This is a genomic window from Bacillus sp. FSL K6-2819 (assembly GCF_038008305.1).
Taxonomy (GTDB): Bacteria; Bacillota; Bacilli; order Bacillales; family Bacillaceae; genus Bacillus; species Bacillus amyloliquefaciens.
On the sequence record NZ_JBBOYV010000001.1, the window covers coordinates 210,515 to 441,200 of the forward strand.

Below are 230,686 nucleotides of genomic sequence, written 5' to 3' on the forward strand. Positions count from 1 at the left end.
AGTGCCTGCCATGCTTCCGTGTAGCGGTCTTGTTTCGGATTCGGCCAGTGGACAAGATACAGGTCATAGTAATCCAGACCGGCGCGATATAAAGATTCTTGGATTGTCTGTACCGCTTTGTCATATTCATGGTAGCGCCCCGGAAGTTTGGACGTCACGTATAACTGTTCTCTCGGAACTGAGCTTCTGCGGATGGCTTCACCGACCATCCCTTCATTTTCATAGTTATAAGCAGTGTCAATCAGGCGGTAGCCGATATCAATGGCGCTGTTGACGGCATGAACGCCGTTGTTCCCGTTAAGAGCGTATGTACCGAAGCCGATCGCGGGAATGCTTGTCCCATCCAGCAGTTTCTTTTGCGGAATTGCTGCAGTCATCATTAAATCCCTCCTTGGTTTCTACTTTACCATTAATCTTACAAATGAAACATAATAATGGAAGAAAGTGAGATGACCTGCACATGAAAAAAGCTGACGGAAAACCGCCAGCTTTATATTTGAAACATCCATGCAACGACGGGGCCGAAGACCGACCCTAATACGGCGCAGAGCGTCATGGAAACAGAACTCATGGAGACTGTTAATTCTCCGTATTCCATCGCTTTTGAGGTGCCGAGCGCATGGGAAGCGCTCCCGAATGCGATTCCTTTTCCGAGTGAACTGCGGATGCGGATCCACTTGAGAAGCAGCGGGCCTAAGATGACGCCGGAAAACCCTGCGATCATGACGAACACGACTGTCATGGAAGGGACCCCGCCGATTCCTGATGCGATTTGAATGGCGACCGGAGTTGTGATTGATTTTGGAATGATTGACAAAATCAAACTCCGGCTGATGCCGAACAGTTCTGCAAATAACAGGCCGCTGACCATTCCGGAGAATAAACCGGCCAGCACGCCGCCGATAATCGGAAACATATACTTGATTAACATACGGCGCTGCTTATAAAGCGGGTATGCCAAAGCCACCACGGCCGGGCCGAGCAGTGAATTGATCCATTGTCCGCCGATCATATACTCTTTATACGAAATATGAAAAACAAGCAGCACAGCGATTATGAAAATCGTAGTCGTCAGAACGGGTATGAGAAAGGGATAAGGAAAGCGCACATATAATTTCACCATGGCCAGATAGGCGGCGGCCGTGAACAAAATTATAAGGATTGCGATACATGTTTGCTGCACTTCTTTTTCTCCTTTCTCTGATTGGCTTTATGCTCTAACAGCTGGCTGGCGTACCCTGCGGCGATCATTGTGACGAGAGTGCTCAGCACAACGATCAAAAACAGGGCCACTCCGCTTGCGGAAAACAGTGACGGATAATTGATGACCCCCGTCATGGCCGGAATGAATAACAACGGAAGAAAAGACAGCAAAAATCCCGCTCCGTCTTCAATCATTTTGACGGGAATGATCTTAACCGATAAACATATGATGAGCAGGATCAAACCGATAATGCTGCCGGGAATGGGCAGATGACAGAGCTGCTGAATGGCTCCCCCGATAAAGGAAAATGCGAATAAAATAATGATTTGCAATATGATGCGTATGACTTTCACGACGATGCTGTTCTTTGGAGAAGAGCAGCTTCCCCCTTTCTTGTTGCTTCGGTAAGTTTCTTTACTTTTGGTGCATATATTTGTACTATACAAATATATGTATGCAAAAAATTTCTATATGTTTTCTGAGTAAATGTGCATATGTTTGTATTATACAACTAATATTGCTGATGTCAATTGTAAGGAGTGAAGCCGTTTGTCAAAACAAGATCCGATTGAATTAATTGAATATGAGCTCACCACTTTTATTAGGAGGGCTGTTTATCTTGATAACTCCGACCGCAAAATCGGAAATCTGGAAAGGGCCTCGTATTTGTTATTACGGCAGCTGGATGAATTCGGACCGGCGCGTGTGAAGGAATTGGCCGAATCCTTTAAGCTTGATATTTCTACATTGTCGCGCCAGGCCGCGGCCTTGGAGGCGAAGGAGCTGATCCAGCGTTTATCCGATCCTTCCGACGGACGGGTCAGTCTTTTTGCGATTACGAAGCTTGGCAGGCAGAGGTTAAAAGCTGATAAAAAGATGCGACTTGATCGATATGAGCGCATGCTTGATGATTGGTCCGGCGATGAAAAAGAAATGTTCGGCAGGCTTTTGCTGCGGCTGAATGAGGCATTTATCGATTAGTGAATGATTTTTCCCGGTTAAGCAGGATTATGGCGTATATGAAGGAGAATGGAAGAGGGAAGGCTTTACGCCATTCTGCTTTAGCAAAAATTTTATAGAATGGGGGGCGGAAAACATTTATCCCGGGAAATAGTGTTTCTCGGAGATTGCAGCTTTTATTATCTTAATATTCATAATTTATTAAAATGAAAACGCTTTAATTTGAGTATTCTGGTTTAGGGTGTAAGGTGTTTACCTGAAAAAAACAATTGTATTTTCCACGAAAATTTATTATGATGAGATAAGGAAATTAGAGATTATATAACAATAGGAAGATAGAATATTTCTAATATTGCGGGAAATGAAGATTGAGTTAGGTTCAAACAGGTGCACCTTCTGCTTCATTATTTCACATATATCTGAGCTGTTAAGAGGAGGAAGCGAAGTGGCAAACAAAGAATTAAAGAGAGGCTTAGGCGCGCGTCATATCCAGATGATTGCGCTGGGCGGCACGATCGGTGTCGGTTTATTCATGGGGTCATCCAGCACGATTGAATGGACCGGGCCGTCCGTTCTGCTTGCTTATGCGATCTCCGGTATCTTTATCTTTTTTATCATGCGTGCGATGGGCGAAATGCTCTATGTAGAGCCGAGTACAGGGTCGTTTGCGACATTCGGCCATAAGTATATACATCCGTTAGCCGGCTATATGACGGCGTGGAGCAACTGGTTTCAATGGGTGATCGTCGGGATGTCTGAAATTATCGCCGTCGGTTCGTATATGAAATATTGGTTTCCTGATCTGCCTGCATGGATTCCCGGCATTATCGCCATGGCCATTCTCGGTGCGGCGAATTTGATTTCGGTAAAATCTTTCGGTGAGTTTGAATTTTGGTTTGCCATGATCAAAATCGTAACCATTATTCTGATGATTGTTGCCGGAATCGGGATTATTTTCTTCGGTTTCGGTAACGGCGGCCATGCGATCGGATTATCTAATTTATGGTCGCACGGCGGTTTCTTTACAAATGGGTTTTCCGGATTTTTCTTTGCGTTATCACTGGTCATTGCGGCTTATCAAGGGGTCGAACTGATCGGGATTACGGCGGGGGAAGCGAAGGACCCTCAAAAAACGCTGCGAAGCGCGATTCAGAGCATTATCTGGCGGATTTTGATTTTCTACATCGGTGCGATTTTCGTTATCGTCACCGTGTATCCGTGGGATGAGCTTCACTCACTCGGCAGTCCGTTTGTTTCGACATTTGCGAAAGTCGGAATTACGGCAGCGGCCGGCTTGATTAACTTTGTTGTGATTACCGCTGCGATGTCCGGCTGTAACAGCGGGATTTTCAGCGCGGGACGCATGCTTTATACATTGGGCGTGAACGGTCAGGCGCCGAAATTTTTTAAGAAAGTTTCTTCGAGCGGTGTTCCGATATTCGGTACGCTTGCAGTATTAATCGGACTTGTGATCGGTGTCGTCCTGAACTATATCGCGCCTCCGAAAATTTTTGTCTATGTCTACAGCGCGAGTGTGCTTCCGGGAATGATTCCGTGGTTCGTCATTTTAATCAGCCATCTCGGTTTCAGAAGAGCAAAGGGCGCTGAGCTTGATAAGCACCCGTTTAAAATGCCTTTTGCGCCAGTGACAAACTATTTGACGATCGCTTTCTTATTGATGGTGCTGGTCGGCATGTGGTTTAACAAAGATACGCGGATATCTTTGGTCGTCGGGGTGATTTTTCTGGCGATTGTGACGGTCAGCTATTATGCGTTCGGCATTGGCAAGCGCATGCCTGATGAAGAATCGAAAATAGAAGACGCTGTATAACTCAAAAAGACACCTCTCTTAAAGGGGTGTCTTTTTCGGCTTGTCCGCGAGTGGTATACTGGATAAAAAAGCAGAACCGGGGGAAACATCGATGAGTCACTACCGTACGTTATTATTTGATATAGACAATACGCTGCTGGATTTTACCGCTTCAGAAACCGATGCTCTTCAAAAATTGTTTCAAGGTTCAAAGCTGGACCTGACGGCAGAGGTGGAGGCCCGTTATAAAGCGTTAAATCAAGGGTTGTGGAAGGCGTTTGAAGAGGGTGAAATGACCCGCGATGAAGTGGTGAATACAAGGTTTGCCCTTTTGTTTAAAGAATACGGCCTCGAAGCGGACGGCGTGCTGATGAATCAGACGTACCGCCAATACTTAGAAGAAGGGCACCAGATGATAGACGGAGCTTATGAGCTGATTGAAAGGCTGAGTCCTTCATTTGATTTATACATTGTGACAAACGGGGTGTCGCGATCACAATATAAGCGGCTGGGCGACTCCGGTCTGTATCCGTTTTTTAAAGATGTGTTTGTTTCTGAGGATACGGGTTTTCAAAAGCCGATGAAGGAATACTTTGATTATGTGTTTGCGAGAATTCCCGGTTTTTCTGCCGAACACGGGCTTATTATCGGCGATTCATTGAGCGCGGACATAAAAGGCGGTCAGATGGCGGGAATTGATACATGCTGGTTTAATCCCGGGAAGAAAGAAAATGAGTCCGGGATCATCCCGACGTATGAGATTCAATCGCTTGATGAGCTGTATGATGTATTGAAAGTAGAACGAAAAGCCGCCGCTCATCTGTAAGGAGAGGATTAGGATGAAGATTGCACATACGAAGTTACTGATCAGGGGTTTTGCGTTACTGTCCATCTTTCATACGATTCTTCAGCTTCCTTCCGGCCGGGGGGATCTGAAGGTTTTTTTGTCTGCACTCGTGGTGCTGCTGACGGCTAATGACTGTCTGCGGCCGATATATATGAAGAGACGGCCCGCCATATATCACGGATCTTTTCTTCTGAGCAACGTGATGGCAGGATTTCTGCTATACAATGTCTATTGTGCGGGAACGCAGGCCATAATGGTGCTTTTATTGGTGGAGGTCCTTATCACTGATCATCAGATTTCAGCTGTTTTGGTAACGGTGAACGCCGCCGCATTTGGCGGAGCTTTATATGCCGCCGGAGCGGGTGTCAGTGATATTGTGCTGCCATACTTCATCATGTTTGCGGTGATTTATTTATATCGGAAAAATCTGCAGGAGAAGTCGAAGGTTGAATTGCTGAACCGAGAGCTGAAGACGGCTAACGCCACATTGAAGGAATATTCGGACCGCATTGAGGAACTGGCCGTTACGAAAGAAAGAACAAGAATTGCGCAGGAGCTGCATGATTCGCTCGGTCATTATCTGGCTGCTCTGAAAATGAATTTGGAATTTGCCGGGAAGACAGCCGGGCATCAACTCATTCATAAGGCGCATGATCTTACGAAAGAGTCCATTTTGAAGCTACGCCAGGCGGTTACGCTGCTGCAGGGCTCTTTGTCGGGGCGGGAATTTGAACAAGCGCTCCGTGACATTTTCAGCCATTTTCAAGAGGCGGGAAGCATACGCTTCGAGCTTGAGATGGATGCAGCCATAGAGGCGGCACAGCCGGATGTGAAGCACTGTCTTTATCAATCCGTTCAGGAAACGATTACGAATGCGATGAAGCACGGACATGCTTCATATGTTTCCGTCCGGATTCAAAAAGACCGGAACATGATAGCGGCACATATTCATAATAACGGCTCAGCCTGCGGAACGATCATAAAATCAAACGGTCTGAAAGGAATTGAAAAAAGAGCGGCCGCACTTGGCGGAGAAGCCGTTTTCTCTTCCGGAAATGAAACGGGTTTTGACGTGAAAATAAGGATTCCGTGCAAGGAGGAATGATCAAGTGAATGTCATGATCGCAGACGATCAGTCTATTGTAAGAGAGGGGCTGAAAATGATCCTGAGCCTCCACGAAGGAATTGAAGTATCAGGAGAAGCTTCCTGCGGCGAAGAAGTTCTCAATCTGCTTCCGCAAACCGAAACTGATGTGATTTTGATGGATATCAGAATGCCCGGCATGGACGGAATCGAAGCGACAAAAGCGGTAAAAGACAGATATCCGTCTGTGAAAGTCATCATTCTGACAACGTTTGAAGATGGACACTATATTTTTGCCGGGCTGAAAAGCGGTGCTGACGGTTACATCTTGAAGGATGCTGATTCAGATGAAATTGTCGCCTCTCTTAAAGCCGTTTGTGAAGGGAATATGATGCTGAACCCCAAAGTCACGGTTCAAGTCGTAAAAGCGCTCAATCATATGGACATCCCTGCCGTGCAGGAGGAACCGAAATCAAATCTGACGGAGATTCTCACGCCGAGAGAGCTTGATGTGGCAAAGCACATTATGGAAGGCAAAAGCAATAAACGCATTGCCGCAGACTTGTTTCTGACTGAGGGCACCGTGAAGAACTATGTATCCAGAATCCTCGACAAACTTGAAGTCACAAACAGAACCGAGCTTACATTATATTTGCAAAAAATGATATAACCCCCGCTTCACCCTCCTCTCTTTTTCTCTTCAAACATATGACGAAAGTAATATCCATATCGAGTACGAAAGTGAATAGAAAACAAGAATTTCAAAGAGTAGAATAAGTGCAGACATGATACAAGGAGTGCTGCACGAATGCTCGAATTAACCGATTTGACAAAGAAGTACGGCGATTTCACCGCCGTCAATCATATATCGCTGCGCGTCGAAAAAGGGGAAATATTCGGCCTGCTGGGGCCGAACGGCGCCGGAAAATCAACAACGGTGTCAATGATCAGCACCGTGCTCTCACCGACGGGCGGAACAATCTGCATTGACGGAACACCATTACAGGAACAGCCTGCGGCCATAAAAAAAGTGATGGGTGTCGTCCCGCAGGAAATAGCCTTATATCAAGCGTTAAGCGCAAAGGATAATTTGGCTTTTTTCGGGAGTCTGTACGGACTTTCCGGTAAGGAGCTCTATAAACGGGTTGATGAAGTGCTGGACATCATCGAATTAAAGGAACAGCGCAGCCAAAGAGTGTCTGAATTTTCAGGCGGTATGAAAAGACGGGTGAATATCGGCGCTGCTCTAATGAATGAACCGAAACTATTCATTTTAGATGAACCGACCGTCGGAATTGATCCGCAATCCAGACACCATATTCTTGAAACCGTTAAGACGTTAAATCAAGAAAAAGGGATGACCGTCATCTACACGAGCCATTACATGGAAGAAGTCGAATATCTCTGTGAAAGAGCGGCGATCATGGATCACGGCTCAATCATTGCTTGCGGGACGAAAGACGAATTGAAACAGTCAGCAAAAGCCTCTGATACCCTGATTGTGAATACAGAGGATCTGAATGATGAGGCCGTTCAAAAAATCCGCCGCATTCCCGGTGTGTCTGAGGCTGCCGTCAGCCATCAGAATATTTCTATGCTCGTTTCTGCGGCAGATCGGAATATCCTTGATATTGCGGATGATATCAGAAAAACCGGTATCACCATCAAGGGCATTCATTTTGAGGAAGCGAATCTGGAAAGCATCTTCCTCCGGCTTACCGGCAAAACGCTGCGGGATTCATAGGGGGGCGTCATGAAAACATTATTCAGGCTGATTTTATTAGATTTTCGGTTATTGACCAGGGAAAAGTCTTTCTATATAAAACTGATTCTGTTTCCGGCGCTGATGATTTTTATTTTAGGAACAGTTTTTCACGGCGATTCGAAAGTGAAGTCATTCAAGACCGCGTTTTATAATGCGGATCACGCGGAGAGTTCTTTAGGAGACGCATTAAAGAATGACGTTCTGAAACAAAATGATCTTATCCGTGTAATAGACATAAGCAGTTATCAAGAAGGGAAACAGCTTGTCGAAAGCGGCAAAGTCTCCGTTTTTGTATACGTGCCGAAAGGGTTTGCAAAAGCGGCAGAAAACAATAAAAAAACAAGTATCAAAGTCATCTCAGACCAACAAGACTCTGTAAACGGAGACATTGTTGAAATGATGGCCGATTCGTTTGTTACCAGACTAAAAGCGGAAAACAGTGAGGAAAAAGCGGTGCTGAAGCAGTCGGGACATCTGTCAAAGAAGGATGTCAGCAGCATAATCAGCGGCCTTTCCAGTGAACATGAACAGGCTGTCACCATACCGAAACGGACGGCCGGCAATCAAGCGGCTCCGATTGATGCGATGCAGTATTATTCAATCGCGATGGTCGTCATGTTCTCCATCATGACCGCGTTTGCGCTCATTCACGGCATAGTGGAAGAAAGACAGCAGCACACGTTATTCAGAATCAAATCAATGCCTGTTTTACATATACAGTACGTGGCGGGCAAGCTTTTGGGAATCATGTTTGCCATCCTTGTGCAAATGGCTGCCGTCATCATCGTAAGCAGCATCTTGTATCAGGTAAAATGGGGCAACTTATTTGAGATATTGCTGGTTACGATCGTTTATTCTTTTGCGATCGGCAGTATTGTGCTTCTGTGGGGGGTTACTGCAAAAAACCACGAGACCGTCTCAAGCATGGCGGCTCCCATTTTGTATGGATTCAGTTTTTTAGGCGGAAGCTTTATCACAAAGGAAAGCCTGCCTGACAGTTTGAAAATCGTGCAGGAGCTGATACCGAACGGGAAAGCCATAAACAGCTATGTAAGTGTCACCCAGCATGCAGGTCTGAGCGGTATTTCGGCGGATTTGGCAGAGCTTTTTGCCATCGGCGCTGTGTTTTTATGTTTGACCATATGGGTGTTTAAGCGGAAGGAGGCTGTTTCATGACGCAGCTGTTATTCATGATCAGACATCAGCTGAAACTGATGCTGCAAAATCGGGCCGCCATCTTTGCGACGATTTCCGTTCCGCTCCTCCTGACTTATTTCTTTTCCTTTTCTGCGGATGACAGTCAGCAGAGGGAAGTATATGTGGCTGATGCGGATCAGAGTGTCTTCTCGGGACAATTTATGAAAATGATTCAGACAGCCGGCCATGTAAAAGTCACGAAGGTAACGGAGGACGTTTTAAAGACAAAAGTCAATCATCAGGATATTTCCTTCGGATTGCTGATTGGCTCTCATTTTGAAGAGACATTATTTTCCAGAGACGAATTGAATGTTTCATTTATTCAGAATGAAGAAAAGGGTGATGCTGTTTTGACAGAGCAGCTGATTGCCCAGCAGGCGGGAACCCTGAAAAAAATAGTCCGCGATGCAAAGGTGATGTCCCGGACGCTGCACTCTGACGGGAAGCAGTCGGCGTCTGATCTGCTGAAGGATATTCAGGACCGTTCTGCCGTCACAGTTGACCGCCATCACGTTTATGCAGGCGGACAAGCGGCCGGCAGGCTCATCGGTTTTTTAGTGATGTTTATTTGGTTCGTTGCGGTCCAAAGCTTGCGGTCATTTATAGATGAACAAGAAAATCATACATATGCAAGATTGCTGAGTACGCCCGTTTCCTATACGGCATATGCCATCTCTAAGTTTGCGGCGGCGTATCTTTTCGGACTTCTGCATATTATAGTGATTCTCGCTGCGGGAAAATTCATGCTGCATATCCGTTTTGCCGATCACGTTCTTGCTGCGGGAGCGGTGCTTGCGGCCTGCTCATTTGCGCTCACTTCTGTAACGATGGCGGTAATACCGTTTATGAAAAGCCAAAAGCAATTCACATCGCTTGCTTCCGTATTTATAGCTGTCACGGGTTTATTGGGAGGGGCCTTCTTCACTTTAGATTCGGCTCCGGAGTACATGCGGACGCTGTCTTTGTTTACGCCTGAAAAATGGGCGATCGGCGCGTTTCAAAACAATGGGGGCAGCAGCACGCAGATTGCGCCGCTGAGCCTGTTTCTTGCTGCCGGCGCAGTGTTTCTGGCCTTGTCACTTTATTTGATAAGCCGGAATATGAAAAAACACGGTTAGGAGGATGACTGCTTTGTATATGGCAGAAGTAATCGGAATAATAGAAATGCTCGCGGGAGCCGCAATGAACGTATGGATCGGCAAACTGGGAAAAACCTTTTTCGGTAAAGATGACAGAAGTTCAAGGATCGTGTTAAGAATCTGCGGCATCTTTCTCATTATCAATGGTGCTTCCAGAGCGTTTCATATCTAGTTCACAAAGTTTTCCGGACTATTCACCTAAATGTAATCTTTTTCCTTGTAAATCATGTAAAATAGTAAGTGTTCTATGAAAATATGATAAAGGGAGGAAGAAACATGAAAAAGAGAATCGTTATGTTATTTGCCGCGGCTGCCGCTGTTTTAATGCTGGTAAGCGGATTGTGGGCCCCGTCAGCGTCTGCGGCGCCGGCTCCTGCTTTAACACAAATCCGTATTATCGGAGTGACCTCTGACGGACAGAATTATCAATGGGAAAATATCGGGCCGAACCAAATCAGCGCATCAAAACCGATGAAGGGCACTACGGGTTATTTAGCGGTATACTTCCAAGGGTATCCGAACAATAACACGATTCAGGCGTTTAACAACGGGACGAATATTACAAATCTTACGTCAAAAGCGCTGGAAGATGAATATACGAAAAACGGCAATATCATTACAGGCTACATTAAATATTACAGCGTTCCTCTTTCTTATGTCAGTTCAGGAACGTTCTCTTTCTCCGCAACGGGGCTGAATGGGCCGTATACACCGTTAAGCAGCGGATTTTTCTCTATTCAGGTACAGAATTAAAACAAACGCCCGGTGTGCAGATGCCGGGCTTTTATGTATAGTTTTTCTCTCTTTCCGGGAAGCTATTCTTAAAGAAGAGGGAGGGCTTACATGATGGACAAGACACTCGGGTATTTGCGCGAGTCGCTTTCAAACCATTTGGAGCATGACGTTTGCCGCGGGATTTATAAAAAGCTGCAGGTGAAGCATTATGCAAATGAAGGTGAGTTTGTGAAAGATCTTAATGATCTGGAAATGGATGCGTTAAATCAGGTGCTTGAGAAGGAAATCAAATATGCTGAGAACGAGCAGGATGAGAAGCGCACAATGGAATTGAATGAAGTATATGAGCTTCTGTTTTAAAAAGCCTCCCGGCTGACGGGGGCTTTTTTTTATTGTTTGGAAACAGTTTACAGTATCATCCAAATCTTTGTATAATGGATAGTTGTGACAAAAACAGACGGAGGAGAAAAATGAACGAAATAAAAAAACAGACGGTACTTGAATTGTCATCAGTTGAGAAAGCTTTGGTTTTTCTGGTGCCGCCATTAGTGGGGCTGGTCATCGGATGGTTTCTGCCGGTCATTGCGAAATGGGCCGTTTCATTGGATTGGCTGCCATTTCAGGGGCCGCTTGGAATCATCGCTTCTTTTCCCGGATGGAAGGCTGCGGCTGTGACCGCCGTTATCGGTTTATTCGGAGGGATCTGGCTGACGAGGGCTGCTTTTAAAGAAAGTCTTGTGGCAGTCGTAACGGATAGAGAGGTGTCCTTAACCATACATAATGAAGAAAGCGTGTTTTCAAAAGACAGCATTTCCGGTGTGTTTACGGATCAAAAGCAGCTTGTTTTATTGGGGGCTGAAGGGCAGGAGCTTTTTCGGGAAAAGCTTGAGCCGGCCGTTGAAAAAGCAGCTGATGCATTTCGCGGGCATGGGTATGTCTGGCTGGGGACGGAAGATCCTTTTAAAGATGAATACAAACGGTGGGTGCCGGACATGCCGGATTTGGAGCCGGGGGCCAATGCTCTTTTAAAAGCGAGACAAAAAGCGCTGAAACAGGATGAGAAGGCTGATGCGAAAGAACTGAAAGCTGAAATCTCCAAACTGGGCATTACCGTGCGGGATCAAGGGTCACGCCAATATTGGCGGATCTATAAAACGCCGTCTGCATAAAAAAAGCTGCCGCCGTTTTATACGGCCGGGCAGCTTGGAAACAGATTATTTCTTCTTGTCATCATAGTATTGAACCGGGTACATGGAGCCTTCGGATACCATTTTGTTATCTTCAATATCTTCGGGATGCGGGTTGCCTGCTTTATTGACGGGAAATGATTCAATATCGTGCTTCCCGGAAAGCGATGTTTTCATATTGCGGATAAAGCTCTTCACCTTTTGGCGGTTTGATTTATCTTTGAGCAGATAGGAAGTCACTCCGACAGTCGACACGGCAAGTCCTGAAATGAGCAGTTTTTGTTTCATAATAAAAACTCCTTTCTATTTCTGGCTTGCAGTATTTATTCCCGCTTGGCGGCTGTTTAAACATCGAAGGGGAATTTTGGCTTTCCGCTTTAATGCGATAAAGATTGACAAATCTATTTTCAGAATAATATTATAAATATATGATAGTGCTGAAGTCATATTTTATGTGAAAGGTGTTAACTTTATGAATCAATTACATCGCAGAATGGGAACGTTTGCACTCATGATGGTCGGGCTTGGGTCGATGATTGGCTCCGGCTGGTTATTCGGGGCATGGCGGGCTGCTCAGATTGCGGGACCTGCCGCCATTATTTCCTGGATTATTGGTATGATCGTTATTCTGTTTATCGCACTTTCTTACAGTGAATTGGGTTCAATGTTCCCGGAAGCCGGGGGAATGGTTAAATACACTCAATATTCTCATGGGTCATTTATTGGATTTATTGCAGGGTGGGCAAACTGGATTGCGATTGTTTCCGTTATTCCGGTGGAAGCGGTGGCATCTGTTCAATATATGAGTTCATGGCCGTGGGACTGGGCCAAATGGACAAGCAATCTTGTTCACAACGGCACACTTACGGGAGAGGGGCTCGGCTTTGCATCTGTATTGCTGATTATTTACTTTTTACTGAATTATTGGACAGTTAACTTATTTTCGAAGGCGAATTCATTGATTACCATCTTTAAAATCATTATTCCGGGGCTGACAATCGGGGCTTTGCTGTTTACCGGTTTTCACGGCGGAAACTTCACATCAGGGGCAAGCATTGCGCCGAACGGCTGGGCGAGCGTGCTGACGGCGGTGGCCACATCAGGTATCGTGTTTGCGTTTAACGGGTTTCAAAGCCCGATTAACATGGCCGGAGAAGCAAAAAATCCCAGCAAATCGATTCCGATTGCGGTTGTCGGTTCGTTATTGGTCGCAACCGTCATTTACGTCCTGCTGCAAATCGCGTTTATCGGTGCGGTTGAACCTTCAATGATCGTTCACGGCTGGAGTCACCTGAACTTTAACTCTCCATTTGCCGATTTGGCGATCGCGTTGAATATTAACTGGCTTGTCATTATCCTTTATGCGGATGCGTTCGTATCTCCGTCAGGAACAGGTATCACCTATACCGCTACGACGTCCCGCATGATTTACGGCATGGAAAAAAATAAGTATATGCCGAGCATTTTCGGAAAGCTTCATCCGCTGTACGGCGTGCCGCGCCAAGCGATGATTTTTAATCTGATCGTATCGTTTATCTTTCTGTTTTTATTCAGAGGATGGGGTGTGCTTGCTGAAATCATTTCCGTTGCGACACTGATTTCTTATATCACGGGTCCTGTGACCGTTATGACGCTGCGGCGGACGGCTGCGGATTTGTACCGGCCTCTCCGTCTGAAAGGCCTCAGCGTGGTTGCTCCGCTCGGCTTCGTATTCGCGTCTCTCGTGCTGTATTGGGCGCGCTGGCCGTTAACGGGGCAGGTGCTGTTTATCATTTTGATCGGCCTTCCGATTTACTTCTACTACCAAGCGAAAGCGAAGTGGAAAGGATTCCGCCGAAACTTTAAAGGCGGCGTTTGGATGGTTGTCTATCTGCTCAGCATGATGGTCATTTCATGGCTCGGAAGTGAAAAATTCGGCGGTCTGGACATCATTCCGTACGGATGGGATATGGGACTGATCGCAATCGTTGCCCTTGTTTTCTATACGTGGGCGCTTAAGAGCGGATACCAAACGGAGTATTTGAAAGACGCAAAGCAATCAACGATCAATTAAAAGGCGGACAGGCGGAAGCCGCTGCCGGAAAAGAATAATGATTATGCAAACCTTGCGGTAAACGTCCCGCAAGGTTTTTTATCGGGCAAAAAACATGGATGCGGCATCATCTCCGAACCCATGTGGCTCGATACAGGCGTGTCGATGAATGAGCAAGCCTAACGACAGAACAATCAAGACCAGTATTCTTTTTTCTCATGATTTCTCTGCCTTATCAATAACTGTTGTGAAAAATGACACTCTATCATTTGGCAGCTAATTCAATACTTAATACTTTCGATCTGAAAAGTATGAAGCCGGGAAAAAATCCCGTTAAATAGATCGACAAAATTTGAAAACCAAGCAAAATTCACTTATTTTGACGAGTCTGAAATTTTATTGTTAGAATTAAACAGGTATGGTAAAAATTAAAATATACTCCTATCAGAGATCTTGAAAAAATGATTAACAATGCCCATGTTTCTGAATATGACTTTTTTATGATTAAGAAAAACAAAGAAGTAGGGAGTGATTAGATACATTTTTTAAATGGCTAGACAGCAGAGTGTGTATACATAAGGGAAATTAAATTCACAAAGGAGAATAATAATGGATGAGCTAGATCTTGCTTTTGGTATTTTACCGCTTTCTATTATCGTCTTATCGATTATATTCACTTATATTTTCAAAAAGGTGTATATAATGCCGCTTGTCAGTATAGTTGTTTCAGTCATATTAATGTTCACTGTTTTTAATCTATCCTTCTGGGGATGGGTTGTTGTCTATGGTTTAATATCAATAGTATTATCATATATGACAAATAGTATAAGAAAGAAAATAGATAATAGAAATAAATAATTATATCCTTTAATGCAAACCTTGCGGTAAACGTCCCACAAGGTTTTTTATCGGGCAAAAAAACATGGGTTCGGCATCATCTCCGAACCCATGCGGCTTCATTATTTATATTCTTTTTTGACCTTTTGGAATATATCCGCATAGTTGGTAAACACACCGGTTACGCCCCAATTCAGCAGACGGCGCATGTCCGCTTCGCTGTTTACGGTGTAAGGGTGCAGCAGCAGTCCGTGGCTGCGTATGTTCCGGACGTTTTGAGCGTTCAGCGCTTTGTAATCCGGCCCGATTCCGACGGCATATGTTTTGATGTCCGTTAAATCTGCGTCAGTCATTGAAGTCAGCTGTTCCGCTTCAAGCAATTGGACGGCGGGAAGTTTCGGATCAAGCTTTTTGATTTTCAGAAGGCTGTCCTTACTGAAAGACTGAATGATGACTTGTCCGGGTTTCGCATGCTTTCCTGCCAACTTGTACTTTTTCAGTGAAGCGATCAGCTTTTCTTCCATACCCGGATACGTTTCAGGCGCCTTTGTTTCAATATAATAGTTTGCATGTCTGCCGAATCGTTTTAACACGTCATCAAGTGTGGGTACACGAAGTCCCGCGTATTGCGGTTTTGCTTTTTCCGGATAGGCCTTATTGAACCAAGAGCCGGCGTCGAGCTTTTGAATCTCGGCTAATGTATGATCTTTCACCCAGCCGTGTCCGTTTGTGGTGCGGTCCAGTTTTTCGTCATGCATGACGATCAGCTTGCCGTCTTTTGTCATTTGTAAATCCAATTCAATATAGTCAGCCTTCATTTTTTGCGCAGTTTCATAAGAAAGGATCGTGTGCTCCGGCACATATCCCGAAGCACCTCGATGGGCAATGGTCAATATTCTGTCAGGAGACAAGAGATTTCCTTTCCCCGCTGCTGATACAGGCGTGACGATGAATGACAATAAACCGAATGAAAGCAAAACCAAAGCAAACAACTTATGTTTCCGCATGTTTTCTTCCCCCTTAAAAAAATCAATATCTGTCTCTAGCGTAGAAGATAGTTGTAAATCCTGTACTGCAAAAATATTAATCTTTTATGTTGTTTTCTTACGCATGCTCCGCCCGTTTGCCTGTATTCCACGTCATTGCCAAGAAGACGATGGACAGCAAGCATGAGGTGACAAGCATGATAAAGCCTCCGTTCCAGTCAAAGCGGTCTACGACATAACCCATGATGGCGTTGGCGAAAGCGGAGCCTCCGATGTAGCCGAAAAACCCGGTTAAGCCGGCTGCCGTTCCCGCCGCTTTTTTAGGAGCAAGGTCAATAGCCTGAAGCCCGATAAGCATGACAGGTCCATAGATTAAGAACCCGATGCTGATAAGCGCGATATTATCGACGAGCGGATGACCGGCAGGGTTAAGCCAATAAACCAATACAGCGATAAATACACCGGCCATGAACAGTACGCCTGCAGGTGCGCGGCGGCTTTTGAAAAACCGGTCGCTGATCCAGCCGCACAAAATCGTTCCCGGAATTCCCGCGTATTCATAAAGGAAATAAGACCATCTGGAATCTTCAGGAGAGAATCCTTTCGCTTCCGTCAAATAGGTCGGCGCCCAGTCAACAACACCGTACCGCACGAAGTAAACAAACACATTGGCAAATGCGATATACCACAGAAATTTATTATTCAGCACGTATTTAAACAGAATTTCTTTGGTCGTCATCTCTTTTTCCTGGTCTTTAAACGCATGTTTCGGATAGTCATTCCGGTATTCCTCAATCGGCGGAAGCCCGCATGATTGCGGAGTGTCCCGAACGAGAAGAACAATCACAAATGAAATGACAATGGCTATGATGGCCGGAAAGAAAAACACGCTTTTCCAAGTAACAAACATAGCGATGCCGAGTGTCACGAGCGGGGCGAGAATACCTCCGCCTATGTTATGGGCGACATTCCAAATCGACATTTTCGTACCGCGTTCACTGATGGAAAACCAATGAGCCATCGTCCGTCCGCAAGGCGGCCAGCCCATTCCTTGAAACCACCCGTTAATAAACATAAAAATGAACATAATCGTCACACTTGAAGTGACCCATGGCATGGAAACAAATAAAATGTTTACGACACCTGACAAAAACAGACCTGTCGCAAGGAAATATCTCGGGTTGCAGCGGTCAGACACCATCCCCATAATAAATTTGCTGAAGCCGTAAGCGATTGATACGGCCGCAAGCACCAAGCCAAGTTCTCCTTTTGAAAATCCTTGTTCCTGATGATAAGGAATGGCGAAGGCAAAGTTTTTGCGAAGCAAATAATACCCGGCATATCCGATGAAAATCCCTAAAAATACTTGCAGCCTGAGCCGTTTATAGGCCGCATCCGTCTTTGAATCATCCAATCTCTCAATATGCGGAGCCGGCTTGAACAATTGAAACATCATATCCTCCCCTTTGCTGAACGTCTATCATGATGTATGTATGACTCCTTTCCTTGAAAATGACAAAAAGAACCAGAAATCACCCTCGTAAAAGGGCGGGTTTTTCTGGCTCTCCTCATCTCCATCCAAAAATTATTAACTTGTATATGATAGCGCTTTCTTAAATTATCACAGTCCGGCGTGATTGTAAACGCTTTATGAAAAGTTTTCATTTTTTTGAATAAATAACCGAAGGGAATATCAGCCGGAACGCGAAAGGATTTGAAGTACTCGTTTTTGTACTCAGGCATAAGATGTGTTAGGCCGATTTAAGAAAAGCGAAGGGAGTGCATCTGTTGATTGATGAATTGGATTTTGCGTTCGGTGTTCTGCCGCTTTGTATCATCATCTTGTCAGTCGCCGGAACGTATCTGTTTAAAAACGCGTTCATTATGCCGGCTGCCGCTTTGGCCGTTTGCCTTATATGCACCTTTACCGTATTGAATTACTCGTTTATCGGGTGGGCCGTTGTGTACACGCTTGTCTCATTCGCGTTATCCCATATTACGATGGTGGTGATCAAACAAAATAAAAAATAGGATCGGCGGCAGCCGATCCAGCTATCATAAGCAGAGATGAGGCTCTGCTTTGTTTTATTTATGAATGTGCAGGAATTCCTTAATGACAGCGGCCTGTTCTTCTTTCGGATACGTGCTGTACAGATGGCTGGTTAAGCGGACGGGGTCTCCGAAGAAGTATCGTTCATATTGTGTCTGTCTCGTGCCGAAGGGGCTCATGGTCAAATCCCATGCCAAACGGAATACTTTCACCCGATCCTCAGCGTTCAATTCGGCCGCCTGTAAATATTGGTCAAGGTCTCCCCTGATATCTGAATGGAACGCTTTTTCAGTCGGCAAAGTCACCATTCCGCTTGCCCCGATCAGCTGAATGATCTCCGTGAACCGCGGGTAGATATCAGGAAAAATCGCGCTGACAATACGAAGCGGAATGACACTCGGTCGCATATATCCCCATTCATCCGTTTCCGCATCATTCTCCGACTTTTCCAAAAGTGCTTTCATCGTTTCCAGACCGGTGATGATCTCAGCCATCTTTGCATGAATATGCTGATACTCGCTGACATCTATCGTATCGACAATCGTCTGGGCAAGGCCCAGGAGAAACTCCGTCTTTACGATTTGTCTCGTGATGACTTGATGAAATGCGAAGGCGTTAAAAGAGCTTTTCATATTAAAATCAAAAGCCGCATCGTAATTATCATAATAAAATACGCGTTCCCAAGGGACTAAAACGTTATCAAATACAACGATAGAATCCATTTCTTCATATCGGGAGCTGAGCGGATAATCAAATGATGATTTTCCCAGTACGAAAGATTCCCTGCAGATGAATTTTACTCCCTTTGTATTGGATGGGATTGAAAAAGCGAACGCTTCATCCGATTCAAAATACATCTTAGGCAGAGAAACGACGAGCACTTCATCTGTCAGGCCGCCTTGTGTGGCCAAAAGCCGGGCGCCGTGAATGACGAGGCCTTTTTCATTTTTTTCGATGACTTTTGCCGAGATAGGGGCAGGTGACACGTTTACACCCATTTGCGAACGATTTACCTGGGGGGTGATAAACGTGTGCGTAAAAGAAAGATCCTGTGCAACAGCGCGTTCGTACAGCGCCTGAACATGTTCAGGAAAACAATGATCCCGGTCTTTCAAAATCGCGGCAGAAGAGGCGAAACTCATCAGCACGGTATTCATGTAATCCGGGCTCCGTCCCATCATTCCATGCGTGTGCCTGGCCCAGTGCTCGAACATTTTTCTTCTTCTTTTTAAGTCTTCTTTTGTTTTCGGCTGCAGGTATGAAAGCCCGGCCCGTTCTTTTTTACCGGGAAGACTGTAAGTCATCTGGTCTTTTAAGCCCGGTTTCGTCTGCAAATCATAAAGAGAGCGCTTCGTTTCCAGAAGGCCCTTAAATGCAGGATGTTCAGAAATGTGTCCCTCGATCTTTTCACCGTCAAGCCAAATTTCATTCTCAAGCCGGTTTAATCGGTCAATAAACATTTTGCCATTAATGATACCCATCATGTCGCCCTTCTTTCTTTACAGATCCACTACCTCATTATATTGAAAACGAAATGGGGTGTTCCGGTTATTTCCAAAGGGGAAGAGCCTTTTTCGGCTAGGGAGGCTGAAATGATTGCATAATAAAAACCCCTTACGCAGAGGGGGTTTTTAACTGATCATGTCTTTGTATCTTTGTTCGAGGACGAAGTCTATCATTCCGGTGATACGGGTGTTTTCAGCGTTTTTTGTAAAGTGAGGAATTGAGTGCAAAGGTCCTTTTTTGTACAGTTTCAGCAGTTTTGTAAGATACATTAAGCCTCTGGCGAATAAAAAAAGCAGGAGATACGGAAAGAGGCGGGGAACATGAACATAGCTGACTTGACCTGAGAAAAGTGCTGTCAGAAACATGGCAATAATGCTTCCGATAAAAATCCATTTCATAAAATCAAATAATGAGAAGTCAGGTTTGGAAAACTGTTTTTTTCAGCTTGAATAACTTCTCGGTATCCTGTTCTTCAAGACAATTCATCATGTTTACAAGACCTAGTCTGCTTCATGCTTATCATCACTTTTTTCCCGCTTCTTTTGATTCATTTAAAGATGTTCCGATATAAAAAAGGCGTGCCGCGGTGTAAAATGGCTATATTGATAAATATGGAGGTTGAGATGGATCAAGATTATATGACTGAGCTTGTCTCGGTCCAGCTGAAGAAAATCCGGTCGGAGAGAGGCTATACACAAGAAAAAATGGCGGATGTGATCGGCCTTTCTAAAAAGGCGCTGGTGCAGATTGAGAAAGGGCGGGCGCTCGCGGAATGGCCGCATGTTGTAGCGGTTTGCGCGCTTTTCAGATCAAGTGAAACACTGCAATCCGTATTAGGAGATGATCCGCTGGAGGTCATTGAAGCGGTTGCTCACCGAACCATTGACAGGCCGAAGGGGAAGACGATGGGCGGCAGGGTGTGGTGGAAAGCCATCGAGAAAAAAGGCGAGTTCCGCTTGCAGCAGCATTTGATTTCCCACCATTACCGCATCCTCGATTCTTATGATGATTTGTGGTTCAGCAGTTTTGAAAAGGCGGATGCTTTAGAGCGGCTTGATGAGCTGTTTTTGGAGGCGGAGGAAGCGAAGCGCTGACGCACCTCCGGTTGATGTATTTTCTGACAAGTGGGAAAATACATATAAATCCCAACCAAAGGAGAGATTCGAATGAAGCCTGAAGATATCGTGCGAAGCGGCCCGAATCAGTACATATGCAAGGAAGGGATCGCAAAAGAACTTCCCGGGCTGTCGGAGGTATTCAGAAAACCCGTTATTGTGACCGGAATCAAGTCCTATCAGGCGTTTGCCGATTACAGCGGGGGTTCTTCCTGGGATGTGATTCAGCATAAAGGATACTGTTCACCTGAGGCGGTGCGTAAGGTCTGTGAGCAGGCGAAAGGTGCGGATGTGATCATCGGTATCGGAGGCGGCACGATTTTGGATTTGGCAAAAGCGGCGGCAGACCGGCTTGATATTGAGGCTGTGATGGTTCCTTCCATTGCGGGTACGTGTGCGGCAAGTACACCGTTAAGTGTCATGTATGATGAGAGCGGCAATTTTATCAGAGTGGATTATCATAAGCGTTCCAGCTATTTGACGCTTGTTGATCCGCTGTTTTTGCTTTCCTCTCCCATTGAATATATGAAAAGCGGGATCGGTGATACGCTGGCGAAATGGTATGAGGCTGAGGCGGTCATCAGAAATACGGAGGCGCCGCCGCTGATGGCTCAGGCGGGGCTGAGACAGGCGGAATATATTCGCGATCTGTTATTGCGTTACAGTGAAGCAGCCGTCGAAAGCATGGAGAAAGGCAGGCTGTCATTGCCGTTCATCCATACGGCGGAAACGATCATTATGCTTGCGGGAACGGTCGGCGGGTATGGAGGCCGTTTGTGCAGGATGGCAGGGGCGCATGCGGTGCACAACGGGCTCAGTTTTCTTCAGGAGACACATCAGGTGCTGCACGGCCAGAAGGTTGCTTACGGCATATTGGTGCAGCTCGCGCTTGAGAATCGGAGTCATGAGATTGAAGAGCTGCTTCCGTTTTACCGCCGGCTCGGATTTCCCGTCAGTCTCTTTGATCTCGGCATCCGTGACAGCCGTGAGGAAGCCAAGCGACGCATCGCTTCTCACGCCTGCCGGGCGGAAGAATCATTATGCTTAATGGGGCAATATGGCGAGAAGGACGTGTCAGCGGCGATTGAATCGCTCGAATCAGCGCAAAAGACAGGATAGAGCTTATGATCTATCTTGTCTTTATTTTTTGAATATTTCCGTTATAATGAGTGGGGTATAGAAAGGGAGGGGCCAAAAGGACATGTATCAGGCGAAGAAGATATTGTTATTAGGATCAGGCGAGCTGGGGAAAGAAGTCGTCATTGAAGCGCAGCGGCTCGGGGTTGTCACTGTAGCCGTTGACAGCTATGAGCATGCCCCTGCCATGCAGGCCGCGCACAAAAGCTATGTGATTGATATGCTTGATAAAGCGCAGGTCAGAGAAGTGATTGAAAAAGAAAAACCAGACTTGATCGTGCCGGAAGTGGAGGCGATTGCGACGGATGAACTGCTGAAGCTTGAAGAAGAAGGCTTTCACGTCATTCCGAATGCGCGTGCGGCAAAGCTGACGATGGACCGTGAAGGCATCAGACGGCTTGCGGCAGAGACGCTGCATCTTCCGACTGCCGGCTATGAATTCGCGAATACATATGAAGAATGTAAAGAAGCGGCGGAAACAATCGGCTTTCCGTGTGTGGTAAAGCCGCTGATGAGCTCTTCCGGAAAAGGGCAAAGCGTGTGCCGCTCGGCTTCCGAACTAAAAAGCTGCTGGGACATGGCGATGGAAGGCGGACGGGTGAAAAACGGCCGGGTCATCGTCGAGGAATTCATTCCGTTTGAATCGGAAATCACTCTTTTGACAGTGCGTGCGGCGAACGGTACGTCCTTTTGCGCGCCGATCGGCCATGAACAAAAAGACGGCGACTATATGGAATCGTGGCAGCCTCATCATATGACGGAACAGCAGGTTGAAGAGGCGAAACACATTGCGAAAAGCATAACGGATGAGCTCGGCGGATACGGTTTGTTCGGGGTGGAACTTTTCCTTACTCAAGATAAAGTGTATTTCAGCGAGGTGTCTCCTCGTCCGCATGATACGGGGCTCGTTACGCTTGTGACGCAGAATTTGTCAGAGTTTGCGCTGCATGTCCGCGCGATATTGGGATTTCCGATTCCGGAAATCACCCAGCTGTCGCCGGGGGCAAGCCGTCCGCTGAAGGCATCAAAAGAGCTTGCCGATTATGCGGTTGAAGGTTTGGAGAAGGCTTTGGCGGTTAAAAGCACTCAAGTCCGCGTATTCGGAAAACCCGTCACAAAAAACGGTCGCCGTATGGCGGTTGCGCTTTCTGCAGCCGAGACGGTTGAAGAGGCGAGAGAAAGAGCGGCCGAAGCACTCAGTCATTTATCAGTCACATAACTATATCTTAAGAGGCGTTTTTACCGTAATGGTAAGGCGCCTTTTTTGTTTGGACAGACTATATACTGGAAAACGGGGTTGTGAGATAATGTATGAGGCCGTTTTGTGCCGGCTTTATAATTCATGAAACTTTTTATGTCCGCAATCGTTATATGTAATGTTCTCATTTAACAGAGGAGAAAATAACAATACACCATATGGTCTTTCATCTGTGAAGAACGGACAATCCGCATCGCGGCATGGAATAAATTAAGCAGGGTAATCCGGAATAGAGATAACGCCGATTGCTTACCTTAATATGAACGGCGAAAAAACAAAAATCACCAGATTAGATTGTTCAAATAACACCAAATGCTGTATAATAAAAGAATTTGAATGATAGCATTGAAGGAATTTCATTTTATGTTTCCTTAAAATGGAGTCTTTATGCATACGCAGTCCGATTTGATATGGTTTTAATTGGAGGTTTGTGTAAACTGTGAATTATATACCTAGTATGATTACAATTGGAAATTTTATTTGCGGGCTTCTATCGATTCATTCCCTTTTGTATCATAATATTCACTCTGCGGTGATTTTTATTTTCACCGGGATGTTTCTTGATTTCTTTGACGGTTTGGCCGCCCGTAAGCTGAACGCGGTATCGGAGATGGGAAGGGAGCTTGACTCTTTTGCTGATCTCGTGACGTTCGGCGTGGCGCCGTCTATGCTCGCTTACACTGTTTCACTATATACGCTTCCGTTCATCGGAATTTTAATCGCGCTTTCCTACAGCATTTGCGGGATGATCCGGCTTTCGAGATTTAATATCGAACAAAGCAAGCTGCCGACGTTTATCGGGATGCCGATTCCTTTTGCGGGCATGTGTCTTGTCATTTTGAGCTTCATCAATAACGCTTTTCTTCTGGGAGCGGGAACGATTGCGCTCGGATATTTAATGGTCAGCAACATTAAATTTCCCCACTTTAAAAAACAGGCGCCTGAAAACCTGGAGAGCAGAAGATGGAACTAGTTCAGCAATTAATTTCCGATTACGGATATATCGCGATTTTTCTCATGCTGACACTTGGTATTATCGGATTGCCTATTCCGGATGAAGTCATGATGACGCTAGTGGGCTACTTCACGCATTTAAAAGTGCTCAATTATGAGCTCTCCATTCTTATCAGCTTTATCGGAGCGCTTCTGGGGATGATCATCAGCTACTTCATCGGCAGAAAAGCCGGCCGGCCCTTTATTAATAAGTTCGGGAAATGGGTCGGCCTGAAGGAAAAGAGGATGGAGAAAGTAGACAGGTGGATGAAAAAGTACGGGCCGTACACCATTATTTTAGGTTATTTCATCCCCGGCATCAGACACGTGACATGCTACTTTTCCGGAATCGGCAGAATGGATTTCAAAACCTACCTATGCTTCGCCGCCATCGGAGCGTTTTTATGGTGTTTTATTTTTATTACTATAGGAAAATTCATAGGAGTAATCAATGTTTAATACTGCCGCTAAAGTTCTTTATCGTTCATTGATTGAACTGACTAATAATCGATTGACGTCTTATCTCATTAAAAACTTCTGTGAATCGAAACTGAGCAAGCCGATGATTCCGCTGTTTTCCAAACACTATCGCATCAACTGGAATGAAACGGAACGCACAGCTTCTGACTTTGATTCACTGGCGTCATTTTTCATTCGTGATATTAATTTGAATCTCCGCCCCGTGGCAAAAGAGAAGAACGCCATTGTCAGTCCGGTGGACGGCGTCGTTCAAACGGTGGGCATGATTAACCCGAATCAAACCTTCATGGTAAAAGGGAAAGATTATTCGTTCGCCGAACTGACGGGGTTTAAAAGCGCCGATCACAAATACAACGGCGGCTATTTTGCCGTGCTTTACCTGAGTCCGAGACATTATCACCGCTTCCATTCCCCCGTCAGCTGCACGTATCAGAAGCTGGCCGAGCTTGGGAAACGCTCCTATCCCGTTAATACGATGGGGCTGAAGTACGGAAAAGATGTCCTCTCAAAAAATTACCGCTATGTGTACGAGCTGACCCGAGCTGACCAGCAGATGCTCATGATTCCGGTAGGCGCGATGAATATTAACTCCATCGTTCAGACCAGCACCGGAAACAAGCTTGAAACGGGTGAAGAGCTGGGCTATTTTTCATTTGGATCGACCGTTATTTTAGTATTCGAGAAAGATATGTTTACCCCTTCGGATAACCTGACAGAAGGCCGCGAATTACAGGTCGGCCAGATCATCGGTTATGCGGAGTCACAGGAGGAGGCGTCCGCTTTATAAAAGCTGCTCCTCTTTTTTATATGGTGTAAGGAAGTGACAATATGGCAGAAAAGGATTTGGCAAAGCTGATAGAGCAGTACCAGCATACAGGCGGCCAGCAAGTTCTTGAAGCCGTGCGGGACGCCTGCTGGCCTGTCGTCGAAGCGCTCATATCAGAGCTGGCTGAAGACAGCGCCGATGTCCTGCGGGAAAAAGGCCGTGACCGTTTTCCGTTTATTATCGGCAAGTACCAGACCGCTGCGGGCCTGCCGCTTGAGACCTTTTTGCGCAATACGTATCGGTTTTATTTTCAGCAGGTGTTAAAAGGCGAGGCATGACTGGAAGAAAGAGTCCGGACGGAAATGTTCATCTTTCGCCCGTTTTCCTGTATGATATAGTAGAGTGTGCGTGATCATTAATATAATTGAACAGGGTGTATAATCATGGAAAAACAATATAGAGTTTTACTTTATTATAAATATGTAAAGATTGATGAGCCTGAAGAATTCACGGCTCAGCATTTGAAGTTTTGTAAGGAGCTCGGTCTGTTAGGCCGTATTTTGATTTCTGAGGAAGGCATTAACGGTACGGTGTCCGGAACGGTTGAACAGACGGATCAATACATGAAGGCGCTGAAAGCTGATCCGCGCTTTGCCGATATGCCGATCAAAATTGATGAGGCTGACGGACACGCGTTCCGCAAAATATTTGTCCGCCATAAAAAAGAGCTTGTGACGCTTCGCCTCGAAGATGATGTTGATCCGAATGTCACAACGGGCAAGCATTTAAAACCGAAAGAATTTTATGAGAAAATGCAGGACCCTGACACGATCGTAATCGACGCCAGAAACGACTATGAGTATGACCTCGGTCATTTCCGCGGAGCAGTCAGACCTGATATTGAGGCGTTCCGTGAGCTGCCGAGCTGGATTGAAGAACACAAAGACATGCTTGAAGGCAAAAAAATCCTCACGTACTGCACAGGCGGCGTACGCTGTGAAAAATTTTCCGGATGGCTGTTGAAGCAGGGATTTGAAGATGTATCCCAGCTTGACGGCGGTATCGTCACTTACGGGAAAGACCCTGAAGTGCAAGGACAGCTGTGGGACGGACAGTGCTACGTGTTTGACGAAAGAATCAGCGTACCGGTAAACCGCGTAGAGCATGTTATTATCGGAAAAGATTATTTCACAGGCGAGCCATGCGAGCGTTATGTGAACTGTGCGAATCCGGCATGTAATAAAAAAATGATCTGCACACCTGAAAATGAATACAAATACATGCGCAGCTGCAGTCACGAATGCCGAACAAACGAACGCAACATGTATGTGAAAGAGCACGAAATGACCCAGGAAGAAATCAATGAACGCCTTGCTCTGATTGAAAAAGAAGATCATGCGGCGATTGATTAACAGAAAAGACCACCAATGAGGTGGTCTTTTTTGTGTTTACATACTTTCTGTCCGGGCGCTCTGGTCTGATGCGGCGGCGGGTCCTTTATAATTGAAGGCTTTTTCCCATTTGGATACGACGATGCAGGCGACCGCATGGCCCGGCACGTTGACACCGGTTCGCGCCATGTCCATGACGCGGTCGACACCGGCAATGATGGCGACGCCTTCCGCGGGGAGACCGACGGCATTCGCGGTCGCCAGAAGCACGACGAGTGAGCCTGACGGCACGGCGGCAATGCCTTTGCTTGTCATCACGAGCACAAGCATCATCAGAAGCTGCTGAGACAGCGGCATCTCCACATGAAAAGCCTGCGCCAGAAAAACACATGACACCGATAAATAGAGACTTGAGCCGTCACAGTTCAGCGATAAACCTGACGGAACCACAAAGGAGACGACCCGCTTCGGGCAGCCGTATTTCTCCATCCGATCCATCAGCTGAGGCAGAATGGTTTCTGTGCTTGTCGTGGAAAATGCGATCAAAAACAGATCCCAGATCATTTTCAGCACTTCAAAGTATTTGATTTTAAAGATAAGCCCCACAATCGGAAACAGAACGAAAAGGATCAAAAACAGCCCGAGAAATACAGTGCCGATCAGCTTCAGCATCGGAAGCAAAAGCGCGATTCCGTATTGTCCGACGGAGGCGGCCATAAGGGCGAGAACGCCGATCGGAGCGGTGACCATCACCATTTGCGTCAGCTTGAACATAATATTTGCCGTTGATTCAAAGAAATTCATGACAGGTGCGGATGCTTTGCCGATGCCGGCTGCGGCGACACCGAATAAGATTGCGAAAAAGATGACGGCGAGAAGATCATTTTTCGCCATAACGTCAATGATGTTAACGGGGATAATATCAAGAAGCATTTGTTTCAGGTCGACTACTTTTTCAGTATAGCCGGAAAGCTCGTGAATATCTTTTTTAGCAAGGTGAGAGAGGTTAAGGCCGACTCCGGGCTTCAGTACGTTCGCCAATAACAGGCCGAGCCCCAGAACAAGCGTCGTAATGACTTCAAACCAAATAATCGTTTTGATGCCGAGACTGCCCATCTTTTTCATACTGCCGCTGCCGGCGGCTCCGATAACAATGGTCGAAAACACGATCGGCACGACAATCATTTTAATCAGGCGGATAAATCCGTCTCCGACGGGCCGCAGCGCCATCCCGAAATCCGGGAAGAAATGGCCGATCAATGCTCCGATGGCTAAAGCGATCAAAATCTGGAATGCGATAAATTTTTTCAAGCGAATCCCCCTTTTACTTGCGCATTTCTTACGTAATTCGCGAAGCAGGCGGCAACCACCTTCCTCTCTGCCATAAATTTGTCACACATTGACTGTGTGAAAGAGAGGATTGCTTTACATTATGTAAGCGCAATCATTGAATATGACACAAAGTCCTCATTGGAAAAAATGAAGCGGCATAGGATAAAGAAAGAATTTTACTCGAAAATATTAAAAATTTTGATAATTATATGATATGATACGGACAACTGCATCCTCATATATCTGTGCATACACGATTCGGACAGAGAAAATATATGCAGATCATAAAAGACTGAAAATTTTAAGAATTATAAGAAAGGTGTGCTTTTGTTGAATCAACTGATTGAAATACGTAAGGTCACAGCAAGAAAAGAAAAACCGGATTCCGCTTCATTGGGATTTGGCAAGTACTTCACTGATTACATGTTTGTCATGGATTACGAAGAAGAAAGAGGCTGGCATGATCCGAGAATTACACCTTATGAACCGGTTCATCTTGATCCGTCCGCATCCGTTTTCCATTACGGGCAAGCCGTATTTGAGGGGCTGAAAGCATACAGGTCAGAAGAAGGACGGGTATTGATGTTCCGGCCTGACCAGAATGTTAAACGGCTGAATAAATCGTTACGGAGGATGAGCATGCCGCCTCTCGACGAGAAGCTGGCGCTGGAAGCATTGATACAATTGGTGGTGCTGGAGCAGGAATGGATTCCGAAAGAAAAAGGAACGTCATTATACATCCGTCCGTTTGTGATTGCGACTGAGCCTTCTTTAGGAGTCCGGCCTTCAAACCGTTACAAATTCATGGTTGTCCTGACGCCTGTCGGTTCGTATTACGGCGATCAGCTGAAACCGATCCGTATTTATGTAGAGGATGAGTATGTGCGTGCCGTCACCGGCGGAGTGGGCGATGTCAAAACGTCCGGAAATTATGCGGCCAGCTTACAGGCTCAGCAAAAAGCCGAAGAACTGGGGTATGATCAGGTGCTTTGGCTAGACGGGGTGGAAAAGAAATATGTGGAAGAAGTAGGCAGTATGAATATCTTTTTCATCATAAACGGAGAGGCTGTAACGCCGGCGTTAAACGGAAGCATTCTCGGAGGCATCACCCGGGCATCTGTGATAGAGCTGTTAAAAAGCTGGGGCATACCTGTCAGGGAAGAACACGTTGCCATTGATGACATTTATCAGGCCGCAATGAGAGGCGAAGTGTCAGCGGTATTCGGTACGGGAACCGCAGCCGTCATCTCGCCGGTCGGCGCGCTGCATATTCACGGAGAAACGATTGAGCTGAATAACGGTTTGATCGGTGAAGTGTCAGAAAGGCTCTATGAAACGATTACCGGCATCCAGGTCGGGAAGGTGCGGGATTCGTTCAGATGGGTGGTTGAAGTATAAATGTAAAAAGAACCCTTGCGCGGCAGGGTTCTTTTTTCGGTTATTGGGATTTAGCGGATTGAACGCGTGCGGTGCTTTTCCGGTTTCTCACATAATAAGCGATGTAACAGACGGCCATAAATGCAATTCCGCAATAAAGGGCGATGGCCTGGTTCGGATCAAAAACAATGCCGATACAGGAGGCGAGGCACAGAAGAAAGGCCGCTATCGGCACGGCCGGGTATCCCGGCGTCCGATACTTCAACTCTGAAACCTGATGCCCTTCTTTAAGAAACCGTCTTCTGAACAAAAATTGCGATGCGGCAATGCTCATCCACACCGCCACGACCGCAAATCCTGAGACGGAGACGAGAACAAGATAGATTGTATCCGCTGCAAATACGCTTGACAGCAGCGACAGAATGCCGCCGATCATACTGAAGATCAGAGCGTTAAAAGGAATGCCTTTAGGCGTCAGCCTGGCAAAGGCAGGATGAAGCTCTCCCTCTTTAGACAGGGACCACAGCATACGTGATGACGCGTACAGCCCTGAATTGGCGGCAGACAGAAGCGCCGTTAAAATGACGAAATTCATCAGATCGGCCGCATAGGGCACGCCGACTCTGTCAAATACCGTGACGAACGGGCTTTCAATCACACCGGCTTCCTGGATGGAGATCATCCCTGACAGCACAAAAATCGTTCCGATAAAGAAAAGCGCCAGCCGCCAGACTGTGGTCTTAATGGCGCGCGGAACGGTTTTTTCCGGATCAGCGCTTTCCCCGGCAGCGATTCCGATCAATTCCTTCCCTGAAAAGGCAAAGTTTACTGAAAGCATCGTCATCAGTATCGGGAAAAAGCCATTTGGAAAAAGGCTGCCGCCAACCGTAAAGTTCGACAGCATAGGTGCGGCCTCACCGCTTTTCATCGGGACAATGCCGAACATCGCCGCTCCGCCCAATAAAATAAACAGTAAGATGGCTAAGACTTTAATGCTTGAGAACCAAAACTCCGATTCAGCAAAAAATTTCACGGAGAAGACGTTTAATAAAAAGATGAAAAGAGCGAATACCGCACTCCACATCCACACCGAAGTATGCGGGAACCAGCGCTGCATGAAGAGCCCGGCCGCCGTGAATTCAGAGCCCAGCGCCACCGCCCACGTCAGCCAGTACAACCATGCGACCGTAAAGCCCGTCGCCGGTCCGATATAGGTTTTCGCATAGGTGTGGAATGCGCCCGTTACCGGCATGGCCACTGACAGTTCACCGAGGCAAAGCATGACGAGATAGACGATGCACGCGCCCAAAAGGTAAGCGAAAATGGTGCCCGCCGGACCCGCCTGATGAATGGTATACCCAGAGCTTAAAAACAGCCCCGTTCCGATCACACCTCCGAGTGAGAGCATAAAGAGGTGCCTGCTTTTCATACTTCTCTGAAAATTTGTCTCGTTCTTGTTGTTCATTGTTTTCCAACTTTCTGCGAGGGCCGTTCTAATAAAAAATCTCATGCCGGCGAATGGCACGAGATTCCGGCGAACCGGCTTTTTGAATAGAATATACAAACTATTCCGATTAGTCAAGTTGTTTTTAAGGTCTTGGCCCAATCGGCAATGGCCTGGATGTCCGCAGGTTTCGTCCGGCAGCAGCCTCCGATCAGGCTCACGCCTTTTTCGTACCAGCTGCTTTGCGCGCTTTTTCCGAAGTTGTTTTCGCAGGCTGCGCCTATCCAGGTTTTTGTCACCGGATCATACTGTTCGCCGGAGTTCGGATAGGCGATAATCGGTTTGGACGCTGCCCGTTTGATTTCTTCTATCAGCGTCGGAATATGTTCAATCGGTGTGCAGTTGATGCCGATCGCTGCGATTTGGCTGCAGGAGTCGAGCAGAGCCGCACATTCGGAAATAGGCGTGCCTTCGCTGATATGCCGTCCGTCTTTGGCGCTGAAGCTGATCCATGCATAAGTGCCGGGGAATTCCTCCAGCAGCTTTGTGATCGCTTTTGCTTCTGACAGGCACGGAATGGTCTCACAGGCCAAAAGATCGGCGCCGGATTCGATGAGGGCTTTCATCCGGGGGCGGTGAAAGCTGATCAGCTCATCCTCCGTCAGTCCGTAATGTCCGCGATATTCAGAGCCATCGGCAAGGCTCGCGCCGTAAGGTCCGATAGAAGCGGCGATCAAAGGTTTGGGACGGTGTATACGGTTTTCTTCATGCGCCCAAAATTCATCACGTGCTTGGACGGCGAGCTCAACTGATGTCTGAATAAGGCGGATCGCATCAGTTTCTGGGATGCCGCGTGCCGCAAATCCTTCAATCGTTGATTGATAGCTGGCGGTGATCGCGCAATCAGCGCCGGCGGCAAAATATTCTGCATGCACCTGTTTGATCAGTTCGGGTCTCTCCAAAAGAATTTTGGCCGACCACAGATCGTCATTTAAATCACAGCCCATCCGTTCAAGCTCGGTAGCCATCGCTCCGTCTATGATCATAACCGGATATTCATCTAATATTTGTGTAATGGGATTCATAGGCATTCCTCTCTGACTTTTCTGAAAATATATAAAAAGAGTAATAGACGCTTTTCTCTTTGTCAATGAACCGGCAGAAAAAAGGTGTTCAGGCCAGCTGCCCGAACACCTTTTGTTTAGGAAATGTGTTTGCCTTTCGTGTTTTTAGCGATATCTGAATACTCCCAGCATTCGATCCCGTCATCATCAGGGAGCACATCTCTGTAAAAGACGGGGTCCTTTCCGGCTTTCTTTTGCCGGACATAATCGCTCAAAGCGGCAAACGCTTTTTTCGACAGAAGGAAAATCGCGATTAAATTCACGACCACCATTAAGCCCATGAACAAGTCAGCCATATCCCACACAAGCTGGACTTTGGAAATGCATCCGAATAGAACCATTCCGAGCACACAGATGCGGTAAATGAACAGCCATTTCTTGTTCTGGCTTAAAAATCCGATATTGGTTTCTCCGTAATAATAGTTGCCCATAAGAGCGCTGAAGCCGAACAGAAGCATTAAGACGGCAAGGAAACCCGATGCCCACGCGCCGACATGGTCGCTCAAGGCAGCCTGAGAAAGCGCGATGCCGCTCAGGCCCGGCTGGTGATAAGCGTCTGAAAATAAAATGATAAGTGCCGTGCTTGTACAGATGACAAGCGTATCCGTCAGGACGCCGAATGCCTGAATGAGTCCCTGTTTCACCGGGTGGCTCGTTGTAGCCGTCGCCGCCGCGTTCGGGGCGCTTCCCATTCCCGCTTCATTTGAGAAAATCCCGCGTCTCACACCTTGCATCAATGCCGCACCTAAAGCGCCGCCCGCTGCCTGATCAATACCGAAAGCATTTTTTTTGATAATCGACAGAACGCTAGGCAATTGGGTGATGTTCGTCAGAATGACAAAGAAAGCGATGCCGATATATAAAACGGCTAAGACGACTACGACATATTCCGCCATCTTCGCAATTCGTTTGACGCCTCCGAAAATAACACAGGCGAAGACCGCTATTAAAATGAGGCCCAATGTAAGCCGGCTGGTGCCGAACGCGTTTTGAAAGGCGATGCTGATCGTATTAGACTGAACGGAATTAAAGACGATCCCGAATGACAGTGTGATTAATACGGCGAACAGCGCGCCCATCCAGCGTTTCTTCAGGCCTTTTTCCATGTAATAGGCCGGGCCGCCGCGGAAGCCGTTTTGATCTTTTACTTTATAAATTTGGGCAAGCGTGCTTTCAACAAAGCTTGAAGCCGAACCGATGACTGCGATAATCCACATCCAGAAAATAGCACCCGGACTGCCGAGTGCGATCGCAATTGCGATTCCGGTAATATTTCCGGTTCCGACACGCGCCGCCATACTGATGCAAAATGCCTGAAACGGGGAAATGCTGTTTTTTGACCGGGCGGCCGCGCCTTCTTTTAAAACCCGGATCATTTCCCTCAGCATGCGGACTTGCAGACCCTTTGATCTGAACGTAAAAAACAGTCCCAGAGAAAGAAGCAGTACGATTAAAAGTTTTGACCATAAAAAATCATTTGCTGAACCGATTACATTTTCAAGGAATTCCTGCATCCAATCACCTCTTGGTTCGTTTGATTAAAAAATACTGAGCTCCCACTCCTGTGCGATATGTTTCAGCAGCATGCCGCCCGTCAGGCTGTTGCCGTATTCATCAATGGCCGGACCGTAAATGCCGATGCCGCAGCCGTTATGAAAAGGCTGTTCTCTTCTGGCGCTTGGAGGAACCAATGCCATAATGCCGCCGGATACTCCGCTTTTTGCCGGGACACCGACGAAAGCCGCATATTTGCCTGACGCATTGTACATGCCGCACGTCAGCATCAGGGCTTTGGCGAGTTTTGCGACATCTTTCGGAATGACCTGTTCCCGGCGGATCGGATGGTAGCCGTCATGCGCAAGAATCAATCCGATTAAAGCGATGTCCTCGGTTGTACCCTCCATGGCGCACTGCTTTAAGTAGACTTCCAGCGTTTCTTCCACATCCGCCTCAAGAAAGTTCGTTTCTTTTAAATAGTAGGCGAGCGCCCTGTTCCGGTGCGCGGTCTGCCATTCAGAGCGGAAGACCTCCTCGTGAATGTGAGGCCGTTTTCCTATCAATTTTTCAAAAACGGAAAACAGGTATTCTAATTTATCATGCGCCGTTTCACCCGGAAGAAGCGAGGCGACGGTAATGGCGCCCGCATTGATCATCGGGTTGAACGGCTTGCCGGGTTTATGGATTTCAAGCCGGATGATAGAATTAAACGCGTCACCTGTCGGCTCCACGTCCACGCGATCCAGCACGTAAGAAATGCCTCTGTTCATGCAGGCCGCAATAAAGCTGATGACTTTTGAGATGCTCTGCAATGTAAACGGGACATTCCATTCACCGGCATGAATCACGGAGCCATCAGGCTCTAATATGCAAATGCCCAGCTGAGAGTCGTTGATTTCTCGAGGGCGGGTATATAATTTGCGCTTTTTCCATTAACGGAAAACGGGCGGTAATGCTCGACCCAATCTTGTAAAAGTGAAGCCAGTTCCTCTTTTTCAAGGCGCTGACCATATCTTTCATAACATTCCTCCTCTATTGCAAGCCTGTCCGCAAGCGGAAATCGGTCTTGGAAAACGTTTTCAAATATAGTGTGTTCAATTTTAATGTATAATGACATCTACAGAATCATACAAAATACGACAAAATCATTCTTAAAATAAGCCGATAGATTTATAAATCAGCCCGAGCGTCCCGCTAACCGGGTCTAAATTTGCGGACTCCTTCGGTCTTATTCAAAATAGATAGAAGAAGGAAGTGATTGTGATCAGGCTCGAATATTTACTAAAAAAAGATGGCTATCTTTTCGCCCTTATGCTGATCACCGTGCCGCTGGCGGGGGAACTGAAATTTTACCCCGTAAATGAGGTGTACCGGATCAGCTTCGGCGCGCCCGCTTTTTTCTTTTTTCTGCTGCGGCATGTGCCTGCGGTATTGTCAGGGCTGTTGACAGGTGCAGCCGTTGTGGCATTCCGGATCGGCCTGGCTTGCTGGGGAGGAGAGCATGCCGGCTTTACGGAGGCTTTTTTCAGCCAATACCCCAGTTTCTTTTTTTACTTTACATATGCCTGTTTGTTTTACGTGCTGAAGGTCAGACATTTTCGCGATCGGCCGCTGATGATCGGATTTCTCGGTTTTCTCATTGAAATCGCGTCTGACACCGTTGAAATGGCGGTTCAGTTTTCCGGGGGCCAGCCGATTATGATACCGGACAAGCTGGCAGATATTGCGGTTATCGCAGTTTCTCACACATTTATAGTGCTGAGTTTTTTCAACGTGATGAAGCTGCATGAAGCTCAGGTCAGGGAAAAGCAAACGAGAAAGCAGCATGAGCATATGCTGATGATCGTGTCTAACTTGTATGAAGAAACGATTCATTTGAAAAAAACGCTGAAAACGACAGAACATGTGACGAAGGAATCCTATCAGCTGTATCGGGAAATGAGCGGGAACGACCGGGAGCTCGGCAGCCGCATGCTGCGCCTTGCGGGAGAAATTCATGAAGTGAAAAAAGACAATCAGCGGATATTCGCCGGGCTGTCGAAGCTGATTTCAAATGAGAGGTTCCGGGATTACATGGATGCCGCCGCCCTGATCGGCCTCGTCATCCGAATCAATGAAAAATACGCCGAATCTTTAGGCAAGGACATTCAGTTTCAAAGCGTGATTGAAGGAGAGCATCCCGATTACCATGTCTTTACCGTCCTGTCGATCTTGAATAATCTTACCGCCAATGCCGTGGAGGCCATGGGAGACAGGGGTGAGATCCGCCTTACGCTGCGCAGGGCGGAGGATGATACGGCCGAATTTCAGGCGGAAGATGACGGTCCCGGCATTCCGGAAAAAATCGGAGAGATTGTCTATGATCCGGGGTTTACGTCCAAATACGATGAATTCGGCACCCCTTCAACGGGCATCGGGCTTTCTTACGTGAAGGAAATCGTAACTGAACTTGACGGGGACATCTCCTTTCATAACAAGCCAAAAGGCGTCATATTTACGATTCAGCTGCCGGTGAGGCATTTGATTGCAGAAAGGGGGAGTTCATAATGCGCTTTTTTATAGCTGATGATGACCGGGCGATCCGTTCTATTTTGAGACAGATTATCGAGGATGAGGATTTAGGCGAAGTCGTCGGTGAGGCGGAGGACGGGAGTCAGATTGAAGGGCATTATCTCCATTTTAAACAAGTCGACATTTTATTAATAGATCTGCTGATGCCGGGGCGGGACGGGATTGAGACGATCCGGCACCTGCAGAATTCGTACACCGGAAAAACGGTGATGATATCTCAGGTGGAGGCGAAGGAAATGGTGGGGGAAGCCTATTCTCTCGGTATTGAATATTTTATCCACAAACCGATCAACAAAATTGAGATCATCACCGTCCTCCGAAAAGTGAAAGACCTTATAGAATTGGAAACGTCCATCGGCGACATCCAAAATTCGTTAAGACGGCTTGTTCAGCGCAATGAACCGCAGCAAAGCCGCCTTTCTGAAGCCCATGAAAAATCCGTTAAAGAGACGGGAAAATTTCTGTTATCAGAATTAGGGATTGTGGGAGAAAGCGGCGCGCACGATCTGATGGCCGTGCTGCATTTTTTATTTGAGGATGAGCAAGCGCAAAAAAGCGTTCCGTCGCTGAAGCGGGTGTTTACAAATGTCGCATTGCGGAAACTGGGGCCTGCGGCGTCGGAAGCAGACGTCAGCAGGGAGACCAAAGCCTCCGAACAGCGGATCAGAAGAGCAATCATTCATTCGTTAAACCACTTCGCTTCTCTGGGCACAACGGATTTTTCAAATCCCAAATTTGAATACTACGCCTCGAAATTCTTCGATTTCCCTGCCGTCAGCAAGAGAATGAAAGAAATGCAGGCCAAAGAAACCATTCCGCTTTCTCCGGTTAAAGTGAATATGAAAAAATTCATTCACGTCTTCTTTTTGGAGGCGAAAGATTTACGCGAAGGATCGAAATTTGTCAGCGGGGGAAGCCGGTAACCTGAACAATAGAGTTTACTTATATAAGGTCTTTGTGTAAAATAATGTTAACTCAAAAAGAACGGAGGGGTCCTGATGGCAAATCATATTCCGGTTTACGCACTAATGAAATAGTGTCAATGTCTCTGCCTTGAGCGCGGAGAAAACCGGGATTGTCTGCCTGAATAAAGGACCCTGACAGTTATAGTGAGGGGGCGGCGATTATGCCGCCCTCTTTTTGGCGTCTTCACATATCTCATTTTTCTCCGCCTCAGGCGAAGCTCTGTGTCAGTAAATAAGGGAAATGGGGAAACAAAATGACAAAACAAAGGGATATAGAATCCGTTCTGAACATCGCAAAGGAAAATGGCTTACAGTTAAAATATGAAGGGGCGGACATAAATGAAACGGGTATGGACTTCCAAGTCGTATTTGCTGAAGATGACAGCGGCGTAACATGGGTGCTCCGAAAACCGCGCCGCCCCGATGTTATTGAAAGAGCGGCTGCGGAAAGTAACGTTCTCGCGTTTCTCCGCAGCTATGCCGCGGTATCAGTGCCCGATTGGCGGATTCATACACCGGAACTGATCGCTTATCCGAAACTGGACGGCATACCCGCCGCCGCGATTGATCTGGATAAGAAACAGCACGTCTGGAATATGGAACACGAGCCGCCTTCAGACGGTTTTGTCGGCTCGCTTGCAGCAGCATTAGCCGAGCTGCACGGGGCAGATCCGGCCGCTGCCTCCAGAGCCGGCATTGAAATCATAAAACCGGATGATGTCAGGCAAAGGACAGCGGAATCGATGGATCATATAAAAAAAGAAATCGGAGTTTCAGAGCCGCTTTGGCAAAGATGGCAAACATGGATAAATGACAGCTCGTATTGGCCTGATTTTTCCGCGCTGATCCATGGCGACTTGCACCCTCCGCATATATTAATCGGCCAAAATCAGCGTGTGACGGGTCTTCTCGATTGGACGGAGGCGAAGGTTGCTGATCAGGCCAAGGATTTTGTCCTTTATCAAGTAATATTAGGAGAAAAAGAAACGAAACGCCTGATTAAGAGCTACCAAGCTGAAGGCGGGCGTGTCTGGCCGAAAATGCAGGAGCATGTGACAGAATGGCAGGCTGCTTATCCTGTGGAGACGGCGAAGTTCGCGCTTCAGACGGGTCAGGAAGAACATATGCAAATGGCGCGGGAAATGCTCGGCCTGTCTGATTCGAAAGGTTATTGACTTCCGCCGGATGACAGCGTATGATACTTTTTAAAACAAAAGAACGGATGAACAATGCTGAGGAAGAGCAAGTACGCATCTGCGTGCGGGGTTCAGAGAGTCGGTGGCCGCTGTGAACCGATCCCCGTCCGATGCCGAATGGGCTTCTGAGTTGCTGCGCTTAAATGAAAGTAGGCGGTGCCGGGATTCTTTCCCCGTTATCAAGAAAGGAGTATTGAAACCGTGTTGTTTCTGTACTTTTTGAGAGAATGGCTTTTCAGCCGTTAATAAAGGTGGCACCGCGAAAACCTCGTCCTTTGATGGATGGGGTTTTTTTGTATCGTTAAGGAGGTGATGGCCATGGAAAGTGACTGGAGACGGACCGAAAATCAAAAAAGGAGGGATATTCATGGTGATCGCAACCGACGATCTTGAACTCACTTGTCCGCATTGTGAAGGAACCGGCGCGGAGAAAGAAGGAGCGCCCTGCCCGAAGTGCGGAGCGAAGGGCGTCATTTTGACGGCTCAGGGAAACACGCTGCTGCATTTTATCAAAAAGCATATTGATCAGTGAAATCAAAGAAAAAAGGCCGTTATCCGGCCTTCAGGCTGTCGAGAAAATCTCGACAGCCTTTATTTCTCCTTAAAATATCAGACGGTGTCTTTCTCACGTTCCACACAAGAAACGCTTCTCAAAACACAGCCGAATTCGTTCTGCTTGACCAACTCGCCGAAGAGGATCACCTGCTTCGAAATATATAGACTTCTCTCATCGTTGAAAAGGCCAAACCTTACTACAGCGAAAATAAAGGCCGCCCCTCACTTGATCCGCTGATCTTATTCAAAATGATGTTGAAGATTGCCGCATACCTGCCAAGCAAGGCCAGGCATGTGGGAGTGCTTTTTCTGCGCCTGAAAAAGAAACAGGACAAAACAAAAAAGCTTGTAGAAAAACATCATTTTCTATACAAGCTGCTTTTTCATTCTTCAAAATAAGGATTCACATGAATGAGCACTTCTTCAACATCTGAAAAGTGTCTTTTGATTTCATTTCGGATTTCGCGGGCAATATCGTGTCCCTGCTTAATCGTCAAATCATGATCCAAAGATAACCGGACATCAAGCAATTTATAGTGGCCGTGTTCTCTCGCTCGGATTTTATCGAGCCGTTTGACTTGAGGACAATGCAAAATAACCGCTTTATATTCCTCTATCAGTTCGGGATCAACACTTTTTTCCATGAGAACGTCAACAGACGGCCTGATTAATTCCATTGAAATCTTAAAAATGAGGTACGCCACGATAACACTGGCAATTGCATCGGCGTACAACAGATAGGACCATCCGCGGGTGTTCCCGATAATCGCCAATAGGACGCCGATAAAAGCGGCAAGAGAGGCAACGATATCGCCTTTATGATCGTATGCAATCGCTATAACCGCTTTACTGTTCCATTTTTCCCCTTGTTTGATCGAATAACGATATAAGATCTGCTTAGCCACGTAGGATATCAGAGCCGCAAACAATGCGCTGTATTGCGGGATGCTTGGACCTTCAACAAAGGACGAAATCGCTTCTATTAGAATATACACGGAAACGAGCACTAATATGATTCCTACAATCGCTTCGCTGATGACCTCAGCTTTGCCATGCCCGAAAGGATGGTCTTGATCGGGCGGCTTATTAGAAATGCCGATGACGGCCAGGACAGCAATCGAAGCCACGACATCCGCTGCAGAATGTATACCGTCGGCAAAAACTGCTTCACTATCGCCTATCAGTCCAAAAAAGATCTTTCCTGCCATTAAGATCAGATTGGCTATCAATGCAATCAAAGCAACTTTTTTGCTTATTTGTTCTCTTTCACTTGCCATTTTTTCCTCCTATAAAACTGCACAAAAAAATAGGGGCGCTTTTGATGCGCTCTCCGTATCCTTTCTTGTGTAATCACTTTGCTTATCATACCAATTCAGTTTCGAGTGGGTCTATAGCAAGGTTGTTTCCTGTTTACTAATAAATAAGGTGACAGAAAAAAAGTTGGAGCAGGGCTAAACCATACACAGACAAAATTACGCTGAATTTAAAAATGAACTGTTGACATTTGAGTATTTATCTTATATTATTATCTCGAATTCAAGATATTTTAATTCAATATAACTTAATTAGAGTGCAGGATAAGAACCTGCCGGTCGTTTGAATCACGAAAAGATCAGTGAAGAGAACGTTTCGTTTTTTTGATCATATGTTATTTGATTTTTTATATCATAATATCTCGAATTCGAGATAAAGGGGGTACGAGGGAAATGGCTGAATTTGTACAGCTAGTGAATGAAAGAAGATCTGCAAGCAACTTTCTTCCAGATCATCCAATCACAAGAGATTGTTTGAATTGGTTGCGTTGGCTCCATCAGCTTTTAATTTGCAGCATACAAAATATGTGACGGTTCTTGACCCGGATGTGAAAGAAAAGCTGAAGCAGGCCGCAAACGGACAATATAAAGTGTTTAGCTCATCAGCGGTGCTTTTAGTTTTAGGGGATAAGCAGGCATATCAGAAAGCGGCTGACATCTATGAAGGATTGAAGATGCTGGGGATATTAAATAAACAAGAGTATGATCCATGGTTCAAGACACCGTTTCGTTTTATGAAAACAGGGGAGAGCCATTTAAGAGAGATGAGGCGATAAGAAATGCTTCACTTTCTGCGATGATGTTTATGCTGAGTGCTAAGGAAAAAGGCTGGGACACCTGTCCGATGATAGGGTTTGATACTGAAGCCGTGAAACAGATTTTGAATATAGATGATCAATTTGAGATTGTCATGATGATTACAATCGGGAAAGAAAAAACAGAAAGCAGAAGGCCGCGCGGCTACCGAAAGCCTGTGAATGAGTTTGTGGAGTATATTTAAATACTTGTAAGGGAGCGGATAAAAATGGCTAAAAAAACGATGGGAATACATCATATTACAGCAATTGTCGGTCACCCTCAAGAGAATGCTGATTTCTACGCTGGAGTGCTGGGGCTGCGATTGGTCAAGCAAACGGTCAATTTTGATGATCCGGGTACGTATCACCTTTATTTTGGGGATGAAGGCGGGAAGCCGGGAACAATCATCACATTCTTTCCGTGGGTGGACGCCCGTCAAGGCATCATTGGAGACGGACAGGTTGGCGTGACATCTTACGTCGTGCCAAGAGGTGCTATGTCATTTTGGGAAAAGAGACTTGAAAAGTTCAACGTGCCATACACAAAAATCGAGCGTTTTGGAGAACAATATATAGAATTTGATGACCCGCATGGCCTGCATTTAGAAATCGCGGAAAGAGAAGCAGGGGGGACCAATACGTGGACTTTCGGAGATGTAACCCCGGATGTTGCCATTAAAGGCTTTGGCGGTGCAACCCTGTTATCAGCACAGCCTGAAAAAACAGGTGAATTGCTAGAAAACATCATGGGGCTTGAGCGAGTCGGCAAAGAAGGAGACTTCGTACGTTATCGTTCTGCCGGTGATATCGGAAATGTGATTGATCTTAAAATAACGCCTATCGGCCGCGGACAAATGGGTGTCGGCACGGTCCATCACATCGCTTGGCGGGCTCAGGATGACGAAGATCAATTAGAATGGCAAAGATTCATTGCTGCGCACGGCGGTTTACTTCAGAGAACATGGGGAAATCTTATTTGAGATCGCAACTGATCCGCCGGGCTTTGCCCATGATGAGTCACAAGAAACAATGGGCGGAAAATTGATGCTCTCTGAGCAGTATGAACCGCATCGGGCTCATATTGAACAAGGGCTGCTGCCGTTTGAAGTGAGAGAATTAGATTGATTTATAGATGAACATGAAGCATGAAGAAAAATAAAAGACATACATTTAACAGATGTTTGCTGGAAGTGACCGTTGGTAAACAAGCTGCCTTGCAGCACATCATATAATATGAAAAATAAGGGGAGATAAAAATGGAAGATGCAGGATTGTTGCTTATTCGAATCATGATTGGTGTGGTGTTTCTGTTTTATGGATCACAAAAATTATTTGGCTGGTTTGGCGGATACGGGATTAAAGGAACCGGACAATGGTTCGAGTCAATTGGAGTTAAACCAGGCAACGCCGCGGCCGCTTTATCAGGTCTCGGGGAACTCGCAAGCGGAATTTTATTTATTTTAGGTGTATTCCTCCCGCTTGGAGCTGCTATCATAACGATCATTATGTTAGGTGCCATTGTAAAAGTTCATGGAGCGAAAGGGTTTGCGAACGGTGCAGGCGGTTTTGAATATAACTTGGTGCTGATTGTAGTCTCCATCGGAGTTGCACTCATCGGTTCAGGGGCGTACGCTGTGCATTTTTAATATAAGTATCTAAGAACAGTTACCGAAAAGCGGTAACTGTTCTTTCGTTTTGGAATTTTAAGCATCATTTGCGGGTGCTCTGCAAAGCAAAAAAACGGATATGATCAATATAAATGTGTATAGTGAATGTACGAGTATTGATGAGTTTGGTCATGAAAGACGAGCCGATTTGAAGGAGGGTTTTGATGAAAGAGCTGACAGACTTACATTCATTAGATTCTATCGAGAATTTTATTAAACAGCATCAATTCAGTTTTATCTACATTTCAAGGCCCGCCTGTACAGTATGTCACGCTGTTCTGCCGCAGCTCAGAAAAGTATTGGATCAGTTTCTAAAAATCAAATTGGGGCATATCAATGCTGACGAGGTAGAAGAGGTTGCCGGCAGATTTTCAGTCTTCACTGTCCCCGTGCTTCTTTTGTTCATTGATGGGACTGAGTTTCTGAGAGAAGCCCGCTTCGTTCATTTTGAACAGCTCGAAGAAAGGCTGAAAAGGGTTTATCAGTTATATCAAGATGTATAAAGCGTTTATACTTTACAAATAAAAAGCCCCCTTTAAGGGGATCAGGCTGTCGAGAAAATCTCGACAGCCTTTATTTTTTCCTTAAAATATCCATTCCCCTGTCATAAAATAAAAGAAAGAATTTGTTCTGCTTGACCAACTTGTCGAAGAGGATCACCTGCTTTGAAAAATTGATAAATACATAGACGTTACCGCCCTACCCGAGGGTTGTTTCCAAAATTGAAATTTCATTATGACAGTGAACAAGACAGATCCATTTGTCTAAATCACCAAACGCTTACATACGCAGCAACTGACCGAAAAGGATATCGATCATATAAATCAAATCCTGAAATCTGTTCCGCATGCCCATTCTCGAACAATGCACAAGATCAAAGAACCACCAAAAGGTCATCACCCGACATGTATGGGAGGATGATAAAGAAAAGGTCAGACAAAATCGTTTGTCTGTTTCAGGAAAAAACCTCTGCAAAAAAAGAAAAAATCGAGCGAAGCTTTGCAGATTCAAAACAGATGCTTCGCTATTGCTGGTTGGGAAAACAAAATGTGAGGGAACAAGTTCTCCTCACAGCCGCATGCCAGAACATGAAGAAGATTGCCGCATACCTAGCCAAGGCATGTGGGAGTGCTTTTTCTGCACCTGAAATCAAATGAATATGGAAAGAAACAGTACAAAACAAAAAAGCTTGTAGAAAAAACATCATTTTCTCTACAAGCTGAAGGCCGTTATCCGGCCTTTTTTGCGTTATTCAGATCGGGGCTCTAAAAAACGGGACCCGCCCAAGTCTTTTCTCATCAGATAGATATGGAAAAAGTATTCTCCGACAGCAATGATGATGGCGGAAATAAGAGCGGCAAACGCCAGTCTTCCTCCTGAAATGCCCATGGACAGCGGCATTCCCATCAGCCATACAACAAGAAACGCGATTCCGAAATCAGCGGACGCCGCCGTAATGTTATTCCATCTTGGCAGCACGTAAAGATCGCCCGTAAAGTAGGAAACGGCTCCCAACACAATGGTCATCAGCAGCACGTCGCCGAATGTAAAGCGGAAACCTAAGCCCAGTATCAGATACAGAATAATGATGGTCATAATGCCTTTAATGGCAAGCGCTTTAATGTGCTCCATGCGAATTCCTCCTTATGGAAATCATGTTAGTATGTTTCCTCATCATGTGAAATATAAACCTTTTTTTCGTGAACATTTGTTTTCTGGCTTTTGTCTGTCATCACTAGGCCGCGGCTGAATATGATGAAAGGAGTAAAAACGGGAGGTGTCATGATGGCAGTCGTAAAAGCGTCGAGCGCCGATGTCGATCTAATGGCAAGGCTGCTCAGGGCGGAAGCGGAAGGCGAAGGAAAGCAGGGAATGCTGCTGGTCGGCAATGTGGGAATCAATCGGGTGCGGGCGAATTGTTCTGATTTTAAAGGCCTGCGCACCATTAGGCAGATGGTATTTCAGCCGCACGCGTTTGAAGCGGTGACTCACGGATACTTTTACCAGAGGCCGCGCGAATCCGAGCGGAGGCTTGCCCGCCGGACGATTAATGGTGAACGGTTTTGGCCGGCTAAATTCAGTCTGTGGTATTTTAAGCCGCCGGGAGACTGCCCGCCGACTTGGTATAATCAGCCGTTTGTCGGCAGATTCAAGTCCCACTGCTTCTATCAGCCGACAGGCGAAACATGCGAAAACGTGTACAATACATTTTAATCCCGGATGCACCGTTCTTGGAATGAACGGTGTTTTTTTAATTTCTTGGGAAGAAAAATAGGAACAAAGTGCGCTTGACGGATGAAAAGCCAAAAAGAAACAGAGGGGGATTTCTCCCGGCTGGGCAAAGGTTTGTCGAAACAATGTGAAAAATGTCTCCCGCCGTTCATTTTCCGGCCTTACAAATCCTTCACACTCTTCATAGCGGTTTAACATTTCTTTTTTATAATGAGGGCGATCAATGAGAAGAAAGGGGAACTGACATGACACATGACGGCCGTTTAGATGAATGGATCAAGGAATTGGAGAACAAAAGCTTTCAGAACAATACGTTTGACCGCCGCGCATTTATACAGGGCGCGGGGAAAATCGCCGGCCTTTCCCTCGGGTTAGCGATCGCGCAATCCATCGGCGCGTTTGAAGTGAATGCCGCTCCGAAATTTTCTAACTATCCGTTCACCCTCGGCGTAGCTTCCGGCGACCCGCTGTCTGACAGCGTCATTCTCTGGACGCGTCTTGCCCCGGACCCGCTGAATGGGGGCGGCATGCCGAAGCAGGCTGTGCCGGTAAATTGGGAAATCGCCACTGATGAACATTTCCGCCATATCGTCAAACGCGGAACGGAGATGGCCAAGCCGAATCTCGGACACTCCGTCCATGTCGAAGCGGACGGGCTCAAGCCCAATAAAGTGTACTATTACCGGTTTAAAAGCGGGCATGAGCTCAGCCCCGTCGGCCGGACGAAAACGCTACCCGCCCCCGGTGCTGACGTGTCCGCCATGACGTTTGCGTTTGCCTCATGCCAGCAGTATGAACACGGCTATTATACGGCGTATAAGCATATGGCGAAGGAAAAGCTTGATCTTGTCTTCCATCTCGGAGATTACATTTATGAATACGGACCGAATGAATATGTGTCAAAAACGGGGAATGTCAGGACGCACAGCAGCGCCGAAGTGTATACACTGGCAGATTACCGCAACCGTCACGCCCAATACCGCTCTGATGCCAATCTGAAAGCCGCCCACGCCGCATTTCCGTGGGTCGTGACATGGGACGATCATGAGGTGGAAAACAATTATGCCAATGTCATCCCTGAAAAAGGCCAATCGGTTGAAGCGTTTGTGCTCAGACGGGCCGCAGCTTATCAGGCTTATTATGAACACATGCCGCTCAGGCGCATGTCACTGCCGAACGGTCCTGATATGCGGCTGTACAGGCAATTCTCATATGGCAATTTAGCCTCGTTTAATGTGCTTGATACAAGACAGTACAGAGATGACCAGGCCAACGGAGACGGGAATAAGCCCCCTTCTGATGAGTGGAGAGACCCGAAACGCACATTGATGGGGACAGAGCAGGAGCAATGGCTGTTCGAAAATTTAGCCGCCTCAAAAGCGAAGTGGAATGTGCTGGCGCAGCAAATCTTTTTCGCGCAATGGAATTTCGGAACAACCGCCAATCCGATATTCAGCATGGATTCATGGGACGGCTACCCGGCTCAGCGGGAGCGGGTCATCAATTTTATAAAAAGCAAAAATCTGAACAATGTCATCGTGCTGACGGGTGATGTTCATGCAAGCTGGGCGTCAAACCTGCATACCGATTTTAATCAAACGAATTCAAAGATTTTCGGAGCCGAATTCGTCGGGACTTCCATTACATCTGGAGGAAACGGGGCGGATAAACGGGCCGATACGGATCAGATCTTAAAACAAAACCCGCACATCAAGTTTTTTAACGATTATCGCGGCTATGTCCGCTGTACGGTGACGCCCGCCCAATGGAGAGCGGATTACAGAGTGGTGCCGTATGTGACGGAGCCGGGGGCTGAGGTATCCACACGGGCTTCCTTCATTTATCAGAAAGACCAGACGGGGATTCGGAAGGTCTCTCAAAACGCGGTTGCGGGAGGCTTAAAGCAGTCAAACGAAGTGGAAGAGGATCGATTCTTCGCCCATAACAATGCGCACGAAAAGCAAATGAGAAAGAAACGGGCCAAAATCTCACAATAAGGGGGCACACTCATGTTTTCAAATATCGGCATTCCCGGGTTAATCCTGATCTTCGTCATCGCTCTCATCATTTTCGGACCTTCAAAGCTTCCGGAAATTGGCCGTGCAGCCGGCCGGACGCTGCTTGAATTTAAAAGCGCCGCAAAAACACTGGTCTCAAATGAAGAGCCGGACAAGCAGACGGCTGAGAAAGATAAAACGGCAGGCTGAATCATGACACGGGGGCAGACGAATCCGCTTCTGCCCCTTCTTTCATATAAGGAGGATGTACGATTGGATAAAAAAGAAACCCACTTGATCGGGCATTTAGAGGAAATCCGGCAGCGTCTCATTAAAACCGTCATCGCCTTTCTCGTGTTTTTTATCGGCGCCTGCTGGTTTGTACAGGATATTTATGACTGGCTGATCAAGGATTTGCCTGGCAGACTGGCCGTTTTAGGCCCGAGCGAGATTTTATGGGTGTACATGATGATTGCGGGAATTTGCGCCATTACGGCAACGATTCCGGTTGCCGCCTTTCAGCTCTGGCGTTTTACGGCGCCGGCCTTGACCGCGTTTGAACGCCGCGCCGCTTTGCTTTACATTCCGGGGCTTTCCGTTTTGTTTATCATCGGAATTTCCTTCGGGTATTTTGTGCTCTTTCCGATTGTGCTCGGATTTTTAACACAATTATCCGCCGGCCACTTTGACATGGTATTTACGGCGGATAAGTATTTTACCTTTATGCTTAATCTTACATTGCCGTTCGGGTTTTTGTTTGAAATGCCTCTGGCCGTCATGTTTCTGACGCGTCTGGGGATCGTAAACCCAACCCGGCTGGCGAAGGCGAGAAAGCTTTCGTATTTTTTGCTGATCGTTGTCTCGGTGCTGATTACGCCGCCGGATTTTATGTCTGACTTTCTCGTCATGATTCCGCTGCTCGTCCTCTACGAAATCAGTGTGACGCTGTCCCGCATCGTTTACCGAAAGAAATGGGCCGAGACGCCGTCTGCCGCTTAGTGAAGCTCGCCTCCGCCGGTCTCAATATCGTCCTCATGCACCGCGGCGGTCACCGCGGCGATTTTGAGCGCTTTTGTGATGTGATCAAGGCTGAGGCTCGGCGCGGATTTCTGCAAGGTTTGCTCTGGAATGTACGGGATGTGTATAAACCCGCCACGGATGTGCGGATGATGACGGCTGATTTCATCCATCAGCCCGTAAAAGAGATGATTGCATACAAACGTCCCCGCCGTGTAGGATACAGCCGCGGGAATGCCTTCTTTTTTAATCTCCTCAACGATCCGTTTGATCGGAAGGCCGGTCCAATAGGCTGCGGGACCGCCTTGAGAAATGTCTTCCCCGACAGGCTGGTTTCCTTCGTTATCCGGTCTGCGCGCTTCATTCAGATTGATCGCGACCCGTTCCGGCGTGATCTGCATTCTGCCGCCCGCCTGTCCGACACAGATGATAATGTCAGGCTGATGTTTCTTTATCGCCTCGCGCAGCACGGCAAGGGACTTGTAAAAAACGGTCGGAACTTGTTCGGATACGATAGAGGCGGGGCCTTCAGCGGCACCATTCAGCCGTTTGACCGCTTCCCATGAAGGATTGACCGTCTCCCCGCCAAAGGGGTCAAAGCCTGTAAGCAATACTTTTTTCTCCATCAAAAAACCCTCCTTTTCTTTTTACCATACTCTATAATGGACATATATTCCTGCCGAAGGGGGAAACATGTCTTGAATTCGCCTCTACTGCAATACCGATCTGTATTTCCGGTGCTCCAAACACATACGATGCTCGCGAGCTGCTCTCAAAGCGCTCTTGCCCGGCCGGTGTCAAAAGCGATAACCGATTATCAGGAAAGCCTGCTTCAGTACGGAGGAAATTGGGAGGAAGCCATCGGCCGCATGGAGCAGGCAAGATGTGAGTTTGCGAAATTGATCGGCGCCCAGCCTGAAGAAATTGCCGTTTTACCTTCAGTAACGGCTGCCGCCTCTGCCGTCGTTTCCGCTTTACCAGATTGCCGAAAGAAACAGGCGGTGTATACGGAATTGGATTTTCCGGCGATCGCTCACATTCTGAAGGCTCAGACTGGGATGGAGCTTTCAGTGATTCCGTCTGAAGAAGGAATGATTCCGCTAGAGCGGTATGAGACGTATATTACGGAGCAGACGCTTTTCACCTGTGTGCCCCATGTGTCATTTACATCCGGTTTTGTCCAGGATATCAAGCGCATTGCGGAGATATCCGCAAAGAAGGGATCGCTTCTTTTTGTCGATGCTTATCAATCGGCGGGGCATGTCCCGATTGATGTGAACGAGTGGGGAGTTGATATGCTGGCCGCGGGTGCGAGAAAGTATATGCTCGGCATACCGGGGACGGCGTTTCTTTATGTCAGAAAGGAACTTGCCGAACAACTGAATCCGAAAGTCACCGGGTGGTTCGGGCAGCAGCGGGCGTCGATGCTGGATTTGACCCATTTTTCTTATGCTGACGGAGCCAAACGCTTCGAGACCGGAACCCCGGCATTTATCAGCATATATGCGGCACAGGCGGCTTTATCCCTTTTAAACGATATCGGCACAGATTACATTCATCAAGAAGTAAAAAAACTCAGCGCATTTGGGTACGAATACGCTTCTGAAAAAGGGCTGCGCCTCGCAGGCCCGACGTCTGCCGATGACAGGCCCGGCATGATTTCCATATGGGATGAAAAAGCGGCGGAAACGGCTGCGTTTTTGAAACGGAAAAACATCGTAGGCGCGCTCAGCGGGCAAATCATCCGGCTGGCGCCGCATTTCTATAACACGGCCGATGACCTTATTTATGCGATTGATGAACTGGCTAAAGCGCGCGGTATATAAAAAACAGCAGACTCATGGAGAGTCTGCTGTTTTCTTATGAGTGATTCACTTTGACCCGTTTCATAAAGAAAGCGCTGATCAGGCCGATCACGGCGACAATCATTGCGAAGATAAAAGCGTGCTGGACGCCCGCAATCAGCGCGTGGGAGTATACGGAAGGATCATTTGGATTTTTCACGGTGCTCATATAATCCTTCTGACCGGCCGCCATGATGCTGACCGCCACCGCAGTGCCGATTGCGCCGGCCATCTGCTGGAGCGTATTCATAATGGCCGTTCCGTCCGGATAAAATTCCGGCGGCAGCTGGTTTAACCCGTTCGTTTGCGCCGGCATCATGATCATGGAAATGCCGATCATCAGGCATGTATGAAGCACGACGATCAGAAGGGCCGTCGAAGCGCCGGTAATGTTTGAGAAAAACCAAAGCACGGCTGCCGTGATGACAAACCCGGGAATGACAAGCCACCTCGGCCCGTATTTATCAAACAGACGCCCTGTCACCGGAGACATAAAGCCGTTTAAAATACCGCCCGGCAGCAGGATGAGACCCGACGTAAACGCCGTCAGCATCAGTCCGCTTTGTAAATACATAGGCAATAGAAGCATTGTTGATAAGATAACCATCATACAGATAAATACAATCACGACTCCGAGAATAAACATCGGATAGCGGAAAGCGCGCAGATTCATCATCGGCTGCTTCATTGTCAGCTGCCTGATGGAAAATAAGATGAGCGCTATCGCACCGACAGTGAGCGAACCGATAACCGTCGGGCTTGACCAGCCGCCTGATCCTTCGCCCGCATTGCTGAAACCGAAGACGATGCCGCCGAATCCGATCGTAGACAGAATAATTGAAAGCACGTCAATTTTCGGCTTTGTAATGTCTGATACGTTCTGCATGTAGGCGATTCCGAATAAAAGAGCCAAGACAAGAAACGGCAGGGAAATCCAGAAAATCCAATGCCAGTTCAAATGTTCTAACACAAGCCCTGAAAAAGTCGGACCGGTCGCAGGGGCGAACATGATGACAAGCCCGATCGTCCCCATCGCCGCTCCGCGCTTATGCGGCGGAAAGATGACGAGAATCGTATTAAACATCAGCGGCAGCAGCAGCCCGGTTCCTAAAGCCTGTACGATTCTTGCCGCCAAAAGAAACGGAAAGCTTGGCGCAAGGGCCGCAATCAGCGTACCGACAATGGAAAAGGCGAGTGACACGATGAACAGCTGCCTCGTCGTAAACCATTGCAGCAGCAGCCCCGAAACCGGCACAAGAATACCGAGAACGAGCAGGTAGCCCGTCGTCAGCCACTGGACGGTCGCAGGAGTGATATGCAGCTCCTTCATCAGGTCAGTCAGGGCGATATTCAGCGCCGTTTCACTGAACATGCCGATAAACCCTGCCGTCAGCAAAGAAATCATGATCGGCATGACTTTATATTGTTTGGAAGGTTGAGCGTTTTCCAAAATCATTCTCCTCTCTTACATACGTAACATGTCTCTCGTATTTTATGTCCTCAGAAGGCTGGGGATTTGTTTTGAAATATGGATGATCGGCATTTTGTCTTTTTTGGCTAAGGACAAAATGATGCCGCCTTCTATCATGGCATTTAAAACAGTGCTGATTTCCGCCGCTTTTTCATCAGAAAAACCGGCAGATCTCAATTTGCCCGCGAACAGATTCTCCCATTCCTGATAAGCGCACTGACAGGCCTGCTGGAGTTTTTCGCTTCTTAAAGCAGTTTCGGCAGCCAGTAAACCGACAGGAAACCCTTCGAAGTTCTCCGGACATGTAAATTGGCGTGATAAGTCCTGTAAAAACGCTTGAATGCTTTCCGCAGGATCAGGATAGGCATCAAGGCTTTCTTTTATTTTCATACGGATATAATGGCTCATTTCATTGACAGCCTCAATGGCGAGCTGCTCTTTGCCGTCCGGAAAATGATAGTAAAGAGAACCTTTCGGCGCACCGCTTTCTTTAATAATCTGATTCAGACCCGTGCCGTAATACCCCTGCAGCTGAAACAGCTTGGTTGCCGCGGCGAGTATTTTTTCACGAGAATCTCCATAACTCATTATGTTCCCACCTTACTGATTGATGACAAATTTAAATATAGTGACTGGTCTATTATCGTGATTTCACATGGCGGTGTCAAGGATTTTTGAAACGGATCTTTTCTCAGGAAGATTCAAAAATCGTTAAGGCATGCTGTTTTTATATGATGGAAGAACAAAAGCAGGGATAGGGGGAGTTTTCTCTTCATGCCTGACAGCTTCAAATCCTCTCAACTCTCAAACAGCCGATGCTCAATGCATCTAGGAAAAGAGAACCGGGCGCTCTATCCTTTTTTTGATTGCCGTATTAAAGCATAATCGTGCTATCGGAAAGGGGCGACTTTCTTATTTTTCCGCTCTTATTTATTTGTAGAAAACAGTAAATAATACACTATTTTTTCCTTTTCTCCTCTAATAGAATGAAAATTGCAAAAATATTACATAGCAGGAGGAAAGTTCATGAAACAAATAAAAAGCAAAATCCTAGCCATCCTTACAGTTTTGTATGCTGTCCGTCATTTCCGTATTTGCCTTCCAGCCGACCGTATCAAAAGCCTCCTCAGGTCATAATCCGGTTGTCATGGTCCACGGAATCGGCGGAGCGTCCTTTAACTTCGCGGGAATCAAAACGTACTTGGCATCCCAAGGCTGGGTCAAGAAATGAGATGTACGCCATTGATTTTCTGGACAAAACCGGAAACAACAGACACAATGCGCCGAGACTGTCAAATTACGTGAAAAAAGTGCTCAGCGAAACAGGCGCGAATAAAGTCGATATCGTCGCGCACAGCATGGGCGGCGCCAACACACTCTATTACATTAAAAATCTTGACGGCGGGGACAAAATCGCAAACGTCGTCACACTCGGCGGAGCGAACGGCCTTGTGACCAACAGAGCGCTTCCGGGAACTGATCCGAACCAAAAGATTTTATATACATCAATTACAGCTCAGCGGACTTAATCGTCATGAACCCGCTGTCACGACTGATCGGCGCGAGAAACGTGCAGATTCACGGTGTCGGGCACATCGGACTTTTAATGAACAGCCAAGTAAACGGGCTGATTAAAGAAGGTCTGAACGGCGGCGGGCAAAATACGAATTAACAGATTCAGAGCCCCGGACATAGAGAATTTCCGGGGTCTTTTTTTTCTTCCATATTCTTTTTTCGCCGTAAACCAAGCCCTCTGAAGTTATTTTTGTTAAAATAATAAAGTTATATCAGAATTCGGAGGGTTTATTGTGGGAAAAGTGAAAAGAAATGCCCCTTGCCCATGCGGCAGCGGGAAGAAATATAAAAAATGCTGCGGAAGTAAAGCAGCTGACATTCCGGCAGACATCGCGGCAAAAGAAGCGAAACAGATTCAGGAAAGCCTAATGGAGTACGCCTTTACAGCACATAGAGACGGCATTTCATCATTTATTAACCAGCACGAGTTCATTACGGAGCTGGACAGACAGACAAAAGACATCGGCGTCTTCAACCTTGGCATCTGGGGAATTTTCTTCCGGCCGCTGGCAGGCGGCAAGACGATTTTTGAAGAATATCTTCAGAAAAAAGCCGGCGGCATCAACCGCCCGAAAACTCGGGAAATCGTTGAATCATGGAAAAGCATGACACCTGCCGTTATGGTGCTTGAAGATGTGAAAGAAGGAATGATTCACTTTGAAGATGTCATGACGAAAAAACAATTCAAAGTGGAAATGGACGTCAGCCAGCAGGATCTTCCGCCGGCGGGAAGCCTGATTCTCGGCTATCCGATCCACGAAGCGGAAAAAGCGGAGTTCTTCATGCAGTTTACGATCTTCCCTGTGAAGCGGACCGAAGCTTTGATCAGCAAAGTGAAAAAGGCGGCGGCCCCGGCCCTTGCGGAAGGAAAATCGCCTGAACGCTTTATGCAGGAGAACTTCGACACTGTGCTGGCCGCTCTTTTAGGAACGGCGGAAGAGCCGAAGCCGGCTGCTGAAGAAACACAGGCGGAGTGGGCGAATGACATGGAGAAGGAAACGGCGGACGCCATTGAAAAAGGTCTGAGCGGGGATGAATACCCGGCTGAGCTGGTTCCGGCCGTTATTGATCTGTGGAAAACATTCTGTGTCAAAAAAACACCGACGATCAGAAAGCCGGAAGCCTTCGCGGCAGCGGTCGAATATTATGTGAACAGCATTTCTCTGAACGGCGCGTCCGTTTCTCAAGCCAAGCTTGCGAAGAAGTACGGCGTCAGCGCATCAACGATTTCCAGCCGCTACAAAGAAATTGAAGGCGCTATGCAGGATGAAGCTGATCGCTTCGCCGCGGCTCTGACATCTTAATATCTTAATAGACGGCAAAAAAACCTTGAAGGGCAAACGCTTTTCAAGGTTTTTTCTATTGATGCGCCCTCAGGAAGGATAATTCCTGCCGGCTATCTAATAATAAAAAGAGCGATAACAGGAAGGGGATGGAACCATGGATGAGACACGTGCGCTGGGCAGGACGGATTTACGGGTAAAGCGTATCGGCTTTGGCGCAAATGCGGTCGGAGGACATAACCTGTTTCCGAATCTTAATGATGAAACGGGAAAAGAACTCATCCGCACAGCTTTGGATGGCGGCGTCAATTTTATTGATACGGCGTTTATATACGGCTTGGGACGTTCCGAAGAGTTAATCGGTGAAGTTGTCGCAGAGCGCGGCGTGCGGGACAGCCTCGTGATTGCGTCAAAGGGTGCGCATAAAGAGGTCAACGGACAAATTGAGCTGGACAACAGCCGTGAATTTCTTCGGAGTGAGGCGGAAAAAAGCCTGAAGCGGCTGAAAACAGATGTGATTGATTTGTATTACGTTCACTTCCCTGACGGCAAAACACCGCTGGCCGAAGTGGCCGGCACGCTGAAAGAACTGAAGGACGAAGGGAAAATCAGAGCAATCGGCGCCTCCAATCTCAGCTTCCGGCAATTGCAGGAGTTCAACGCTGACGGCTATTTAGAGGTTTTTCAATCGGAATATTCACTGATTCAGCGCGAGGCGGAAAAAGATCTGCTGCCTTACTGTGAAAAGAACGGCATTTCCTTCATCCCTTATTTCCCGCTTGCTTCCGGCTTGCTGACAGGAAAGTTCACAAAAGACACAGTCTTTGAGGACAGCCGAAAGAACAGGCCGCCGTTTCAGGGAGAAGCTTTTCAGCAAAACTTGGAGAGAGTGGATAAGCTGAAGGCCGTTGCGGAAGAAAAAGGCGTGCCTGCAGCGCATATCGCACTCGCATGGCTTCTCTCGCAGCCGGCTGTGGATGCGATTATTCCCGGAGCCAAACGCCCTGACCAGCTGAAACACAATCTGGGCGCGCTTGATGTGCAATTAACCGAAGACGAGGTTCAATATATCAGTGACATCTTCAAGTGAAAATAAAAAAGGAAATAGCCTGCGCTATTTCCTTTCTTGCTGTCAGGACGTTTTCAAAAACGCTTCTGTCAATCCTTCCAGGTCGGCGTCTGTGTCCAAATACCACTGGCCGCGGGCGTTTTTCTTCATTTCGATTTCTTTCGTCACGGAAGAAGAAGCCGGTTTCAGGCGCATAAACTCTTCTGGATAGACAGAAAGCAGATGGCTGACAATTTCGTTTTCATCAGCATCGGGATGCTTTCCGGCATAGTCCTGCACACGGTCTTGCAGCCGGCCTGCAAGCGGAGACATATCAAGCGGCGTCACTTTTGCTTCCAGGACGGCTTTGCCGTCTGACATGGATTTGGTTTGCACCTTGAGTTCTGTGTGATCACGCAGCGCTGATGACATGGCGTCAATAATAGCGGAAATGGCTTTTGAGTCGGCTTGTTCCTTCGAAATGCCTGCTGAAGCGATAAAGCTCGCTTTCGCCGATTCCTGGTATGCGGCGGCTGTCATTTTTTCATTTACACCGGTCAGGCGGGTGAAATCTTTATTATGCCGGCCGTACAGCATCACATCAATGTATGCGGATAATGCGTCCGCCGGATCGGGTTTTGCTTTCGGAGCTGTGCCTTTGACTTTCAGTTTATAAGATAAAGGCTTCGCGTCTTTTGCCTGCGGCTGATATACCAATTCATATGATTTGCCTTCGTCAGCCGTGAAGTACAGACTTCCCGTCACTGTCTTGTCCGCATGAAGCGTGCCGCTTTGCATCCGGTCTTCCTTATCGGCCGCAGCTGTTTTCGCGTCATTCTGATAAAGCGAGAAGTCGCTGCTTTTGACGGTAAGCGGATCATTGCCCGTATTTTTGACAGTGACCGTTACTTTCAGTGCGGTCGGGTGTTCAGCATCGTCTGAAGTCACCCAGGCCGTATCTTTTATTTTTACTTTCGCCGTGCCGCTTTCCTTGCCGCCGCTTGTTTCGCTGCTGCAAGCGGCGGTAAATGCCGTGAGAAGCAAAATGAAAAACACGGCGCTCATTTTTTTAATGGACATCTTGTTACCCCCTGTTGTTATGATGGTTGATTCAATAGTCATATAGATGAACAGGTTAATTATACTAGTTTTGTATAAAAGAGTCTTGATCTTTTTGGAAGAAAAGGAAGTGTTATGATGAAGAAAGAAGAATTGAAACAGCTGGCTCTCAGAATCGGAAACGTACCTCCTGGCTACGAGAGTAATGTGGAAGAATACCAGGAAGATGAGGTTCTGTTTTGGTGGGAAGACAAGAACGATCCGGAAGCCGGCATCATGGTCGAATTGGAACCGGACGGAAAACTGAAATACTTATCCCGTCCGGCTTTCCGGACTGATCTTGCTCCTCTTTTGGAAACGGACATAGAAGAACGGATGCGGGCGTTTTTAGAAACCCATCGTCCGGGGGCATTGGCTGAGTTCGAATTGGAGAAAAAAAGCTCCGTAAATGATGGTGATGTAAGATATTCCTATGTTCAGATGGCTTACGGTCTGCCGCTTCCGCTGACCGGGTTTTACGTCGACCTAGCTGTGACAGGGGAAGTAACCGGCTTTTCGTACCAAGGGAAGGCCGATGATCTGTTAAGACCCGGGACAATTGCGGACAAGCGGGAAGCATCGGCTCATTTTGTCAAACAGATTGAAGCAGAGCTGTTGTTCACCGTACTGCATCAGTCCGTCTATGTGCAGGGGGATGACAAGCCCCATCTCGTCTATGAAATCGTGTCTCCGACGCGGCCGATATCTGCTGACCTGAAGGAAGAGAATGAAGAAATAGAAGAGTATGAAGAGCTGGAACACAACACGCGGCCGTATGTCTCGATTTCACGCCCTGAACCTGAAGCGGAAAAGATGAGCATCAATGACATGATCGGGCTGCATGACGGTTTTTATAAAGATAGGGAAAGCGATCTTGGGGACGGCTGCATCGGCATAGCGTGGCGTCGTGAAAAAACAAAATCCGCACGGGAAGATAAAAGCTTTGAAAGTCTGTTTAAAGAGCGGAATGAACATGTATTGAAAACAAGGTATGATAAAGAATCAGGCCGGCTCACCGGGGTGATGTCATTTATACAAGAAGAAGGCGAACCGGTGTTTTCCGAGGAAGAATGCCATCACATGGCCATCCGCTTTTTATTCGCCATGTTTCCGGAAGCGGATCAGTATTTCCGGGTTCAATATGATGAGCCGGATGATGAAGGAGAAAACGCGGGACTTACATATAAGGCCTGTTCGGGCGGCGTTGATTTGCGATTCGGAGAAGGAAGAATCTGTGTCAGCAAAAAGACGGGTCTTGTCACTTTTTATATGCCGCCGGAAATTGATCCGAAAGAGCTTGAGAATATCGATCCCGTTCCTTCATTGACAATGGAAGAGGCGAAGGATGCGATTCGCCGGAATATCAAAGCAGAGCTCGCTTGGGACCGTTACGATGACGGCAGCGGCAGAAATGTGTACAGGCTCGTATACAAGCCGGTTTTCCCGCGGTTTATTGAGGCGCATACGGGGGAAGCGATCATGAGTTTAATAGGCTGAAGGTCATAGGTGTTCGGTTTGGGGGTTTTAAGTGACATGTGACATTTGTATGAAAAATAACCGCCCTGAATACGGCTCTTTCCCCTCTTTGCTAAAAATAGACACATAAAAGGCACTTTCTTCCCTTTAAAAGAATAAGGTCATTTTTATATAATAAAAAACAGTTCTTTTTTATACACTCTTCCTGAAAGGATGACCCCATTGCTGAAAGAACATCTGAGAAAAAAAGCGCTGGAGATTGGGAACATACCGCCGCACTATGAGCTTGAAATAGAAGACTTTGATGAAAAACAAAAAACGAGAGCCTATTATATATGGAAAGATCGTAACCATCCGGAAAAAACGGTAACGATTGAGCTGGGCGGCGACGGATCTTTGCTTACATATTCACGCAATGACTGTCCGGGTTCAGACCTTCAGTTGTCAGACGCCGAATTAAAGCTGACGGCTCTGCGGTTTGCGGCCAGACACCGCCCGCTTACTTTTATGAAGTTCACCTTTCAGGCGAGGGAAGAACGAAATGGGTGCATCCGTTTCATCTATACAAAAAAAGTGCTCGGCCGGCCGCTCCCCGATTCGGGTTTTTTCGTTGATGTAACCGAGAGCGGCTTCATCGTGCAGTTTCTCTATTACGGGGATAAGGGTGAAGCGCCCGTCCCGGAAACCTTCGTCGATCAGGAGAAGGTGATCTCGCATTATATGAGCGGGCTGACCTTCAGTCTCGTCTATGACGTTGTCAATTTTGAGAAAACGCCGCGCCTTGTCTACGAACCGATTCTCCCGGCTTACAGCTATCCGGCCGGAGAAGATGATATCGTGCCGGATCAGCCGTTTTGCGAGGACAGGAACGAATCGGCAAAACCGCTTCCCGCGCTTGAACATAAACGGGAAGTCAGCATCGATGAATTGATGGGATTTACCGCGGATATGATTCAGACGCGCCGGCGCGATCTCGGGGATGAGATCGGAACGACATGGCGGAAAGGGGCAGTCCCGGAACGGAAAGATTTGAGTATAGAAAGCTATTTTGAAAGCAGCAACAAAAATACAATGAAGATGAAAACGGACAAAAAGACAGGGAAGATGACAGCCTTTAAATCTTTTATTGAGCATGAGGGCCCGGCCTTTTATTCAGCTGAAGAATGCGAGGAAACCGCGCTTCAATTTTTATACAAGCTTTACCCGAGAGCGGACGAGTTTTTTAAAATGAATCCGCTGAAAACGGACGGGAGGGGACGGTTCCGCTACCATTTTTCCGTATGGCATCGGGATATTCCGCTTCGGTTCGGTGCTGCGAGAATACTTGTCAGTCCCGTAACCGGGCTTGTGGAAGCTTACATGGCGCCTGATATTGATCCGGAGCAGTTAGAGCAGATCAATCCGGTGCCGGCCGTTACTATCGAAGAAGCAAAGTCCGCTTTTTTATCTGATTTTCATCTGCAGCTGGAGTGGCAGCGCGATTTTACGCCGTCCGGCAATGAAGGATATAAGCTTGTGTACAGGCCTGTATATCCTCCGTATATTGATGCGCATAAGCAAAAAAAGAAAAGGTTTTATTAGCCAGGGATCATTTGTAAATGAGGATAATCTTTAAAGTTTCTCCAATCGCCTCCCCAATCAAAACCGAGCGTTTTGGCAATCGATACGACCTCAAGCCAATCGGGCCTGCCGTTTTGGTTTCCGTCGTACGTCATATCCCAAATCAGGCTGCCATCCTTTTTTTGCAGGGCGAAGTCGATGGCAAGGCCGTAATTGTGATATGATTCTCCGCCTTTTGCGTAGGTGACGATATTTCCTTTTTTTGAACGTCCTTGACGGTACAATTCGTTTTGTTCCTCAATTGATCTGAAACCCTCTGTAATCACGACGGTGATGCCTTTTTTCAGAGCGGCCGTCTGCAATAATTCCGCATTTTGTTTAACGAGCGGATGAAGAGCATTTGGAATGCCCCTCTCTTGTAACGCCGTTTGCGGCCTCAGCTCTTTCTGCACATAGGAAAAACATAGGTCCGCGGAAAAGAAGAGGATCAAAAGCAATGCTATTCTGACTGGTAATCTCATGGTGAATTCTCTCTTTCTTTAATTGATTAAAATCTTTGTTTGCTCACTGTCATAAATTTGCTATGATAAAATATAACATAATTAGTAGCCGGAGGAAGGAGGCAAATCTATGAAATCCAAGATTCCATCTGAAGAAGTAGCCGTAAAGATGAATGAATGGTATAAGCTGATCCGCGCGTTTGAAGCCGATAAAGCTGAAGCGCTGAAGCGGGAGATTCAATATGAACTCGAAGATATGGAAGAAAATCAGGATTTATTATTGTATTTTTCATTGATGGAATTTAGGCATCGCATCATGCTGGATAAATTAAAACCCATGAAAGACGGCGACTGCCAGCCTCCGTTCTCTGAAATGCTCACTGAGATTGAGATGAACCAGCAAAAGCTGACCGGCTTACTGGAATATTATTTTTACTATTTCAGGGGAATGTATGAATTTAAGCAGAAAAACTTCATCTCAGCGATTTCTCATTATAAACGGGCTGAGGAAAAACTAGAATATGTGGAAGATGACATAGAGAAAGCCGAGTTTCTGTATAAAATTTCTGAAGTGTACTATCATATCAAGCAGACTTTCTTTTCGATGAATTACGCGGGACAGGCGCTTGATATTTACAAGAAATATGAATTATACGGAATGAGAAGGGTGCAGTGCAAATTTATCATTGCCGGTAACCTGATGGACGCCCAGCAGCATGAAAAAGCGCTGGAATACCTTGAATGCGCCTTGGAGCACGCGGAGCGGCTTGATGATCACTATATGATTGCTGCGGCCTATTATAATATCGGGCACTGTATGTACAGTTTGGGTGACTTTTGCAAGGCGGCGGAAGACTTTGAACGAGCGGCTGCCGGTTTTGAAGCGCACAGCTTCCAGCAGGTCATCCAGGCTGTTTTTTCACTCACGCATATCTACTTTAAAACGGAAAGATACAGTGACGCCGCCGCCAGCTATGCGCGGGGCATGAAAAGCGCGGCGGAGTGGGAAGACGAGATCTATATGACAAAATTCCGTCTGATTAAGGAGCTTTATCAGGGTGACGGCGGACAGGATTCGCTCAAAGAGTATTTTGACATTCTGGAATCAAAGGAGCTGTTGGCCGACACTGAGGAACTGCTTCAGGACGCGGCTCATTTCTTTCATAAACGGGAGAACTACAAAGCGGCATCTTATTTTTTCAGCAGGCTTGTCGGCGTGCAAAAAAGGCTGCAAATGAACAATTACGCATAATGAAAAAGAACGGGGGAGCTTCGGTTTCGTCGTTCTTTTTATGATCCCTTCTGTTTTCAGCCGGTCAAAACCGGGTACATGCTCTGTATTAACATCAGGGAGGAAATGAGACAATGTATCAGGATTTACAGGGAAAAACAGCGATCGTAACAGGTTCTTCGAAAGGAATCGGAAAGGCCATTGCCGAACGCTTCGGCAAGGAGCGGATGAATGTAGTTGTGAACTACCTCGGTGATTCCGCCGGAGCAGATGAAGCGGCTGACTTCATTGAGAAAGCGGGAGGCCGAGCTGTCACCGTAAAAGCCGATGTATCTTCAGAAGAAGGGATTCAGGCGCTGTTTGATGCCGCACAAGAGCACTTCGGCGGTGTGGATGTGATGGTCAACAACTCCGGCTTTAATGGCGCCGAAGCGATGCCCCATGAAATGAGCCTGGAAGATTGGCAAAAGGTCATCGACGTCAACGTGACCGGCACCTTTTTGGGGGCGAAAGCGGCCCTTAACCATATGCTCCAGCGCGGGACAAAAGGAACGGTCTTAAACATATCGAGCGTCCATCAGCAAATACCGCGTCCTGAAAACGTGCAGTACGCAACATCAAAAGGCGGGATCAAAATGATGACGGAAACGATGGCGCTCAATTACGCAGACAAAGGCATCCGGGTAAATGCCATCGCTCCCGGCACGATCGCCACGGAGTCCAATGAGGATCTGCAAGATGAAACACACAAACAGACCCAGCTGAAAAAAATTCCGATGAACGCCTTCGGAAAACCGGAAGAAGTCGCCGCGGCCGCCGCATGGATGGTGTCGGAAGAAGCAAGATACGTGACCGGAACGACACTTTTCGTCGACGGAGGCATGACGCTTTATCCGTCTCAGCTGGAAAGGTAAAAGAGGAGGGGAAACCTTCTCTTTTTTGTTTAGGGAAGGATCATAAAGGAAATGGTTCCCTAAAAAAACAGGGGGATCACAAGATGGCGAATGACTGGTGGAAAGACGCCGTTGTCTATCAAATCTATCCGCGAAGCTTCCAAGACACGAACGGCGACGGCATAGGCGACCTGCGGGGGGTTATCGCGCGTCTCGATTACATAAAAGAACTTGGCGCTGATGTGATATGGATCTGCCCGATTTACCCGTCGCCAAACGTCGATAACGGCTACGACGTGACGGATCATCAAGCGATTATGAAATCTTACGGAACGATGGAGGACTTTCACGATCTGCTTACGGAATGCCGCAGCCGCGGATTAAAGCTTGTGATGGATTTCGTCTTAAATCATACATCCACAGAGCATCCTTGGTTCAAAGAAGCGGAAATGAATCCGAACAGCAAATACCGTAAATATTATTTTTGGCGGCCGGGCACCGCAGACGGCCCGCCGACCGATTGGGTGTCGGATTACGGACAATCCGTCTGGCAGTACGAAGAGCATACAGGTGAATATTACCTGCATATGAACGCCGTCAAACAAGCCGATCTGAATTGGGAAAATCCCGAAATGCGGCAATCAGTGTACGAGATGATGAGATTCTGGCTCGATAAAGGCGTGGACGGATTGCGTATTGACCAGCTCCATCTTCTGTCAAAAAAAGAATACCTGCCGCCGTATGAAGATTATATCGCTCGCCGGGCTGATCCGAAGCCTTTCCGGCCAAACGGAGCACGGATACATGATTACTTAAAAGAAATGACGAAAGAGGTATTTTCCAAATATGACGTGATGTCGGTCGGCGAGGCCGGATCAGTGACGCCTGAGGAAGGGCTGGTCTACACGGGAACCGATGAGCATGAGCTGAATATGATTTTTCATTTTCAGCATATGGAGCTTGATCAGAAGCCGGGACAAGAGCATTGGGATGTAAAGCCGCTTGAGCTGTCTGACTTGAAGAAAGTGCTCACAGACTGGCAGAAAAAACTTGAGCACCAAGGCTGGAATACGCTGTATTGGTGCAATCATGACCAGCCCCGGATCGTATCCCGGTTCGGAGACGAAGGCAAATACCGCAAAGCATCCGCCAAAATGCTTGCCGCCCTGCTTTATTTCATGAAAGGCACGCCGTACATTTATCAGGGAGAAGAACTCGGTATGACAAACGCTCCGTTTGACAGGATCGAGGATTATCAGGATATTCAGACCGTCAATATGTATCACAAAAGGGTATTTGAAATGGGCCGTGACAGAGAGGAAGTCATGGCGTCCATCATGGCGAAAAGCCGCGACCATGCCCGTACACCGATGCAGTGGGACGGAAGCCGAAATGCCGGATTTACAGAAGGAGAACCGTGGCTGAAGGTCAATCCCAATTACAAAACGATCAATGCAGCCGAGGCTGAGAATGATCCCGATTCCGTATTGAACTTTTACAAAAAACTGATCCGTTTACGAAAACAGTATGCTGACGTCATAAAAGGCAGCTACACGCTGCTGCTCCCTGATGACCCGCAGCTGTTTGTGTATGAAAGACAGGCAAACGGACAAAAGCTCATCTCTATCAGCAATGTATCAAAAGAAGAAGCCGCCTTTTATTGGCCGGACGGTTCCGAGCCTGGAAGTGCGAAACTGCTTCTCAGCAACTATGAAAATGCCGGAAGCGCGGATTCCTGCATAACATTCCGTCCATATGAAACAAGAGTCTATCTGCTTGCCTGATCCTGAGCAGTCTTGATCCGCTTGGCAGCCGTCCTCGTTTCTTTTGTAACGGGGATGCTTCCTTTTGCTTTGGCGAGACCGAATGCCGGCATATTGACATAGATGGATTCATAACTGCCAGCGGGAACTGTATATGTTTCATGGTATATACCGACCGCTTGAGATGCGGCCGCGCGCTGATAAAAATGCCGCCATGCTTTCATATGTTTTTCTCCTTTGGCGTAGGACATAAGGTCATCAAAAGAGCGCCAATATTGGATCAGTGTAATGCTTCGTAATGTACAGGACATTTCCATAGAGAGAAAGCCGAGCTCCTTATTGGCATACAATTCTTTAATCATTGGCGTCATTGCTCGGACAACAGGAAGCCAGCGATGTATTGAAGGCCATTTGTTAATTCGAACACCGATAATAAAGACGACGGTTTCTTCATTGGAGCGGGCTGTTACCTGTGAAGCGGTGATCATCTGTTTTTTCATTTAAAGCTCATCTCCTTTTTGCAGTTTGCTGATGACGGCATCTGCCCACTCGATCGCGGCCGCTGTCACTCGTTTGCCGTAGTCAATAGTAAACAGCCTAAGCTCCATACCATCCCGTTTTAAAAGTGATTGTTCGATTGTTTCATACAGTTCATATTTCATATTGAGCTGGAGTTTATAGTGCTCTATCATCCGGATATTTGAGGCAGTGTCTTGTTTATCGCTGAAAAAAAGCTTCAGCAGCAACTCATTTTTTTCGGCAGCTGGCTGCTTGACCGGCTCGTTCAGCCAATCCTGTAATGCATCTTCACCCTTTTGGGTAAGGTGGTATTCTTTTTTGTCAGGACGGTCTTCTTGAACGGTTGTTGTCACCGTCAGCAATCCTTCTTCTGTAAGCCGTTTTAAATTAGGATAAATCTGGCTGTAGCTGATGGTCCAAAAATGCTGCAAACTCCGATCCATCATTTGCTTTATTTCATAACCCGTGTGACATCCTATTGTTATTAAACCGAGTAAGGCGTAATAAGTATCAGATTTCTTACTCAATTTTCACCCTCCTATATATTCAATAGATATATATCAATTAGATATAATAATAACGGAAACATATCTACACATCAATTCTTTTCAAAAAATATCTTGCAAAACGTAATTACTTCGTTTTATTATGGTATAGGAACAAATGAACGAGAAAGTACAAAGTACGGTTCGGAAATCGTCATCATTCTGATTTACAGGACAGGGGGAAACGAGCTTGTTTAAAAAATGGAGCGGAATCATTGTCATTGCAGCATGCTTTTTAATTGCGGCGGGCTGCGGCAATTCATCTACAAAAGGTTCGTCAGGTTCTTCGAAAAACGGCAAACTGCACGTCGTGACAACCTTTTATCCAATGTACGAATTCACAAAACAAATTGTCAAAGACAAAGGCGATGTAGACATGCTCATCCCGTCTTCGGTCGAACCTCATGATTGGGAGCCGACGCCGAAGGATATCGCCGGCATTCAAAACGCCGATCTTTTCGTTTACAACAGCGAATATATGGAGACATGGGTTCCCTCAGCGGAAAAAAGCATGGGCTCCGATCATGCGAAGTTTGTAAAGGCGTCAAAAGGAATTGACCTGCTCGAAGGTTCGGATGAAGAGGAAGAGGAGCATGATCACGGCGGTCATGACCACAGCCACAGCATGGACCCTCACGTTTGGCTGAGCCCGGTTCTTGCGCAAAAAGAGGTCAAAACCATTACGGCGCAGATCGTAAAACAGGATCCGAAGAATAAAGCATACTATGAGAAAAACAGTAAAGAATATATTGCAAAACTGCAGGATCTTGATAAACTATACCGTACAACATTAAATAAAGCGGCGAAAAAAGAATTGATCACACAGCATGCGGCATTCAGCTATTTAGCTAAAGAGTACGGTTTGAAACAGGTCGCGATTGCAGGCCTTTCTCCTGAAGAAGAGCCGAGCCCGGCCAAACTGGCAGAGCTCAAAACGTTTGCCAAAAAGCATGATGTGAAGATCATCTACTTTGAAGAAGTCGCATCGCCTAAAGTTGCAGATACACTTGCCGGTGAAATCGGCGCGAAAACGGAAGTGCTCAATACACTGGAAGGTTTAAGCCAAAAAGAACGGGATAAAGGCATCGGTTATATCGACATTATGGAGAAAAACCTCGATGCACTGAAAGATTCGCTATTGGTTAAATAACATAGTGTGCGCCGCGGGGTGCACACTATTTCTATGCGGGAAAGGAAGATCAGCATGAATCTCGTTACATTACAGGATATCGTTTTTGGTTATTCGCATACACCCGTGCTTGACGGCGTGTCGCTGGAAATCAAAAGCGGCGAATTCGTCGGCATTACAGGGCCGAACGGCGCGTCAAAATCGACGCTGATGAAAGTCATGCTCGGCATGCTCAGACCTTGGGAAGGAACGGCCGAGATCAGTAAAAAAAATGCCGCCGGAAAACGCCTGACAATCGGCTATGTTCCGCAGCAGATTTCTTCATTTAACGCAGGATTTCCGAGCACGGTTCTTGAGCTTGTGCAATCTGGCCGTTATACGAAAGGGAAATGGTTTAAACGATTAAACGAAACGGATCACCACGAGGTGGAAAACGCGCTGAAGATGGTGGAAATGTGGGATTTCCGCAACCGGAAAATCGGCGACTTATCCGGCGGACAGAAGCAGAAAATCTGCATTGCGAGAATGCTTGCGAGCAATCCGGATCTGCTGATGCTTGATGAGCCGACAACCGCGGTTGATTATGAAAGCAGACAGGGCTTCTACGAATTTATGCACCATCAGGTAAAAAATCACAACCGCACCGTCGTTATGGTGACACACGAACAAAATGAAGTCCAGCAGTATCTGGATAAAGTCATACGGCTTGAGAGGGGGGAAAAAGGCGGATGGAAATGTTTGACTTGGAATTCATGCGACGAGCTTTTCTAGCGGGAAGCATGATCGGAATTATGGCGCCGATATTAGGCGTATATCTCGTGCTGAGAAGACAGGCGCTGATGGCGGATACGCTGTCTCACATTTCATTGTCCGGCGTTGCCATCGGCTTTTTTCTCAGTACCAATATTACGGCGGCGAGCATCGTTGTCGTCACGATCGGAGCGATCGGCATAGAATACATGCGGCGGGCATACCGTACATATTCAGAGGTCTCTATCGCCATATTAATGGCGGCCGGGCTGTCGTTTGCGATGTTTCTGATCAGTCTGTCAAAAGGCGGCGCGTCGATGAGCATCGATCAATATTTATTTGGATCGCTTGTGACGGTCAGCCAGCAGCAGGTCTATATTATCGGCGGCATTACCCTGCTGATTCTGCTTTATTTCATTATTTTAAACAGACCGCTCTATCTGCTTACCTTTGATGAGGCGACGGCGAAGACATCAGGCATTAACACAAATCTCTTGTCAATGTCCTTCAGCATCGTGACGGGGCTTGCGATTTCGGTCATTATTCCGATTATCGGCGTGCTGCTCGTTTCCGCGCTGCTCGTATTGCCCGCGGCTTTTGCGATTCGTATCGCCAAAGGGTTTAAATGGGTGTTTACGGCAGCCATTGTCATTTCTCTGTTCAGTGTGTTCACGGGGCTGACGTCTTCTTACCAGCTCGGAACGCCTCCGGGGCCGTCAATTACTCTACTGTTAATCATTCTGCTTCTGCTCGGCTTTACGCTGCAGGGGATTTGGAATGCGTTTAAAAAAGGAAAAGAACGAAAAAACCGCCGTTAAGCGGGGCTGCAGTCTCATCTGCCGCTCCGTTTAACGGCTTTTTTTATAGAAATAAATCAGCGAGACGTTCGTATGATTCTTTTTTTGCTTCAAAGTCAAAGACGTTGCAGAGCACCATCATCTCTTTTGTCTGATAACGATCTGACAGTTCAAGCAGGTGGCGTCTGACTGCGGCGGGAGAGCCGATCACCATCCGCTTCCTGTTTTCTTCTATCTGCTTACGGTCCTCCGGGGAATACGGGTAAGCCTTCGCTTCTTCAACACTCGGCACACGGCTGTCGGCCCCTTTCCCGACACGAAGCAGCCATAAATCCTGGCTTAACGCGAGTTCTTCCGCTTTCTCATCCGTAGCCGCACATATGACGAAAATGGCACAGAGAGAGGCGGGAGCGGAAAAATGGGCGGAGGCCCGGAAATGATCCTGATAGATCTGAAAGGCTTTTTCCCCGCGTTCCGGATTAATGAAATGGCCGAAAACATAGCCCGCACCCTGCTGAGCCGCGCGTCTGGCGCTGTTTTCTCCGAGGCCGAGCACCCATAGCTGCGGGGCTGTTTCAATCAAAGGCGCTGTCTTTATTCCTGCATAATCATGATCCGCAGGGATAGAATCTGTCAGAAAGGATGATAAATCCTGAAGCTGTCTGTTGAACTCGGTCATGCTTTTCTTGACCCCGTCTGTGAGGGCGAGCCGGATTTTCGTCGTGCCGCCAGGTGAGCGTCCGACCCCAAGGTCAATACGATTCGGATGCAGCGCCTCAAGCTGACGGAATGTTTCCGCGACTTTATAGGGGCTGTACTGCGGCAGCAGAACGCCGCCTGAGCCGATACGGATGGACGTTGTGGCCGCGGCGGTATGAGCCATCATAATTTCCGGCGACACGCTTGCGAGCCCCCTTGTGCCGTGATGCTCGGCAAACCAGTACCTCTTATAGCCCCATCCTTCGCTGAGGCGGGCGAGCTCCGCGGAATGGCGAAGCGTCTCGTGCGGCCCGTTTCCTTTGGATACGGGCGCCTGATCAAGTATGCTTAAATCAATCACTCGTCTGCCCCTTTCCTGAATGTATTGATACAAGGATAGAAAAAATGGTTCGTCCCCGTCAATTTCTTTGTTTTCTCTATTCTCTCCGGAATGAAGGAGAATATAGAAAGTGAATTTTCGCCGTTTTTCGTCAAAAATTCTTATGTTTTATGAAACTTTGATATAATAAAAGACGTATATCTTAATAAATACCGGGATCCTTATCCCGGAATTTTGTGAAAATGCGCACTTGCGGCGTGCTTATCGGCACCCTTACAGAATAGGAGTGAATCATATGGCGATCTCTTTACAAAAAGGACAGCGAATTGATTTAACAAAAGGAAAAGCAGGCCTGTCAAAACTGCTGGTCGGATTGGGCTGGGACCCTGTATCATCGGGCGGCTTTTTCGGAAAGCTGTTCGGCGGAGGCGGTGCCAATATCGACTGTGACGCTTCCGTACTGATGCTTGAAAATGATAAAATGACAGACAGCAAAAACGTCATCTATTTCGGCAACCTGAAAAGCCGGTGCGGCGGTGTCGTACATACGGGTGACAACCTGACGGGAGAAGGCGACGGCGATGATGAACAAATTCTCATCGACTTGGCGAAAGTGCCCGCACAGATTAATAAACTTGTATTTGTCGTCAATATTTATGACTGCGTCAGACGCAAACAGGACTTCGGCATGATTCAAAACGCGTTCATCCGCGTCGTTGATCAATCTAACCGCGAAGAATTGGTGACTTACAATTTAAGAGATAACTATTCAGGCAAGACGAGCCTGATCGCGGCTGAAATCTACCGTCAGGACGGCGAGTGGAAATTCGCCGCAGTAGGAGAAGGCACAAACGATACAAAAATCGGCGATATCGTTAACCGATACGCCTAAACGAAAAAAAGGAGAGTGCACACATGGCAATTTCATTGGCAAAAGGGCAAAAAGTAGATTTGACTAAAACAAATCCGGGTCTTTCTAAAGTCGTTGTCGGCCTTGGCTGGGATACAAACAAATACGACGGCGGACATGATTTTGATTTAGATTCCAGCGTCTTTCTATTAAATGAAGCGGGAAGATGCGCGTCGCCTGATGATTTCATTTTCTATAATCAGCTTGAAGGCGGAAACGGTTCCGTCGCACATTCAGGCGACAACCTGACAGGCCAGGGCGAGGGTGACGATGAAAGCGTAAGAGTCAACCTGAGTGCGGTGCCTGCCGCTATTGACAAAATCTCATTTGTCATCACGATTCATGAAGCGGAAGCGCGCGGCCAAAACTTCGGACAAGTCTCCAACGCGTTCGTGCGCATTGTTAATGAAGAAACAAATGAAGAGCTGATCCGCTATGATCTGGCTGAAGATTTCTCAATCGAAACAGCCATTATCGCAGGGGAGCTCTACAGACATAACGGCGAATGGAAATTTTCCGCGATCGGCTCAGGCTACCAAGGCGGACTGGCCCGTATTGCGACAGATTACGGCCTTCAAATCGGCTGAACCATATAAAACACAGAAGGGAGAGGACGGCACATGGCTATTCAATTGTCGAAAGGACAGCGTGTTGATCTGACAAAAACGAACCCAGGCCTTACAAAAGCGGTGATCGGCTTAGGCTGGGATACGAACAAGTACTCCGGAGGGCATGATTTTGACCTTGATGCGTCGGCTTTTCTGGTCGATGCCCATGACAACTGTGTAAATGATCTTGATTTTGTTTTTTACAATAACCTGGAACATCCGAGCGGCGGCGTCATCCATACGGGAGACAACCGGACGGGTGAGGGCGATGGAGACGATGAACAAATTATCGTCGACTTCACAAAAATACCCGCAAATATAGAAAAGATCGGCATCACCGTCACGATTCATGACGCGGAAGCGCGCGGCCAAAATTTCGGACAAGTCTCGAACGCGTTCGTGCGCGTCGTCGATGAAAACAACCAGAATGAACTGCTTCGTTTTGATTTAGGGGAAGACTTCTCGATTGAAACGGCGGTTGTCGTTTGTGAGCTTTACCGCCATGGGGCTGAGTGGAAATTTAACGCCATCGGCAGCGGGTTTTCCGGCGGTCTGGCATCACTGTGCCGGAATTACGGCTTGCAGGTGTAAGCAGGAAATTACCGTTTTACTAAATAGGAGGAAAAAACTTGGATTTTCTACATCATATTATGTCGACCTACGCTTCCTTTTTTGATTGGAAAATGTGGGGTGAGGTGCTGACTGACCCTGTATCATGGGGGCTGATCGGTTCCTTGGTTCTGCTGGAAGGCCTGCTGTCGGCCGACAATGCGTTAGTGCTTGCGGTTATGGTAAGGCATCTGCCTGAAAAACAGCGAAAGAAAGCATTGACGTACGGATTGTTCGGAGCATATATTTTCCGTTTTATCTTTATCGGAATCGGAATGCTGCTCATTAAGTTCTGGTGGATCAAAGTGCTTGGCGCGCTGTACCTGGCTTGGCTCGTCATTAAGCATTTCTGGATCGGAGAAGGTGATGACGATACGGAAGGCATGAAGAAAAATTCTTGGATGGTCCGTACGTTCGGGATTTTCTGGGCCACTGTCGTTTCAGTGGAACTGATGGATCTTGCCTTCTCTGTTGACAGCATTTTGGCCGCGTTTGCGGTATCGGAAAAAGTGTGGGTGCTCTTGATCGGCGGTATGCTCGGCATTCTCATGATGCGTACAGTCGCAAAAGTATTCCTTGTTTTAATTGATAAAATCCCTGAGCTTGAAAACACGGCTTTCGTGCTGATCGGGATTATCGCCGTGAAAATGGCGGCGAGCGCTTTTGATTATGAAATGCCGCACGTGGTGTTCTTCGGAATCATCATCGCTGCGTTTGTGGTGACGTTTGTCATCCATTATTTCAACAAACAAAAGCAGGTTCAGGAGCAGACGGCTGCATCTAAAGAAGAATAAAACCAAAAAGGAGGGAGAGTTCATTTCCTTCCTTTTTTGTACCGATAATCAAGAAGAGAAAGGAGGAAGATGATGAGGCAGGAAGAATTGGTGATCCGAAAGGCTGAGCTTGAAAACGATGACTGGGAAACGTTTCTGATGCAGCCGCTGCCGGAACGCCCCGGTTACGAGCGGGAAAACGGGCTGGCTTTTACCCGCCTTGCCGTCAGGATTTTAGGCACTCCTTATGATGAGACGGAATATTACAATACGCTTTTCGAGCTGTCTTCTCATGAAAACATTCATGTATTGAGCGAAACACTGGATAAGACCATCGCGCCTGAAACGTTTCAGGCGCTGCAGCACATTCATACGGTCAATCAAAAGGAGAAAGGGCTTTCGGTTTCCAGGTTTGTCGCGTTTCTCGACGGAGGCAGGCTGCTTGCCAAACATCCCGATCCGCTTATGCACCGCCGGCTGAGAACCGCGTTTATGACGCTTTTGGAAACCTTTGCAAGCCGGCATGAAAACGGGCTGAATCATCCCGATTTCCGGCGTGTGCTCCTGGATGTGTCAAAGTTTTCGCTGAACCACCTGAATCCATGGCTCGAACAAGCCGATATAGAGCGTGAGATGCCGAAGGTGGTGTGGTATGGAGACGCTGCCAAAAGCCAGCTCTATTTTCTCTATTATTTAATGCTGGTCGGCTGTGATGTCCTATTATTTCATCCGGCTGGTGAAGATCTGTTCAGTGAGATTGATCCGGATGAGGAGCTCAGCTTTGTGATAAAGCTCCCCGCAATAGGCGGCCTTGAGCCTTTTCCAAAAGAAAAACCGGTTAGAACCTCCACGGCGGCCTACCGGTCAACCAAAGAAATTGAGCATGTGTTAAACCATGAAGAGTCAATGATGTATAAGCCTTGGCAGTTCAGAGAGCATACCCCGCAGTCCGTGACATTAAAAACGACGTATGATGAGTTATTTCTCATTGCGAAGGAGCGGGCCTTTATCCGTCCGCAATTTAAAGCGGACAGGGAGCGGGTTGCCGTTCCGAACCTTTTTGCGAAAGTAATGGGGGTTTCCAAAGATACGAAAGAATATTGGAACAGGCTCCATACCGCCGAGGACTATCAGGAGACACACATGATCCGCAGTTTTCCGTTTACGGAAGAGCTGAAAGCCAACTACCAGTATCATTACAGTCAAGTCTTAAATGAAGAAGGAACGATTGACGCGGAAAGGCTGAAAAGAAGCAACATCTGGCAGTACAAGCATCTCCCGTCAGGGGTGCAGACCGCCATCGCCAATGTGATTTCTGACATGTGCAGAAACCCCGGAATGAAGGCTTTGCCAGGGGAGCAGGCAAGGGATGCCGCTATTTATTTGTTCCGCCAGGCGACGAACCTGCCCGCTTCGCTGCTGCAATTGATTCAGACGTTTGATTACGCCCAAACCGTTCCGAAGCTGCTTTTGTATCATACGGAACAAAATGGCGAATTCACGCGTTCTGATGCGGCCGCTCTTTTGTTTTTAAATAAATTCGGCGTTGATATCATCTTGTATAATCCGCCGGGTCATCAGGACATCGAGCATTATATAGAAGAAAGCCAATTTGATGTCCATTGGCTGGAGGACATGGTGTTTCGGCAGGAATATAAGGAGCCGTCACTCGTAAGAAAGCTGTTTAGAACTATTACGCAAAAGCAGGGAGAGTAAATAAACATGACAGAAAATCAAAATCCGCTTATTCTTGATAAAAATGAAGAGATTTCTGAACAAAAAGCAGACGACATCAGGCTGCAGCTCCGCCAAGACCCTGAGGTACAGCGCATCTCGCAGCAAATTGATGTGAAAAACCAAATGGAGCTGCTCGAGTATGGAAAAGAACCGGCAGTTGAAATCTCGAAGTTCTCCGATCGCATCTTAAATATGATGAAAACAACAAGTGTCACAGATTCAGGCACAATGCTGACGCAGCTCGGAAAAATCATGGATCGTTTTGACAAAAATGATTTCGATGAGCCAAAGGGATTTCTCGCTAAAATGTTCAAACGCGGAAACAGCATGATTGAAAAGATTTTTCAAAAGTACCGCACCCTGGGCGGAGAAATTGAAAAAATCCATGTTGAAATTTCGAAATACAAAGATGAAATGGCAAAGACGAACCATACGCTTGAAGAGATGTATGAGAACAACATTAACTACTACATGGAGCTTGAAAAATATGTCGTTGCCGGGCAGATGAAGCTTGAGGAAATGCAGGCGCTTATTCCTTCTTATGAAGAAAAAGCGGCGGGCGGAAACCAGCTGGCGCAAATGCAGCTCGATACGCTGCGCGACGGGCTTCAGGCGCTTGAAGAACGTGTGTATGATTTAGATATGGCGCGGATGGTGGCGCTGCAGACGGCACCGCAGATCCGCCTCCTTCAGCGCGGGAATACGAAGCTTATCGGGAAGATCAATTCCGCTTTCGTCATTACGATTCCGATTTTCAAAAACGGCATTATTCAGGCTGTCACTGTCAAACGCCAAAAGCTTGTGGCTGATTCAATGAGCGAGCTGGACCGCCGCACGAATGAAATGCTGAAGCGCAACGCTGAAAATATTTCAAGCCAAAGCGTGGAGATTGCCCGTATGGCAGGCCGTCCGAGCATTGACATTGAGACAATCGAAACATCTTGGAATACGATTGTCAGCGGCATGCAGGAAACAAAGCAGATTGAGGAAGAGAACAGACGCCTCAGAGAAGACGGAGCGAAAAGGATTCAACAGCTCCAAGATAATATTAAAAACGCAGTCTTAAAGAATTAATCAGCACCCCGCTTGCTTACGGCAAGCGGGTTTTTTTGCGAAAAAAGATAATGACAATGTGTAAAGACAGGTGTAAACTTATACGGTAATCATTTTCGATTTGAGGTGCTGCTTATGAACAAACAACCTGCCGTCACACCGCGTAAACTTTTGGCGATTGCCGGAATGGGCTGGCTGTTTGATGCTATGGATGTCGGAATTTTATCGTTTATTATCGCCGCGCTTCACGCTGATTGGAATTTAACACCCGATCAAATGAAATGGATCGGAAGCGTCAATTCAATCGGTATGGCAGCGGGCGCTTTTGTATTCGGAATGCTGGCTGACAGGATCGGCCGGAAAAAAGTGTTTATGATCACGCTGTTATTCTTTTCTGTCGGAAGCGGCATATCCGCTTTCGCAACGGGATTGACGGTTTTTCTCATCTTGCGTTTTCTGATCGGTATGGGGCTTGGCGGAGAGCTGCCCGTCGCTTCGACGCTCGTGTCAGAAGCGTCTGCCCCTGAAAAGCGGGGGAGGATCATCGTGCTGCTTGAAAGCTTTTGGGCCGCGGGCTGGCTTCTTGCGGCGGTTATTTCTTACTTTGTCATACCGTCATTCGGGTGGCGGGCCGCACTGCTCTTAACGGCGCTGGCGGCACTTTATGCGCTGATTTTGCGGAGAAGCCTTCCGGAATCACCGGCGCATCAGGCCTTATCACAGAAAAAAAGCATACGCGGGCAGGCGGGAAGTGTCTGGGCGAAACCGTATAGCCGGCAGACGGTGCTGCTGTCTGTCGTTTGGTTCTGTGTCGTCTTTTCCTATTACGGCATGTTTTTGTGGCTGCCGAGCGTGATGCTGATGAAAGGCTACAGCATGATTGAGAGCTTCGAATACGTACTGCTGATGACACTTGCCCAGCTTCCCGGATATTTCTCAGCGGCTTGGCTGATCGAAAAAGCGGGGCGGAAGACCCTCTTGGTCATCTATTTGCTCGGAACGGCGGGCAGCGCTTATTTCTTCGGTGCCGCGGATTCATTGGGTATGCTGCTTGCGGCCGGCATGCTGCTGTCATTCTTCAATCTCGGCGCATGGGGCGTGCTTTACGCTTATACACCGGAGCAATATCCTGCGGCGATCCGTGCGACCGGTTCCGGCACTGCGGCGGCAGTCGGCAGAATCGGCGGTATTTTCGGCCCGCTTCTCGTCGGGTCGCTTGCAGCCCGGAATGTATCGTTTACAGCTATCTTTGCCGTCTTTTGTGCGGCCATCCTGATTGCTGTCATCACCATCCTTATTCTCGGAAAAGAAACGAAACAGACAGAGCTTGCGCAATGAGCACCCTTTTGGGGTGCTTTTTTTAGTGAGGCGTCTGTTTGAAAGACCTATATTTTTCCTTAATATTCCTTAATTTTAGGAAGAGGCAACACCTTTTTTTGGGACAATATCGCAAAAAAATTCTTGTATTTGTAAAAAAAGGGTAGGAAATCAGTTTGCAGCATATTTGATGGAAACGTTCTCAAGCCTGATAAAAGCTCAATTTCCCTTGTAATTTATCATCATTAAGGAGGATTAGAGAGTATTTAGAAGCATACCAGAGGAAAATAAGTCACATGGATGTTTTTAAAGTAATGATACAAAATAAAAGGGATTATGATGTTTGTTTGACTTATTACAAACGTGTTACGGTATTAAAGATTGCTTATTATGGAGGGAAAATATGAATTCGGATGAGAAACCAATTAAGATAAAAGTCGAAAATGTATCTAAGGTTTTCGGAAAACAGACAAAAAAAGCCATTCAGATGCTGTCCAGCGGTAAAAATAAAAAAGAGATCCTGAAAGCGACCGGATCAACCGTTGGTGTCAATCAAGCAAACTTTGATGTATATGATGGGGAGATATTTGTCATCATGGGTCTATCGGGGAGCGGTAAATCAACTTTAGTGCGGCTGTTAAACCGGCTTATTGAACCGACTGCCGGGAATATCTATATTGATGGTGACATGATAACAAATATGTCAAAAGACCAGCTCCGGGAAGTGCGCCGGAAAAAAATCAGCATGGTCTTTCAAAAATTTGCACTGTTTCCGCACAGAACGATTCTTGAAAATACGGAATACGGTTTGGAGCTCCAAGGCGTTGACAAAAAAGAGCGTGAGCAAAAAGCGCTTGATTCGCTTAAACTTGTCGGTCTTGAAGGCTTTGAACACCAATTCCCTGATCAGCTCAGCGGAGGAATGCAGCAGCGTGTCGGCCTTGCCCGCGCATTGACGAATGATCCTGACATTCTTCTGATGGATGAAGCTTTCAGTGCGCTTGATCCGCTGATCCGTAAAGATATGCAGGATGAGCTTTTAGACCTTCATGACTCTGTCGGCAAAACGATTATCTTCATCACGCATGACCTTGATGAAGCATTGCGTATCGGCGACAGAATCGTGCTGATGAAAGACGGTAACATCGTTCAGATCGGGACACCTGAAGAAATTCTGATGAGCCCGTCCAATGAATACGTTGAAAAATTCGTTGAAGACGTTGATTTATCTAAAGTTCTGACAGCGGGCCACATCATGAAGCGCGCTGAAACTGTGCGGATTGACAAAGGGCCTCGTGTAGCGCTGCAGCTGATGAAGAACTTAGGTATTTCTTCCATCTACGCCGTTGATAAACAAAAAAAGCTACTCGGCGTCATTCACGCGGCGGATGCGAAAAAAGCGGTCGAATCCGACTTATCGCTGCAGGATATTTTAAATACTGAATTTACGACTGTGCACGAAAGCACATACTTGACGGAAATTTTCGATGTGGTGTCTGATGCGAATATCCCGATCGCCGTCACGGACGATAAAGGCCGCATGAAAGGCATTGTCGTAAAAGGCGCATTAATCGGCGCGCTTTCAGGCAATAACGATTATATAAATGTTGAAGATTCTGCTGAACAAGCTCAGGATTCTTCTGTTCAGGAGGTGAAGTAAATGGACAGATTGCCTAGAATTCCGTTAGCAGATATCGTTGACCGGTTTGTTGACTGGCTTACTATGACGTTCGGAGGTTTCTTTGACGGAATCTCAAACGGATTGGCCGCTTTCGTAAACGCGATTGTGAGCGGGTTGGGTTTCATCCCGTCTATTTTATTGACTGTGATTTTTGCAGCTCTTGCTTGGTGGATCAGTACGAGAGGAATTGCACTCTTTACGTTAATCGGATTCCTTGTTATTGATTATTTGGGCTATTGGTCGCCGATGCTGCAAACATTGGCGCTTGTCGTAACATCTGTTTTGATTTCCATTATTATTGGGGTTCCGATTGGCGTGTGGGCGTCTCAGAAAGAAACGGTCCGCCGCATTGTCACACCGATTCTCGATTTAATGCAGACCATGCCGGCCTTCGTATACCTGCTGCCTGCGATTTTCTTCTTTAATATCGGCGTTGTGCCGGGCGTTGTGGCATCTGTTATTTTCGCGATGCCTCCGACGATCCGCATGACGGTTCTCGGTATTAAACAAGTCCCGGCTGATCTGATTGAAGCGACGGAAGCATTCGGTTCAACGACGTCTCAGCGTCTGTTCAAGGTACAGCTTCCGCTTGCCACAAAAACAATTCTTGCCGGTATTAACCAAAGCATCATGCTGGCGTTATCAATGGTCGTTATCGCGGCCATGGTAGGTGCGCCGGGTCTTGGTTCTGAAGTATACAGCGCCGTGACACAATTGAAAACCGGTGTCGGAGTAGAAGCGGGTATTGCGATCGTTATCGTCGCGATTACGCTTGACCGTATTACGCAAAACATTAAAGTGAAGAAAAAGAGCAGGGGGAATGCCTGATGCTTAAGAAAATCATCGGTGTCGGCGTTACCGCTGCGCTGGCTCTTTCTTTGGCCGCCTGCGGTTCGCAGACTGATGGTCAAGCTACGGCTGCGTCCCAGGTGAACAAAACCATTATCGGTATTGACCCGGGTTCGGGAATCATGGCCTTAACGGATGAGGCCGTGAAGGATTACGGATTGAAAGACTGGAACGTCGTGACAGCATCAAGCGCCGCCATGACCGCGACATTGAAGAAATCATATGACCGGAAGAAGCCGATCATCGTAACGGGCTGGACGCCGCACTGGATGTTCTCCAGATATAAGCTGAAGTTCCTTGATGATCCGAAAAAAACGTACGGAACTGCCGAGCAGATTCATACGATTACAAGAACCGGCTTCAGTAAGGAACAGCCCAACGCGGTCAAAGTTCTCAGCCAGTTCAAATGGACGCAGGACGATATGGGAGAAGTCATGATTGCCGTTGAAGAAGGCGAAAAGCCGGCCAAAGCCGCTGCTGATTATGTGAAAAAACATAAAGATCAAGTGGCTCAATGGACAAAAGGCGCTCATAAAGTAAAAGGTGATAAAATCAACCTGGCTTATGTGGCGTGGGACAGTGAAATCGCCAGTACCAATGTAGTCGGAAAGGTATTGCAAGACCTCGGCTATGACGTGAAGCTGACGCAAGTGGAGGCAGGCCCGATGTGGACTGCGGTTGCGACAGGCAGCGCGGATGCGTCATTGTCTGCTTGGCTACCGAACACCCATAAAGCTTATGCGTCTAAATATAAAGGCAAATATGAAGATGTAGGAACGAGTCTGACAGGCGTCAAGATGGGTCTGGTCGTTCCCCAGTATATGAAAAACGTCAATTCAATTGAAGATTTGAAGAAGTAATGAAGAAAAGCAGCCCCGTGCCGGGCTGCTTTTTTTTATGTTTCAAACGATGCGAGGACGGCGGCCGTTAATATCTCGACGCCGGTAAAGATGGCGCTTCGGTCAAATGTCATATGGGGATGGTGAAGCCCCGGCTGCAGCCCGCACCCAAGACCGAGCATCGTCGTTTTCAAGTTCGGCACCTTTAACCCGTAGAAGTGAAAATCCTCCCCTCCGGTCGTCACTAGAGGCTCATCTACATGTTCTTCTCCGAGAATGCCGCTTATCGCAGCCGCCATGATGGCTTCCGCTTCTTGGTTCCGCTCGGCTGCCGGGAGGCTGTGTTCTTTTTGCAATTCGATTTTTGCGCCGAATGCGGCAGCCGCCGCCTCGCAGGCTCTTTCTGTTTCAGCGGTCAGTTTTTCCATGGCGGCATTGGTTTGTGCGCGGAGATCAAGGCTGAAGGATGCTTTTCCCGGGATGATATTGGAACTCTCTCCGCCTGCCTGAAGCTTTGTCATCTTCACGGAATGCGGGATGCCGGGATCAAGATGAATGAAGCTCAGCTTTTGCACGAGAAGGGCGGCGATTTCGATACTGTTAAGACCGAGATGCGGTCTTGCGCCGTGGGCTTCTTCTCCGATAATCAGGCCTTCGATATGCCGGCTTGAGCCATGAAGAATGGACGGCGCGCATCGGCCGTTTGCCGTTTCCTGTACGGGGCGTACGTGCACTCCGTATAAGAAGTCAACATCATCAAGCACTCCTTTTTCAATCATTTTCAGCGCTCCGCCGCCTTTTTCTTCAGCCGGCTGAAAAATAAAGCGGATGGTGCCCTTCGGAAGCTTCCGCTGGCGCTTTAAAAGCATCATCGTGCCGAGCGCCATGGTCATATGTGAATCATGTCCGCATGAGTGGTTCGCCTGAAAGACACCGTCCACTTCCTGCCACAGCGCGTCAATATCCGCCCGGACAGCCACGACGGGTGAACCTTCTCCGATTTCGCCGATCACCCCGGTACAATCATCAAACGTGCGGGTCCGGCAGCCTGCTTCTTTCAGTTTTTCAGTCAGATATTCAGTTGTTTGATATTCTTTCCAGCTTACTTCGGGATGGGCGTGCAGGTGGTTAAAAATATCCATAATGACTTGTTTATCATGTTCTGTCAGTCTGTTCATGCCGTAAGTCCTCCTTCAAAAGCTGTCTGTTTTTTTATTTTTGATATTGAAAACAGGCAATCAGTCTGTATATAATATAGCACATATCTGTATTTTCTGAATAGTTTATAAATTTCAAGCGGGATGGTGATGTTATGGCTGTGCCGAAAGCCGAACCTGTATTAAAAAAGAAGAAATCGTTTGTGATGCCCGATGCTTACGTTCTGCTTTTCATTGTCGCTTTACTATGTGCGTTAGCGTCGTACATCGTTCCCGCGGGGGAATTCGACAGGGTGACAAAGGGCAGTGTGACGTCGGCCGTCCCGGGAAGCTATCATGCTCTGGAGCAGTCTCCGGTCAGCCCGATCGCTTTTTTCACCGCGATTCAGGAAGGGATGACAAGTTCCGCACCGATTATCTTTTTAATCCTCTTTACAGGGGGCACCATTGCGATTTTGGAGAAAACGGGCGCCATCAATGGATTGATCAATAATGTCATCAGTACGTTCCGCACAAAACAGCTGCTGTTTATTGCGATTGTCGGCGCCTTATTTTCGATCCTCGGCACAACCGGCATCGTCGTCAATTCCGTAATCGGTTTTATCCCGATCGGTCTGATCGTCGCCCGTTCGCTGAAATGGGATGCCGTGGCCGGAGCGGCCGTCATTTATATCGGCTGTTATGCCGGATTTAACGCAACGATATTATCTCCTTCGCCGCTCGGGTTATCACAAAGCATCGCGGAGCTGCCGCTGTTTTCTGGTATCGGCCTTCGGATTGCCGTCTATATTTGTTTTCTGCTTTCTTCTATTTTATATATATATCGGTATACGAGAAGGCTCAGGAAATCAAAAGACGCCAGCCTGTTGGGGAACGATTGGTTCCCGGCGGCAGGTTCAGTCCCGCAGGTTTCTGAGCCGGAGGACAAACAAGTCTCGTTCACTGTCCGGCATAAGCTGATTCTCGCTGTTGCGGCTTTGTCGCTTGCTGGTTTTTTGTACGGCGCGCTCACCCTTGGCTGGTCTGATTCAGAAATGGCCGCCGTGTTCATTTTTATCTCGATCTTGTCCGGCCTGATTGCGGGAATGGCGGCAAATGATATCGCAAAAACGTTTATCACGGGCTGTCAGGGGCTCGTTTACGGAGCACTGATCGTCGGAATGGCGAGAAGCATTTCCGTTATTTTGGAACATGGAAAGCTGCTTGATACGGTAGTCAATGGACTGGCGTCACTGCTGCACGGTTTCAGCCCGATGGCGGGCGCAATCGGAATGTATATTTCCAGCGCTCTGCTTCATTTTTTGATCTCATCAGGGTCGGGGGAGGCGGTCGTATTTATTCCGATCTTGGCACCGCTTGCTGATCTGATGGGCATCACGAGACAGGTTGCGGTTGAAGCGGTCATGCTTGGAGAAGGCGTCGTAAACTGTGTCAATCCGACTTCCGGCGTGCTGATGGCCGTATTGGCTGCAAGCGGCATTCCGTACGTAAAGTGGCTTCGTTTTATGGTCCCGCTGGCGCTGATCTGGTTTGTGATCGGCCTTGTGTTTATCTGCATAGGCGTCCTGATCAAATGGGGTCCTTACTAAACATTTTGTCAATGATATTTCGGTTTATCATTATGAATCGGCAAGATATAATGAAGTTGTAAGCCATTCATAAAAGTACGGGAGGAAGTCATCAATCAGCGTAGGAACAGACTTTCAAACGTGAATGGAAAGAGTGAGAGTGTGAGAGAGAAAGAACGAATGATTTGGTCAGAAGTCGGAATGCTTATGGGCACACTGTCTTTGCTTGACATCATAGTACGCGGACTTGTCCTGAACTGTCCGTTTAGGGAATGGGCCGGAAGCTTGGCGGTTTTCTTCATTATAATCGTTTATTATTGCATCAGAGCAGCTGCATCGGGGATTTTGCTGCCGGCTATTCATTCTGAAGCAGCATTGAAAAAACAAATCAGACGGCAAATGGGAGAAACGCTTGCCGTTGCCGTTATCATTACGCTGATCACCATGTATGACCAAGGAATCCCGCATCACTTTACAGGATGGCTGAAATTGATTGCATTATTTCTCGTATGCAGCATCTTCATATTTCTGGTCCGTTATGTTGCAGTAAGGCTGATTTATAGAAGATCTCGCAAAAAAAGCTGACAAATGAGCCCTGCTTGGTTTCAAGCAGGGACTTGCTTTATATGTTGGCCGATTTTGACCGTGCTTTTGCAATGTATGTATGAGCGGCTAAATCATGTACACTCTGTGAGCGATTTTTAAAGAGAAATAAAAAGTATAACAGCGGGCTCGCGCAATACACGAAGATCGTAAAATAGCGGATAAACGCCTGCTTAAAAGAAATGTTCCCGCGGGACTTTTCATCGGCGACACGCAGCCTGAAAATGAACAGTCCGATCGTTCCTTTCATTTTTGTAAGCGGCATCAGCATCGGATACAGAATAATCATCACAAATTCAGAGATCAGCACGGCCCACAAGGCTTCATCGGTCAGTTTCGCGATATAGAGGATGACTGATACAATGATAATCACATCTAACAGGACAGCCGGAATGCGATAATAGAACTTTCCGGCATCGGGAAGCGGTTCGGATGACTGGACATCCGGTGATTTCCTGAGAACTGCGGTGCCGGCCGCCATATCGTGAACTGCCTGCGCTTTTTCTGTAAAGTGCACCGTAATAAACGGCAGAACAGAGAGAAAGTGAAGAAGGGAAACAAAAAATCTGCCGACAGCCTGCCCGAATGAAATTCTGCTCCCATCATGCGCTTTTACCACCTTCAGTTTAAAGAGGTAAGCGCCGATCGTTCCTTCAAGCGGAGTAAGCGGCATCAAAATATAGCAAAGCACAATCAAGCCGGTAAAAATGAAGAAAAAAGAAGTGCTCAGCGGTCTCCCGGCATATAAGGTGATTGGCACAAGCAGAATGAATAGGTACATGAGCAGAAGGTCAACCAAAAAAGCCGCCATCCGTTCACCTATATTTGCATAATTCATGATTCATTATTCTCCTTTCGTACAGTAAAAAGACAACAAATCACATTTTATAGTCAGATTTCCTTTTTTAGAATAGGTATTTATTCCTTATTTTCTCTTAAATGACATTACAACTATTCATTTATTCCTTTCAGTTGGAAAGAATAAAAAAATAAAATTTTTCTCTTGCAAAAGTTTGTGAAGTATTGCACAATATAAATGTGAAATACTTCACAATATAAAAACAGACACCACGAAACACTGGAGGATGAGCATACATGATGAACGAACGAGTGAACAAAGTAGCATTAATCGGAGCAGGTTTTGTTGGAAGCAGTTATGCATTTGCGCTAATTAACCAAGGGATCACGGATGAGCTTGTGATCATTGATGTAAATAAAGAAAAAGCCATGGGAGATGTCATGGATTTAAACCACGGTAAGGCATTTGCGCCTCATCCGGTAAAAACGTCTTACGGCACATATGAGGATTGCGAGGATGCCGATATTGTGTGCATTTGTGCCGGAGCCAACCAAAAACCGGGCGAAACGAGACTTGAGCTGGTCGAAAAAAACCTCGCCATTTTCAAAAGCATTGTCGGTGAAGTCATGGCAAGCGGATTTGACGGCATCTTCCTCGTTGCCACAAACCCGGTCGATATTCTTACTTATGCGACGTGGAAATTCAGCGGCCTGCCGAAAGAACGCGTCATCGGCAGCGGTACGACACTTGATTCTGCGAGATTCCGTTATATGCTGAGTGAATACTTCGGCGCCGCCCCGCAAAACGTACACGCCCACATTATCGGCGAGCACGGAGATACCGAGCTTCCTGTATGGAGCCACGCCAATATCGGCGGAGTGCCGGTGCAGCAATTACTGGAGAAAAATGCAGCTTACAAGCAGGACGAGCTGGATCAGATCGTTGAAGATGTGAAAAACGCGGCCTACCATATTATTGAGAAAAAAGGCGCGACATATTACGGAGTGGCGATGAGCCTCGCCCGCATCACAAAAGCGATTTTGCGTAATGAAAACAGCATTCTAACCGTCAGCACATATTTGGACGGGCAATACGGAGTCAACGACGTCTTTATCGGCATTCCGGCCATCGTCAATCGGAACGGCATCGCCGGTGTGGCGGAACTTGAGCTGAATGAAACAGAACAGGCTCAATTCAGCCGCAGCGCAAACGTGCTGAAAGATATTCTCGCTCCGCATTTTGCAGAGTAAACACAAAAAAGCAGTACATGACAAACGCCATGTACTGCTTTTTTTAATTCGCTTTTTTCGCCATTTCCTGAGAGGTTTTCACTCTCGCTTTTCCCATGAACAAAACGGTAACGGCTGCAATGACGATCGGCACCAGAGCAAGAGTAAATACATATGTGATGCTTTGAGACATTGCGTCAATAATTTTATCCAGAATCTGCGGCGGAATATGAGCGCGCGTGCCGGCCTGGAAGATTTCCTGAGGATTTCCGATGTTCTGCATCGCGCCGCCCGCTCCTTTCATGCCGCTGAAAGAATCTGTAAGCTTGTTGGTAAATACATTCGTCTGGATGGTTCCGAAAATCGTCACACCGAGCGTCATGCCGAATGATCTTAAGAACGAGTTTGTTGAGTTGGCGCTTCCGCGGTAGCGCGGCTCAAGGTCATTCATGGACGCTGCCGGCAGCAATGAGAAGTTGAAGCCGACGCCGAATCCGGAGATCAGCATGAATACTGTCAGCATCGTACGCGCCGTATCCGGAGTCATATTCGAAAGCAGCAGCATTCCGATAAAGAAAGCGACCACGGAAATCAGCATTAAATTACGGAACCGCACTTTCGTTTGGAAAATCCCGCCGATCATACTTCCGATAACAGAACCGATCATCATCGGCGTCAAAATAAAGCCCGCGCTTGTCGCGGTGCTTCCGTACACAGCCTGAACGAAAATCGGGATAAACACCGCCAAAATCACAAATGTGGCTCCGTAAAGGAAAGCCAAAATCTGAGCGGTGGCAAATAAACGGTTTTTAAACATCCAAAATGAAATAATCGGTTCTTCCGCTTTTCTTTCCACAATAAAAAAGGCGATAAAGAACACGGCGAACACAGCGAACAGACCGATGATCTGAACAGAGTTCCAATCATACGTTTTTCCGCCGAGCTCAAGAGCGAACATCAGACCGACAATGGAAACCACCAGCGTAATCGCACCGGCCCAGTCGATTTTCTGCTTCTTGTGCTCAAGTGATTCTTTATAATAACGAAGAATGAAGAACAGTGATAAAATGCCGATCGGCACGTTGATGTAAAACACCCAGTGCCAGCTGATGGAGTCGGTAATGAGCGCGCCTAAAAGCGGTCCGAGAACACTGGACAGACCGAAAACGGCACCGAACATACCCGACATTTTTCCGCGTTTTTCCGGCGGAAATAAATCAAAAATAATCGTGAAGGCGATCGGCATCAGCGCGCCTCCGCCGATTCCCTGAATGACGCGGTAAATAATGAGCTGATCCATTGTTTGGGCGATTCCGCATAATGCAGATCCGATTAAGAAAAGAATAAGACCGAATAAAAAGAAACGTTTCCGTCCGTACATATCGGACAGTTTTCCGTAAATCGGCATACCGGCCATAACGGCTACCATGTATGATGCCGTCACCCACGCGAACTTATCGAAACTTCCGAGGTCCGCCACGATATTTCCCATCGCAGTGGCAACGATTGTATTATCCATAGCCGACATTAAAATGCCCAGCAAAAGACCGATGACGACAAACTTTGTCGAGGCGTCCTTCGCGGCTGTTTGTTCCATGCTTTTTCCTCCTATACTTACTTTTGATCATTAAATTTGCTATGATCATATTAGATTTGCCGAAAATTATCTTGATCGTCAAGATAAATTGATTTTATAGGGAGGCCTGTCAGTTGTCAACAAGAAATACCAGAAGCGAGACGGAGGAAACCGCCATACAGTTATTCCGGAAGATGGCCACAAGGACGATCCTTTTTCATCAGGCGGCCGCTCAATCTCTCGGTCTGTTTCCGACCGATTTGAAATCAGCTGATATTTTAAATGAAGCAGGCCCGATGACCGCGGGTGAGCTTGGGAAAAAAACCGGCCTCAGCACAGGCTCGGTAACGGCGCTCATTGACCGGCTTGAAAAAGCGGGATATGTCATGAGGAAAAAAGATCCCGAAGACAAACGGCGGGTGATCATTGTGCCGCTGACAGCGGGAAAAGCGAATGTGAAGCAATTGTTCAGCTCCTTATCCCAGTCCACGGTCAGCCTTTGCCGGCAATATAAAGAAGAAGAACTGCATCTGATATTCGATTTTCTCAAAAAAGTGACGGACATTATGGAAGATGAACTTGAGAAATTAAAATAATATATCATAGCCCGGCCCATTCATGAATAATTTGTACAAGTTGCATGAATGAGGAGGAAGCCAATGAACATCTTTTTAAGCTACATCGTTCTCGGGCTGTCATTGTCAGCACCTGTCGGCCCGGTCAATGCGCGCAAATTGACAAAGGCATCAAAAACGGCTTTTGGCATGCATGGATTTTCGGTCTTGGCGCCATGGCGGCAGACGGGCTGTATATGATTCTGATTTATTTCGGGCTGTCTCAATTTTTGACGGCTCCATTTGTTAAAACGTTTTTGTGGCTCTTCGGTTCTTTCGTGCTTACCTATACGGGAGTCGAGACGTTAAAAAATATAAGGGAAGCCATGAATGTCAGAAGCGGAAAAGGAAAACCGGCATTTTACAAAACATTCGGCGCGGGGTTTTTTATTTCTCTTTCCAATCCGCTGAGCATTTTATTTTGGCTCGGCATTTACGGCAGCATTCTCGCCAAAACCGCTGAATCCTTCGATGCGAACCAGCTTTTGATTTACAGCTCCGGGATTCTTCTCGGCATTTTGATCTGGGATTTCTGTATGGCGATCGCCGCGAGCACTTTCAGAAATCTCCTTCATGAAAAAGCGCTTCGCTGGCTGACGGGAGCGGCAGGTGTGTCCTTGATCGTTTTTGGGTTTTATTTCGGATGGCAGGGGATTCAGATGCTCATCTCATAAAGAGAAGAACAGTCACTCATCGCCTATCTCCATCATAACGTATCATGACGATACTGGAGGTGGGCAGATGGCAAGCGTGCTGTACACAAAAAGTTGCCTTGAGGAAAATTTATTGAATCTGCCAAATTGGCAGAGGATCGCTTTTGAGCTACTATCAGAAAAGGTAGGCGATGAAGCGGACACATTTCCGTGCATTCCCGGCCGTCAGGGATTTCTGACAGATCAGCTCCGGATATCCTTCGCGGGTGACCCTCGTGATCGGGAAACCCCGGAGGAAGTGGGACTGCTGCTGTCCGAGTACGGAAAGATCTCAAGGGATACCGGAAGATACGCGTCGCTGCTTGTGATTTTTGATACGCCGGAGGATTTAGCCGAGCACTGTTCCATTGAGGAGTATGAAGAGCTGTTCTAGGTCTTTCTTAAAGCGGCTGAGCGGCTGCGACCCGAAAGACTGGCCGGAAGACATGCCGGAAGATCCTGAACATTATAAATGGGAGTTCTGCTTTGACGGCGAGCCGTATTTTATTCTGTGCGCAACGCCTGCGCATGAAGCGAGACAAAGCAGAAGCTTTCCGTTTTTTATGCTGGCGTTTCAGCCAAGATGGGTTTTCGAAGGATTAAACGATTCAACCGTGTTCGGACGCAATATGAGCCGGCTGATCAGAAAACGATTAGAAGCATATGACGAAGCCCCTCTTCATCCCCGATTGGGGTGGTACGGAGGAAAAGACAATTTAGAATGGAAGCAATATTTCCTCCGTGATGATGAGACGCAAGTGTCAAAGTGTCCCTTTTCTTACTTGAAAAGATTGTTTAAACCGACGAAATAAGCAATGATCCGGCAGGGCTGTGTCCCTGCTTTTTTTGTACGATCCATGTCACGATTGCAATGATGGCGAGAAAACAAAGGCTGACCAGAAAACCGGGCCGGCTTGATTTTTCAAACAGCGTGCCGGAGACGGCCGCGATGATCAGCAAGAGGGCGATAAAAATCTGTGTGGTTCCCATCTTTGTCGGTTCGGTCAGTTTCTTGCTTGAGAATAAAATGAACAGCCACGTATAAAGAAGCATCAGACCCGCCGCGGTTGTCATGTGTTCATATATATTTTTCGGCAGCACCAATGACAGTATGATGGAGACGATAAGCCCGGCAAATGTCAATCCGAGCGCAGGCCAGCAGATCTTTTTGTTTTCTTTTAATCTGAAGCATTTCGGCGCGTCTCCGTCATCAGCCATTGTACAGAGCAATGTCGTCACGGCAAACAGCGAGGCGACGAGCGTAGAAAATCCCGCAATAATAAAAATCCCGTTAAAAATATCAAGAATGACATCTAAATGAAAGCCCTTCAGCGACGAAATAAACGGGCTGTCCTGTTCGGTGAATTTGGCGAGCGGGATCAACAGCAGCGCCAGGCCGAGAGAAATAACGTAAATCACCGCAAGAACGATGAGCATCAGTCTGCCTGATTTTGAAGCTTCCTCCGGCTTTTTCAGATGTACGGTCATCAGCCCCAAGACTTCAATTCCTCCGAAAGCGTAAAACGCATAAATCAGCCCCGTCCATAACCCCATCGCTCCGTGCGGGAACAAATCCTTTGTATCATTCGGCACCTGCACATCCGGCTTGTGTGAAAATATACCGCACAGCGCCAAGACGGCGATGACGATAAACATAAAAATCGCCGCCGTTTTTACAACAGCGAGCACATGCTCCGTTTTTTGAAAAACGGACAACCCCGTAAAAATAATCAAAAGACCGAGCACCGCATAGATGGAGGCGAAGATCCACAGCGGCACATTCGGAAACCAATGCTTCGTAAACAGCGAGATCGCTGTCAGCTGGCTCCCTGTGATCAGCATTTCGGACGACCAGTACACCCACCCGTTGCTGAAGCCTGCCCAAGAGCCGAAAGCCTTTCTCGCATAAGCGCAAAAAGACCCCTTTTCGGGCTGCTTAGCCGAAAGCTTCGCGAGCTGCTCAAAGACAAAATAGGTGCCGAGTCCGGCAATCAGAAATGAGATCAGCGCGGAATATCCGCTTTTGACAATAGCGATACTGGACCCGAGAAAGAAGCCCGTCCCGATTGTGCAGCCGACGCCGATTAAGGAGAGCTGCCACCAAGCGAGATTTCCTTTAGGCTGGTCCTGTGATTTACCCATGAAATTCAACCCCTTTATCAAAGCTTAGATTGCGGCCGGCAGAACGGGAATATACATCCAATTAATTGCTTTACATGAAACAAACGGCCGGGGTTCATAATAGAAGAAAAAAGGAGCAGTCTGATGACACAGCAATTTATCGTACCGCCGAAAAAAGGGCTCGGCCTGAAGGTTCACAAAGGGCAGATTATAAAAGTAGTCGATGTGGAAGGACAGCAGGTGGCTGACTTTACGGCCTATCATGCCAAGGACTTTTATGAGCATCTTGATCAGGGCGCGAGATTGATGCCAACCAGTCCATCAATGTGAAAACGGGCGATCATATTTATTCTAATTTATACAAGCCGATGCTGACGCTGATTGAAGATACAGTCGGCAAGCATGACCTGCTGCTCCCCGCCTGCCGCCCGGATATGAACAGGCTTTTATACGGAAAGCATAAAGACGAGCTCCAGGATACGTGCTATGACAATATGAGCGGGGCGCTTGAGCAATTCGGGGTGCCGCGGCCGCATATGCATTATCCTTTCGCCATTTTCATGAACACGGTGCTTGATGAGAAAGGGAACTTGTCAGTCGAAACGCCCCTGTCCGACGCAGGCGATTATGTACGGCTCCGTGCGGAAATGGATCTTGTCGTCGCGTTTTCCTCCTGCCCGATTGAAAAAGGAAAATGCAACGGCGACAGCATCACTGCGCTGCGGGTGGAAATCAGCTGATCCCGGTGTATTTGATTCACTTAAAATCTGCACCTGTGCTATATTTAACAGAGTCGTACATAGTGGCATGATTCATTTCCAGCATGAACGGGAAATGAATCAAAAGAAACAATGCAGGAGGAGTGATTGGGATGAGCATCCAGAAACAAATTATGAATGATCTCCATGTAAAGCCCTCAATTGATCCGAAACAAGAAATTGAGGACAGAGTGAACTTTCTGAAACAATATTTGAAAAAAATAGGTGCCAAAGGCTTTGTGCTCGGCATCAGCGGGGGCCAGGATTCCACGCTTGCGGGACGCCTCGCCCAAATGGCGGCTGAGAGCATCAGAGAGGAAGGCGGAAACGCGGAATTTATCGCCGTACGTCTTCCGCACGGCACACAGCAGGATGAGGATGACGCTCAAATGGCGCTCAAATTCATTAAGCCTGATAAATCATGGACGTATGATATTAAGCCCGCTGTCAGCGCGTTCGCCGATCAGTACAAAAAAGAAACCGGCGATCAGCTGTCTGACTTTAACAAAGGAAATGTAAAAGCAAGAATGAGAATGATCGCTCAATATGCCGTCGGCGGACAAGAGGGGCTGCTTGTCATCGGAACTGACCATGCGGCTGAGGCTGTGACCGGCTTCTTCACGAAATACGGTGATGGCGGAGCTGATCTGCTGCCGCTTACGGGCCTGACGAAACGCCAGGGCAGACGTTTATTAGAAGAGCTCGGCGCGCCGGAACGCCTGTATTTAAAATTACCGACGGCTGATCTGCTCGATGACAAACCGCAGCAGACTGACGAGACCGAACTTGGCATCACATACAATGACATTGATGACTATTTAGAAGGCAAGGACGTTTCTTCTGAAGTAATTGAGGCGCTGGAAAAACGCTACCTCAGTTCGGAGCATAAGCGCCAGGTGCCTGCATCGATGTTTGATGATTGGTGGAAATAGAAATAAAAAACCTCCCTTTTGAAAGGGAGGTTTTTATTTCTTATGAAAGCAGTGTTTCATCTCATTCAGAGATTCTTTAATATGCACTTCAGCATGACGACCGAAGTATTCGAGTGACACGAATCCGCCGTATTGCCTGTTCATCAGTTCATTCAGCAAGGGTTCCTGCTGTAAATCACCTTGCAGCACAGGCACCGGCTTGCTGAGATACCAGTTGTCAAAGTTCCAATGATAGTTTTTTAAGTGAATATGGCTGACGGTATGATACAGTTTTTCCAAAGCGGTCATTTGGTCAATGTGATTGACGTGAAGGTTGGAGCCGTCAAAAATGATGCGGACCCGCGGATGTCCGACATCCTCTAAAAATGCCAGCGCCGCCTCCGGTGTATCCGCGTACGTATCGTAATGAATCTCAAGCCCGATATCGACTTCATAACTGTCAGCGAGCCGTGCCGCCTCCTGAAATTGATCAACCGCACGCTCCCACTTTTCCGGTGACGTCCGGTGCGAAGCCAGATTGCCCGCAAAGACTCTGATCAAGGGGCTGTGAAGCTGCCGTGCCGCGCTTAATGCTCTTTGAACATCTTTTAATGCCTGCCTTTCATCCTGAGAGACGAAGTCAGTGTACAAGCTGACAGCCGGCACCTCGATGCCCTCCTCCTGAAGCTGCTGATCGAGCCTGTCGAGCGGGCCGATTTCCTTAATATATTGTTTGATGTGGCCGTACCACAGTTCGATGCCGTCAAAGGAGTGCTCCTTCGCGAAAGAAATGACGTCGAGAATATGCTTTTTTTTAGACCCCGTCGTGCAAAAGCTCAGTTTCATCGGTAATCCTCCCGTTAACTGTCTATCATATGTGTACTTTTCCCCGGGTACGATACGGATAAACAGATGAAAAGGGTAAACACTTTTTTTATGAGGGAGGTTCACCTGCATCATTCGCACATAAATAGTTTAGTGCTTTTTTGCGTCAAAGTATTAAATAATTGCCCGAAGTGTTGTACAATGGATGTCATTCGAGTAAGGGGGAGAAGCCATTGAAAAATGAAACGGAGCTGATGGACTTCAGTCCCATCCGCAATAAACCGACTCGCGCTCGTTATGTGATACTGGTTCTTTTGTTTTTTATCACTGCGATTAATTATATAGACCGTGCCAGTGTATCCATCGCCGCCCCGTCCATTCAGACATCGCTGCATATAAGCCCCGCGCTCTTGGGCGTCGTATTTTCCGCGTTCAGCTGGACCTATACGGGAATGCAGATTCCGGGCGGACTCATTCTGGACAAATTCGGGTCAAAACGGACGTACGGAATTTCATTATTTGTCTGGTCGGTTTTCACGGGAGTACAGGCTTTTGCAGCCAGTTTCGGATTTTTATTCGGCTGCCGCCTGATTATCGGGCTGGCTGAATCGCCTGCGTTTCCCGCAAACAACCGGATTGTCACGACGTGGTTTCCAAGGCGTGAACGCGCCTTTGCGACGGGTGTTTATACGGCGGGGGAATATGTCGGGCTCGCATTCGCCACACCGGTATTATTCTGGATTTTGACGGCATTTGACTGGCGCGCCGTCTTTATTTCTTCGGGGGCGCTCGGGCTTATTTTCTCCATTTTCTGGTTTAAGATGTATCAGGAGCCGAACCGGTATCGGAAAGTGAATCGGGAGGAGCTTGATTATATTAAAGAAGGAGGCGGACTGACAGAGGTGTCTGAATCAGCCGGCAGGATCACGTGGGCGGATTTCGTCCAGCTTCTTAAGTACCGCAAGCTTGTCGGCTTGTATATCGGCCAATTCGCCGTAGCCTCCACGCTGTTCTTCTTTTTGACATGGTTTCCGACTTATCTGGCGGAGGCAAAGCATATGGCCTTCTTAAAAGTCGGCTTCGCCGCATCAATCCCGTATATCGCTGCCTTCTTCGGCGTATTGTTCGGCGGATTTTGGTCTGACGGCATGATGAAACGGGGCGTGTCGGTGAACGTTGCCCGGAAAACGCCTGTCATCCTCGGTCTTCTGCTGACAGGCACCATCGTTCTCGCGAATTTTACGGATTCTTCTCCTGCGGTTTTGACGATTCTATCCATTGCTTCTTTCGCGCAGGGCATGTCCAATATATCCTGGACAATGCTGAGTGAGGTGGCGCCGAGCGAGACAATCGGATTGGCAGGGGGCGTGTTTAACTTTTTCGCCAATATGGCCGGTATCATCACACCGCTTATCATCGGGTTTATCGTCTCCGCGACCGGTTCATATAACGGAGCGATTCTGTTTGTCGGCGCTGTCGCTTTTATCGGGGCGTTTTCTTATATTTTCATTGTCGGAAAGGTCGAACGCATTACGCTCCGATAGAAAGAAAAACTCATCTCTTCTTGTTGAGGATGGGTTTTCTTTCATTGATTATCTCTATATTTCAATATTGAATTATCATATAATAAACATAACTTTTTCATTCCTTAGGAGGATTTCGCCGAAGATGAACGCAAAACGTGCCATTCCCGTAAGAGAAAGAAATATCGTACTGATCGGATTCATGGGTGTCGGAAAGACAACAATCGGCCAGCTGGTCGCTAAAAAATTATACAGAGATTTCATTGATATTGATCTGCAGATTGAGAAAGATTTCAATATGTCCATTCCCGAAATGTTTGAGAAAAAGGGTGAAGCCTTTTTCAGACAGACTGAAAAGGATTATATATTAGATATTTGCCGCAATACGAAATTCAAGATCGTGTCGCTTGGGGGCGGTTCGTTTAAACAAGAGGAAATCAGGCAATGCTGCCTTGAAAACTGTCTCGTGCTCCATCTTGATTTGTCATGGGAGAATTGGAAGCAGCGGGCTGACCTGCTGATTGAAAGCCGTCCGGTTCTGCATAACCGTTCCATGGAGGAAATGCAGCAGCTCTTTAACGAGCGCCAAAGCATCTATGATAAACATAATTCAAAAGTCGCGACGGATAATCTGGAACCTGAAGAAATTGCCGATTATATCGTCGAAACGTTAAAAATCGGCTGGGACCTGTATCAGCCGATGTAAAAAGAGCCGTGACGCTGTGAGCGCACGGCCGTTTTTCTATTTTAAACAAACGTTTGATAAAAAGTGAATGCGCCCGCCGATTATTTATAAAAATGTTTAGAAAATAAGTGTGAAATCGTGTTAAGATAGAGTCAGAAAATTAAATCTTATAAAGCAAAGGGGAATAATCGGATATGCAATTATACGACTTGCCGCTTGACCAACTGCAAACCTATAAACCAAATAAAACCGCACCTCATGACTTTGCGGATTTTTGGGCATCATCATTACATGAGCTTGCAAAGGAAAAGGCAAAGCCTGAATTGACGCCTGAAAGCTATCCGGCTGACGGCGTTAAAGTATTCCGGCTGAAATACCGGAGCTTCGGCAAGGCGGAAATTGAGGGATGGTACGCCGTTCCCGACCGAAAAGGACCGCATCCGGCCATCGTGAAATATCACGGCTACAACGCGAGCTATGACGGGGACATCCATGATATCGTGAATTGGGCGCTGCACGGATATGCTGCGTTCGGCATGCTTGTCCGCGGCCAGCACAGCAGCACAGATACAAGCGTCTCACCGCACGGACACGTTCCCGGCTGGATGACGAAAGGAATTTTAGATAAAGATACATATTATTACCGCGGAGTGTACTTGGACGCCGTACGGGCTCTGGAAGTCATCAGCGGCTTTGACGAAGTCGATGAAACGAGAATCGCCGTTATCGGCGGGAGTCAGGGAGGCGGGCTTTCAATCGCCGCGGCGGCACTATCCGACATTCCGAGAGCGGTTGCAGCCGATTATCCTTACTTAAGCAATTTTGAGCGGGCGATTGATGTCGCTCTTGATGAGCCGTATCTTGAGATTAACTCCTTTTTCAGAAAAAACGGCAGCCCGGAGACAGAGAAGACCGCGATGAATACACTGGCCTATTTTGATATCATGAATCTGGCAGACCGCGTAAAGGCTCCGGTTCTCATGTCCATCGGACTGATTGACCGCGTGACTCCGCCGTCTACGGTATTTGCCGCTTACAATCATTTAGAAACAGAAAAAGAATTGAAGGTTTACTGGTATTTCGGCCATGAGTACATACCTTCTTTCCATACGGAAAAGCTGGCCTTTCTGAAAGCGCATCTGAAAGGCTGATAAAAGCGAAAAGCCCAAGTTTTACATTTGGGCTTTTTTCATGAATGATGACGGAAAAGGACGGATACAAATGAAACAAAGGATCATCGAAGAATTAAAACGAATTGAGGCACAGCACGACGTTAAGGTGCTTTACGCCGTAGAATCGGGAAGCCGCGCATGGGGATTTCCGTCAAGCGACAGCGACTACGATGTACGGTTTCTCTATGTGCCGAAAAAAGAATGGTACTTTTCCATTGAACCGCATAGGGATGTCATAGAAGAGCCGATCCATGACATGCTTGACATCAGCGGCTGGGAATTGAGAAAAGCGCTGCGGCTCTTTAAAAAATCAAATCCGCCTCTTTTGGAATGGCTCTCTTCTGAGATGATCTATTACGAAGCTTTCTCGGCGGCTGAAAAGCTCCGAAAACTGAAAACCCGCGCCTTCTCGCCCGAAGCCGGCATCCATCATTATCTCAATATGGCAAAACGGAATGAAAAAACGGAACTGCGGGGCGGTGAAGTGAAGATTAAAAAGTACTTTTATGTCCTGCGGCCTCTCCTCGCCTGCAGGTGGATTGAAACGTTCAGCTCCGTGCCTCCGATGTCTTTTCCCGTACTGGCGGATGCCCTATTGACGGATGAATCGCTCATTTCTGAAATCAATTCTTTGCTTACAAGGAAAAAAAGCGGTCAGGAACTGGCTCCGGAACCCAAAAATACGATCATTCACGCGTTTATAGAAGAGGAAATAGAACGCATCGGGCTATATGCCAAAACGATAAAAACGCCGAAATCCGATATAACGGAAGAATTGAATCAGCTATTGATTCAGACCGTCGAAGAGGCGTGGGAGCAAAAAGACGGAAATTGACGATTTCTGTCATTTCCGTCCGCCTTTTTTCGGCATAAACCGCCTGCTCTCTAAGAAGCTGATTGTGGTAAAACCACAAAAATTTATCAGAATCTTTGTATTTTTAGAATATTGTGAGAGGATGTTTTGTCCATTTACAATAGACTCATACAAATACTTCTTAGATTGCGGGGTGTTAAGGTTGGAAGTGATTACAAGAGATTTTTTCTTATTTTTGTCCAAGAGCAGCTTTCTCAATAAGATGGCGAGAAACTGGGGAAGCCGCGTGGCAGCCGGCAAAATCATCGGAGGAATGGATTTCCGCAGTTCTATCCCGACAATCCGACATTTGAACAGCCAGGGGCTGTCTGTTACTGTCGATCATTTAGGGGAATTTGTCAACAGCGGTGATGTTGCAAAGGAGCGCACCGAGGAGTGCATGCAGACCATCGCTTTAATCGCTGATGAACAGCTGAATTCCCAAGTGTCATTAAAAATGACGTCTTTAGGTCTTGATATAGATCTCGATCTCGTCTATGAAAATATGACGAAAATCCTCCAGACAGCGGAAAAACATAAAGTCATGGTGACGATTGACATGGAGGATGAAACGAGATGCCAGAAAACGCTGGATATCTTTAAAGACTTCCGAAGCCGGTATGAATACGTAAGCACCGTGGTACAGGCTTATCTGTACAGAACGGAGAAGGATCTTGATGACCTTGGCCCGCTGAACCCGTTTCTGCGCCTTGTCAAAGGAGCCTATAAAGAATCGGAAAAGGTGGCCTATCCTGAAAAAAGCGACGTAGATGAAAATTATAAAAAACTCATCCGCAAACAGCTTTTAAAAGGACATTATACGGCAATTGCCACGCATGACGACAAGATGATCGATTTTACAAAGCAGCTTGTCAAAGAGCACGGCATTCCGAACGACCGCTTTGAGTTTCAGATGCTGTACGGCATGCGCTCGCAAACCCAGCTCAGCCTTGTGGAAGAAGGATACAACATGAGAGTCTACCTGCCTTACGGCGATGACTGGTACGGCTATTTCATGAGACGGCTCGCTGAACGCCCCTCAAACATCGCATTCGCCTTTAAAGGAATGACAAAGAAGTAAAAAAAGGGAGAGATGACAATGACTACACCTTATAAACACGAACCATTCACGAATTTCCAAGATCAATCAAACGTTGAAGAATTCAAGAAAGCGCTTGCGACTGTAAACGAATATCTGGGAAAAGATTATCCGCTCGTCATCAACGGTGAAAAAGTAGAGACGGAAGCAAAAATCGTATCCATTAACCCTGCAGACAAAGAAGAAGTCGTCGGAAAAGTGTCAAAGGCATCTCAGGAGCATGCCGAGCAGGCAATCGAAGCAGCCGCTAAAGCGTTTGAGGAATGGAGATACACATCCCCTGAGGAAAGAGCGGCCGTTCTGTTCCGCGCGGCTGCCAAAGTCCGCCGCAGAAAGCACGAATTCTCCGCCCTGCTCGTCAAGGAAGCGGGAAAGCCTTGGAACGAAGCTGATGCGGATACGGCGGAAGCCATCGACTTTATGGAATACTACGCGCGCCAGATGGTTGAATTGGCAAAAGGCAAGCCGGTCAACAGCCGCGAAGGCGAAAAGAACCAATATGTCTACACACCGACAGGCGTAACGGTCGTCATTCCGCCATGGAACTTCCTCTTTGCAATTATGGCGGGAACGACAGTGGCACCGATTGTAACGGGCAACACGGTCGTTCTTAAACCGGCAAGCGCGACACCTGTCATCGCGGCAAAATTCGTAGAAGTGCTTGAAGAATCAGGCCTTCCGAAGGGCGTTGTCAACTTTGTGCCGGGAAGCGGAGCGGAAGTGGGAGACTATCTCGTCGATCACCCGAAAACAAGCATCATTACGTTTACGGGATCACGTGAAGTCGGTACGAGAATTTTCGAACGCGCGGCAAAAGTGCAGCCGGGGCAGCAGCATCTGAAACGCGTCATTGCTGAAATGGGCGGTAAAGATACGGTTGTTGTTGACGAGGATGCGGACATTGAATTGGCGGCACAATCCATTTTCACATCAGCATTCGGCTTTGCGGGACAAAAATGTTCTGCCGGATCCCGTGCGGTTGTGCATGAAAAAGTATACGATGCCGTTCTTGAGCGTGTCATCGAAATCACTGAATCAAAAGTGACGGCAAGCCCTGACAGCGCTGACGTGTATATGGGCCCTGTCATCGACCAAGGCTCTTACGACAAAATCATGAGCTACATTGAAATCGGAAAAGAAGAAGGCCGTTTAGTCAGCGGCGGCACCGGAGATGATTCAAAAGGCTACTTCATCAAGCCGACGATCTTCGCTGACCTTGATCCGAAAGCCAGACTCATGCAGGAAGAGATTTTCGGTCCGGTCGTCGCGTTTTCTAAAGTGTCAAACTTTGATGAAGCGCTGGAAGTGGCAAACAATACCGAATATGGTTTGACAGGAGCGGTTATCACAAACAACCGCAAACATATTGAACGGGCGAAACAGGAGTTCCATGTCGGCAACCTGTACTTCAACCGCAATTGTACGGGAGCGATTGTCGGCTACCATCCGTTCGGAGGCTTCAAAATGTCCGGAACGGATTCAAAAGCGGGCGGCCCGGATTACTTGGCCCTTCACATGCAGGCGAAAACAATCAGTGAAATGTTTTAAGCGGGACTGAATGGGCACCTCCTCGCGGGGGGTGTCCATTTCACCATAAACATATAAAACGGAGGAGGAAATGCCATAGCAAACATTCAGTTGATTATTTCCATTTGTATTTATATGGCGGGAATGCTGTTTATCGGTTATTACGCCTACAGACGGACGTCAAATCTGACGGATTATATGCTCGGGGGGCGTTCTTTAGGCCCTGCCGTGACAGCGCTCAGCGCGGGAGCGGCGGATATGAGCGGATGGCTCTTAATGGGGCTTCCGGGCGCCATGTTTTCAACGGGGCTAAGCGGCGCTTGGATTGTCATCGGACTTGTGCTCGGAGCATGGGCGAACTGGCTTTTCGTGGCACCGAGACTGAGAACGTATACCGAAAAAGCGGGAAATTCCATTACCATTCCGGGTTTCCTTGAAAATCGTTTCGGCGATCACACGAAGCTTCTCAGGCTGTTTTCGGGTCTTGTCATTCTCGTTTTTTTCACATTTTACGTATCATCCGGCATGGTATCCGGAGGCGTCTTATTCAAAAGCATTTTAGGATTGAATTACCACACGGGGCTGTGGGTCGTGACAGGCGTCGTTGTCGCCTACACCTTGTTCGGAGGCTTTTTGGCGGTAAGCTGGACGGACTTTGTCCAAGGGATCATTATGTTTGCGGCGCTTATTCTCGTGCCGATTGTGACAATTTTTCATACGGGCGGCCCGGGAGAAACCGTTGCCGATATCCGTTCAGTCAACCCGGAACTGTTTAATATGTTCAAAGGAACGACCGTTCTAGGCATTATTTCTTTATTTGCGTGGGGGCTCGGCTATTTCGGTCAGCCGCATATTATTGTGCGCTTTATGGCGATCACATCTGTGAAAGAGATCAAACGCGCCAGACGGATCGGAATGGGATGGATGATTTTATCTGCACTCGGCGCTCTGTTTACGGGGCTCGCGGGAATCGCGTATTACCATCAGCGCGGATTGAAGCTGGCTGATCCGGAAACCATTTTTATTCAGCTCGGCAATATTCTGTTCCACCCGATTATTACGGGATTTCTCATTTCTGCGATTTTGGCTGCCATTATGAGTACGATTTCGTCTCAGCTGCTCGTTACGTCCAGTTCTTTAGTGGAAGACTTGTATAAATCCATGTTCAGGCGTTCGGCTTCTGATAAGGAACTCGTATTTCTGGGGAGAATGGCAGTACTTGCGGTGTCCATCATCGCATTGGTGCTCGCATGGGAGAAAAACAACACGATACTTGGCCTTGTCAGCTATGCATGGGCGGGATTCGGCGCTTCATTCGGGCCGGTCGTACTGCTCAGTTTATTTTGGAAACGGATGACGAAATGGGGGGCACTCGCCGGCATGATTGCGGGAGCGATTACCGTAATCATTTGGGCGAATGCCGGTCTTTCAGGCTTTTTGTACGAAATCATTCCGGGCTTTGCTGTAAGCCTTGCTGCTGTATTTGTCGTCAGCTTATTGACACAGGCTCCGTCAAAAGATGTCACAGATCAGTTTCATGAGTACCGTGATACACTTTCTCAATAAAAGCAAAGAACGAGAGGAAGAAGGGACCGCCCTTTTTCCTCTTTTCATGATACAGGCCTCCGGATAATACTATTTTGGGAATATATGAATTTTTTTCTATACAAAAAGTCACCCCGCAGAGTATGATAAAGATAAAAAGAGCATAGGAGAAATAGGTATGGAAGAGCTTTTAGAGAGAGTTTTTTCATTTACGGACATTGATAAATTAATTGATTTCATCAGTTATGAATTGCAGAAGCCCGTCATTCTGGAAAGCGCGGATTTCTTTTTGCTTGCCTATAATTCTTATTACATTAATCACTTCGACTCCGCCAACCAGCAGACGATCTTCTCAAAAAAATGCCCCGTGCAGATTTTTGAAAGGTTTCTGAAGGACGGGGTAATCGAAAAACTGAAAACCGTTCCTGAACCGTTCCGTGTTGAAAAAATAGACAGTATCGGCCTGAATCAGAGAGTGGTTGTAAGCGCTAAACATAAAGGGGAAGTGATGGGTTACATCTGGATTCAGGAGCTCGACCGCAACCTGACGGACGAAGAGCTCAACTTTTTATATGAAACATCATTTCATGTCGGGAAAATCATCCATAAAACGAACCGGGTGAAACAGGAAAAGGAAGAGAGAGCGGAAGACCTTGTGAAGCGGGCGATTTTTCAGCAATTCTCCTCTGAAAAGGAGTTCAGGCGGGAGGCAGAAAAGATGAACGCCGTGCTGCCGTCGGTCTTTTCAGTAGTCGTCCTCCATGCCGCAAATGGAGATGGGGAGGCAGTCGAAGATGTGAAGGAAAATATCAAATCGTACTTGAATTTGCGAGATAAAGTGAGTCATGTTTTAACCATCGATTCCAATATTGTCATCGTCGTCGCAAGCTTCTCGCAAAAAAGCTCCGGCACTTCGGCAGCATCTGAATTCATCCACAAACTGCTGACTCATTTTCACTTTCAGAAGATCCCCACTCCAATTTATATCGGAATCGGCAATGAATACAGCAGCATCCTGAAGCTCGGCAAAAGTTATATAGAAGCCCTTGAAGTTATAAAGGCTGCCGAAATTACCGGGAACCAGGAAAATATCCCGTATGAATACAGTAAGCTCGGGATTTACCGTTATCTTGAAAGCATCGAAGAAAAAAACGCCTCACTGGAATATGTAAACTATGATTTAGCTTTATTAAAAGCCAAAGACAGAGAAAGCAGTACCGAACTGCTGAAAACATTAGAAATCTATCTCCTCAATAACTGCAAAACAAAACCAGCCGCAGAACAGCTTTTTATTCATCAAAACACATTGAACTACCGTATCAAACAGATTCTTGACATGACTTCAATTGATTTAAACGACTTCAGAACAAGGTGTCAGCTGTATCTCGATATTATGCTGATGAAAAAGAAATAGAAAAGAAACCAGTCGCCGTACTGGTTTCAGCTTTAATCCCTCCCGCCTGTCAACTCTCACTGAACCGCGCTTGTGAATCTCTCCTTTTCCGTGATGAGAAATGAATAAACACCGCTCCCCGATGTATGTTATACTTTTTATTGATATTGATTCTCAATTAAAACTTTTTAAGTATAGATATAAACGGGAGGCAGAATAATGGCGGAAAATCATGAGGTGTATGACGTCACGATTATAGGCGGAGGCCCGGTCGGCCTGTTTGCGGCTTTTTATTGCGGGATGCGCGAGCTGAAAACGAAGGTGATCGAGTTTTTGCCGCGGCTCGGAGGGAAAGTGTCTATGTTTTTCCCTGAAAAAATCATCCGTGACATCGGCGGAATACCGGGGATCACCGGGGAACAGCTGATTAAGCAGTTGAAGGAGCAGGCGGCGACATTTGAGCCGGATATCGTGTTGAATCAGCGGGTGACCGGATTTGAACGGCTGGAGGACGGAACCATTGTGCTGGAAAGTGCCGAAGGGGAAAAGCACTATACACGCACCGTGATCTTGGCGGTCGGCATGGGGACGCTGGAGGTCAATGAACTTAACAGTGCGGATGCGAGCCGATATTCAGGGAAGAACCTTCATTATAAAGTGGAGAAGCTGGATGCGTTTCAAGGTAAGCATGTCGTGATTTCCGGAGGGGGAGATACCGCGGTTGACTGGGCGAATGAGCTGGAACCGATTGCGGCGTCTGTTACCGTTTTGCACCGCCGTGAGGAGTTCGGCGGCTTGGAAAGCAGCGTCGCGAAAATGAAGCGGTCTTCCGTGCGGGTGCTTGCGCCGTATCGTTTGAAGCATATTAACGGCACAGGAGAACGGATCGAAAGCGTCACCGTTTGCCAAACTGAGTCCGGCCTTTCTGAAGACATCAAGCTTGATGAGCTCATTATCAACCACGGGTTTAAAATTGATCTCGGTGCGATGAAGGATTGGGGGCTTGAGATTGAAGAAGGCAGAATTAAAGCTGACAGACATATGCGGACGAACCTTCCGGGGGTGTTTGTTGCCGGTGACGCTGCGTATTATGAAAGCAAACTCAGATTGATAGCCGGCGGTTTCACTGAGGGGCCGACCGCCGTCAACAGCGCCAAAGCATATTTGGACCCGCAGGCGGATCATATGGCGATGTATTCAACTCATCATAAAAAATTGGTGACACAATAAAAAGGGACTGACCTCCGCTGTTGGGCCGGGGGTCAGATAAAGCGCATCAGCTGTGAAGGAGCACTTCTTTCATTTCATTTCGTATAAACGCAAATAATTGTTCCTGATTTTTCACGGCGGTAAATCCGTAACCGGCGGGCACGTCTTCGCCCATGCAGACGACAGGAGGGCGGTTTGCCGACGGGTTCGGTGATATGCCGATCTCTTTTCCCGCGCTGATCAAATGCTGAGCGGCTTCTTTGTCCGGACAGATAATCATTTGCAGAGGGGACTCACTGATCGTGCGTTCGATCATGGAAGTGAACCGCTCATCTGCAATATGTTCATGGGTGACATAAAACGGGCATGATTCTGAGTCTGGCATGTTTACTGCCGCTTGACGGCTCCCTACAATGAGTGAATGCGGAGAATCACTTTGATATTCTGATAGGAGGAAGCCCCGTTTTTCAAGTTCCTTCTGTGCCGCTTCAGTCGCTGCATTCAGGTTTGCGGTCACCCGGCGGATGTCGATTTGGTTGAAAGCCAATGTGTCAAAGAATTCACAGACGGCAAGGCGTGATGTGAAAAAGATATGTTCAAAGGTGCCGATCTGTTTTAGGATGGTTTCGTTGACCGGCATTTTTTTAATGATCCGCTTCGGCCATTCGATAACATCGGCGCCATACTCCCGCAGCTTGTCTGTCAATGTATGTTCAGCATCGCCATGGGTGACCACCATGATATGCCGGCCGATGAACGGTTTGCTTTCAAACCAGCTATGTGTTTGAAAATTCACGATATCTCCGATGACAATAATGGCAGGGTTGGTGATTTTACGGCTTTGTACTTTTTCATGGATATCGTGAAGCGTTCCTTTTATGCTCCGCTGCCGCCCCCATGTTCCCCATTGAATGACGAGTACAGGGACGGAAGGGGATTTTCCGTACTCCATAAGCTTCCGGCATATAAATGACAGATTTTTAACGCCCATGTAAAACACAAGCGTTTGAACGCTTCTGGCAAGCCCTTCCCAGTCAAGATTCGGCCTGCCTTGTAATGATTTATCATGAGCGGTAATCATGGCGAAGGACGAAGCGAAATCACGATGGGTGACAGGGACTCCCGCATACATCGGCGCTGCGATTCCCGAGGTGATGCCGGGCACCATTTCGTAGCGGATGCCGTGCTGATGAAGCGCCTCTGCTTCTTCGCCGACTCTGCCGAACACACTTGGATCTCCGCCTTTCAAGCGGACTACGGTGAAGCCCTCCGCCGCTTTTTCAATCAGCAGGGCATTGATCTCCGACTGTTTCATAAAATGGCGGTCGGGCAGCTTTCCGCAATAGATGAACCGGCATTCCGGTGAGGCATATTCAAGAAACTTTGGGTTTGCGAGCCGGTCATACAAAATGATCTCCGCTTTCTCCAGAGCCTGTTTTCCTTTTACGGTGATCAGCCCCGGGTCTCCGGGTCCTGCACCGACAAAATATACGATTCCGTTTTTCATGATGGCTTCATCCCTTCACAATTTAAAAAATGAAGGACCACTTGAAAAAGTGATCCGGTTCTTTGATCAATACAGGAGGTATACATTCTCTCCTTCGATCAATGTATCGTATGTTTTGATACAGCCATGATCCGGCTCTTGGACTTTTCCGTCTTCTAAGGAGATTTTCCAGTCATGCATCGGGCAGAAAACGTATTCTCCGCTGATGATGCCTTCAGCCAGGACGCCGCCTTTATGAGGACAGCGGTTTTCCACGGCTCGGACGCTTCCGTCGGAAAGCTTAAATACGGCAAGCTCTTTATCTTCTACATATACGGTTTTTCCTAATTTCTCAGGTAATTCGTTTAATCTGCCTATGCAAACCTTTGTCATATCTTTATTAACCATGTCCGTTCCCCCTCACTGTTTGTTCTGTCTTTATGAAGTCGTGACGACATTTTCGAATAAATCTTTAGAAGCTTTTTTATCATTAAGGAAGTATTGCCACGGATCTTTATGGACAGAGAGTGTCTCATTCATTCTGTCATTGAGCTCCTGCCGTTTTTCCGGATCGTTTAACACGGATTGGACATGAGATAAACCGACGCGCTCCAGCCATGCGGATGTACGCTCCAGATAGTTTGCCGTTTCTCTGTAGTACTGAAGGTAAGCACCAGCGTATTCTAAGACTTCTTCATTTGTTTTCACTTTCATCAGCAAATCACCGGCGCGCAAATGAGTTCCGCCGTTCCCGCCGACATAAAGCTCCCAGCCGCCGTCGATGCCGACGACGCCAAGGTCTTTAATACCGGACTCCGCACAGTTCCGCGGGCAGGCAGACACGGCCATTTTGACTTTATGAGGTGTATTGAGCCCTTCGAATTTTTTCTCCAGCGCAATGCCCAGTGCCATGGAGTCTTGCGTGCCGAAGCGGCAGAATTGTTCGCCTACGCACGTTTTTACCGTGCGGAGCGTTTTTCCGTACGCGTAGCCTGACGGCATATCAAGCTCGGCCCATACTTTCGGAAGATCTTCTTTTTTCACGCCGATGAGATCAATTCGCTGGCCGCCGGTCATTTTCACGAGCGGGATTTCGTATTTGTCGACGACATCGGCGATCTTGCGAAGATCTGTGGAATTGGTCACACCGCCGTACATCCGGGGAACGACGGAGTATGTTCCGTCTTTTTGAATATTGGCGTGCATCCGTTCGTTCACAAATCGGGAAGTTCTGTCATCCTCGTACGTAGCCGGATTGATCATGCCTAAGTAGTAGTTGAGGGCAGGCCGGCATTTGGAGCAGCCTTCCGGCGTTTTCCAGCCGAGCACGTTCATGATTTCTCTCGTATGTGACAGCCCTTTGGCTTTGATTTCTTCTACGACTTCATCTCTCGACAATGAGGTGCAGCCGCAAATCGCTTCTTTTTGCGCGGATGCGTCAAATTCTGATCCCAGTGTGTATTGAAGAATGTCTTCAACGAGCGGTTTACAGCCTCCGCATGAGCGGGATGCCCCGGTGCATGCTTTGATTTCGTCCGTGGATGTGCAGCCTTTTTCCTGAATGGCTTGAATAATCGCGCCCTTTGATACGCCGTTGCAGCCGCAGATGATTTCATCGTCGCTCATCGCCGCGGTCATACTTGTACCTGCTTCCTGATCAAGAGGCTGTAAAATTGATATTTTGGAGGTTTCGGAGATATCGGCTTCTTTTTGAATCATTGAAAACAGGCGGCCGCCCTCGCTGCTGTCGCCGAATAAAACAGCACCGACAATTTGATTTCCTCTCAGGACGATTTTTTTATAGATGCCATCCTGTTCATCGAACACTTTAATCGCTTTTTTGTCCTCTGATTCGTTAAAGTCACCGGCAGAGAACACCTCGACACCTGATACCTTTAATTGAGTGGAGAGAACGGAACCTTCATACGGTTTTGTTTCGATGCCGCAAATATGCTTTGCGAGCACTTTCGCCTGTTCATAGAGCGGCGCCACAAGTCCGTATGCGATTCCGCGGTGCTCGGCACATTCGCCGACCGCGTAAATGTGCGGGATTTCAGTTTGCATATAATCATTGACAATGATGCCGCGGTTAACCGGAATGCCGCTTTCTGCGCCAAGCTGTGTATTCGGGCGGATGCCGACGGCCATGACGACTAAATCAGCTTCAATGATTGTGCCGTCTTTAAAGCGTACGCCTTCAACACTGTCAGTGCCGAGGATTTCTTCAGTTTGCTTTTCAAGTAAAAAGGTCATGCCCTGTTTTTCTAATTCGTTTTGCAGCAGGCGTCCTGCCGCTGCATCAAGCTGGCGTTCCATCAGGAATGGGGCGAGGTGGATGACGGACACGTCCATGCCGAGATTCAGCAGTCCCCGCGCGGCTTCCAAACCCAGCAGTCCTCCGCCGATGACGGCTGCTTTTTTATATTGTTTTGACGCGGCGAGCATCGTGTCTGTATCTTTAATATCCCGGAAAGCAGTGACACCTTGTTTATCCGCGCCCGGAATCGGTAGGATAAAAGGTACGGAGCCTGTCGCCAGGATGAGTTCATCGTAAGGCTGGATTCTGTCTGCATCTGTGATGACGGTTTTGCTTTCCGGGTTCACTTTGATGACTGTTTCACCGGTATGCAGCTGAATGTTGTTTTCTTTGTACCAGTCCCAATCGTTTAACGTAATATCTTTAATATCTGTATCGCCTTGCAGCACTTTTGACAGAAGGATTCGGTTATAGTTGGGATGAGGTTCGGCCCCGAATATCGTAATCTCGAATTCGTCTTTTGAAACACGCAGTATTTCTTCAATTGCTCTTACCCCGGCCATTCCATTTCCAACAAGGACTAGCTGTTTTTTTCCCATCAGATGATCCGCTCCTTATCTATGTTTTTTTTAGCGTAGCACAGCAAAAACAAATATTTAAGATGCATGTTATGAAATGTAACAAAAAATACGAAAAAATCTAAAAATTTTATGAAAAATTATATGGGGCTGATTCGTACGGCGCACATCTTAAAACCGGGCATTTTACAATCTGCTGTTTATCGGAATGATGGCGCTCGGCATGGGTAACGGAGCGGTATTTCAGCTTGTCCCGCAGCACTTTAGAAAAGAAATCGGAATGGTGACGGGAATCGTCGGGGCGGCCGGCGGCATAGGCGGTTTTTTTCTTCCCAATATTTTAGGGTCATTAAAGCAGGTGACGGGATCTTATGCTATCGGCTTTATCTCTTTTTCATGTATCGCATTGCTTGCGTTTGTGCTTGTTCTCGCAGCAGGTTATTATTGGAGAAAAAGCTATGGCACTGAAAGCAGCCATGCGGATGTTTAAGTTTGAGCGGAAGACACGTGTGACAGCGTGTCTTTTTCATGATGTATAACTTTTACTTGATTTTAAACGGAGAATACAGCAGAATAAATAGTAACGATTGCGATTTAAACTGATGTACATAATAATTGAAAAGAGACGGGTATGTATCATAAATCGTAATCATTCTATTTTATCAGGAGGATATGTTCATGAAAAAAATTCCGGTTACAGTATTAAGCGGCTATCTTGGTGCTGGAAAGACGACTGTTTTGAATCATATTTTACAAAATCGCAACGGTTTAAAAATTGCTGTCATCGTCAATGACATGAGCGAAGTAAACATAGACGCCGGCTTGGTGAAGCAGGGAGGCGGCTTATCACGGACAGATGAGAAACTTGTGGAATTATCCAACGGCTGTATCTGCTGCACGCTGCGTGAGGATCTATTAGTCGAGGTCGAGAAACTCGCCAAAGACGGCAGGTTTGATTACATCGTAATTGAATCAACAGGGATCAGCGAACCGATTCCCGTTGCCCAAACATTTTCTTACATAGATGAAGAAATGGGCATTGATCTGACAGCCTTCTGCAAGCTGGACACAATGGTGACTGTGGTGGATGCAAACCGCTTCTGGCATGATTTCCAGTCCGGTGACAGCCTCCTTGACCGTAAGGAAGCGGCGGGAGAAGAGGATGAACGAGAGATTGCTGATCTATTAATTGATCAAATCGAGTTTTGTGACGTTCTCATTTTAAATAAGCGCGACATGGTGGGCGAAAAAGAGCTTGAACAGCTTGAAACAGTTCTTCGTGCATTACAGCCCCGGGCCAAGCTGATCCGATCCGTCCGCGGAGAGGTGTCTCCCGAATGCATATTAAATACCGGTTTATTTGAGTTTGAGGAGGCAAGTTCATCTGCAGGATGGATAAAGGAGCTGACGGCAGGTCATGAGGCGCACACTCCGGAAACGGAAGAGTACGGAATCACTTCGTTTGTGTACTCGCGGCGTCTGCCGTTTCATACCGCTCGTTTTGACAGCTGGCTGCATCAATCAATGCCTGACAACATTGTACGCGCAAAAGGAATTGCATGGTGCGCAACCCGCAACAGCCTTGCGCTGCTGATGTCTCAGGCAGGTCCGGCAGTCTCGATTGAGCCTGTTTCTTATTGGGTGGCGGCGATGCCGAAACTTGAGCAGGAGCAGATCAAACAGCAGGAACCGGAAATTCTGGAGGATTGGGACGCTCAATTCGGAGACCGCCATACGAATCTGGTGTTTATCGGAACTGATTTAGATCAAGCAGCCATCACAAAGGAATTAGATCAGTGTCTGCTGACACCGTCTGAGTTCGATTCTGACTGGTCGCAGCTTGAAGATCCTTTTCAATGGGACATTCAGCGGGCTGAATAACATACCGGCCAAGTTTAGAAGCGGGTGAGAAGGGAAGGAGTGATGAAAAAGGAGCTGACCAATGTGAAAGCACTGACATACCAAGGGAAAGAACATATGGAAGTGAAAGAAGTCCCGGCACCCTCCATTCAAGACGAGAGAGATGTCATCGTTCGAATCACCGCAACCGGGATTTGCGGTTCAGATCTTCATTTATATAAAAACGGAATCCCCGCCGATCCGGGTTATATCGTCGGACATGAGCCGATGGGAATCGTTGAAGAAACGGGCAGTCAAGTCAAAAGGCTGAAAAAAGGCGACCGCGTCGTGATCCCTTTTAACATCGGCTGCGGTGAATGTCATTATTGCAAGCACCAGATGGAAAGCCAGTGTGATGAATCAAACCCAAACCCTCATACAGATGCCGGCGGCTTATTCGGTTTCTCGGAGTTTAACGGTAATTATCCCGGCGGGCAGGCTGAATATTTGCGTGTTCCTTTTGCTGATTTCTCTTCTTTTCTGGTTCCGGCAGACAGCGGGCTTGAAGATGAGCAGGTGCTGCTTCTGTCAGATGTCATGCCGACCGCCTTTTGGAGCGTCCAGCACAGCGGAGTGAAAAAAGGAGACACAGTCGTTATTCTGGGGTCCGGGCCGATCGGTTTAATGGCGCAAAAATTCGCTTGGAAAAAAGGAGCAAAACGGGTCATCGCAGTCGATCAAGTCCCGCACCGTCTTGAACATGCGCGACGCACAAACGGAGCAGAGACCTTCAATTTTTCAGAACATGATGAGATCGGAAAACTGCTGCATGAGCAAACGTCAGGGGGCGCGGATGTTGTGATTGATTGTGTCGGAATGGACGGTACGCCGCTTTCAAAAGAAAAAGCAGAGCAAAAGCCGAATCAGTTCGGAACCATCAGTCCGATTCTTACAGCGTCAGAAGCCGTTAAGAAGTTCGGAACAGTTCAGCTCACAGGCGCATATATTTCTGAAGCGGACGGTTTTCCGCTCGGTGATTTTTTCACCCGCAACGTCTCTTTAAAAATGGGGCAGGCACCCGTTATCCATCTGATGCCGATGCTGTATCAAATGGTCGAACAAAATGAAATTGATCCGACGGATATCATTACGCATAAAATGAGTCTTGCGGAAGCCCCTGCTGCATATGATATATTTGACAAAAAAGAAGATGGCAATATTAAAGTGATTTTGAAGCCATAGCGAGGGGAAACACAATGAATATTTACAGACCGGCAGGATTTTGGATCAGATTGGGAGCCTTAGTACTCGACTATTTAATTACTTCAGTGCCTCTGGCGATTATTTTTATGCTGGCAACAGGAAAAGATCCGAATGATAGCACAATGATCAGCATCATTTTGACTCTTTATTCTCTTTTGCTCCCAGTTTACTGGAACGGTTACGTTATCGGCAAAAAGATTTGCGGTATCCGCATTGTCAAAAAAGACGGCACTCAGGTAGGCTTTCTTACTATGATTTTAAGAGTGCTTGTGGGCGCTTTAATATATGGCGTGACGTTTGGAATCGGTGTGATCGTGAGCGCCTTCATGGTCGGAATGAGAGAAGACAAACGGTCAATCCACGATTTTGTAGCAGGAACGTATGTCACATACGCGCTGCCGGATGAATCGATTGAAAAGAGCGAATAATTTCGCTCTTTTTTTTTGCATAAAAACTGGATGAAGGCACAACATATTACAAACGTTAAAGGAGGAAAGAGTCATGAAAAAAGCTGCGTTATCATTGGCTGCGTTTTTCATTACGGCAATGGTTTTCACAATGCCGGCACACGCCGCTGAAACGAAAATGCCTTCAACAATGTCACTTACGCAACAGCAGAAAAAAGAAATTGAATCACTTGAAAAAGAAATACTCGAAAAACGCAAACATGTCATTTCCAAATATGTTGAGTACGGCGTCCTGCCGAAAGAAAAAGCAGAGCATATTAAACAGCATATGGACAGGCACTTTAATATGATGAAACAAAACGGCTTTATTCCAAAGCCTCCCCCTCATAAACTGGAAAAACGGCATCATCATTCTTAAGCATCCGGCAAGTCGGATGCTTTTTTGTTTTTATCGGGATTGCTTTGAAACGCGTTTCATAACGTATGATATTAATATCATACGCATCAGGAGGATGAAAACACATGATACATGAAAAACCGGGTCTTTTCCCTGATACATTTCTATGGGGGTCAGCTTCAGCTGCCTATCAGGTTGAAGGAGCCTGGAATACAGACGGTAAAGGCCCTTCAGTATGGGACTTTTTCACAAAAATACCGGGTAAAACATTTAAAGGCTCAAACGGTGATACAGCAGTCGGCCATTATGAACGTTATAAAGAAGATATCGCCTTGATGGCAGAGATGGGTTTGAAAGCTTATCGCTTTTCTGTCAGCTGGCCGAGAATTTTTCCGAAAGGCAGAGGGGAAATCAACGAAGCAGGGATCGCATTTTATGAAAACTTGATCGATGAATTGATTTCTAACAATATTGAGCCGGTGCTGACTCTCTATCATTGGGACTTGCCTCAGGCGCTGATGGATGAGTACGGCGGATTTGAATCAAGGAAAATAATTGATGATTTTAATAATTACTGCGTTGCGTTATACAAAAGATTCGCCGGAAAGGTGAAGTACTGGGTCACGTTAAATGAGCAGAATTATAATTTTCATAACGGATTCATTACAGCTTCACATCCACCCGGTGTAAAGGACAGAAAACGATTTTATGAAGCGAATCATATCGCATTTTTAGCTAATGCCAAAGCAATTGAATCCTTCAGAAAATATGTTCCTGACGGCTTGATCGGCCCGAGCTTCGCATATTCACCGGCTTATCCGCTGACAAGTCACCCTGAAGACATAACTGCATTTGAAAACGCAGAGGAATTTATGAATCATTGGTGGCTTGATATGTACTGCTGGGGGACTTATCCGCAAATTCCTTTCAGCTATTTAAAGGAAAAGGGCTGGGCGCCTGCCATTGAAGCCGGCGATATGGAGCTGCTGGCAAAAGGCAAGCCGGATTTCATCGGTGTTAATTATTATCAGACGATTACGTATGAAAGAAATCCTCTTGATGGTGTATCGGAGGGGAAAATGAACACGACGGGGCAGAAAGGGACAAACCAGGACACAGGTATACCGGGACTGTTTAAAACGAAAAAGAATCCTGATCTTGTGACGAGCAATTGGGATTGGACGATTGACCCGACAGGCCTGCGCATCGGCCTCCGGCGTATAACGAGTAGGTATCAGCTTCCGGTTTTTGTTACAGAAAACGGGCTGGGGGAATTCGATAAAATAGAAGAAGACGGCTCGATTCAGGATGACTACAGAATCGACTATTTACGCTCCCATCTTGAACAGTGCAGAGAGGCCATCAGTGACGGAGTTAATCTCATCGGCTACTGCAGCTGGTCATTTACGGATCTGTTAAGCTGGCTGAACGGCTATCAAAAGCGCTACGGCTTTGTATATATCAATCGTGATGAAGAAGACGAAAAGGATCTGAAACGGATCAGGAAAAAAAGTTTTTATTGGTATCAGAATGTAATTGAAACAAACGGTAAGAGTTTATAAAAGTTCCCTGAGAGAAATATGATTCTCTCAGGGATTTCTTTTACATTGCGGCCGCATCAATAATATACGTATCTGCATGAAGATCGGATATTTCGGCAGGCACTGAATAACAGGTAAGGCTGTATCGGCCTTTCGGAAGATCGAAGAAAAGCCTTTTTGACATCACGCTTTCAATTTCAATCCCATCTTTTACAGCCTCGAAGGGAACAGTCGCTTTTTTCTCATAGGATGGCACCGGCTCATTTGTGTTCAGCCTCAGGACGATAAATGCCTTCGTATTTCTCCCTGCTTCAAATGAAACAGCATCGTCAGCCTCCGCGTATCCTTTTTCAATGGCTTCATCGGTCCAATCGATAACAGGCGGTTCTGAATCTTTTTGGAAGATTGTAAATTGATGATAAGAAATGGTCAGTTCTTGCGGTTTCCATGATTTAATCAATGCGCTGTTCCTCCTGTTTTTTACTTGATTTTAAATAATACTCTCGTTCCGTCTGGATCATTGGTAAGCTGGTGTCCGACCCAAGAGCCGGCTCCGCGGTTGTCTGCCGGAGAAATATATTCTACGGAGGCATTATTTCCGCCCTGTTTACAAACCGCCATCGGCCATTCATCCCTATCGTATCCTGTTTTTACAGGCACATGTTTAAGAGATTGTTCACGCCGCTTATGTACTCCGTCTCTGTCAATGGTGCATATGCTGGAATGTCCTTCTTTTATCGCGTCCTTAATATGCTTTGCTGTTTCCGGATATCGATCGGACGGAAATAGGATTACCTTGTCGTAATCACTCTTCTGAACGGTCTGCTCGTTATCTGAGAAAATATCACCCTTGATCAGGGCCGCGACTGCTCCGGCAATGATGATAAGAACAAGCAGCAGTGCTTTTAATGTTTTCAAGAGTATCAATCACCTCCAGTTTTAAATTGCTGTGAAGCTGGTCCAAGAATAAAGCAGAATCGTCCCGCTGTAAAGCTGTTAAAATATATTTTTCAGCCGCAATTCTGCTGAATATCTGTAAAACCGTCCGTACAAATCCGCTTTATCCAATAAAAAACCGATCAGAAAGTGTTTTTTGCCGTTTCTCTATTCAGAAATGAATGATTGCGGCCGTCTGAATAATTGGCTATTATAGCGATAAGCTCACCGGCAGGGTAATTCGTCGGCGAGTTTCCGCCCCGTGACGGTTTGTAATTCTGCGCGACGGAACGATAAAAAGACGGCCATCTTATAAGAAGGCCGTCAGCATGTCATTCCAGATTCGCATGTTTTGTAAACATATCTGCCGAATTCAGTTCTTTTTTCTCCATGATTTTTAGGATAACCGCATCATAAAACAGCAGAAGAGTTTGTTCGAATAAAGAACCCATCGGCTGAATCGTCTTTCTGTCTCCGTCTGTCTCTTCCTTAGGAGAGCCTGGGATCGTTATCGTGAGATCCGCAAGTTTGCCGAGACTCGAGGCGGGGTTAATCGTTAATGCAGTGATGATGCCGTTAAGGCTTTTGGCTTTTTCGGCTGTGTGGAGGAGACTTTTTGTTTCTCCTGAGCCGGAGCCGATGATGACGAGACCGCCTTCTTGGAGGGGAGGGGTAAGCGTCTCACCGACAATGTAAGCGTTCAGTCCGATATGCATCATCCTCATGGCGAACGCTTTAGCCATAAAACCGGAACGGCCGGCTCCGGATGTGAAGATCTGATCTGCCGATAAAATCTGCTCCGCAAGCTTGTCAGCTTCACTGTCGGCTATTAATGATGCGGTACGGGATAATTCATTCAGGATGTCATGTAAGTATTCAGTCGTTTTCATGATCCTTGTGTGATCAGCTGTTTCATTTTTGAAGCAGCATCCGCTTTATCGTCAGCGCCCGTAATCCCTCCGCCAACAATGATTAAATCCGGGTTTTGTTTGATGGCTTCAGGAAGCGTATCAAGTTTAATGCCTCCGGCAATTGCGGTTTTTGTGTTCTTGACCGCTTTTTTAATCGCCGTCAGTTCCCCGAATGAATTTTTTCCTTCTGCTTGAAGATCATAACCTGTGTGAACACAAATATAATCAACACCGAGTTGGTCAATTTCTGTTGCCCGTGTTTCAAGGTCTTTTACGTTAATCATATCGACGAGGATTTTTTTCTGCTGCTTTTTTGCTTCAGAAACCGCCCCTTTGATCGTTGAGTCATCTGTTGCCCCTAAAACGGTGATGATGTCGGCTCCCGCTTCTGCCGCTTTCATAATCTCGTAACCGCCCGCATCCATGATTTTAAGATCAGCAAGCACTTTCAGATGAGGAAAGGCCTCCTTCATTTGCTGTACGGCTCTCAGTCCTTCATTAATGACAACCGGAGTGCCGATTTCAACAACATCTATATATTGTTCGACCTCTTTCACAAGTTCAATTGCTTCAGGAATATTCACTAAGTCTAATGCGAGCTGTAATTCCACTTTATATCCACTCCTCTTCTTAATGTATTTACATTCTATAGAGCGTCCCGCATGTTGAGAAGTACGCACTTTGAAGTCTAATAGTTACCTTGAGGATACTGTCCCCGCAGGCAATGCGCTTTGTTTCAGCAAAACTGCGTGGTAGTATAAACTGATGAAAGCTCTGTGAAAAAGTAAGTGTGTATTAATAGATGATGAACATACGAAAAGTCAGAGGAAGGAGAGTTGTCCGTGAGCCGAATGGATAAGAAGACGTTTAATTGCGAAAAGGAATTGACGCTTGCCGTGATAGGCGGGAAGTGGAAAATGCTGATTATGTGGCACTTGGGGAAAGAAGGAACGAAGCGGTTTAATGAGCTGAAAGCTTTAATTCCTGATATTACGCACAAAATTCTTGTGAATCAGCTCAGGGAGCTGGAGCAGGATCTGATCGTTCACAGGGAAGTTTACCCTGTCGTCCCTCCGAAAGTGGAGTACTCTTTAACGGCGCAAGGAGAGAGCCTTATGCCGATTCTGGACGCCATGTATAAGTGGGGAAAAGAATATATGGAATTAATCAACATTGATAAAACTGCAATTAAGGAATCTTTTTGAAGCGCTCTATGTAAAATAGAGTGCTTTTTTTTGCGGGTTAATGAAATCATATTGCGAACGGTTGAACCTCCTGTTTCGGTTCTTGCGCTTTTTTTCTTGTATCGGCTTACATATGTTAACTTTTTTCATTCTGCCATAATGGGATATTCGGCAGATTTTATACTATAGTTTAAAGATTTTTAATTTTACGTAAATAATATTTTTTGAAAATAAATTGCGGGATGCCGCAAAAATCCCTCTGGATTTGTCGGAATTTTTTTCGGTGTGCCGCATGAAACTTTTCACCCATTTTTCGGTGATAAAAACAATATTTTCATATAAAGTGAACGTAAGTAGATATATAGAAATTCATGAAGAAATAGGTAAACCTTTCGTGCTTACAATCTTGACTTTTGTCTGGATTTCCCATAATTTGATGCCGAAATTTCGGTCTTTACAAGTAATGGATGACGGATTTCGGCGGTGTTTTGAATCGGGATGTTTTGGAGGTAAGTGGTTCTTTTGGCTTGAGAATGAGTTAGGGACATTGAGGGAGGCTGTTTCTAAGGAAGAATTGACAATTTTATCTTAAAAAGGGAGGCGTACACATATGGGAATAACTTTTTATCCTTTAACAAATGCTCAAAAACGTATCTGGTATACAGAGAAATTCTATCCGCACACAAGTATTTCAAACCTTGCCGGCTTCGGGAAACTCATTTCTGAAGACGGGGTACAAGCCCATTTCGTTGAGAAAGCGATACAGGAATTCGTCCGGCGGCATGAGTCGATGAGAATCCGTCTTCGGCTTGATGATGAGGGGGAGCCCGTTCAATATGTGAGCGAATACCGTCCGCTGACTATCAAGCATACAGATATCAGGCAAGCCGGTTGCTCTGCGGACGAGCTGTCAAAATGGGGGCGTGACGAGGCAAGCAAGCCTCTGGCGTTATATGATCAGGATTTGTTTCGTTTTTCCGTGCACACCATCAGCGAAAAAGAGGTTTGGTTCTATGTTAATGTGCATCACGTTATTTCAGACGGAATTTCCATGACGATTCTGGGCAATACGATTACCGATATTTATTTGGAGCTTTCGGGCGGAGCAAGTGAGAACGAGGCGGAGATTCCTTCCTTTATCGAGCACGTGCTGACAGAGCAGGAATATGTGCAGTCGAAGCGGTTCAAAAAGGATCGGGATTTTTGGAACGGACAGTTTGAGACCGTACCGGAGCTTGTGTCTTTAAAACGGAGCCAGGCAGATGCGGGGCTTGATGCGAAACGGTTTTCTCAAGAAATTCCTCATGACCTGTACGGCCGGATTCAATCATTCTGCGGGGAGCATAAGGTCAGCGTTCTTTCTCTGTTCCAGTCAGCTCTGATCGCTTATCTCTACAAAGTAACAGGCCGGGATGACGTCGTCACGGGTACGTTTATGGGAAACCGGACGAATGCGAAGGAAAAGCAGATGCTCGGGATGTTCGTATCTACGGTGCCTGTGCGGACAAGCGTTGATGGAGGACAGTCGTTCTTGGAATTCGTGAAAGGCCGGATGAAGGATCTGATGAAAATTCTCCGCCACCAAAAGTATCCGTATAACCTGCTTGTCAATGATTTGCGCGCTTCGAAAAGTTCGCTGAGCAGATTGTTTACAGTATCTCTGGAGTATCAGGTGATGCAGTGGCAGAAAAAAGAGAATCTGTCCTTCCTGACAGACCCGATCTTCAGCGGAAGCGGAACAAATGATATTTCGATTCATGTGAAGGAACGATGGGACACCGGGAAATTGACGATTGATTTTGACTATCGCAGTGACATATTCAAAGCCGAGGAAATTAAATCTGTTTCTGAACGTCTGATCACGCTGATTGAAGATGCGATTTCATCTCCTGATCGCGTAATTGATGAGCTCGCTCTTCTTTCGGATTCTGAGAAAGAAATGCTTCTGAAACGGGCCTCTGGCAATCAGGTGGCTTATCGCAAGGAGATGACGATTCCGGCGCTGTTTGAAGAGAAAGCGAAGTCACTGCCTGACAAACCCGCGGTTGTATATGAAGGCCGAACATTGTCCTACAGCACATTACATGATCAGTCAAACCGTATCGCTGGACGCCTTCTTAAAGCCGGGATATCAGCGGACTCTCCTGTCGCGGTGCTGCTCGGCCGTTCTGAACGTGTCATTGCGGCAATATTGGGAATTTTGAAAGCGGGCAGCGCATATGTGCCGATCGATCCTGACTTTCCGGCGGATCGGATTCAGTACATATTGGAGGACAGCGGAGCGAAGGCCGTTCTGACAGAGGCCGGGATACAGGCGCGTGAAACTGATGCTGAATGGATTGATTTTGACGAGGCCGTTCAGTATGAGGCGGCTGCTGAAGGTGTCGGCACTCAATCAGACCGGCTGGCTTACATTATCTATACGTCCGGCACAACGGGGCGGCCGAAAGGCGTGATGATTGAACACCGGCAAGTTCATCATCTGGTTCAATCACTCCAGCAGGAGATATATCAATGCGGTGAACAGACATTAAGAATGGCGCTTTTGGCTCCGTTTCATTTTGATGCGTCCGTCAAACAGATTTTTGCCTCACTTCTTCTGGGTCAGACGCTTTATATCGTGCCGAAAACAACTGTAACGAACGGCTCGGCACTGCTGGACTATTATCGCCAAAACCGGATTGAAGCCACCGACGGAACGCCTGCGCATCTGCAGATGATGGTTGCGGCGGGAGATGTCAGCGGAATTGAACTGCGCCACATGCTCATCGGCGGAGAAGGCCTGTCTGCAGCTGTTGCTGAACAGCTGCTGCAACTCTTTCATCAAACGGGCAGAGCGCCGCGGCTGACAAATGTCTACGGGCCAACGGAGACGTGCGTAGATGCGTCCGTGCACCCGGTGTCAGCAGATAACGGAATGATGCAGCAGGCGGCGTACGTTCCGATCGGAAAACCGCTCGGAAATGCCCGGCTGTATATATTGGATAAACACAAACGGCTTCAGCCCGACGGTACGGCCGGTGAGCTGTATATCGCTGGAGACGGTGTAGGCCGCGGCTATTTAAATCTTCCGGATTTGACCGCAGAGAAGTTTTTGCAAGACCCGTTCAGTGAGAGCGGCCGCATGTACCGTACGGGTGATATGGCACGCTGGCTGCCGGACGGCACAATCGAATATATCGGCCGTGAAGATGATCAGGTGAAAGTCCGCGGCTACCGCATTGAGCTGGGAGAAATTGAAACGGTGCTCAGAAAAGCTCCGGGCGCGGCGGAGGCCGTCGTGCTGGCACGGCCGGATCAGCAGGGCAGCTTGGATGTTTGCGCCTATATCGTTCAGGAGAAAGGAACCGAGTTTCATCCTGCCGAGTACAGGGAGTATGTGTCCAAACACCTTCCTGATTACATGGTGCCTGCTTACTTTACAAAAACGGATAAAATTCCGCTCACGCCGAGCGGGAAGGCGGACCGCAAAAAGCTGTTCGCGCTTGATGTGCAGGCTGTCAGTTCGTCCGAGTATGCCTCACCGAGAAATGAAACGGAGGAAACGCTCGCCGTCATCTGGCAGGAAGTACTCGGCATGGACAAGGCGGGTATTTATGATCATTTCTTCGAGTCAGGCGGTCATTCATTAAAGGCAATGACGCTTCTGACGAAAATTCATAAGCAAATGGGCGTTGAAATTCCGCTGCAGTACTTGTTTGAGCATCCGACAATCGCGGCGCTTGCCGATTATGCGGCAAGCCGAAACGAAGGACCGGCTTTCAGTACGATTGAGCCGGCTGAGAAGCAAGCGAGCTATCCGCTTTCTCTCGCTCAGCAGCGGGTTTATATCGCGAGCCAATTTGAAGATGCGGGAGTCGGGTATAACATGCCGGCGGCAGCCATGATCGAAGGCGCTTTAGATCGTGAAAAACTTGAGCGTGCATTTTCTGCCTTAATCAGCAGACATGAAGCGCTCAGAACATCGTTTCAATCAGAAGACGGCACGCCGAGACAGGTGATTCATGAGCAAGTTCCATTTCATATTGAAGTGATTGAAGCGGGCGGAAGAACGAATGAGCAGGTCATGAAGGACTTTGTGCGCCGTTTTGAGCTGGAAGAGGCGCCGCTGTTCAGAATCGGTCTGCAAACGCTCGGTCACAATCGCCATATGATGCTGTTTGATATGCACCACCTTATTTCAGACGGGGTGTCTATTTCCATCATGCTGAAGGAACTTGCAGACATCTATGGCGGAAAACAGCTGCCTGAATTGAGCATTCAATATAAAGATTACGCCGTCTGGCAGGCGGAACGGGCGGAAGAAGGCTACAAGAAGGAGCGGGCATACTGGAAGGAAGTCTTCAGCGGCGAACTGCCGGTGCTTCAGCTGCTCCCTGATTATCCGCGGCCGCAGGTGCAAAGCTTTGAAGGTGACCGCGTGTCAGTCAAGCTGCCGAAAACGCTGCGGGAACGGCTGCAAAAGCTTGCCGAGAAAAACGGAGCCACCCTTTACATGGTGCTGTTATCGGCATATTATACGCTGCTTTCTAAATATTCAGGACAGGAAGACATCATCGTAGGGACACCGTCAGCGGGAAGACACCATTCTGATACTGAGGGGTTGATCGGGATGTTTGTCAACACCCTTGCGCTGCGGAGCACCGTGAAGCAGGATCAGACATTTACAGGCTTGTTAGGCCATGTGCGCAAGCAGGTGCTGGACGCGTTTTCTCATCAGGACTATCCGTTTGAGTGGCTGACCGAGGAACTGAATGTGCCCCGGGATATGAGCAGGCACCCGATATTTGATACGATGTTCAGCCTGCAAAATATTTCGGACGGAATTCCGGAGATCGGTAATCTGACACTGTCTCTTCATGAAACAAACTTCAATATCGCCAAGTTCGATCTGACAATGCAGGCCAGGGAGACGGCAGAAGGCGTTGCGCTTGATCTGGACTATTGCACGAAGCTGTTTAAGCGGTCGACTGCTGACCGTATGCTTACGCATTATGTCCGCCTGCTGGAGAGCGCGGCAGCTCAGCCGGAAGCGAAAATCAGCGAATATGATCTGCTTTCTGAACGGGAGGCTTTGAACCAATTACAGCGGTTCAACCCGGAACGCACGGCATACCCGAAAGATCAAACGATCGTGCAGATCTTTGAAGAACAGGCTCAAAAGAACCCGGACCGGACGGCTCTTCAGTTCGAAGGGGAAACCCTGTCGTATCAACAGCTGAATGAACGGGCCAACAGGCTTGCGCGGCATATTCTTTCGGCCGGGGGCAGCGGAAAAACCGCGGCTGTTTTGTGTGAACGGTCATTGGATATGATTGTTTCCATTATGGCTGTGTTAAAAGCGGGGTCCGCCTATGTGCCGATTGATCCTGAGCATCCGGTTCAGCGGATTCAGCATTTCTTCCGTGACAGCGGGGCGAGTGTGCTCCTGACTCAGCGAAGCCTCAAGCCGATTGCGGAAAAAGCCGGTTTTCAAGGCGTCATCGTGCTTGCTGATGATGAGGAGAGCTATGAAAAGGACTCTCACAATCTCGCGTTGCCGTTTGATTCAAAAACCATTGCGAATCTCACTTATACATCAGGCACGACGGGAACGCCGAAAGGAAACATCGTCACACATGCCAACATATTACGGACGGTAAAAAACACGAACTATTTGACCGTTTCTGAAGAAGACACGGTGCTCGGACTGTCAAACTACGTCTTTGACGCCTTTATGTTTGATATGTTCGGTTCGCTGTTAAACGGTGCAAAGCTTGTGATCGTTCCGAAAGATACGGTGCTGGACATGTCCCGCTTGTCCCGTGTGATCAAACGGGAGAATGTAAGCATTCTGATGATTACGACGGCCCTGTTCCACCTGCTTGTTGATATGGAGCCGTCCTGTCTGACGACGCTTCGGAAAATCATGTTCGGGGGCGAAAGAGCGTCTGTTGAGCATGTCAAGAAGGCGCTTGCGGCAGTCGGAAAAGGAAGACTGCTCCATATGTACGGCCCGTCGGAAAGCACTGTATTTGCGACATACCATCCAGTGGATGTCATTGAAGAGGATGCGATCTCCGTTCCGATCGGAAAACCGGTCAGCAATACGGAAATCTTCATCATGAACAAGGCCGGGCGAATACAGCCGGCAGGCATCCCGGGAGAACTGTGCGTCAGCGGGGAAGGCCTCGTAGAAGGCTACTACAACCGTCCTGAACTGACGGAAGAAAAATTTGTAAAACATCCGTTTAAGGAAGGTGAACGGATGTATAAAACGGGCGACTTGGCCAGATGGCTGCCGAATGGCGATATCGAGTTTATCGGACGTATCGACCATCAGGTGAAAATCCGGGGACAGCGGATTGAGCTTGGCGAAATTGAGCATCAGCTCCAAAGTCATGACCAGGTTCAGGAATGCATCGTGCTCGCTGTAGACCAGGGCGCGGGTGACAAACTTCTTTGCGCGTACTTTGTCGGCCTTAGAGAAATATCTTCCCGGGAACTGAGGGAGCATACGGCGAAGGATCTCCCGGCTTATATGATTCCGGCCGTCTTTATTCAAATGGATGAATTGCCTCTTACAGGAAACGGAAAAATTGACAGGCGGGCGCTGCCGATGCCTGATGTGACTGCAGCGAACGCCGTGTCATATACGGCGCCGCGCAATGAAACAGAACAAAAACTAACGGATATTTGGGCTGAGGTGCTGCAAATGGAGCGGGTTGGCATCCATGATCAGTTCTTTGAGATCGGAGGCCATTCGTTAGCGGGGATGAAACTGCTTGCTCTCATTCAGCAGACATTCGGCGTCCGGCTTACATTAAAGGATCTGTTCACTTCTCCGACGGCTGCGGGCCTGGCGAAGCTGATTGCCGGATCTGAACGGAAGGCGGCTGAGAGTATCATGCCTGCTGCCGTGCGGGAAACGTATCCGGTTTCTTCACCGCAGAAGCGGATGTTCGTGCTTCAGCAGCTGGAAGGCGCTGAAACAAGCTATAACATGCCGTCTGTGCTGCGTTTAAAAGGAAAGCTTGATGCAGAAAAGCTGAAATCCGTCATGAAACAGCTGACAGAGCGCCATGAAGCCTTCAGAACGACGTTTGACATAAAGGATGGAGAAACGGTTCAGCGTATATGGGCCGAAGCTGATATTGACATGGAATATTACGAAGCCTCTGAGGAAGACGCTGAACAAATTATTCAGAGCTTTATCCGGCCGTTCCGCCTGGATCAGCTTCCTCTCGTCAGAACGGGCCTGGTCAAGCTGGCTGAACATGATCACCTGCTGTTGTTTGACATGCACCATATCATTTCGGACGGCGCTTCCGTAGGCGTGCTGATAGATGAACTGTCCCGCTTATATGGCGGCGAAACGCTTGAGCCACTGCGGATTCATTATAAAGACTATGCGGTATGGCAGCAGACATTTATTGAATCAGAGCAGTATCGCAAGCAGGAGGAGCATTGGCTTCGGGAGCTTGACGGCGAGCTTCCGGTATTGACGCTTCCGGCTGATTACAGCCGTCCTGCCGTGCAAACCTTTGAAGGAGACAAGCTGGTCTTTTCTCTGACGGAGAAGCAGACGTCGGCTCTTCGCAGTCTTGCGAAACAAACGGGTTCTACCATGTACATGGTGCTGCTGGCGTCATACAGCGCTTTTCTCTCAAAACTGAGCGGACAGCATGACATCATTGTCGGCTCACCGGTCGCGGGACGGTCACATGCGGATCTCGCAAACGTCATCGGCGTATTTGTGAATACACTCGCGCTTCGGACGTATCCGGAGGCGGACAAAACTTTCGCGGATTATCTTGAAGAAGTGAAACAAACCGCATTACGTGCATTTGATGCACAGGATTATCCGCTTGAAGACCTGCTGCAAAAGGTTGAGGTGCAGCGTGATACGAGCAGAAATCCGCTGTTTGATGCGGTATTCTCCATGCAAAACGCAAATGCGGAAGATCTGGTCATGGAAGGAATTGAGCTGAAGCATCATCCGTTTGACAGAAAAACAGCCAAGTTTGATCTGACAATGACGGCCGATGACACAGACGGAGGCCTGACGTTTGTGCTTGAATATAACACCGCGCTGTTTAAACCGGAAACGGCAGAGACATGGAAGCATTATTGGCTCCATCTGTTAGAAGCCGCAGCGGAAAATCCGGCTGCGAAGCTTTCCGAGCTTTCATTGGTGAATGAAACAGAAAAACAAGCCCTCCTTAACGCATGGAAAGGAAAAACGCTTTCCGTGCCGCGGGACAAAACGGTTCACCGTCTCTTTGAAGAAACGGCTGCCCGCCACACAGACCGCCCGGCCGTGGCATACAACGGCGTGAAATGGACGTACGGCGAGCTGAACGCAAGGGCGAACCGCATCGCCCGCATCCTCATGGATTGCGGTGTCACGGCTGACGAACGGATCGGCATTTTGACGAAACCGTCCTTGGAAATGGCCGCGGGCGTACTCGGCGTCCTGAAAGCGGGCGCGGCATTTGTGCCGATTGACCCGGACTATCCGGAAGAACGTATCAGCTACATTCTGCAGGACAGCGGCGCCAAGCTTCTTCTCACGCAGGAAGCGCTCGATGTGCCGGACGGCTACACCGGAGAAACGATTCTGCTTGACGGCAGCCGCTCGATTCTGAGCCTGCCGCTTGATGAAAATGATGAAGCGAACCCGCAGACAGAAACAACGGCGGATCACCTCGCTTATATGATTTACACGTCGGGAACGACCGGACAGCCGAAGGGTGTCATGGTCGAACACCATGCGCTCGTGAATCTGTGCTTCTGGCACCACGACGCATTCGCCATGACGGCGGACGATAAGAGCGCCAAATACGCGGGCTTCGGTTTTGACGCCTCCATCTGGGAGATGTTCCCGACATGGACCATCGGCGCGGAGCTTCACATCATTGACGAAGCGATCCGGCTGGATATCACCCGCTTAAATCACTATTTCCAAGAGCACGGCGTGACGATCACCTTCCTGCCGACGCAGCTGGCCGAACAGTTTATGGAGCTGGAAAATAGCTCTCTCCGCATGCTTCTCGTCGGAGGCGACAAGCTGAAGCGGGCGGTGAAACAGCCGTACACGATCGTCAACAACTACGGCCCGACGGAAAACACCGTCGTCGCAACAAGCGGCGTGATCAATCCGGAGGAAGATTCGCTTTCAATCGGACGGGCGATTGCCAATACGAGAGCTTATATTCTCGGCGACGGCGATCAGGTGCAGCCGGAAGGCATTGCCGGTGAATTGTGCGTGGCAGGCCGCGGGCTTGCGCGCGGATACCTGAACCGTGAAGAAGAAACGGCGAAGCGGTTTACCGCCGATCCGTTTGTGCCCGGCGAGCGCATGTACCGGACCGGCGACCTCGTCAAATGGAACACGCAGTGCGGCATCGAATACATCGGCCGCATCGACCAGCAGGTCAAAGTGCGCGGCTACCGGATCGAGCTTTCAGAAATTGAAGTCCGCCTCGCCCAGCTTGCGGGAGTTCATGACGCAGCCGTGACAGCGGTGGAAGACAAAGCGGGCAATACCGCGCTTTGCGCCTATGTCGCGCCTCAGCAGACGGACATCGAAGCGCTCAAAGCGGCGTTGAAAGATACCCTTCCTGACTACATGGTGCCGGCGTTCTGGGTGGAGATGGACGAGCTTCCGGTCACCGCAAACGGAAAGATTGACAAAAAAGCCCTGCCGTCGCCGGACATTGAAGCGGGAAGCGCCGCGTACAAAGCGCCGGAAACGGAAATGGAGACGCTGCTTTCTGACATTTGGCAGGAAGTGCTCGGCCTTGAACAGATCGGCGTAAGCGATAATTTCTTCACGCTCGGCGGCGACTCGATCAAAGGCATCCAAATGGCGAGCCGCCTGAACCAGCACGGCTACAAGCTGGAGATGAAGGATCTCTTCCAGCACCCGACCATCGAAGAGCTCGTCTCCTATGTGGAGCGGACGGAAGGCAAGCAGGCCGATCAGGGCCCTGTCGAAGGCGAAGCGGACTTAACGCCGATCCAGCGCTGGTTCTTTGAGAAGAACTTTACGGACAAACACCACTGGAACCAATCCGTCATGCTTCATGCGAAAGACGGCTTTGATCCGGCTGTAACAGAAAAAACATTACATGTACTGACGGCGCATCATGATGCGCTCCGGATGATTTATCGCGAGCAAAAACCGTATTACAGAGGGCTTGAGGATGCCCCTGTTGAACTGAACGTCTTTGAGCTGAACGGACTTGCTGAAGATCATGAAGACCGTATCGAACGGGAAGCAGATCGTCTTCAAAGCAGTATTTCACTGGAAACAGGACCTCTGCTGAAGGCCGGGCTCTTCCGGGCGGAAGACGGAGATCACCTTCTCCTTGCGATTCATCACTTAGTCGTAGACGGTGTATCTTGGCGGATTTTACTGGAGGACTTCACTTCCGTTTATACACAGCTGAAGCAAGGCAATGAACCGGCGCTGCCGCCGAAAACACATTCATTTGCGGAATTTGCTGAGAGAATCAAAGAATACGCAAATACGAAGGCGTTTCTGAAAGAAGCGGATTACTGGAAAGAGCTTGAGGAAAAAGAGGTATGCACTCAGCTCCCGAAAGACAGGCAGTCTTCTGATCAGCGCATGAAATATACAAGAACGGTCAGCTTCTCTCTGACAGCTGAACAAACTGAACAGCTGACGACAAATGTACATGAAGCCTACCATACGGAAATGAACGACATCCTGCTCACGGCGCTCGGACTGGCGCTGAAAGAGTGGACGGGTGAAGACACGATCGGCGTTCACTTGGAAGGCCACGGGCGCGAGGACATTCTTGACGGCCTGAATATCACCCGGACGGTCGGGTGGTTTACGAGCATGTATCCGATGATCCTTGAGATGAAACACGCCGACGATCTTTCATATCAGCTGAAACAAATGAAAGAAGACATCAGGCATATCCCGAACAAGGGAGTCGGTTACGGTATTCTGCGTTATGTAACGGCGCCTGAGCATAAAGAGAATCTGTCGTTTGAGATTGATCCGGATATCAGCTTTAACTACTTAGGACAGTTTAATGAGATGTCGGATTCCGGCTTATTTACAAGGTCCGATATGCCGTCAGGACAATCGCTGAGCCCTGACACGGAGAAGCCGAATGCGCTTGATATTGTCGGATTTATAGAAAATGGGCAGATGACGATGACGTTTGCCTATCATTCTCTCGAATTTCATGAAAAAACCATTCAATCGTTCAGTGACAGCTTTAAAGGGCACCTTCTGGAAATCATAGATCATTGCCTGTCTCAAGACGGCCCTGAACTTACGCCTAGTGATCTTGGTGATGATGATCTGACGCTTGATGAACTTGATAAATTAATGGAAATTCTTTAACAGAAAAGGCAGAGGTGACTTATGAGCAAAAAATCGATTCAAAAGGTGTATGCACTCACACCGATGCAGGAGGGAATGCTGTATCATGCGCTGCTTGATCCGCATTCTTCCTCCTACTTCACACAATTAGAGCTTAGGATTCATGGATGCTTTCAGCTTGAGCTTTTTGAAAAAAGCGTCAATGAGCTGATCCGGACATATGACATCCTGCGTACGGTATTCGTGCACCAGCAGCTTCAAAAACCGCGCCAAGTCGTATTGGCGGAGCGGAAGACAAAGGTGCACTATGAAGATATCAGTCAATTAGATGAAGAACGGCAAACCGAATATATAGAGCGCTATAAACGCGATGTGCAGCAGCAGGGTTTTCATCTGGCGAAGGATATTCTCTTTAAAGCGGCGGTATTCAGACTCAGTGAGAAGGAGCTGTATCTCGTCTGGAGCAATCATCATATCGTCATGGACGGCTGGAGTATGGGCGTTTTGATGAAAAGCCTGTTTCAAAACTATGAAGCGCTTCGTGCCGGCCGGCCCGCCGGGGGAAGCCAGGGCAAGCCTTACTCTGACTATATCAAATGGCTCGGAGGACGGGATTATGATGAGGCGGAACAATATTGGAGCAGCCGCTTGGCGGATTTCGAACAGCCGAGTCTGCTCCCGGGCCGTCTGGCATCAGAAAAGAAAGGCTACCAAAATGAAGAATATTCTTTTGTCTGGGATGAAGAGCTGGTCGCGCAAATTCAGCAGACCGCCAACCGGCATCAAGTCACGGGGCCTAACTTGTTTCAGGCCGTTTGGGGCGCGGTGCTCAGCAAATACAACTATACAGACGATGTAGTGTTCGGAACTGTCGTATCAGGCCGTCCTTCAGAAATCAACGGCATTGAAACAATGGCCGGGCTGTTCATCAATACGATTCCCGTCAGAATCAAGATTGACAAAGAAGCATCCTTTTCTGACGTGATGACGGCAGTTCAGAAAAACGCAGTGGAAGCTGAGCGCTATGATTATGTGCCGCTCTATGACATTCAAAAGCGCTCCGCTCTGGACGGCAGCCTCTTGAATCATTTGGTCGCGTTTGAAAATTATCCGCTGGACAAAGAGCTCGAAAACGGGGGCATGGAGGAAAGACTCGGATTTTCCATAAAAGTGGAACATGCTTTTGAGCAGACGAGCTTTGATTTCAATCTCATCGTTTATCCGGGAAAAACGTGGACTGTCAAAATCAAATACAACGGGGCGGCTTTCGCTCATGATGCCATCGAACGAACGGCGCATCATCTGACGCGCATGATGAAAGCGGCGGTCGGAACGCCTGATGCCCCCGTGCGGGATCTCGGCCTTGTTTCAGGCGAGGAAGAACGGCAGATTGTTGAAATATTCAATGATACGAAAACGGAGCTTCCAAAAGAGGAGGCCGTTCACCGTTTGTTTGAAGCACAAGCAAACCGGACGCCTGCAAGCATCGCGATAAAAGAAGATGGACACGAGTGGACTTACCGCGAAGTAAACGAAGCGGCCAACCGTCTGGCGAGACATCTTGTCGGGAACGGACTGGAAAAAGGCCGGACCGCAGCTATTATGAATGACCGGTCTGCGGAAACCGTTATCGGAATGCTTGCCGTCTTAAAAGCAGGGGGCGCATATGTGCCGATTGATCCGGCATTTCCGGAGGACCGTCTCCGCTTCATGGCGGAAGACAGCTCGATTCAGCTCGTGCTGACGGTTCAGGCTTATCAAGAACAAGCGGGCACATTGCAAGTTCCGGTCATCATGCTGGACGAAAGCACGGATGAAAAGGTAAGCGGAACAGACCTGAATCTCCCTTCAGGCGGAAACGATCTGGCGTATATCATGTATACATCCGGATCGACCGGCAAACCGAAAGGCGTCATGATTGAACACAGAAATATCATCAGGCTCGTCAAACATTCGAATTACGTGCCGGTTCATGAAGAAGACCGGATGGCGCAAACGGGAGCCGTCAGCTTTGATGCCGGAACCTTTGAAGTTTTCGGTGCATTGCTGAACGGAGCTTCGCTGCACCCGGTTAAAAAAGAGACGCTGCTTGACGCCGGACAATTCGCTCAATTTCTTAAAGAGCAGCGGATCACGACAATGTGGCTGACATCTCCGCTGTTTAACCAGCTTGCCCAAAAGGATGCCGGTATGTTTAACACGCTCCGGCACCTCATCATCGGCGGGGACGCGCTTGTACCGCATATCGTCAGCAAAGTAAGAAAGGCGTCACCGGAGCTCTCGCTTTGGAACGGCTACGGCCCGACGGAAAATACGACGTTTTCGACCAGTTTTCTCATTGATCAGGACTATGAAGGTTCTGTCCCGATCGGTAAGCCGATCGGAAATTCCACTGCATACATTATGGACGAAAACCGCAATCTTCAGCCGATCGGCGCACCCGGTGAGCTGTGCGTCGGCGGAAGCGGAGTGGCAAGAGGCTATGTGAATCTGCCTGAATTAACGGAGAAACAATTTGTCTGTGATCCATTCAGACCGGATGAAATGATATACCGGACGGGCGACTTGGCGAAGTGGCTTCCGGACGGCACGATCGAGTTTCTCGGCAGAATTGACAATCAAGTAAAAGTCCGCGGTTTCAGAATCGAGCTCGGCGAAATCGAGGCGAAAATCAGCCAGGCGGAGAATGTGACGGAATCTGCCGCTGTGATTCGGAAAAACAAAGCGGACGAAAATGAAATCTGCGCTTACTTTACAGCAGACCAAGCCCTTTCGCCGGAAGACTTGCGCAAAGCGCTTTCGGAATCACTTCCTGAATACATGATTCCCGCGCACTTCATCCAGATGAATCAGTTTCCGCTGACGGCGAACGGAAAAATTGATAAAAAGGCGCTGCCTGAGCCGCAGACTGAAGCCGTTCAAAAAGAATACGAAGCGCCGAAAACGGAAGCGGAGCAGAAACTCGCGGACATTTGGGAAGGCATTCTTGGGGTAAAAGCGGGTGTGACTGACAATTTCTTCACGATTGGCGGACATTCTTTAAAAGCCATGATGATGACCGCTAAAATCCAGGAGCATTTTCAAAAAGAAGTGCCAATCAAAGTGTTATTTGAAAAGCCGACAATCCAGGAGCTTGCGCATTATTTGCAGCATGAGAGCGAGGAGGAGCAGCAGTTTGAACCGATCCGACAAGCGCCTTATCAGAAGCATTATCCTGTTTCCTCAGCACAACGCAGGATGTATATCCTCAATCAGCTTGGGCAGGCCAGCACGAGCTACAACGTCCCTGCTGTACTTTTGCTGGAGGGATCGGTAGACAAAAACCGTCTTGAGGGGGCCATGCAGGCATTAATCAATCGGCATGAGACACTGCGTACATCGTTTGACATGGCGGATGGAGAAGTCGTGCAGACCATTCATAAAAATGTATCATTTGAGCTGGAAACCGCAGAGGTACGGGAAGAAGATGCGGAAGAGCTGACAAAAGCCTTTATCAGACCGTTTGCGCTCAATCGCGCGCCGCTCGTCCGTTCGAAGCTGATCCGGATTGAAGAAGATCGCTATCTTCTGCTGATTGACATGCACCACATTATTACGGACGGCAGCTCAATGGGCATTTTCATCGGTGATCTGGCGAAGCTTTATCAAGGCACGGAGCTTGCGCCGCCAAAGATCCATTATAAAGATTTTTCAGTCTGGCAGCGTGAAAAAGCAAATCTCGATCAGCACGAAGCTTACTGGCTCGATAGGTTCAAAGGCGATCTGCCGGTGCTGGACCTGCCGCTTGATTTCCCGCGTCCTGCCGAGCGCAGTTTTGAAGGGGAACGCGTCATTTTCGGACTTGATAAGCAGGTGACGGCGCAGATTAAGACGTTGCTGGCTGATACGGATACGACGATGTATATGTTCTTGTTAGCCGCTTTTCAAGTGCTGCTCTCCAAATATTCAGGACAGGAAGATATTATAGTCGGATCTCCGGCAGCCGGAAGACAGCATCCTGATCTCCAAGAGGTGCCGGGCATGTTTGTCAACACAGTTGCGCTTCGGTCGCATCCTTCCGGCAAAAAAACGTTCAAGCAATTCCTGGACGAGGTGAAAACGGCGAGTCTGCAAGCTTTTGAGCATCAAAGCTATCCGCTTGAAGAATTAATTGAAAAACTGCCGTTAACGAGGGATACAAGCCGGAGTCCTCTGTTCAGCGTGTTATTTAATATGCAGAACATGGAGATCCCGTCTCTGCGGCTCGGTGATTTGCAGATTTCTTCATATTCCATGCATCATCATGTCGCTAAATTTGATCTTTCTTTAGAAGCGGCTGAACGCGGAGAAGAGGTCGGATTGAGCTTTGATTATGCGAAAGCCTTATTTGCGGATGAAACAATCCGCCGCTGGAGCACTCATTTTGTCAATCTGATTAAAGCCTGTGCCGAAAATCCGGATATTCAGCTGGCTGATGCAAGTCTGCTGTCTGCTTCTGAGCGGGAAGCGCTCCTTTCTGATGAAAAACGTACGGAAGCGGACCTGCCTGAAGGCACTTTTGTTTCGCTGTTTGAACGGCAAGCGCAAAAAACGCCTGATCTCACGGCGGTTGCAGGCGGAACAAGTCTGACATATCGCGAGCTCGATGAACAGTCGAACCGGTTTGCGCGCCACCTACAGTCCTGCGGAGCGGGCAGTGAGGACATCGTTGCCATTATGATGGATCGTTCGGCTGACTTAATTACCGCGATTCTCGGCGTCATGAAAGCCGGGGCTGCGTTTCTCCCGATTGATCCGGAAACGCCTGAAGAGAGAATCCGCTACTCTCTGGAAGACAGCGGGACGAAGCTTCTCGTTGTCAATGAGAGAAATATGACCGCGGCTGCCGTTTATAACGGAAAAACGGTCGTAATGGAAGACGGAGAATGGCGGAATGAAAGCGCCGATCGGCTCGAAACGGAGCCCGGCGCCGGTCAGCTTGCTTATATCATTTATACCTCGGGAACAACGGGCAAACCGAAAGGCGTCCAGCTGGAGCATCGCAATCTGGTCAATTATGTCACATGGTTCAGCCGTGAAGCCGGTCTGACCGAAGCTGACAAATCCGTGCTGCTGTCTTCCTACGCATTTGATCTCGGATACACGGCCCTGTTCCCGATCCTTCAGGCGGGAGGCGAGCTGCACATTGTGCCGAAAGAGACGTACACCGCGCCTGATCAGCTTGGTGAGTATATAGAGAAAAACGGCATTACGTATATGAAGCTGACGCCGTCATTGTTCCATATGATCGTCAATACAGCCCGTTTTGCGGAAGAACGCCGTTTCAGCCCGCTTCGTTTAGTGGTGCTCGGCGGTGAAAAAATCATTACGTCCGATGTCCGCAAGTTTCATGACGTATACGCCCATACGGATTTCATCAATCACTACGGGCCGACGGAAACGACGATCGGCGCCATTGCCGGGCGGATCAATATGGAGCGGCTTGATCAATATGAGCAGCGCCCCGTCATCGGCCGCCCGATCGCAAATACCGGTGCGCTTGTGCTGGACGGATCAATGCAGCTTGTTCCTTCGGGCGCAAGCGGTGAGCTTTATATCACCGGAAAGGGGCTTGCCAGAGGATATCTCCACCGTCCGCAACTGACGGCTGAGAAGTTTCTCCCCAATCCTTTTTCACCGGGCAGCCTGATGTACAAAACGGGAGATGTCGTCCGCAGGCTTTCTGACGGGACGATTGAATTTATCGGCCGTGCGGATGACCAGGTGAAAATCCGGGGCTACCGCATTGAATTAAAAGAGGTTGAAACCGTACTGTTAAGCATAAACGGCATTCAGGAGGCGGTCGTTCTCGCGGTCAGCGAAGGCGGGCTGCCGGAACTGTGCGCGTACTATAAGTCCGACAGCGACCTGAAAGGCTCCGAGCTTCGCAAACGGCTTTCCGAAACACTCCCGTCTCATATGCTTCCGGCCTATTTCGTGCAGGTTGACCATATTCCGCTCACAGCCAACGGAAAAACGGATAAAAACGCTCTTCCGAAACCGGGCGCAAGCCAAACGGCGCAAGCGGCTTCAGCCTTGCCGGAAACGGAGCTGGAAGAGAAGCTGTGCCGCATTTGGCAAAAGACACTCGGTGCGGATTCTCTCGGCATCGACGATAATTTCTTCGATTACGGCGGGCACTCTTTAAAAGGCATGATGCTTCTCGCCAATATTCAGGCTGAACTGGACAAAACGGTTCCGTTAAAAGCGCTGTTCGAACAGCCGACTGTCCGCCAGCTTGCCGTATATATCGAAAAATCGGCGGTATCTGAGGGATATCGGATGATCCGGCCAGCCGGAGCGGCTGACGTGTACCCGTTATCATCCGCCCAAAAACGAATGTACGTCCTGAACCAGCTTGACCGGGACACAATCAGCTACAACATGCCGTCCGTTCTTTTGATGGAAGGAGAAGTCAATATTTCAAGGCTTCAGGAAGCGCTCAATCAGATGATCAATCGCCACGAATCTTTGCGGACGTCTTTTATCGATCAAAAAGGCCGGCCGATGCAGCGGATCGCAGAACAGGCAGACATCGAGCTGCACGTCCTTGAAGCAGCTGATGAAGAGAAAGCCGATCTTATCATTCGGGCATTCATTAAGCCGTTTGATCTGAGTGCGGCTCCGCTCATTCGGGCCGCTCTTGTCAGATTGAATGAAAAGAAACACCTGCTGCTCTTGGATATGCATCATATTATTGCCGACGGCGTGTCCAGAAGCATGCTGGTCAAAGAGCTTGCCCATCTTTACAAAGGCGGAAGTCTGCCGGCGCCGAACCTGCATTATAAAGATTTCGCCGTCTGGCAGAATGAACCTGAGCAGGCCGAACGGATGAAAGAGCATGAGCGTTATTGGCTCTCTGCGTTTTCCGGCGAGCTTCCTGAACTGAATCTGCCGACCGATTTTCCTCGTCCTGCGGTTCAAAGCTTTAAAGGACAATCCGTCCGCTTCAGAGCGGGGGTTGAAACAGAAAAAGCGGTGCGTGAATTAATGGATGCATCGGGAGCGACTCTTCACATGGTGCTTCACGCCGCGTTCCATGTCTTTTTGAGCAAAATCACGGGGCAGCGCGATATTATTATCGGCTCGGTGACCGCCGGAAGAACGAGCGCCGAAGTTCAGCAAATGCCGGGCATGTTTGTCAATACGCTTGCGCTTCGCAATGAAACGCGCAAAGAGCAGACCTTCGCCGAACTGCTCGAACGGGTGAAACAAACCAATCTCGATGCGCTGGCGCATCAGGAATATCCGTTTGAGGATCTGATCGGAAAGCTTGACCTGCCGAGAGATATGAGCCGAAACCCGTTGTTCCAGGTTATGGTGACGACAGAAGATCCGGATAAAGAAACGCTGGAACTGGAGAACCTGCGCATTACCCCGTATGAGTCGAACCAAGGCACGGCGAAATTCGATCTGACGCTTGGCGGCTTTACGGATCAAGAAGGCCTCGGTCTTCAGTTTGAATATGCGACTGATCTGTTTAAGAAAGAAACAATTGAAAAGTGGAGCGCCGGCTTCCTGCGAATTCTGAAGGAAGCGGCAGAAAGCCCTGACAGAAAGCTGCCTGAGCTTTCACTGATCAGCGATGCTGAACAACAAGCCCTTCTTAACGCATGGAAAGGAAAAACGCTTTCCGTGCCGCGGGACAAAACGGTTTACCGTCTCTTTGAAGAAACGGCTGCCCGCCACACAGACCGTCCGGCCGTGGCGTACAACGGCGTGAAATGGATGTACGGCGAGCTGAACGCAAGGGCGAACCGCATTGCGCGCATTCTCATGGATTGCGGTGCCACGGCTGACGAACGGATCGGCATTTTGACGAAACCGTCCTTGGAAATGGCCGCGGGCGTACTCGGCGTCCTGAAAGCGGGAGCGGCATTTGTGCCGATTGATCCGGACTATCCGGAAGAACGTATCAGCTACATTCTGCAGGACAGCGGCGCCAAGCTGCTTCTCACGCAGGAAGCGCTCGATGTGCCGGATGGCTACACCGGAGAAACGATTCTGCTTGACGGCAGCCGCTCGATTCTGAGCCTGCCGCTTGATGAAAATGATGAAGCGAACCCGCAGACGGAAACAACGGCGGATCACCTCGCGTATATGATTTACACGTCGGGAACGACCGGACAGCCGAAGGGTGTCATGGTCGAACACCATGCGCTCGTGAATCTGTGCTTCTGGCACCACGACGCATTCGCCATGACGGCGGACGATAAGAGCGCCAAATATGCGGGCTTCGGTTTTGACGCCTCCATCTGGGAGATGTTCCCGACATGGACCATCGGCGCGGAGCTTCACGTCATTGACGAAGCGATCCGGCTGGATATCACCCGCTTAAATCACTATTTCCAAGAGCACGGCGTGACGATCACCTTCCTGCCGACGCAGCTGGCCGAACAGTTTATGGAGCTGGAAAATAGCTCTCTCCGCATGCTTCTCGTCGGAGGCGACAAGCTGAAGCGGGCGGTGAAACAGCCGTACACGATCGTCAACAACTACGGCCCGACGGAAAACACCGTCGTCGCAACAAGCGGCGTGATCAATCCGGAGGAAGATTCGCTTTCAATCGGACGGGCGATTGCCAATACGAGAGCTTATATTCTCGGCGACGGCGATCAGGTGCAGCCGGAAGGCATTGCCGGTGAATTGTGCGTGGCAGGCCGCGGGCTTGCGCGCGGATACCTGAACCGTGAAGAAGAAACGGCGAAGCGGTTTACCGCCGATCCGTTTGTGCCCGGCGAGCGCATGTACCGGACCGGCGACCTCGTCAAATGGAACACGCAGTGCGGCATCGAATACATCGGCCGCATCGACCAGCAGGTCAAAGTGCGCGGCTACCGGATCGAGCTTTCAGAAATTGAAGTCCGCCTCGCCCAGCTTGCGGGAGTTCATGACGCAGCCGTGACAGCGGTGGAAGACAAAGCGGGCAATACCGCGCTTTGCGCCTATGTCGCGCCTCAGCAGACGGACATCGAAGCGCTCAAAGCGGCGTTGAAAGATACCCTTCCTGACTACATGGTGCCGGCGTTCTGGGTGGAGATGGACGAGCTTCCGGTCACCGCAAACGGAAAGATTGACAAAAAAGCCCTGCCGTCGCCGGACATTGAAGCGGGAAGCGCCGCGTACAAAGCGCCGGAAACGGAAATGGAGACGCTGCTTTCTGACATTTGGCAGGAAGTGCTCGGCCTTGAACAGATCGGCGTAAGCGATAATTTCTTCACGCTCGGCGGCGACTCGATCAAAGGCATTCAAATGGCGAGCCGCCTGAACCAGCACGGCTACAAGCTGGAGATGAAGGATCTCTTCCAGCACCCGACCATCGAAGAACTCGTCTCCTATGTGGAGCGGACGGAAGGCAAGCAGGCCGACCAGGGCCCTGTCGAAGGCGAAGCGGACTTAACGCCGATCCAGCGCTGGTTCTTTGAGAAAAACTTTACGGACAAACACCACTGGAACCAGTCCGTTATGCTTCATGCGAAAGACGGCTTTGATCCGGTACTGGTGGAAAAAACGCTGCAAGCATTGATCGAACATCACGATGCACTTCGCATGGTCTACCGTGAAGAAAGGGAAGGCGTCATTCAGACATACCTGCCTGTCAGTGAATGCAAGACAAGCTTTGAAATCGTTGACCTGTTTGGAACTGACGAGGATATGCTGAAAAGCCAGATCCAGCGGCTTGCCGATCATCTTCAGGGCAGTCTTGATCTGCGGAACGGTCCGCTGCTAAAAGCAGAGCAATACCGGACAGAACAAGGCGATCACCTTTTAATCGCGATTCACCATCTCGTCGTGGACGGGGTGTCGTGGAGAATTCTGCTTGAGGATTTTGCTTCAGGCTATAAACAGGCACAGCAGCAAAACAGCATCGTTTTCCCGCAGAAAACCCACTCCTTCAAAGATTGGGCGGAGGCGCTGCACACGTTTGCGCAGTCAGATGAGCTGAAGAAGCAGGCGGATTATTGGGCGCGGGCAGATGCGGAACAGCTGCCGCGGCTGCCGAAAGACCGTGATACGAAAAAACGGCTCGTCAAGCATACGGCGGCCGTGAAATGTGAACTGACTGAGGAAGAAACGGCACAGCTGCTCACGGATGTTCACCATCCGTACGGAACGGAAATCAACGACATTCTGCTCAGCGCGCTCGGCTTAACGATCGGTGAATGGACGGAAAACGGTAAAGTCGGCATCAACTTAGAAGGGCACGGCCGGGAAGAAATCATACCGAATGTCAATATTTCACGTACGGTCGGCTGGTTTACGGCCCAATATCCTCTGATTCTGCAGGTCAGCAAGGAGGACGGCGTCTCCTCTGTCATTAAAACGGTAAAAGAGACGGTGAGGCGCGTTCCTGATAAAGGCGTCGGCTACGGAATTCTTCGATATCTGTCACCAGATGAAACAGAAAGAAGTTTCACGCCAGAAATCAGTTTTAACTACTTAGGGCAGTTTGACAATGAGGTGAAAACCGAATGGTTTGAGCCGTCTCCATATGATATGGGACGTCAGGTCAGCGAAGAGTCAGAAGCGTTATACGCATTGAGCTTCAGCGGTATGATCACCGGCGGCCGCTTCGTCATTTCCTGCTCATACAATCAGGAGGAATATGAAAGAAGCACCGTTGAAACACAGATAGAACGGTTTAAAGACAATCTCTTAATGATCATCCGCCATTGCACGGCCAAAGAGGAGAAAGAATTTACGCCGAGCGATTTCAGCGCGAAGGATCTTGAGATGGATGAAATGGGAGACATCTTTGACATGCTTGAGGAGAATTTAACGTGATAAAAACAGATAACAGAAGGGGGGAGCGGAGCAGATGAGCCAATTCAGCAAGGATCAAGTTCAGGATATGTATTATTTGTCGCCGATGCAGGAGGGAATGCTGTTTCATACTCTCCTGAATCCCGGCCAAAGCTTTTACATCGAACAAATGACAATGAAAGTAAAAGGTGATTTTTCCGTCAGGATGCTGGAAGAAAGCATGAACGTCATTGTGGACCGGTACGATATATTTCGTACCGTGTTCATCCATGAAAAAGTCAAACGCCCGGTGCAGGTCGTCCTGAAAAAAAGAACTTTTCACATTGACGAAATCGATCTGACACATCTTTCTGAAAGCGAACAGATGACCGCCATCAATGAGTATAAAGAGAAAGATAAGGTGAAAGGATTCCAGCTGACCCGTGACATTCCGATGCGTGCCGCCGTCTTCAAAAAAGCGGATAAGCGCTATGAATGGGTATGGAGCTATCACCATATTCTGCTTGACGGCTGGTGCTTCGGCGTCGTCGTTCAAGACTTATTTCAAGTTTATAATGCTTTAAGAGAAAACAAGCCTTACAGTTTAAAACCGGTCAAGCCTTATAAAGAGTATATTAAATGGCTCGAAAAACAGGACAAGCAGGCATCGCTCAGCTACTGGGGCGGCTATTTGGCGGATTTCGAGGGTCAGACGACGTTCGCTGAGCAAAGGAACAAACAGAAAGCCGCTTATCAGCCGAAGGAACTGCTTTTCTCCCTGCCCGAAGCGGAAACAAAAGCGTTCACGGAGCTCGCCAAATCACAGCATACGACTCTCAGTACGGCGCTTCAAGCCGTCTGGAGCCTGATACTGGGCCGCTATCAGCGCTCGGATGATGTCATGTTCGGTACAGTTGTGTCCGGACGTCCCGCGGATATTAAAGGCGTTGAGCATATGGTCGGACTGTTTATCAATGTTGTGCCGAAGCGGGTCCGCCTCACTGACGGCATGAATTTCAAAGATTTGCTCAGACATCTTCAGGAGCAGTCGCTGGAGTCAGAGCCGCATCAATATGTCCCGCTTTATGACATACAAAGCCAGGCTTCCCAGCAGAAACTGATTGACCATATCATCGTCTTTGAAAACTATCCGCTTCAAGACGCCGACAGCAAAGAAGCACGGCAGAACGGGTTTGAAATGGAAGATGTCCACGTCTTTGAAAAATCAAACTACGATCTGAATGTCATGGCGTCGCCGGGTGAACAAATGCTGATCAAGCTGGCTTACAACGAAAGTGTTTTTGACGAAGCGTTTATCAGCAGGCTGAAATCGCAATTGCTGACAGCCGTCAGCTATATCGTACAGCATCCGGAAGCGCCCCTTCATACGGTGAATATCATAGATGAGGCCGAAGAGAAACGCCTTGTCACAGACCTTAATCCATCCCGTCTGTCTGCCGAGGCGAAAAAACTGACGGATTGGTTCCGTCAGGCGGCTGAAGCAAATCCTGACGCGCCGGCAGTAACAGCCGGAGAAACAACGCTGACTTACCGGGAACTTCATGAAGAATCAAACCGTCTCGCGCACCGTTTACAAAAACAAGGAATCGGAAAAGGATCAGTAGCCGCTTTGTTTGTAAAGCGTTCTTGTGAGATGGCCGCAGGAATTCTCGGCATTTTAAAAGCGGGCGCGGCATACCTGCCGATCGATCCGGAGTACCCGGAGGACCGGATCGCCTACATGCTTGAAGACAGCAAAGCCGGTTGCATCGTGACGCATCAAGCGCTGTATGCGGAAGCTGAGAAGCTGCCGTATGCGGGAAGCCTGATGTGCATTGACGGAGAAGACGGGCTTGATGCCCCTTCTGATGAACCGGAAGCATCCGGCGGCGCCGATATGCCGGCATATATCATGTACACGTCAGGAACAACGGGCAAACCGAAGGGCAATGTGACCACACATGCCAATATTCAAAGAATCGCCAAAAACACAAACTATATCAGCATATCCGAAACGGATACGGTGCTCTCTCTTTCCAACTATGCCTTTGACGGTTTCACCTTCGATTTTTACGGATCGCTTTTAAACGGAGCAAGGCTCGTCATTGCGGATAAGGAGACCATTTTGAATACTGAAAAGCTGACTGAGCTGATCGTTTCAGAAGGCATCACCGTCATGTTTGTCACAACCGCGCTGTTTAATGTGCTGACAGACGCGGGTGGCGAGTGGATGAAAGGGCTTCGGCATATCCTATTTGGCGGAGAACGCGCTTCCGCGGCCCATGTCAGAAAAGCGCTCCGCATCATGGGGCCGGGCAGACTCATTCACGTGTACGGGCCGACTGAAGTGACCGTGTTCGCAACGGCTCATACCATTCATGACATTCCTGAATCCATGTCTGCTGTCCCGATCGGCAGGCCGCTGAATGAAACGGGCGCTTACATTCTCACGGAAACAGGGCGGCTGCAGCCATTCGGAGCGGTCGGTGAATTGACGCTGACCGGAATGGGTGTGTCAAACGGCTATCTCAACCGGGAAGATTTGACGAAGCAAAAATTCATCCCGAATCCATTCAAGTCCGGTGAGCGCCTATACCGCACGGGCGATTTGGCGCGCTGGCTCCCGGACGGCACGATTGAATTTGCCGGCCGTATTGACGATCAAGTCAAAATCCGCGGACACCGTATTGAACTTGAAGAAATTGAAAAGCAGATCCAAGCGTATCAAGGTGTTAAAGAAGCTGTTGCAGCCGTCAGCCGCAATGAATCGGGAGACGCTTACATTGATGCATACCTCGTATGCAGCGCTGAAATTGACACGAACGGGCTTGAAGTCTTTTTAAGCAGACAGCTTCCGGCATACATGGTGCCGCAATCGTTCACGATCCTTGAGAAACTCCCGCTCACGCCAAACGGCAAGGTGAACAAACGCCTGCTGCCGAAAGCAGAGCCGAAGCAGCGGACAGGCAAAGACCAGACGCCGCCGCGCAACGAAACGGAAGAACGCATCGCCCGCATTTGGGCCGAGGTGCTCGGAACAGAATCAATCGGGATTCATGATGACTTCTTTGCGCTCGGAGGCCATTCTTTAAAAGCGATGACCGCGGCGTCACACATTAAAAAAGAGCTCGGTACGGACATTCCGGTGAAGCTGTTATTCGAAGCGCCGACAATTGCGGGCATTGCCGATTTTCTGCTTCACGGTGAAGAAAAAGGAATGAAAGATCTCACAATCATGAATAAAAATCAGTCTGACACACTGTTTGCGTTCCCGCCGGTTCTCGGTTACGGGCTGATGTACCAGCCGCTCGCAAAACAGCTGTCCGGCTGCAGAATCTGTGCCTTCGATTTTATCGAGGAAGACAACCGTATCGACCGCTACACTGAACTGATCAATCAGCTTCAGCCGGAAGGGGCCATCAAGCTGTTCGGATACTCGGCAGGCTGCACGCTCGCCTTTGAAACCGCCAAACGGCTTGAAGCCGAAGGCCGTGAAGTGGAGCGGCTGATCATGGTGGACTCCTATAAAAAACAAGGCGTCAGTGACTTGGATGGCCGCACCGTAGAAAGTGATGTCCAGGCGCTGATGAAGGTGAACCGGGACAATGAAGCGCTGAATAACGAAGCCGTCAAAGAAGGGCTCGCCAAAAAAACAAACGCATTTTATTCTTATTTCGTACACACCGTCAGCACCGGCACGGTCAACGCGGATATAGATCTTTTAACATCAGAACCGGACTTTGCGATGCCGCCGTGGCTCGCTTCGTGGGAGGAAGCCACGACAGGTGAATACCGTGTGAAAAAAGGCTGCGGCACTCACGCAGAAATGCTTCAGGGAGAATGTCTCGAAAGGAATGCGGCACATTTGCTCGAATTCCTAAGGAATGAACATCTGAAGCTGACAACTTCACGATAGAAAAGGAGGAAGCCGCTAATGGTCCAGCTCTTTAAATCGTTCGATACGACAGAAAAAACGCAGCTCATCTGTTTTCCGTTCGCAGGAGGCTATTCCGCATCATTCCGCCCGCTCCACACCTATCTTCAGGGTGAGTGTGAGATGCTAGCCGCGGAACCGCCGGGACACGGCACAAATCAAATGTCCGCCGTTGAAGATTTTGAGCAGCTCGTCAGCTTGTACAAGCAGGAGTTGAATCTCAGTCCTGACCGCCCGTTTGTGCTGTTCGGCCACAGTATGGGAGGCATGGTCGCTTTCAGGCTGGCGCAAAAGCTGGAGCGGGAAGGCATTTACCCGCAGGCCGTGATCATCTCAGCCATCCAGCCGCCGCATGCGGAAAGGAAAAAAGTTTCTCATCTTGATGATGAAAAATTTCTCGCCCATATTATCGAGCTTGGCGGAATGCCGCAGGAGTTAGTGGAAAATAAGGAGGTCATGTCATTTTTCCTGCCTTCTTTCAGATCCGACTACCGCGCGCTTGAAAGCTTCCGCCCGTCTGATTCTCACATCATTCAATCACCCGTCCATATTTTTAATGGGCGGAAGGATCATAAATGTATCAGAGATGCGGACGGTTGGAAAAAATGGGCCGCAAATCCCGTTTTTCATGAGTTTTCGGACGGCCACATGTTCATATTAAGTGAAACTGAACATGTGGCGGAACGAATTTATGAGATTATTAACAGGAGCACTGCAGGCCAATTGTTATAAAATATGACAGACAGCATCCGCTGTCTGTTTTTTGTAACAAAATCGGCCTTGGAGTTTTCTCATTTATCAAAAATTTTATGTTATGATTTAATGGAATATCACTTTGAAGGGATTGTCGTACATGAATGATGCAGCTAAAGAGCTGAACAGAACATTATCTGAAGAAAACCCGCACGTGCTTCATATGCTTTCTGATTTGGGCAAAGATTTGTTTTATCCGAAAGGGGTGCTGACGCAATCGGCGGAAGCGAAAGCCAAGGCCGGAAAGTATAATGCCACAATCGGAATCGCCACCTCACAAGGAGAGTCCATGCACTTTTCCCATATACAAGAGACATTGTCCGCCTATAACCCCGATGATATCTACGATTATGCTCCGCCGCAGGGAAAAGAGCCGCTCAGACAGGAATGGCTGAAAAAAATGCGTCTCGAAAATCCTTCATTAGCCGGCAAAGACATCAGCACGCCGATCGTGACAAACGCTTTGACACACGGGCTGAGCATTGCCGCCGACTTGTTCGTCAATGAAGGGGATACGCTGCTTCTGCCTGATAAATATTGGGGAAATTACAACTTCATTTTCGGTGTCCGGCGCAAGGCATCTATTGAGACGTACCCGCTTTTTCAGCAGGATGGGCGTTTTAATGCGGCTGGTCTGTCCGAGCTGCTGAAAAAGCAGGAAGAGAAGGCGATTGTCGTGCTGAATTTCCCGAATAATCCGACAGGCTATACGCCGGGGGAAGAGGAAGCGTTAGAAATCGTCAGCGTGATTCTGGAGGCAGCGGAGGCTGGCAAAGAGATTGTCGTACTCGTAGACGATGCGTATTACAATTTGTTTTACGATGAAACGGCCATTCAGGAATCCATCTTCAGCAAACTCGCCCAAGTGCATGACAGGGTGCTTTGCGTGAAAATAGACGGAGCCACAAAGGAAAATTACGCATGGGGGTTCCGCGTCGGTTTTATTACGTACAGCGCAAAAAGCGAAAAAGCGCTGCGCGTGCTTGAGGAAAAAACAAAAGGGATTATCAGGGGAACGATTTCAAGCGCCCCGCATCCGTCCCAAACATTCATGCTGCGGGCGATGCAGTCACCGGAATACGAGAAAGAAAAATCACTGAAATACAACATCATGAAAAAACGGGCTGACAAAGTGAAAGCCGTTCTTGCAAAAAACAAGCACTATGAAGACGTATGGACGCCTTATCCGTTTAACTCAGGCTATTTCATGTGTGTCCGGCTGAAAGATATAAACGCCGGCGAATTGAGAGTGTCATTGCTTGAAAAGAGAGGGATCGGTACGATATCCATTAATGAAACGGATTTGCGAATCGCGTTTTCATGCGTTGAAGAAGAACATATCGCGGATTTGTTTGAAGAAATTTATCAAGAAGCAAAGCAGCTGCAGAAACAGGCGGAAATATCAGGCTGACAAAAAAGGAGGGGGGCACCCCTCCTTTTTCTATGCTTACAGCAGTTCTTCATACGTTTTCATCTCAATCCCGTCACAAAAATCGGGATGAGCCGCACAAACCGCCAGCTTATATTCTTCGTCCGCATCATATGTGCGGATGAAACATGGTTCATGTCCGTCCGGGAGTTCAATGGACACACAACCGTCCTCTTCAAGGCGGACGCTGAATGAATCAAGCGGCAGGGAAAGCCCTTTTCCGGCCTGTTTGATAAAGCTTTCTTTCATTGACCACAGGTGATAAAAATAATCGGTCTGCCGATCGGGATGTTTCGCTTGCAGATCACTGTATTCTGAAGGCGAGAAAAAACGTTTCGCTATATCAATCGTGCCGGGCTTCATTTTTTCAATATCGATGCCGATCGGTTTTGAGTCAACGGCACACACGATCCAGCGCCCGGAGTGGGAAATATTAAAGTGCAAGTCCGGAAGCGCGGGGATGTACGGCTTTCCGTACTCCTGGACGCTGAATACAATCGCAGCCGGATTAAGTCCGTAAGCCCTCCCCGCAATGGTGCGGATGAGCATGTCGCCCAGCAAGGTGCGGTGAGCATCCTCTTTATGATAAAAGCGCTGGCATTTTTCCCGCTTTTCAGCGGACACAGCCGCCATCATCCGATCCTCTTCCCTTGGAGAAAGCGGGCGGTCCATATATACTCCGTAAATCTTCATGTCCAGATCCTCCGTCTGCAAATATTGTCAAAACCATCCTATCATATCAGACGCAAGCTGTCCGGCAATAAAAAAAACAAAACCGTGTCGGCTTTGTTCTTAATGAACGGACGCTGCCCGCCCGTAGATCGCATATGTTAACAGTTTAGAGGACTGAGGCAAAGAAAAACGCAGAATCAGCCCGGTCAAAACAGCCGTAATAATGGTTCCGGCTCCGATCGGTCCGCCCATCGTCCAGGCTGCGGCAAGAATCGTCAGTTCAATGCCGTTCCGCACCCATTGCACGTTCCAGCCCGTTTTTTCAGAAATCAGCAGCATCAGAGAGTCCCGGGGGCCCGCGCCGAGCCCGGCCGATACGTAAATACCGACGCCGCAGCCGATCAGCAGCAATCCGAAAGAAAAAAACACGGCCGCTAAGGAAAAAGCGTGCGCTTCAGGAAGCAGAAATGAAAAAAAATCAATAAACATTCCCATCATCAGCATATTCAAGATGGCGCCGATTTTCGGGAGCGTTCTCGTGAACAGGCAGGTTAAAGCGACGATCACCGCGCCGACCACGATGGACCATTGCCCGACGGAAAGACCGAAATGCTGAAAAAGCCCATAATGAAAGGCATCCCAAGGGCTGATGCCGAGAGCTTTTCCTTTAATGGTTAAAGATACCCCGAAAGACAAAATCAACAGACCGGCAAAATAAAACGTCCAGCGCATCACGAATTCCCGCTTCAAAGAGGTCCCTTCTTTCATAAAATCTCATTAATTGTCATTGTAGCATAACTGCCAAAAAAAAGAAGAGCGAAATCAGTGTTTCGCTTCTTCTTCGGCTCCTACAAAGGATTCAGTATACGATTCAAAAACCGCTGCGTGCGTTCTTCTTTCGGCGCGGAAAAAATTTGGGCCGGTGGTCCTTGTTCCACAATGACGCCGCCGTCAATGAAGATGACTTCATCGGCCACTTCCTGCGCGAATTTGATTTCATGCGTGACGACAACCATCGTCCAGCCTTCATTCGCCAAATCCTTAATAACTTTGAGCACCTCGCCGACCAGCTCCGGGTCAAGCGCTGACGTCGGTTCGTCAAACAGCATCAGCTCAGGCTGAATCGCAAGCGCGCGGGCGATGCCGACACGCTGCTGCTGACCGCCGGAAAGCTGGAACGGATATAAATTCATTTTGTCTTTCAGTCCGACTTTTTCAAGAAGCTCAATCGCTTCTTTTCTGACTTGCTCTTTGTCGCGCTTTTGCACTTGAATGGGTCCTTCCATAACGTTCTCAAGCGCCGTGCGGTGAGGAAACAGATGATACGCCTGAAAGACCATGCCTGATTTGCGGCGGAGGCGAAGGATATCAGCCTGCTTCACTTTTTTGGAGAAATCTATTGAAAAATCGGAGAATGCCAGCTCGCCGTGATTGGGAATCTCAAGCGCGTTCAGACAGCGCAGTAGCGTCGTTTTTCCTGAACCGGACGGTCCCAGAACGGCGATGACTTTCCCTTTTTCTATCTCCATATCTATCTTTTTTAAAATTTCATTCTGGCCGAATGATTTATTTAATCCTTTAACAGAAAGCATATCGAAACCTCCTTATTTGGCCACATAACGGTCGAGACGCCGTTCGATCACAAGCTGTACGATTGACAGCAAGAAGCAGATGATCCAATAAATAAAGGCGGCTTCAATATAGATGACCAAGATCTGATCAAGGTTTTGCGCGCCGATTTCCTGCGCTTTCCTGAACAGCTCCGCGACGAGAATTTGTGACGCGAGAGATGTATCCTTGATCAGGCTGATAAATGTATTTGATAATGGCGGAATGGACACGCGAAACGCCTGCGGCAGGATCACGCGGAACAATGTCTTGCGATAGGTCATGCCGATCGTATAACCGGCTTCCCATTGCCCTTTCGGCACGGATGAAATAGATGCCCGAATGATTTCAGAAGCATAGGCGCCTACGTTTAGTGAAAATGCGATGACAGCGCTTGGGAAAGGGTCCAGTGTAATATTAAAGGTCGGGAACAGATAAAAAATGATGAACAATTGAACGAGAAGAGGAGTGCCGCGCACCGCTGATACATATACGCTGAACACCCATCTCAATGGTTTCATATTTGACATTCTGGCGAGCGCCGTAATCAGCGCGATGATCATTCCGAAAATAAAGGAAAGAATGGTAAGGGGAATCGAGTAATAGATTCCCCCGGAAAGAATCGGCCAGAATGACTGCTGCACCAGATCCCATGGAATGGCTGCCGCAATCACGGGCTCAGGCATGTTACTTAGAAACATCTTCGCCGAACCATTTTTTAGCTATTTTAGAAAGAGTCCCGTCCTCTTTCATTTCTTTTAACGCTTTGTTGACGTGAGTCACAAGTTCGCCGCTTCCTTTTCGGAATGCGAAATAAGTTTGTTGCGGCTGCCCAGCTTCAAACGCGATTTTCACGTTTTTATTGCCGGACGTTTTTAAGTAGTTCAGTACGGCAAGCTTATCGTTGTAAGTCAGATCAGCGCGGCCCTGCTGAATGAGCTGAAGGGATTGCGCCATGCCTTCAACGCCTTCAATTTTCGCGCCGGCTTCTTTCGCTAATTTATTGTAATTGCTTGTTAATGACTGAGCCGCGGTTTTTCCTTTGACATCAGCTTCTTTTGCAATCGTGCTGTCTTTTTTCGTCACGACGACGGCATTTGACGTTGTGTATTTATCAGAAAAATCATATTGGTTCTCACGGCCTGTTTTGCCGACTTGGTTAGCGACGACGTCAAACCGTTTAGCATTTAATCCGGCAAACATGCTGTCCCATTGCGTTTCTTTGAAGTCAGCTTTCAGACCGAGGCGTTTCGCGACTTCTTGAATGACCTCAACATCATATCCGGTCAGTTTGTCAGTCTTTTTATCATGGAAGGTAAATGGTTCATACGTTCCTTCTGTACCGACGGTCAGTACGCCTTTTTTCTTGACAGAAGCCCAAAGATCGCCGTCTTTTGACTTCGATCCGCTGTCCTGTGAGTTTCCGCAGGCTGCAAGCACCGCGATGCTGACCATCATGAATAAAGCCAATAATGCTTTTTTCATTTTCTTTATTCCCCACTTTTCTGATTAGTTTTATTGAGAAAAAATAGCTCCCAATTGTAAAGGATAACTTTTTTTTAGTATGAGTCAAGTAATTGGTTTTCATGAGTGTGAAATCTCCGTGTTTCCGGGGGTCAAAATAATTGCAAAAACTGTCTGACCGGCTTCGGCAGGTAGCTGTCTTTTCTCCAGATGACGGCCGGTGTCATGACAAACGGGTTGTCCTCGATGGCGACCGTTTTGACATGCGATCGCATATGGACGGGAATCATCGTCAAAGGCAGAATCGTGGCTCCGAACCCAGATGAGACGAGGCTCAAAAGTGTCGCGGAGTCATGGCATTCACAGACAACCTGAAGGTCGAGACCGTACTGTTCACAAACATGGAGGACTTGGTCATACACACCCCTTCCATTGACGGTGCGCAAAAGGATCAGAGGCAAAGAAGCGATGTCCTTCAGCTTAATCGTTTTTCCGCACAGGCGTTTTGTATGCTCAGACAGCACCAATACACACGGAATGTCTTCAAGCTCCTTTGATTCAATGCCGTCGCTCTTAATCAAGGTGGTGGTGACGGCGGCGTCAATCTGTCGGGATTCTAAGAGCTCCAGCAGTGAGACGGGTTCGTCTTCCCAAATGTTAAAGGTGAGATGAGGATACCGCTCTTTCATCTGCGACACTTTCTCAAGCATGAGTGCGGCGCAGTAAATGGTTGACCCCACGGCAAGGGGGCCGGCTGCTTCTTCCTTCAGCTCTTGTACCTCGATAATGGCGTCCTCAAACTTATGAAGAATCTCTTTCGCTCTTTTCAAAAATACGTTTCCTTCATATGTAAGGGTCATTTGTTTCTTTTTATTGCGGTCAAACAGAATGACGCCCAATTCTTCTTCGAGCTGTTTCAGCTGTCTGCTTAACGGCGGCTGAGCCATATGAAGCTTTTTGGCGGCCGTCGTAATTTTCTGCTCTTGGGCAATGGTGACGAAATAACGCAATTGCCGGATATCCATGAGAATGCGCTCCTTTCTTTTATACCTTTAGGGTATGATATATAGATTTAACGAATATTTTTCATATGGATATATCAGGAGTATGATGGTTTTGACACCATATTTCAAGCGTAAAGGAGGGTTCAATATGAAACTCGTCATCGGAATGACCGGGGCTACGGGAGCCATATTCGGGATCAGGCTTTTAGAATATTTAAAGGCCGCGGAGATCGAAACCCATCTTGTCGTTTCTCCTTGGGCAAATGTCACCATCACACATGAAACCGATTATACGTTAAAAGATGTAGAGAAACTGGCGTCCTATACGTATTCTCACAAAGACCAGGCAGCGGCGATTTCAAGCGGCTCGTTTGAAACGGATGGGATGATCATCGCTCCGTGCAGCATGAAATCACTTGCAAGCATCCGCACCGGAATGGCTGACAATCTGCTGACAAGAGCGGCTGACGTCATCCTGAAAGAGCGGAAAAAACTTGTGCTTCTGACCAGAGAAACGCCGCTCAGCCAAATCCATTTAGAGAATATGCTAGCGCTTACAAAAATGGGTTCCGTCATTCTTCCGCCGATGCCGGCTTTTTACAACAAACCGGCTGACATGGACGAATTGATCGACCACATTGTGTTCCGGACGCTCGACCAGTTCGGCATCCGTCTGCCGGAAGCGAAACGGTGGTACGGAATTGAAAAACAAAAAGGAGGAATCTGATAATGGCCTATCAGGATTTTAGGGAATTTCTCGCCGCTCTTGAAAAAGAAGGGCAGCTGTTAACAGTCAACGAAGAGGTAAAACCGGAGCCGGATCTGGGCGCCGCCGCGCGTGCAGCCAGCAACCTCGGGGATAAAAGCCCCGCACTTTTGTTTAACAATATTTACGGACAACATCATGCGCAGGTCGCCTTGAATGTCATCGGCTCCTGGCCGAATCACGCGATGATGCTGGGCATGCCGAAAGATACGCCTGTAAAAGAACAATTCTTTGAGTTCGCCAAACGGTACGATTCATTTCCGGTATCGGTCAAACGGGAAGAAACTGCGCCGTTTCATGAAAATGAAATAACGGAAGACATCAATCTTTTTGACATCCTTCCGTTATTCAGAATCAACCAGGGAGACGGCGGCTATTATTTGGATAAAGCGTGCGTCATTTCCCGCGATCTTGAAGACCCGGACAATTTCGGCAAGCAGAATGTCGGCATTTACAGAATGCAGGTGAAGGGAAAAGACCGCCTCGGCATCCAGCCCGTGCCTCAGCATGATATTGCGATTCATCTTCGCCAGGCTGAAGAACGGGGCGTGAATCTTCCCGTTACGATCGCGCTGGGCTGTGAGCCGGTGATTACGACGGCCGCGTCAACTCCGCTGTTATACGATCAATCCGAGTATGAAATGGCCGGAGCGATTCAAGGGGAGCCTTACAGAATCGTCAAATCCAAGCTGTCCGACTTAGACATCCCGTGGGGCGCCGAAGTCGTTCTGGAAGGAGAGATTCTCGCGGGAGAACGGGAATACGAAGGCCCTTTTGGTGAGTTCACGGGTCATTATTCAGGCGGCCGCAGCATGCCGGTGATCAAAATCAAACGTGTATATCATAGAAACAATCCGATTTTTGAACATTTGTACTTAGGCATGCCGTGGACGGAGTGCGACTATATGATCGGCATTAATACATGTGTGCCTCTTTACCAGCAGCTGAAGGAAGCATATCCGAACGAAATCGTCGCCGTCAATGCCATGTATACGCACGGTCTGATCGCCATCATTTCAACGAAAACACGATACGGCGGCTTTGCTAAGGCGGTCGGCATGCGCGCCCTGACAACACCGCACGGACTCGGCTACTGCAAAATGGTCATTGTCGTGGATGAGGATGTCGATCCGTTTAATCTGCCGCAAGTCATGTGGGCGCTTTCAACGAAAATGCATCCGAAACACGACGCAGTCATTATTCCTGACCTGTCCGTTCTTCCGCTTGACCCGGGGTCTGATCCGGCAGGGATGACACACAAAATGATTCTTGACGCCACAACGCCTGCCGCGCCGGAAACAAGAGGCCATTATTCGCAGCCGCTTGATTCTCCGCTGACAACAAAAGAGTGGGAACAAAAACTGATGGACTTAATGAATCAATAAGAAAGGATGAGTTTGCAATGAAAACATGCCCGCGCTGTGAATCGAAAAAAGGAGAAACCGTCAGCCAATCGCCGGTCAAAGGCGCTTGGGAAATATACCAATGCCAAACCTGCTTTTTTACATGGAGATCCTGTGAACCGGAAAGCATCACGAATCCGGAAACATTCAACCCGGCATTTAAAATTGATCCGAAAGAAACGGAGACGGCCACTCAAGTTCCCGCTGTTCCGGAAAGAAAAGCGTAATGCTGACGGAGCATTTGCCGGAAGCCCTTTACACGCTTTTAGACGGGACGGAGCTTGAGAAAAAGCAGCACGATGCATTTGTACTGCAATCCGTGACAAAACAAGGCCGTCCGCACGCGGCCATGATCAGCGCCGGTGAGATTCTGGCCGTGAGCAGCACAAATCTCCGGATCGCCTTATGGAAAAACACGACGACTGTAAAAAGCCTGCTGCATTCGGGACAAGCTCTTTTCATCGCCTGGCACGGAGGAGCTGCCTATTACGTCACATTGGAATGTGAGGCGCTTCCGCCGCTGAAAGAGGCGAAATACGAGCGGGAACGGTTCAGCTGCCGCGTGATTTCCGTCAAGGAAGATCGGGCGAAATACGCTGATCTGACGTCCGGCCCGGCCATTCAGCTTCACGAGCCGGAAAGTGTCCTGAAGAGATGGAGCGAAACGCTTGAGGAGTTAAAACAATAAACGCACAAAAAAAGCCTGCGGACGCTTCCGCAGGCTTTTCTATTATTGTACGCCTTTCATCGCCCGTTTAATAACGGGAGAAAGAAGAACCAAAATAATACCGAGAATGATGGAAATAAGCCCGATTGAGCCGAAATAGGCCGCTTCAGAAATCTTATCAAACAAACCGACTACTTTTGCGTTCAGGGCTTGGCCGCAGGCGTTTGTTAAGAACCACATACTCATTGTCTGCGCTGAGAAAGCGGCAGGCGCAAGCTTCGTTGTGACAGATAAACCGACCGGTGAAAGGCAAAGCTCACCAAGCACAACCAAAAGGAAGCTGAGCACAAGCCAAAGCGGGCTCACAAGCTCGCCGCTTCCGCCCATAACCGGAAGCACCATGACTAAAAATGACAATCCGGCAAGGATAATGCCGATCGCGAATTTAATCGGTGTTGAAGGCTGGCGTTTGCCGAGCTTCATCCAGAACCAAGCGAACACCGGCGCGAAAATAACGATGAATAATGGGTTCAGAGACTGGAACCATGAAGACTCAAGATGCATTCCCGCAAAAGAAAGCCTCGTGCGCTGATCCGCATATAAAGCAAGAATCGTCGCACCCTGTTCCTGAATAGCCCAGAACATGGCCGCCGCAATAAACAGCGGAATATAAGCCGCAAGCCGTGATTTTTCCGTTCTTGTCGCTTTTTTGCTTGTGAACATCACGATAAAGTAGATAACCGGAATGACAATGCCGAGGACACTGACGACGTCAATTACACGCTGGATTGTCAGCCAGCCGGTTTGGATGAGAACGAAAATAACGGCGGCTGCGATGACCACTCCGATTCCCGTTCCGATCACTGATGATTTAGAAATCGGATTCGGTACATTGGAGCCTGCTTTGCCGAGGTATTTCTTTCTCGTAAGAGCGAAAACAATCAGTCCGAGGAACATACCGGCCGCGGCGCATCCGAAGCCTAAGTGGTAGTTGTACTTCTGTCCGAGTGTTCCGACAATTAGCGGCGCAACTAATCCGCCGAGGTTGATCCCCATGTAAAAGATACTGAAACCAGAGTCGCGGCGCTCGTCTTCCTTCGTATATAGATCTCCGACAACGCTGGATACGTTCGGTTTAAGCAGGCCGGTTCCGATAATGATCAGAGCCATGCTGAGAAAAAACGCCGCCGTGCTGCCAGGGAAGGCAAGAGCGATGTGGCCGAACATAATTAAAATTCCGCCGTAGAATACGGTGTTTGCCGTACCGAATACCCGGTCGGCCAGCCATCCGCCGATGACGCTCGACATGTATACGAGAGATCCGTATATGGACATGATGGCAACTGCGGTGCTTTTATCAAAGCCGAGACCGCCATGAGCGACTTCCGTGTATAAATAGTAAAGCAATATAGCTCTCATACCATAGTAGGAGAAACGCTCCCAAAATTCGGTGAAAAACAGTGTGAACAAGCCGCGGGGATGACCGAAAAAGCCTCGTTGCGGCACAGTTTCTGTTATAGCTTCCTTTTCAATAGATGCCACCTGAGCCAACCCTTTCTTAAAAAAGTGTATTACAAAAATCATATTCTTATATAATACTTGTGTCAATATAATTTATACTGAATTCAAAAAATTCCAGAATGAAAAGATATTATAACGAAGAATATAGACGTATTTTCCTAATTCCAATGACTTATTTTTGGTATATTATCTAACTAAACTATCTTTATAAACTTTTTTAATAAAATTTAAAGTATGTACAGGCGGAGCGGGATATGGCGGAATAAGATGGCAATAAGAGAGAAAGGAGGAGATCATCACTTGCCGAATCGTATATTGGATATAACGGATTGCGGCGTGGCGGCAGACGGGAAAACCGACGTGACAAGCGCCATCAACCAATGTTTGGCCAAAGCCGTCAGCGAGGGCTGTCATACGGTGTTTTTTCCGTCCGGAACGTATAAAATCAACGGCACGCTTGGCGGTGACAGCGGCCAGCCGTTTAGGAACGCCGGAATTAATGTGCCGAGCCATCTCTCCATCGTCATGGATCCGGAATGCACGATTAAAGTAACGCCGAACAGCTCCTGGGGCTACTCGGCTTTCTATATAGGCAGGCGGGAAAATGTCACCATCACCGGGGGCCGCATCATCGGGGATCGGGATGAACACAAGTATATCAATGTTCCTTTGCGGTCGACCCATGAATGGGGATTCGGAATCTGTATTGAAGGCAGCAGCAATGTACTGATCGAAGATGTGGAGATATCGGATTTTACGGGAGACGGCATTATTGTCAGTCCGCTCGGGTTAAAAACAAACAGTGATTACGAAACATCAGAACATATAACCATCCGCCGCTGCGATATCAGACAGTCAAGACGCAACAACATTTCAATCACCGGCTGCAACACCGTCACGGTGGAAGACTGCGTGATTGAAGACGCCGGGAAAGGAAATGGAACAGCCCCGAAATTCGGAATCGATATTGAATCGTACGGAGAAGGCGATGTTGATTATGAAGAGGCTCTTCATATTACGATCCGCAACAACTTCTTTTACGGAAACACCGCAAGCTCAGTCACCAACTTTAACGGATATAACGTGTTAATTGAAGGAAATCATTCCGACAATACAATCAGTTACGGGTACGGCGCGCATACCGTCATTTCAGGGAACGTCCTCTTTTGGTCAAACGGCGGCTCAAGAACCGGAATCGCCGGACAAGGTGTGTCACAAGGGCAGGACAGCAGCAATGCCGTCATTTCCAGCAATCTGATTACCGGTTTTTCCACCGGGATAGATGTAAGGGGGAAAAGCGTCCTCGTTACCCACAACAAAATCAATCAATTTGAAAATACGGGCATTTCCGTCTATCGGGCGGAAGATGTGACCGTTGACGGCAATGTCATTGAAAACGGGCGTTCCGAAACGGGACGAAGCGCGGGAATGCGGGCCACGCTTTCTGAAAACGCCGTCTTTATGAATAACACTTTGAATCAGGTAACAGACGGAATCAGCATATCAGCCGGCAATATCACCGTAAAACAGAATGTGCTGAAATCGTTCAGCCGGGGCATATGGGTCACAGGCGGAAATGCCCTCATTGAAGGAAATACGCTCATCCCTAATGCGTTTCAGGGCGCCGCAGAGTCCTATGCCGTATCTGTGACAAACGACGCCAAGGCTGTCATCAAAGGCAATCTCTTCAAAAGCTACAAAAACTATCCCATTTTCAGTTCGACATCCTCAGGAACCTCTGTCATCGGCAACCGCTTTGAATCATCACCGCTTATCGTTACCGTGTATCTGAACTCAGGAACGCATGAAGTCATAGACAATACCATCACGATCAACCGAACGGCGGGCAGCCCGATCGGCATCTATCTGAACGGAACCTCCAATTCCCTCGTTTCGGGGAATACCATCAACAACCTTTCCGCCGCTTCTGCTTCGGCTATCCAAACCAGTTCCTCCGCAAGCACGAAAATCATCGGCAACCGCATTATCAAAGGCATCATTGTAAAACACACTACAGATACGGAAATCGGAAATATCGTCATCTGATCATCATTACCGTCTGAACAATAAAAAGAACACATGAACTCCGAAAAAAGGAGCGATGTGTTCTTTTTTGACACAATACAGCTTTCAACAGCAGTGACGAAGTGCCGGGCGCTTGTCAGGCATCTTTTTTTCCTGTTTTATATAAAGCCAACATTTCTTTGATTAAAAAGAGGGCGAAGAAAAACAGCATCAGCCATTCTGAGAAGGTCATCAATTTAAAAGCGGACAGGTTGTTTTGAACCGCTCCATAGAGACTGAAACCTTGCAGCATATCCACCCCTACAGAAATCATCAGACAGGAAGTCAGTAAAAAAATGGAAATCCCCAATATTTTCATGCGGTATCACTCTCCCTTTTTATCCTTTTCAAATTTGCAAAACTTATACAGACTTTCCGCCGTGCATAATCTTTTGCCGTACAGGAAGAATATGAAAAAAACGAGGAAAGGTTTTTTGCGATATGCCGCCATTTTTTAAGCAGAAGAAACAAAAAAAAGCCGATCAAAACGACCGTGGCAATGAAGACAGAAAAGAACCGGAAAACAAATCAGACAAAGAGCGGGAGGAGCCGATCTCCCTCAGCTTAGAGAAAAATATGAAGAAGCTGTCTGCGAGGTTCGGCAACAGTGCTGATGTCGTTATCCGCCTGCTGAAAATCGGAAAGGAAGAGCTTCCGGCCGCGATTGTGTATATCGCCGGTTTGGTAGACGAACAGCTTGTCAGCCAATCTCTTCTGGAAGATTTAATCGATATTCCGTCCGTTCAGCCGGAACAAGCGGTCTGCCTGATATACGAAAAAACGCTTGCGATCGGCGGAGTAAAAGAGGAAGAGAAATGGAAAAGCCTTTTTGCCGGGCTGGTGGCGGGCAGCACGCTCATTTTTGTCGACGGGGCTGACAAGGCGCTGATCGCCAGTACGGAAGGAGGGGAACACCGGTCCATTCAAGAGCCGAGCACTCAGGTGTCCTTCCGCGGCCCGCGGCAGGGATTCACAGAATCTCTGCAAACCAATATTTCCATGATCCGCAGGTATGTAAAAACGCCTGATGTATGGGTTGAAAAAATGGAGATCGGACACGAGACGAATACGGACGTCGCGCTGATGTATATCAACGGAATTTGTGAAAAAAAGCTGATTAAGGAAGTCCGCAAGCGGCTGAAGCACATTGATATCGACAGCATTCTGGAATCCGGCTACATTGAGCAGCTTATAGAAGACGCGCCGTTTTCCGTGTTTCCCACTGTGTATCATACGGAACGTCCGGACGTTGTTGCGGGAAATCTGCTGGAAGGAAGATTTGCGATTATCGTGGATGGAACGCCGTTTGTTCTCCTCGCACCGGCCTTATTTATTCAATTTTTTCAATCAGTTGAGGATTATTATTCACGATTTGATATCGCTACAAGCATCAGGCTGCTTCGGGTTTTGATATTCTTCATTTCACTGGTGGCGCCGGGGATTTATGTGGCGGCGGCGACCTTTCATCAGGAAATGATTCCGACGCAGCTGCTGATTGTCATCGCCGCCCAGCGGGAGACGGTCCCGTTTCCGGCCGTCATTGAAGCGCTGACGATGGAAGTGGCCTTCGAGATTCTCAGGGAGGCGGGCGTCCGTCTTCCGAGAGTTGCGGGTTCCGCCGTTTCTATAGTTGGAGCGCTCGTCATCGGCCAGGCCGCCGTACAGGCCGGCATCGTTTCCCCGGCCATGGTTATCGTCGTCGCGCTGACGGCGATTGCCAGCTTTGCGACCCCGGCTTTTGACATGGCGATATCTGCGCGCCTGATCCGGTTTGTCTTTATTCTGTCGGCGGCGGTGACGGGATTTTACGGGCTGATTCTGGGCATTATCATGATGTTTGTTCATCTGTGCAGCCTGCGTTCATTCGGTTTTCCGTATATGTCCCCGCTCGCTCCTTTGTCCCCGGGCGGGCTGAAGGATTCCCTTCTCCGCGCTCCGCTGTGGGCGGATGAAAAAAGGCCGGGACTGCTCGTGCAGAAAAACAACAGGCGCCAAGGAGAACATCAAAGACCGAAACCGGAGACATCCAGAGGAATGGTTAATAAAGATATAGAAGAGGGCGACGGTAATGAAAAGACGTAAATGGATACTCCTCCTTTGTACGATGGTTTCCCTCATGTTTGTATCCGGGTGCTGGGATAAAAGAGAGCTGACCGATTTGGCGGTGATCTCCGCCATCGGTATTGACCGGACCGAATCGGGAAAATACGTCCTTCACTTTCAAATTATCAACCCGGGAAACGTGGCCGGCGGTCTGCAGGGCGGCGGAGCGGGAGACCGGCCTCCGGTTTCCGTCTATTCCGTGTCCGGAGACAATATGACGGAAGCTTTGAGAAAAGGCTCGATGAAGGTGTCCAGAAGGCTCTATTTTGCGCATACGAATCTTGTGGTGTTCAGTGAAAAGCTGGCGAAAGAGGAAGGGCTCAGTTTTATTCTGGACAATCTTGACCGCGACACCGAATTCAGGACGACCGCAACCGCGGTCATTGCGCATAATTGCAAGGCTGAAGACATTATTAAAGTGCTGACGCCGATTGATAAAATCCCTTCCAATAAAGTGAACAAGACGCTCAGCTTTACGCAGGAACAATACGGCAGAGTCATTAAAACAAGCCTTCAGGACGTTCTGATTGATCTCGCCTCTCCGACCGGGTCGCCGTTTATACCGGGTTATGAAATGCACGGAGACGATAAAGTCGGTCCTACGATGGAAAATACGCAGACGACTGAACCGAAAGCGCTGCTGTCAGCTGACGGATTGGCTGTGTTCAAAAAGGATGGGAGACTCGATTACTGGATCGAGGATGACGACAGTGTGGGCGCGGTATGGCTGCTGAACAAAATCAAGCATACGTTCATCAATGCGGATTGGAAGAACGTTAAGCATGCAATCAGTCTGCAGGTCACCCGCCAGAATACGAAGGTGACGGCCACTTTTCCGGGCGGGAAACCGCATATTCACGTTCATGCTGAGGTCGAAGGACTGGTGGACGCCGTCAGATACCCTTTCCATCTGTCTGATCCGAAAGTGCTGATGACCATGCAAAAGGCGCTCAGCGCGCAGCTTGACAAAGATATCACCAAATCTATTGAAGATATTAAGGCTCATAAGAATGATTTCATCGGCTTCGGAGACCTGATTTATCGGCAGCATCCGCATAAATGGAAAAAGTTAAAAGGGAAGTGGGATGAAGAAATCTTTCCTAATCTCCCCGTGGATGTAAAAACGGAAGTCATCATCAGAAGAACGGGCTTGCGGAATAATCCTCTTTCAGACGAGCTCCAGCATGATTGATTTGAGGAGAAAGGAGCAAAGCACATGGAAAATGCCAAAATCGGCACGCGTCAGCTGTTTATTATGATCATTTTGTTTGAATTGGGCAGTTCGTTATTGATCCCGCCGGGCACGATGGCCGGACGGGATGCATGGCTGTCCGTGCTTCTCGGGTGCGTTGTCGGTCTCGGACTTTTCTACGTTTATCAGGCGCTGTATCAGTATTTTCCTGAGTCTTCTCCGAGAGATTACATGAACGAACTGATCGGCAGGCATCTGAGCTGGGTGGTCTTTCTTCTCTATATTCTCTATTTTGCTTATATCGCCGCCCGTGTATTGAGGGATTTTGGCGAAATGCTTGTCACCTTCGCCTATCAGGACACACCGCTTGTCATTGTGAATGCCATGCTGATGATTGCTGCGATATTTGCGGTCAGAAAGGGAATTGAAGTCATAGCGAGAGCCGGCGAGCTGCTGTTTGGCATTATGTATTTCCTGACGGCCATCGGGCTGATCCTCCTTATCAGCTCCGGCACGATAAACCTCAGATTTCTCCAGCCTGTCTTAGCGGAAGGCATGGGGACAGTCATTTATTCCGTGTTTAAACAGACCATGTTCATCCCGTTCGGTGAATTAATCGTGTTTGTCATGATTTTCCCTTACTTAAAAGATCGGAAAAAAGTGAAGAAAAAAGGATTTCTGGCGATTATCATCAGCGGTCTGTTTTTGGCGATGTCGGTGGCGATTAATATTTGTGTGCTGGACGTCAACTTAATGCTCCGCTCTCAATTCCCGCTGCTGAGCACCATACAGACGATTAAAGTGGAAGAGTTTTTAGACCGGCTGGATGTCTTTTTTATGCTCGTGCTCGTCATCGGCGGTTTTTTCAAAGTCAGTCTTTTTACATATTCGGTTGTCGTGGGGGTCTCCACGCTGTTTAAAGAGAAAAATCCGTCCCAGCTGGCCTTGCCGGTCGGATTGGGAGTACTGATTCTCTCCATCAGCATCGCAAGCAATTTTTCGGAACACATGAATGAAGGCTTAAAAATTGTGCCGATCTATATTCATCTTCCGTTTCAAGTGCTGTTCCCCGTTTTGCTGCTTATCATTGCCGTGATCAAGAAAAAAGTCAAAGGGAGCGTCTATACAGTTTCGAAGAAATAACCCGGCCGATGCGCCGGGTTATTTTTAAAATCATGATTTTTGTCTGAATGCATTGACAAACTTGCCTGACAATTGTACATTTTGATTTATTCTTATAAATTTACTAGGAAATATAGGTTTAGTAGTGTTAATATTTTCCGAACGGTATTTCAGAATAGAAGGAGATACGTCATGACAAAGAAAAAAGAAATCAAACTCGGTGTGTTTCTCGCGGGCACCGGCCATCATGTCGCCTCTTGGAGACATCCTGAGGCTCCGGCGGACGCGAGCATGAATTTAGATTATTTCAAAGAACTGGCCAAAACAGCGGAGCGGGGGAAATTGGACATGCTGTTTTTAGCGGACAGTTTATCAATAGACAGCAAATCACATCCGAATGTGTTAACGCGTTTTGAGCCGTTTACGCTGCTGTCGGCGCTCGCTCAGGTCACATCCCGCATCGGTCTGACGGCGACCGCTTCCACTACATACAGTGAACCGTTCCACATCGCGAGACAAATTGCATCGCTTGATCATCTTTCCAACGGCCGCGCGGGCTGGAATGTCGTCACATCATCAATTGAATCAACCGCGCTTAATTTCAGCGGCGAAAAGCATCTTGAGCACCATCTCAGATATCAGCGCGCGGAAGAATTCGTTGAAGTCGTCAAAGGATTATGGGATTCGTGGGAGGAAGACGCCTTTATCCGCGACAAAGAATCAGGGACGTTTTTTGATAAAGACAAAATGCATGAATTGAATCATAAAGGAACATATTTTTCCGTAAGAGGGCCGTTAAATGCCGCCCGCACTCCGCAGGGCCGCCCCGTCATCATTCAGGCGGGATCATCAGGAGACGGAAAGGCGCTGGCCGCCAAAACGGCGGAGGTCATTTTTACCGCGCAAAACCATTTGGAATCTGCGCAGGAATTCTATCATTCTATTAAAGAACAAGCGGCTTCTTTCGGCCGTGATCCTGAAAAAATCGCGATCATGCCGGGGATTTTTCCCGTGATTGCCGATACTGAGGAAGAAGCGCAGGCAAAATATGAGGAGCTCCAAGACCTCATCATCCCGTCTGTCGGCCTGAACATTCTGCAAAACTATTTGGGCGGCGTCGACCTTTCCGCTTACCCGCTTGACGGCCCGCTGCCTGAATTGGATGCGGAAGCGTCAAATGCCGTGAAAAGCCGCTTCAAGCTCGTTCAAGAGATGGCCAAGCGCGATAACATGACCATCCGCGAGCTGTACAAATATGTGGCGGGTTCAAGAGGTCATCATATCTTTGTCGGAACGCCTGAACAGCTTGCCGATAAGATGGAAGAATGGGTCGACAAACAAGCTTGTGACGGCTTCAACATCATGCCGCCGCTTTTGCCTGAAGGTCTCACTCTTTTTGTAGATAAAGTGATTCCGATTTTACAAGAACGGGGCGTGTTCAGAAAAGAATATGAAGGAACGACGCTGAGAGAACATTTCGGACTGGAAAAACCGGCAAACCGATATGCCGGCTAAGGAGGGCTCATCATGTCAAGACAATACCGGCTCGCAACGGAAAGAGACGCTGATGAACTGCTTTCACTGACACTGCGGGCGTATGAACCGATCCGGAAGCTCGGCATAAACTTTGCCGCAGCAACGGCGGATAAAGAGCTCGTTTTGAATAACATCCAAAAAAACGCCTGTTACGTTTTGGAGGAAGACGGACGGATTCTGGCGACGATTTCCCTGCGGATGCCGTGGGGGCCGAATCCAGGGCCGTACGGTGTCCCTCATATTTGGTGGTTCGCCGTCGACCCTGACACCGGAAAAAAAGGGACGGGCTCAGAAATGCTGGAGTGGCTGGAGAACACGGTGCTTCGCGATACTTTAAAAGCCCCCTTCGTATCATTGGGTACAGCAGACAAGCATCCGTGGCTGATCGGCATGTACGAGCGGAAAGGCTACGTCCGTGCAGGCGAAAAGGATTTAGGAAAAGGACACATCACCATCTATTTAAAAAAACAATTGCAGAATTAACATATTCATAGAAAAAGGCGGGAGTTCAATGAAAAAGAAAACATGGGCTTTGCTGCTGTTTGCCGCGCTTTTGGCGGTCTTATCAGCATGCGGTAACGGAAAAGAAAGCGAAGACGGAGGTAACGTGCTGCATGTCGGCGCCACGGGACAAAGCTATCCGTTCGCATATAAAGAAAACGGCAAGCTGACCGGCTTTGACGTGGATGTCATGGAAGCCGTAGCGAAAAAAATCAACATGAAGCTGGACTGGAAGCTGCTTGAATTCAGCGGACTGATGGGCGAGCTCCAGACCGGCAAACTCGACACTATCTCAAACCAGGTCGCTGTCACGGGTGAACGCAAGAAAACGTATAACTTTACAGAACCGTATTCCTATGCGGGCACTCAAATTGTCGTCAAAAACGATAACAAAGACATCAAATCAGTCAATGATCTAAAAGGAAAAACAGTGGCGGCCGTTCTGGGCTCAAACCACGCGAAAAACCTTGAGAGCAAGGACCCGGATAAAAAAATCAACATTAAAACGTATGAAACACAAGAAGGTACGCTGAAAGACGTGGCTTACGGACGCGTTGACGCTTACGTAAACAGCCGCAGCCTCCTGATCGCCCAAATCAAAAAGACCGGTCTGCCTTTGAAATTGGCAGGAGACCCGATTGTCTATGAAAAAGTCGCTTTCCCGTTTGCGAAGGATGCGGCACACGATAAAATCCGCAAAAAAGTAAACAAAGCCATTGAAGAACTGCAGAAAGACGGCACGCTGAAAAAGCTGTCAGAAAAATACTTTAAAGAAGACATTACAACGGAAGAAAAGCATTAAGAAACGGCGGTGAAAATCGAGAATGAACAGCATTGATTGGGGATTTATGTTTTCAGCTTTTCCCGCGTTAATCGAAGCCTTGCCGATCACATTAGTAATGGCTGTCGCGGCCATGGTATTTGCCGTGATCGGAGGCCTTATATTAGCGCTTATCACGAAAAATCGTATTCCTGTGCTTCACCAGCTGTCAAAGGTGTATATTTCATTTTTCCGGGGCGTGCCGACGCTCGTTCAGCTTTTCCTAATTTATTACGGCCTGCCTCAGCTGTTCCCCGGAATGAGCAAGATGACGGCGTTAACTGCGGCGATTATCGGGTTAAGCCTGAAAAATGCCGCCTACCTGGCTGAAATTTTTCGCGCCGCGCTCAACTCAGTCGATGAGGGGCAGCTTGAAGCATGTCTTTCTGTCGGAATGACAAAATCCCAGGCGTACAGGCGGATCATTTTTCCGCAGGCCATCAGAAACGCGCTTCCCGCAACGGGAAATACGTTTATCGGCCTGTTAAAAGAAACATCGCTCGCCTTTACATTAGGAGTGATGGAGATGTTCGCCCAAGGGAAAATGTACGCATCAGGCAACCTCAAATATTTTGAGACGTATTTAGCCGTCGCAATCATGTATTGGATTCTTACGATTATTTACAGCGTGCTGCAGGATCTGCTCGAACGGGCGATCAGCAAGCCTTATCGCACATAGGAGGAGGCTCGGGATGATACAAGTCAGACACATTCGAAAAGCATTTAAAGACCTTACTGTTCTTGACGGGATCGATCTTGAGATCAAGAGCGGTGAAGTCACGGCCATCATCGGCCCGTCAGGCTCGGGAAAATCAACGCTCCTCCGCTGTCTGAATCTGCTGGAGCGCCCGGATGACGGCATCATTGAAATCGGTGATGCCAAGCTGAATGCAGCGTCCTATTCGCGCAAAGACGTACACAAGCTTCGCCAGCAGACGGCGATGGTGTTTCAGAATTACAACCTGTTTAAAAACAAAACCGCCCTGCAAAACGTGACAGAAGCGCTGATCACTGCGCAAAAGAAACCGAAAAAAGAAGCGGAACAGATCGGTATGGATCTGCTGCGGCAAGTCGGTTTAGAGCACAAAGCGGACAGCTACCCGATTACGATGTCAGGCGGACAGCAGCAGCGGATCGGGATTGCGCGCGCCCTGGCCGTTGATCCCCATGCGATTTTACTGGATGAACCGACTTCGGCCCTTGATCCGGAGCTTGTAGCCGGGGTGCTCCAAGTCATCAAATCAATTGCCGAAAAACAGACAACCATGGTCATCGTCACTCATGAGATGGCTTTTGCGCGTGAAGTTGCCGACCAGGTCATATTTATGGCGGACGGACGCATCATCGAGCAGGGAACGCCGGAAGAGCTGTTTGACAATCCGCAGAACGAACGGACGAAAAAATTCATTAAGCAAGTGGGAGAGCCTGCCGAACTTGTCTAAGAAGGGATGAAGAAAAAATGGCAAATGAAACGTATGAATCATTAAACAAACGTTTAATCAATATCCGCCGCGACCTTCATGAATACCCTGAGCTGTCAGGCGAGGAATACGAAACGACGGGTAAAATCCGCCGCTGGCTGGAGGAAGAAGGTATCTCGGTTCTTGATGTTCCGAAACTTCAAACCGGAGTGATCGCTGAAATCAAAGGCGACAAAAGCGGCCCCGTCATCGCTGTCAGAGCGGACATCGACGCATTGCCGATCGAAGAGAAAACAAACCTCCCGTTTGCTTCGCGAAACAGCGGCGTGATGCATGCCTGCGGTCATGATTTTCATACGGCATCTATTCTCGGCACGGCTTTCTTATTAAATGATAGAAAGCATGAGCTGAAAGGAACGGTCCGGTTTATTTTCCAGCCTGCCGAAGAAATCGCCGCCGGAGCGAGACAGGTCATTGAAGCCGGCGCCCTTGAGGGTGTATCGGCGATATTCGGCATGCATAACAAACCCGATCTCCCAGTCGGCACGGTCGGCCTGAAAGAAGGCCCGCTGATGGCGAGTGTCGACCGCTTTGAAATGACCGTTAAAGGAAAAGGCGGGCACGCCGGAATTCCCGACAACAGCATCGATCCGATTCAGGCGGCAGGGCAGATCATCGGCGGCCTGCAATCGGTTGTCAGCAGAAATATCAGCTCGCTCCATAATGCCGTCGTCAGCATCACCAGAGTTCAAGGCGGCAGTTCTTGGAATGTCATCCCGGATCGTGTTGAAATGGAAGGGACCGTCCGTACGTTTCAAAAAGAAGCGCGGGAAGCTGTTCCGAAACATATGAAGCGGGTTGCTGAAGGAATCGCCGCCGGATTCGGGGCAGAAGCTGAATTCCGCTGGTTTCCTTACCTCCCGTCAGTCATGAACGACGCCCGTTTCATACAGACGGCGGAACAAACGGCTGAAAGCCTCGGGCTTCAAACCGTTCGGGCAGAACAGTCTCCCGGCGGTGAGGACTTCGCCTTATATCAAGAAAAAATCCCCGGCTTCTTCGTTTGGATGGGAACAAACGGAACAGAAGAATGGCATCATCCAGCCTTCACACTCGACGAAAAAGCGCTTCCGGCCGCGGCTGAGTTTTTCGCCCGGCTTGCCGTCAATGTATTGGAGCAGACGGAATGAATACGGAAAATCTGACGGCCGGGCTTGCTCAGGCCGTCATGTCGTCTGTGCCGGAAACATCCGCCGAAGCGATGAAAGAAGCGCGCAAAGGGCTGCTTGATTTTACAGCGGCAGCCTTTGCGGGAAGACGGGATAAAGGCATTGAGAAACTGATAAAGCTGGCCGAAGAAGAAGGCGGAGCGCCGATAGCTCCGCTTATCGGCAGAAAACAAAAAACAACGCCGTCCCAATCCGCGCTGATTAACGGATTCATCGCCCATGCGCTTGATTTTGACGATGTCCATTCTGATGTAAGAGGGCACCCGAGCGCCGTCATCCTTCCGGCTCTGATTGCAGCCGCATCATCAGGCCGTATAGACAAGAGCCGTTTTCTCGGTGCTTACGTGACAGGAATCGAAGTGATGGCGCGGCTCGGTGAGTCATCGGGAAGATCTCATTACGAAAAAGGGTGGCACAATACGGGGACGTTAGGCGCGATTGCGGCCGCGTGCGCCGTCGGGTTTGCGGAGAACCTGAATCATCATCAGTTGCAGAAAGCGATCGGGTTTGCGGCCGCCCGTTCCGGAGGCATGCGTGTGCAATTCGGAACGGAAATGAAGCCGCTCCATGCCGGGCTGGCCGCTCAAGCCGGATTGTTCGCCGTCAAGCTTGCGCAGGCCGGTTTTGGCGGGTCAGCTCATGCGCTTGACGGGGAGAAAGGCTTTTTCGGGCTGTACGGCGATCTTGAACGGGCAGAAACTTTGCTTTTAAACGGATGGGGAAAACCTTGGCGGATCACGAGCCCGGGACTTTGGTTTAAGGTGTATCCGTTTTGCTCGGCTGCCCATCATGCGGCGGACGCCATTCTCAAGCTGAAGGCCGAGCACGGTCTCACCTTCAGCCAAACGGAACGGGTCGACGTAATTTATCCGCCTGGCGGGGACGCCGCATTGACAGAACGGCGTCCGAAAACCGGCGAAGCGGGACGGTTCAGTGTGGAATATGTGATCTCGTTAGCTTTGCACGGTAAAGATCTTTCAGCTGAACATTTCACATCCGAGCCGATTCCGGAATTCCTTCAAAAGGGGTTCGCGCGGATTCACCGCGGCTATGATGATCAAATTCAGCCGGCTGACAACGCCGTTCCGAAGGGCCGTTTTACAATTGTACGGGTTACGGCTGCCGGCAATCATGTGTATGAAGCGCGTATCGACTGTCCGAAGGGTGCGCCGGGAAACGGTCTTTCTGAAAAAGACATTGAAGACAAACTCAGGCTCGCTTTGCCAGGAGAAGAGAAAAGAGCGGCAGAGTTGATCAAAGCAGCCGGACAGCCGAATATTGAACGTTATTTACAGCTGATATAAATAAAAAAAGCGAGGGGATGCAGCCCTCGCTTTTTTTACGTTCACTTCTATTGAATAGGGGGATATAGGGTGCGCCCCTGTCTGCGCTGGCAGGGGCGCGGTTTCAGGAAACGGCTGTGCCGTTTTCTTTTACGGTGAAACTTCCTCTTGATAAGCGGATGTTGATATCCGAAACTTTGGAAATTTGTTCATCATGCGTGACCATGATGACGCATTTGCTGTCTTTATGCGCCAGATCCTGAAAGAGCCGGACGATTTCCTTTGACGTATCCTCGTCGAGGTTTCCCGTCGGCTCGTCCGCACAAATTAAATCCGTGTCACAGCAGAAAGCCCGCGCAATCGAAACCCGCTGCTGCTGTCCGCCGCTTAATGTCAGCACCCGCTGCCGGGCCTGCTGTTCCGTAATACCCACTCTTTCCAGCATGCTGAGCGCGAACGCATCTTTGTTTTTCTCTTTAGATCCGGTAATCTCCATCGCCGTTGTGATATTCTGGAGCGCTGTCATATACGGAATCAGATTATAAGATTGAAAGACGATAGAGACATATTGATTTCTGAATTTGGTCAGTCCGATTTTGGAGATATCTTCTCCGTTATAAAGGATGCTTCCCTCTTTAGGTGTGTCAAGACCGCCCGCCAGAGACAGAAACGTTGTTTTCCCCGTTCCGGAGGCGCCGACAATTGTATAAAACTTCCCTTTTTCAAAGCTGATCGTTATATCCTGAAACAGCGGCTGTGATTTGTCTTGGTACCAATAGCCGGTCTGTTGAAAGGTTAATAGGCTCATTACGCTGCCTCCTCTTATTCCTGCTTGGTCAGGATGGTTTTAGGATGAAGCCGCATGACTGATACAGACGGCAGTAATGTGGCGATGACGGCAATCGCGATGCCGATACCGCCAAGAATCAGAAGGTCATTCAGCGAGACGTTTACCTGCATCGTGCTGATGACGTCCGTGCTTGATGAATGCCGGCCGAACATACCGCCTCCGCGCGGCATTTCTCCGCCGCCCCAGCCGCTTGCTTGCTGCTGTGAATCATCGGCTGAGCTGACCTGCTGAGAAAGAAGCTGGTTTCCGAGCTGATTCGCTACAAGGCTGCCTGTGACAGATGCGATACCGATGGCGATGACGGCGACCGCCAGTATTTCCGTTAGGAATTGTCCGATGAGCTTCCAGCGTTTTTCGCCGATCGCCATTAAGACACCCATTTCATACTTGCGTTCCCTGATCGACATCATCACGATTAATCCGAGAATGACCGCGCCCGCGATGGATACAAGATACACCACGTTTTTAGAAAACGACGCGACATTTTCAATCGGGCCGACCATTTGCTGATACACCTGATCATTCGTCGTCAGCGTGTACGTTTTATAATCTATGGATGTTTTTTTCGCAGCCGCAACGAATGAGTCAATATATTTGGCATCATCCATGTAATAAACGGCTGAGCTGATTTTGTTTTTGTTGTCAGATCCTTTTAACGCCGCTGCGGCGGTGTAAGGCGTATAGATTTTGTTATCAGGATTTAAGAATGAAAAATGCTGTGCCTGATCATCTCCGGAAGATGTTGTTTTATAGATTCCCACAATTTTAAGCTTCGTTTTCACCGAATCATCTGATGCTGAGGAAACGGTAATGGAGCCGCCGACCTTCAGCTTGTTTTGATCTGCCAGTGTTTTATTGATCACTGCGACTTTTGCGTCCGCATCTGTTTTTGTGATGGCGCGGCCGTCCGTGATTTTTGAGCTGCCGTCCGTGAAATCGTCAAGCAGTGCCGTAGAGAGCACGCCTTCGATCGAAATGTCCGCTGACATCATCTGTCTTCCGCCGCCTTGAAAACGGCTTCCGCCGGAATTGTTATCGGCTGATGCGTCTGAGCTTTCTATCGCGTCAAAGCTTTCTGCGTTTGCTGACGCTGTCGTGAGAAAGTTGTAATTTTTCACGTGCTGTAAAGATGTAAGCTTCTTGGCATCCGAGACGGAAATCGGCGTTGATTCAAACGTCCTTTTTTCACCGTCTTTTTGCTGCTGCGCCATTTGCTTTTGGCGGTCAACCTGGAGTGTGACACTCCCGCCGAGCTGCTGCCTGGCCAGTTCGCTTGATTTCTTTGCCGCTGACTGGATCGTAAGGCCGGACAGGACAAAAATACAAATCACCGAAAACACAATCAGCTGCAATAATGTTTTTCCCTTTTTTGCCTTCATGCTCCAAAAGGCTCTTTTTATAAAATTCATGTCTGTTCCTCCGTGTGGGTGTCAGATCTTGTAAAACCGGCCTTCTTTAGCACCGGTCATCCGATATGTATATAGTAGGAGAAATGTATGAAAAAAATATGAACAAACTATTTCCGGGTGATGAAATAAAAACTAACAATTGTGAAACGGGAAAACATCCGGGTAAAATGGTGCTATTATAAGAAAAAGCTTCAAGATAAGCGGAGGATACAATGAAGATATTAATGATAGAAGACAATATAAGCGTATGCACCATGACGGAAATGTTCTTTTTTAAAGAAGGATTTGAAGCCGAATTTGTCCATGACGGAGTGGAAGGCTATCAGCGGTTTACGGAGGAGGACTGGGATTTGGTCATTCTGGACATTATGCTTCCATCCATGGACGGAGTGACGATCTGCCGGAAAATAAGAGAGACGAGCAGTGTGCCGATTATTATGCTGACCGCAAAGGACACTGAGTCCGATCAGGTAATCGGGTTTGAAATGGGGGCCGACGATTATGTCACTAAGCCGTTCAGCCCGCTGACGCTTGTGGCGCGGATTAAAGCGGTGATCAGAAGATACCGGGCGACGGGGCAGGCCGTAAAAAGCGACGACTTGATCGAAACGGCATGCTTTTCAATTAATAAGAAGACGCGGGAAGTGTTTCTTCACGGAAAATCCGTCGAGAATCTGACGCCGAAGGAATTTGATCTGCTCTTTTATCTCGTACAGAACCCACGCCAGGTCTTCTCAAGAGAACAGCTGCTTGAGCAGGTGTGGGGCTATCAATTTTACGGTGATGAACGTACTGTTGATGTTCATATTAAACGGCTGCGTAAAAAACTGTCCAGTGACGAAAAACCGTTTTTGTACACTGTGTGGGGGGTAGGATACAAATTTGATGAGGATTAAATACTTATATCAGCTGCTGCTGAGCCATGTCAGCATCTTGATTTTGGCCTTTTTCATCATCATTTCCCTGTTTTCGCATTTTGTGAAAGATTTTGCGTATCAAAACAAAGTGGATGAGCTGTCATCCTATGCCCAACAGATCACAAGTGAGCTGAACGGCCGCGATCTTGATCTGCGCCGTTTGTATCCCTATCAGGACATGTTAAAAACGCGCGAGACCCGGTTTATTATTTTTGATGAACATCAGCGGCCTTACTTTTTTCCTGATGATATGCCGCCGCGTGAGAAGCTCAAAAATAAAGAGTGGCACATGCTGAAGCAAGGCAAAACCGTTCAGATCAGAGCGGAGATGAACCGTTTTAATACGGAAGGCTTAGAAGTCTCGCTTGTCGCAAAGCCGCTTTTTATCAACGATCAATTTAAAGGCGCGGTGCTGCTCGTGTCTCCCGTCAGAGGGGTCGAGCAGATGATCAGCCAGGTCAACCGTTATATGTTTTACGCGATCATCAGCACCCTTATCATCACGATACTGTTAAGCTGGCTTCTATCTAAATTACACGTCAAACGGATTCAGACATTGCGGGATGCGACCGGAAAAGTGGCGTCCGGTGATTACGATATATCGCTTAAGAACAGCGGCGGTGATGAAATCGGCATGCTGGCGTCCGATTTCAATACGATGGCCCATAATCTGAAGCAATCGCGAGAACAGATTGACCGCCTTGAAAAGCGGAGGCGCCAATTTATCGCCGATGTTTCTCATGAACTGAGAACGCCATTGACGACCATTAACGGACTTGTGGAGGGACTCAACAGCAACACCATTCCCGAAAAAGATAAAGAGAAATGCTTCTCTCTGATCAGTGAAGAGACGAAGCGGATGCTCAGGCTCGTGAAGGAAAACTTGGATTATGAAAAAATCAGATCTCAGCAAATCAAGCTGGACAAGCTGAGTCTGCCGCTCATCGAAGTGTTTGAAATTATTAAAGAGCATCTCAATCAGCAAGCGGAGGAAAAACAAAATCGGCTCCGGATTCAAGTGGAGGCCGGCGTCAAAGTGTTCGCCGATTATGACAGGCTGATCCAGATTCTCGTCAACATTACGAAAAACAGCATTCAATTTACGCAAAACGGAGACATTACGCTGCGCGGGTATGAAGGCTATAAGGAAACAATTATTGAAATTGAAGACACCGGAATCGGTATTTCCAAAGAAGAAATTGAGCATATATGGGAGCGGTTTTATAAGGCGGACGTGTCACGAACGAATACGGCATACGGTGAATACGGTCTCGGCCTGTCCATCGTGAAGCAGCTCGTCGAACTGCACAAAGGCACGATAGACATTAACAGCGAAAAGGGACAAGGCACAACCTTTACAATCCGCCTTCCGCTGAATACGAAAAATGAATAATCTTGAAACCGGCAGTCTGTTTGGCTGCCGGCTGTTTTATCTTCCCTTCGAAAAATTGCGCTCTGCCGAAACAAAGTTTGCGTGTTTTTCGGGATGGAAAGACACGGAAACGTGATAAAATAACTGGTAAACAGGTCTTGGATGGGGAGGGTGAAGGAATGAAGAGCGGGTTAATTCCTTCTTCAGCAGTCGGGCAGAAGATTAACGAGTGGTACCGATACATAAGAACATTCAGCGTGCCGGATGCAGAGATCTTGAAGGCCGAGATCAAACAAGAGCTTGACCATATGGAGCCTGATTCGAACTTAGTACTTTATTATTCCCTCATGGAATTTCGCCATCAGCTGATGCTGGACTATTTGGAGCCGCTGGAGAAATTGAAAATAGAAGACCAGCCGACCCTGTCGGAAATTCTCGATAACATAGATAACAGCCAGGCCGGGCTCAAAGGGCTTCTCGATTATTACGTCAACTTTTTCAAAGGCATGTTTGAATTTGATAAAAGAGAATTTATATCAGCGATCACGTATTATAAACAGGCTGAGAAAAAATTGGCCTTCGTATCGGACCACGTGGAGCGCGCGGAGTTTTATTTTAAAGTGGCCGAAGCTTATTATCATATGAAACAAACGTATTTTTCTTTGATACATATAAAAAATGCTTATGAAATTTACGTAGAGCAGGACACATACAACGTCCGGATCATTCAATGCCATTTTGTGTTCGGCGTCAATTTAATGGATGAAAGACGTTTTGAACAGGCGGCCAAACATTTTCAGCACGCTCTGCAAATGGCCGAAAAAGAACAAAAAGCGCAGCTTGTCGGGAGGGCGCTGTATAACCTCGGACTGTGCTACTACAATCAGAACCGCATCGATGAAGCCATACCGTACTTTGAACGGGCAGTTGATACATTTGAATCACAAAGAATCGTCAATTCTCTCCCTCAGGCATATTTTCTAATCACACTCATTTACTTTAAACTCGGAAAAAAAGATAAAGCATCGGAATATCACAAGCGGGGATATGAATATGCTAAAGAAACAGACGATCCCGTTTACACGGTAAAATTCGAATGGCTGCAGGCTCTGTATCAGGCGAAACCGGATGAGGAAAAAATCAGCGCATGTTTCCGTTACCTCGAAGATAAAAATTTATACGCCGATATAGAGGATTTAGCACTAGAAGCAGCTAAATATTACTATGAACAAAATTGCTTTAAAATTTCTTCTGACTATTTTCTGAAAGTCGAAGAGGCAAGGAAACAAATACAAAGGAGTGAGGGTTTGTATGAAATTGAAATCTAAATGGTTTGTTATTTGTTTAGCAGCCGCCGCGATTTTTACAGCTGCAGGTGTAAGCCAGACAGATCAGGCTGAATTCCATGTGGCTGAAAGAGGAATGACGTGAGAAGAAAATAACTGAACAAAGGAAAAGACTGCCTGAGAATGATCGCGGCAGTCTTTTTTGTGTGTCCGGATTTGGGCAGCGGCGGAAAACAAAAAGAAAACGCCGCAGGTCAAAACCCGCAGCGTCTTCATATAGACGGAGTGATGTTTAGTAACCGCCGACGAAGGCAGTACCTACAATTACTAACAGGATAAATAAAACAACGATCAAAGCGAAAGAGCTGATTCCGCCACCTGAGTATCCCATCATTTGCTTCACCTCCATATTGTCTATACCATACAATATGTTTCAGAAGCTGTTCTGTAAGGGATATTAGTGGACAAGAGAAAAAAGAGGCTGTTTCCTATGAGAGTAAGACCCCGGCGAAAAATTCGTCATACAGTGCCCGCACCGCGTGTTTTTCCTGTTCTTCTTTCACTCCGAACATCATACTGACTTCCGATGACCCCTGATTGATCATCTCGATGTTGACGCCGGCTCCCGACAGCGCTTTGGATGCCCTGGCGGTTGTGCCGACATTATGGCGCATCGCTTCCCCGACGACCATAATCAGCGCCAGATTGTGCCTGACAGTGACTTCATCAGCTTGAAGTTCCTGCTTCAGACGGGTGACGAGCTTCTGTTCCAGTTCCGAATCCATCTGATTGTGCCGAAGAATGATCGTGATATCGTCAATGCCGGATGGAACGTGTTCATACGTCAATCCTTCTTCCTCCAAAATATGAAGGGCTTTGCGGCCGAAACCGATTTCCCGGTTCATTAAATATTTGCTTATGTAAATGCTGCAAAAGCCCGTGTCGCTTGCGATGCCGATGACCGGCCCGTTCGTGTTGTCACGGCTGCTGACGACGCGCGTTCCTTTCGCATCGGGATTGTTCGTGTTTTTAATCTGAACAGGGATGCCGGCACGAAATGCGGGAATAAGCGCTTCATCATGAAAAACGGAAAACCCGGCATAGGAGAGCTCACGCATTTCCCGATACGTCAGTTCGTTAATTTCTTTCGGGTGCGGCACGATTGACGGATTGACGGAATAGACGGCGTCCACATCGGTAAAGTTCTCATACAGGTCGGCTTTTAGGCCGTTGGCGAGAATGGAGCCTGTAATATCTGAACCGCTCCGGGAAAACGTCACAATCTCATGCTCCTTCGTATATCCGAAAAATCCCGGAAAAATGATCAATCCTTCGCGGTTTCTCAGACGGTATAAATGATCATAAGACTCAGGAAGCACCTGCGCGCTGCCGGGCTCATTCGTCACAAACAGCCCCGCTTCTTTCGGGTTTACGTATTCCGCTTTCACGCCCTGCCTGCGGAAGTAGGCTGCGATCAGCTTCGCGTTATTGTCTTCGCCGCTCGCTTTCACCGCATCCATATACCGGTCGAGATTGGTTTTGCAGCTGTTTAAGAGAGCGAATAAGTCACGACGGATTCTTTCTATAATAGAGAAATCCAGATCCAGCTCGCGCGCGATGGCGGCGTACCGCTCAATGACCGTTTCGGCAAGCTCGGGCGCTGCTCCTTTTTGCAAATAATGCTCCGCACAGCGGATTAACAGATCCGTCACCTTTGTATCGTTCGAGAAGCGTTTTCCTGGCGCCGATACGACGACGGCTTTCCGCGCGGGATCGGCCGTCACGATTTGAAACACTTTCTCAAGCTGGGCTCCTGACGCTAGGGAGCTGCCTCCGAATTTTACAACTTTCATGATTTACATCCCCTAATGTTTAAATTTTCTCACAAATTTAATTTTTATTATCTCTCTTTCGAACATGTAAATCAAGGATTTTTTCTTCTCGATGAGTACATTTGTATTTATGGAGAGGAATTCAGCTGCTTTCTGTCAGATTTGCTTCCTCAAAGCGTGTAATCACGTGTGAAAAATGATAAGCCTCCAAATGTAGGTTATAGAAAATCCTGCAAATTATTGATAGACTGATTGTAAGACAATTTAGTGTACGGCCCGCGGATGACCGCTTTTGAAGCAAAACCGTATTGACTGCGCTTGGAAAGATGATAAGATTATAGTTGTCGTTGATAATGATAATCATTACGAGTGGGGATATATGGGAGTTGTTTGGCAATGAGTCATACCGTTTGTGATGGGTTCAGGGAGGCAGCATGAAGCTACGTTACTTACTTTTGTTACTGGCGGTATTGGCGTGTACTTCTATTTTTATCGGGGTAGAAGATTTGTCGCCGCTGGATATTTTTCATTTAAATAAAGAACAGGCAAGTACATTATTTGAAAGCCGGCTGCCGCGTCTGGCGAGCATTATTATTGCCGGCATGAGCCTGAGCATCTGCGGATTAATTATGCAGCAGATCAGCCGGAATAAATTTGTATCGCCGACGACTGCGGGAACGATGGACTGGGCGAGGCTCGGAATTTTGATTTCATTAATGCTTTTTACGTCAGCGAGTCCGCTTGTGAAAATGTCAATCGCTTTTATTTTCGCGTTGGCGGGAAATTTCCTTTTCATGAAAATCCTCGAGAGAATCAAGTTTAATGATGCGATTTTTATTCCTCTCGTCGGTTTAATGCTTGGGAATATCGTCAGCTCAATCGCCACGTTTATCGCATATAAATACGATCTGATCCAAAACCTGTCGTCTTGGCTTCAGGGGGATTTCTCATTGGTCGTTAAAGGCCGCTACGAGCTTTTATACCTGAGTATCCCGCTGGTGATCATCGCTTATGTGTATGCGGATAAGTTTACGGTGGCTGGAATGGGAGAGAGCTTTTCCGTCAATCTCGGCCTGAAATACAAACGCGTCGTCAATATCGGTCTGATCATTGTGTCGCTTATCGCTTCACTTGTGATTTTGACCGTCGGGATGCTGCCGTTTCTCGGTTTGATCATTCCGAATATGGTGTCGATCTACAAAGGGGACAACCTGAGGAGCAGCCTGCCTCACACAGCTCTGTTAGGTGCTGTTTTTGTGCTGTTTTGCGACATTTTGGGAAGGGTGATCATATTCCCGTACGAAATTTCCATCGGCCTGATGGTCGGTGTGATCGGCAGCGGCATCTTCCTGTATATGCTGTTAAGGAGAAAAGCATATGAGTCATAATAAAAAAATTACGCTGCTGGCGGCGCTCGCCATTATATGTATCGGATTCTTTCTGTTCTACGGATTGGGCAATTGGGAATACTCCCTGCCGAGACGATGCTTCAAAGTGCTTGCCATGATGCTCACCGGAGGAGCGATCGCATTTTCAACGGTCATCTTCCAGACGATTACAAATAACCGCATACTGACACCGGGCATTTTAGGCCTCGATTCCCTGTATATGCTCATTCAGACCGTCATCGTGTTCCTGTTCGGTTCAATGAATATCGTCATGATGAACAAAAACCTTAATTTCGTCATCTCCGTCGGGCTGATGGTGCTCTTGTCACTCGTTTTGTATCAGCTCATGTTTAAAGGCGAGGGGCGGAACGTGTTTTTCCTTCTGCTTGTCGGCGTCGTGTTCGGCACGCTGTTCAACAGTCTGTCATCGTTTATGCAGATGCTGATTGATCCGAATGAGTTCCAGGTTGTTCAGGACAAAATGTTTGCCAGCTTTAACAATATCAACACCGATCTTTTAGGATTCGCCGGTGCTGTCTTTCTTCTGACAGGCATTTATGTCTGGCGGTTCACGCGGTTCTTTGACGTGCTGTCGCTCGGCCGGGAACACGCCGTCAACCTTGGGATTGATTACGATAAGCTTGTGAAACAGATGCTCATTGTCGTCGCTATACTTGTGTCCGTCTCTACGGCTCTTGTCGGGCCGATCATGTTTTTAGGGCTGCTTGTCGTCAATCTGGCGAGAGAGTTTTTAAAAACCTACAGGCACACGTATTTAATTGCGGGTTCTGTTCTGATCAGCATTGTTGCGCTTGTCGGAGGCCAGTTCGTCGTGGAGAAAGTGTTCACGTTTTCCACAACGCTGAGCGTCATCATTAATTTTGCCGGCGGGATTTATTTCATCTATTTGCTGTTAAAGGAGAATAAATCATGGTAGAGGTCAAAAATGTAAGCAAACAATACGGCGGGAAAGTCGTCCTTGAGAAAACGTCTCTTTCCATTCAAAAGGGCAGGCTCACCTCGTTTATCGGTCCGAACGGCGCGGGAAAAAGCACGCTGCTGTCTATCATGAGCCGGCTGATTAAGACGGATTCCGGAGAAATCACGGTTGACGGACAAGAGATCGGGTCTTGCAAAAGCAATGATCTGGCGAAAAAAATCAGCATCCTGAAACAGACAAATCAAATCAATATCAGGCTGACGATTAAAGACCTGGTCAGCTTCGGACGATTTCCTTATTCTCAAGGAAAACTGACGGATGAGGATTGGGTGCATATCAACCAGGCACTCAGTTATATGAAGCTTGATGACTTAAAGGATAAATATCTCGATCAGCTCAGCGGAGGACAGTGCCAGAGGGCGTTTATCGCGATGATCATCGCTCAGGATACCGACTATATTTTTCTCGATGAGCCGCTGAACAATTTAGATATGAAGCATTCCGTTGAAATGATGAAGCTGTTGAAGCGGCTTGTGGAAGACTTCGGAAAAACGGTCGTCGTAGTGATTCACGATATCAACTTCGCATCAGTATATTCAGACCATATCGTTGCTTTGAAAAACGGCCGGATCGTCAAAGAAGGGCCGGCGGAGGAGATTATTGAAACCTCTGTGCTTGAAGAGATTTATGATATGACCATCCCGATTCAAGAGATTGACAGTCAGCGGATCGGTGTGTATTTTTCTTAAAAACCAGATGAGGTGAAAGTCATGAAAAAATTCGCATTGCTTTTCATTGCGCTCGTTACGATTTTTGTTGTTTCTGCATGCGGAAACGGAAACGGGGACAAAACATCAGGCAAATCAAAAGAAACAATCACGATTAAGGATGACCTGAACAAAGAAGGAGTCAAAGTGCCGAAGAATCCGAAGAAAGTCGTCGTATTCAACTTCGGAATGCTGGATACGATGGATGAACTCGGTTTACAGGATCATGTCGCGGGACTTCCGAAACAAAGCATTCCAAAATACTTATCTTCATACAAAAGTGATAAATACGCCAATACAGGCGGTTTAAAAGAACCGGATTTCGAAAAAGTCGCGGATATTGATCCGGATTTAATCATTATCGCTCACAGACAATCTGATTCTTACAAAGAGTTCTCAAAAATCGCGCCGACGATTTATCTTGATGATGACTATACAAACTACTTTGACAGATTCAAGCATAACACCGAAGTGATCGGCAAAATTTTCAACAAAGAAAATGAAGTGAAAGATAAGCTTGCGAAAATTGACAAATCCATTGCTGATCTGAAGAAAAAGACAAGCAGCACGGATAAAAACGGTTTAGTGGTGATGGCGAACGACGGGAAAATCAGCGCGTTCGGATCTAAATCAAGATACGGCTTCATTCATGATGTGTTCGGCGTCAAACCGGCTGACAAAAACATCGAAGCATCACTGCACGGACAAAGCATTTCCTATGAATATATCGCCAAAACAAACCCTGATTACTTGTTTGTCGTTGACCGCGGAACAGCGATCGGCTCAAAATCTTCAACAAAACAAGTGGTTGAAAATGATTATGTGAAATCGGTGAAAGCCGTGAAAAACAACCATGTTGTATACCTTGACTCAGCTACATGGTACTTATCAGGAGGCGGCCTGGAATCCATGGCGCAAATGGTGAAAGAAGTAAAAAACGGAATTGAGAAGTAAAAAAGAACCCGGTCACACAAGTGATCGGGTTCTTTTTCGTTTAGCGCGTGACGGCCTGCTGCTGCTCGGGCTGACGCGGTTTTTTCTTCAAAGTAAAAGATAGCAGGAATCCGGCCAGCGCGATGCAGGCAGCTACGACAAATGCCGCATTCATGCCGTGCAGGGCGGCGTTTGCCGGAGACGACGCATTTGCGTGCGCGGCCTGGCTGCTCATAACGGAAACAAGCAGCGCCGTACCGATAGAACCGCCGACTTGGCGGACGGTATTGTTCATGGCTGTTCCGTGCGGGATTAAGTGGCGCGGCAGGGCGTTGATTCCCGCTGTCGTCACCGGCATCATAATCATGGCTGTTCCTAAAAGCCGCGCGGTGTAAACGACGACAATCCAAATGAGAGAAGTCGAGTCTGTCAGATTCATAAACGGCAGGGACGTGAGCAGGATAATGAAGAATCCGGTCATCGCAAGGCCCTTTCCGCCGATTTTATCAAAAATCCGGCCGATAAACGGAGACATCATTCCCATCACAATTGCGCCCGGCAAAAGCATTAATCCGGTATCAAACGCGGATACGCCGCGGACCTTTTGCGTGTAGAGCGGAAGAATGGTTTCCGTACCGATCAGCAGCGCGAAAACAAGCGTGCCGAGCAGGGTGGTCAGGCTGAAAATCCCGAAGGAAAACACGCGGAATTCCAGCATCGGTTTTTTGAGCTTGATCTGTCTTGCGATAAAGAAAATCAGCGCGACCGCTCCGACAAGCAGCGAGGTCAGCACTTCAGTACTGGTCCATCCTGATGAGCCGGCGCTTGAGAAACCGTAAAGCAGACCGCCGAATCCGAGTGTCGATAAGATCACGGATAAAATATCAATCTGTGTTTTTCGTAATGTCGTGACGTTTTTCATCAGAATAATTGCTAAAAGCAAATCGATGACTGCGATCGGAAAGATAATATAAAACAAAGACCGCCAAGAGAATGCTTCGACCGCCCATCCGGAAAGCGTCGGGCCGATCGCCGGCGCGAACGAAATAACCAAGCCGACCATTCCCATCGCGCGGCCGCGTTTTTCCATTGGGAAAATCGTGAGAAATACCGTCTGCATGAGCGGCAGCATAATTCCGGCACCGGCCGCCTGGATAATCCGGGCCGTTAATAATACCGGAAAGTTCGGGGCGAATGCGCCGACAATGGTGCCCGCTGTGAAAATACTCATGGCGGAAATCAAGAGGGTGCGGCTGGTGAATTTCTCTATTAAAAATGCGGAAATCGGAATCAAAATCCCGTTTGTCAGCATAAACGACGTTGTCAGCCATTGCGCTTTGTTGGCGTCTATATTGAAGTCATTCATAATATGAGGCAGCGCCGTGATAAGCAGTGTCTGGTTCAAAATGGCGACGAACGCTCCCGCCAAAAGAATCCCGACAATGACAGAGCGGTTGTATGGTGCAGTTTCAATACTCTTATTCAAGCTGATTCCTTCTTTCTTTATAGTTTGAGCAATGTTTTAACGGCTGCAAGCGGCTGGTGCAGCGGTCCGGCCTGTTCCAAATAACCGATGAGCGCTTTTAAGAGGAAATCCCGCGGCTGTTTGTCCGCTGATTCTTTCTCCAGCATGGATGCCGCGGAGGCGAGCCCTGCGGCATCGTATTTTTCCTCCGGAAGAGCTGAGACGGCTTCTTTCAGCTCTTTCAGGCTTTCAGCCAGCAATACGGTTTTGCCTTTCGGCTCAAATGAGGAAGCGGAGGCGATATAAAGGTCAATCATCTCCTGAGGCAAAGCGGTTTCGGTTTTCCTGTTTTCAACGATGAGATTGAGGTGGCGGATGATAAACTCCGTGAGCGGCTCCAGGGCGAGCGGTTCTTTTTCCAGCTTAATCAGCGTGATGCATTCTCTCAAAAGCCCCTGAAGGACAATAACCAGCTCCCATACATAAGGAATGATCTCTTCGCCGTACGTCTGAATCAGTGAATCTCGATGCCAGCAGATAAAGATGGAGCGGGCCCTGTGAATATGCCGTTTTACCCGTTCATTAATAGAGGAAGGGCTTCCGTACATCAGCATGTTAAAGAACTGCTGATTGCGCCTGAAACCCTCAAGCTCAGCCATCAGTTTTTTGGCAAACCGTTCTTCAGGGGACAGGCTTGTTTCTTCATTTAATAATGAGGCAGCCGCTACCATCTGTTTCTGGTTAAAATCAAGCAGCTCCAAGAGCAGATCTTCCTTTGATTCAAACAGCTTATATAAAGATGCTTTGGAGACTTTGCACTCCTCGGCAATCGCCTGCATCGAAACCGACGAAAAACTTTTCTCAGAAAAAAGCTTTCTTGCCGCCAGCAGAATATCCGTTTTCTTATCATTCATAAGCCCAGATTCCTTCTTTCGTCACAATAGAAAACCCATCGGTTCACAGAAAACCAATGAGTATATGATGAAAATATTAACAAAAATTTTTACACAGTGTCAACGCTTTTGTTTGCGAAAAAGAAAAAGCCTGCCGGAGTGTTTCCGGCAGGCTGATGCGCTTATTTATCCGTCTTAAACCCTTGTTTTTCAAGCATTTCACGAATGTGAGGATAATAAAGCTGTTTATAGTAGGAGGTGATGCCTTGTGACCAGTTTCTTGTTTCCTGTCCGCCGGTGCGGTTTTGCATGTATTCGGACATCTGCTTGTCATAGGCCTCAATATGTGTTCTTAAACCTTCCTCTTGATACGTTTCATGATGAAGAACGGCTGCTTGCGGCAGACGCGGTTTTTTCGCGGAGCGGTCTGCCGGATGGCCGATGACGAGACCGGAAACCGGGAAAACGTATTTCGGAAGTTTCAGCAATTCAATCAGTTCATCCGGCTTGCCGCGCACGGCGCCGATCGGCACAGTGCCGAGTCCCATTGATTCAGCCGCAGCTGTTGCCGTACCGAGCGCAATCCCGACATCAACGGCTCCGACAAGAACGGACTCTAAACCGTTCGTTACCTCAAGCGGTGTATCATTATATTCTTCAAGCGCAATTTTGGCACGGTTAAAATCAGCGCAGAATAATAAGAAAACCGGCGCTTGGTCAATCCACGGCTGGCCGCCAGCCAATTCGGATATTTTTTTCTTTCGTTCTTTATCCTTCACCGCAATAACGGTAAATTGCTGGCCGTTAATGGAGGTCGGCGCTGCTTGAGCCGCTTGGATGATAAGATCCAGCTGTTCATCTGATACGGGCTCATCGGTGTAGCTCCGGATGGAACGGTGGTCTGTTAATATTTGAAGGACTTCGTTCATGTCATTCATCCTTTCGTTACTCTGATAGCTCTGTGCGTACGACATCAAGCGGCGCACTCAGCAGGTCTTTGGCTTTTGCCACGAATCCTTGGAAATGGTCAGTGGCGTTGTGGGATTTCATCGCTTCTTCATCTTTCCATTGCTCAAGCATGACGAAAGTATTTTCCTCACCGATCTTTTCGAAAAGGTCGTATTGCACATTTCCTTCTTCCGCGCGTGAATGCTGAACAAGTGATTGCGCTTCTCCTAAAAATTCCTCGCGTTTATCCGCTTTTACTTTCATGTAGGCCTGTAAAACGATCATTGTTATTCCTCCTGATTGGGTTTATTTGTTATAGTTCGAATATTATCGAACTAACTGTAACATGTATCGCCGCGCAAGGTAAAGAAAAAACCCTTACGGCCTAAATTGTCACCCGCCGCTTATATGTGTTACATTTGACTCATGAACATTCCAAACCATCCTGAAACCGCCCGCTTACAGCTGACAAAGGTTCTTCATGCTCTGAGTGATCCGCTCCGTTTAGAGCTGGTCAAACAGTTGGCGGAAACAACAGAAAAAACGTGCAGCACATGTGCTGATGTCCGGGTCGCCAAATCAACGCTGTCCCATCACTTCAAAGTGCTGCGGGAGGCGGGGGTCGCCCAAGTGCGCATAGACGGAAAGCACCGTTATTATTCCCTGCGCAAAGATGATTTACAAGAGGCGTTTCCCGGCCTGCTGGAGGCGATTTTACAGACAGAGCCGGACCGCTGGTAACTAAATCCCCGAATTCCGGGGGTTTTTTTATGCGCCGAAAACCGCCCGGTACAGCCTTGTAACGCCTTCTTGAATCTCTTTCTCCTTCAGACGGGCGAATCCCAGGATGAGCTGAGGTTTGTTTGATTCGCCGCCCGCTTTCAGGCGGAACCGGCTCATCGCAAACAGGTCGAGCTGTTCCGCATCCGCCCGTGCCAATATCTCTTTTTCTGAACGGGGGCAGTCAAACTCAATGACAAAATGAAGGCCCGCATTGGCGCCCTTTACATTGATTCTTTCTCCGAATGTTTCTTCCAGGGCCGAAATGAGACGCTCACGCATGTTCTTATAATGCTGCTTCATCTTCTTAATATGTTTCTGATATTCACCTGAATCGATAAATTCTTTAAGCGCCAGCTGGCCAAGCGTGCTGCACGTATGCAGGTCATACGTTCTTTCTTTGAACGCCCGCAAAAGTCCGGGCGGCAGAACCATGTAGCTGATGCGCAGGCCGGGGAAAAGGGATTTTGAAAAGGTCCCCATGTAGATGACGTTTTGAAACCGGTCAAGGCTTTGAAGCGCCGGTATCGTGTCGGCGTCATATTTAAATTCACTGTCATAGTCATCTTCTATAATGAAGCGGCCGTCCTGTTCGGCGGCCCAGTTTAAAAGCTGAATCCGCCGGGAAGCGGGCATGATCACACCTGAGGGAAATTGATGGGACGGCGTGGTGATCAATACACAGGGCCGCTGCTTTTCGATTTCGGCCATAGACATGCCTTTTTCATCAAGGCTGACCGTCGCCGTCTTTTTCCCGAGGTTTTGCAGCAGCCGGTACATCCTCATATATCCCGGGTTCTCCATGGCGTACAGCGCGTCTTTTGGCAGCAGTTCCGTCAGCAGCTGCATCAGCATTTGCGTACCCGCCCCGAGCACGATTTGCTCCGGCCGGCATGTGACGCCCCTTGTCAGAGAAATAAGCCTTGAGATTGTTTCCCGGACTTCATATAAGCCTTGCGGATGGACGAGTTCACCAAGCGTATGAAATGAACGGGCGGCTGCTTTCTGCTCACAGCGAAACCAGCTTTTCAGGGGGAAATGAGCCGTATCCACGCTCATATGTGAAAACGAAATCCAGCCGCTTTTGTCCGGTTCCCGTTCTCTCAAATCGTCAGGCAATAAGAGCGACGGCGCTTCTTCGTGATAAAACGTATCAATTTCCTCAACGAAAAAGCCTTTTCTTTCGACTGCATATAAATAACCTTCCGAAAGCAGCTGCTGATAAGCCGAATTCACTGAATTCACGCTGACCTTCAGCGTCTCGGCAAGCTCCCGTTTAGACGGCACCTTTGTGTGAGGCATCAGGCTGCGCTTCAAAACGGCCGCTTTTACGTGCTGGTAGATCTGCTGATAGATATAATCCGCCGTTTCCGAATGATCAATGGAAATTGTCAGCATACAGACCCTGACCCCTTTCTGATACCATGGATAAATTGATTTTGGTACTTTTCATCATACCAAAAAGAAGTCAGAATGATAAGAAAACAATGCAGGGGGATGAAATCTATGAGTCAAACAGTATCATCTGAAGTGACAACTGCCCAGTGGCAGCAAAAACGGGATCAATTTGTTTCCAATGGGGTCGGCAACGGAAACCGCAGTATGGCGGTAAAAGGCGAAGGGGCGCTTTTATACGATTTGGACGGCAGACGATTCATTGATTTTGCCGGAGCGATCGGAACGCTGAATGTCGGCCATTCCCATCCGAAGGTGGTGGAGGCCGTGAAGAAACAGGCGGAGGCTCTCATTCACCCGGGATTTAACGTCATGATGTATCCGTCTTATATTGAGCTGGCCGAAAAACTCTGCGCCATTGCGCCGGGAGATCATGCGAAAAAAGCGATTTTTCTCAACTCCGGAGCGGAAGCGGTGGAAAACGCCGTGAAAATCGCCAGAAAATATACGAAGCGCCAGGCTGTCGTCTCATTCACAAGAGGGTTTCACGGCCGCACGAACATGACGATGAGCATGACGAGCAAGGTAAAGCCTTATAAATTCGGATTCGGCCCGTTTGCCTCAGAGGTGTATCAGGCGCCGTTTCCTTACTATTATCAAAAGCCGGCCGGCATGAGCAATGAGCAGTATGACGACTTTATCATCAGCGCTTTTGATGATTTCTTTATCGCCGCAGTTGCGCCGGAAACCGTGGCCTGTGTCGTCATGGAACCGGTTCAGGGAGAAGGCGGTTTTATCATTCCTTCAAAACGTTTCGTGCAGCACGTCGCCGCTTTTTGTAAAAAACACGGCATCGTTTTTGTGGCGGATGAGATTCAGACCGGGTTTGCCAGAACGGGAACGTATTTTGCGATCGAGCATTTCGGAGCCGTTCCTGATTTGATTACCGTATCTAAATCACTCGCGGCCGGATTGCCGCTGAGCGGCGTCATCGGCCGGGCGGAAATGCTTGATGCCGCCGCGCCGGGGGAACTTGGCGGCACATATGCGGGAAGCCCTCTCGGCTGTGCGGCTGCGCTTGCCGTCTTGGACATTATTGAAGAAGAAGGGCTTAATCAGCGCTCCGAGGAGATCGGCCGCATCATTGAGCATCAGGCGCTCGAATGGAAAAAAGAGCATGCCTGTATCGGAGAAGTGCGCAGACTCGGCGCGATGGCGGCCATCGAAATTGTCAAAGATCCGGACACGCGAGAACCGGACAAAGCAAAAGCCGCGGCTGTCGCAAAAGCGGCGAATGAGAATGGGCTGCTGCTATTGACGGCAGGCATTAACGGCAACATTATCAGATTTCTGACGCCGCTTGTCGTGACGGATGAACAGCTCAAAGAAGGCCTTTCCATTATCGAAGCCGCTTTGTGAGTTCAATTATTGGAATGCCGGCGGATGGGTCTGCTATCATGAGAGTGTGAGATACATCAATAAGCATTCAATGGTTTTACTATAGCAGAGAAAGGAATGTTCAATATGCCAGAACAATTAACAGTTTACAACCCGGCAACGGGAGAGGCGATCGAAAGCATCCCTCAGCAGACGGCCGAAGATGTTGAAAAAGCGATTGAACGTTCACACAAAGCGTTTCAATCATGGTCCAAAACATCAGCGGGAGAACGTGCTTCCCTTTTGAAAAAATGGTATGAGCTGATTGTTGAAAATAAAGAAGAACTTGCGGAATTAATTACGAAGGAAAACGGTAAACCGTATGAAGAAGCGGTCGGAGAAGTTTTATACGGCGCCGGCTATATTGAATGGTTTGCCGAAGAAGCAAAACGGATTTACGGCAGAACCGTACCTGCGCCGACTACGGGCAAACGGATTGTCGTCACCCGTCAGGCGGTCGGCCCGGTAGCGGCGATCACGCCGTGGAATTTCCCGAATGCGATGATCACCCGAAAAGCCGCGCCGGCTTTGGCGGCAGGCTGTACATTCATCATCAAGCCGGCGGAAGATACGCCGCTTTCCGCTTACGCCCTTGCGCGTCTCGCATTTGAAGCGGGAATTCCGGAGGACGTGCTGCAAGTGGTGATCGGTGACGGAGCCGAAATCGGAAACGTCTTTACCAGCAGTCCGAAAATCCGCAAAATTACTTTCACCGGCTCAACGCCTGTCGGCAAAATCCTGATGAAAAACAGTGCCGACACCGTCAAACATATGTCGATGGAGCTTGGCGGACATGCGCCGCTGATCGTGGATGAAGACGCTGATCTTGATCTGGCGGTAGCCCAAACAATGGCCTCTAAATTCAGAAATGCCGGCCAAACCTGCGTCTGTGCGAACCGCCTGATCGTTCACGAATCCGTGAAAGACGAGTTTGCGAAAAAACTGAGTGAAGAAGCTGCGAAACTCAAAGTCGGAAACGGTCTTGAAAAAGGCGTAAACGTTGGTCCCGTCATCAACAAAAAAGGCTTCGATAAAATCGTCGGCCAAATTAATGACGCCGTGGAAAAAGGCGCGAAAGTGCTGACGGGCGGAACGTATGACCAAAACGATGAAAAAGGATGCTATTTCGTTACGCCGACCGTGCTGTCAAATGTAGACACATCCATGAACATCATGCATGAAGAAACATTCGGTCCGGTTGCGCCGATCGTTACGTTCTCAGATATCGATGAAGCGATCAAGCTTGCGAACGATACGCCGTTCGGGCTTGCGGCTTATTTCTTCACAGAAAACTACCGCCGCGGCATCTATATTTCTGAACAGCTTGAATACGGCATCATCGGCTGGAACGACGGCGGTCCGTCCGCGGTTCAAGCGCCGTTCGGCGGAATGAAAGAAAGCGGCATCGGCCGAGAAGGCGGTACGGAAGGCATTGAGCCGTATCTCGAAACCAAATACATGTCAATCGGACTTTAATAGCTGAAAGAGAGCCCCTGCTTCTAAGCGGGGGCTTTTTTAATTGAGCAGTCTGCCGGTGAAATCGCCGGCAGGCTTTTTTGATCTCATGGGAATAATCGGTTCGATTCCAGACAAAATAACAGCAAATACGATTGAAAGAAGGTCGCCATCATGGATATATTACTGGCTCTTCTCCCGGCTTTGTTCTGGGGGAGCATCGTGTTATTTAACGTCAAATTAGGCGGCGGGCCTTACAGTCAGACACTGGGAACGACAATCGGGGCGCTCATCGTTTCGTTTGTGTTATATCTGTTTGTCCACCCGGTGCTGTCTGTGCGGATCTTTATTGTCGGCATCGTATCGGGGCTGTTTTGGTCGCTCGGCCAAAGCAATCAGCTGAAAAGCATACAGCTGATGGGCGTTTCGAAAACCATGCCGATTTCGACGGGAATGCAGCTCGTCTCGACTTCTTTATTCGGCGTGATCGTATTCAAGGAATGGTCAACTCCTATCGCGATTACACTGGGTATTCTCGCCCTTATTTTTATCATCGTCGGTATTGTGCTCACATCTTTAGAAGATAAAAAGGGGCGGGCGGACGGAGAACCGGGAAACTTAAAAAAAGGCATTGTCATCCTGCTTATTTCCACGCTCGGTTATTTGGTATATGTCGTCGTGGCCCGGCTGTTCGGAGTATCCGGCTGGTCAGCGCTTCTGCCGCAGGCGATCGGGATGGTAATTGGCGGGCTGCTGCTGACGTACAAGCACAAACCGTTTAATAAGTACGCCCTCAGGAACATTCTGCCGGGAATCATCTGGGCGCTCGGGAATATGTTTCTGTTCATCTCACAGCCGCGCGTCGGTGTCGCGACAAGCTTTTCTCTGTCTCAAATGGGAATCGTCATCAGCACGCTCGGCGGAATCTTCATTCTCCGTGAGAGCAAAACGAAGCGTCAGCTGGTCGCCATTGCGATCGGGATTATCCTGATCATCGTGGCCGCGGTATTCTTAGGCGTTGCGAAATCAAATTCATAACAAATGCAGGAGGTTTGAACATGTACACGGATCTAAAAGGAAAAGTCGTTGCCATTACAGGAGCATCATCAGGATTAGGAAGAGCGATGGCGATCCGCTTCGGGCAGGAGCAGGCGAAAGTCGTGATTAACTACTACAGTAATGAAAAAGAGGCTCAAACCGTAAAAGAAGAAGTTCAAAAAGCGGGCGGCGAAGCGGTCATTATTCAAGGTGACGTTACAAAAGAAGAGGATGTCAAAAACATTGTGCAGACCGCGGTCAAGGAATTCGGCACATTAGATATCATGATCAACAACGCCGGCATGGAAAATCCGGTCGAGTCGCATAAAATGCCGCTAAAAGACTGGAACAAAGTCATCAACACCAACCTGACCGGCGCTTTTCTGGGATGCCGCGAAGCCATTAAATATTACGTAGAGAATGATATTCAAGGAAACGTCATTAACATGTCGAGCGTACATGAAATGATTCCGTGGCCGCTGTTTGTCCACTATGCGGCAAGTAAAGGCGGCATTAAATTAATGACGGAAACATTGGCGCTTGAGTACGCGCCGAAGCGCATCCGTGTTAACAATATCGGGCCGGGCGCCATCAATACGCCGATCAATGCGGAAAAGTTTGCGGATCCCGTTCAGAAAAAAGATGTGGAAAGCATGATTCCGATGGGGTATATCGGTGAGCCGGAAGAAATCGCGGCTGTCGCCGTCTGGCTTGCTTCAAAGGAATCAAGCTACGTGACCGGCATTACGCTGTTTGCTGACGGCGGAATGACACAATATCCGTCATTCCAGGCAGGCCGCGGATAAGAAAAAAAGCGATCGCAGCTCTTATGAGCCGGATCGCTTTTTGCTTTATGCGCGTTTTTTCTTAACAAGCGCCGCGATGGAAAGGATAATCGCCGCAGCTGACAGAACGATGGCCGCGATATCAAGCGCTGATACGCCGGATTTGCTTTCTTCTTTTGACTGTTCAGCTCCGTGCGCATCCGTCACGTTGGCCGCTTTTGTGATTTTCGTAATCGAGTGAGGCGTGTCAGCTTTTTCATCACCCGTCCATTCTACAATGCTGCCGTCTTTGTAATATTGGTAGGCGTCCCAAGCGGCATCCCCGGTCTTTTCAGGGTTTTTCGCAACAAATGTGAACTGCTGGAATTGGCCGGGCTGAATGCCGCCGTTCTTCGCTTCCCAAGTGACGGAGACCGCTTTGTCATCATGCTTTGATACGGACGTTTTCCAGCCCGGAATCGGCTGGTACTGCTGAAATTCAACGCCCGCAGGCATTTTCAGCACGACTTTCGTTGTCGGCTCATTTTTTTCCACAGGCACTTTCATCGTGTACGTTTCCCAGGAACCCGCCGCGGATTCCGCGGGTTTGACTGAGACGTGGGCGCTTGCTGTTGCCGTAAAACCGATGAGTGACAGGGTTATGGCAGACATGAATACTAAAGCCTTTTTTTTCAACATGAGATACACTCCTTAGTTTGTGGTTGAGAATATTTGATTGATTTCATTAAAGTCGTTTGTCAGTCCGTGGACTTTGATCTTCCAGTTTCCCTTTTCGGTGATGGACATATTGGCGGCTTCGAATGTGCCTTCCTTCGTTTTTTTCAAATCAAAGGTGCTTTCATGCTGTTTGCCGCTGAAGCCCGTCTGATAAACCGTCACCGTAAATTGCTGAATGTCTTTCACAAGGCTGCCGTTGTGATCGGTGACAATGACTTGAAATTCATTTTTACCCGGCTGGTTCGGCGTTATGTGCAAGGACAGGGTTTCCCCGTTTCCGATCATGTCTGAGCCGTTAAAAGGCAATGGCGCAGGCGGCGGCGGGCTGGGCAGGCTTGTGAAGACGGCGGTTGTAAATAACACCGCAATCCCTATTACCCATTCGGCCTTTATTGTGCCGCTGATGCTTTTGTTTCTGCGGAGTTTTGTCATCCATACGTGAATGGCGCCGAGAGCAAGCATGATGACAAACAGTCCGATTTTCAAAAGAAGCGTCTTGCCGTAAGCGGTGTGAAAGAGTGAATCAAACGAACGGATAATGAAAAATCCGTTCAGCACACCTGAAAATAAAAGCACGCCGACAGAGGCGAATGCCCAAGGGGAGAACCGTCTGACCGTTTCCCAGGCGATGGTTTTATCGGTGTTTCTCCACTCTGATGAAAGAAGCAGCACAAGCGCGGCTATACCGCCCGTCCATACAGACGCGGCTGATAAATGGAGAAAGTCCATTGTGATGCCGACCGCTTTTTCGTCAATGACCGCCGCATGTCCGGCAAATGCTTTTGCCAAAAGCGAAGCGAAAAAGAACAATAGCGGCGCCGTCCAGTACGCAAATGACCGAAATGCTTTCTTCTTCAACAGCGGGATCATGGACACAGCAAGCAGGATAAATAAGCTGATCTGGATCATCCAGACATACCCGCCGGCCGTTTTCAGAAGCGTTTCTTTTACATAGTCCGGCTGAAACGCGGCGCTCCAAGCGCCGCCCGCGTTTTCTTTCGTCTGGATCGGGAGCTGGCAGACAAGCGCGAGTCCCATTAAACATAAAGAGATAACGAGCAGCTTTACGGTTCGGCTGTTTTTTGATGAACTTTCATTTTTTCTGAACCAAAACAGATGGAAAAAGGCCGTGCCGATAAACAGGGAGAGAGCGGTGTACAAAATACCGCGGTCGATGGCCGCTTCGGGGTGGAGGGCCGCTTGCGATGATGTTTTCTCCTGAAGGTCTCCGCCGGCTTTCCCGATACTGAAAGGAATGACGCCGGATACCGGGTGTCCGTCAGCTGACACCGCGTTCCATTCCGCTCTGTAAATATCATGCGGCAGATTTTTTTTCAAAGCCGCGGTCATGATGCGGGAATCATTTTTTTGAATCACCGTTTTGCCCGCATCGACCCGTTCGCCGGATGAATTATAGACCTTAATGGAGTGGAAGCCTTCTTCAATCTGTTCATTAAACTCAATTTCAATCTGCTTTGGCGCTTGTTTTAATTCGCTGTTCTCACCCGGATTTGAGTTTGTGATGTAGGCGTGGGCGAAGCTTGTTTTCGGAATCAAAACAAGGAACAGCAAAAAGATGAGCCAGCGTTTGTTCTGTCTCATGGCTGGTGACACCGCCTTCCGGTTGGTTGTTGTTATGTCTTGCTGCAGGTGCATCCTTTCTGCCTGTCGTGTAAGATGATGTCCGCTGCCTTGTCAAAAGTGCAAATGACCCCGCCGAAGCCTTTTTGAAACCGTTCCGCGTAATCAAGCGTTGAGAAAGGAATCGCCTGAGGCCGGCAGCAATGAAGGTCAATGTCGGCATCGACTAAAAAGTATGCAGAAGCGGCCGTCAGCGTCGTTTGGAGAAGGAAATCCTTACAAATGACGTGGGACACTTCTTCCTTTTTATCCTCATACCGCAAAATCGCGCAATGAATGCAGCACATCTGCTCAACGTTCTGTGAAACGGTAATAAGCTGAACGGAATATGAATGCTGAATCGGCCGCAGGCAATAGCCGCATTGATTGGCGCTTTGTTCTGAAGCGGGCGGGAGCGTAATGCCGCCGGGTGTCCGGATAATCCGGTTTGCATCCGCCAGCTGATTGACGTCTCTGTACACGGTCATCTCGGAGACGCCGAATCTCTCGCTGATGTCAGAGATTTTCAGCGCGCCCTCTTCTTTCAGCCATTCAAGCAATGTTTGCTGTCTGTTAATCGGAAGCAATTCTGCATCCTCCTTTTTATGCGAATGAGTGATGAACCTCCTTCTAAGAGTAGATGTTTTCACAAATGTGTACAAGAGCCTGATGATAAAATATGTGAAAATATGTTGAACAATCACAAATGTAAAACGCGGAGACAGACTCTGTTATAATAGAAGAGTTGAATGGAGGAATAAACATGAAAGAAACGACCTGCCCGAACTGCGGCAAGCCGATTACAGGCGACATGGTCAGATCATCCATAATCCCGTGCCAGTTTGATTGCGGGCACTGCCATGTGAAATTGCGTGAATATAAAGTATCAGCTCCGATTATGGCTGTTGCCATTGCGATAACGGTCCTTTTGATTTATCTTGTGCAGATGGCCCGAACCGCTGTCATGCCGATGTTTCCGGCGGCGCGGTATGTGCCGGCCGCCATTTTCGCGCTCGTATGCGCATATCCGGTGTTCATTGTCAGTGAGCGGCTCATTGCGAAACTCGTCGTTACAAAAGGACACATTATATACAGAAAGCGGTAAGACACCTTGTTATGAGGTGTCTTTTTTTAGTTAAGGATTTGTCACACTCTATGTGCCAAACTCCTCTTTACTTTTCATTGAATGAGGATTGTAAGCGTTTTATGATGAAGACACAGGGGAGAAAGAAACCCCATGTCTTATTTATTTCATCTTAAGGCGAGCATACAGGGAGGGAATTGACATGCAGCAAGAACAGCAAGCTGGCATGAAAGTGAAGATACAGCGGTTCGGCAGTTATTTAAGCGGTATGATCATGCCGAATATCGGCGCATTTATCGCGTGGGGAATTATCACCGCGCTGTTTATTCCTAAGGGATGGTTTCCGAATCCGCAGCTGAATACATTGGTAAGCCCGATGATTACGTATCTTCTGCCGCTTTTAATCGCATATACGGGCGGAAAAATGATTTACGATCATCGCGGGGGAGTCGTCGGGGCGACGGCCGCCATCGGAGTCATTGTCGGAGCAGACATTCCGATGTTCTTAGGCGCAATGATTATGGGGCCTTTGGGCGGTTATCTCATTAAACAAGTAGATCGTTTATTTAAAGATAAAGTCAGACAGGGTTTTGAAATGCTGATCAACAACTTCACGGCGGGAATTATCGGCGCTGTGCTGACAATTATCGCGTTTTATGCGATCGGCCCGGTCGTCCTGTCTCTTAACAAATTGCTGGCGGCGGGTGTGGAAGTCATTGTCCATGCGAATTTGCTGCCGATTGCAAGCGTTTTCGTTGAACCGGCGAAAGTCCTGTTCCTCAATAACGCGATCAACCACGGCATTTTAAGTCCGATCGGAATCGAGCAGGCCGCAAAAGCGGGTAAATCCATTCTGTTCTTAGTGGAAGCGAACCCCGGGCCTGGACTCGGTATTTTACTGGCATACATGTTCTTTGGAAAAGGCTCTTCAAAATCGACGGCTCCGGGAGCGGCGATCATTCATTTCTTCGGGGGGATTCATGAAATCTATTTCCCTTACATTTTGATGAAACCGATGTTGATCCTCGCGGCGATCGCGGGAGGAGCGAGCGGACTGCTCACATTCTCGATTTTTAACGCGGGACTTGTCGCGGCATCATCGCCGGGCAGCATCATCGCCATTTTAGCGCTGACGCCGAAAGGAAGCTATCTCGGTGTGCTGGCGGGCGTCATCGTTGCAGCCGCCGTATCGTTTATCGTATCGGCCCTTATTCTGAAATCATCTAAAGCGGGTGAAGAAGATCTGACAGCCGCCGCGGAAAAAATGCAGGAAATGAAAGGCAGAAAAAGCGAAGCGGCCGCTGCGTTGGCAGATACAGAGGAAGAGCCTGAAAGCGGCGCAGCCGATATTTCCGCTGACCAAGTCAGCCGCATTATCTTCGCGTGTGATGCGGGTATGGGATCGAGCGCAATGGGCGCGTCCATTTTAAGAAACAAAGTGAAAAAAGCAGAGCTGGATATTGATGTGACAAATACGTCGATCAATAATCTTCCGGATGACGCGGATATCGTCATTACGCATAAGGACCTGACTGACCGCGCGAAAGCGAAGCGGCCGCAGGCGGTGCACATTTCGGTTGATAATTTCTTAAACAGTCCGAAATACGATGAACTGATTGAAAAGCTTAAAAACTAATCAAACAGAAAGAGGGATTTTCATCATGGAAGTATTGGCTAAAGCGAACATCAAACTGAACCAAACAGTGAACTCAAAAGAGGATGCCATCCGCCTGGCGGGACAGACATTAATTGATAACGGTTACGTGAAAAACGGCTACGTGGAAAAAATGTTCGAACGTGAAGAAACATCATCCACTTTTATGGGGAATTTCATTGCAATCCCGCACGGCACGGAAGACGCGAAGGAAGAAGTGCTTCATTCAGGCATTTCCATCATCCAGATTCCGAATGGTGTTGAATACGGTGAAGGCAATACGGCAAAGGTCGTTTTCGGCATCGCCGGAAAAAACAATGAGCACTTAGACATTTTGTCAAACATCGCCATCATCTGCTCAGAGGAAGAAAACATCGAACGGCTGATCAGTGCAAAAACGGAAGAAGAACTGGCCGCTATTTTCAGCGAGGTGAACTGACATGATTGCCCTTCATTTCGGAGCGGGAAACATCGGGCGGGGCTTTATCGGCGCCCTGCTCCATCATTCCGGCTATGATGTTGTTTTCGCTGATGTGAATGAAACGATGGTCGGCCTTCTTAATGAAAAGAAGGAATATACCGTGGAGCTTGCCGACGGCGGCCGGCAGACAGAAACCATCGGCCCCGTTTCAGCCATCAACAGCGCGAAGCAAGAACAAGAGCTGTACAGGCTGATCAATGACGCGGCGATCATTACGACGGCAGTAGGACCGAATGTTCTCAAATTCATCGCCCCGTCAATTGCGGAAGGGCTGAAGCGCAGAACGTCCTCTGAGCCTCTGAATATCATCGCCTGTGAAAATATGATCGGCGGCAGCAGTTTTTTGAAAAAAGAGGTTTTCGGACATTTGACGGAAGCGGAGCGGGAACTGGTGAATCAGAAGGTCGGCTTCCCGGATTCCGCGGTGGATCGGATCGTGCCGATTCAGCACCATGAGGACCCGCTGAAAGTATCCGTAGAGCCGTTTTTTGAATGGGTCATAGACAGAACCGGCTTTGCCGGCGGTCAGCCGGCACTGAAAGGCGCATTGTTTACGGATGATCTTACGCCGTTTATTGAACGGAAGCTGTTTACCGTCAATACCGGCCATGCCGTTACGGCTTACGTCGGCTATCAGCGCGGATTAAAAACCGTCAAAGAAGCCATCGACCACCCTGAAATCCGGCGTGTCGTGTACGATGCCCTTTCAGAAACGGGCGAGTACCTGGTAAAAGCGTACGGCTTTAAGCAAGCCGAACACGAGCAGTACATGAAGAAAATCATCAGCCGTTTTGAAAATGAATACATCACGGATGATGTGACGAGGGTCGCCAGATCACCGCTCAGAAAACTCGGAGCGAATGATAGATTAGTAGGGCCGGCCAAAAAAATAAAAGAACCGAACGCGCTGGCAGAAGGCATCGCCGCCGCCCTGCGCTTTGACTATAAGGATGATCCGGAAGCGGTTGAGCTGCAAAAGCTTATCGCGGAAAAAGGCACGAGCGCGGTTCTTCAAGACATTTGCGGTATTCAGCCGCATGAACCGCTGCACGGCATCGTACTTAAAAAGCTGAATCAATAAGATGAATCCGCGTCGGGGGACGCGGGTTTTTTTCTTCTGTTATAATGTGAGGGAAGGGAGGCTGCGTGATGAATGAGGAGCTTTTGCCCCATCGTTATCCGTTTCTTTTGATTGACGGCATGAAGAACAGCGAAGCCGGAAAATGGGCGGCTGCTTATAAATACATCAGTGAAAATGACTGGTTTATGTCAGAATCACAGAGAGAGATGCCGTTTTCGCTCATCGTTGAAGCAATGGCCCAAACGGCCGCCTGCGCGGGGATTACAGGTGAAAACAGTCTCGGCCTGCTGTCTGCGGTGAAGAAAGCGGAAAGATTAGGTGCCGCTTTGCCGGGAGACCGTCTGGATCTTTTGTTTGAAGTCACGCGAATCAGGCGCGGGTTTGTATTCGGCCGGGCGAAAGCGTCCGTTGCCGGGAAGCCTGTCGCGGAAGCTGAGATCAGCATATTTATCCAGCCATCGTAAAAAAAGCCGCCTTCAGCGGCGGCTTTCGGACAAGCCTGTCATTTTGTATCATAATCTCTTTCACTTTGTGAATTGTTCCTTTGGTCGTGTTTGTGTTTTTCGTCATTGGCGTTTTCCTTCAGCTCTTCCAGCGGAATCGGATCGGTTAAATCATGATGTTCAGGATTTTCATTCGGTTTGTTCTTCTGTTTTCTTTCTTTCATCCTTCATCACCTCAATAGTTCTTTTCCTCAACGTTCTCCCCGCCAAACGTCAGGGAGCGGTTTTTTGTTCCTGTGGGTCATATGTATTAAAATAGAAACGACTACATTATAAAAAGTGAGGTACATATATGCCGATACAAAGAGAAGACGCAGATATTAAACTGATCGCGATTGATATGGACGGAACCCTGCTCAATGACGAGCAGCTCATCCCGGAGGAAAACCGGCGGGCGATCAAGGAAGCGGAGGCGAAAGGAATTCACGTCGTCATCAGCACCGGACGCACGCTGATGACCTGCCGCGAGCTGGCTGAGTCTCTCGAGCTGTCATCCTTTTTAATTACGGCAAACGGCAGCGAAATCTGGGATTCCAACTTTGAGCTGGTTGAGCGCAAGCTTCTGCATACCGATCATATTCAAAAATTATGGGATCTGAGAAATAAGCACAACACGAATTTCTGGGCCTCTACCGTCGATAGAGTATGGAGAGGGGAATTCCCGGAAACGATTACGGATCACCAGTGGCTCAAGTTCGGATTTGAAATCGAGGATGACGATGTGCGGAATGAGGTGCTGAAAGAGCTGAAGGAAAACAAGGAGCTCGAAATCACAAACTCCAGCCCGATCAATATCGAAGTCAATGCGCTCGGCATTAATAAAGCGGCAGCGCTTGCGAAGGTTTCGGAAAAACTCGGCTTCACGATGGAAAATGTGATGGCAATGGGCGACAGTCTGAATGACATTGCCATGATTGAAAAGGCGGGCGTCGGCGTCGCCATGGGAAATGCGCAGGACATCGTGAAAGAAACGGCTGACTGGGTGACTGATGTCAACACGGAAAACGGGGTCGCCAAAGCGATCCGCCACTGGGTGCTGTAATAGAAAAAAGAGGGTCTCTGTATGAGGCTCTCTTTTTTGTTTTGTCACATTTCTGACTAGGTCCATGGTAGGTTTTCTGACAAAAGGATGTTCAAATCTGTCAGAATTGATATAATGAAAAAAGTCCAATAATTCGGAATAGTCGTTCCGAATAGCGGAATGATAATAAAATAAAACGTTTACAATACAGGAGGGATCTTATGTTTCAGATTGACATCAATTGTGATTTAGGAGAAAGTTTCGGTGCTTATAAGATCGGGCTTGATGAAGAGATTTTGGATTATGTGACATCTGCAAACATCGCCTGCGGCTTTCATGCGGGTGATCCCACCGTGATGCGCAAAACAGTTGCGCTTGCGGCGGAGAAAGGCGTGAAAATCGGCGCTCATCCCGGGCTGTTCGATCTTCAGGGATTCGGGCGGAGGCAGATCGCGATTACGCCCGAGGAAGCGTATGATCTGACACTGTACCAAATCGGCGCGCTGTCAGGATTTTTAAAAGCAGAAGGTGTCGCGATGCAGCATGTGAAGCCGCACGGCGCTTTATATAATATGGCCGCCGTCAACCGCGGTCTGTCAGATGCGATCGCTCAAGCGGTTTTTCATTTTGATCCCGGACTTATTTTATTCGGACTTTCCGGAAGCGAGCTGATTAAAGCGGGGGACCGAATCGGACTGCAGACGGCAAGTGAAGTGTTTGCGGACCGCACCTATCAGAAAGACGGCACGCTGACGCCGCGTTCACAGCCGGATGCGCTGATTCAGGATGACAAAAAAGCGGTCGGGCAAGTGATCCGAATGGTGAAAGACAATACGGTGACATCTGCGGAGGGACAAGCTGTAAACCTGAAAGCGGACACCGTCTGTATTCACGGAGACGGCGCCCATGCGCTCACATTCGCAAAAACGATCAGAAAAGAACTAAAAGCGGCTGACATTCAAATCAGCGCGCTTGCAAAAGACTGAGCAGCAGAGGGAGGAAGACAGCATGGAACAAAAGAAAAAAACAGCCGGAAAGGCTCCCGGCAGATGGTCGCTGCTTTTAGGCGCGACATTTCTGATGGCGACATCTTCAATCGGGCCCGGCTTTCTGACGCAAACGGCCACGTTCACCAATACATTGGCGGCAAGCTTCGGCTTTATCATTTTAATCTCCATTATTTTGGACATTTTCGCACAGACCAATGTGTGGCGGATTATCGCAGTTTCCGGAAAGCGCGGCCAAGAGATTGCAAATATGGTGCTCCCGGGCGCCGGTTATGCCATTGCTTTTCTGGTCGTGCTCGGCGGACTTGCGTTTAATATCGGAAACATTGGCGGCGCGGGTCTCGGCCTTCAAGTATTATTCGGGATCAAACCGGAAATCGGCGCTTTAATCAGCGCTGCGGTCGCGGTTCTGATTTTCGTCATAAAGGAAGCCGGAAAAGTCATGGACCGTTTTATGCAAATCGCCGGAATCGTCATGATCATATTAACGGTGTATGTTGCCGTAACGACGGCCCCGCCGGTCGGACACGCCGTTGCGAAAACCTTTATGCCTGATCATATCAGTGTGCTGGCGATCGTGACCCTTGTCGGCGGCACGGTCGGCGGATACATTACATTTGCCGGCGGCCACCGTTTACTTGATTCAGGCATCCAAGGGAAGGAAGTCATTCCTCAGGTCACGAAAAGCTCCATCACAGGTGTCTTAATTACATCTATTATGCGGATTGCCCTGTTTCTCGCCGTGCTCGGCGTCGTCTCAAAGGGCCTGCGTATTGATCCCGATAATCCCGCGGCTTCTGTATTCCGGCTTGCAGCGGGAAATGTCGGCTATAAAATTTTCGGCGTCATCATGTGGTCTGCCGCTATTACGTCCGTCATCGGCGCGGCATATACATCGGTGTCATTCTTCAAATCGTTCTCGGCAAAAATCGAAAAGCATTCACACGGCGTCATTATCGGTTTTATCATCGTATCCACGCTCATTTTTGTCACGATCGGCCAGCCTGCCAAAATTCTGGTCGCGGTCGGTTCGCTTAACGGTTTAATTCTGCCGCTTGCGTTAGCGATGATTCTGTTGGGCGCTTATAAGAAAAAAATCGTCGGCGATTACAAGCATCCAGTCTGGCTCACTATTGCGGGGGCGACAGTCGTCGTTGTCATGGCGATTATGGGCATCTATACATTATTCTCGCAATTGCCGCAGCTATGGAGCTGATGACATGAAAAAACATATGAGTGACATGACTCCCGAAGAAGTCAGACAGCTTATCAGGAAGGGGCAGATGACCGGGCCGACGGCAGGATGGGCCGCTTCTTATGCACAAGCCAATCTCGTCGTTTTGCAAAAGGATCTTGCCTTTGATTTTCTCTTATTCTGCCAGCGCAATCAAAAGCCGTGTCCGGTGCTTGACGTGACGGATACGGGCTCACCCGTACCGGCTGTTGCGGCGCCGGGAGCTGATATCCGGACGGACTTTCCGAAGTACAGGATTTATCGGCATGGCGTGCTTACTGAAGAGGTAACGGATATCACCCGGTATTGGAAGGATGATTTTGTCGGGTTTTTGATCGGCTGCAGCTTTTCATTCGAGCAAGCCCTTATCAATCAGCAAATTCCCATCAGGCACATCGATGAGGGAGTGAATGTTCCCATGTATATAACAAACATTGACTGTGTTCCGGCCGGGCGGTTTTCAGGAAAGATGGTCGTCAGCATGAGGCCGATTCCGGAAAGGCTTGCAGTCCGCGCGGCGCAGGTCACGTCACGTTTTCCCGCCGTACACGGCGCCCCCGTCAGCATCGGAAATCCGAAAAGCATCGGCATCAGCGATTTGAATCAGCCGGACTTCGGCGATGCCGTGACGGTGCGGGAAGGCGAAGTTCCCGTATTCTGGGCGTGCGGCGTTACACCGCAGGCGGTGATCATGGAAGCAAAGCCTGAGATCGTGATGACGCATTCACCGGGGCACATGCTGATCACCGATATCCGGAATGAATCGCTTGCTGTTCTGTAAGTGAGAAAGAAAACAACGAGGTGATGACAATGATGCAGTATAGCGGCAATACAGCGCTTGATATACAGCCGCACGGTGATTCCGCCGTTATCATCCGCTTTGGCGGGCAAATCAGCGAAGAGGTTAACAGCCGGGTTCATGCGGCGGCGGCCTGTATTGAAGAACGGCCGTTTCCGGGCTTCGTTGAATGTATCCCGGCATTTACGAGCTTAACGATCTTTTATGATGTGTATGCCGTCTCAAATATAAAAAAAGGCGTCTCTCCTTTTGCATTGGCCAAGAAAGAAGTGATAGAACGCCTCAGCCATTTAAAGACCGACAGGCAAAAAGAGCGCCGGGTAATGGAAATCCCCGTTTGCTACGGCGGTGATTTCGGTCCTGATTTAGAAGAGGTCGCTAAGATGAACGATCTGACGCCGGAAGACGTCATCCGCATTCATACCGAAGGCGAATATCTCGTCTATATGCTCGGATTCGCGCCGGGATTTCCGTTTTTAGGAGGAATGTCTGAGCGGATCAGAGCGCCGAGAAAGTCGTCGCCAAGGCCGTCAATCCCGGCCGGTTCAGTAGGAATCGCCGGAATGCAGACCGGTGTGTATCCGATATCCACTCCCGGCGGCTGGCAGCTGATCGGTAGCACCCCGCTTCGGCTTTTCAGGCCGGAAGAACATCCGCCAAGCCTGTTGAGAGCGGGCGATACGGTGAAATTCGTCCGAATCACAGCAGAAGAATACAGCCGCATCAAGGAGGGAGCCGAATGAGCATGAAAGTGGTGAAGCCCGGTCTTCTGACGACGATTCAGGATACGGGGCGAACGGGGTACCAGAAATACGGTGTACTGGGAAGCGGCGCAATGGATACGATCTCTCTGCGCATTGCCAATCTTCTTGCCGGAAATAAAGAAACAGAAGCAGGACTGGAAATTACGCTAATGGGGCCCGGTCCTTCCTTTGAGCTTTCAGAACCGGCAGTCATTGCCGTCACGGGGGCTGATTTCGCCTTTCATATTAATGGAGAACCGGCCCCTCTGTGGAAACCGGTTCTTGTAAAGGAAAACAGCGTTGTTTCATTTGGACCGTGCAAGATGGGGAGCCGCGCTTATCTCGCCGTCGCGGGGGGATTTGACGTGCCCGCCGTCATGGAAAGCAAAAGCACGTATGTCAGAGCGGGGATCGGCGGCTTTTACGGAAGAGCCCTGCAAAAGGATGATGAACTTCCGCTCGGCAGTATGACGCAGTGCTCGGAAATCATCGCGCACCGTTTGAGCGATTCTCTCGGGCAGCATGGTTTCTCAGCGCCTGATTGGTCTGTCAGCAGCAGAGGTTTTCTGCCGCTGAAAAAAAATCCGGTCATTCGTATGCTTGAAGGGGCGCAATTTCATGCTTTTACAGAAGAAGCAAAATCACGTTTTTACAAAGAGCCGTTTACGGTCACGCCGCAGTCCGACCGAATGGGCTACCGGCTGAAGGGCGCTCCGCTTGAATTACAGGAGCCGCTTGAAATGGTATCTGAGGCCGTGACATTCGGGACGGTGCAGGTGCCGCCGGACGGCAATCCGATTATTCTGCTGGCTGACAGGCAGACGACGGGAGGCTACCCGCGAATGGCGCATATTATATCCGCCGATCTTCCTCTTGCCGCCCAAACGATGCCGGGCGAACATATCACGTTCTCGGCCGTTTCGCTGGAGGAAGCGGAAATGCTGCTTTTGGAGAGGGAACAGCAGATAAAGGAGCTGAAAGCCAGGCTCAAAATGGAATGGCTGATCTGACAAAGGGGCTAAAGACCATGGAAAACAAAAACAAAACCGTCATCAAATCAATGGAGCTGCTTCATTTGTTTCTGACTGAACCAAGCCTGAGCCTAAATGAGCTTGTTTCTCGATCGGAGATGCCGAAGACCTCGGTTCACCGGATGGCAAGTTCACTGGAGGAAATGGGATTTCTCACCCGGGCAGCGGACGGCCGTTATCAGCTGGGTCTGATCTTTTTGCAATTCGGCCAGCTTGTCTCTGAGCGTCTGGACATCAGGAAAATAGCCAAGCCGATAATGGAAGAGCTGTGCGGTGAAGTGGATGAAGCCGTTCAGCTGATTATGAGGGACGGCGATGAAGCCATTTACGTTGAAAAAATTGAAGGCACCCAAACCGTCCGGCTGTTTACCGCAATCGGCCGCCGCTCGCCGCTGTACGCGGGGGCGTGCGCCAGAAGCATTTTATCGTTTCTGCCGAGAGAGGAGATTGACACATACCTTCAGAAGACAGAGTTTGCCGCAATTGCCTCAGGCACGATGACGAATCCGGCTGAACTGCTTCAATCTATTGAAACGTCATTACAATCAGGGTATACGATCAGCTATTCGGAATTAGAGGATTACACGGCGGCGATTGGGGCGCCTATTTTCAACCACGAAGGAAAGGTGGCGGCGGGAATCAGCATCGCCGGCTTTGAAGCCAGGTTTTCAGAGGATCGGCTGCCGTATTTAACGGAAAAGGTCAAAGCCGCGGCACAGCATATTTCTGAGAAATTGGGGTATTGACCGAGCCAATTTTCCTTCGCTCGCGTACATTACAATATCGACAGTAATGAGTGGAGGAAAGTAAATGGGACTTGTTTATACGGCGCTAGGGGATTCTTTGACGACGGGAAGGGGATCCGGGCCGTTTTCCCCCGGCTTTGTTCAGCGGTTCGGGTGTATGATGGCAGAAGATTTACAGACAAGGACCGAGGTATCCATCTTTGCCAAGTCAGGCCTTGAGACGGGAGAAATTCTCGGGCTTATGTCCTTGCCGTACATTCAGAGGCGGATTCAGGCTGCTGATATGATTACGATTACGGGCTGCGGCAACGATTTGATCGATTCGGTTCGGGCGTATCAGCAAACGAAAGACGCTTCGGTGTTCGCCGGCGTGTCCCGTCACTGCCATGAGAACTTTGAAAAGATGATTGCCAAGATCGCTGCCTTAAAAGAAACGCACCCCTCTCCTTATGAGATCCGCGTTTTCAATTTATACAATCCTTTTCCGGGCATCTCCATTGCGGAAAAATGGATATCTTCTTATAATGCGCACCTCAGCACACTCGCATCAGCGCCGCACGTCAAAATTGCCGATGTCCACAGCGCTTTCAAAGGAAAGCTGAACGAATATCTCTCTCATGACCGCGTACATCCCAACAGCAGAGGATATGAAGTCATGGCATGCGTCCTGCGGGGGCTCGGATACGGAAGCCTCGCCCGCTCATAACCGCGCGCTCCTTTTCATCGGGAGCGCGCTTTTCGTTCTCCTTAAAACAAACTTAAAATTGTCCGACTTTCGTTCTATCCGTGCAAAAAGTACGCTAGAATAATGGGGGATAAAGACAGAAATAGAATTGTGTTCAAAAAATGATAACAGAAAGGATGGATTGCTTTGCTGCGCGCCTTAAAACTGTCACTTGCGATGCTGATTATTATACTTGCGGCCGCCGCATTTACGTATGCGGAACATACCTCTGTCATACAGCCGGTTATGCTCGTGTTTCTCGGTGCGGTCATGTTCATTCAGGGACTGGAAGAAAAGCGGAAGGAAAACGACGGTTCGGGGAGATTCAATATCTATACCGCTGTTTTTGTATGGTCGATCTCCTTAATCGGTTTTACGCTTCACGCGATCTGAGTTTGATAGATCCTCAAAATGTTCCACAACGGGAAATGGTGAATAAAAACGGTGAAGTAAGGCTTTCCATTCCTGATATTCCGGTGATCCGCGAAAGCCTTTTGTATGATCCTCCAATGTCTCCCATTCCACAAGCAGCAAATATTTATGCGTCTTTTCCATACATTTGGACAAGGAATGGGACAGATAACCTTTCATGCCCGATATAATCGGCTCCGCCCGGCGGAATGCCTCTTCGAATTCCCCTTCAAAGCCTTCTTTTACATGCAGCATGGCTGCTTCTCTGATCATCTGAAATTCCCCCTTTTTTAATAGATACATTGTATAAGTATATGGACCGTGATGGCTGGAAAAACAAAAAAATTTTAAACGCTATAAGAAAAAAATCCTTGCCAGCCTGATTTGATTTAGGAGAAAATAACAATTGGAAGGCAGGGGAATTAACAGTGAAAAAAGGATTATACCTATTACTTTTACTCGCAGGAATCCTAGGTTTGATCGGCTGTTCGAAAACGGAGTCGGCCGAAGACAGAATGAAAGATTTCGTGAAAGACTGGAACGGCGGTCATTACGATAAGATGTACCAAAGCCTCACACAGGATGAAAAGAAAAAATTGTCCAAAAAGGATTTTGTAAAACGATATGAAACCATCTATGAACAAGCAGGGGTCAAAAATCTGAAAGTCACTGCCGAAAAACAGGACGAAGACGATAAGAAAAAAGATGACCTTCAGCACATCGATTATAAAGTCAGCATGGATACAAAAGCAGGGAAGGTCGCCTTTGAAAACACGGCCGTCCTGAAAAAAGAAAAAACAGACGATGGAGAAGCATGGAACATCGACTGGAATCCTTCTTTTATTTTCAAACAGCTTTCCGACGACAAAACCGTGCAGATCGCAAATGAAGAACCGAAGCGCGGGCAAATCTACGACAAAGACGGCAAAGGCCTCGCTGTGAATACGGAGGTGCCGGAAATCGGCATTATTCCGGGAAAACTCGGCAAGGATAAAGACAGCGTAATCAAAAAACTGTCTGAAAAACTGGACCTTTCTGAAGACGATATAAAAAGCAAGCTGAATCAGGGCTGGGTAAAAGACGACTCCTATGTCCCGGTTCAAAAAATCAGACCGGATGACGAAAGCAAGGTCAAGAGCCTGCTTTCATTAGACGGCGTGACGAAAACGACAGTCAGCTCCCGCTACTATCCGTACGGCGAAAAAGCGGCCCACCTGACCGGGTATATTAAAACGATCACAGCGGAGGATCTGAAAAAAGCAAAAGACGGCCAATACAGCGACACCTCCAAAATCGGCATCGCCGGCCTTGAGAATGTATATGAAGACAAGCTGCGCGGCACGACCGGCTGGAAAATTTACGTTCCGCAAACGGGTGAGGTCATCGCTGAAAAGAAAGCCAAAAACGGGCAGGATATTCATGTAACGATTGACATGAAAACGCAGACGAAGCTGTATGATTCCATGAAAGATGACAGCGGAGCGGCAGTCGCCCTCGAACCGCAAACGGGAGAGACCCTCGCGCTTGTCAGCGCTCCGTCTTATGACCCGAACGGCTTTATCTTCGGCTGGAACAGCAAAGAATGGAAAAAGCTGAATGAAGATAAAAACAATCCGTTTTCAGCGAAATTCAACAAACTCTATGCGCCGGGATCAACGATTAAACCGATTGCCGCGGCAGTCGGCCTGACAAACGGAACGTTGAAAGCATCAGAAAAGAAAAAAATCACCGGAAAAGAGTGGCAGAAAGATTCAAGCTGGGGCGGCTACCATGTCACACGCGTATCAGAGCGTCTGAATGAAGTGGATCTCGAAAACGCGCTGATTACCTCGGACAACATCTACTTTGCGCAAAATGCCATAGATGCCGGAGCTGACGCGTTTACAAAAGGATTAAAATCATTTGGTTTTGATGAAGACATTCCATACCAATTTCCGATTGAAAAATCGTCAATCGCTAACGGCAAGCTTGATTCCGAGATTCTTCTCGGAGATACGGGCTACGGCCAGGGGCAGATGCTGATGTCTCCGCTGCATTTAGCGGCTGACTATACCGCATTTGTAACAGACGGAAATCTCGTCAAACCGACATTAATCAAAGACGGAGAAAAAACACCGCAAATCTGGCATAAGCAAGTGGTATCCAAAGCCAATGCCGAAGAAATCACAAAAGGGCTGAGAGGCGTCGTTGAAGATCCGCGCGGCTCTGCATATCAGCCGGTCGTAAGCGGCATTAACGTAGCCGGAAAAACCGGTACAGCCGAGCTGAAAACGTCTAAAGAAGATAAAGACGGCAAAGAAAACGGCTGGTTTGTCGGCTACGACTATAAAAAGAAAGACCTCTTGATCGCCATGATGATTCAAGACGTCAAAAAACGCGGCGGAAGCCATTACGTCGTTGAAAAAGCGAAACAGCAGTTTCAGAACCGGTAAATGACGATTTTTCCGGGCTGAAAGGAAAATCGGCCGCCGAAGCAGAATGAAACAGCATGGGCAATTCCTGAAACAGAGATACAAGAGGCTCACTAAGAAAAAGGGGGATTTCACATGCAGCGTATTCAATTGGCTGAAGATCTGGAATTTTCAAGAGTGATACACGGGCTTTGGCGTCTGAACGAATGGAATTATTCGGACGGGGAGCTGCTGAATCTGATTGAATGGTGTATCAGCCAAGGCATCACCACCTTCGACCATGCCGATATATACGGCAGTTATACGTGTGAAAAGCTGTTCGGCGGCGCTTTATCCCTTTCGCCCTCAATAAGGGAGCGAATCGAAATCGTCACAAAATGCGGGATTGTCATTGAGTCGCCGGAACGGCCCGGAAACAAGTCGCATCATTATAATACGTCGAAGTCTCATATCTTAGCGTCGGCGGAGCAGTCGCTCTTGAATCTGAATACGGATTATCTGGATGTGCTGCTCATTCACAGGCAGGACCCGCTTATGGACCCGGAGGCTGTAGCTGAAGCGTTTCATGCGCTGAAAAGCTCAGGCAAGGTCAGATACTTCGGGGTATCGAACTTTAAAGCGCATCAGTACAGAATGCTCGAATCCTATTTGGATGAACCGCTCATCACGAACCAAATTGAAATCTCGGCTTATGAGCTGGAACATTTTCATGACGGCACGCTGGATTTCTGTCAGGAAAAACGCATTCCGCCGATGGCGTGGTCACCGCTTGCGGGCGGGAGCGTCTTTACCGGACAATCGGATAAGGACGTCCGAATCCGTACCGCGCTTATTTCGGTGCAGGAAGAAATCGGCGCCGCCTCCATTGATGAAGTCATGTACGCATGGCTGTTCACCCACCCGGCAGACATCATGCCGATTGTCGGCAGCGGAAAACAGAACCGCATTTCCGCGGCGGTGCGTGCTTCAGCGTACAAGCTCAGCCATGATCAGTGGTTTCGGATCTATACAGCTGTCCAAGGTTATGATATTCCATAACCAAAACAAACGCCCGGAAGGCTATCTTCCCGGGCGTTTGTTTATGTGGTGTGCAATGTCAAAAAACAAGTAAGGTCACTTTGAAGTATAGCCGTGCGGATCAAGAGAAACAAACGTCACGGCATATTATCTGACACATTTTTCTTATTCAATACTGTCACACGGACCAGTGCCAAATTGCCATTTGAAAATGGTTGTATATTCTTTGAAAGCGTTTTATATTAGAAGTTACACTACTTTCCCCGGCAGCACCCCCCATGTGCCATACCTCTCACAACTAGAAAATCTGGAGGCGCGTTTCATGTATATGACAGCGAGAGAACAAAAATTAATGAAACATCTTTTACTGCAGAACCGATACGAGACAGTGCATGAACTGGCAGAAGCTTTACAAGTCAGCACAAGAACCGTTCACCGCGAGTTAAAAACAATCAAACCGATGATGAAATCATTCGGCTTGGCACTTGATAAACAGCCCGGCAAAGGACTGAAAGCGGTGGGAAAACCGGAAGATAAACAGAAGCTCCTGTCAGAGCTGTCCTATGAACAGCAGGAATACAGCGCGGAGGAGCGGAAACTTTTAATCCTATGTTCGCTATTAGAGTCCCAAGAGCCGATCAAGCTCTACAGTCTGGCGAACGAGCTCCAAGTGACAAACGCGACGATCAGTTATGATCTCGATGAGCTGGAGACTTGGATTGCTCCCTTCGGCTTGACGCTGATCCGAAAAAGGGGCTTCGGCATTCAGCTGACGGGACCGGAAAATGCGAAACGGAAAATCGTCGGCAATCTCATGGTCAACCGCCTTGATATTCAAACCTTTTTGGAAGCGGTTGAATTCAATATTAAAGGGAAACCCGACGCTGCTGAAAAGATGTTCGGCGTTGTAAATAAAGCGGAACTTTTGAAAATGGACCGGCTCTTGATTCAGCTCAAGGAAAAAATCGCGATCGCTTTATCTGACAGCTCTTACATGGCGCTGGCGGTTCATTTAACCTTTGCGATGGACCGGATCAGACTCGGAGAAACCATCACGATGGAAGCTTCGGAACTAAAAGCGCTGCAGCAGACGAAGGAATACGGCTCCGCGCTCGAAATGGCAAAAGAGCTTGAAAAAGCGTTCGGTGTTTCGATTCCTGAGGCGGAGATCGGCTATATCACCATTCATTTGCGGAGCGCCAACCGCAAATACAAAACCGAATTCAAACCGGAAAACATTGAAGTTGAAACGGCCTTGCAAACGAAGCAGCTGATCGGCTTCATTTCTGAAAAAATAAAAATTGATCTGACGGAAAACGGCTCTTTATATGACGGTTTAATCGCCCATCTGGAGCCTGCGATCAATCGGGTGAAAGAAAGTATCGACATGTACAACCCGATGACTGAGCAAATTAAACGCGACTACTTCCTGCTGTATATGGCCGTAGAAGAAGGAATGGAAAAATTCTTTCCGGGGCTTCGTTTTCCTGATGATGAGATCGCTTTCATCGTTCTTCACTTCGGCTCCGCTCTGGAAATCAAACGGGAAGAGGCGAAGATCAAAGCGCTGATCGTCTGTTCAAGCGGCATCGGGTCGTCCAAAATGCTCGCGTCCAGACTGAAAAAAGAGCTCCCGGAAATCCGTTCCTTTGATATGTCTTCCCTCATCGAACTGAAGAACCGTGACACCTCGGCGTACGATATGATCGTATCCACCGTGCCGATCCCGTATGAAAACATTGATTACGTCATGGTCAGTCCGCTTTTAAATGAAGAAGACGCCGATCAGGTCAAGCAGTACATCAAAAGAAAGATTCCGCTGATTCTTGACAAAAAAAGAAACAGCAAAAGAGAAGAGAAGCAGCCTGAGACGCCTGATATGCTGGAAGCAGCCGGACGTATGGCGCATTACGCGGCGGTTATCCAAAGCGTGCTGCGGAACTTTTCGATCAAATCCATTGATTCACACATGGCGTATGAGTTGTTTTTGAACCATCTCTTTGGCGTGCTTGAGCAAGAAGGATTTGTCCGTCATGCAAAAAAAACCGCACAGCTCCTCACAGAACGTGAAGAACAGGGAGGGCTCGGGATTCCGGGAACGGCGATGGCGCTTTACCATCTCAAAAATGAAGAAATTGTCACGCCTTTTTTCAAAATTTATGATTTGACAGCTCCATGCAGTGTCAAAGGCATGGACGGAAATTCCCTGACCGTCGACCGCGCTTTGGTGATGATGGCGCCGGCTGATATGCCCGCTGAAGGCTCGGAAATATTAAGTGCGGTCAGTTCGGCCATTATTGAATCCGAAGCCAGTATAAAAGCCTTTCAGACAGAGGATGAAGCCGATTTATACAAACGTTTAAACAGGCTGTTTTATCATTTCATTCAGGAGAAAGGACAGCGCTGAACAGGAAGCGCACGCCTCATAAGGCGTGTGTTTTTTTCCGTATGTATGAGGGTAAAGTGAAGGGAGGAAACTAAAAACACGGGACTATTGTATCATTCACCGATGGAATAGTTCTAAAACAAAATAGTTTTACAAGTTATATTTTTTGGTTTAAAATGGGTTGCGTGAGGAAGAAAATCTGACAGAGTTTTTTTGATTTATCATTATGGGAGATGAAAATATGAAGACATTACAGCATCTGATTCTGCATGACATTTCAAATAGCGAAGAGATCGAAGCTGTAAAAAGCGGTGCGCACACCCTGACCTACGCGGAATATCGAAAACGAATCAATCAGCTTGCACAAGCGCTTCTTGATAAAGGAATAAAAAAAGGCGACAGAGTGGCGATGCTTTGCAAAAACGGCCACGCTTCATCCATCGTTATGTTTGCTGCACTTGAAATCGGCGCGGTGGTTGTGCCGGTCAGCTGGCAATTAACACCGTATGAAATGAAAGGCATTTTGGCAGCCTGTGAGCCGAAAGCTGTTTTTTACGGCACTGAATTTAAAGAGATTATGGAAGAGGTGCTTCCTGCGCTTGAATCTTCCCTTAAACTGAAGGTCGTGACAGGAACTGCTGTAGAGACAACACCTGAGTTTGATGCTTTATTGACAGGCTCCGGCGATACACCGGACGTCGAAACAGTGTCTGAAAACGATACGGCATTGCTGATGTTTACCTCGGGTACGACCGGCAATCCGAAACGCTGCATGGTCACTCACGGCGGCATATACAACTACGTAAATGCGACATTGGCATACACGGGGAGAATGCAGCATGTCCGTTTCTTAGCATGCCACCCGAATTACCATACGAGCGCGATTATTTGCCAGATGGTCGGCACGATGAGCGGAACGACATTCGTTATGACAGACAATCAGGACCCTCTTGAAAACTTGAAGCTCATCGAAAAAGAGAAAATTCAAACCGTGATGGCGCTGCCTGTTTATTACACATACCTGCTGAAAGCATGGGAAACGCATCAGACTGACATATCTTCTATCGTTTATATGATGACGGGAGGCACAAAGGTGCCAAGCAGCCTGATCCAGCAGTATCAGGACATCGGCATTCCGCTCATGCACGGATACGGAAGCACTGAAGCATGGGGCATCAGCTCTTGGAATCCGCAAATGGGAATGGATAAAGCCGCTTCTGCGGGTAAACCGATGGAAGAAGTGGACGTCCGCGTTGTAGATCCGGAAACAGGAGAAGTCCTTCCGCAAGGCTCAATCGGAGAAGTCGTTGTGACAAGTCCGTTTTTATTCAAAGGCTATGAAGGTAACGAAGAAGCGACACGAAAAGTGCTGAAAGACGGCTGGTTCCATACCGGTGATTCCGGATATGTTGATGAAGACGGATTTATCTTTATCACCGGACGTTATAAAGATGTCATCATCTACGGCGGCGATAATATTTATCCTGACCAGATTGAAGAGGTCATTCAGCAAGTGCCGGGAATTCTCGAAACGGCTGTTGTCGGTATCCCTGATCCGCTTTACGGTGAAAAACCGAAAGCGTTTATCGTGACAAACGGCAGAGAAGGCCTGACAGAAGAAGAAGTGACACGATTCCTTCAAGAACGTCTTGCTGCCTTTAAAATTCCGGAAATTGAGTTCGTCAGCGAACTTCCGAAAAACAACCTTGGAAAAGTGAAAAAAGACGTGCTCCGCAAACAAGCGGTCCGTTCATAATTGAAAACAAAAACCCGGCTGCCCGCCGGGTTTTTTTCGTGCGTTCCATGTGAAACATTTTTCTCCGAAAACGTTTTGAACTGTTTCAATTATGTTTATCCGGCAGACAGCCGAGGTAGACATGAAGTAAGACATCGAACAAGAAGGAGGAACTTGACATGGAAAACAACTATCCGAAGGAATTCCCGGCGGAATCACAAAACCGCCAGCCGGCATTGAGAGCGAAATGAAGCCGGCGCCTGTTTACGAATACAAAGAATATAAAGGCGCTGATAAATTAAAAGGGAAAACCGCGCTTATCACAGGCGGTGACAGCGGTATCGGCCGCGCCGTAGCGGTTGCTTACGCAAAGGAAGGCGCAAATGTCGCAATCGTCTATTTTGATGAACACGGAGATGCGGAAGATACAAAAAAACGTGTGGAGGAAGAAGGCGTAAAATGCCTGTTAATCTCCGGCGATGTCGGTGAGGAAGACTTTTGTAACGAAGCGGTTGAAAAAACGGTTGAAGAATTCGGTCGTCTCGATATTCTCGTGAATAACGCCGCGGAACAGCATCCTAAAGAAAGCATTAAAGACATAACAAGCGAGCAGTTTCACAGAACCTTTAAAACCAACTTTTACTCACAATTTTATTTGACTAAAAAAGCGATTGATTACATGAAGCTGGGCAGCGCAATCATCAATACGACATCCATTAATCCGTACAGAGGAAATCCGCAGCTGATCGACTATACGGCAACGAAAGGCGCGATTAACGGTTTTACGAGATCAATGGCGCAAGCGCTCGTCAAAGACGGTATCCGCGTCAACGCCGTAGCGCCGGGGCCGATCTGGACACCGCTGATTCCGGCGACATTCTCAGGAGAAACAGTCGCTTCCTTCGGCCAGGATACGCCGATGGGACGGGCCGGCCAGCCTGTTGAGCATGTCGGCTGTTATGTGCTCTTGGCTTCAGATGAATCATCCTATATGACCGGCCAGACGCTGCATGTCAACGGCGGCGGATTTGTGACCACATAAGGGGGCTGAAGCATGACGATATCGAAGCATGATGTGAATGCATACTATCAAAAAGCGGGAATCGTTCTGACCGATGATGAAGTCGAAGACATTCAAATCATGGATTATGGCTTAGGCAAGCTTCAGGAAACAGGGCTTCAGCTGTTTATTTACGTGAATACAGACCGTTACTGTTCGAAAGAATTGGTGCTCTTTCCGCGCCAGACGTGTCCCGAACACCGCCATCCGCCGGTCAGCGGCGAAAAGGGAAAACAAGAGACATTCCGCTGCCGCTGGGGGAAGGTGTATCTCTACGTGGAAGGCGAAAAGACAGAACACCCAAGCGTCCTCCCGCCGGAAGAAGATAAGGAATACTACACTGTCTGGCATGAGATTGTGCTTGAACCGGGCGGACAATACACCATTCCCCCGGATACGAAACATTGGTTTCAAGCGGGAGAAGAAGGGGCGGTCATTACGGAAATGTCATCGACCAGTACGGATGATCACGACATTTTCACCGACCCGCGCATTTAAGGATGAGGCTGCGCGCCTCATCTTTTTTTGTATGGAAAAAAATGAATTTACCTGTATAATGGCTAATAAAGGAAAGGAGGTGTGATCGTGTTTTCCTGTCAAATCCGGGAACATCTGACGATCAGATTGCTTGCCAAAGAAGATACGGACGAATTGTATTCTGTTATAAAACGAAATCAAAACCATCTCAGCGAATGGCTCAGCTGGGCGGAAGAACTGGCTGATATCGATACGTACCGCGATGTGATCATTCCGGAATGGCGTTATAAATACGCCGAAGAGAATGGTTTCGACGCCGGCATTTTTGTGAAGGGCCGGTTTTGCGGCATGATCAGTATCCATAATGTCGATGCAGCCAATCAAAAAGCGGACATCGGCTACTGGCTGGATCAAGAGCATGAAGGGTTCGGCATCATCACCGCGAGCTGCCGGGCAGTCATTTCCCATGCATTTCAGGATCTCGGGCTGAACCGAATCATGATCAGCGCCGCTGAAAAAAACACGAAAAGCAGGGCGGTGGCGGAACGGCTCGGATTTCAAAAAGAAGGACTGACGAGAGAAGGCATTTTCGTACAGGGCGCCTATCATGACGCGGTGAACTACAGCATGCTGAAGCGTGAATGGAGCGAAGATCGGCAGAAGAGCACATTTCTTGGTTTAAATGTCTCCCCGATGTGGAAAAGTAACAGCGGAGACGTTAAAAAGGAGTGATTCTTCATGAATCAGAATGAAATCAAACAAAAAGTGCTCGAAGTGCTGGATCATCATAAAGTCGGTTCGCTTGCGACTGTAGAGCAAGGCAATCCGCATTCCCGCTATATGACATTTTTCCATGACGGCTTAACGATTTACACGCCGACAAGCAAAGACACTCATAAAGCGGAAGAAATTGAAAACAATCCGAATGTTCATATTTTGTTGGGGTATGACTGTGAAGGATTCGGTGACGCTTATGTGGAAGTAGCCGGAACCGCAAAGGTCAACAACTCAGCCGATTTAAAAGAAAAGCTGTGGGATCCGAAACTGGAACGCTGGTTCGACGGTAAAGACGATCCGAATCTGGTGATTCTTGAAATTGAACCGAAGCAGATCAAGCTCATGAACGCGGGCGAAAAAACGCCGGCCGAGCTGGAACTTTAATAAATCATTTGATCATTCAGGGGCAATCTGTTATACTTAACTGCTAAGTGACAACATGCAAATAAAAAAGAAAGTAAACTTCTTTTTTCTGTTTTGATAAAGAAGCTTCAGGCTTCAACGGACAGCTTGAAAAAAAGCTGAGCTTATTCTTTTCCTTCTGAAATTCGCCCCTAACGAAGAGATGGAAAAAAGACTTTTTGTTTTACAATTCACACCGGCGCGGCTTCGGAGCCGCAGTGACGATTGAGAGGTAGGGCTTTCGTTGTCTTGTGTTCAAGAACTTCCATGGTGTTTACTTTCGAAGAATGATTCTGTCGGAACTGTAATGTACGAATCACCCGCGGGCTAAGGCGGGAAACCATATATTATTTATTTGCGTAAGAAAAGAATAAGACAAAACCGCACCGGACATCCGGGCGGTTTTTTTATTTGGCCGGCCGAAACCTCGCCGCAGTCTGCAGAGTCTAATCAGTATGAAAAGATTTGGAGGAATCATACATTGCACGTTATTACTTCACAAGTACTGTTTATCTTCTGTTTTCTGCTGTTGATACATTCGATTGAAACACTTGCATATGCGACACGGCTTTCCGGCGCGAGAGTCGGATTTATCGCGTCCGCGCTGTCATTATTTAATGTCATGGTCATTGTGTCCCGCATGTCAAACATGGTCCAGCAGCCGTTTACCGGACATCTGATTGACGCCGCCGGATCAAATGCCCTGTCTGTTGTGAGCGCCCAGTTTCGCTTTTTAATATTCGGCTCCACGGTCGGAACGATGCTCGGCATCTGCCTCCTGCCGACATTTGTTGCGTTATTTACCCGGGCGATTATACATTTGGCGGACGGAGGCGGCTCCGTCATGCAGGTATTTAAAAAAGGATTTTCACTGAACGGGCTGAAGCAGGCGCGTTCTTATATCAGATTGCCGTCAGTTTCCTATTTAAAAGGGCTTCAATTCCGAATGATCCCGAAGCGCTTGTTTGTCATTAATATGGTTATTACGTCTATTTACACGATCGGCGTACTGTCCGCTCTGTACGCCGGCCTTCTGGCGCCTGAGCACAGCACGACGGCCGTGATGGCATCAGGATTAATCAACGGGGTTGCGACCATGCTTCTGGCTGTGTTTGTTGACCCGAAAGTATCCGTACTGGCAGATGATGTCGCGAAGGGCAAGCGAAGCTATGTTTCCTTAAAATGGACATCATTGACGATGGTGACGTCAAGGGTCGCTGGCACGCTTCTCGCCCAGCTCGTTTTCATTCCCGGCGCGTATTATATCGCCTGGGTGACGAACTGGCTGTAGGTCATGCAAAAAAAGCTCCTCTATAAAAGAGGAGCTTTTTTTATTTATAATTTCTCAGGCCGCGGTCATAAATAAAATTGCCGAACGGGATAAAAGCCGCGATAAAACCGGCGGCTGACCATTTCACATGCCATTTGACAGTGAACGCCGCATACGCCAGCACTGCCAAATAAATAATAAACAACCCGCCGTGAATGGATCCGGCAATGGTGACGGCGAGCGGATGATGTGCCCAATAATTCAGCGGCATCGCGATAAACAGCAGCACCAAAAGCGACATCCCTTCAATAAACCCCATCGTGCGAAGCCTGCCGATCGGCGTGTGTAACATACAACTCCCTCCTGTCGGACATCTGATTTTCTATACTATAAGCAATGGGCAGTCCTAATATGACCATTTCGCGACTGTTTCTGAAAAACCTTCATGATTTCAGCCTGTTGTTCTTGTCATTTTACGGATTTCTCTTGATAATATAGCCAAAAGGGTAAGGAAGGACTACAGTCATGAAACTAGATAATGTTGATCTGAGCATCATTAAAGAGCTGCAGCGGGACAGCCGCCTGTCCATGCGGGAGCTTGGAAGAAAAATCAAATTGTCAGCCCCGTCCGTCACAGAGCGTGTCAGGCAGCTTGAATCCTTCGGCGTCATTAAGCGCTATACATTGGACATTGATCAAAAAAAGATCGGGCTTCCCGTTTCCTGCATTGTTGAAGCGACGGTGAAAAACGGAAAATACGATCAATTCAAAACCTACATTCAATCCATTCCCAACATTGAATTTTGTTTTCGGGTCGCCGGCGCGGCGTGTTATATGCTGAAGATTAACGCGGACAGCCTGGAAACGATCGAACACTTCATTAACCGCACCTCTCCGTATGCCCAAACCGTGACCCACGTCATTTTCTCAGAAATTGACACAAAAAACGTCCTCGATTAGAGAGAGCGTGAGGAAGTCTGTTATAATAACAGGATGAGTGTGAAAGAAAGAGAAGTGAAAAAGCATGTCAAAAACAGTTGTATTAGCTGAAAAACCTTCAGTCGGCCGGGACTTGGCCCGCGTTCTGAAGTGTCATAAAAAAGGAAACGGATACCTTGAAGGCGACCGCTACATCGTCACGTGGGCGCTCGGACATCTGGTAACGCTCGCTGATCCTGAAGGATACGGCAAAGAGTATCAATCATGGCGGCTTGAGGACCTGCCGATTATTCCGGAACCTTTGAAGCTCGTCGTCATTAAAAAAACAGGAAAACAGTTCAATGCGGTCAAAGCCCAGCTTATCCGAAAAGACGTCAGCGAGATCGTAATCGCTACAGACGCAGGACGGGAAGGGGAGCTTGTGGCCCGCTGGATTATCGAGAAGGCAAACGTCCGCAAACCGATTAAACGGCTGTGGATTTCCTCTGTGACAGATAAAGCGATTAAAGAAGGATTCCAAAAGCTCCGCAGCGGCAAAGAATACGAAAACCTGTATCATTCCGCCGTCGCCAGAGCGGAAGCGGATTGGATCGTCGGCATCAACGCGACCCGCGCGCTGACGACAAAATTTAACGCGCAGCTGTCATGCGGACGCGTCCAGACTCCGACATTGGCGATGATCGCCAAGCGCGAAGCGGATATTCAGGCGTTCACACCGGTTCCTTATTACGGTCTCCGCGCGGCGGCTGATCAGATGACGCTGACATGGCAGGATAAAAAAACAAAGCAGACAAGAACGTTCGACCAGACGGTGACCGGCCGTTTGGCAAAAGACCTGCAAGGAAAGCCGGCAGTCATTTCAGAATTGAAAAAAACAGCGAAGAAAAGCTTCGCCCCCGGTCTTTACGACTTGACGGAATTGCAGCGGGACGCTCATAAGCGCTTCGGTTTTTCCGCAAAAGAGACGCTGTCGGTGCTTCAAAAGCTGTATGAACAGCATAAGCTTGTCACGTACCCGCGGACGGATTCCAGATTCCTTTCCGCAGACATCGTGCCGACCTTAAAAGACCGATTAAACGGCATGGAAGTCAAGCCGTACGCACAATACGTCAATCAAATACTGAAGCGCGGCGTCAAAGCGCATAAAGGATTCGTCAATGATGCCAAGGTATCTGATCACCATGCCATCATTCCGACAGAGGAGCCGCTGATTCTTTCAAGCCTCAGCGACAAAGAACGCAAGCTGTATGATCTGATCGCCAAACGTTTTCTCGCCGTGTTAATGCCGGCGTTCGAATACGAAGAAACAAAGGTCACAGCCGATATCGGCGGCGAAACATTTACCGCAAAAGGGAAAACCGTTCAATCGCCGGGCTGGAAAGCCGTGTATGATATGTACGAGGATGACGACGATCATGAGGAAGACAAAGACCAGACGCTGCCGGCTCTTCAGCAGGGTCAGCGCCTCTCTGTCTCATCATTGAAAGAAACGAGCGGACAGACGAAACCGCCGGCGCGCTTTAATGAAGGCACGCTGTTATCCGTGATGGAGAACCCAAGCGCCTTTATGCAGGGAGAAGAGAAGAACCTTGTGAAAACGCTTGGCGAAACCGGGGGACTCGGAACGGTCGCCACCCGCGCTGATATCATTGAAAAACTGTTCAACAGCTTTTTGATCGAGAAAAAGGAAAAAGACATTTTCATCACGTCAAAAGGGAAGCAGCTCTTACAGCTCGTCCCGGAAGATTTGAAATCACCGGCGTTAACCGCCGAGTGGGAGCAAAAGCTCTCCTCCATCGCCGCTGGGAAACTGAAATCCGCCGTGTTTATTAAAGACATGAAATCATATGCGGGCAAAACGGTGAAGGAAATCAAAAACAGCAGCCAAACCTTCAGACATGATAACATTTCAGGCACCGCCTGCCCTGATTGCGGCAAAATGATGCTTAAAGTCAACGGCAAACGCGGCACGATGCTCGTGTGTCAGGATCGGGAGTGCGGCAGCCGGAAAACGGTGGCGAGAAAAACAAACGCCCGCTGTCCGAACTGCCATAAGAAAATGGAGCTTCGCGGCCAGGGTGAAGGCCAAACCTTCGCATGTGTGTGCGGCCACCGGGAGAAATTATCCGTCTTTGAAAAGCGCAAAGCGAAAGATAAATCCGGACGCGCATCCAAGCGGGACATCAACTCTTATATGAAAAAACAAAACAATGATGAGCCGATGAACAACGCGCTGGCAGAACAGCTGAAAAAACTCGGCCTGGATAAATAAATGAGAGAAAGGCAGCATTTGTAAAGAAATGCTGCCTTTTGTCGTGTTTTTTACTGTATTGGGAATACAATCCATACAAAGAGGGAAAAGGGGAGCAGGCGGCGCTCCTATTTTTAAAATTTACCAATGTGAAAAAATGCTAGTATTCTTTGATCGTTTCTTATATAGTAAAAATACTTTGTGGAAAAATAAGATATAGGTATAAAAAAGGATTTGTGAACTAGGAGGATAGACTGTGAAGCGTTTCGGTTTTAGTTTGATGATCCTTTTGATTTCGATCGTGCTGACGGCAGGATGCACGGAGGCCGGCATTGAAAAACAGACGGCCGTTGAACCGTCCGAACCCCTTCAGCCCGCAGAGCATTTTATTTATCATAAACTGATGAACGGACGCGGAATGATCAAGACGAACATATCCGGTGAACCGGAATATTTATCTGAGTCTCTCGGACTATGGATGGAATTTTTGCTGAGCAGGAAAGATGAACGGCAGTTTCAAGCCCAGTATCAGCTGCTCACCGATTCGTTTCTTATGAAAAACGGGCTCGTGTCGTGGAAGATTGACCGGAATAAAGCAAGCGGCACCAATGCCTTAATTGACGATTTCAGAATCATGGGTTGTCTGAATGAGGCCGCATCTCTGTGGGGAAACAGTGAATACGGGAAAACAGCGGTGCAAATCGGGAAGGCGCTGGAAAAATACAATACGAATGACGGGTATTTTACGGATTATTATGATGCCGCTTCACATGCTGCATCAAAGACCGTGACGTTGTCTTATGTCAGCCCCGGCGCCTTACAGATGCTGAGAGAACAGGGGATTATCGATGAGAAAACGGAAAACCGGAATCTTGATGTTCTCAATCTTGCACCCCTGAAAAATGGCTTTCTGCCGAAATCGTTCAATACCGAAACAAAGGAATACAAATATGACAGTGAAGTCAATGTCATCGACCAGTTATATGCCGCCGTGAATCTGAAACGGGGCGATGACAAAGCCGCCGCGCTGTCAAAATGGATCATAAATGAATTTAAGTCGCGCGGACAGCTGTACGGACGGTACAGCGCAGACACGAAGGAGCCGGCTGTTCAATACGAATCACCGTCCGTTTACGCCCTGGCCGTTCTTTTTTTAACAGAGCAAAAAGCTGATCCGGCTGTCATCAAGCCGCTTTATGAAAGAATGACTTCATTTGAAACGCTGGAAACGCTGAAACCTGATTACGGCGGCTATATGAGCGGGGGCGATACACATTCTTTCGATAACCTGCTGCCGCTTCTGGCTGAAAGGAAATTGTTTAATGAAAATATCATTCAATGAATCACAAAAACTATGCAGCTACACAGCTGTGATGACAGTGCTGCTGTCATTTTTTATTTACTATGTGTCACAGCAATCCTCAGGGCTTCTCATGACCTGTATAACATTGCTTGTCGCGGGAGCCGGCTTATGGTTTGGGGCGATCTACGCGCTCGTCATCACTTTACTCGTCTTATTTGTTCTCGGCAGCCTGCTCCTGTGGTTTCAGACCGGGAGTTTTATGGCGTCTGCCGGTGCCGAAGGTCTGCAGATGCTGGTCGTGTGGGGGATCGCGCTGCTGCTCTTTTCCTACATGTCGGGAAGAATACACGATTTGGCCAAGGGGCTGGATCGCTCAGTTAAGCAGCTGCGGGAAGAGATCACGAGCTTTGTGGCCGTCGACAGGGTGACGGGCTTTGACAATCATCTCCGGATGAAGCTGGAACTCTCTGAGGAAATCAAGCGGGCGGAACGCTACGGCAATTCCTTCGTCTTTTTGCTGCTGCACATGCATTATTTCAAGGAATTCAAATCTCTCTACGGAGAAAAAGAGACCGACCGCCTGCTGGCATTTATCAGCCGCCAAATCCGTTCAAGCGTACGGGAAACAGACAAAAAATTCAGGCCGTCTGCCGAACGGTTCGGCATCGTGCTGACCCATACGCCTGAAGAAAACATGCCGGCCGTTCTGGCGAAGCTGAAAAAGGAATTGGATACGTACAGGCTGCAAAACGGTAAATACGTCTCAATCACTTTCCGTGTATGCTATTTGGCGTACCGAAAGGATTTAAAAACGGCCGATCAATTTTTAAATGAACTGGAAAACGAGATGATGATGAATGAACTCTAAATGGATATGTCTCTTATTGGCGGCGCTCTTCATGGTTTCGGCGGTTTATGTTCCCCGTACGGCGGAAGCAAAAGACAAAAAGGACGGCATTCTCATTATTTATACAAGCACGGACGGCGAAGAAACCGCTGAAGTCAAAATGCTTGATTTGATCGCGGGCCATTTCTCATCCGCCGTCACCGTTAAAAGCGACGGAGATATCACAGCCGCTGACCTTAAAAAAAATCGGCGAGTCATCTATTACGGCGTAACGAAGAAAAAGCTCAGCAATCATTTTGTATCTCTGATCAGCAGCATGCCGCAGCAGCTCATCAGCATCGGCTATAACGCCGGGCAGTTCCGCCAATTTACGGGTTTGTCCCTGACAGAAAAAGAAACGGTCTACCGCATATACGGCAAGAAAGAAAAAACAGACATGCCGCTTGAAAAAGGAATGTCCGTGCTCGGCGTATCAGGAGTAAAAGGGGAACCCCTTTATACATACCGATCCGGTGACGGCAGCACCCGTCCTTTTATATGGAAAACGGCGCGCTCTGACTGCTATTTCGGTGTGACCAGCCTGTTAAATGATTCGTTTCTGACGGCGAAAGAACTGCGTAAGGCGTTCGGAGAATCAGAGGGAAGCACCCTCCTTTATTTGCGGCTTGAAGACATCAGCCCGATGTCGGATGAAACATTGCTTTATCAAGCAGGAGCTTACCTGCATAAAAGACACATTCCGTTTATTCTGGCGGTGATTCCGGTCTATCTCAACCCGGAAAACGGAGAAAAAGTATATCTGGCGGACAAGCCGAAAATGGTAAGCGTCCTGAAAAAACTTCAGCAAATGGGCGGCAGCATCATTATCCACGGCTATACGCATGCATACCGGTACAGTGAAACGGGAGAAGGCTTTGAATTCTGGGACGCCAAAGCGGATCAGCCGATTACGTCGGAAAATGCGGACGATACCCCGGTCAAGCTTGAAAAGGAACAGGATTTTCCGAATGAAAAAGCGTACCGGGCGTATGTGAAGCCTTTTCGGGAAAAAGAAAAAATCTACACGGGAACGAAGCTGGAGCAGGCGATTGACGATCTGACAGAGCTCGGCCTTTACCCGCTGTCATTCGAAGCGCCGCATTATACGATGTCTGAAGAAGGCTACAAAATCGCGTCTTCTTATTTCTCCAGCATTTTCGGCCAAGTCCAGCTCAGCGGCACGACGTGGAAAACCTCGGGCGCCCCTCCGTTCGTCACAAAGCCGGCTATGCTGGACGGGATGACGCTTTACCCTGAAACAATCGGCTTTGCCGATAACTCAAAGGAGAACCCGCTCGGAGATATGGAGAATCGCATCTCCCGGATGATTGATTTCGGCGGCGGTGTGGCGGGAGGTTTCTACCATCCGTATCTCGGCATGAAATATCTTCCCGAGCTCGTCAATCAAAAGCGGATTCCCGGCGGCGAGTGGCTCGATCTGAAGAAAACGAAGCAAACGGTGACGTCGGCGAGCGTCAGGATCAAAACGGACGGAGACGGAACCATTCATGTGGAAAACAAGATTCATCCGATAACGGCCTTTTTCAATCACCATCAGCAGACGCCTCTGGAAAAGGCGCTTTGGATTCTCTCCGGCGTGGTGCTATTGTTTATCATCATGTTCGTCTGCTATGTCCTTTATTTGCGCGCCACATTAAAAAAACGAATCTTTAAGGAGAGAAGAAGCCTTGAGTAACATTCTGTTTTTTATCTCATTAAGTTTAATATGGGTGATGCTTCTCTATCACATGTTTCTGATGCAGGGCGGATTCAGGCATTATATGACCTTCGAACGGAACATTCCCAAGTGGCGCGCAAAAATGGGGGAGCTCCCGAAGGTCAGCGTGCTCATTCCCGCGCATAATGAGGAGGTCGTCCTCAGGCAGACGCTGAAGGCGATGGTGAATCTGTATTATCCGAAAGACAGGCTTGAAGTCATCGTCGTGAATGATAATTCCTCCGACCGGACGGGAGACATCGTCGAAGAATTTTCCCGTCAGTATGACTTCATTAAAATGGTCATTACAAAGCCCCCGCACGCCGGTAAAAGAAAATCCTCAGCGCTGAACTCCGGTTTCGCCGAATCGAACGGGGACGTGATCTGCGTGTATGATGCGGACAACACACCGGAAAAAATGGCTGTGTATTACCTGGTTCTCGGTCTGATGAATGATGAGAAAGCCGGAGCGGTTGTCGGGAAATTCCGTGTCATCAACGCGGCCAAAACGCTCCTGACGAAGTTTATCAATATTGAAACCATCTGCTTTCAGTGGATGGCGCAGGGCGGCAGATGGAAATGGTTCAAAATCGCCACCATCCCGGGAACGAACTTCGCGATCAGGAGGAGCATTATCGAAAAGCTCGGCGGCTGGGATGATAAGGCGCTGGCGGAGGATACCGAGCTGACCATCCGCGTGTATAATCTCGGCTATCACATCCGCTTTTTTCCGGCGGCTGTGACATGGGAGCAGGAGCCTGAAACATGGAAGGTCTGGTGGCGCCAGCGGACAAGGTGGGCGCGCGGCAACCAATACGTGGTTCTCAAGTTTTTATCCCAATTTTTCAAGCTGAAACGCAAGCGGATTATCTTCGATTTGTTTTACTTCTTTTTTACGTATTTTCTGTTTTTCTTCGGTGTGATCATGTCAAACACGATTTTTATCATCAATCTTTTTTACGACCTGCATCTGGCAGTCGGGTTTTTGGCGATGATTTTGTGGATACTGGCCTTTTTCCTGTTTATGACCGAGGTCATGATTACCTTTAGCATTGAAAAAACAGAAATGAACAAACAAAACTTCTTTATCGTTTTTCTCATGTACTTTACCTACTCCCAGGCTTGGATCGTGCTCGTCATCTGGTCATTATTCACAGAGATTAAGCACCGCTTGTTCAAGCAGGAAGTCAAGTGGTACAAGACGGAGCGATACAATCAAAATAAAAGCGGGTGACCTTTTTGAAAAAAGCGATCATATTGATAACAGGCCTTTTGCTATTGATGTATAACGGGCAGACGGCCGCGGCTCAGGAATTAAAAACGGACGGTTCCGCCCTCGGAAAAAGCGCCGGCGCAAAAGAGCAGCAGGCGCTGACGGGTGATCTGATGACACTGTACGGGGCGAAAGACAGCTCAGAACTGACCTACCAGATTCCTGCGGGGGCTTCAGATGCCAATCAGTCGCTTCTGATTGATTACGAGGCGTCAAATTTATTAATTGCCCCGTCTTCTTTAACCATTGCCATTGACAATGAACCCGTCAAATCCATAAAGCTTGACGGCAGCTCCAAGCGGAAAACGGTAAAGCTCAATCTCAGCAAAAGCCAATCCGCCCAAGGCTATCACAATGTATCATTGCAATTTTACGGTGTATTAAAAGAGGGTGTCTGCGTCAGGCAGGATACGTCAGGCAACTGGATAAAGATTTATCCGGACAGCCGCCTTATGCTTTCAGAAGCAAGCAAGTCCAAGGGAGCGGATCTCAGCCATTTCCCGTATCCGTTTGCCCAATCAGGCAATACGGGTGAAGAAACCGATATTATCCTTCCTGACAAACCGACCTCGGCGGAAGCGGAAGCCGCAGTCAAAACAGAAGGATTTCTGAAAACGGCGGACAGCAGGCTGAAAGTATCATACGTAAAAGAATCCGATGCAGGCAAAATCAGCAATCCGTCAATTGTCATCGGCGCCGGACATCATTGGAACGGCAAAATCAAACAGCTTATCGAACGGGGAAATATCAAAGCGGAAGGAAACAAACTCCTTCTCGCGGAACGGGTGCTGACCGCCGGAGACAAACGTCAGCCCGTCCAGTTTGTCACGGCACAATCAGACAAAACGCTGGCAGATAAAATCCGCGTCATTACAGACAGCGCTTATTCAGGCCAGCTGAGCGGAGACTCACTGATGATCGGCCGTCTTCAGCCCGCTGCTGAAAAGACAGGCAATAAACTGACACTAGACGATTTCGGCGCGGGAAATGTAACGGTCGGATCAAACAAAACGGCGTCAGAGCACTTCTTTTACCCTGCGGCGGCCGCTGTTGATAAAGACGGGCAGGTCAAGCTTTCGCTCACATTAAAGACGTCGGAATCGGTCCGGACGAAGACGGATTCTAAAGATGTTGACGCTGAGAGAGCAGAGCTTAACGTCATGGTCAACGGACAGCCGAATGCGGTGCATCTTGATGATCTCGGCAATAAGGATAAAGACGGGTTTTATCACGTCACAATTCCGATTGATCCGAAGCTTTTGCGAAGCAGCAGGTATATTGATCTGCAATTTGTCACATCAGGTTTGAAAAATAACAATCCGTGTATCGACCGTGACGAAAACAAATGGGTCTATATTGATAAAAGCAGCACGCTGACTTACCCGGTAAGCGGCGCGACGCAAAAACCGGATTTCGGGCAATGGCCGCTCCCGTTTGCAGGTGACGTGAAGAAGAAAACAGTGATCGTCATCCCGGATAACGTAAACATGCAGACACTTAAAGAACTTTCTCTGGTGACGGACTCATTCGGAAACGGCGCCCGTCAGGCATATACCGTTAAGACGGCATCAGATATGAAGGAAGCGGACGCCAAAGGCCGGAATGTTGTGTTTATCGGAGGCTTGCCGCAAATTCCGCTTTTGAAATCAAACGCATCTAAGCTTCTCGTGCCGTCAGACCGAAGCGGCGCTTACGATGTTTCTTCGTTTCAGATGCTGAATGAGACGACGAAACAAATCGCATTTACACAGGAATCACCTTGGGACTCCGGCTCCGGCATAGCTGTTTTTGCTCCGTTATCAGGAAGCGGCGCGGCTGTCACAAAAGAGCTGATCAGCTTTTTAGACAGCTCAAGCGAAGCGGCAACCGTCATCAACGAAACGGGCAGCAAGCAGCTGTTTTCGAACCATCAGCAAATCAAATCCGATGACAGCAGTCCATCGGCTGATACGAAAAACCCGTCCGCCGCACCGAACGTCACGTATATCGCTGTTTTCGCAGCGCTTATTCTCATTGCGGCCGGTCTGATATGGCTCACGGCAAGAAGGAAAAAAAGAAAAACGGGCAATGAAAAAAGTGAAGAATAATGAAAGGAAAAGAGGCTGTTAACAGGCCTCTTTTTCTGTATTTTTATTTCCATTTTTGGGGGAGGTTTTTTTATTTTTGAAACAGCATAAAAGCCCCTTTACAACCGGACGGGACGGGAGTATGATCTCTTTTATAATCTATATCGCTTAATCTGTATCCAGAGCGGGGGAACCAATTTGCGGCGCATGATGCCGCTTGGGGTGAATCCTTTTTCAGGTAGGGCCAACTCTCATAAGCCCGAATCCGACAGCTAACCTCGTAAGCGTTCATGAGAGGAGATGAATGAAACCTGTGCACGATTATGGCGCAGGGGCATCCGTTTGCCTCTGTGTTTTTTTGCCGTGCTGAAATATGGCATGCAATCAGCATTCGGAGACATCATAGCAGTAAGGGTTTGTAAATCAAACGGAAAATGAAAAAAAGGGGAAGACAACAAATGTACCATTCAATCAAAAGATTTTTGATTGGGAAACCACTGAAATCACAGGCGGCCGGAGAGCAGAAACTGACGAAACTCAAGGCGCTCGCCATGCTTTCTTCAGATGCGCTGTCATCAGTTGCTTATGGAACGGAACAGATTCTGATCATTTTGGCCACGGTAAGCGCGGCCGCGTTTTGGTATTCCATTCCGATCGCTTGCGGCGTTCTCATTTTGCTGCTTGCTTTGATTCTGTCCTACAGACAGATTATTTACGCTTATCCGCAAGGCGGAGGAGCTTATATGGTTTCAAAAGAAAACCTTGGTGAGAAGCCGGGCCTGATTGCGGGCGGCTCATTGCTTGTTGATTATATTCTGACGGTGGCGGTAAGCATTTCTGCCGGAACCGACGCCATTACATCGGCATTTCCGGCTCTGCACCCGTATCATCTGTTCATTGCTGTTTTGCTTGTGATTCTGATTATGATTTTAAATTTGAGAGGACTGTCAGAGTCGGCGTCCATACTGGCGTATCCCGTCTATCTGTTTGTGGCGGCGCTTGTCCTTTTGATCGGCGTCGGGCTGTTTAAGCTCATGACGGGGCAGGTTCATCCGGCCGAACACACGCCGATCGGCACACCCGTAGCGGGCATCACGCTGTTTTTGCTGCTGAAGGCCTTTTCTTCGGGCTGTTCGGCGCTGACTGGTGTTGAAGCCATTTCAAACGCGATCCCGGCTTTTAAAAATCCTCCGGCGAAAAACGCGGCCCGCACTCTGGCCATGATGGGGATTCTGCTGGCGATCTTATTTACGGGGATTACGGTGCTGGCGTACGGATACGGCACAGGACCGAAGCCTGACGAGACCGTCATTTCGCAAATTGCCGCGGAAACTTTCGGCCGCAATACGGTGTATTATTTCATTCAAGGCGTTACATCACTGATTCTCGTGCTTGCGGCGAATACGGGCTTTTCCGCTTTTCCGCAGCTGGCGTTTAATTTAGCGCGCGATCAGTATATGCCGAGAATGTTTACGGTTCGCGGCGACCGATTAGGCTTTTCAAACGGAATTATCTTTCTCGGTATCGCATCCATCCTGCTTATTCTATTATTCGGCGGCCGCACGGAACATCTCATCCCGCTCTATGCCGTCGGCGTGTTCATCCCGTTTACGCTGTCGCAGACGGGAATGTGCATCAAGTGGATCCGGCAGAAGCCGAAGGGCTGGGCCGTTAAAATGCTGATCAATTCTTGCGGCGCCGCCATTTCATTTATGGTGCTGTGCATTTTATTTGCGACAAAGTTCAATCTTGTCTGGCCCGTGCTGTTATTCATGCCTGCTGTCGTCATGCTGTTTTTCGTCATTAAAAATCACTACACCGCAGTCGGCGAACAGCTGCGGGTCGTTGATCAGCAGCCTGAAGAAATTAAGGGAACCGTCGTCATCGTCCCTGTCGCCGGGGTCACCACCGTCGTCCAAAAATCAATTCAGTATGCGAAATCATTATCGGATCAGGTCATTGCGGTTCATGTTTCCTTTGACAGAGAAAACGAAAAGAAGGTGGAAAAGCGCTGGGAAGAGCTTGATAACGGTGTCCGTCTCGTAACCCTGCATTCCTCATACCGCAGTCTGGTTCACCCGTTTGATAAATTTTTGGAAACGGTCGAACAGAAAGCAAGAAAAGAACAGTTCTCCGTAATGGTGCTGTTTCCGCAATTCATTACGAAAAAACGCTGGCAGACCATCCTCCACAACCAATCAGCCTTCTTGCTCCGCGTCCGGCTGTTTTGGAAGAAGGACATCATCGTCGCCACACTGCCGTATCATTTTAAAAAGTAACATCAAAGACCGCAGGCCTTAGTGCCGCGGTCTTTTTTTCGTCAAACGCTGAGAATGCTACAGGTGCACGTCCCCGTGTTTCAACCCGTTGTAAAAAGGGCATGAATACAGGTAAAAGGAGGATGCAGTATGCCAAGTAAAACAGCAGGACATGTAATGACAGAGCTGCTTGAACAATGGGGAGTCGGTCATATATACGGCATTCCCGGAGACAGCATTAATGAATTTATCGAAGAATTGAGACATGAACGAAACAACCTGACATTCATCCAAACCAGGCACGAGGAAGTCGCAGCCCTGGCCGCCGCGGCTGAGGCAAAACTGACCGGACAGATCGGTGTCTGCCTTTCCATCGCAGGGCCGGGGGCCGTTCATCTGCTGAACGGTTTATACGACGCCAAAGCGGACGGCGTTCCGGTGCTGGCGATTGCGGGACAGGTTGCTTCCGATGAAATCGGCCGTGACAGCTTTCAGGAAATCAAATTAGAGCAAATGTTTGAAGACGTGGCGGTATTCAACCAGCAAGTACATACGGCAGAAGCGCTGCCCGATCTTCTGAATCAGGCGATCCGTACGGCTTACAGCAAAAAAGGGGTTGCCGTCTTAACCGTATCTGATGATTTATTCGCGCAAAAAATCAAACGGGAGCCGGTTTATACGTCGCCGATATACCTTAAAGCTGATATAGAGCCGAAAAAAGAGCATCTCGTGACATGCGCGCAATATATTAACAACGCAAAAAAGCCGGTCATTCTCGCCGGCCAAGGGTTAAAATCGGCAAAAGAGGAGCTGCTCGCATTCGCCGATAAAGCGGCCGCGCCGATTGTCATTACTCTTCCGGCAAAAGGCGTCGTGCCTGACAGCCATCCGCACTTTCTCGGGAATCTCGGGCAGATTGGCACAAAGCCCGCCTACGAAGCAATGGAGGAATGCGATCTCTTGATCATGCTCGGCACATCGTTTCCGTACAGGGATTATCTCCCGGACGATACGCCCGCCATCCAGCTTGATTCGGATCCGGCGAAAATCGGCAAACGCTATCCAGTCAATGCGGGAATCGTCAGTGATGCGGCTCTTGGGCTGAAAGAGCTGACGGAATACATTGAATATAAAGATGACAGAAGATTTTTAGAAGCCTGCACCGAGCACATGAAGCATTGGTGGAAAGAAATCGAAAAGGATGAAACCGAAGCGACTCATCCGCTCAGGCCGCAGCAGGTCATTGCCCGGCTTCGGGATGCTGCCGCAGAGGATGCCGTCCTGTCAGTGGATGTCGGAACGGTCACGGTGTGGATGGCCCGGCATTTTAAAATGAAGAAGCAGGACTTTATCGTATCAAGCTGGCTCGCCACGATGGGATGCGGGCTTCCGGGAGCCATTGCCGCAAGCCTTGCCGAACCCGGACGGCAATCCATCGCCATTTGCGGAGACGGCGGATTTTCAATGGTGATGCAGGATCTGCCGACGGCTGTTAAATATAAACTGCCGATTACGGTTATTATTTTAAACAACGAAAATTTAGGCATGATCGAATATGAACAGCGAGTCAAAGGCAACATCGACTACGTCACCCAGCTGCAAAATGTGGATTACGCCGCCTTTGCAGAAAGCTGCGGGGCAAAAGGGATCAAAGTGACGAAACACGAGGAATTGGCTCCCGCTTTCCATGAAGCGCTCAACTCAAATGAGCCGGTCGTCATCGACGCCGTCATCGGCGACGAGCCGCCGCTACCGGGAAAAATCACCTACGGCCAAGCGAAAGGCTTCAGCAAATACATGCTGAAAAACTTCTTTGAAAACCAAAAAATCGAAATGCCGTCTCTCAAGAAAAGCTTAAAAAGGCTGTTTTAAAAGCCGGCGTTTATAAAAAATAAACAGGCAGCATGCCTGTTTATTTTTTTATTTGTTATTAGGCCCTCTCATTTACTCAGTTGAGCCGTAGTAAAAGCCCGGCTGTTTGTTCTGTTTTTTCAATAATGTCATGTCGGATTATATGGTATAGTTCAACCAATCTCCAAGAGAACCGCCCATCTTTTTATAGAACCTTTGTGCACGGTAATTATCAGCTGCAGTTATCCACGACATATGTGCATACCCGTTTTCTTTTGTGAATGATTCGCATCTTTTAAACAGTTCTTGGGCTGCTCCTGTACCTCTTGCGTTTTCTGCCACGAATAAATCATTCATTACTGTTATTTTATCTGCTTTCGTTGTGCTAAAACTAAAATATAATGTTGCAAAGCCAATGAGCTTACCATCTTGTTCAGCAACGAATTGAATACCGCTGTTCTTTTCAAATAACATTTCAATCAAATTATGTATATGTTCAATCGGCGGTTTAGGTCTTTTATAAAAATCGACGATATATAAATACATTAAATCGGTCAATTGGTTTATATCATAGGGTTCTGCGCTTCTGATTATCAAATGTTTCCCTCCTCACTCTGTTTATTTTATTATATAAAACTTACAAAAACATTCGGAATTATGCAATATCTTTATTGGGACTGTCTTATTGATCCATTAGTTCTTATCAGTTTTACTGACCTCTTTCATGATAAGGAAGTGCTCAGTAGTTCAAACCTGCTTGGAAGCTTAGAGGACGGGAACCGAAAGTCTATCGCATTGAAATCTGTGGAAATGGCATGAAATCAGCGATGGCTGATCAAAAAACTTATGAAGGACCACCTTATCAGCAAAAACGGGAAAAAGACCGGTGGGGCGACGTACACCATAAAGAAAGGGGATGGATTATCCGTCATAGCACAGAAGACAGGCGTTAGCATGGCAACCCTCCAAAGCTTGAACGGTATCAAGGACCCGAACCTGATCAAAGTCGGCCAAGTATTAAAGCTGACCGGTTCGGCCGGCAACAAAAGGCAAGAAATCATCTTACACGTTGCCGCCAGGCGTTTTTAAAGAGACAAGCCTTAACTAAGGGGACGGCCGTAAACAGATTCAATCGGCTCTGGCGGCTCTCTATTACTACCCGGACAAAGAGGCAAAGAATAATGCAATAGACGGCTATTACGGATCGAAGACAGCAAATGCAGTCAAACGGTTCCAGTCCATGTATGGATTGACTGCGGACGGTATTTACGGGCCAAAAACGAAAGAAAAAATGTTGTCTCTTCTGAAATAAATGAAACAGCCCTTTAAAGGGCTGTACCACAATTCTATATATTTCATAAAAATAAAGAAGTATATAGAATTGTGGTTCGTGCCAATGGTAGAATATGTTTGTTGGAAATGATATTTCAAATACTTGTAAAGTTGTGTAAAATTTGAAGGTTAACCTTACGAAGAAATAGTGAAACAACACATTGCCTGGTAAACATTGTTTAAAGCCCAAATCCTATAGTTCAGTTGGCACTACATGTCCCGATTTTGTGACATTATACACTCAATAGAAAAGATTAAAATATCCCGAATAATTCAAAAAAGGTGTTTACAAACCTTATTTAGTTCCTATATCTTAGAAAAGAAGGAAAAATCATTCAATAGGGGGATACTGATGTGAAAAAGAGTAAATTTTTACTTACCACCATGTTCTCTACAACTATGTTGATTTCCGGTTTAGGATTGGGATTTGGGAAAAGTGCACATGCTGAAGGATTTCCGCAACTTACTAATGAAAAAGTCCAAACGGAAATACAGGAAATGAAAGATGCCGGCATGACAAGTGAGGAAGTACAGAAATTCTATGAAATGAGTAAAGAAGAGTATGCGTATGTACAAGAACATGCGGAAGACTTGTATAAGGATTCCCAAAAAGAAATCAAAGAATTGAAAGCCTCTGGTCAAATTGATGAAGTTCTTCCTAAATACGAGGAGCCTGAATATCAGCACAAGAACCAAATCGCAGCAAAAGCGTTAGGTACAAAAGGTGATGTTCTTACAAGCTATGAAATTAATTCTGGAAGTTGGTCTATTGGTGTAGGACATGCTGCGATTGTTTCAACTAACAAATCAAAAA

The 230,686-nt window shown here is 48.0% G+C and carries 198 protein-coding genes, 12 pseudogenes, 1 riboswitch and 1 other annotated feature (2 of these 212 cut by a window edge); of the genes and pseudogenes, 152 read left to right on the forward strand and 58 right to left on the reverse strand.

All coding sequences use genetic code 11. The features are described from left to right. From MHH91_RS01180 to MHH91_RS01190, 3 genes are all read right to left on the reverse strand, one after another. Window positions 1-380 carry the 5' portion of an aldo/keto reductase gene (locus MHH91_RS01180; protein ID WP_014471380.1) on the reverse strand. The gene continues 466 nt to the left of window position 1, outside the view, so 380 of the gene's 846 nt are visible here — the first part of the coding sequence; it begins with the start codon at window positions 378-380; its stop codon lies beyond the left edge, outside the window. Between the two features lie 110 nt (window positions 381-490). Beyond that, window positions 491-1,183: an LrgB family protein gene (locus MHH91_RS01185; RefSeq protein ID WP_013350861.1), complete on the reverse strand. Its 693-nt coding sequence runs from the start codon at window positions 1,181-1,183 to the stop codon at window positions 491-493. Next, window positions 1,153-1,557, reverse strand: coding sequence for a CidA/LrgA family holin-like protein (locus MHH91_RS01190; protein ID WP_014469649.1), 405 nt, complete (start codon window positions 1,555-1,557; stop codon window positions 1,153-1,155). The genes MHH91_RS01185 and MHH91_RS01190 overlap by 31 nt, the downstream gene beginning before the upstream one ends. Before the next feature lie 196 nt (window positions 1,558-1,753). Here MHH91_RS01190 and MHH91_RS01195 point away from each other — a divergent pair, with 196 nt between their 5' ends. The 12 genes from MHH91_RS01195 (at window position 1,754) to MHH91_RS01250 (ending at window position 11,910) form a co-directional block, all read left to right on the forward strand. After that, on the forward strand, window positions 1,754-2,185 hold the full coding sequence (locus tag MHH91_RS01195; RefSeq protein ID WP_014469650.1) for a MarR family winged helix-turn-helix transcriptional regulator: 432 nt from the start codon (window positions 1,754-1,756) through the stop codon (window positions 2,183-2,185). Between the two features lie 424 nt (window positions 2,186-2,609). Next, a complete protein-coding gene (locus MHH91_RS01200) occupies window positions 2,610-3,995 on the forward strand; it encodes an amino acid permease (protein WP_014469651.1) in 1,386 nt (461 codons plus the stop codon). A gap of 91 nt (window positions 3,996-4,086) precedes the next feature. After that, window positions 4,087-4,800 (forward strand): YjjG family noncanonical pyrimidine nucleotidase, encoded by a 714-nt coding sequence (locus tag MHH91_RS01205; RefSeq protein WP_013350865.1) that lies wholly within the window; start codon window positions 4,087-4,089, stop codon window positions 4,798-4,800. A gap of 13 nt (window positions 4,801-4,813) precedes the next feature. Beyond that, window positions 4,814-5,926, forward strand: coding sequence for a sensor histidine kinase (locus MHH91_RS01210; protein ID WP_013350866.1), 1,113 nt, complete (start codon window positions 4,814-4,816; stop codon window positions 5,924-5,926). Window positions 5,927-5,930: 4 nt separating this feature from the next. Beyond that, window positions 5,931-6,575 (forward strand): response regulator transcription factor, encoded by a 645-nt coding sequence (locus MHH91_RS01215; protein WP_013350867.1) that lies wholly within the window; start codon window positions 5,931-5,933, stop codon window positions 6,573-6,575. A gap of 138 nt (window positions 6,576-6,713) precedes the next feature. After that, complete coding sequence (locus MHH91_RS01220) at window positions 6,714-7,649, forward strand: ABC transporter ATP-binding protein (protein ID WP_013350868.1); 936 nt, start codon at window positions 6,714-6,716, stop codon at window positions 7,647-7,649. A gap of 9 nt (window positions 7,650-7,658) precedes the next feature. Continuing rightward, complete coding sequence (locus MHH91_RS01225) at window positions 7,659-8,846, forward strand: ABC transporter permease (protein WP_013350869.1); 1,188 nt, start codon at window positions 7,659-7,661, stop codon at window positions 8,844-8,846. Further along, window positions 8,843-9,985, forward strand: coding sequence for an ABC transporter permease (locus MHH91_RS01230; RefSeq protein WP_013350870.1), 1,143 nt, complete (start codon window positions 8,843-8,845; stop codon window positions 9,983-9,985). Before MHH91_RS01225 ends, MHH91_RS01230 begins: the two co-directional genes overlap by 4 nt. A gap of 13 nt (window positions 9,986-9,998) precedes the next feature. Next, window positions 9,999-10,178 carry a hypothetical protein gene (locus MHH91_RS01235; protein WP_013350871.1) on the forward strand — a complete coding sequence of 60 codons (180 nt, stop codon included), beginning with the start codon at window positions 9,999-10,001 and terminating at the stop codon, window positions 10,176-10,178. 104 nt (window positions 10,179-10,282) lie between these two features. Next, window positions 10,283-10,759, forward strand: a complete 477-nt coding sequence (locus MHH91_RS01240) for a DUF4879 domain-containing protein (protein WP_014469659.1) — start codon at window positions 10,283-10,285, stop codon at window positions 10,757-10,759. 93 nt (window positions 10,760-10,852) lie between these two features. After that, entirely contained in the window at window positions 10,853-11,101 is a 249-nt protein-coding gene (locus MHH91_RS01245) for a sigma-G-dependent sporulation-specific acid-soluble spore protein CsgA (protein WP_041481694.1), read from the forward strand. A gap of 110 nt (window positions 11,102-11,211) precedes the next feature. Continuing rightward, the gene (locus MHH91_RS01250; RefSeq protein WP_014471381.1) at window positions 11,212-11,910 is read left to right on the forward strand and encodes a YqeB family protein; all 699 of its coding nucleotides are present in this window, start codon (window positions 11,212-11,214) and stop codon (window positions 11,908-11,910) included. 45 nt (window positions 11,911-11,955) lie between these two features. Here MHH91_RS01250 and MHH91_RS01255 read toward each other — a convergent pair whose 3' ends face one another. After that, window positions 11,956-12,216: a hypothetical protein gene (locus tag MHH91_RS01255; protein ID WP_013350875.1), complete on the reverse strand. Its 261-nt coding sequence runs from the start codon at window positions 12,214-12,216 to the stop codon at window positions 11,956-11,958. 184 nt (window positions 12,217-12,400) lie between these two features. Between MHH91_RS01255 and MHH91_RS01260 the strand changes: the two are divergent. Continuing rightward, a pseudogene (locus MHH91_RS01260) lies at window positions 12,401-14,019 on the forward strand (APC family permease). A 550-nt stretch (window positions 14,020-14,569) separates the two neighbouring features. Next, complete coding sequence (locus MHH91_RS01265; RefSeq protein ID WP_041481587.1) at window positions 14,570-14,818, forward strand: DUF2651 family protein; 249 nt, start codon at window positions 14,570-14,572, stop codon at window positions 14,816-14,818. A 101-nt stretch (window positions 14,819-14,919) separates the two neighbouring features. Here the strand turns inward: MHH91_RS01265 and MHH91_RS01270 are convergent, their stop codons facing one another. Continuing rightward, a complete protein-coding gene (locus MHH91_RS01270; RefSeq protein ID WP_013350877.1) occupies window positions 14,920-15,804 on the reverse strand; it encodes a glycerophosphodiester phosphodiesterase in 885 nt (294 codons plus the stop codon). A gap of 97 nt (window positions 15,805-15,901) precedes the next feature. Then, window positions 15,902-17,236: a glycerol-3-phosphate transporter gene (gene glpT / locus MHH91_RS01275; protein ID WP_013350878.1), complete on the reverse strand. Its 1,335-nt coding sequence runs from the start codon at window positions 17,234-17,236 to the stop codon at window positions 15,902-15,904. Window positions 17,237-17,571: 335 nt separating this feature from the next. Between glpT and MHH91_RS01280 the strand changes: the two genes are divergently transcribed. Further along, complete coding sequence (locus tag MHH91_RS01280) at window positions 17,572-17,814, forward strand: DUF2651 family protein (protein ID WP_013350879.1); 243 nt, start codon at window positions 17,572-17,574, stop codon at window positions 17,812-17,814. Window positions 17,815-17,868: 54 nt separating this feature from the next. On the opposite strand, the gene hpaB is transcribed toward MHH91_RS01280, so the two are convergent. Further along, window positions 17,869-19,314 carry a 4-hydroxyphenylacetate 3-monooxygenase, oxygenase component gene (gene hpaB / locus MHH91_RS01285; RefSeq protein ID WP_041481588.1) on the reverse strand — a complete coding sequence of 482 codons (1,446 nt, stop codon included), beginning with the start codon at window positions 19,312-19,314 and terminating at the stop codon, window positions 17,869-17,871. 648 nt (window positions 19,315-19,962) lie between these two features. Between hpaB and MHH91_RS01290 the strand changes: the two genes are divergently transcribed. The 8 genes from MHH91_RS01290 to trhO all read left to right on the forward strand — a co-directional run bounded on the left by MHH91_RS01290 (window position 19,963) and on the right by trhO (window position 26,500). Continuing rightward, complete coding sequence (locus tag MHH91_RS01290) at window positions 19,963-20,433, forward strand: helix-turn-helix transcriptional regulator (RefSeq protein WP_014469668.1); 471 nt, start codon at window positions 19,963-19,965, stop codon at window positions 20,431-20,433. A gap of 72 nt (window positions 20,434-20,505) precedes the next feature. Next, window positions 20,506-21,573, forward strand: a complete 1,068-nt coding sequence (locus MHH91_RS01295; RefSeq protein WP_013350883.1) for an iron-containing alcohol dehydrogenase family protein — start codon at window positions 20,506-20,508, stop codon at window positions 21,571-21,573. An 82-nt stretch (window positions 21,574-21,655) separates the two neighbouring features. After that, window positions 21,656-22,810, forward strand: coding sequence for a phosphoribosylglycinamide formyltransferase 2 (gene purT, locus MHH91_RS01300; protein ID WP_014469669.1), 1,155 nt, complete (start codon window positions 21,656-21,658; stop codon window positions 22,808-22,810). Between the two features lie 478 nt (window positions 22,811-23,288). Beyond that, window positions 23,289-23,822, forward strand: a complete 534-nt coding sequence (gene pssA, locus MHH91_RS01305; RefSeq protein ID WP_013350885.1) for a CDP-diacylglycerol--serine O-phosphatidyltransferase — start codon at window positions 23,289-23,291, stop codon at window positions 23,820-23,822. Continuing rightward, window positions 23,813-24,301: a DedA family protein gene (locus MHH91_RS01310; protein WP_013350886.1), complete on the forward strand. Its 489-nt coding sequence runs from the start codon at window positions 23,813-23,815 to the stop codon at window positions 24,299-24,301. Before pssA ends, MHH91_RS01310 begins: the two co-directional genes overlap by 10 nt. Continuing rightward, window positions 24,294-25,109 (forward strand): phosphatidylserine decarboxylase, encoded by an 816-nt coding sequence (locus MHH91_RS01315; protein ID WP_013350887.1) that lies wholly within the window; start codon window positions 24,294-24,296, stop codon window positions 25,107-25,109. The genes MHH91_RS01310 and MHH91_RS01315 overlap by 8 nt, the downstream gene beginning before the upstream one ends. A 41-nt stretch (window positions 25,110-25,150) precedes the next feature. Next, the gene (locus tag MHH91_RS01320) at window positions 25,151-25,426 is read left to right on the forward strand and encodes a hypothetical protein (RefSeq protein ID WP_013350888.1); all 276 of its coding nucleotides are present in this window, start codon (window positions 25,151-25,153) and stop codon (window positions 25,424-25,426) included. A 105-nt stretch (window positions 25,427-25,531) separates the two neighbouring features. Further along, window positions 25,532-26,500, forward strand: a complete 969-nt coding sequence (trhO, locus tag MHH91_RS01325) for an oxygen-dependent tRNA uridine(34) hydroxylase TrhO (RefSeq protein WP_013350889.1) — start codon at window positions 25,532-25,534, stop codon at window positions 26,498-26,500. Between the two features lie 36 nt (window positions 26,501-26,536). On the opposite strand, the gene gltP is transcribed toward trhO, so the two are convergent. Beyond that, window positions 26,537-27,790 carry a glutamate-aspartate/proton symporter GltP gene (gltP, locus tag MHH91_RS01330; protein ID WP_013350890.1) on the reverse strand — a complete coding sequence of 418 codons (1,254 nt, stop codon included), beginning with the start codon at window positions 27,788-27,790 and terminating at the stop codon, window positions 26,537-26,539. 351 nt (window positions 27,791-28,141) lie between these two features. Here gltP and MHH91_RS01335 point away from each other — a divergent pair, with 351 nt between their 5' ends. Further along, a complete protein-coding gene (locus tag MHH91_RS01335; protein ID WP_041481589.1) occupies window positions 28,142-29,209 on the forward strand; it encodes a branched-chain amino acid aminotransferase in 1,068 nt (355 codons plus the stop codon). 40 nt (window positions 29,210-29,249) lie between these two features. Here MHH91_RS01335 and MHH91_RS01340 read toward each other — a convergent pair whose 3' ends face one another. From MHH91_RS01340 to MHH91_RS01355, 4 genes and pseudogenes are all read right to left on the reverse strand, one after another. After that, entirely contained in the window at window positions 29,250-30,653 is a 1,404-nt protein-coding gene (locus tag MHH91_RS01340) for an amino acid permease (protein WP_162467665.1), read from the reverse strand. A 113-nt stretch (window positions 30,654-30,766) separates the two neighbouring features. Then, window positions 30,767-31,717, reverse strand: a complete 951-nt coding sequence (gene mmuM, locus MHH91_RS01345) for a homocysteine S-methyltransferase (protein ID WP_013350893.1) — start codon at window positions 31,715-31,717, stop codon at window positions 30,767-30,769. 116 nt (window positions 31,718-31,833) lie between these two features. Continuing rightward, complete coding sequence (locus MHH91_RS01350; RefSeq protein WP_013350894.1) at window positions 31,834-33,270, reverse strand: alanine/glycine:cation symporter family protein; 1,437 nt, start codon at window positions 33,268-33,270, stop codon at window positions 31,834-31,836. Window positions 33,271-33,294: 24 nt separating this feature from the next. After that, window positions 33,295-34,238, reverse strand: a pseudogene (locus tag MHH91_RS01355) (glutaminase). Window positions 34,239-34,513: 275 nt separating this feature from the next. Here MHH91_RS01355 and MHH91_RS01360 point away from each other — a divergent pair. From MHH91_RS01360 to MHH91_RS01380, 5 genes and pseudogenes are all read left to right on the forward strand, one after another. After that, window positions 34,514-35,800 (forward strand): ATP-binding protein, encoded by a 1,287-nt coding sequence (locus tag MHH91_RS01360; RefSeq protein WP_014471391.1) that lies wholly within the window; start codon window positions 34,514-34,516, stop codon window positions 35,798-35,800. Then, entirely contained in the window at window positions 35,800-36,747 is a 948-nt protein-coding gene (locus MHH91_RS01365) for a DNA-binding domain-containing protein (protein WP_013350897.1), read from the forward strand. Before MHH91_RS01360 ends, MHH91_RS01365 begins: the two co-directional genes overlap by 1 nt. Before the next feature lie 296 nt (window positions 36,748-37,043). Beyond that, window positions 37,044-37,964, forward strand: a complete 921-nt coding sequence (locus tag MHH91_RS01370) for a macrolide 2'-phosphotransferase (RefSeq protein WP_013350898.1) — start codon at window positions 37,044-37,046, stop codon at window positions 37,962-37,964. Window positions 37,965-38,012: 48 nt separating this feature from the next. Beyond that, window positions 38,013-38,264: a binding site (T-box leader), on the forward strand. 88 nt (window positions 38,265-38,352) lie between these two features. Further along, window positions 38,353-38,517 carry a tryptophan RNA-binding attenuator protein inhibitory protein gene (locus tag MHH91_RS01375; protein ID WP_013350899.1) on the forward strand — a complete coding sequence of 55 codons (165 nt, stop codon included), beginning with the start codon at window positions 38,353-38,355 and terminating at the stop codon, window positions 38,515-38,517. 140 nt (window positions 38,518-38,657) lie between these two features. Beyond that, window positions 38,658-38,795, forward strand: a pseudogene (locus MHH91_RS01380) (IS5/IS1182 family transposase); the annotation flags it as partial. Between the two features lie 128 nt (window positions 38,796-38,923). Here the strand turns inward: MHH91_RS01380 and MHH91_RS01385 are convergent. Next, window positions 38,924-39,817: a cation diffusion facilitator family transporter gene (locus tag MHH91_RS01385; RefSeq protein ID WP_013350900.1), complete on the reverse strand. Its 894-nt coding sequence runs from the start codon at window positions 39,815-39,817 to the stop codon at window positions 38,924-38,926. Between the two features lie 429 nt (window positions 39,818-40,246). On the opposite strand from MHH91_RS01385, the pseudogene MHH91_RS01390 reads away from it, so the two are divergent. The 5 genes and pseudogenes from MHH91_RS01390 (at window position 40,247) to MHH91_RS01410 (ending at window position 43,474) form a co-directional block, all read left to right on the forward strand. Next, a pseudogene (locus MHH91_RS01390) lies at window positions 40,247-40,853 on the forward strand (nitroreductase family protein). 24 nt (window positions 40,854-40,877) lie between these two features. After that, window positions 40,878-41,775, forward strand: a pseudogene (locus tag MHH91_RS01395) (ring-cleaving dioxygenase). A 131-nt stretch (window positions 41,776-41,906) separates the two neighbouring features. Then, window positions 41,907-42,296: a DoxX family protein gene (locus MHH91_RS01400; RefSeq protein WP_013350903.1), complete on the forward strand. Its 390-nt coding sequence runs from the start codon at window positions 41,907-41,909 to the stop codon at window positions 42,294-42,296. A 185-nt stretch (window positions 42,297-42,481) separates the two neighbouring features. Next, window positions 42,482-42,820, forward strand: coding sequence for a thioredoxin family protein (locus tag MHH91_RS01405; protein WP_013350904.1), 339 nt, complete (start codon window positions 42,482-42,484; stop codon window positions 42,818-42,820). 219 nt (window positions 42,821-43,039) lie between these two features. Further along, complete coding sequence (locus MHH91_RS01410) at window positions 43,040-43,474, forward strand: transposase (protein ID WP_076983823.1); 435 nt, start codon at window positions 43,040-43,042, stop codon at window positions 43,472-43,474. Between the two features lie 91 nt (window positions 43,475-43,565). Here MHH91_RS01410 and MHH91_RS01415 read toward each other — a convergent pair whose 3' ends face one another. Beyond that, window positions 43,566-43,949, reverse strand: a complete 384-nt coding sequence (locus MHH91_RS01415) for a DUF2512 family protein (RefSeq protein ID WP_013350905.1) — start codon at window positions 43,947-43,949, stop codon at window positions 43,566-43,568. 153 nt (window positions 43,950-44,102) lie between these two features. On the opposite strand from MHH91_RS01415, the gene MHH91_RS01420 reads away from it, so the two are divergent. The 4 genes from MHH91_RS01420 to tatC all read left to right on the forward strand — a co-directional run bounded on the left by MHH91_RS01420 (window position 44,103) and on the right by tatC (window position 47,545). Then, window positions 44,103-44,531: a cell wall hydrolase gene (locus MHH91_RS01420; protein WP_013350906.1), complete on the forward strand. Its 429-nt coding sequence runs from the start codon at window positions 44,103-44,105 to the stop codon at window positions 44,529-44,531. 263 nt (window positions 44,532-44,794) lie between these two features. After that, the gene (locus MHH91_RS01425) at window positions 44,795-46,546 is read left to right on the forward strand and encodes an alkaline phosphatase D family protein (protein ID WP_014471400.1); all 1,752 of its coding nucleotides are present in this window, start codon (window positions 44,795-44,797) and stop codon (window positions 46,544-46,546) included. A gap of 12 nt (window positions 46,547-46,558) precedes the next feature. Then, complete coding sequence (locus MHH91_RS01430; RefSeq protein ID WP_003156681.1) at window positions 46,559-46,756, forward strand: twin-arginine translocase TatA/TatE family subunit; 198 nt, start codon at window positions 46,559-46,561, stop codon at window positions 46,754-46,756. Between the two features lie 63 nt (window positions 46,757-46,819). Next, on the forward strand, window positions 46,820-47,545 hold the full coding sequence (gene tatC, locus MHH91_RS01435) for a twin-arginine translocase subunit TatC (protein WP_013350908.1): 726 nt from the start codon (window positions 46,820-46,822) through the stop codon (window positions 47,543-47,545). Here tatC and pcp read toward each other — a convergent pair. Beyond that, window positions 47,542-48,189 (reverse strand): pyroglutamyl-peptidase I, encoded by a 648-nt coding sequence (pcp, locus tag MHH91_RS01440; RefSeq protein ID WP_014471401.1) that lies wholly within the window; start codon window positions 48,187-48,189, stop codon window positions 47,542-47,544. The genes tatC and pcp overlap by 4 nt on opposite strands. Before the next feature lie 72 nt (window positions 48,190-48,261). Between pcp and MHH91_RS01445 the strand changes: the two genes are divergently transcribed. Beyond that, window positions 48,262-49,389: an aminotransferase class V-fold PLP-dependent enzyme gene (locus MHH91_RS01445; protein ID WP_014471402.1), complete on the forward strand. Its 1,128-nt coding sequence runs from the start codon at window positions 48,262-48,264 to the stop codon at window positions 49,387-49,389. Between the two features lie 34 nt (window positions 49,390-49,423). Here MHH91_RS01445 and lmr(B) read toward each other — a convergent pair whose 3' ends face one another. Further along, on the reverse strand, window positions 49,424-50,863 hold the full coding sequence (gene lmr(B), locus MHH91_RS01450) for a lincomycin efflux MFS transporter Lmr(B) (protein ID WP_038462575.1): 1,440 nt from the start codon (window positions 50,861-50,863) through the stop codon (window positions 49,424-49,426). Between the two features lie 36 nt (window positions 50,864-50,899). Then, window positions 50,900-51,466 (reverse strand): TetR/AcrR family transcriptional regulator, encoded by a 567-nt coding sequence (locus tag MHH91_RS01455; protein ID WP_014469693.1) that lies wholly within the window; start codon window positions 51,464-51,466, stop codon window positions 50,900-50,902. Window positions 51,467-51,904: 438 nt separating this feature from the next. Here MHH91_RS01455 and MHH91_RS01460 point away from each other — a divergent pair. The 3 genes and pseudogenes from MHH91_RS01460 (at window position 51,905) to MHH91_RS01470 (ending at window position 54,826) form a co-directional block, all read left to right on the forward strand. Further along, window positions 51,905-52,550, forward strand: a pseudogene (locus MHH91_RS01460) (esterase/lipase family protein). A gap of 136 nt (window positions 52,551-52,686) precedes the next feature. Further along, entirely contained in the window at window positions 52,687-53,757 is a 1,071-nt protein-coding gene (locus MHH91_RS01465; RefSeq protein ID WP_013350913.1) for a helix-turn-helix domain-containing protein, read from the forward strand. 136 nt (window positions 53,758-53,893) lie between these two features. Then, window positions 53,894-54,826 (forward strand): aldo/keto reductase, encoded by a 933-nt coding sequence (locus MHH91_RS01470; protein ID WP_013350914.1) that lies wholly within the window; start codon window positions 53,894-53,896, stop codon window positions 54,824-54,826. Between the two features lie 42 nt (window positions 54,827-54,868). On the opposite strand, the gene MHH91_RS01475 is transcribed toward MHH91_RS01470, so the two are convergent. Beyond that, window positions 54,869-55,864: a DUF5105 domain-containing protein gene (locus MHH91_RS01475; protein ID WP_013350915.1), complete on the reverse strand. Its 996-nt coding sequence runs from the start codon at window positions 55,862-55,864 to the stop codon at window positions 54,869-54,871. Between the two features lie 117 nt (window positions 55,865-55,981). On the opposite strand from MHH91_RS01475, the gene MHH91_RS01480 reads away from it, so the two are divergent. Both MHH91_RS01480 and MHH91_RS01485 read left to right on the forward strand, forming a co-directional pair. Further along, on the forward strand, window positions 55,982-57,379 hold the full coding sequence (locus MHH91_RS01480; protein WP_014469698.1) for a YcdB/YcdC domain-containing protein: 1,398 nt from the start codon (window positions 55,982-55,984) through the stop codon (window positions 57,377-57,379). A gap of 201 nt (window positions 57,380-57,580) precedes the next feature. Continuing rightward, window positions 57,581-58,939: a YcdB/YcdC domain-containing protein gene (locus MHH91_RS01485; protein ID WP_014469699.1), complete on the forward strand. Its 1,359-nt coding sequence runs from the start codon at window positions 57,581-57,583 to the stop codon at window positions 58,937-58,939. Here the strand turns inward: MHH91_RS01485 and MHH91_RS01490 are convergent. After that, complete coding sequence (locus MHH91_RS01490) at window positions 58,936-59,439, reverse strand: M15 family metallopeptidase (protein ID WP_014469700.1); 504 nt, start codon at window positions 59,437-59,439, stop codon at window positions 58,936-58,938. The two genes, MHH91_RS01485 and MHH91_RS01490, sit on opposite strands and share 4 nt — an antisense overlap. Before the next feature lie 109 nt (window positions 59,440-59,548). Here MHH91_RS01490 and MHH91_RS01495 point away from each other — a divergent pair, with 109 nt between their 5' ends. The 3 genes from MHH91_RS01495 to MHH91_RS01505 all read left to right on the forward strand — a co-directional run bounded on the left by MHH91_RS01495 (window position 59,549) and on the right by MHH91_RS01505 (window position 63,326). Beyond that, window positions 59,549-60,670 (forward strand): response regulator aspartate phosphatase, encoded by a 1,122-nt coding sequence (locus tag MHH91_RS01495; protein ID WP_013350919.1) that lies wholly within the window; start codon window positions 59,549-59,551, stop codon window positions 60,668-60,670. Window positions 60,671-60,783: 113 nt separating this feature from the next. Then, window positions 60,784-61,563, forward strand: a complete 780-nt coding sequence (locus tag MHH91_RS01500; RefSeq protein ID WP_013350920.1) for a glucose 1-dehydrogenase — start codon at window positions 60,784-60,786, stop codon at window positions 61,561-61,563. An 83-nt stretch (window positions 61,564-61,646) separates the two neighbouring features. Then, window positions 61,647-63,326, forward strand: coding sequence for a glycoside hydrolase family 13 protein (locus MHH91_RS01505; RefSeq protein WP_013350921.1), 1,680 nt, complete (start codon window positions 61,647-61,649; stop codon window positions 63,324-63,326). Here MHH91_RS01505 and MHH91_RS01510 read toward each other — a convergent pair. Together MHH91_RS01510 and MHH91_RS01515 are read right to left on the reverse strand one after the other, a co-directional pair. Next, window positions 63,311-63,805: a DUF4188 domain-containing protein gene (locus MHH91_RS01510; protein ID WP_013350922.1), complete on the reverse strand. Its 495-nt coding sequence runs from the start codon at window positions 63,803-63,805 to the stop codon at window positions 63,311-63,313. The genes MHH91_RS01505 and MHH91_RS01510 overlap by 16 nt on opposite strands. Beyond that, entirely contained in the window at window positions 63,806-64,351 is a 546-nt protein-coding gene (locus MHH91_RS01515) for a PadR family transcriptional regulator (protein WP_013350923.1), read from the reverse strand. It abuts the gene before it with no gap. A gap of 208 nt (window positions 64,352-64,559) precedes the next feature. On the opposite strand from MHH91_RS01515, the gene MHH91_RS01520 reads away from it, so the two are divergent. Genes MHH91_RS01520 through MHH91_RS01530 form a run of 3 tightly spaced genes read left to right on the forward strand, consistent with a single transcriptional unit; the run spans window position 64,560 to window position 67,066 of the window. Continuing rightward, entirely contained in the window at window positions 64,560-65,519 is a 960-nt protein-coding gene (locus MHH91_RS01520) for a metal ABC transporter substrate-binding protein (protein ID WP_013350924.1), read from the forward strand. A gap of 54 nt (window positions 65,520-65,573) precedes the next feature. Beyond that, on the forward strand, window positions 65,574-66,269 hold the full coding sequence (locus MHH91_RS01525) for a metal ABC transporter ATP-binding protein (RefSeq protein WP_014469701.1): 696 nt from the start codon (window positions 65,574-65,576) through the stop codon (window positions 66,267-66,269). After that, a complete protein-coding gene (locus MHH91_RS01530) occupies window positions 66,227-67,066 on the forward strand; it encodes a metal ABC transporter permease (protein ID WP_013350926.1) in 840 nt (279 codons plus the stop codon). Before MHH91_RS01525 ends, MHH91_RS01530 begins: the two co-directional genes overlap by 43 nt. A gap of 43 nt (window positions 67,067-67,109) precedes the next feature. Here the strand turns inward: MHH91_RS01530 and MHH91_RS01535 are convergent, their stop codons facing one another. Then, window positions 67,110-68,105, reverse strand: coding sequence for an LLM class flavin-dependent oxidoreductase (locus tag MHH91_RS01535; protein WP_013350927.1), 996 nt, complete (start codon window positions 68,103-68,105; stop codon window positions 67,110-67,112). A 274-nt stretch (window positions 68,106-68,379) separates the two neighbouring features. Here MHH91_RS01535 and MHH91_RS01540 point away from each other — a divergent pair, with 274 nt between their 5' ends. The 10 genes from MHH91_RS01540 (at window position 68,380) to MHH91_RS01585 (ending at window position 78,481) form a co-directional block, all read left to right on the forward strand. Next, window positions 68,380-68,976: a TerD family protein gene (locus MHH91_RS01540; protein WP_013350928.1), complete on the forward strand. Its 597-nt coding sequence runs from the start codon at window positions 68,380-68,382 to the stop codon at window positions 68,974-68,976. Between the two features lie 23 nt (window positions 68,977-68,999). Then, window positions 69,000-69,581: a TerD family protein gene (locus MHH91_RS01545; RefSeq protein ID WP_003156648.1), complete on the forward strand. Its 582-nt coding sequence runs from the start codon at window positions 69,000-69,002 to the stop codon at window positions 69,579-69,581. A 33-nt stretch (window positions 69,582-69,614) separates the two neighbouring features. Next, complete coding sequence (locus MHH91_RS01550; protein WP_013350929.1) at window positions 69,615-70,193, forward strand: TerD family protein; 579 nt, start codon at window positions 69,615-69,617, stop codon at window positions 70,191-70,193. A 38-nt stretch (window positions 70,194-70,231) separates the two neighbouring features. Further along, window positions 70,232-71,005: a TerC family protein gene (locus tag MHH91_RS01555; protein ID WP_013350930.1), complete on the forward strand. Its 774-nt coding sequence runs from the start codon at window positions 70,232-70,234 to the stop codon at window positions 71,003-71,005. Window positions 71,006-71,077: 72 nt separating this feature from the next. Continuing rightward, window positions 71,078-72,700 carry a YceG family protein gene (locus MHH91_RS01560; protein ID WP_014471409.1) on the forward strand — a complete coding sequence of 541 codons (1,623 nt, stop codon included), beginning with the start codon at window positions 71,078-71,080 and terminating at the stop codon, window positions 72,698-72,700. A gap of 6 nt (window positions 72,701-72,706) precedes the next feature. Then, the gene (locus tag MHH91_RS01565) at window positions 72,707-73,795 is read left to right on the forward strand and encodes a toxic anion resistance protein (protein ID WP_014469703.1); all 1,089 of its coding nucleotides are present in this window, start codon (window positions 72,707-72,709) and stop codon (window positions 73,793-73,795) included. Window positions 73,796-73,909: 114 nt separating this feature from the next. Next, the gene (locus MHH91_RS01570; RefSeq protein WP_014471410.1) at window positions 73,910-75,112 is read left to right on the forward strand and encodes an MFS transporter; all 1,203 of its coding nucleotides are present in this window, start codon (window positions 73,910-73,912) and stop codon (window positions 75,110-75,112) included. Between the two features lie 382 nt (window positions 75,113-75,494). Continuing rightward, on the forward strand, window positions 75,495-76,751 hold the full coding sequence (gene opuAA / locus MHH91_RS01575; RefSeq protein ID WP_014469706.1) for a glycine/proline betaine ABC transporter ATP-binding protein OpuAA: 1,257 nt from the start codon (window positions 75,495-75,497) through the stop codon (window positions 76,749-76,751). After that, window positions 76,752-77,600, forward strand: a complete 849-nt coding sequence (opuAB, locus tag MHH91_RS01580) for a glycine/proline betaine ABC transporter permease subunit OpuAB (RefSeq protein WP_014469707.1) — start codon at window positions 76,752-76,754, stop codon at window positions 77,598-77,600. After that, window positions 77,600-78,481 (forward strand): glycine betaine ABC transporter substrate-binding protein, encoded by an 882-nt coding sequence (locus MHH91_RS01585; RefSeq protein WP_013350936.1) that lies wholly within the window; start codon window positions 77,600-77,602, stop codon window positions 78,479-78,481. Before opuAB ends, MHH91_RS01585 begins: the two co-directional genes overlap by 1 nt. A gap of 35 nt (window positions 78,482-78,516) precedes the next feature. On the opposite strand, the gene MHH91_RS01590 is transcribed toward MHH91_RS01585, so the two are convergent. Continuing rightward, window positions 78,517-79,638: a M20 peptidase aminoacylase family protein gene (locus tag MHH91_RS01590; RefSeq protein WP_014469708.1), complete on the reverse strand. Its 1,122-nt coding sequence runs from the start codon at window positions 79,636-79,638 to the stop codon at window positions 78,517-78,519. Window positions 79,639-79,772: 134 nt separating this feature from the next. Here MHH91_RS01590 and MHH91_RS01595 point away from each other — a divergent pair, with 134 nt between their 5' ends. Next, entirely contained in the window at window positions 79,773-81,206 is a 1,434-nt protein-coding gene (locus MHH91_RS01595) for a YfcC family protein (protein ID WP_014469709.1), read from the forward strand. Between the two features lie 90 nt (window positions 81,207-81,296). Further along, window positions 81,297-81,770 carry a DUF6773 family protein gene (locus MHH91_RS01600; protein WP_038462578.1) on the forward strand — a complete coding sequence of 158 codons (474 nt, stop codon included), beginning with the start codon at window positions 81,297-81,299 and terminating at the stop codon, window positions 81,768-81,770. 37 nt (window positions 81,771-81,807) lie between these two features. Here the strand turns inward: MHH91_RS01600 and MHH91_RS01605 are convergent, their stop codons facing one another. Next, window positions 81,808-82,626 (reverse strand): RDD family protein, encoded by an 819-nt coding sequence (locus MHH91_RS01605; RefSeq protein ID WP_014469711.1) that lies wholly within the window; start codon window positions 82,624-82,626, stop codon window positions 81,808-81,810. 257 nt (window positions 82,627-82,883) lie between these two features. Between MHH91_RS01605 and MHH91_RS01610 the strand changes: the two genes are divergently transcribed. Then, complete coding sequence (locus MHH91_RS01610) at window positions 82,884-83,837, forward strand: L-lactate dehydrogenase (RefSeq protein ID WP_014471413.1); 954 nt, start codon at window positions 82,884-82,886, stop codon at window positions 83,835-83,837. A gap of 43 nt (window positions 83,838-83,880) precedes the next feature. Here MHH91_RS01610 and MHH91_RS01615 read toward each other — a convergent pair whose 3' ends face one another. Then, entirely contained in the window at window positions 83,881-85,413 is a 1,533-nt protein-coding gene (locus MHH91_RS01615) for an MDR family MFS transporter (protein ID WP_014469713.1), read from the reverse strand. A gap of 113 nt (window positions 85,414-85,526) precedes the next feature. Here MHH91_RS01615 and MHH91_RS01620 point away from each other — a divergent pair, with 113 nt between their 5' ends. The 3 genes and pseudogenes from MHH91_RS01620 (at window position 85,527) to MHH91_RS01630 (ending at window position 87,510) form a co-directional block, all read left to right on the forward strand. After that, on the forward strand, window positions 85,527-85,988 hold the full coding sequence (locus MHH91_RS01620) for a MarR family transcriptional regulator (protein ID WP_013350944.1): 462 nt from the start codon (window positions 85,527-85,529) through the stop codon (window positions 85,986-85,988). A 63-nt stretch (window positions 85,989-86,051) separates the two neighbouring features. Continuing rightward, window positions 86,052-86,680 (forward strand): annotated as a pseudogene (locus tag MHH91_RS01625) (LysE family translocator). 67 nt (window positions 86,681-86,747) lie between these two features. After that, window positions 86,748-87,510: pseudogene (locus MHH91_RS01630) on the forward strand (YqcI/YcgG family protein). Here the strand turns inward: MHH91_RS01630 and MHH91_RS01635 are convergent. Then, window positions 87,494-88,840 (reverse strand): amino acid permease, encoded by a 1,347-nt coding sequence (locus tag MHH91_RS01635; RefSeq protein WP_013350947.1) that lies wholly within the window; start codon window positions 88,838-88,840, stop codon window positions 87,494-87,496. The pseudogene MHH91_RS01630 and the gene MHH91_RS01635 sit on opposite strands and share 17 nt — an antisense overlap. A gap of 123 nt (window positions 88,841-88,963) precedes the next feature. Between MHH91_RS01635 and MHH91_RS01640 the strand changes: the two are divergent. Together MHH91_RS01640 and nadE are read left to right on the forward strand one after the other, a co-directional pair. Continuing rightward, a pseudogene (locus tag MHH91_RS01640) lies at window positions 88,964-89,559 on the forward strand (DUF1989 domain-containing protein). 131 nt (window positions 89,560-89,690) lie between these two features. After that, complete coding sequence (nadE, locus tag MHH91_RS01645) at window positions 89,691-90,509, forward strand: ammonia-dependent NAD(+) synthetase (protein ID WP_013350949.1); 819 nt, start codon at window positions 89,691-89,693, stop codon at window positions 90,507-90,509. Between the two features lie 33 nt (window positions 90,510-90,542). Here the strand turns inward: nadE and MHH91_RS01650 are convergent, their stop codons facing one another. Beyond that, window positions 90,543-91,334, reverse strand: coding sequence for a sugar phosphate isomerase/epimerase family protein (locus MHH91_RS01650; protein WP_013350950.1), 792 nt, complete (start codon window positions 91,332-91,334; stop codon window positions 90,543-90,545). 212 nt (window positions 91,335-91,546) lie between these two features. Between MHH91_RS01650 and MHH91_RS01655 the strand changes: the two genes are divergently transcribed. The 9 genes from MHH91_RS01655 to MHH91_RS01695 all read left to right on the forward strand — a co-directional run bounded on the left by MHH91_RS01655 (window position 91,547) and on the right by MHH91_RS01695 (window position 102,340). Beyond that, window positions 91,547-92,857, forward strand: coding sequence for an MFS transporter (locus tag MHH91_RS01655; RefSeq protein ID WP_014471415.1), 1,311 nt, complete (start codon window positions 91,547-91,549; stop codon window positions 92,855-92,857). A gap of 124 nt (window positions 92,858-92,981) precedes the next feature. Next, window positions 92,982-93,542, forward strand: coding sequence for a shikimate kinase (locus MHH91_RS01660; RefSeq protein ID WP_013350951.1), 561 nt, complete (start codon window positions 92,982-92,984; stop codon window positions 93,540-93,542). Between the two features lie 173 nt (window positions 93,543-93,715). Continuing rightward, entirely contained in the window at window positions 93,716-94,672 is a 957-nt protein-coding gene (gene cah / locus MHH91_RS01665; RefSeq protein ID WP_014471416.1) for a cephalosporin C deacetylase, read from the forward strand. Between the two features lie 70 nt (window positions 94,673-94,742). Continuing rightward, window positions 94,743-95,528: a nucleotidyltransferase domain-containing protein gene (locus MHH91_RS01670; protein WP_013350953.1), complete on the forward strand. Its 786-nt coding sequence runs from the start codon at window positions 94,743-94,745 to the stop codon at window positions 95,526-95,528. Window positions 95,529-95,715: 187 nt separating this feature from the next. Beyond that, on the forward strand, window positions 95,716-96,627 hold the full coding sequence (locus tag MHH91_RS01675; RefSeq protein ID WP_088030667.1) for a proline dehydrogenase family protein: 912 nt from the start codon (window positions 95,716-95,718) through the stop codon (window positions 96,625-96,627). 18 nt (window positions 96,628-96,645) lie between these two features. Beyond that, on the forward strand, window positions 96,646-98,193 hold the full coding sequence (pruA, locus tag MHH91_RS01680; RefSeq protein ID WP_014469720.1) for an L-glutamate gamma-semialdehyde dehydrogenase: 1,548 nt from the start codon (window positions 96,646-96,648) through the stop codon (window positions 98,191-98,193). 90 nt (window positions 98,194-98,283) lie between these two features. Continuing rightward, window positions 98,284-99,738: a sodium/proline symporter PutP gene (putP, locus tag MHH91_RS01685; RefSeq protein ID WP_013350956.1), complete on the forward strand. Its 1,455-nt coding sequence runs from the start codon at window positions 98,284-98,286 to the stop codon at window positions 99,736-99,738. A 157-nt stretch (window positions 99,739-99,895) separates the two neighbouring features. Next, window positions 99,896-101,131, forward strand: coding sequence for a PucR family transcriptional regulator (locus tag MHH91_RS01690; protein WP_013350957.1), 1,236 nt, complete (start codon window positions 99,896-99,898; stop codon window positions 101,129-101,131). Between the two features lie 198 nt (window positions 101,132-101,329). Next, a complete protein-coding gene (locus MHH91_RS01695; protein WP_013350958.1) occupies window positions 101,330-102,340 on the forward strand; it encodes an NAD(P)/FAD-dependent oxidoreductase in 1,011 nt (336 codons plus the stop codon). A 46-nt stretch (window positions 102,341-102,386) separates the two neighbouring features. On the opposite strand, the gene cobA is transcribed toward MHH91_RS01695, so the two are convergent. The 3 genes from cobA to nasD all read right to left on the reverse strand — a co-directional run bounded on the left by cobA (window position 102,387) and on the right by nasD (window position 106,661). Next, on the reverse strand, window positions 102,387-103,826 hold the full coding sequence (gene cobA / locus MHH91_RS01700) for a uroporphyrinogen-III C-methyltransferase (RefSeq protein ID WP_013350959.1): 1,440 nt from the start codon (window positions 103,824-103,826) through the stop codon (window positions 102,387-102,389). A 66-nt stretch (window positions 103,827-103,892) separates the two neighbouring features. Next, on the reverse strand, window positions 103,893-104,213 hold the full coding sequence (gene nirD, locus MHH91_RS01705; protein ID WP_013350960.1) for a nitrite reductase small subunit NirD: 321 nt from the start codon (window positions 104,211-104,213) through the stop codon (window positions 103,893-103,895). 30 nt (window positions 104,214-104,243) lie between these two features. Continuing rightward, entirely contained in the window at window positions 104,244-106,661 is a 2,418-nt protein-coding gene (gene nasD, locus MHH91_RS01710; protein ID WP_013350961.1) for an NADPH-nitrite reductase, read from the reverse strand. 172 nt (window positions 106,662-106,833) lie between these two features. Here nasD and MHH91_RS01715 point away from each other — a divergent pair. The 6 genes and pseudogenes from MHH91_RS01715 to MHH91_RS01740 all read left to right on the forward strand — a co-directional run. Beyond that, window positions 106,834-107,130 (forward strand): annotated as a pseudogene (locus MHH91_RS01715) (MFS transporter); the annotation flags it as partial. A 188-nt stretch (window positions 107,131-107,318) separates the two neighbouring features. Then, the gene (locus tag MHH91_RS01720) at window positions 107,319-108,521 is read left to right on the forward strand and encodes a GTP-binding protein (protein WP_013350962.1); all 1,203 of its coding nucleotides are present in this window, start codon (window positions 107,319-107,321) and stop codon (window positions 108,519-108,521) included. Window positions 108,522-108,584: 63 nt separating this feature from the next. Beyond that, window positions 108,585-109,721 (forward strand): zinc-dependent alcohol dehydrogenase, encoded by a 1,137-nt coding sequence (locus tag MHH91_RS01725; protein WP_014469722.1) that lies wholly within the window; start codon window positions 108,585-108,587, stop codon window positions 109,719-109,721. A 14-nt stretch (window positions 109,722-109,735) separates the two neighbouring features. Continuing rightward, window positions 109,736-110,170 carry an RDD family protein gene (locus tag MHH91_RS01730; protein WP_013350964.1) on the forward strand — a complete coding sequence of 145 codons (435 nt, stop codon included), beginning with the start codon at window positions 109,736-109,738 and terminating at the stop codon, window positions 110,168-110,170. A gap of 73 nt (window positions 110,171-110,243) precedes the next feature. Next, window positions 110,244-110,567: a YckD family protein gene (locus tag MHH91_RS01735; protein WP_013350965.1), complete on the forward strand. Its 324-nt coding sequence runs from the start codon at window positions 110,244-110,246 to the stop codon at window positions 110,565-110,567. 104 nt (window positions 110,568-110,671) lie between these two features. Next, window positions 110,672-112,108: a glycoside hydrolase family 1 protein gene (locus MHH91_RS01740; RefSeq protein ID WP_013350966.1), complete on the forward strand. Its 1,437-nt coding sequence runs from the start codon at window positions 110,672-110,674 to the stop codon at window positions 112,106-112,108. A gap of 40 nt (window positions 112,109-112,148) precedes the next feature. Here MHH91_RS01740 and MHH91_RS01745 read toward each other — a convergent pair whose 3' ends face one another. The 4 genes from MHH91_RS01745 to hxlA all read right to left on the reverse strand — a co-directional run bounded on the left by MHH91_RS01745 (window position 112,149) and on the right by hxlA (window position 114,545). Beyond that, window positions 112,149-112,547 carry a competence protein ComJ gene (locus tag MHH91_RS01745; protein ID WP_013350967.1) on the reverse strand — a complete coding sequence of 133 codons (399 nt, stop codon included), beginning with the start codon at window positions 112,545-112,547 and terminating at the stop codon, window positions 112,149-112,151. Between the two features lie 20 nt (window positions 112,548-112,567). Then, on the reverse strand, window positions 112,568-113,005 hold the full coding sequence (locus tag MHH91_RS01750) for a NucA/NucB deoxyribonuclease domain-containing protein (RefSeq protein ID WP_013350968.1): 438 nt from the start codon (window positions 113,003-113,005) through the stop codon (window positions 112,568-112,570). A 350-nt stretch (window positions 113,006-113,355) separates the two neighbouring features. Beyond that, window positions 113,356-113,913, reverse strand: coding sequence for a 6-phospho-3-hexuloisomerase (hxlB, locus tag MHH91_RS01755; RefSeq protein ID WP_013350969.1), 558 nt, complete (start codon window positions 113,911-113,913; stop codon window positions 113,356-113,358). Continuing rightward, window positions 113,910-114,545, reverse strand: a complete 636-nt coding sequence (hxlA, locus tag MHH91_RS01760; protein ID WP_013350970.1) for a 3-hexulose-6-phosphate synthase — start codon at window positions 114,543-114,545, stop codon at window positions 113,910-113,912. Before hxlA ends, hxlB begins: the two co-directional genes overlap by 4 nt. A 231-nt stretch (window positions 114,546-114,776) precedes the next feature. Here hxlA and MHH91_RS01765 point away from each other — a divergent pair, with 231 nt between their 5' ends. The 6 genes from MHH91_RS01765 (at window position 114,777) to MHH91_RS01800 (ending at window position 143,321) form a co-directional block, all read left to right on the forward strand. Then, window positions 114,777-115,139, forward strand: a complete 363-nt coding sequence (locus MHH91_RS01765) for a winged helix-turn-helix transcriptional regulator (protein WP_013350971.1) — start codon at window positions 114,777-114,779, stop codon at window positions 115,137-115,139. Window positions 115,140-115,728: 589 nt separating this feature from the next. Continuing rightward, window positions 115,729-126,483: a surfactin non-ribosomal peptide synthetase SrfAA gene (gene srfAA, locus MHH91_RS01770; protein WP_340976750.1), complete on the forward strand. Its 10,755-nt coding sequence runs from the start codon at window positions 115,729-115,731 to the stop codon at window positions 126,481-126,483. A gap of 21 nt (window positions 126,484-126,504) precedes the next feature. Then, window positions 126,505-137,265, forward strand: coding sequence for a surfactin non-ribosomal peptide synthetase SrfAB (gene srfAB, locus MHH91_RS01785; RefSeq protein ID WP_014469726.1), 10,761 nt, complete (start codon window positions 126,505-126,507; stop codon window positions 137,263-137,265). A gap of 34 nt (window positions 137,266-137,299) precedes the next feature. Further along, entirely contained in the window at window positions 137,300-141,139 is a 3,840-nt protein-coding gene (locus MHH91_RS01790) for a non-ribosomal peptide synthetase (RefSeq protein ID WP_014469727.1), read from the forward strand. 18 nt (window positions 141,140-141,157) lie between these two features. Continuing rightward, a complete protein-coding gene (gene srfAD / locus MHH91_RS01795; RefSeq protein ID WP_014469728.1) occupies window positions 141,158-141,889 on the forward strand; it encodes a surfactin biosynthesis thioesterase SrfAD in 732 nt (243 codons plus the stop codon). Between the two features lie 121 nt (window positions 141,890-142,010). Continuing rightward, on the forward strand, window positions 142,011-143,321 hold the full coding sequence (locus tag MHH91_RS01800) for an aminotransferase class I/II-fold pyridoxal phosphate-dependent enzyme (protein ID WP_014469730.1): 1,311 nt from the start codon (window positions 142,011-142,013) through the stop codon (window positions 143,319-143,321). Between the two features lie 36 nt (window positions 143,322-143,357). Here the strand turns inward: MHH91_RS01800 and MHH91_RS01805 are convergent, their stop codons facing one another. From MHH91_RS01805 to MHH91_RS01830, 6 genes are all read right to left on the reverse strand, one after another. Continuing rightward, window positions 143,358-144,032 carry a 4'-phosphopantetheinyl transferase family protein gene (locus MHH91_RS01805; RefSeq protein WP_014471424.1) on the reverse strand — a complete coding sequence of 225 codons (675 nt, stop codon included), beginning with the start codon at window positions 144,030-144,032 and terminating at the stop codon, window positions 143,358-143,360. Between the two features lie 99 nt (window positions 144,033-144,131). Continuing rightward, window positions 144,132-144,761 carry a YczE/YyaS/YitT family protein gene (locus MHH91_RS01810; RefSeq protein WP_014469732.1) on the reverse strand — a complete coding sequence of 210 codons (630 nt, stop codon included), beginning with the start codon at window positions 144,759-144,761 and terminating at the stop codon, window positions 144,132-144,134. Between the two features lie 98 nt (window positions 144,762-144,859). After that, entirely contained in the window at window positions 144,860-145,603 is a 744-nt protein-coding gene (tcyC, locus tag MHH91_RS01815; protein ID WP_014469733.1) for a cystine ABC transporter ATP-binding protein TcyC, read from the reverse strand. Between the two features lie 12 nt (window positions 145,604-145,615). Beyond that, entirely contained in the window at window positions 145,616-146,320 is a 705-nt protein-coding gene (locus MHH91_RS01820; RefSeq protein ID WP_013350980.1) for an amino acid ABC transporter permease, read from the reverse strand. After that, a complete protein-coding gene (gene tcyA / locus MHH91_RS01825) occupies window positions 146,307-147,104 on the reverse strand; it encodes a cystine ABC transporter substrate-binding lipoprotein TcyA (RefSeq protein ID WP_014469734.1) in 798 nt (265 codons plus the stop codon). Before tcyA ends, MHH91_RS01820 begins: the two co-directional genes overlap by 14 nt. A 131-nt stretch (window positions 147,105-147,235) precedes the next feature. Continuing rightward, window positions 147,236-148,108, reverse strand: a complete 873-nt coding sequence (locus tag MHH91_RS01830; RefSeq protein WP_014469735.1) for a LysR family transcriptional regulator — start codon at window positions 148,106-148,108, stop codon at window positions 147,236-147,238. An 85-nt stretch (window positions 148,109-148,193) separates the two neighbouring features. Here MHH91_RS01830 and MHH91_RS01835 point away from each other — a divergent pair, with 85 nt between their 5' ends. Genes MHH91_RS01835 through MHH91_RS01850 form a run of 4 tightly spaced genes read left to right on the forward strand, consistent with a single transcriptional unit; the run spans window position 148,194 to window position 150,944 of the window. Continuing rightward, on the forward strand, window positions 148,194-148,814 hold the full coding sequence (locus tag MHH91_RS01835; RefSeq protein ID WP_013350983.1) for a non-oxidative hydroxyarylic acid decarboxylases subunit B: 621 nt from the start codon (window positions 148,194-148,196) through the stop codon (window positions 148,812-148,814). A 2-nt stretch (window positions 148,815-148,816) separates the two neighbouring features. Further along, window positions 148,817-150,238, forward strand: a complete 1,422-nt coding sequence (gene bsdC, locus MHH91_RS01840; protein ID WP_014469736.1) for a phenolic acid decarboxylase BsdC — start codon at window positions 148,817-148,819, stop codon at window positions 150,236-150,238. A gap of 17 nt (window positions 150,239-150,255) precedes the next feature. Further along, window positions 150,256-150,483: a non-oxidative hydroxyarylic acid decarboxylases subunit D gene (locus MHH91_RS01845; RefSeq protein ID WP_014469737.1), complete on the forward strand. Its 228-nt coding sequence runs from the start codon at window positions 150,256-150,258 to the stop codon at window positions 150,481-150,483. After that, window positions 150,483-150,944: a hypothetical protein gene (locus tag MHH91_RS01850; protein ID WP_014469738.1), complete on the forward strand. Its 462-nt coding sequence runs from the start codon at window positions 150,483-150,485 to the stop codon at window positions 150,942-150,944. Before MHH91_RS01845 ends, MHH91_RS01850 begins: the two co-directional genes overlap by 1 nt. Window positions 150,945-150,986: 42 nt before the next feature. On the opposite strand, the gene MHH91_RS01855 is transcribed toward MHH91_RS01850, so the two are convergent. Further along, the gene (locus tag MHH91_RS01855) at window positions 150,987-152,465 is read right to left on the reverse strand and encodes a peptide MFS transporter (protein WP_013350987.1); all 1,479 of its coding nucleotides are present in this window, start codon (window positions 152,463-152,465) and stop codon (window positions 150,987-150,989) included. Window positions 152,466-152,744: 279 nt separating this feature from the next. On the opposite strand from MHH91_RS01855, the gene MHH91_RS01860 reads away from it, so the two are divergent. Next, window positions 152,745-154,490, forward strand: coding sequence for a right-handed parallel beta-helix repeat-containing protein (locus MHH91_RS01860; RefSeq protein WP_014469739.1), 1,746 nt, complete (start codon window positions 152,745-152,747; stop codon window positions 154,488-154,490). A 115-nt stretch (window positions 154,491-154,605) separates the two neighbouring features. On the opposite strand, the gene MHH91_RS01865 is transcribed toward MHH91_RS01860, so the two are convergent. Further along, entirely contained in the window at window positions 154,606-154,827 is a 222-nt protein-coding gene (locus tag MHH91_RS01865) for a hypothetical protein (protein ID WP_014469740.1), read from the reverse strand. Between the two features lie 122 nt (window positions 154,828-154,949). Here MHH91_RS01865 and gerKA point away from each other — a divergent pair, with 122 nt between their 5' ends. The 10 genes from gerKA to MHH91_RS01915 all read left to right on the forward strand — a co-directional run bounded on the left by gerKA (window position 154,950) and on the right by MHH91_RS01915 (window position 165,736). Continuing rightward, a complete protein-coding gene (gene gerKA / locus MHH91_RS01870; protein ID WP_340976761.1) occupies window positions 154,950-156,590 on the forward strand; it encodes a spore germination protein GerKA in 1,641 nt (546 codons plus the stop codon). Further along, window positions 156,577-157,803 (forward strand): Ger(x)C family spore germination protein, encoded by a 1,227-nt coding sequence (locus MHH91_RS01875; protein ID WP_041915527.1) that lies wholly within the window; start codon window positions 156,577-156,579, stop codon window positions 157,801-157,803. Before gerKA ends, MHH91_RS01875 begins: the two co-directional genes overlap by 14 nt. A 24-nt stretch (window positions 157,804-157,827) precedes the next feature. Beyond that, window positions 157,828-158,946: a GerAB/ArcD/ProY family transporter gene (locus MHH91_RS01880; RefSeq protein ID WP_014471430.1), complete on the forward strand. Its 1,119-nt coding sequence runs from the start codon at window positions 157,828-157,830 to the stop codon at window positions 158,944-158,946. A gap of 171 nt (window positions 158,947-159,117) precedes the next feature. Continuing rightward, window positions 159,118-160,440 (forward strand): LLM class flavin-dependent oxidoreductase, encoded by a 1,323-nt coding sequence (locus MHH91_RS01885; protein WP_014469744.1) that lies wholly within the window; start codon window positions 159,118-159,120, stop codon window positions 160,438-160,440. A gap of 12 nt (window positions 160,441-160,452) precedes the next feature. Continuing rightward, window positions 160,453-160,944, forward strand: a complete 492-nt coding sequence (locus tag MHH91_RS01890) for a GNAT family N-acetyltransferase (RefSeq protein ID WP_013350994.1) — start codon at window positions 160,453-160,455, stop codon at window positions 160,942-160,944. A gap of 28 nt (window positions 160,945-160,972) precedes the next feature. Further along, the gene (locus MHH91_RS01895; RefSeq protein WP_013350995.1) at window positions 160,973-161,764 is read left to right on the forward strand and encodes an amino acid ABC transporter substrate-binding protein; all 792 of its coding nucleotides are present in this window, start codon (window positions 160,973-160,975) and stop codon (window positions 161,762-161,764) included. Window positions 161,765-161,786: 22 nt separating this feature from the next. Next, a complete protein-coding gene (locus MHH91_RS01900) occupies window positions 161,787-162,461 on the forward strand; it encodes an amino acid ABC transporter permease (protein WP_014469745.1) in 675 nt (224 codons plus the stop codon). Window positions 162,462-162,474: 13 nt separating this feature from the next. Next, complete coding sequence (locus MHH91_RS01905; protein ID WP_013350997.1) at window positions 162,475-163,224, forward strand: amino acid ABC transporter ATP-binding protein; 750 nt, start codon at window positions 162,475-162,477, stop codon at window positions 163,222-163,224. A gap of 17 nt (window positions 163,225-163,241) precedes the next feature. Next, on the forward strand, window positions 163,242-164,393 hold the full coding sequence (locus tag MHH91_RS01910; protein ID WP_013350998.1) for a M20 peptidase aminoacylase family protein: 1,152 nt from the start codon (window positions 163,242-163,244) through the stop codon (window positions 164,391-164,393). Then, window positions 164,390-165,736: an MmgE/PrpD family protein gene (locus tag MHH91_RS01915; RefSeq protein ID WP_013350999.1), complete on the forward strand. Its 1,347-nt coding sequence runs from the start codon at window positions 164,390-164,392 to the stop codon at window positions 165,734-165,736. The genes MHH91_RS01910 and MHH91_RS01915 overlap by 4 nt, the downstream gene beginning before the upstream one ends. 103 nt (window positions 165,737-165,839) lie before the next feature. Here the strand turns inward: MHH91_RS01915 and MHH91_RS01920 are convergent, their stop codons facing one another. Then, complete coding sequence (locus MHH91_RS01920) at window positions 165,840-166,523, reverse strand: ABC transporter ATP-binding protein (protein ID WP_014469746.1); 684 nt, start codon at window positions 166,521-166,523, stop codon at window positions 165,840-165,842. 14 nt (window positions 166,524-166,537) lie between these two features. After that, window positions 166,538-167,974, reverse strand: a complete 1,437-nt coding sequence (locus MHH91_RS01925) for an ABC transporter permease (RefSeq protein WP_013351001.1) — start codon at window positions 167,972-167,974, stop codon at window positions 166,538-166,540. Between the two features lie 212 nt (window positions 167,975-168,186). Here MHH91_RS01925 and MHH91_RS01930 point away from each other — a divergent pair, with 212 nt between their 5' ends. The 4 genes from MHH91_RS01930 (at window position 168,187) to MHH91_RS01945 (ending at window position 171,694) form a co-directional block, all read left to right on the forward strand. After that, on the forward strand, window positions 168,187-168,870 hold the full coding sequence (locus tag MHH91_RS01930) for a response regulator transcription factor (protein WP_013351002.1): 684 nt from the start codon (window positions 168,187-168,189) through the stop codon (window positions 168,868-168,870). Beyond that, window positions 168,857-170,284, forward strand: coding sequence for a sensor histidine kinase (locus tag MHH91_RS01935; protein ID WP_161988189.1), 1,428 nt, complete (start codon window positions 168,857-168,859; stop codon window positions 170,282-170,284). Before MHH91_RS01930 ends, MHH91_RS01935 begins: the two co-directional genes overlap by 14 nt. Window positions 170,285-170,442: 158 nt before the next feature. Continuing rightward, complete coding sequence (locus MHH91_RS01940) at window positions 170,443-171,591, forward strand: response regulator aspartate phosphatase (protein WP_013351004.1); 1,149 nt, start codon at window positions 170,443-170,445, stop codon at window positions 171,589-171,591. Continuing rightward, a complete protein-coding gene (locus MHH91_RS01945; protein ID WP_013351005.1) occupies window positions 171,575-171,694 on the forward strand; it encodes a PhrC/PhrF family phosphatase-inhibitory pheromone in 120 nt (39 codons plus the stop codon). The genes MHH91_RS01940 and MHH91_RS01945 overlap by 17 nt, the downstream gene beginning before the upstream one ends. 147 nt (window positions 171,695-171,841) lie before the next feature. On the opposite strand, the gene MHH91_RS01950 is transcribed toward MHH91_RS01945, so the two are convergent. Next, window positions 171,842-171,943 carry a YjcZ family sporulation protein gene (locus tag MHH91_RS01950; protein ID WP_013351006.1) on the reverse strand — a complete coding sequence of 34 codons (102 nt, stop codon included), beginning with the start codon at window positions 171,941-171,943 and terminating at the stop codon, window positions 171,842-171,844. 94 nt (window positions 171,944-172,037) lie between these two features. Then, entirely contained in the window at window positions 172,038-173,402 is a 1,365-nt protein-coding gene (locus tag MHH91_RS01955) for an aspartate kinase (protein WP_014471434.1), read from the reverse strand. Window positions 173,403-173,815: 413 nt separating this feature from the next. Between MHH91_RS01955 and MHH91_RS01960 the strand changes: the two genes are divergently transcribed. Genes MHH91_RS01960 through MHH91_RS01975 form a run of 4 tightly spaced genes read left to right on the forward strand, consistent with a single transcriptional unit; the run spans window position 173,816 to window position 177,430 of the window. Further along, a complete protein-coding gene (locus MHH91_RS01960) occupies window positions 173,816-174,769 on the forward strand; it encodes an ABC transporter permease (RefSeq protein WP_013351008.1) in 954 nt (317 codons plus the stop codon). Beyond that, the gene (locus MHH91_RS01965) at window positions 174,759-175,706 is read left to right on the forward strand and encodes an iron chelate uptake ABC transporter family permease subunit (RefSeq protein WP_003156331.1); all 948 of its coding nucleotides are present in this window, start codon (window positions 174,759-174,761) and stop codon (window positions 175,704-175,706) included. The genes MHH91_RS01960 and MHH91_RS01965 overlap by 11 nt, the downstream gene beginning before the upstream one ends. Further along, window positions 175,700-176,458, forward strand: coding sequence for an iron ABC transporter ATP-binding protein (locus MHH91_RS01970; RefSeq protein ID WP_013351009.1), 759 nt, complete (start codon window positions 175,700-175,702; stop codon window positions 176,456-176,458). The genes MHH91_RS01965 and MHH91_RS01970 overlap by 7 nt, the downstream gene beginning before the upstream one ends. Window positions 176,459-176,479: 21 nt before the next feature. Then, a complete protein-coding gene (locus MHH91_RS01975) occupies window positions 176,480-177,430 on the forward strand; it encodes a siderophore ABC transporter substrate-binding protein (protein ID WP_014471436.1) in 951 nt (316 codons plus the stop codon). Window positions 177,431-177,470: 40 nt separating this feature from the next. Here MHH91_RS01975 and MHH91_RS01980 read toward each other — a convergent pair whose 3' ends face one another. The 4 genes from MHH91_RS01980 to MHH91_RS01995 all read right to left on the reverse strand — a co-directional run bounded on the left by MHH91_RS01980 (window position 177,471) and on the right by MHH91_RS01995 (window position 181,000). After that, window positions 177,471-178,895 carry an MDR family MFS transporter gene (locus MHH91_RS01980; RefSeq protein ID WP_014469749.1) on the reverse strand — a complete coding sequence of 475 codons (1,425 nt, stop codon included), beginning with the start codon at window positions 178,893-178,895 and terminating at the stop codon, window positions 177,471-177,473. 17 nt (window positions 178,896-178,912) lie between these two features. Next, window positions 178,913-179,788: a TetR/AcrR family transcriptional regulator gene (locus MHH91_RS01985; protein ID WP_013351012.1), complete on the reverse strand. Its 876-nt coding sequence runs from the start codon at window positions 179,786-179,788 to the stop codon at window positions 178,913-178,915. Between the two features lie 161 nt (window positions 179,789-179,949). Continuing rightward, window positions 179,950-180,696 (reverse strand): oxygen-insensitive NADPH nitroreductase, encoded by a 747-nt coding sequence (gene nfsA / locus MHH91_RS01990; RefSeq protein WP_013351013.1) that lies wholly within the window; start codon window positions 180,694-180,696, stop codon window positions 179,950-179,952. Between the two features lie 16 nt (window positions 180,697-180,712). Further along, complete coding sequence (locus MHH91_RS01995; protein ID WP_013351014.1) at window positions 180,713-181,000, reverse strand: putative quinol monooxygenase; 288 nt, start codon at window positions 180,998-181,000, stop codon at window positions 180,713-180,715. Between the two features lie 141 nt (window positions 181,001-181,141). Here MHH91_RS01995 and MHH91_RS02000 point away from each other — a divergent pair, with 141 nt between their 5' ends. Beyond that, entirely contained in the window at window positions 181,142-181,456 is a 315-nt protein-coding gene (locus MHH91_RS02000; protein WP_013351015.1) for an ArsR/SmtB family transcription factor, read from the forward strand. A gap of 27 nt (window positions 181,457-181,483) precedes the next feature. On the opposite strand, the gene gabR is transcribed toward MHH91_RS02000, so the two are convergent. Continuing rightward, on the reverse strand, window positions 181,484-182,893 hold the full coding sequence (gabR, locus tag MHH91_RS02005; RefSeq protein WP_013351016.1) for a MocR-like transcriptional regulator GabR: 1,410 nt from the start codon (window positions 182,891-182,893) through the stop codon (window positions 181,484-181,486). Between the two features lie 108 nt (window positions 182,894-183,001). Between gabR and gabT the strand changes: the two genes are divergently transcribed. The 4 genes from gabT (at window position 183,002) to gdh (ending at window position 187,626) form a co-directional block, all read left to right on the forward strand. Then, complete coding sequence (gene gabT, locus MHH91_RS02010) at window positions 183,002-184,309, forward strand: 4-aminobutyrate--2-oxoglutarate transaminase (RefSeq protein ID WP_013351017.1); 1,308 nt, start codon at window positions 183,002-183,004, stop codon at window positions 184,307-184,309. Window positions 184,310-184,414: 105 nt separating this feature from the next. Continuing rightward, the gene (gene gabD / locus MHH91_RS02015; RefSeq protein ID WP_013351018.1) at window positions 184,415-185,803 is read left to right on the forward strand and encodes a succinate-semialdehyde dehydrogenase; all 1,389 of its coding nucleotides are present in this window, start codon (window positions 184,415-184,417) and stop codon (window positions 185,801-185,803) included. 153 nt (window positions 185,804-185,956) lie between these two features. Beyond that, window positions 185,957-186,820 (forward strand): RhaT/GlcU family sugar-proton symporter, encoded by an 864-nt coding sequence (locus MHH91_RS02020; RefSeq protein WP_013351019.1) that lies wholly within the window; start codon window positions 185,957-185,959, stop codon window positions 186,818-186,820. A gap of 20 nt (window positions 186,821-186,840) precedes the next feature. After that, window positions 186,841-187,626 carry a glucose 1-dehydrogenase gene (gene gdh / locus MHH91_RS02025; protein WP_013351020.1) on the forward strand — a complete coding sequence of 262 codons (786 nt, stop codon included), beginning with the start codon at window positions 186,841-186,843 and terminating at the stop codon, window positions 187,624-187,626. Between the two features lie 45 nt (window positions 187,627-187,671). On the opposite strand, the gene MHH91_RS02030 is transcribed toward gdh, so the two are convergent. The 3 genes from MHH91_RS02030 to MHH91_RS02040 are packed head-to-tail and all read right to left on the reverse strand — an operon-like array spanning window position 187,672 to window position 190,529. After that, entirely contained in the window at window positions 187,672-188,283 is a 612-nt protein-coding gene (locus MHH91_RS02030; RefSeq protein WP_013351021.1) for a YcnI family copper-binding membrane protein, read from the reverse strand. Between the two features lie 12 nt (window positions 188,284-188,295). Then, complete coding sequence (locus MHH91_RS02035) at window positions 188,296-189,924, reverse strand: copper resistance protein CopC (protein ID WP_014469750.1); 1,629 nt, start codon at window positions 189,922-189,924, stop codon at window positions 188,296-188,298. Window positions 189,925-189,956: 32 nt separating this feature from the next. Continuing rightward, window positions 189,957-190,529 (reverse strand): DeoR family transcriptional regulator, encoded by a 573-nt coding sequence (locus tag MHH91_RS02040; protein WP_014469751.1) that lies wholly within the window; start codon window positions 190,527-190,529, stop codon window positions 189,957-189,959. Between the two features lie 176 nt (window positions 190,530-190,705). On the opposite strand from MHH91_RS02040, the gene MHH91_RS02045 reads away from it, so the two are divergent. The 5 genes from MHH91_RS02045 (at window position 190,706) to MHH91_RS02065 (ending at window position 194,706) form a co-directional block, all read left to right on the forward strand. Then, entirely contained in the window at window positions 190,706-191,047 is a 342-nt protein-coding gene (locus tag MHH91_RS02045; protein WP_014469752.1) for a hypothetical protein, read from the forward strand. 181 nt (window positions 191,048-191,228) lie between these two features. After that, window positions 191,229-192,662 (forward strand): PTS mannitol transporter subunit IICB, encoded by a 1,434-nt coding sequence (locus tag MHH91_RS02050; protein ID WP_014469753.1) that lies wholly within the window; start codon window positions 191,229-191,231, stop codon window positions 192,660-192,662. A gap of 25 nt (window positions 192,663-192,687) precedes the next feature. After that, the gene (locus MHH91_RS02055; RefSeq protein WP_013351026.1) at window positions 192,688-193,119 is read left to right on the forward strand and encodes a PTS sugar transporter subunit IIA; all 432 of its coding nucleotides are present in this window, start codon (window positions 192,688-192,690) and stop codon (window positions 193,117-193,119) included. A 1-nt stretch (window position 193,120) separates the two neighbouring features. After that, complete coding sequence (locus tag MHH91_RS02060) at window positions 193,121-194,242, forward strand: mannitol-1-phosphate 5-dehydrogenase (protein WP_014469754.1); 1,122 nt, start codon at window positions 193,121-193,123, stop codon at window positions 194,240-194,242. A 68-nt stretch (window positions 194,243-194,310) separates the two neighbouring features. Continuing rightward, on the forward strand, window positions 194,311-194,706 hold the full coding sequence (locus MHH91_RS02065) for a 3-hydroxyacyl-ACP dehydratase FabZ family protein (RefSeq protein WP_014469755.1): 396 nt from the start codon (window positions 194,311-194,313) through the stop codon (window positions 194,704-194,706). A 38-nt stretch (window positions 194,707-194,744) separates the two neighbouring features. On the opposite strand, the gene MHH91_RS02070 is transcribed toward MHH91_RS02065, so the two are convergent. After that, a complete protein-coding gene (locus tag MHH91_RS02070) occupies window positions 194,745-194,909 on the reverse strand; it encodes a hypothetical protein (RefSeq protein ID WP_014469756.1) in 165 nt (54 codons plus the stop codon). Between the two features lie 128 nt (window positions 194,910-195,037). Between MHH91_RS02070 and MHH91_RS02075 the strand changes: the two genes are divergently transcribed. The 9 genes from MHH91_RS02075 to MHH91_RS02115 all read left to right on the forward strand — a co-directional run bounded on the left by MHH91_RS02075 (window position 195,038) and on the right by MHH91_RS02115 (window position 202,443). Continuing rightward, a complete protein-coding gene (locus MHH91_RS02075) occupies window positions 195,038-195,787 on the forward strand; it encodes a Cof-type HAD-IIB family hydrolase (RefSeq protein ID WP_013351029.1) in 750 nt (249 codons plus the stop codon). A 200-nt stretch (window positions 195,788-195,987) separates the two neighbouring features. Next, window positions 195,988-196,752 carry a 5-oxoprolinase subunit PxpA gene (locus tag MHH91_RS02080; protein WP_014469757.1) on the forward strand — a complete coding sequence of 255 codons (765 nt, stop codon included), beginning with the start codon at window positions 195,988-195,990 and terminating at the stop codon, window positions 196,750-196,752. Between the two features lie 22 nt (window positions 196,753-196,774). After that, the gene (locus MHH91_RS02085; protein ID WP_013351031.1) at window positions 196,775-197,989 is read left to right on the forward strand and encodes an NRAMP family divalent metal transporter; all 1,215 of its coding nucleotides are present in this window, start codon (window positions 196,775-196,777) and stop codon (window positions 197,987-197,989) included. A gap of 4 nt (window positions 197,990-197,993) precedes the next feature. After that, window positions 197,994-198,788 carry a putative hydro-lyase gene (locus tag MHH91_RS02090; protein WP_013351032.1) on the forward strand — a complete coding sequence of 265 codons (795 nt, stop codon included), beginning with the start codon at window positions 197,994-197,996 and terminating at the stop codon, window positions 198,786-198,788. Window positions 198,789-198,817: 29 nt separating this feature from the next. Then, window positions 198,818-199,549 (forward strand): 5-oxoprolinase subunit PxpB, encoded by a 732-nt coding sequence (gene pxpB, locus MHH91_RS02095; protein WP_013351033.1) that lies wholly within the window; start codon window positions 198,818-198,820, stop codon window positions 199,547-199,549. A gap of 2 nt (window positions 199,550-199,551) precedes the next feature. Further along, entirely contained in the window at window positions 199,552-200,559 is a 1,008-nt protein-coding gene (locus tag MHH91_RS02100; protein WP_088030669.1) for a 5-oxoprolinase subunit C family protein, read from the forward strand. Window positions 200,560-200,576: 17 nt separating this feature from the next. After that, on the forward strand, window positions 200,577-201,326 hold the full coding sequence (locus MHH91_RS02105) for an IclR family transcriptional regulator (RefSeq protein WP_013351035.1): 750 nt from the start codon (window positions 200,577-200,579) through the stop codon (window positions 201,324-201,326). Between the two features lie 64 nt (window positions 201,327-201,390). Beyond that, the gene (locus tag MHH91_RS02110; RefSeq protein WP_013351036.1) at window positions 201,391-202,032 is read left to right on the forward strand and encodes a GDSL-type esterase/lipase family protein; all 642 of its coding nucleotides are present in this window, start codon (window positions 201,391-201,393) and stop codon (window positions 202,030-202,032) included. 195 nt (window positions 202,033-202,227) lie between these two features. Continuing rightward, complete coding sequence (locus MHH91_RS02115) at window positions 202,228-202,443, forward strand: YczI family protein (protein WP_326373844.1); 216 nt, start codon at window positions 202,228-202,230, stop codon at window positions 202,441-202,443. Here the strand turns inward: MHH91_RS02115 and MHH91_RS02120 are convergent. Further along, window positions 202,414-202,734 carry an antibiotic biosynthesis monooxygenase family protein gene (locus MHH91_RS02120; RefSeq protein ID WP_013351038.1) on the reverse strand — a complete coding sequence of 107 codons (321 nt, stop codon included), beginning with the start codon at window positions 202,732-202,734 and terminating at the stop codon, window positions 202,414-202,416. The two genes, MHH91_RS02115 and MHH91_RS02120, sit on opposite strands and share 30 nt — an antisense overlap. 155 nt (window positions 202,735-202,889) lie before the next feature. Between MHH91_RS02120 and MHH91_RS02125 the strand changes: the two genes are divergently transcribed. From MHH91_RS02125 to MHH91_RS02165, 9 genes and pseudogenes are all read left to right on the forward strand, one after another. Continuing rightward, window positions 202,890-204,893: a penicillin-binding transpeptidase domain-containing protein gene (locus MHH91_RS02125; RefSeq protein ID WP_013351039.1), complete on the forward strand. Its 2,004-nt coding sequence runs from the start codon at window positions 202,890-202,892 to the stop codon at window positions 204,891-204,893. 114 nt (window positions 204,894-205,007) lie between these two features. Continuing rightward, the gene (locus MHH91_RS02130) at window positions 205,008-205,910 is read left to right on the forward strand and encodes an aldo/keto reductase (RefSeq protein ID WP_013351040.1); all 903 of its coding nucleotides are present in this window, start codon (window positions 205,008-205,010) and stop codon (window positions 205,908-205,910) included. 301 nt (window positions 205,911-206,211) lie between these two features. Next, the gene (locus tag MHH91_RS02135) at window positions 206,212-208,296 is read left to right on the forward strand and encodes a BglG family transcription antiterminator (protein ID WP_013351041.1); all 2,085 of its coding nucleotides are present in this window, start codon (window positions 206,212-206,214) and stop codon (window positions 208,294-208,296) included. Window positions 208,297-208,516: 220 nt separating this feature from the next. Then, a complete protein-coding gene (locus MHH91_RS02140) occupies window positions 208,517-210,031 on the forward strand; it encodes a class I adenylate-forming enzyme family protein (RefSeq protein ID WP_013351042.1) in 1,515 nt (504 codons plus the stop codon). 158 nt (window positions 210,032-210,189) lie between these two features. Further along, a pseudogene (locus MHH91_RS02145) lies at window positions 210,190-211,052 on the forward strand (SDR family oxidoreductase). A gap of 12 nt (window positions 211,053-211,064) precedes the next feature. After that, complete coding sequence (locus MHH91_RS02150) at window positions 211,065-211,568, forward strand: D-lyxose/D-mannose family sugar isomerase (RefSeq protein WP_013351044.1); 504 nt, start codon at window positions 211,065-211,067, stop codon at window positions 211,566-211,568. A gap of 87 nt (window positions 211,569-211,655) precedes the next feature. Next, a complete protein-coding gene (locus tag MHH91_RS02155; RefSeq protein WP_013351045.1) occupies window positions 211,656-212,279 on the forward strand; it encodes a GNAT family N-acetyltransferase in 624 nt (207 codons plus the stop codon). A gap of 6 nt (window positions 212,280-212,285) precedes the next feature. Continuing rightward, window positions 212,286-212,708: a pyridoxamine 5'-phosphate oxidase family protein gene (locus MHH91_RS02160; protein WP_013351046.1), complete on the forward strand. Its 423-nt coding sequence runs from the start codon at window positions 212,286-212,288 to the stop codon at window positions 212,706-212,708. Between the two features lie 499 nt (window positions 212,709-213,207). Beyond that, window positions 213,208-214,017, forward strand: a complete 810-nt coding sequence (locus MHH91_RS02165) for a lipid II flippase Amj family protein (RefSeq protein ID WP_013351047.1) — start codon at window positions 213,208-213,210, stop codon at window positions 214,015-214,017. 40 nt (window positions 214,018-214,057) lie between these two features. On the opposite strand, the gene MHH91_RS02170 is transcribed toward MHH91_RS02165, so the two are convergent. Further along, window positions 214,058-214,348: a DUF3817 domain-containing protein gene (locus tag MHH91_RS02170; RefSeq protein ID WP_014471441.1), complete on the reverse strand. Its 291-nt coding sequence runs from the start codon at window positions 214,346-214,348 to the stop codon at window positions 214,058-214,060. A gap of 173 nt (window positions 214,349-214,521) precedes the next feature. Here MHH91_RS02170 and MHH91_RS02175 point away from each other — a divergent pair, with 173 nt between their 5' ends. The 9 genes from MHH91_RS02175 (at window position 214,522) to MHH91_RS02215 (ending at window position 228,561) form a co-directional block, all read left to right on the forward strand. After that, on the forward strand, window positions 214,522-214,956 hold the full coding sequence (locus MHH91_RS02175) for an Lrp/AsnC family transcriptional regulator (RefSeq protein WP_003156263.1): 435 nt from the start codon (window positions 214,522-214,524) through the stop codon (window positions 214,954-214,956). A 64-nt stretch (window positions 214,957-215,020) separates the two neighbouring features. After that, window positions 215,021-217,207, forward strand: coding sequence for a DNA topoisomerase III (locus MHH91_RS02180; protein WP_014471442.1), 2,187 nt, complete (start codon window positions 215,021-215,023; stop codon window positions 217,205-217,207). Between the two features lie 235 nt (window positions 217,208-217,442). Then, window positions 217,443-218,528: a hypothetical protein gene (locus MHH91_RS02185; protein ID WP_013351051.1), complete on the forward strand. Its 1,086-nt coding sequence runs from the start codon at window positions 217,443-217,445 to the stop codon at window positions 218,526-218,528. Then, window positions 218,509-219,357, forward strand: coding sequence for a diguanylate cyclase domain-containing protein (locus MHH91_RS02190; protein WP_013351052.1), 849 nt, complete (start codon window positions 218,509-218,511; stop codon window positions 219,355-219,357). Before MHH91_RS02185 ends, MHH91_RS02190 begins: the two co-directional genes overlap by 20 nt. Continuing rightward, window positions 219,347-221,071: a DUF2334 domain-containing protein gene (locus tag MHH91_RS02195; RefSeq protein WP_013351053.1), complete on the forward strand. Its 1,725-nt coding sequence runs from the start codon at window positions 219,347-219,349 to the stop codon at window positions 221,069-221,071. Before MHH91_RS02190 ends, MHH91_RS02195 begins: the two co-directional genes overlap by 11 nt. Then, window positions 221,064-222,326 carry a glycosyltransferase family 2 protein gene (locus tag MHH91_RS02200; protein ID WP_014471445.1) on the forward strand — a complete coding sequence of 421 codons (1,263 nt, stop codon included), beginning with the start codon at window positions 221,064-221,066 and terminating at the stop codon, window positions 222,324-222,326. Before MHH91_RS02195 ends, MHH91_RS02200 begins: the two co-directional genes overlap by 8 nt. A gap of 5 nt (window positions 222,327-222,331) precedes the next feature. Then, entirely contained in the window at window positions 222,332-224,452 is a 2,121-nt protein-coding gene (locus tag MHH91_RS02205; RefSeq protein WP_014471446.1) for a cellulose biosynthesis cyclic di-GMP-binding regulatory protein BcsB, read from the forward strand. Between the two features lie 134 nt (window positions 224,453-224,586). Further along, window positions 224,587-224,733, forward strand: a riboswitch (cyclic di-AMP (ydaO/yuaA leader). Between the two features lie 156 nt (window positions 224,734-224,889). Then, entirely contained in the window at window positions 224,890-226,710 is a 1,821-nt protein-coding gene (locus MHH91_RS02210; RefSeq protein ID WP_013351056.1) for an APC family permease, read from the forward strand. A gap of 129 nt (window positions 226,711-226,839) precedes the next feature. Next, a complete protein-coding gene (locus tag MHH91_RS02215; RefSeq protein ID WP_013351057.1) occupies window positions 226,840-228,561 on the forward strand; it encodes a pyruvate oxidase in 1,722 nt (573 codons plus the stop codon). A gap of 138 nt (window positions 228,562-228,699) precedes the next feature. On the opposite strand, the gene MHH91_RS02220 is transcribed toward MHH91_RS02215, so the two are convergent. After that, window positions 228,700-229,137 carry a GNAT family N-acetyltransferase gene (locus MHH91_RS02220; RefSeq protein WP_013351058.1) on the reverse strand — a complete coding sequence of 146 codons (438 nt, stop codon included), beginning with the start codon at window positions 229,135-229,137 and terminating at the stop codon, window positions 228,700-228,702. Between the two features lie 357 nt (window positions 229,138-229,494). Between MHH91_RS02220 and MHH91_RS20745 the strand changes: the two genes are divergently transcribed. From MHH91_RS20745 to MHH91_RS02230, 3 genes and pseudogenes are all read left to right on the forward strand, one after another. Then, window positions 229,495-229,629, forward strand: a complete 135-nt coding sequence (locus tag MHH91_RS20745) for a LysM peptidoglycan-binding domain-containing protein (RefSeq protein WP_014471448.1) — start codon at window positions 229,495-229,497, stop codon at window positions 229,627-229,629. Continuing rightward, window positions 229,598-229,852 (forward strand): annotated as a pseudogene (locus tag MHH91_RS20750) (peptidoglycan-binding domain-containing protein); the annotation flags it as partial. The gene MHH91_RS20745 and the pseudogene MHH91_RS20750, both read left to right, overlap by 32 nt. Window positions 229,853-230,271: 419 nt before the next feature. Next, window positions 230,272-230,686, forward strand: the 5' portion of a protein-coding gene (locus tag MHH91_RS02230; RefSeq protein WP_014471449.1) for a YiiX/YebB-like N1pC/P60 family cysteine hydrolase. The gene runs 353 nt beyond the window's last position; the window shows 415 of its 768 coding nt (coding positions 1-415); the start codon lies at window positions 230,272-230,274; the stop codon falls past the right edge of the window.

Coding starts and splice junctions, on each gene's coding strand:
- MHH91_RS01205 (WP_013350865.1), top strand. CDS start 4,087: ATGAGTCACTACCGTACGTTATTATTTGATATAGACAATACGCTGCTG.
- MHH91_RS01210 (WP_013350866.1), top strand. CDS start 4,814: ATGAAGATTGCACATACGAAGTTACTGATCAGGGGTTTTGCGTTACTG.
- MHH91_RS01220 (WP_013350868.1), top strand. CDS start 6,714: ATGCTCGAATTAACCGATTTGACAAAGAAGTACGGCGATTTCACCGCC.
- MHH91_RS01225 (WP_013350869.1), top strand. CDS start 7,659: ATGAAAACATTATTCAGGCTGATTTTATTAGATTTTCGGTTATTGACC.
- MHH91_RS01230 (WP_013350870.1), top strand. CDS start 8,843: ATGACGCAGCTGTTATTCATGATCAGACATCAGCTGAAACTGATGCTG.
- MHH91_RS01240 (WP_014469659.1), top strand. CDS start 10,283: ATGAAAAAGAGAATCGTTATGTTATTTGCCGCGGCTGCCGCTGTTTTA.
- MHH91_RS01245 (WP_041481694.1), top strand. CDS start 10,853: ATGGACAAGACACTCGGGTATTTGCGCGAGTCGCTTTCAAACCATTTG.
- MHH91_RS01250 (WP_014471381.1), top strand. CDS start 11,212: ATGAACGAAATAAAAAAACAGACGGTACTTGAATTGTCATCAGTTGAG.
- MHH91_RS01255 (WP_013350875.1), bottom strand. CDS start 12,216: ATGAAACAAAAACTGCTCATTTCAGGACTTGCCGTGTCGACTGTCGGA.
- MHH91_RS01265 (WP_041481587.1), top strand. CDS start 14,570: ATGGATGAGCTAGATCTTGCTTTTGGTATTTTACCGCTTTCTATTATC.
- MHH91_RS01270 (WP_013350877.1), bottom strand. CDS start 15,804: ATGCGGAAACATAAGTTGTTTGCTTTGGTTTTGCTTTCATTCGGTTTA.
- glpT (WP_013350878.1), bottom strand. CDS start 17,236: ATGTTTCAATTGTTCAAGCCGGCTCCGCATATTGAGAGATTGGATGAT.
- hpaB (WP_041481588.1), bottom strand. CDS start 19,314: ATGGGTATCATTAATGGCAAAATGTTTATTGACCGATTAAACCGGCTT.
- MHH91_RS01290 (WP_014469668.1), top strand. CDS start 19,963: ATGGATCAAGATTATATGACTGAGCTTGTCTCGGTCCAGCTGAAGAAA.
- MHH91_RS01295 (WP_013350883.1), top strand. CDS start 20,506: ATGAAGCCTGAAGATATCGTGCGAAGCGGCCCGAATCAGTACATATGC.
- purT (WP_014469669.1), top strand. CDS start 21,656: ATGTATCAGGCGAAGAAGATATTGTTATTAGGATCAGGCGAGCTGGGG.
- MHH91_RS01310 (WP_013350886.1), top strand. CDS start 23,813: ATGGAACTAGTTCAGCAATTAATTTCCGATTACGGATATATCGCGATT.
- MHH91_RS01315 (WP_013350887.1), top strand. CDS start 24,294: ATGTTTAATACTGCCGCTAAAGTTCTTTATCGTTCATTGATTGAACTG.
- MHH91_RS01320 (WP_013350888.1), top strand. CDS start 25,151: ATGGCAGAAAAGGATTTGGCAAAGCTGATAGAGCAGTACCAGCATACA.
- trhO (WP_013350889.1), top strand. CDS start 25,532: ATGGAAAAACAATATAGAGTTTTACTTTATTATAAATATGTAAAGATT.
- MHH91_RS01340 (WP_162467665.1), bottom strand. CDS start 30,653: ATGAACAACAAGAACGAGACAAATTTTCAGAGAAGTATGAAAAGCAGG.
- mmuM (WP_013350893.1), bottom strand. CDS start 31,717: ATGAATCCCATTACACAAATATTAGATGAATATCCGGTTATGATCATA.
- MHH91_RS01350 (WP_013350894.1), bottom strand. CDS start 33,270: ATGCAGGAATTCCTTGAAAATGTAATCGGTTCAGCAAATGATTTTTTA.
- MHH91_RS01365 (WP_013350897.1), top strand. CDS start 35,800: ATGCGCTTTTTTATAGCTGATGATGACCGGGCGATCCGTTCTATTTTG.
- MHH91_RS01370 (WP_013350898.1), top strand. CDS start 37,044: ATGACAAAACAAAGGGATATAGAATCCGTTCTGAACATCGCAAAGGAA.
- MHH91_RS01375 (WP_013350899.1), top strand. CDS start 38,353: ATGGTGATCGCAACCGACGATCTTGAACTCACTTGTCCGCATTGTGAA.
- MHH91_RS01385 (WP_013350900.1), bottom strand. CDS start 39,817: ATGGCAAGTGAAAGAGAACAAATAAGCAAAAAAGTTGCTTTGATTGCA.
- MHH91_RS01400 (WP_013350903.1), top strand. CDS start 41,907: ATGGAAGATGCAGGATTGTTGCTTATTCGAATCATGATTGGTGTGGTG.
- MHH91_RS01405 (WP_013350904.1), top strand. CDS start 42,482: ATGAAAGAGCTGACAGACTTACATTCATTAGATTCTATCGAGAATTTT.
- MHH91_RS01415 (WP_013350905.1), bottom strand. CDS start 43,949: ATGGAGCACATTAAAGCGCTTGCCATTAAAGGCATTATGACCATCATT.
- MHH91_RS01420 (WP_013350906.1), top strand. CDS start 44,103: ATGGCAGTCGTAAAAGCGTCGAGCGCCGATGTCGATCTAATGGCAAGG.
- MHH91_RS01425 (WP_014471400.1), top strand. CDS start 44,795: ATGACACATGACGGCCGTTTAGATGAATGGATCAAGGAATTGGAGAAC.
- MHH91_RS01430 (WP_003156681.1), top strand. CDS start 46,559: ATGTTTTCAAATATCGGCATTCCCGGGTTAATCCTGATCTTCGTCATC.
- pcp (WP_014471401.1), bottom strand. CDS start 48,189: ATGGAGAAAAAAGTATTGCTTACAGGCTTTGACCCCTTTGGCGGGGAG.
- MHH91_RS01455 (WP_014469693.1), bottom strand. CDS start 51,466: ATGAGTTATGGAGATTCTCGTGAAAAAATACTCGCCGCGGCAACCAAG.
- MHH91_RS01470 (WP_013350914.1), top strand. CDS start 53,894: ATGGATGAGACACGTGCGCTGGGCAGGACGGATTTACGGGTAAAGCGT.
- MHH91_RS01475 (WP_013350915.1), bottom strand. CDS start 55,864: ATGTCCATTAAAAAAATGAGCGCCGTGTTTTTCATTTTGCTTCTCACG.
- MHH91_RS01480 (WP_014469698.1), top strand. CDS start 55,982: ATGAAGAAAGAAGAATTGAAACAGCTGGCTCTCAGAATCGGAAACGTA.
- MHH91_RS01490 (WP_014469700.1), bottom strand. CDS start 59,439: ATGAGATTACCAGTCAGAATAGCATTGCTTTTGATCCTCTTCTTTTCC.
- MHH91_RS01495 (WP_013350919.1), top strand. CDS start 59,549: ATGAAATCCAAGATTCCATCTGAAGAAGTAGCCGTAAAGATGAATGAA.
- MHH91_RS01500 (WP_013350920.1), top strand. CDS start 60,784: ATGTATCAGGATTTACAGGGAAAAACAGCGATCGTAACAGGTTCTTCG.
- MHH91_RS01505 (WP_013350921.1), top strand. CDS start 61,647: ATGGCGAATGACTGGTGGAAAGACGCCGTTGTCTATCAAATCTATCCG.
- MHH91_RS01510 (WP_013350922.1), bottom strand. CDS start 63,805: ATGAAAAAACAGATGATCACCGCTTCACAGGTAACAGCCCGCTCCAAT.
- MHH91_RS01525 (WP_014469701.1), top strand. CDS start 65,574: ATGAATCTCGTTACATTACAGGATATCGTTTTTGGTTATTCGCATACA.
- MHH91_RS01530 (WP_013350926.1), top strand. CDS start 66,227: ATGGAAATGTTTGACTTGGAATTCATGCGACGAGCTTTTCTAGCGGGA.
- MHH91_RS01540 (WP_013350928.1), top strand. CDS start 68,380: ATGGCGATCTCTTTACAAAAAGGACAGCGAATTGATTTAACAAAAGGA.
- MHH91_RS01545 (WP_003156648.1), top strand. CDS start 69,000: ATGGCAATTTCATTGGCAAAAGGGCAAAAAGTAGATTTGACTAAAACA.
- MHH91_RS01550 (WP_013350929.1), top strand. CDS start 69,615: ATGGCTATTCAATTGTCGAAAGGACAGCGTGTTGATCTGACAAAAACG.
- MHH91_RS01560 (WP_014471409.1), top strand. CDS start 71,078: ATGAGGCAGGAAGAATTGGTGATCCGAAAGGCTGAGCTTGAAAACGAT.
- MHH91_RS01565 (WP_014469703.1), top strand. CDS start 72,707: ATGACAGAAAATCAAAATCCGCTTATTCTTGATAAAAATGAAGAGATT.
- MHH91_RS01570 (WP_014471410.1), top strand. CDS start 73,910: ATGAACAAACAACCTGCCGTCACACCGCGTAAACTTTTGGCGATTGCC.
- opuAA (WP_014469706.1), top strand. CDS start 75,495: ATGAATTCGGATGAGAAACCAATTAAGATAAAAGTCGAAAATGTATCT.
- opuAB (WP_014469707.1), top strand. CDS start 76,752: ATGGACAGATTGCCTAGAATTCCGTTAGCAGATATCGTTGACCGGTTT.
- MHH91_RS01585 (WP_013350936.1), top strand. CDS start 77,600: ATGCTTAAGAAAATCATCGGTGTCGGCGTTACCGCTGCGCTGGCTCTT.
- MHH91_RS01590 (WP_014469708.1), bottom strand. CDS start 79,638: ATGAACAGACTGACAGAACATGATAAACAAGTCATTATGGATATTTTT.
- MHH91_RS01595 (WP_014469709.1), top strand. CDS start 79,773: ATGGCTGTGCCGAAAGCCGAACCTGTATTAAAAAAGAAGAAATCGTTT.
- MHH91_RS01605 (WP_014469711.1), bottom strand. CDS start 82,626: ATGAATTATGCAAATATAGGTGAACGGATGGCGGCTTTTTTGGTTGAC.
- MHH91_RS01610 (WP_014471413.1), top strand. CDS start 82,884: ATGATGAACGAACGAGTGAACAAAGTAGCATTAATCGGAGCAGGTTTT.
- MHH91_RS01615 (WP_014469713.1), bottom strand. CDS start 85,413: ATGGAACAAACAGCCGCGAAGGACGCCTCGACAAAGTTTGTCGTCATC.
- MHH91_RS01635 (WP_013350947.1), bottom strand. CDS start 88,840: ATGGGTAAATCACAGGACCAGCCTAAAGGAAATCTCGCTTGGTGGCAG.
- nadE (WP_013350949.1), top strand. CDS start 89,691: ATGAGCATCCAGAAACAAATTATGAATGATCTCCATGTAAAGCCCTCA.
- MHH91_RS01650 (WP_013350950.1), bottom strand. CDS start 91,334: ATGAAACTGAGCTTTTGCACGACGGGGTCTAAAAAAAAGCATATTCTC.
- MHH91_RS01660 (WP_013350951.1), top strand. CDS start 92,982: ATGAACGCAAAACGTGCCATTCCCGTAAGAGAAAGAAATATCGTACTG.
- cah (WP_014471416.1), top strand. CDS start 93,716: ATGCAATTATACGACTTGCCGCTTGACCAACTGCAAACCTATAAACCA.
- MHH91_RS01670 (WP_013350953.1), top strand. CDS start 94,743: ATGAAACAAAGGATCATCGAAGAATTAAAACGAATTGAGGCACAGCAC.
- pruA (WP_014469720.1), top strand. CDS start 96,646: ATGACTACACCTTATAAACACGAACCATTCACGAATTTCCAAGATCAA.
- MHH91_RS01690 (WP_013350957.1), top strand. CDS start 99,896: ATGGAAGAGCTTTTAGAGAGAGTTTTTTCATTTACGGACATTGATAAA.
- MHH91_RS01695 (WP_013350958.1), top strand. CDS start 101,330: ATGGCGGAAAATCATGAGGTGTATGACGTCACGATTATAGGCGGAGGC.
- cobA (WP_013350959.1), bottom strand. CDS start 103,826: ATGAAAAACGGAATCGTATATTTTGTCGGTGCAGGACCCGGAGACCCG.
- nirD (WP_013350960.1), bottom strand. CDS start 104,213: ATGGTTAATAAAGATATGACAAAGGTTTGCATAGGCAGATTAAACGAA.
- nasD (WP_013350961.1), bottom strand. CDS start 106,661: ATGGGAAAAAAACAGCTAGTCCTTGTTGGAAATGGAATGGCCGGGGTA.
- MHH91_RS01720 (WP_013350962.1), top strand. CDS start 107,319: ATGAAAAAAATTCCGGTTACAGTATTAAGCGGCTATCTTGGTGCTGGA.
- MHH91_RS01730 (WP_013350964.1), top strand. CDS start 109,736: ATGAATATTTACAGACCGGCAGGATTTTGGATCAGATTGGGAGCCTTA.
- MHH91_RS01735 (WP_013350965.1), top strand. CDS start 110,244: ATGAAAAAAGCTGCGTTATCATTGGCTGCGTTTTTCATTACGGCAATG.
- MHH91_RS01740 (WP_013350966.1), top strand. CDS start 110,672: ATGATACATGAAAAACCGGGTCTTTTCCCTGATACATTTCTATGGGGG.
- hxlB (WP_013350969.1), bottom strand. CDS start 113,913: ATGAAAACGACTGAATACTTACATGACATCCTGAATGAATTATCCCGT.
- srfAA (WP_340976750.1), top strand. CDS start 115,729: ATGGGAATAACTTTTTATCCTTTAACAAATGCTCAAAAACGTATCTGG.
- srfAB (WP_014469726.1), top strand. CDS start 126,505: ATGAGCAAAAAATCGATTCAAAAGGTGTATGCACTCACACCGATGCAG.
- MHH91_RS01790 (WP_014469727.1), top strand. CDS start 137,300: ATGAGCCAATTCAGCAAGGATCAAGTTCAGGATATGTATTATTTGTCG.
- srfAD (WP_014469728.1), top strand. CDS start 141,158: ATGGTCCAGCTCTTTAAATCGTTCGATACGACAGAAAAAACGCAGCTC.
- MHH91_RS01800 (WP_014469730.1), top strand. CDS start 142,011: ATGAATGATGCAGCTAAAGAGCTGAACAGAACATTATCTGAAGAAAAC.
- MHH91_RS01805 (WP_014471424.1), bottom strand. CDS start 144,032: ATGAAGATTTACGGAGTATATATGGACCGCCCGCTTTCTCCAAGGGAA.
- tcyC (WP_014469733.1), bottom strand. CDS start 145,603: ATGCTTTCTGTTAAAGGATTAAATAAATCATTCGGCCAGAATGAAATT.
- MHH91_RS01820 (WP_013350980.1), bottom strand. CDS start 146,320: ATGTTTCTAAGTAACATGCCTGAGCCCGTGATTGCGGCAGCCATTCCA.
- tcyA (WP_014469734.1), bottom strand. CDS start 147,104: ATGAAAAAAGCATTATTGGCTTTATTCATGATGGTCAGCATCGCGGTG.
- MHH91_RS01830 (WP_014469735.1), bottom strand. CDS start 148,108: ATGGATATCCGGCAATTGCGTTATTTCGTCACCATTGCCCAAGAGCAG.
- MHH91_RS01835 (WP_013350983.1), top strand. CDS start 148,194: ATGGTTTTGACACCATATTTCAAGCGTAAAGGAGGGTTCAATATGAAA.
- bsdC (WP_014469736.1), top strand. CDS start 148,817: ATGGCCTATCAGGATTTTAGGGAATTTCTCGCCGCTCTTGAAAAAGAA.
- MHH91_RS01845 (WP_014469737.1), top strand. CDS start 150,256: ATGAAAACATGCCCGCGCTGTGAATCGAAAAAAGGAGAAACCGTCAGC.
- MHH91_RS01850 (WP_014469738.1), top strand. CDS start 150,483: ATGCTGACGGAGCATTTGCCGGAAGCCCTTTACACGCTTTTAGACGGG.
- MHH91_RS01865 (WP_014469740.1), bottom strand. CDS start 154,827: ATGAAAATATTGGGGATTTCCATTTTTTTACTGACTTCCTGTCTGATG.
- gerKA (WP_340976761.1), top strand. CDS start 154,950: ATGCCGCCATTTTTTAAGCAGAAGAAACAAAAAAAAGCCGATCAAAAC.
- MHH91_RS01875 (WP_041915527.1), top strand. CDS start 156,577: ATGAAAAGACGTAAATGGATACTCCTCCTTTGTACGATGGTTTCCCTC.
- MHH91_RS01880 (WP_014471430.1), top strand. CDS start 157,828: ATGGAAAATGCCAAAATCGGCACGCGTCAGCTGTTTATTATGATCATT.
- MHH91_RS01885 (WP_014469744.1), top strand. CDS start 159,118: ATGACAAAGAAAAAAGAAATCAAACTCGGTGTGTTTCTCGCGGGCACC.
- MHH91_RS01890 (WP_013350994.1), top strand. CDS start 160,453: ATGTCAAGACAATACCGGCTCGCAACGGAAAGAGACGCTGATGAACTG.
- MHH91_RS01895 (WP_013350995.1), top strand. CDS start 160,973: ATGAAAAAGAAAACATGGGCTTTGCTGCTGTTTGCCGCGCTTTTGGCG.
- MHH91_RS01900 (WP_014469745.1), top strand. CDS start 161,787: ATGAACAGCATTGATTGGGGATTTATGTTTTCAGCTTTTCCCGCGTTA.
- MHH91_RS01905 (WP_013350997.1), top strand. CDS start 162,475: ATGATACAAGTCAGACACATTCGAAAAGCATTTAAAGACCTTACTGTT.
- MHH91_RS01910 (WP_013350998.1), top strand. CDS start 163,242: ATGGCAAATGAAACGTATGAATCATTAAACAAACGTTTAATCAATATC.
- MHH91_RS01915 (WP_013350999.1), top strand. CDS start 164,390: ATGAATACGGAAAATCTGACGGCCGGGCTTGCTCAGGCCGTCATGTCG.
- MHH91_RS01920 (WP_014469746.1), bottom strand. CDS start 166,523: ATGAGCCTATTAACCTTTCAACAGACCGGCTATTGGTACCAAGACAAA.
- MHH91_RS01925 (WP_013351001.1), bottom strand. CDS start 167,974: ATGAATTTTATAAAAAGAGCCTTTTGGAGCATGAAGGCAAAAAAGGGA.
- MHH91_RS01930 (WP_013351002.1), top strand. CDS start 168,187: ATGAAGATATTAATGATAGAAGACAATATAAGCGTATGCACCATGACG.
- MHH91_RS01940 (WP_013351004.1), top strand. CDS start 170,443: ATGAAGAGCGGGTTAATTCCTTCTTCAGCAGTCGGGCAGAAGATTAAC.
- MHH91_RS01945 (WP_013351005.1), top strand. CDS start 171,575: ATGAAATTGAAATCTAAATGGTTTGTTATTTGTTTAGCAGCCGCCGCG.
- MHH91_RS01950 (WP_013351006.1), bottom strand. CDS start 171,943: ATGATGGGATACTCAGGTGGCGGAATCAGCTCTTTCGCTTTGATCGTT.
- MHH91_RS01955 (WP_014471434.1), bottom strand. CDS start 173,402: ATGAAAGTTGTAAAATTCGGAGGCAGCTCCCTAGCGTCAGGAGCCCAG.
- MHH91_RS01960 (WP_013351008.1), top strand. CDS start 173,816: ATGAAGCTACGTTACTTACTTTTGTTACTGGCGGTATTGGCGTGTACT.
- MHH91_RS01965 (WP_003156331.1), top strand. CDS start 174,759: ATGAGTCATAATAAAAAAATTACGCTGCTGGCGGCGCTCGCCATTATA.
- MHH91_RS01970 (WP_013351009.1), top strand. CDS start 175,700: ATGGTAGAGGTCAAAAATGTAAGCAAACAATACGGCGGGAAAGTCGTC.
- MHH91_RS01975 (WP_014471436.1), top strand. CDS start 176,480: ATGAAAAAATTCGCATTGCTTTTCATTGCGCTCGTTACGATTTTTGTT.
- MHH91_RS01985 (WP_013351012.1), bottom strand. CDS start 179,788: ATGAATGATAAGAAAACGGATATTCTGCTGGCGGCAAGAAAGCTTTTT.
- nfsA (WP_013351013.1), bottom strand. CDS start 180,696: ATGAACGAAGTCCTTCAAATATTAACAGACCACCGTTCCATCCGGAGC.
- MHH91_RS01995 (WP_013351014.1), bottom strand. CDS start 181,000: ATGATCGTTTTACAGGCCTACATGAAAGTAAAAGCGGATAAACGCGAG.
- MHH91_RS02000 (WP_013351015.1), top strand. CDS start 181,142: ATGAACATTCCAAACCATCCTGAAACCGCCCGCTTACAGCTGACAAAG.
- gabR (WP_013351016.1), bottom strand. CDS start 182,893: ATGCTGACAATTTCCATTGATCATTCGGAAACGGCGGATTATATCTAT.
- gabT (WP_013351017.1), top strand. CDS start 183,002: ATGAGTCAAACAGTATCATCTGAAGTGACAACTGCCCAGTGGCAGCAA.
- gabD (WP_013351018.1), top strand. CDS start 184,415: ATGCCAGAACAATTAACAGTTTACAACCCGGCAACGGGAGAGGCGATC.
- MHH91_RS02020 (WP_013351019.1), top strand. CDS start 185,957: ATGGATATATTACTGGCTCTTCTCCCGGCTTTGTTCTGGGGGAGCATC.
- gdh (WP_013351020.1), top strand. CDS start 186,841: ATGTACACGGATCTAAAAGGAAAAGTCGTTGCCATTACAGGAGCATCA.
- MHH91_RS02030 (WP_013351021.1), bottom strand. CDS start 188,283: ATGTTGAAAAAAAAGGCTTTAGTATTCATGTCTGCCATAACCCTGTCA.
- MHH91_RS02035 (WP_014469750.1), bottom strand. CDS start 189,924: ATGAGACAGAACAAACGCTGGCTCATCTTTTTGCTGTTCCTTGTTTTG.
- MHH91_RS02045 (WP_014469752.1), top strand. CDS start 190,706: ATGAAAGAAACGACCTGCCCGAACTGCGGCAAGCCGATTACAGGCGAC.
- MHH91_RS02050 (WP_014469753.1), top strand. CDS start 191,229: ATGCAGCAAGAACAGCAAGCTGGCATGAAAGTGAAGATACAGCGGTTC.
- MHH91_RS02055 (WP_013351026.1), top strand. CDS start 192,688: ATGGAAGTATTGGCTAAAGCGAACATCAAACTGAACCAAACAGTGAAC.
- MHH91_RS02060 (WP_014469754.1), top strand. CDS start 193,121: ATGATTGCCCTTCATTTCGGAGCGGGAAACATCGGGCGGGGCTTTATC.
- MHH91_RS02065 (WP_014469755.1), top strand. CDS start 194,311: ATGAATGAGGAGCTTTTGCCCCATCGTTATCCGTTTCTTTTGATTGAC.
- MHH91_RS02070 (WP_014469756.1), bottom strand. CDS start 194,909: ATGAAAGAAAGAAAACAGAAGAACAAACCGAATGAAAATCCTGAACAT.
- MHH91_RS02075 (WP_013351029.1), top strand. CDS start 195,038: ATGCCGATACAAAGAGAAGACGCAGATATTAAACTGATCGCGATTGAT.
- MHH91_RS02080 (WP_014469757.1), top strand. CDS start 195,988: ATGTTTCAGATTGACATCAATTGTGATTTAGGAGAAAGTTTCGGTGCT.
- MHH91_RS02085 (WP_013351031.1), top strand. CDS start 196,775: ATGGAACAAAAGAAAAAAACAGCCGGAAAGGCTCCCGGCAGATGGTCG.
- MHH91_RS02090 (WP_013351032.1), top strand. CDS start 197,994: ATGAAAAAACATATGAGTGACATGACTCCCGAAGAAGTCAGACAGCTT.
- pxpB (WP_013351033.1), top strand. CDS start 198,818: ATGATGCAGTATAGCGGCAATACAGCGCTTGATATACAGCCGCACGGT.
- MHH91_RS02100 (WP_088030669.1), top strand. CDS start 199,552: ATGAAAGTGGTGAAGCCCGGTCTTCTGACGACGATTCAGGATACGGGG.
- MHH91_RS02105 (WP_013351035.1), top strand. CDS start 200,577: ATGGAAAACAAAAACAAAACCGTCATCAAATCAATGGAGCTGCTTCAT.
- MHH91_RS02110 (WP_013351036.1), top strand. CDS start 201,391: ATGGGACTTGTTTATACGGCGCTAGGGGATTCTTTGACGACGGGAAGG.
- MHH91_RS02115 (WP_326373844.1), top strand. CDS start 202,228: ATGCTGATTATTATACTTGCGGCCGCCGCATTTACGTATGCGGAACAT.
- MHH91_RS02120 (WP_013351038.1), bottom strand. CDS start 202,734: ATGATCAGAGAAGCAGCCATGCTGCATGTAAAAGAAGGCTTTGAAGGG.
- MHH91_RS02130 (WP_013351040.1), top strand. CDS start 205,008: ATGCAGCGTATTCAATTGGCTGAAGATCTGGAATTTTCAAGAGTGATA.
- MHH91_RS02135 (WP_013351041.1), top strand. CDS start 206,212: ATGTATATGACAGCGAGAGAACAAAAATTAATGAAACATCTTTTACTG.
- MHH91_RS02140 (WP_013351042.1), top strand. CDS start 208,517: ATGAAGACATTACAGCATCTGATTCTGCATGACATTTCAAATAGCGAA.
- MHH91_RS02150 (WP_013351044.1), top strand. CDS start 211,065: ATGACGATATCGAAGCATGATGTGAATGCATACTATCAAAAAGCGGGA.
- MHH91_RS02160 (WP_013351046.1), top strand. CDS start 212,286: ATGAATCAGAATGAAATCAAACAAAAAGTGCTCGAAGTGCTGGATCAT.
- MHH91_RS02170 (WP_014471441.1), bottom strand. CDS start 214,348: ATGTTACACACGCCGATCGGCAGGCTTCGCACGATGGGGTTTATTGAA.
- MHH91_RS02175 (WP_003156263.1), top strand. CDS start 214,522: ATGAAACTAGATAATGTTGATCTGAGCATCATTAAAGAGCTGCAGCGG.
- MHH91_RS02180 (WP_014471442.1), top strand. CDS start 215,021: ATGTCAAAAACAGTTGTATTAGCTGAAAAACCTTCAGTCGGCCGGGAC.
- MHH91_RS02190 (WP_013351052.1), top strand. CDS start 218,509: ATGAAAATATCATTCAATGAATCACAAAAACTATGCAGCTACACAGCT.
- MHH91_RS02195 (WP_013351053.1), top strand. CDS start 219,347: ATGAACTCTAAATGGATATGTCTCTTATTGGCGGCGCTCTTCATGGTT.
- MHH91_RS02210 (WP_013351056.1), top strand. CDS start 224,890: ATGTACCATTCAATCAAAAGATTTTTGATTGGGAAACCACTGAAATCA.
- MHH91_RS02215 (WP_013351057.1), top strand. CDS start 226,840: ATGCCAAGTAAAACAGCAGGACATGTAATGACAGAGCTGCTTGAACAA.
- MHH91_RS20745 (WP_014471448.1), top strand. CDS start 229,495: ATGGCAACCCTCCAAAGCTTGAACGGTATCAAGGACCCGAACCTGATC.